This window comes from Bacillus sp. FSL K6-1218, assembly GCF_038006445.1.
Classification (GTDB): Bacteria; Bacillota; Bacilli; order Bacillales; family Bacillaceae_G; genus Bacillus_A; species Bacillus_A thuringiensis_S.
Genome location: NZ_JBBOVE010000001.1, coordinates 4,759,459 through 4,990,144, shown reverse-complemented (window position 1 = coordinate 4,990,144; position 230,686 = coordinate 4,759,459). Strand labels below are relative to the sequence as shown.

The following is a 230,686-nucleotide window of genomic DNA, read 5'->3' as shown; positions in this document are numbered from 1 at the left end:
TCCAGATGGAAAAGTAATTCGTTTGCAGTTTATCGGTGAGGCTGTAGAAAGGCCAGTGCTTCAACGATTAATGCAACGCAGTGATATAGAAGTTAGCATTTTGCAAGGGAATATCGCACAAACGAATAATGGTTCTTACGGTAGTTTAATTGTTCATTTAAATGGTGAGGAAATAGCGATCCAGCAAGCAATAGAAGGAATTCATCAAGATCAAGTAGAGCTGGAGGTGATTGCACATGGATAAGTTACTCGCAAATATTGATTGGAATCAAATGTTAGAAGCAACTGGTGAAACGTTATATATGACGGCAATCGCAGCTCTTGCGACATTTGTTTTAGGACTAATTTTAGGATTGTTACTCTTCATGACAGCAAAAGATAATTTATGGGAAAATAAATCAATTAATACGGTGATTGGAGCATTCGTAAATATATTCCGTTCGATACCGTTCATCATTTTAATTATTTTATTAATTCCATTCACAAAGATTCTTCTTGGAACAATTCTTGGAGCAAGTGCAGCTCTGCCGGCTTTAATTATTGGAGCGGCACCATTCTACGCGAGAATGGTTGAAATTGCACTTCGCGAAATTGATAAAGGTGTAATTGAAGCTTCAAAAGCAATGGGAGCAAAAACAAGCACAATTATTTTGAAAGTGTTAATTCCAGAATCATTACCAGCATTAGTATCTGGTATTACGGTTACGACAATTGCTTTAGTAGGCTATACAGCAATGGCGGGAGTTGTTGGTGCTGGTGGCCTTGGAACACTTGCTTACTTAGAAGGATTCCAGAGAGGGAATAACGATGTAACAATTGTTGCGACAATTTGTGTATTACTAGTTGTATTTTTAATCCAGTGGATTGGTGATAGTTTAACGACTCGAATAGATAAACGATAATAAAAAACGGGAGGATGTTTCAAATGAAAAAATTATTAATTACGGCACTTATTTCAACTTCAATTTTTGGGTTAGCGGCTTGTGGCGGGAAAGATAAAGATGAAAAGAAACTTGTTGTTGGTGCTTCTAACGTACCGCACGCTGAAATTTTAGAAAAGGCAAAACCGTTACTTGAGAAAAAAGGAATTGAGTTAGAAATTAAAAAATTCCAAGACTACGTATTACCAAATAAATCATTAGCGGATAAGGATTTAGATGCAAACTACTTCCAGCACATTCCGTATTTAGAGAAAGAAATTAAAGATAAAAAATATGACTTTGAAATAGCAGGAAAAATTCATTTAGAACCAATTGGTGTATACTCTCAAAAATATAAGAGCTTAAAAGAACTTCCAGACGGGGCGACAATCATTATGAGTAATTCTGTTACTGACCATGGACGTGGTTTAGCAATTTTACAAAAAGAAGGCATTTTAAAAATTAAAGACGGAGTAGATCCAGTTAGTGCAACTCCAAAAGATATTGCAGATAACCCGAAAAACTTAAAGTTTAAAACGGACATTGAGCCAGGTTTGTTACCACAAGTGTATAACAATAAAGAAGGCGACGCTGTTTTAATTAACTCGAACTATGCAATTGATGCGAAATTAAACCCAGAAAAAGATGCAATTGCAATTGAAGGTGATGATTCTCCATACGCAAACGTATTAGTGGTTCGTAAAGGTGATAAAGATAAAAAAGAGATTAAAGAGCTTGTAGAAGTATTGCATTCTAAAGAAATCGAAGACTTTATTAATAAAGAATATAAAGGAGCGGTTGTTCCTGTAAAAGAATAATTGCTGACAAGGCTGGTGTATGCCAGCTTTTTTATAACTACATAACTATAGGGGAGAAGGGGACATCATATGAAAAAGATTCTATTGTCAGTTGTTACAGCGCTGTCTGTATTTACATTAGCTGCTTGCGGAGGAAAAGAAGAGAATAAGCTTGTTGTTGGAGCTTCTAACGTGCCGCACGCTGTTATTTTAGAGAAAGCACAGCCAATCTTAGAGAAAAAAGGCATTAAGTTAGAGATTAAAAAGTTCCAAGATTATGTACTGCCAAATAAAGCGTTAGCGGATAAAGAGATTGATGCGAACTACTTCCAGCATATTCCGTATTTAGATAAGGAGATCCAAGAAAAAGGATATAAAATTGTAAACGCAGGAAAAATCCATTTAGAGCCAATGGGTATTTATTCTAAGAAATATAAAAGCTTAAAAGACTTACCAGATGGCGGGACAGTTATTATGAGTAATAACGTAGCGGAGCGAGGCCGTATGTTAGCATTGTTACAAAAAGGCGGCGTGATTAAGCTTAAAGATGGTGTAGATGTGGTTAAGGCAACAGTAAAAGATGTAGTCGAAAACCCGAAAAACTTAAAATTTAAAACAGATGTTGAACCTGGACTTTCACCGAAGTTGTATGAAAATAATGAGGGAGATGCTTTATTCATTAATTCGAACTATGCAATTGATGCAAAATTAAATCCAACGAAGGATGCAATTGCGATTGAAGGATCAGACTCTCCGTATGCAAACATCATTGCAGTTCGTAAAGGTGATGAGAAGAAAAAAGAAATTAAAGAGCTAGTAGAAGTGCTACATTCAAAAGAAATTCAAGATTTTATTAACAAAGAATATAAAGGTGCTGTACTTCCGATAAGTGAATAATTATAAGGAAAGGACTGGGAATTTACCGGTCCTTTTTTCTTTATATAAATAAGAAGAAAGGTGTATCATATAAAGGTGAGAAGGAAATACTTATATACATTTGTGAAAAAACGGTTACTTTTTTTCGTCGTTTGCGATATCATTTTATTTGATATAAAATTAGAATGAGAATAAAATGAGAATATGAACGTTTTAGGAATTTTTAAAATGTATATATAGGATTAATGGAGGTATTGAGATGGCTGGTTCTACATTAACGGTTAAAGACTTACACGTATCAATTGACGGCAAAGAAATTTTAAAGGGTGTAAACCTTGAAGTAAAAGGTGGAGAAATCCACGCAATTATGGGACCTAACGGAACAGGTAAATCAACTTTATCTTCTGCAATTATGGGTCACCCAAAGTATGAAGTAACAGAAGGTAGCATCATCATTGACGGTGAAGATGTATTAGAAATGGAAGTAGACGAGCGCGCGCAAGCGGGTCTATTCCTAGCAATGCAATATCCAAGTGAAATTAGCGGAGTAACAAACGCTGACTTCTTACGTTCTGCAATTAACGCACGTCGTGAAGAAGGCGATGAAATTTCTCTTATGAAATTTATCCGTACATTAGATAAAAACATGGAATTCCTAGAAATGGATCCAGAAATGGCACAACGTTACTTAAACGAAGGTTTCTCTGGTGGAGAGAAAAAACGTAACGAAATTCTTCAATTAATGATGATTGAGCCAAAAATCGCAATCTTAGACGAAATCGACTCAGGTCTTGATATCGATGCATTAAAAGTTGTATCTAAAGGTATTAACCAAATGCGCGGCGAAGAGTTCGGTTGCCTAATGATTACGCATTACCAACGTTTATTAAACTACATCACTCCAGACTTCGTTCACGTTATGATGAACGGTCGTATCGTTAAATCTGGTGGCCCTGAGCTTGCACAACGTCTAGAAGCTGAAGGTTACGACTGGATTAAAAAAGAATTAGGTATTGAAGACGAAACAGCAGAGCAAGAAGCGTAAGAGAGGAGCATAAACATGACAATCGGTACATTACCTTTCGATCAAGAAACAATCCGTCAGCGCGCAAGCGAAGTAAACGAAGCTGCTTGGTTGACTGAGTTCCGCTTACAAGCTCTTGCACAAGCAACAGAACTTCCAATGCCAACGCCTGATAAAACGAAAATTGAAAAATGGGACTTTATCGGAAAAGGCGACGCTGCTAAGCAAGAGCCTGTAAGTTCTTTAACAGAGCTTCCAGAAGCAGTGAAAAACTTAATCGATGAAAATAACAGCGTATTAGTACAACGTACTGGTACAACTGCGTTCGTTTCTTTAGCAGACGAAGCAAAAGAAAAAGGTGTTATTTTTACAGACATCGTAACAGCTGCAACAGAGCATGCTGAACTATTACAAAAGTATTTAATGAAAGACGGCGTGAAGGTAGACGAGCATCGTTTAACTGCACTTCATGCTGCATTAATCAACGGCGGTGCATTCGTATATGTTCCGAAAAACGTTGTTCTTGAAACTCCACTTCAAGCTGTATTCTTAGTAGACGGCGAAGAAGCTAACGTATATAACCACGTATTATTCGTAGCTGATGCGAACAGTACTGCAACTTATGTAGAAAACTATGTTGCAAATGAAAATGCTAAAGGTATTGCAAATATCGTAGCAGAAGTAATCGTGGAACAAGGCGCACAAGTTAAATTTGGTGCAGTTGATCTATTAGCAAAAGACGTAACAACTTACGTTAACCGCCGCGGTGTTGTTGGACGCGACGGCCGCATTGATTGGGCTCTAGGCCTTATGAATGACGGAAATACAATTTCAGAGAACGTTACAAACTTAATGGGCGACGGTTCATATGCTGATACGAAAACAGTAACAATTGGCCGTGGTAACCAAACACAAAACTTTACAACTAAAGTTGTTCACTTCGGTAAACACTCTGAAGGTTGGATTTTAAAACACGGTGTACAAAAAGATAGTGCAACATCTATCTTTAACGGAATTGGTAAGATTGAACACGGTGCATCTAAATCAAATGCACAACAATCTTCTCGCGTTCTTATGTTAGATGAGAAAGCTCGTGGGGATGCAAACCCAATTCTTTTAATCGACGAAGATGATGTAATGGCAGGTCACGCAGCTTCAGTAGGTCGCGTAGATCCGTACCAATTATACTACTTGATGAGCCGTGGTATTCCAAAACGCGAAGCAGAACGTTTAGTCATCCATGGATTCTTAGCACCTGTAGTAAATGAGCTTCCAATTGAAGGAGTAAAAGCACAGCTTGTTGAGGTAATTGAAAGGAAAGTTCGCTAATGAATATTCATGAAATACGCAAACAGTTTCCAATTCTTGATCAAAAAGTGAACGGCAAACAACTTGTATATTTCGATAGTGCAGCAACTTCTCAAAAACCAATTCAAGTCATTGAAACGTTAGAACGTTACTATAAAGAATATAATTCTAACGTGCATCGCGGTGTTCATACGCTCGGTACGAAAGCTACCGACGCGTATGAAGGTGCACGCGAGAAAGTTCGCAAGTTTATTAACGCGAAATCAATGGAAGAGATTATTTTCACGCGCGGAACGACAACTGCATTAAATACAGTAGCGGCTAGCTATGGTCTTGAAAATGTAAAAGAAGGCGATGAAATCGTTATTTCTTACATGGAGCACCATAGTAACATCATTCCGTGGCAACAAGTTGCGAAGAAAACTGGTGCAACTTTAAAATACCTTCCGCTTCAACCAGACGGTACAATTTCTTTAGAAGATGTTCGTCAAACAGTTACACCGAATACAAAAATCGTTTCTATTATGCAAGTTTCAAACGTGCTTGGAACGATTAACCCTGTAAAAGAAATCGGAGCAATCGCACACGAAAATGGCGCAATTATGGTCGTTGACGGTGCACAAAGTACACCTCACATGAAAGTAGATGTACAAGATTTAAACTGTGATTTCTACGCATTATCTGCTCATAAGATGTGCGGACCTACAGGCATCGGCGTATTATATGGTAAAAAAGAATTGCTGAACAATATGGAGCCAATTGAATTTGGCGGTGAAATGATTGATTTCGTAGATTTACAAGAATCTACTTGGAAAGAGCTTCCGTGGAAGTTTGAAGCAGGTACACCGATTATCGGTAATGCAATCGGACTTGGTGCGGCAATTGATTTCCTAGAAGAAATCGGTCTTGATAATATTGAAAAGCATGAACATGAATTAGCGCAATACGCTTTAGAAAGACTATCAGAAGTAGATGGCGTTACAATTTATGGTCCAAAGCATCGCGCTGGTCTTGTTACATTTAATATTGAAGACGTACATCCTCACGATGTAGCGACTGTATTAGATGTAGAAGGCATTGCAGTTCGCGCAGGACATCACTGTGCACAACCGCTTATGAAGTGGCTAAAAGCTTCTTCAACAGCACGTGCGAGCTTCTATTTATATAATACAAAAGAAGAAATTGATACATTTGTTGAATCGCTAATCAAGACAAAGGAGTATTTCACAAATGTCATTTAATAATTTAGATACGTTATATCGTCAAGTTATTATGGATCATTATAAGAATCCTCGTAACAATGGCGTGTTAGAAGATAGTGTTACTGTTAACTTGAACAATCCAACTTGCGGCGATCGTATTCAACTTACGATGAAAGTAGAAGAAGGTATTGTGCAAGAGGCGAAGTTTGAAGGCGAAGGATGTTCAATCTCAATGTCTTCAGCTTCAATGATGACACAAGCAGTAAAAGGTAAGAAAATTGAAGAAGCACTTCAGCTTTCGAAAATTTTCTCTGACATGATGCTAGGAAAAGAGTACGATGACAGCATCGATTTAGGAGATATTGAAGCATTACAAGGCGTATGCAAGTTCCCTGCACGTATTAAATGTGCAACATTAGCGTGGAAAGCGTTAGAAAAGGGCTTAAACGAAGATAAGTAATGTTAAAGGTTCCTAAAAATGAGGTTATCTAAGGAGGGACACACCAACATGGCGAAGCAACTGCCAGATATCGGCGATTACAAATATGGTTTCAAAGACAAAGACGTTTCGATTTTCCGTGCTGGACGCGGTTTAACAAAAGAGATCGTTGAAGAGATTTCACGTATGAAAGAAGAACCACAGTGGATGTTAGACTTCCGTTTAAAATCACTGGATAAGTTCTATGAAATGCCAATGCCACAATGGGGCGGCGACTTAAACGACTTAGATTTCGATGAAATTACGTACTACGTAAAACCATCTGAGAAATCTGAGAAGTCTTGGGATGAAGTACCTGATGAAATTAAAGCAACATTTGATAAATTAGGTATTCCAGAAGCTGAGCAAAAATATTTAGCTGGTGTATCTGCACAGTACGAATCTGAAGTTGTATACCACAACATGAAAGAAGACCTAGAAGCTCTAGGAATCGTCTTCAAAGATACAGATAGCGCATTAAAAGAGAACGAAGATATTTTCCGTGAGCATTTCGGAAAAGTAATCCCACCAACAGACAACAAATTCTCTGCATTAAACTCTGCAGTTTGGTCTGGTGGATCATTCATCTACGTTCCAAAAGGTATTAAAGTTGATACACCACTTCAAGCGTATTTCCGTATTAACTCTGAAAATATGGGACAATTCGAGCGTACGCTTATCATCGTAGACGAAGGCGCACATGTACACTACGTAGAAGGTTGTACAGCACCTGTTTACACTACTAACTCACTTCACAGTGCGGTAGTAGAAATCATCATTAAAAAAGATGCGTATTGCCGTTATACAACAATCCAAAACTGGGCGAACAACGTATACAACCTAGTTACAAAACGTGCGGTTTGTGAAGAAAACGCGACGATGGAATGGATTGATGGTAACATCGGATCTAAATTAACGATGAAATACCCAGCAGTTATCTTAAAAGGCGAAGGCGCTCGTGGTTTAACATTATCAATCGCGATTGCTGGTAAAGGCCAACACCAAGATGCTGGTGCGAAAATGATTCACTTAGCACCAAACACGTCTTCAACAATCGTTTCTAAATCGATTGCGAAGCATGGTGGTAAAGTAACTTACCGTGGTATCGTACACTTCGGACCAAAAGCGAAAAACTCTCGCTCTAACATCGAGTGTGACACGTTAATCATGGATAACCAATCTACATCTGATACAATTCCTTACAACGAAATCAAAAACGATTACGTTTCACTTGAGCACGAAGCGAAAGTATCGAAAGTATCAGAAGAACAATTATTCTACCTAATGAGCCGCGGTATTTCTGAGCAAGAAGCTACAGAAATGATCGTAATGGGCTTCATTGAGCCATTCACTCGCGAACTTCCAATGGAATACGCAGTTGAAATGAACCGCCTAATCAAGTTTGAGATGGAAGGTTCTATCGGCTAATATATGTATGAAGAAAGCGCCCTGCTGTGCAGGGCGCTTTTTTGTTTTGCGGATTTGTCTTGGTTTGGTAGAGGATACCCAGGTGGGTGTTCAGCTAAATATATCAACGATTTTTCAAGTATATCGATCATAAACGGGAATATATCAACGATTATTTCAATATATCAACGTTTCGACAAGGAATATCGATTTGTTGACAAAGTAAGACAAAAGAAAATCCTCACATACCCCAAACATTTTATAAGAACAGAGAACGACTAGGTTTAAGACAAAGATACTGACAAATCCACTTGAACAATCAACCACTGAATTTTATATTAAACTTTTTGAAAAATCCCCCTTCTAGCAATGAATTCAACAACTAAAAAAATAAAGTTTCTCATATGAAAAGGACAATCTTTTGCTTTTTCTCACAATGCGAGTACAATGTAAAATAGCAAGAAAAGACGAAAAATATTTACAGGATTATTGTGTGCGCATAGCGTAAATGGCAGTAAGGAACTGAGAGGAGGTTTTTTCTCTGAATATAAATAAAGAAACAATCATCCACCTTTATCATACAAACGATATACATAGTCATTTTGAAAATTGGCCGCAAATTTCTCGGTTTGTACAGGGAGAGAAAAAGCGAAGACAGGAAGCGGGAGAGACCGTTTTGACGGTTGATATCGGCGATCATGTGGATCGTTTTCATAGTATTTCGGAAGCGACGAATGGACTTGGCAATACGAAGCTTTTAAATGAGGCGTTATATGATTATGTAACGATCGGAAATAATGAAGGAATTACGTTAGCGAAGGAGCATTTGAATCGTCTATATGATGAGGCTGGATTTGAGGTGCTTGTCGCGAATTTATTTGAAAAAGAAGGTGTACGTCCGGAGTGGGCAAAGCCTTATAAATTACATACAACGACAGATGGGATTACGATTGCCTTTATCGGGTTAACGGTAGCTTATCCAGAGTTTTATCATATGCTCGATTGGCATATTGAAGATCCGCTTATCCATTTAGAGTCTATTTTAGAAGAAGTGCGAGATGAGGCTCATATTACAGTTGTCCTTTCTCATCTTGGAAAAAGCATGGATGAGTATATGGCAGAGCATTATGATATAGATGTTATTTTAGGGGCACATACGCATCATTTATTTGAGCGTGGCGTTCTTATGAATAATACGTTACTTTGTTGTTGTGAAAAGTGGGGGCGTTACGTTGGTCACGTACAGCTTACTGTGGATATAGAGACGAAGAAATTACTGAAAAAAGACGGTAGAGCAATTAAGACGGAACGGTTAGGGGCTTATAGCGAGCTGTTATCCACAATTGAAATACTGCAGGAAGAAAGTAAGCATATAATGGCAGAGCCTGTCGTTCATTTAAAAGAGTCATTACCGGTTGATTGGTTTCATGAGACGCCGTTTTCTCATATGTTAGCAAGTGCGCTGAAAACATGGTGCGGTGCAGAAATTGGAATGGTGAATGCTGGTGTACTTCTTGAAGGATTAGAAGAGGGTGTTGTAACGCGCGGAGATATTCACAGAATTTGTCCACATCCAATTAATCCGTGTGCTTTGAAAGTTCCAGGAAAGATATTAAGAGAAGTTATTTTGAAAGCACGTAAACCGAATATGGAGAATCTTGAGGTGAAAGGATTCGGATTTCGGGGGAAAGTGATGGGGAAAATGATTTACGCTGGTGTAGAAGTAATTCCAGATACGATTCCTGGGAATAAAATTTTATTAGAAGATGTATTGATTAACGGCGAATCGCTGGAGTTAGACCGTATATATACAGTAGGAACAATTGATATGTTTACGTTTGGATACTTATACCCAGAGCTATCCACACTTTCTAGCAAACAATATTATATGCCAGAACTACTTAGAGATGTGTTAACAGATATGTTAATAACTTATACATCTTCCGTTAAACTATAGGCTAGTTAACTTGTAACACTCATTTTTCTCTTGTCATACAGATAAGAAAGAGAGGAGTGTGAACTATGGTTAATGTGGAGCCAATTATAATTGATAATTATACGTTTATTGCAGTTAGCGTGAAACTTCCAAAGACGAATTTGCTAGCTGTAATGAGCGATAAAGGATATATTATGTGTGGTGCATTAGATGTAGGTCTTTTAAATGAGAAGTTAGGTGATCGAGGAATTATTGCTGGCCGTGCGGTTGGTGTAAGAACGATTGAACAACTTCTTGAAGCGCCACTAGAATCGGTAACGACTGGAGCTGAAGCATTAGGCATTTCAGCAGGAACGATTGGAAAAGAAGCATTATTAAAAATAAGATAAGCATATATCGTCCCTCCTTCTTGCATAGAAATGATATAAGAAGGAGGTTTTTTTATGAGTATATTTCGCTCGAAAAACTCGCGGTTTCGAAAGGGACCTATTGCTTTTCGGTATATACTGCTTATGTCGTTTATTCTTTTTGTTATATTACTTACGCAAGGGCTGTGGATTGTGAATAATAGTATTCAGCCGACCTTAATTAAATATGGAGAAGTAGAGACACAGAAAATGGCGACGGCAATTATGACGAAGGCGGTAAAGGATCGAATTAATGAAGGATTCGATGTGGATTCATTAATGAAAGTACAGAATGATAAAAACGGGAAAGTATCCACAATTAATTTAAATACAAAGCAAGTAAATGAAATCGTAACGTCAACGACCACGTACATAGAAAAATATTTGCAGCAAGTAGAACAAGGGAAGTTGAAGGAGCTAGGTATTTCTGAAAAAAACGGGGCGACTATGGCAGTTCCTTTTGGGCGTGTAACTGATAATGCGCTTCTTGGTAATATAGGACCAGATATTCCGATTCATTTCACGCCAATTGGGCATGTGAATACAGATATTAAACAAAAAATTGAGCCGCATGGGATCAACACTACAGCGATTCAAATTGTTATGGAAATGGAAGTAACGTTGCAAGTAATCATTCCATTTCATACGAAAGAGATAACAGTGAAACAAAATGTTCCGATTGCGACGCGTATCGTTCAAGGGGAAGTGCCTACGTATTATGGAAGCGGAAGCGTTGCTGTACCTGATAAAAAGAAAACAGATAGTTAATTGCATATAAAGTGAAACTTGAATCAATCGGGCTTTTACTGGATAAAAAATAACCGTAGCAATGCGCTACGGTTATCGTTTTGTATTTGCTCGTTCTTTGCGTTCCCAAAGGCTTAAATGCATATATGGATCGAAGGCCCATTCTGTATAGCCATTGTCTTTATATATGCCAAAATGTAAGTGGGGTGGGAATTTTCCGGCTGTACCAGGGGGTCCATAGCCAGTGCTACCAACAAATCCGATTACTTTTCCGGGCTCAACAATTTGTCCAAGCTGTATTTCTTTTGAGAACCCGCCTAAATGAGCGTAATAATGGTAATTGTTATGAAGGTCGCGAATACCAATGCGCCATCCACCAAGGCGGTTCCAACCTTTCGTTTCAATAATGCCATAGCAAGTCGATCTTACTGGCACGCCATATCCGGCAAAAATATCGGTTCCTTCATGAACTCGTCTGCCCCCAAAACTTCTTCCAGCACCGAAAGTACTACGGTAACTATGGTCACTACGAATCGGAAGAGGAAAAGCATTTCCTTCTAAATTAATACGTCCATAATGTTTATAAATTTGGGCGTATTCGCTAATTAAATCAACTGTTTTTGCACGTCTATAATATTCCCAAAGCATAATTTTAATACGGTCTTCTGACGTTCCTTGTTTCCTTAAAATAGTCGCTGCGGTATGCAGAAGATCACGGTCGCTATTTGCATTTGCAAATCCATCTTTGTCACCATCTAAACCTATTCCGCCAAATAGAGAAATTGTATGGGGGAGAGTATCGTTACTATTAACAGGTCCAGCCCATATTTCTGGTTTGAAATAAAGGGAAATGATGGCATCTGGTTTTTTGGGAATATCTTTTCTTACGCTCCGTATATTTCTTTCATATTGATCCATTGCAGCTAAGTAATACCATGGAATGCCTGAAGACTGCTCGGTTTCTTTATATAGTGCCATGCGCTTTTCGTATATGCTTTGCTGATTATCTTCACCGTAAGCGATGTTTTGGTGGAGAAGAAAACAAATAGAAAGCAAAAGAGAAATTTTTCGAAGCATGAAATAGACTCCTTTCACAACATCACTCTTTTTAGTGTGGGATATACGGAGTATTTCATTATAGGGAACGATTGGAAAAAATCTTAGAATCTTCATTTGAGCAAATCGCTTTCATACGTTAGAATAGATATGTTACATTGAAAGAAGCGAACACGGTAAACTATTTCATATTGTGCGGAGTTGATAACCATGACAAAACAAACAGAATATAAGCGCAAGCCCGAATGGTTGAAAATTAAGTTAAACACGAATGAAAACTATACAGGCTTAAAGAAAATGATGCGTTCTAAGAATCTTCATACCGTTTGTGAAGAGGCAAAATGTCCGAATATTCATGAATGCTGGGCTGTAAGAAAAACAGCAACATTTATGATTTTAGGTGCGGTTTGTACACGTGCTTGTCGTTTTTGTGCGGTTAAAACAGGCTTACCAACTGAGCTTGATTTACAAGAACCAGAACGCGTAGCAGATTCAGTAGTACAAATGGGCTTAAAGCACGTTGTTATAACAGCGGTTGCACGTGATGATTTAAAGGACGGCGGAGCAGCTGTTTTTGCTGAAACAGTACGAGCAGTACGTCGTAAAAACCCATTCACGTCTATCGAAGTATTACCATCTGATATGGCTGGGGTAGAAGAAAACTTAAAAATGTTAATGGATGCAAAACCAGATATTTTAAACCATAACATTGAAACAGTACGTCGATTATCTAACCGAGTTCGCGCTAGAGCAAAATATGATCGTTCATTAGAGTTTTTACGTCGAGCAAAAGAAATGCAGCCTGATATTCCAACTAAATCGAGCATTATGGTCGGCTTAGGTGAAACAAGAGAAGATTTAATTGAAGCAATGGATGACTTACGTGCAAACAATGTGGATATTTTAACTCTTGGACAATATCTACAACCATCTAAGAAGCATTTACCAGTTATTAAATATTATCCACCAGCAGAATTTGCAGAGCTTAAAGAAATTGCACTTAGCAAAGGATTTAGCCACTGTGAAGCTGGCCCACTTGTGCGTTCTTCTTACCATGCGGACGAGCAAGTACGTTCTGCAAAAGAAAAAACAGCAGAAGCTAAATAATGAAAAAAGAGAGCTAACGATTAGCTCTCTTTTTGTTTGTACTCTAAAACGGTATTTGGACATGTTAATAAAATCTTTTTTAATTCTTCTGTGGATAATTCAATTGTAAATTCAGGAACACCAGGTGTAATTAAAATTTTATCGTACGTATAAACGGAACTGTCCACAATAATTGTTACATCTTGTGAATAACCAAAAGGAGCTACACATCCTGGAGTACAGCCAGTTTCCATTCTTAGTTCATCAGGAGAACAGAGCGATAAGCGTTCTCCAGTTATTTCTTTCATCTCTCCTCGGTTAAGCCGAGTTCCTTCTAACGTAAAAAACACGTAAAAATTTCCAGATGTTGATTTTAAAAATAAGCTTTTACTTGGAGTACCTTGTAAGCCAAGTCTCTCACGTACAATCCGATCTGTCTCATAATCGAGTACCGGTTCGTGTTCGAACTTTTCATAAGAAACATTTGTTTTATGTAGTAGAGCAAGTACGTCTTCGTACATATGAAATAATACCCCTTTCTATTGTTAGAACAGTCTCTTCTCGTGGCGTCAACTGAATGTTTTGGAAAGGGATATTACTTGGACGATGCTTTCCATAAGCGTGTTATGATACATTGTTCGTCGATTGTAATTTCGTAAATATCAGGATTCGTTAAAGTTCTCCATTCATTAAAGCCAATCGTATGATCAAAATGCTTTAAAATGAGTGTAAGTAAATTGCCGTGTGTAACAAGTAGTGTTGTCGTATGGTTTAATTGTAAAACATCTTGAATAAGCGATATGGCACGGTCTGTTGCTTGTTTTGTTGACTCTCCGCCTGAAAAGGCAATATCTATGTTCGTAAAAGTGGATTCTAGTTTTTGCATCCAATCATCCATTGGAACGTTGCTCAATATGCGTTCAGTTAATCGTTCATCTTCTTGGATAGATAAGTTAGCTTGGAGCGCATAGGGCCGAATGGAATCGATAGCTCGGACAAATGGGCTTGAAATAATATGATCGATTTGTAGATGATTTTCTAAGAGGAATGTAGCAAGGGTGTTTGCTTGGTCTTTTCCATCGGTCGTTAATTCATCATCACGTTTTTGCCCAGTTGCTGAACAATGTCGTATTACAATAATTTTCTTCATAATTCATCCCCATCTTTCAAGTTGACGCTATATACTTCGACAAATGTGGAAATAATTCCTTTTTATTGGAAGCAGCATATGGATTTAAATATGTGGAAAAGTAATGTGGATAATAAAAAATTGAGGTGCAATGATGAAAAAAATGATATGTATCGTATTCATTATTTGTTTTCTTGCGCAATTGTCCACAACATATGCAGAATCCAACCAAAAACTAAATTATCCAATCAATCGAAATAAGTCATTTGTGAGTGAGGATGTTTTTTATAAACAGTTAGATAAGAAAATCTATAAAGAATATAAAAATGCAGCATATAGTGTTCGGAAAAAAATCTTATTTAAAGAAGTGCCTGATGAAGAATTTTCTTTTAGGCAAAAAACAGCTGTCGGTTGTCGAAGTAGAGTGGTGCTTCAAGATTTTTTTGTTCACCCTGATCGCCAAGTTTATTTTTTCGCTTCTTTTACTCAAAATGAAGTAGAAGAGTTTCATAAGTACATCGTTATAGATGCAGAAACAAAGAGGGAGCTAAAGGAGGGCAAAAGTTATCATCATTGTGATAGTCCTTATAAAAAATAACCCACCAACCGGTGGGTTATTTTTTTACTCTGGTACACTCATTAATTTCTCTTTCATTTTGCGAATAAGAACGACAGCACCAATTGTACAGAGAAGTGTAATTCCTTCGGCAACAAAGATATTGATTGTCTTTGTTTGGTAAAGTGCCGCAAAGAAGTCTACAAATGCGTGGAATAGTATAGCGTATACTAGGAAGATATATTTCTTCTGTTTTACTGCGTATAAAACAAGCATTGTAAAGGCGATTTGAAGCACGAGTGCCATAATTCTTTCTAAGCTACCAAGGAAGTATAAGTAGGCAGGTTGCTGAATTAACATGTCTTGTAAAATGCTGAGTTCGGGTTTTTGTTCAATTAGTCGAGCGAAGCTACCATCGTTAATAGAATTAGCAAAGATTAATGCTTGTAATGCAGAAAAACCGCCAATTAAAATAGATTCAATTCCGCCGTGACCAATTCCATAAGCGAAGCCATCTTTATATTCTAGATATTTTTTTAGTAAGAAGAAGAAGGCAACGAAGCGTCCTAATTCTTCAAAAATACCAGCAGTCAATCCGCCATAAATTGCGAAGGCAAACGGATTTTCTAAAAATGGAGCGATTGTTGGATTACCGCGCATAAATAGGTGGAATGGTGTTTCAAGAATTTGGGTAAATCCGATAAAGATAAGAACACCAATGCCGACCACTTTCCAATTAATATTATATTTTTTACGGAAATAAACGAGTGTGATAATTGGGACCAGAATCGAGACAATGAGTTGAAATATGATGCTGGCAATTACAGTATTTGAAACCATACTTTCACCGCTTTCTAATATATGTACATATCTATTATGCATGAAATACGGGAGAGATGAAACTTTTAGAAAGAAAATGAATTTACTTATTGACTCTAACGTTGCGTCATACTTTATCGTATGTACTAAGGGGGAGATACAAATGACAATGAGAGTAAAAGAAGTAGCTGATTTAGTTGGAATTAGTGTGCGCACACTGCATCATTACGATGAAATTGGGTTGTTAACCCCAGACGAGACGACAGAGTCTGGATATCGTCTGTATTCCAATGAAAATTTAGAGATATTGCAGCAAATTTTGTTTTTTAAAGAGCTTGGCTTCCCTTTGAAGAAAATTAAAGAAATTATCATGAGTCCATCATTTGATCGCGAAGAGGCACTACAGCTTCATAAGAAAATGCTTATTGAAAAGCGTGCCAGATTAGATAAGGTGATTGCGACGATTGATAAAACAATTCAGCATACAAAAGGAGAGATTGAAATGACGAACAAAGAGAAATTTGAAGGATTCGATTTCAGCCATAACCCATATGAAGAAGAAGCACGTGAAAAATGGGGAGACGCAGCTGTAGATAAAGCGAACGAATATGCAAAAGGTATGTCAAAAGAGAACCAAGAAGAGTTTAATACTATTTATAGAAATTTAGCGGTACTGAGACACGGTGCACCAGATTCTAAAGAGGCGCAGGCAGCGATCAAAGTATGGTACGATTACTTGCAAAACTTTAGTTACTATTCATTAGACGCTTTTAAGGGACTCGGTCAAATGTATGTCGCTGATGAGCGCTTCACGAAAAATATCGATAAGTTTGGTGAGGGGTTAGCGCAGTTTATGTGTGATGCGATGGAAGTTTATGCGGATCGTAATAAAAAGTAAAACAGGTGGAGATTTTCTCCACCTGTTTTACTTTTTAATCATATCATTTAAAGTTTGATCCCCCGTATTGTTCAAATGAGGATTTTTACTCATTTCACGTTTTAACATATCGAGGCTTTGCGTATATTCTGTATCATTTAATGCGCCAGATTGAAGGCCTTGAATTTGGGAAATCAACTTTTGGTCTGTTGATACATATGCTTTATAATAGCGAGGGACGATGGACAAAGCAGCTTTATATACTTGATCTGCTACAAGTTTCGGATCCGTTGTGTTTGCACGGTATACAACGAACACTTCATCATCAGTAACGAGTGTAGCAGCGTTTGTAACGTCAGGAAGTTTGACTGTCATGCTTGTAATCATTTCAGCGACCTTCTCCCGATTAATGGCCCCTACTTGTTTGTTAGATACTTCATGTTTTTGTTTAGAAGAATAACCGACTCTCGTGAGCCTTGTATTTGTATTTTCTGTATGATACATGTCGTTTTTATTGGAAACAAGAACACGGCTTCCTTCTTCGCGCTCCATTTCGGCTTTATTATTTGTTTGGCAGCCTGCAAATAAGGAAACAGTGAGAAGGGAAAGTAAAATTTGTTTTTTCACGATGTATCACCTCCTTCTCCATAGCATGTACTAATTTGCAATTTTTTGTATTTGAAATTGTTGGTTGTTATGCTTTGTGATACGATAAAAAGAAGAATGCTTAGAGAGGAAGTTAATGATGGAGCAAAAGCAAGAGCAAGAGATTCATGCTACGGTGAGCATTAATAATGTACAGTACGAAGTAATTAAAAACTTTCGTGACGGTTTTAGTGAAGAAGCATTTAAAGAGCGCTATGCAGAAATTTTAAATAAATATGATTACATCGTTGGGGACTGGGGATATGAGCAACTTAGATTGCGCGGATTCTTTGATGATAGTAACCAACGTGCGACATATGATACGAAAATTAGTACGTTAACGGAGTATTTATACGAGTACTGTAACTTCGGTTGTGCACATTTTGTACTACGAAAAGTGAAGAAATAAAAAAATCCTCTTACAATTGTAAGAGGATTTTTGGCATATGCTCGCTTACAAACAAATCGAGATATGATCACCTTCAGAAAGTATTGCATTTGGTTTCATTTGTTTTCCGTTCAATTGAATATCCCCATTTTTAATTTTATCCACAATGAGTGTACGGCTCCAATCAGAGATATATGTGGATAAGGCCTTATCCATTCGGTGGGAACCGAAAACGATATCTAATACGATCGTGATTTCAGCTATGCCACTTTCTCTATGTTGCGTAATGGAAATGGTAGTAGTTGTTTCTATTTGATCTTGCTGAGTCATATCGACTGTTTCAACATGTTCAGTAAATGCTTTATAAATACGAAGTTTTTGATTCCACGTGTGATCTTTCGGACATTTATAAATAGCAAAGCGGTATATATTTTTTCCGTTGGCGTTATGCCTACGAATATTTGTATCAGTAAATAGGGTAGTGCGTCTGCAATTTTTACAATATTTTTCGATTGTGTTTTGCTCGTTTTCATATAAACTCCAAGAAATTTGTACTTTCTGCATTTTCCTTCACCTCTTATTTTAGTGGTAAAGGAACGTAATACAGCTATTTGGATGTCTTGTAGTATGAAGACATGAGAAATAGACAAAAATAAAAGGAGATTCCCTTAGGAAGCTCCGTAAACATCATACTACAGATGCGTTACGCTCCTTTGTAATGGGAATGGGCAGACTACTCCCTTGAAAAAAGCATGGTGCTTTTTTGAGAGTAATGCTATCCAATTGCTGGTCCATTACAAAGTAGTTGTTGGCATACGTAGTAAACGTCCTTTCTATCCAAATAGATTTATTCTTAATTATAACATAGAAGATTGAAAATTCTAAACTCTTATAATGAAAAAACACCAGCTAAAATAGCTGGTGCATACGATGAATTATATAAGTTCAAATAAAAATGAGCGTAGTTCTTCTGCGATTTCTTCAGTCATAGAAAATGCGTGCTCTAAGTAGCCTGGTTCGTTTAAATCGTCAGCACCGATGATTGCAAATTTATTACTTTGCATATCAAGGACAATTGTTTTACCGTAATGACGATCGGAGTATAAAAGCGCTAAATCATGACGCTCATTTTCTCCCATAAAGCTAACGAAACGAGTTTTTGTAGCGACAGTGTCGTCGTACAGAAAGAAACGTTCTTCCATACACATGGCTCCTTTATTAAATATCTAAGTTTAAGTGTGGTTTATGATCTAAATGGTGATGCGTTTTAATGAATCGTACTGTTCTTGTTTTGTAACGCATTACGATAGAGTATGTTTCAGCTAAATCTCCGCCAAGGAATTTAACACCGTCTAATAACTCACCAGCAGATACACCAGTTGCTGAGAAGATTGCATCATCCCCAGATACTAAGTCATCTAGCATAAGAAGTTGACGAGGGTCTTCTAATCCCATTTCACGACAACGAGCTTCTTCTTCTTCGTTCATTGGAACTAAGCGAGCTTGCATTTCACCTTCAAGGCACTTTAATGCTGCTGCAGAAATAACACCTTCTGGAGCTCCGCCAATACCTACGAATAAGTCGATACCCGTTCCAGGTAGTGCTGTTGCGATTGACGCACCAACATCACCGTCACCAAATAATTTTACGCGTGCACCTTTTGCACGAACACGGTCAATAATATCTTGATGACGCTCACGTTCTTGAACGATAACTGTTAGATCGCGAATCTTTTTATTGTTAGCTTCTGCTACAATTTCAATTGTTTTTTCAATTGGATCATCTAAGCTAATTTTACCAGCTGCTTTTGGACCAACCGCGATTTTTTCCATGTACATATCAGGAGCATGAAGAAGGTTCCCTTTGTCTGCGATTGCAATAACTGCCATTGCATTTGCAAGACCTTTTGCAACGATGTTTGTACCTTCTAATGGGTCAACGGCGATGTCTACTTCTGGACCGTTACCTGTTCCTAGTTCTTCACCAATATACAACATCGGTGCTTCATCAAGTTCTCCTTCACCGATTACAACTGTACCTGCCATGTTTACTGAATCAAACATATCACGCATTGCTGTAGTTGCTGCATCATCTGCTTCGTTCTTCTTTCCGCGGCCCATCCACTGTGCGGATGCTAATGCTGCTGCTTCTGTTACACGGACAATTTCTAGTGCGAGTTCACGTTCCAAGATTCCATTCCTCCAATTTCAAAAATCATACAAATATAACTATAACAAATAACGGAGAAAAGGTGAATTCGAAAAATTGTCGATTTTTTCAGAAGAAAGCGTTACAATTAAAATGTAAATGCTTTAATTTCCAGGTAGGTGACATTCATGTATTTTGTAGACAGAAAGAAAATAGAACAAATGCTAGTATGTTTAGAACGAGCAACAAGTACATTTCAAGAGAAAAAGATATATGAAACCGAGTTTGAATTTTACGCATTAGAGCGCATAGCCCATCTTATTATTGATACTGTATTAGATGTAGGAAATGCGATGATTGATGGATTTATTATGCGCGATCCAGGAAGCTATGAAGATATTATTGATATTTTAATGGATGAGCGAGTGATAAGTGAAGAAGATGGACAAGGGATGAAAGAAATTATCCTTCTTCGAAAAATGCTTACGCAAGATTATATTCAAATGAATCATGATGAATTATATAAGACGATTCAAAAACATATTGCAGTGGTAGAAAAATACCCAGCAAATATTCGCAGTTATTTAGAAAAGGAATTAGGACCTGTATCTGCATTTGTACCAGAATAATTATGCTTATAAGATCCCCAGAGAATGCCTTTTGGGGATCTTATATTGTATGTGAGAAAGAAAAGGGAGAAGGGTGAAGTATGGGGGAAGCACGTACTACGAAAGACGAGATTGTACAATTGTTGAAAGTAAAGGGAGAGCACACAGTAGCGGAACTAGCTGACGTTTTAGAGATTACAGAAATGGCAATCAGAAGACATTTAAGTAATCTTGAGAAAGATGGACTCATTTATTCTAAGATGGTAAGGCAACATGTCGGAAGACCAACTTATTTGTATGGATTAAGTGAAAAGGGAGAAGATACATTCCCGAAAGAGTATAAGCAATTTGCGATTGATATGCTAGAAGATTTAGCTCGGATGGGCGATGAAAAAATACTTCAATATGTTTTAAAAGAAAGAACGAAGCGTATGGAAGAACAGTTGCAAAAGCGAGTGAGTAATCAAAAGAATTTAGCATATAAAGTGCAAGAGATAGCAGCTATGCAAGAGAAAAATGGTTATATGGTTCAAATAAAGAGAGATGGAGAGAAATCTTTCGTAATTGAAAAACAAAACTGTCCGTTAAAAGAAATTGCAGAGAGATTCCCGCAAGTATGTGAAGATGAAAAAGAGATGTATAAGCGTTTATTTACGAACGCAGATGTGAAAACGCTAGCAAACATGTGCGAGGGCGATTGTAGTTGTTCTTACCAAATAAAAGAGAAAAAATGAACGTTATGGGGCGCTTTAAGGTAAAGCGTTTTTTTCTTTTGGAAAAGCGGGTAATATAAGAGTGGTATGATAAGGTGAGAACGTTAGCATAGAAGGAGAGACATAATCGATGTATAAAGGTTACTTAATTGACTTAGACGGTACGATGTATCGCGGGGAAGAACAAATTGAAGAAGCAAGCGACTTCGTCAAAGCATTAGGAGAGCGCGGCATTCCATATTTATTCGTTACGAATAACTCAACTCGCAAACCAGAACAAGTGGCAGAAAAGCTTGTTCGTTTCGATATTCCAGCGAAAGCGGAGCAAGTATTCACAACGAGTATGGCGACTGCGAACTTCATTTATGAACGTAAACAAGATGCAACTGTATATATGATTGGTGAAGAAGGCTTACACGATGCACTTGTGGAAAAAGGATTTGAACTTGTGGATGAAAATCCTGATTTCGTTGTTGTCGGTTTAGATCGTGACATCACATATGAAAAATTAGCAAAAGCATGTCTTGCTGTGCGTAACGGCGCAACGTTTATTTCTACAAATGGAGATATCGCCATTCCGACTGAGCGCGGATTATTACCAGGTAACGGTTCATTAACATCAGTTGTAGCAGTATCAACAGGTGTGGATCCAATCTTTATCGGAAAACCAGAATCAATCATCATGGAACAAGCGTTAAAAGTTCTTGGTATAGGAAAAGATGAAGCATTAATGGTTGGGGATAACTATGATACAGACATTTTAGCGGGAGTAAATGCTGGCATGCATACTCTTCTTGTCCACACTGGAGTCACAACTGTGGAGAAGTTAACAGAATATGAAGTACAACCGACGCAAGTTGTGCATAACTTGACGGAGTGGATTGAGAAGATGTAATGAAGAAAGCTGTTCCAAACTTTGGAACAGCTTTTTTTCTGATATTTGCGGGGAGCCCGATTGGTGTGGGCTAACATTCAGTTGTGACTAGTGTCGATTTTTGTAGGTAAGTCGATATATTTGAAAAATCGCCGATATAATCTGAGTTGCGCTGATATATTAAAAAAATCGCTGATATAATTTTATTAGAATGCACGATTCACAACATCTTTAACTTCTTCAAGATATTGTTTACGCACACTGTCATCCACAGACGGAACACTCGTATAGAATGTATGCTCAATTGTTTCAATGCCTGTAAATTCAAAAATACCAACATCCACTGTTTTCTTCATTGCGTCAAACATACCGCCTGCTGTGTATGCTTCTTTCGAATTTCCCATTGTAGATAATAATAAGCCCTTTTTACCGCTTAATAACTTTTCAATACCGTTTTCACCGTAAGCATAAGCGAAGCCGTGGCTAAATACACGGTCAACGTATCCTTTTAAAATAGCTGGAAGTCCCGCCCACCAAACTGGATAAATGAATGTAATGCTATCAGCCCAAGAGATATGCTCTTGCTCTTCTTTAATATCTTCTGGTGTGTTTCCTTGAGAAAACGAGATGAAATCGGAAGCGCCTAATACTGGATTGAAGTTTAATTCGTATAGATCGCGAACGCGTACTTCATGACCGTTTCCTTCTAACTCACTTTTTACCGTTTCTAAAATCGCATGGTTGAAGCTTTCTGTATTTGGGTGTGCATAAACGATTACATGTTTCATTTTTCTTCCTCCTATTTGTGGATATGTGAATAGTTATTTGTATATCTGTAACTATTATGGTTACTGATTTTATAGAAATCAAGTAATACATATGTATAAAAAGACGCCCGAAAATCGCCTTTTTATACCCCGCTCATACAAAGTACAAAAAAGACAAATAAAATAATGACAATACCAATGCCGAAGTTAAATACGAGAGTACTATCCATATATGTAGCCTCCTTGTTTGAAAGTAAAAAGCACTCTAGTTAAGAGTGCTTTTTTATTTTGAATCTACTTTATAACTTTTAGAAAGTGATTCATGCGTGTAATGATTTACATTATTTTATGTATTTATACTTTGAAATGAGTAAGTCCTTGTGGGATATAGAAAAAAAGACACTCTTTCGAGTGTCTTTTAAGATGACAAAATGTGCCAATTGCTTGAGGTTGATAAGACACTAATTTCCGTGTTAGCGCCTTTTCTTTAATCAAGAAGTGTAGCAACAGCGATTCAAATAAATTGTACCATTTGTTTAATTGTGGTGCGTATGCAATTGTGCATATTTTAATCATGAGGTAGGTAATGAACTGTGAATAATTTGAAGTGATTTATTTACGATTTCTTCTGCGGCATATATGCCGATCGCGTCTGTTTTTAAAATATGGGATTGTAAGTTATCATGCATTGCTCCTAATTCACCATGAAGTGGTGCGAAGGCATGGTTCGCCTTTTCAAGCATGCATAAATCAAGTAAAGAATCCCCAGCTGTAATAATCGTATCTATTTGCAAAATTTCTTTTATATATTGCACGGCATCCCATTTGTTAATTGGTTTTGGTACAAAGTATAGCTTCCTACCTTGAAGTGAATGATTCCAGCCTTGTTTGTCTAACCAGGAAGTGAAGGATGATAATTCATCATAAGGAATGTTCTCCCGTTTAATGATGCAATAATGGAATAGATCATCAGCTGTTTTTTGTGATATAACCCAATCTTTATGAGCTATTTGTCCAAATTCCTTTAGTATGTCGTTTCTCTCTATACATTCAACCGATAGTCTTTCTTTTACTGTCCTGTTCCAAGTACCATCTTGTTTCCCGTTATGAAGGATATTACCGCCATTACTTGTAATGACGTATTCGGGAATGATTTCGTCTTGGAATAAAGCAATCCGCTGAAACTGCTCAATAGTTCTTGTTGTAACTGGGATGAAATGTGAGTGCAGTTGTAATTTTTTTAGTAGTGAAATGGTTTTATGTGATATGAAAGAAATTTCTTTCCCATCTAAAGTTTCAATGAGTTGAATTGATTCATCTTCTATAGGGGCACGAAACGATTTCCGGGAATAAATAAGCGTCTGATCAAGATCACTGGCGAAAATCATATTGTTTCCTTCCTAAGAGGCCTAATGAGCCCGCAACATGAATAAGCCATATTCTCATAGATTTCAATTGGGACATTCTTTTCTTTAGCGAGAAGTAAAATATGCTTTAAATCGGGATTGTTTTGCTTACGTATTAAAATTTTCCACGGTATTCTCCGGAGTAATACGCGAGTTGTTTCACCGACTCCTGGTTTAATTAAGTTAATATCGTCAATTTCAAAGTGATTTTGGATAGACTGTATATCTTTTAATCCCTGCCAAGAGGGATCAGTGTAAGTTGAAGTAATATAACGTAATTGATTATCTATATGAGAATGAACAGAAGGGAATAACTCTGTTACCTCATCAACGAAGAAATTTGATAAGTCTTCTTGTTCTAGCTCTTTATAATATTTAACACCATGAAAATCATTTGGACCGATATAGGTGTCATTTAGTACAGTGCGGCTAATTAGTCCAGAGACTGTTGCATTTAAGCAAGCGCTAGGAATAAGAAAATCTTCACGTGTACCGTAAATTGAAGTACAGTAACCGGGATCAGCAAGCACAGCCATACAATGAGAAATGTGTGTATTATTTCGTTCGTTAAATGTGTGTACTGCATATTCTAATTCTTTTTTTATTGCACCTTTTCCAGTCCACCCATCAATGAATTGAATTGTTTCTTTAGGGTGATGTTCCAAAATATAATGGAGTGCATTTTCATCAATACCGCGTCCGCGAACAATAGAAATACAATAGTGAGGTACATCAAGGTTGTATTGATAGCGTATGTAGCGTTTGATAAGAATGCCAATAGGTGTACCAGCACGAGCTAATGAAACGAGGACAAGGTTAGCTCCTTTAGTTTGTATAATCTGTTCGGCGACAACTCCAACAGCGATGGCTAGTTTGTGTTTGTATTGTTGCAGGGAAGAAAAGAATAAATCCATATATGCTTTAGATGGTTTATATTCCATTGGTAACATTTCGGAATAATGTGTGCCAGCTTGAATTGCTTGTTCTCTAGTTTCCGTGGAACTTTCTTTCATTAAATCACTAATATCTTTTAATAGAAAAATAGCATCATTTGGATTGTAACTACTAATATGAGAATTTACTTTTACCATAATTATCAACCTTCCTTTTCTATGCTATTTGAAAATGAGACGATATGAATAAAAGGAATAACTGTTTGTAACTGCTGTAGAAGAGGAGACAGGGCTTCTTCCCCTAAATCACGCTCAATAAAAACAAATACTTCATCGTAATCATGAGGTGAAATATTATAAAAGTAATTTGTAATAGTAGAATCTTCAGGACTTGGATATGAGAAATGATTATGAATGGCGTAGTTCACATCATTTGAAACAGGATGGATAGGGCTTCTTGTTGTAGATTGATATAAAATATTTTCACCCATTTCAGCAGCAATTTTCATTGGGATATACATAAATTCACCTGTCCCGAGACAAAGTGTTCGTTTTCCAATTCTTTCTCTTTTTAAAGTTTTTCCTGCTTCTTGAGCGAAAGAATGAATGTGTTTTTGTTCATATGCTGAAATGCCAAATCGCCCAGTATATTTTATATAATTTGATGTATAGGGTAATTTTGGGCAGGTAAGAATATGCTTTTTGAAATTAAGTTTACTTTCTTCAATTTGAATATCTGTTTTTGCAATATTCAATGGTTGGCCAGTTGTATGAATACTGCCTTCTAATAAAGAAATAACATGAATCTTAATTTGAAGTTCTTCTTCTAATTGTTTAAATTGTCTTCTATTAGTATGAGAACGCCAGTCTAATAAAGAAGCAATAATATATTCTTCCCGTGGGAATTTATTTTGAATCGATCTAATAATATTTAATGCTGTTTTTCCTGTTGTCATCTCATCATCTACGAGAACAATAGGATTGCTGTTTTGAAAAAAGCTTTCATCCACATAACAACGGTGCGATGTTGCATGAGAATGTTCTTCCTCAAATGTAATGACAGATTCTAGGTGGGGTATCGATTCCCTAGTTGTATGTACATACTTTGCATTTTGAAAGCATTGAAACATAGAATGACCAAGTGCTGTCGCTGTCTCAGCGAATCCGATGAATAAAACTTCTTCTTGCAGAGGATATTGATAACGAAATACTTCCTCTGGGATTTCATGAATCTCTAATGAAATGAGATTTAAAATTTCTTTTTGAAATGGATGAGAAGTATTATGTAGCATTTCCATATATCTTGCAGCGAGAGCAACTCCACTTGATAGGGAGACTGCAGGTTTAATAGGAAGATGCTTTCCAAGGATTGTACTCACAAATAAAAAACTACGTTTCTTATTTATTCTCGCAGCCATTTGAAAAAGACTGTCTAGCGCTAAATTATATGGATTATCACGTACTTCTACATGAACTTGTATATTATTTAAAACGTTATACGTGTTGCTTTGCGTTTGTAATAAGGAGATCGGTGAATTGTTTGTTTTCATGTAGCACCCCGTAAATATTAGATTTTAAAATGGTTTTGCGAGCCCAGCCATAATGAGGTTTTACTTCATTCATTTTGTTAGAAAAACTGCTTTTTAGCACTCCATTATACGTATCTGCATTTTGTAAAATTGATCTCGCATCTAAATAATCTTCCATTGTGACAATGTGCATTGCCTGTACAACTTTAATATGAGATGGGTGAATAACTGTCTTTCCGATTAAGCCATTTGCATGGTCAAGTGATACCTCTTGAATAAGCCCTTCTTCATGATCATTAGAAAAATATTCCCATACACATCCTGAAATAATATATTCATTTGTTGCCCTTGAGAAAACGTTAATAATGTCTGAAATACAATCACGGACAACAGTAATATGATAGATAGGTGTGTATTTATTGCGCCGAATACTAAATATACTTGAAAAATCAGTAGCACCAATACGTACATTTAAGATGTAATCGTGATAAGAATCTAGTAAATCTTTTATTTGTAATAATGATTCTGCCCGTGTTTCCTTATACATAATTTCTGGTGATTCTAAAATCGGCATGCCATATAGCGATAATGAGTATAACTCGTTTATATATGCAAGCTGATTGATATAAGTCTTTCCGTTAATAGGTGTGAATTTTGGAAAGACAAAACCACATAAACAATGAACAGCACTACCTAATTCAGTAACAATTGTCTTCATTTGACTGGGCTGTCGAACTCTAATAAAAAGAAGTGGGATGTCTGCTTGATTTAGTATGTTGACACTGACTAAGTTGGCGATTTGCTGTATTTGAACGACGATGTTTTGCTCTGCAAGTTGTACTTCCTCATCGCTGATAGCGTCCTCTAGACAAAGAATAATTGAGGTAGCATCCACATGTTTCTTTCTAATTATATCTTCTGCAATCGTTTCTTTCGTGCCAGGAGTATATAGTGTAGCCCCTAGTGCGTAAGCTAGTTGTTCTTTCCCTATATTTTTTGAAAAACTAAGAGGTTCTTTATAGAAAAAATTTTGCCGTTCTTCTGAGGAGAGATAAGAAAAGTAATTCACATTGTCACCACCTTATTTGTAATGATTCTGTTTAATCGTAACATAATAAGGAAAATCTTCCATAAAATGAAGCGAGAAATTAAAAAAATATATTGAGAAAGATGAATTATAAGATGAATATCGAATATTGTTAATAGGAATATAATAGGGGGAAAGAGAAAGTGGATATACATAAGTTAACAGAGGAAGAAGCAAATGAGATAAATACGTGGACGTACGAGGAACCATATAGTTTATATAGTTTTTCAGGCGAGAAAGAAGTAATAGAAGAGCTATTAGATGGAACGTATTATGGCTGTTGTAACGATAATGGAGAGTTCATCGGCTATTTTTGTTTTGGAGAAAATGCACAAGTACCAGGTGGAAGAGATGCTCATTTATATGGTGGAGAAGATATGATTGATATCGGACTTGGCATGAAGCCAGATTTAACAGGGAAGGGCATGGGAGAAATGTTTTTTCAAGCTGGAATAGCGTTTGCTGCTAAGGAATTTAATTCGAAAATGTTTCGATTAAGTGTAGCAACATTTAATACAAGAGCGATTACGCTATATAAAAATATCGGATTTAAGCAAGGGCCTATTTTTTTGAGTCGTGGAAGAGAATTTATGCTTATGGAATACGAAAGACCGTCAGCATGAAACTGACGGTCTAGAAAACATTATTATTCCGAGTGATCAGCTCGGTGCGCTAAACGGCTTGAGGCAGCGGCAGCAATTCCGCCAACGATATCGTCAAGGAACGTGTGCACTTTTCCAGTTGATTTATCATTTAAGTATTCTAAAATACCAGGTTTTAATTTATCGATATATCCAAAGTTCGTGAAACCGATAGATCCGTATACATTCACGATAGAAAGTGCGATAACTTCATCAATTCCGTATAAGCCTTCATCACGTTTTACGATATCTTGTAACGGCTCACTTAGCATTCCCTTTTCAGCAAGGACATCAAGCTCGATACCAGTAATCAGTGCGTTTTGTACTTCACGTTTTGATAGTACACGTTCTACATTGTAACGGCATTCTGACATCTCTAAATTTGGATGATATTTTTTTTGAAGAAAATGAACAAGTTCAGCAATATCGTCAATTGTTACACCGCGTTCTTGTAATAGTTGTAATGCTCTTTCTTGTAGTTGATTTGATTCTTTCATGTTTATCACCTTTTTTTCTTTTTAGTATTTGTATACGTTTCGTTGCTTTATCATGTGCATAGGAATGAAAGGCGAGCACAAGCTCATATATATAAAGAAAAACCATAGGTGGCGACTGCGATGATTCAGCATATTTATGAGCATTATCACATGCATGTTAAAGAATTAATCCCCCTTGGCCCCTATAAAAGCTTTTGGATTCGCAACAAAATTTATGTACTTGTTCCAATTGGAGAAATGGAGGAAGAAGTACTTGTAGAGATGAAAAAGCTCAGTGATTATATGAACCAGCAAGGGGATATAACTGTAGCGACTTTCGTTCCGACTATACACGGCTACTATGTAAGTGAGATAGAAGAACAAAATTACTGCTTATTAAAAGGTATGCGCACGTTAGAACGACATGCTATGTCATTAGGAAGTGAGCTTTCTATATTCCATAAACGAGGTGCATTCTTTCCAGAAGAAATTGAGCAATTAAGCCGCATTGGTGAATGGAAAGCGTTATGGGAAAAAAGGCTCGATCAATTAGAAAAGTTTTGGCAATCACAAGTGATGAACCACCCTTCAGATGTATTCGATCAATTGTTTATTGAATCCTTCCCGTATTACTTAGGAGTTGCAGAAAATGCAATTCAATATGTTGTCGATACAGAAATGGATGATACGCCGCAACTAACGGATGCAGCAACAATTTGCCAAGAACGATTCACACCTTTATTATGGCATCAAACGAAGCGGCTCAAACTTCCTTTTGATTGGGTGTATGATCACCCAACTCGAGATATGGCAGAATTAATTCGCTATATGATGATAGAAAAAAAGAAAGACTGGGAGCAAACAATAATTCAATTTGTTACAGATTATGAACGCAATTATTCGCTATCCTCATTTGGCTGGCGCTTATTATTTGCAAGGCTCCTGTTCCCGCTGCACTATTTTGAAACGGTCGAACGATATTATCAAACTGGAAACGAAGAACAAAAAAGCATATATAGAGATCGCTTAGAAGCCATTTTACACGATGTGAACCGCTCAGAGCAATTTATGAAGCATTTTTATGGCTCACTTCGTTTACCAGTAGATAAGCTTGGGATTAGAAAATTAGATTGGCTATCTTAAACGTATAAAAAAGAGACCGCTGGAGGCCTCTTTTTTATACCACAATTTTATGTAATACATTATGCCCCTACCTGTTGATCTGTACATATATTTAAAACGAATTGATGTCTTTCGAGTTTTTCATTTACTTTACCCAATAATTCTTGCTGGATTTCTTTAAATAAAAATTGATAGCTTGTATTCCATGTTGGTATAACGGATGAAAGGCCTAATAAATACTCTTTTTTCTTTTCTAGTTCTTGAATTGTTAAAAAAGTGTTTCCCATTCTTGGCATGTGTCATCCCCCTATGTTTTCTTACTGTATATGTGTGAACGATTCACTATATAGTATTAATTATCGCATTTTTTGAGAAGGATTTCCAATTTTGTTTTATGATGTTAACGGATAAATGTGATTTGAATAAAAAAAGGAGACCCAAATGGGTCTCTTTTTAGGAAGCGGCTAGAACAGTCGGCCATTTCGCGCCTTCCTGTGAGGCAAAAAGCGCCTCACAGGAAGGAGCTCCAATGACCTCCTGTTCTGAACGAGCCGCTTCCGCTTTTAGATTAAAATACTTGTTCTACTTCAATAACGCCTGGTACTTCTTCAAGTAACGCGCGCTCGATACCAGCTTTTAGTGTGATTGTAGAACTTGGGCAGCTTCCGCATGCACCCATAAGGCGTAGTTTTACGATACCTTCTTCAATGTCTACTAATTCAACGTCTCCGCCATCGCGAAGTAAGAATGGACGTAATTTATCTAATACTTCTAATACTTGTTCTTGCATATGTGGGTTTTCCATTTTTATCGACTCCTTTCATCAGTTTTATTATAATCAAGATAGAGGGGAAAATCTATTTTTTCTCTTCTTGTTTTATTGTCGAAATATTGTATCGTGTTTTTTCAGTATAGGGGTATGGAATAAGTTTGTAAAATGATGTGCTTATGTAATAAGACATCTGAATATACTGTTGGAACAAGAAGTGGGGGAGAAGAAATGGTTAATGTTCAAGTGTATGGGACGAAAGTAATTTGTGCGAGCTGCGTCGGAATGCCATCTTCAACAGAAACGTTTGAATGGTTACAAGCGGCAATTGGTCGTAAATATGAAGGACAAGAAAATAAATTTAATTTCGAGTATATTGATTTCCAAGAAGAACAAGAAGATGCGGATAAAAAAGCATTCGCAGAGCGCGTAGTGGAAGAAGATTTATTTTATCCGGTCGTTCTTGTAAATGGAGAAATTGTTGGAGAAGGAAATCCTCGTTTGAAGGATGTTTACGAAGAAATCGAGAAATATTTATAAAACAAGAAGTCTTTGCGAATTTGCAAAGGCTTTTTTTATTGGAGGGATAGATATGAAAAATGGAGTGAAGCATGCGTTACCGACGGAAGTACAACAGTTAATGGAGCGGTACACAGTAGAATTAAAAGAAATTTTTTTGGATGAAAAAATAGTCGGGGTATATATTTACGGATCCATCGCACTAGGTGCATTTTATAAGGAAACGAGCGATGTTGATTTTGTTACAGTGATAAATGATTCCGTGAATGAAGCTGAAAAACAGCAGCTTGTGGAACTACATAAGAAACTTAGTGATAATACGCTAGGTAAAAGAATGGACGGTATGTATATTCCGCTTGCTGACTTAGGGAAATACAATGATGAAATGAACGAGTACGTGTATTGTGCAGATGGTAAAGCTAATGTTGGTCATTGGGACATTAATGCGGTCACATGGTGGACGTTGAAAAATCAAGGCATTACAGTTACCGGAAAAGAAGCAGAAGATCTTCCGCTGCAAATACAATGGAATGATGTAGTAAATACGATGAAATACAACGTAGAACAGTACTGGAGTGAAAAGGCGAAGAAGCCATATTTATTTTTTATAGAAGAGTGGGTAGAATCAGCTGTCGTTACGATGGGACGTATTTTATATACACTAAATCATAAAACAATCGTTTCAAAAGATAGAGGATTGCAATACTTGTCAGAACGTTCAGCGGAAGAATGGGAGCTCTTATTAAAAGAAGTAGCGAGAATACGGCACAATCCAAAAGAAAAGCGAATGCTCTCAAGGTGGAGAAGAGCAGATATGACGAAGAGGTACTTACTGCATTTAATTGAGACGTGTAGAGAGAAATGGTAGGGACGAAAATGGACAATACAGTGGGGTGTATTGTCTTTTTTTATGTTAAATTTGGTATATAATGGTTTAAAAAGTTTAATTATACTGGAGGGGATAGGATGAATATAGAATTAGCTACATATGAAGAAAAGAATGAACAAATGAGTATGCGCCAAGTAATTAGCATTCTATTAATTATTTTTGGGGTCATGCATGGAATTGGTTTTTTGAACCTTTTATATGATTCTTCCTTATACCCATGGTATGTAGATCATCTTATTCCACCTTTCACGTTTTGTATGATTATCGTAATGTATGCACCGGCAAGAAATTGCTGCTTACATTTAATAAAATCATTACAATTCAATAATTTTAAACACTATGTAACGATAGTAATGACAGCGATTGTAATGCTTATATATCTTGCAATATTAAATTTAGTTCTACCACATGGGATTGGTGTGGACGAGTCTAGTATAGTAATAAAGCCTACTAAAAGTGAAATCATTTTATACGTAGTTGTACTCACGATTTTTGCACCGGTTTGGGAAGAACTTTTATTTCGGGGGATGTTTTTCACGAAATTATCCCAGCGCTTTTCTACACTTACTAGTGCCGTTATAAGTGCTTGTATATTTACTTTAGGCCATCCCCTTACAGTAGGTAGTATTTTATATATTTTTGGTATGGGTATATGTTTAGCATACACATATAAGAAAACGAAGAATTTACTCGTTCCAATTGGGATTCATTTATTAAATAATTCGTTTTATTTATTAATAAATTTTCAACTATAAAAAGATGCCTTTTAAAAAGGATGTCTTTTTTATTTTGTAGTAGATAGAAAAGTATTTACAAGTATTGTGTAGAGGAAAGATAATAGAAAAAAATATGTGCATGGGGGAAGCGGATGAGTAAATATAAATTACATATAGATAAAGAACAATTATGGAAAGGGTGCATTTTAAATTCGATTGCCCATGCAATTAATGTAGCACATTGTCCAGATTTCTCACATGAAAGTTCATGGGACGGATTTAACTATAGTATGCAAGATACTCAAGGCGGACAAGGGACAATTACGTTTCATCCGAATTACACGATTGTATGTCTTCAAGATGTGAATAGTGAGAGAATTGATGAGTGGATTGATGCGAAAAATTATTTTGAAGGGGCACCTTCGGAAGTAATAGATATTGCGCAAGAAGAAGCACTTCAATACGTATTAGAAGAAGTAGAAGGTGAAACAGTTCCTTTTATTACAACTGCATTTTGGATTGAGGATAGCGGTGCGTATTCAATTGATTCATTTGAAGAGATGGAAGAGCACGGCGGATTCTTATTAGAAATTCCATTACTTGATACAGAATCAGCAATTGAAAGACTGGAAGAAGAGTATGAACTGACAGAGGAACAAATAGAGCTTTTACAACTCGTGTATAAGAAAAAAATCCAAAGTCCAAATGAGGAAATTAAGTTGTCTAAAGAAGAAGTAGCAATGATTGGGACGGAAGATAGCGAAGGATTGGAAGTTAGTAAGGACTCATTTGAAGAAATGAATATTACTTGGGAGTTGTAGGATAGGATATAAAATTGTGATAAAGGACTAGTAGAAAGAACAATGTGAAATTACATTGCACTTTCTACTAGTTTTTTTATATACATATCAATTTCATAAAAGAATATGGGCTCTTTTTCCTCGGTATTCAGATGCACGGTGCAATGTAAATATTGCTGTAAGTAGCGATTAGCTTGTTCGTACTGTTTTAATTTGTAGAAAGAAAAACAGGTAAGAAGTAGAAACGCTTTTTCTTCTAATATTGGAACGACAGCTAGTACCGGAGTAATGGAATGTATATTTATTTCCACTAAATTTTCATAAGATGTCCACGTTTGAAACCAGTCGAAAATAGTAGAAAGGTAATTCGGAATGTTGATAGTTTCATGTGAAACATTATGCAGAGGAAGTTAATAATGAACTATTCATTAGTTGTGTAAGTGGAAATATGTTTGAAATAGTAGAAGGCTAATTTGTGAGCTTTTTTAAGTCGAGATGTTTGTTTTAAAATAGTAGTATATATTCACTAAAAAAGATGTATAAAAATGATTTTGATGCATCCTTTTTAGTGAATATATAAAATAATTAACTTAGTGTATTAAAGGTATGATACATGATTATTTTAATATATTTAAAAGTAAAATGAAATAAGAAACGGATAATTGTCGGAATATATTCGATTTCCGTTCATTTTTATGAAATATGTGTATTTTTTGTTAGATTCCTTCATTTTGTACATATACAATAAATGTATATAGAAATAAGAAAAGGATGATGTACGTGAAGGACACTGTTTTACAAGAAACAATTTCTCCACAAGAATTACATAAAGTTGTTCAAAAGAATACAGCTTATTATGACTTTAAGTGGGGGAAAGTAGAAAATCCAGCGCAAGGGAATACATGGAATTGGGTAGCCTTTTTCTTCCCAACTTTTTGGTTAGCTTATCGTAAAATGTATAAGTTATTTATTATATTTGCGTTATTGGCTATACCTAGTATAGTTATACCCCCTTTTATAGATATTCCAGATGGGATTTATGTAACATTTAGTTTAGCTCTTCAATTAGGAATGATGATATTTACTGGATGGCAAGGAAACTGTTTATATTATAAGCATGCTGTTCGTGTTTTTCGTAAGGGAGAAGATGCGTCTGATCATGAGAAGGCGTATTTCTTACAATCAAAGGGTGGCGTTAGTGTAGCTGGTATGATTGGTTTACAGATTATAGTCGGGATTGTGTTTGGGTTAGCTGCGTTCGGGCTGTCCTTTTTACCAACTGAGCCGAATATTAAAAACGTTGTTCGTTCAAGTGATGAAGGGGTTACTTTAGAGATTATGACTGATAATCCAACTTGGAAGTTTGTGAAGAAAGAAAAAGATTATGACGTAGTAGAGTTTACTGGTTATGATTATACAGAGAAGAAAAACGTGAAAATTAAATTCGCTGTTTATTTCGATGAAGATTATTTCGAGTGGCAAGAGGTATATGAAGATAATAAGAAGTTAAGTGAAGAAGAAGTAGAAGAATATCAAATTTACATTGAAGAAAATAATTGGGGTTTCTAGAGGGAACTCGTTCATTTTGAAAAGAAGAATCTTGTGAAGATTCTTCTTTTGTTTATTAGGGGGGACAGAAATGATTTCAGCATTAATAGAAGCTCTAATAGGATCTATTAGTTTAAGTACGGGTTTACACACGAAAAAGATTGATGTTAACATACTTTACTTGCAGCAGTATGAATGGTTTCGAATGATATATGAAGACGAAAAGTATCGAAAGTTATTTATTACGAACTACAAAGTTCGCTAAGGGTTTGATTGCTCGTAAAAAAATAAAAATGCACAACGAAGATTTTTAAAATTAGTAGAAGAGCAAATGGAAAAAAGGCATACGAATTGAAATTTTGTAAAATACAATAAAAAATGAGAATTTACGGTAGGGTTGTCAATAACGTGAGACTATGGCACTATAAAGAAATGCTATACAAATTTTATTTATCGAGATGTAAACATCAATTTTGATTTTTACGTATAAATAATGAACGGAGGAAATGAATTTATGGCTACTTTACCAAATTGTCCAAAATGTAATTCAGAATATACGTATGAGGATGGCGTTCTTTTCGTATGTCCAGAATGTGCTCATGAGTGGGGCCAAGACGCAGAAGCTGAAAATAATGATGGTGCAAAAGTTGTAAAAGATGCGAACGGAAACGTTCTTCAAGATGGCGATGCTGTTACTGTTATTAAAGATTTAAAAGTAAAAGGAACTTCTTCAGTTGTGAAGATTGGTACGAAAGTAAAGAGTATCCGTCTAGTTGATGGCGATCACGATATCGATTGCAAAATCGACGGTTTCGGAGCTATGAAGTTAAAATCACAGTTCGTTAAGAAGGCGTAGTAAATAGAAGAGGAGGCGAATAGCCTCCTCTTTTTATTATGTCACTTTTTGTCGGTAAATCGATATTTCGTACAAAATCGTTGATATATTCTGAGTTATGATAGATATATTTGAAAAATCGTTGATATATTGCAAGTTATGATAGATATATTGAAAAAATCGTTGATATAATTTCACTCACCGTGAACGGTGCATCATTTACCAAGCGAGAGGTACGATTCACTTCGCAGCATAGTCAACCTCTTTCAACTGACACCGCTTATTAAAGAACGTTTTATATCCAAGCTGTAAAAAGATAATGACAGCAAAGGCAGTACTTCCAGAAATACCGAGTATGATGGCGATTTGATATTGAATGGCTGTGAATGGTGATACACCGGATAATATTTGACCGGTCATCATGCCTGGTAAGCTTATAATTCCCATTCCGACCATAGAATTAATTGTTGGTAAAATAGCAGAGTCGAAAGCGTCTCGAATGAGCGGAGTAGCAGCTTCTTTCGGTGTTGCGCCGAGCATAAGTGCACCTTCAATTTGACCTCTTTGCGATTTCATATTGTTTAAGAACGTATTTGCTCCAAGAGAAACACCAGTCATGGCATTACCGACTAACATTCCCGTAATAGGGACGATATATTGCGGAGCATACCAAGGGTCATGACCGATAATAACAAAGATAAATAGTAGAAGTGGCCCAATTGATCCAGCGACCATGGAAAGGGCGGCTACTCGTTTTAATTCTTTAGACATTGGGATATTAACTCGTTTATAAATATTAAAAATTGCAAAGGTAGTAATAGAAGTAATGAGAGCAATTGTATAAAATGGATTACTGTTTTCAAATACGTATGTAAGGACATATGCAACAAGTACGAGCTGAATCGTCATACGGAATGTTGCGAGCGCGATTTGTTTTTCGCGAGGTATTCCTTTTAATTTTACAAGTCCAATTAAGATAAGGATAAAAATATAGGCAGCCGCCAGTTGCCAAATTTGGAGTTCAATAACGCCCTTCAATAGAGAGCACTTCCTTTCTAGTTGCACCGTTTGTTTTACTAATTTCAATAATGTCGTCTGCAATTTCTTCTGGAAGTTGTTGCGAGTGCGTGATGAAGATAACTGTTTTTTTCTTTTTTCGTGCTAGTTCAGTAAATTGTTTCATAACGCGGCGTTCTGTATCACTGTCTAGTGCTGAAGTGGGTTCATCTAATAAATAGACAGGCGGATCCATAAGTACAATACGAGCAAAGGCAAGTCTTTGTTTTTCACCGCCGGATAATGAGGTGGCGCTATCTTCTAATTGCTTGTCTAAGCTAACGGTTTGTAGTGCACTCCGCAGGGCATCATCATTTGGAAATGTTTTTTCAGCAAGACGAAGTCCCATTAATAGGTTGTCTTTAACGGTTCCATCAAAAATAGGTGGAGTTTGCCCAAGCATAACTACGTCACGACGTAATTGAATAGGCGGATAATCAGAAATTAATTTTCCGTTATATTCAATTGTACCGGATGTTGGAGATTGTAAATCGTTTAACATGCGGAGCAATGTACTTTTTCCGCTCCCACTCTCACCGATAATGCATGTGATTTTTTCATTTTTAATCTGTAAATAAGGAATGTGTAGGATATCTTTATATATAACGTCTTTTAATATAAACATAAATCGCTCCTTTCTGATTCTAGTTATATCGTATCAAAAAAGGGAGGATAATGGTTATAAAGAGCAACGTTTTTTCTTCATCTTGAGTTTTATTAATAAGTTAAGTAAACGATCTAATTCTTGGCTGAAAGAAATCACTTTATCATGAGTGAATCCGTATCGTTCAACGAGATAGATTAACTCTTTCTTTTTCGCTTCTATTCGATTGTTTAGTTTCGATAAGTTCATAAGTTGAATGTAATGCCTCCTACAAAAGTATTTATCACATAAAAAATAAGACCGAATGAATTCGGTCTTAAAGGAAATAATAAGACAACTTACAAATAGCATACACTGTTTATCAATAGTTTTTAATATAAAAATGAAAAATAAATCATTATACATATTGAGAAAGATGTGTCTGATAATTTTTAAAAACTGATGCAAAGAGGCTGCCTACATAGTAGACAGCCTGTAAAGTATTAACCCTTATGATATTTGTACATCCAAAGAAGACCAGATTTTAATAATCTCGGTACACGTCCCATTAATGGTTGGTTTGCTAATAAACCAAAACCGTGCTTCTTACCAAGAGAACCGAGAACACCTTTTAATTTAATTACAGGTAGTTCGTCAGGAAGTGGTTCATTATTCCAACGTTTTAATAATATTTGGACAATTTGTTCTCCTTGACCTTCAGCAAGTTGGGCAGATGGTGCATGTGGAAGTGCTGCGCAATCTCCTACAACGTAAACGTGCTCGTTATTTGGAATATTATGATATTTAGTTAAGACAACCCGTCCGCTACCATCTTGTTCAACTGGAAGGTTTCGAACAACTTCATTTGCTTGAATACCAGCTGTCCAGACGATTGCATCACATTCAAGTGGTTCATCGTGGTTGTACACAATATTTGGTTCTACTTTTGTAATGTTAGAGTTTCGTATAATGTTAACTTTATGCTTTACAAACCATTCTTCTACATATCTACTTAATTTCTCTGGATATGGGAATAAAATTCTATCTTTTCGATCAAATAAATAGATTTTTAAATCAGAACGGCTTTCACGAAGTTCACTTGCTACTTCAACGCCACTTAAGCCAGCGCCAACAACAGCAACTGTTGCATTCGGTTCTAGACTATTTAATTGTTCATATGTCTTACGTGTTTGTTCAATCGATTGTAGACTGTGTGTATATTCCTTTGCTCCAGGAACGTTATGATATTTATCTTCACAGCCAAGTCCGATAATTAAATCATCATATTGGATTGCTTCGCCGCCATCAAGATGAACAGTTTTTTCTTCGAGATCAATATTTGTTATTGTGCCGTATTGAATATTAAGGCGTGGGTGCTCAGGAAACGGTATGCGAATATGAGTTTCTGAAATTGTACCCGCTACTAATGCATAATATTCAGTTTTGAAACAGTGGTATGGTACTTTGTCGATTAATGTCACTTGTACATCATCCGGAAGTTGGTTGCTTGGAAGTAGCCGCTGCAGAATTCTCATTCCCCCGTAGCCGCCACCTAGTATTACGAGGTGTTTCATGATGGATTACCCCTTTTCTGTTGAAATATCCCCTAATCATAAAATTATATATTAATAAAATATTTTGACTTTACTCAATCAAATTATATCGAATTTGTGAACAAATAACAATGCATGAATGAATACTCTGTTGTACAATAAGAAGAAAAGTAAACTGTTTTTCTTTTTAAGTTACTCTTTCATTGTAAGTAGCATGTTATATAGAAGAAGTCATCTACTTTGAAGTGAAGTAATGAAGTAACTAAATAGTTTAGACTGTGTAACGAAAACAACAAGAAACAGCTTAGTTTTCTTCTTATAGATAAAGTGAAACTTTAATTGGTGGAGGTGTTCGTCCCACACTAATTATTAGCCTTCACAAATCGAGCATTTACGGACAGTTATCTCCCAACTAACTTCCTTGCATTCGCCAAATTTTGAGGTGGGAGTCTTACTGCCCGTTATGCAGGATAAAGTCAGAAGGTAATTTGTTTTGTAGTACAGGGGGGAGAATTTTGATTAAACCATTAATTGAATTTTGTGTAGGTAACCTTGCAAGTGGTTCACAAGCAGCTCTAGAAAAATTAGAAAAAGATCCGAATTTAGATGTAATGGAGTATGGTTGTTTAGGATATTGTGGTATTTGTTTTGAAGGACCGTTTGCACTTGTAAATGGTGAGGTTGTACAAGGTGCAACAGTAGAAGAGCTTGTTAATAATGTATATGAGTATTTGGATGAAAATCCAATGTTTTAAGGTGTTGCGAATGAGCAGCACCTTTTTCATTAGATAAAATGTTATTTCGTAGGGGAGGCTAATACTGATTATTAGCCTTCACCAATCGAAAATAGTGGGATAAATAAAAAAAGGCCCTTTTTAGAAGGGCTTTTTTCTTACACAAGTTGTGTAAGAGTGGCTCATCGCCAAACGTTGTCAAATATGAGAAACGGGGGACATTCATATTGTGTTCTAAAAGCATGCATTTTATACTTAACATAACAAATTATTTTTGGAGTGAATATAAATGAGCCAATTTTCTTTTACAAAAATGCATGGTCTTGGCAATAGTTATATATATGTAAATATGTTTGAAGAGCAAATTCCTGAAGAAGATTTAGCTCTTGTGGCGGAAAAGGTTTCAAATATTAATACTGGTATTGGAGCAGACGGGATGATTTTAATTTGCCCTTCAGACGTAGCTCCTGTGAAAATGCGCATGTTTAATAATGATGGTTCTGAAGGAAAGAGCTGTGGTAACGGTTTACGCTGCGTAGCGAAATATGCGTATGAGCATAAACTAGTAGAAGAAACAATTTTCACAATTGAAACGTTAGCTGGTATTGTAACGGCTGAAGTAACAGTAAAAGATGGTGTCGTGACATTAGCGAAAATCGATATGGGAGCACCGCGTCTAACACGTGCAGAAATACCGATGCTTGGTGAAGGTGAAACACCATTTATTCGTGAAAACTTCTTATACAATAATCATCGTTATGCATTTACAGCTGTTTCAATGGGAAATCCGCATGCGGTTATTTTTGTTGATGATGTAGAAAAAGCACCTCTTACAACACTTGGACCAGTTCTCGAGACACATGAAATGTTTCCAGAGCGAGTAAATGTTGAGTTTATCGAAATTTTGAATGATGACGAGATGAACTTCCGCGTTTGGGAACGTGGATCTGGTGTAACGCAAGCTTGCGGAACAGGAGCGTGCGCTGCCGTTGTAGCTGCTATTTTAAATGGAAAGATGGAACGTGGTAAGGAAATTACAGTCCATTTAGCCGGCGGTGATTTAATGATTGCGTGGACTGAAGAAGGAAACGTGTTAATGAAAGGACCTGCGGAAGTAATTTGCCGCGGAGTGTATGAGTACAAGATAGAAGCGTAAAGATGTATAATAGAATGAGAACAGAAAGGATGGTGTATTTCATGATTGAAGTAACAGAACAAGCAGCTTTTCAAATTAAAGATATGTTAAAAGATGCTGAAGATGGAGAGAAGTACGTGCGCCTTGCTGTACACGGCGGCGGATGTACTGGCCTTTCTTACGGCTTAGGATTTGAAGTAGAACCAAAAGAAGACGACACAGTTCTTGAGTTTTTCGGTGTTGAATTTGTTATCGATACAGAAAGTGCTCCAATTGTTAAAGGAGTAAAAATTGACTATAAACAATCTATGCTTGGCGGCGGATTCACAATCGACAATCCAAACGCAATCGCATCATGCGGATGTGGATCATCTTTCCGTACAGCGACGAATGCTGGTAAGCCAGAAGAGTGCTAAGTTTTTAGCAGAAATAGAGAAAGACCTTTTTAGCGATGGGATAAAATCGTTAAGGAGGTCTTTTCTTTTGCCGTAAAAGCCTGATTGGTACGGGCTAATTAAAGTTTTACTTTATCTTTGCATAGATGCATGTATCAGCTAGTTGTTTACCGTCAGCTGAAAAATCTTCATTACGTAATACCCCTTCAAGTTCAAAGCCTAGTTTTTCAGGGATCATACGACTTTTCGTGTTATTAGATTCACATCGTATTTCAATCCTTCTAAATTTGAATAACTGAAATCCAAGGTTTGTTAACGCACTTACTGTTTCTGTCATATATCCACTGCCACTAAATTGCGTGTTAATCCAATATCCAATTTCGCATTTCGAAACCTTCCAATTAATTCGATGAAGGCTAGCCGTTCCAACAAAATCATTCGTCTCCTTATGGTAGATAAGATAGCGAAAGCTTTCTCTTTTCAAAAAATCTATATGCGCATTTCTCAGGAGGATTTCCGTTTCTTCAACAGTAGGAATGGACTGGAATAAAGACAACCATTGCTTTAATTCACGAATTGAATCTTTAATAGCTTCGTGTACTACATTCCCTTCACCTGCTTGAAGTGGTGCTCGAAGAATGAGTCTATCTGTTTCTATTTGTAACGGAACATCTAATAAAATAGGATTCATATTATTTCTCCTCTCGAAACCTTTAAATTATGACAGAATGAAACTTATATCATAAAAAAACTTTCACCCAAAAGAAATAATCCTTGAGGACGAGAGTTGCAATTTATAATAAATGAATTGAAAAATACTTTATCTCACTAATAGAAAATCCCGTCACAGCATCACTATTAGTTATTATAGAACTGTGCGAAGTACAGGAATATAGTAAAGCTTATCTCCCATAAAGGAACCTCTCAAAAACGCTTAAACAATAAATATATATTCAATTCATCATTTAGAAATCCCTTTTCACATATTGAAAACTAAACTATCATTTGGTACAGCAGCATTAGGCTGTTAAACTAATGCATATGTTAATTAAATAAGGAATTATTATTTTTTAACCTGCTTTAAATTGAACGCATAATTCACGATTGATTATCTAAACGCAATCGCATCATGCAGATTTGAATCATCTTTCCGTACAGCGACGAATGCTGGTAAGCCAGAAGAGTGCTAAGTTTTTAGCCAAAATAGAAAAGACCTTTTTAGCGATAGAATAAAATCGTTAGAAAGGTCTTTTCTTTTGGCGTTAAAACAGAAAATGCATGCAAAGTGACTTTTAAATTAAATTTTAATGTTATTATATACGGAATATATGATAAGTATTGTTAACTCGAGTTTAATATTGTTCGTTTCGGACAATATTATGTAACAAAAATGTAAATGAATAGCAGAAATATACTATTTATTAGTTATATTTAATGTTAATATTTGTAACGAAGATGATTGGTGAGGGTTGATTAAAGTTTCATTTTATATAAAAAGGTGCATGAGGGAGAAGGCTATAGCAAGTTGTATAGAACTGAATAGTTCCGTATTAATTAAAATACGTTGATTACTAGATATTAAAAAAACACCAGGGGGATTAGAATGAAGTCATTTAAGAAAGTACTTATAGTAGGGGTGGCGTTGACTACAATATCGATTTTGGGAGCTTGTTCTAGCGATACAGACGTATTAACAAAAGTAGGAGTAAAGCAACCAGCGAAGGCGGAAGGTGACGTACTAAAAGATCAGAAGAAAACACCTATGACTACGAGCAAACGTGAAAGTATTAAAAATGAGGACGCTCCATCATCAAAGAAGCGTTATATTTCTCATGACGAATTTCAAAAGATTGAGGAAGGTATGACGTATACGGATATTCTTAATACGATTGAATACGGTGGTGAGAACATAAAACAGTATAATAACAATGAAAAACGCGTATTTTATACAGAAAAAGATACGGATGGTACATATGAAATTATGGTTGAATTAAATACATATGGTTACGTCGTGAATATTGAACGTAATGCTATAAAGGATCCAGATAAAGAGAATGAGGTATCTACGAAACGTAGTGAAGAGCCTGTAAAGGAATATGAAGAAAAAAACGATCGTGTACCGTGGTATAAAGATGTAAATAACGATTCGGCAGCAGTAAGTTACAATCACTATTTGAAAATCAAAAAAGGTATGCCCGCGAATCAGGTAAAAGCTGCAATTGGACAGCCACATGTGATTGAAAAATATAAATCTTATTCAGTATATGACTATACTGGTTATGGTGGAGAAGGATCATTACGTGTAATCTTTGAACCAAATGGAACTGTTACCGATGTAGTGGAAGACGGTTTACCACGATAATAAATTAGTTACGGGAAGAGTTGTAGTAAAGTTTTCGTTGATTTTATAAAGTTTTTGGTAGCATACCCGAATATAGGTGGAAAAATAATACTATTAGCTATGTTAACTATAGTATTTACCGAAGTTTCTTCCAAATTCAAAAGCGTTATTGTGAATGTTGTTGTCGTATTATTCTTGTTGGTATATACCGCAGTAGGGCAGCAATTGTAACTGGACGTAAAAGGACGCGGAGTAGTAGTGGCTTCCTTTTGAAAGAAGGAGGAAAATATGATGGAGGATATTTTTGAATTCATAGGGAGATACGTAATTAAACCTATTATTAGTTTAGTAAGATATCTTGTAATAGAGATTGTAATTGAGGGCATAATAGAAGGCGTAATAAACGGTATAAGGAAATTACGTGATAAGTGGCGAAATTGGCGTGAAAGACGTTATTGGCGGTAGTGTAGCTGATGAGGGTGCGAAACAAAAACGTTATACAGAAGTTATGAAGAAGTTTAATGAAATGATAGCATACGACCCGCATTTAGAATCCGTACTCGTTCCAATTGGTGATGGAATGACGATTTCTAAAGTGAAGAAATAATTATTATCTTACAAAAGTGTAATGTTCATGTCATGTTTTTGAATTTCTTCTTTAAGCTCCGGGCTTTAAGATAACAATATAAGAAAAAAACATGAGGTGAAGGAAATGAAAAGATATATTGCACTGTTTAGTATTTTAGTTGTATTCGCAAGTTTGTTAGTTGGTTGTGATATTAACCGTATGGGGAAAGATGAGTATTACGTTCAAATCACAGCTGATGGAATTGAAAAAAATGAGAAGTTTGATAACGGAGAGCCACATAAATATTTCGAGTATAAATTAAAAGGATTCGATAAAGGTGGAGAAGTAAAAGAATTAGAATTCACAGCTCCAAAAAATCTTCGTAAAGATGCATTCTTACGCGTATACAATTCAGATAAAAAAGGTGTAACAGCTTGGGAAGAAGTGAAAAAAGAAGAGCTTCCTGCGAAAGTGAAAGAAAAATTAAGTGTGAAATAAGACAGATAAAAAGGAATTGACGCACAGGGTCAATTCCTTTTTTGATTTTCAAAATCCTCTTCTGAAATGACTTTAAAGCCATGTCTTTTAAATAAAGCAGTTGTTACCCCGTAACCAGTTTGCTTATTCCCGTTAAATTCTCCAGTGTAAATCGTAGAACTACCACAAGATGGACTGCGTTCTTTCAAAATAATATATTCTGGGTGTAAATCTTTCATTTGTTCTAGAGCTTTATAAGCACCATTTACAAATGCTTCTGTGACATCTTCACCATCTTTTGTCATCACTTTCGCTTTTCCATCCAAAACGTCATCGCCATTCCCGCCAATAATTTCAGCGGAAGGACGAGGCGTTGGCAATCCTCCTAATACTTCAGGGCAAATGAGGACTGTATCTTCTTGTTGCAGTAACTCCTCTATTTTTGAAACGAGATTGTCATTGCCGTCATATCGACAAGCGATACCACCTAAACAAGCGCTAATTACGATCATATTTTCATCTCCATTAAAAAAATATTAAATTCCACGCCAAATTCTCTTCCTGCCTCTTACTTATAAATGAGGTGATATAAATGGGAAGCTTATATAATTTAATGAAACCATATAGTGAATTTCGAAGTAAAGAAGAGTTTAATACATATCAAAAACAAGTTTTGAAGTGCTACCGATTTCAATTGAATAAAACGGATGCTACCATTATTCATTTTTTAGGAAAGTATGCGGTGAATGAGAAACAAAAAACAGTAGGAGTCGCTTGTCCGTTAATGGAGACGATTGCGACTAATGTTGGAAAGAGTATTCGTACAGTACGCCGCTCAATTGCAAAGTTAGAGGAACTAGGAATTATAAAACGTGTTGCGACGAAAGAAAGGTATAAGCGGGGGGGATATAGTGCGAACTTATATGTTTTTCTTATATCTGCAATTGACCGCATGGATGACCGTATGAAAATGTCCGCTTGTAAAAGTGAGGAATATGCAGCTGGCTGTAGCAGAAAGGAACAAAAAAACGAGGGGGAAACAATTCTTTCTAAAAACATTCCACAAATAAAAGAGAATAGAAAAGTAACGTACGAGCTTGATGAGACGTATTGTCGCCATGATATACCGAAGCCTTTTATATACGCACTTCTGCCGATGACGAGTAATCCGAAGAAGATTAATATATTTTGGAGCAAGGTGGAACTTGCTTATAAGAAGAGCGGGTTACTAGAACAAGGTGTTTTACTAGAGCAAATATTAGCTGACGAAGAAGTGTATGGAAATTTAATTTGGCGCGTGAAAAGTGTTGTGAGAGCTTATAAATATGGGGAGATTCGTAAAGATGTTAGGGCACTTTTATACAGTACAGTGCGAGATTTATTTTTAGAGGTTGGATTAGAATGGGGGGCAGCACTGAGAAGAAGTAAGGGAATAACGTTATTTGATCCGTTTAAAAAGGAGCCATGCGTATAGCACATGACTCCAAGTAGTTAATCAAACTTTCTTACAACTGGAACACGAATCGCTACAAATAGTACGAAGACAATAACAGCTATTGCACCACTTTTCATAACGGTTACGATTGGAATTCCTATTGCAAGTGCAATGGATGTGAATGCATAAGAGAGCGGGATAAAGCCCATTGATGATAGCATAAGTAAACTCATTACGCGTCCCATCATCTCTTCTTTTACGGTTGCTTGAATCATTGCCATAAGCGGTACAATGGCCATTGCAATTGTAATACCATAAAACATGCCGGCTAATAATGCTTGCCAAAGTACGGTGCTAAAGTTGATGGATAAGAAGAATACACCAGACAGTAGCATCATGATAATACAAAATAGACCGCGTCTACGATTAATATTTTTTAAACCGACAATGACAGCACCGATTGCCATTCCGCCGCCTACAGATGCTTCTAAGTAACTAAACTGGAGCGAATCACCATGTAGCACGTTTTTAACAAAAAGCGGGAAACCAACTTGCATTGGGCCGATTAAAAATAAGTTTAAAAAAGCACTACAAATAAGGAAAGTTGAAAGGAATGGCGATTCTTTTACATATAAGATTCCTTCTTTAATGGAAGTGAACATACCTTTATCTGTATCTTTTAGTTCTGGCATCGTAAATTGTATTTTTTGAACGAGTATGGCCGCGACAATCAGTAATAAAATTGTAATGGAAAATATTGTCTCGTAGTTTGTGAATTTGATAAGAATTCCGCCAAGTACAGGGCCTAAGATGACCGATGCTTGGTTTGTCATTTGTGTAAGTGAGTTTGCTTGTGTTAAACGGCTTTTTTCTACCAATTCCGGTAAGATAGATCCATCTGCTGACCAGAAGAAAGCATCAGCAAGTCCAAAGAATAAAGCGAATAAAGCAAATGTATATAGTGTTACATCACCAACGATAAACCATGTGAGAATGGTTGCGACAAGAATCGCTCGAATAATATTGGAGTAAAACATAATGTTTTTTTTCGGGAATTTATCAGCTACAGCGCCGCCGATAATCATAAAAATAAGCCTTGGAACACTAAGAGCTACGAAAACAACACCGAGTGAAGCTTCAAGGTTTAATGTTTTTGCTATGTACCACGTTTGTGAAAAAGTAAAAAAGGCTAAAGCAAAGCTTGAAAAAAGAGTAGCCGCCCAAAGAAAAAGGAAATTCGTATTTTTTAATAACGGTTTTCCGCTTCCTTCTAAAGCAGTTTTATTTTGTTGTAGTTCCTCCATATTGCTTCCTTTCTATGTGACAAATTTAAACTAAAAAACCTGTAAACGCCTGATTGGTGAGGGCTAATACTCAATGGGAGATGCCCTTCGCTGAGTATAGTTTCACTTTATACAGTTTCTAATATTTCTATACTGCACTTTCTCATTGTAGACAATAATAATGAATTTGCACAGTAGCTATTTAACGACAAAAAAGAAGATACCAAATGGTATCTTCTTTTTTGTCGTTCAGGCTAATGCAATATAAATATCCAATTGTACGTTGGTTGGATCTGTTGCTTTTTCATCATAAAGCTCAAAGTCTGTTGTAAAAGCACGTTTATTCTCTTTCGACCATTTCCAAATATATTCCCAAGCTTCGCAAACGACTTCAGCAACTGGTCCCTTTCTCGTTGTAAATACCGCATACGTAGCGGCGGGTATTGTTAAAGTTGTCATATTTTCAGGAACGTCTTTTAGTGAAGAAACGGGCATACCGATTGTAAATGTATATGTACCAGTTTCATCTGACTCGTAGTTTGAATAGAAAGCGAGTGTTTCTTTCGTTTGTTGATTTGGGATGTGATGCATCATTTGTTCTTGAAAGTATCGGTTCCAAAGTTGTGGAATGTTTCCTTCAGTAGATGCCTCTTTTTCATTAGTCGTCGTAACCGAAACGCCGATTGCTTGGAAAGCTTCTTTTTTTACGATAATAGGTTCTTTCATCTTTAAAATATCCCCCTTATTGAACGGAACGTTTGTTCTGTTTTATTGTAACATATTTTGGAAGGATACGGTAGCACAATAATAAAAAACTCCTTCGCGTAAAAGGAGTTCTTTTCATTGCTATATTAAAACATACTTGAGCTATGCATCGGTTGAAGTTTTGCATTTGGATCGAAGTAAGCTTTTGCATTGTTTACTGCTGTCGGTGCTTCGCCAAATCCACAAGCGATAAGTTTTACTTTTCCTTCATATGTACAAATGTCACCAGCAGCGTAAATGCCAGGAATATTCGTTTCCATTTTTGAATTCACAAGGATGCTATTTTTTTGTATATCTAAGCCCCAGTTTTTAATTGGACCAAGAGAAGAAACGAAGCCGTAGTTTACAATTACGTCATCAACATCGATGATAACTTTTTCTTCAGTTTTTACGTGCTGAAGAACGACTTGTTCAATTTTGTCATCACCAATGAGTTCAACTGGAACATACGGTGTACTTACTTCTGCACGAGAATTCATTAAGTTTTCGACGCTATGTTCATGTGCACGGAATTTATCACGGCGATGAACGATTGTAACTTTTTCAGCAATCGGTTCTAACATCATCGTCCAGTCTACTGCTGAGTCGCCACCGCCAAATACTACGACGCGCTTGCCAGCAAATTTATTCATATCATCAACGAAATAATGTAAGTTTTTCTTTTCGTATTTTGCTGTACCTTCTAATTCTAAGCGGCGTGGTTGGAAAGCACCATTGCCGGCAGTAATAATGACTGATTTAGAATAGTGAGTTTGTTTATTCGTAACAAGTTTAAATATACCATCAGCTTGTTTTTCAAGCGTATCAACCGCTTCTTCTAAGCAAATGGTTGGATCAAATTTCTTCATTTGCTCTTTTAAGTTATCAACTAATTCTTGTGCACGCACTTTTGGAAATCCAGCCACATCATAAATGTATTTTTCAGGGTAGAGTGCGGATAATTGTCCTCCAAGTTGAGGTAAGCTTTCAATGATTTTTACACTTGCTTGTCTCATACCGCCATAAAATGCTGTGAACAGTCCCGTTGGACCACCACCAATAATTGTTATGTCGTAAACTTTTTGATTTTCTGCCACTTTCATTCCCCCTATAGATGGAATTTTGATATTGATTTCATATATTGTTCATATGTACACGAAAATCCTGCAAATGATGACACTTTCAAATAAATGATAGCATATTTGAGTTCATAATACTTCTGAAAACGACTGAATTGTGTGTAAGTTTTCGCATAGGTTCCTTTTTATTGTATAAAATATGCAGAAAGGAAAATACATGAAAAAAAGGCTGAAAAACCCTTGAAAACGCTATGTTATTTTAAAATATTGATAATTCGCCAGATGCTTGAATTCTGGAATAAAACCGACTAATATAGGGAAGTATTATGTTAAATTTCTATGACAAAATTCGTACGATTTTTTGACTGCGTTTTGTTATGATATAGAATGTGATAAATTCCACATTCTTGACAAATAGAGTTTTTAGTACTTGGTATTATTTCTCATTACTATTATATAAAGAAAAGGGTTGTGATTTGGTGAAGACTCCAAAAATCGTAGTTTTAGGTGCAGGTTATGGCGGGATGATTACGACTGTTCGTCTGCAAAAAGCATTATCTGTAAATGAAGCTGAAATTACGTTAGTAAACAACAACAGCTATCACTACCAAGCGACTTGGTTACACGAGAGCGCAGCTGGTACATTACAAGATGAAAAAATCTGTCTAGATATTCAAGACGTTATTGATACAAATAAAGTGAACTTTGTACAAGACACAGTAGTAGAAATTAAAGCTGCTGAAAAACGCATTATCTTAAAAGACGGCGAGTTAGAGTATGACTACTTAGTAATCGGTCTTGGTTTCGAATCAGAAACATTCGGAATTACAGGATTAAAAGAGCATGCATTCTCAATCGCTAACATTAATGCAACTCGTGAAATTCGTGAGCATATGGAAGCTAGTTTCGCTAAATATGCAGATGAAAAGCGCGATGAGTTAGTAACAATCGTTGTTGGTGGTGCTGGATTTACTGGTATCGAGTACGTAGGTGAGCTTGCAAACCGTGTTCCTGAACTTTGTAAACAGTACAATGTACCACGTGAAAAAGCACGTATCATCTGTGTAGAAGCGGCTCCAACAGCACTTCCAGGTTTCGATCCAGCATTAGTAGAATACGCTGTAAAACAACTTGAGAAAAAAGGCGTAGAATTCCGCATAGGTACAGCAATTAAAGAAGCAACTGAAGAAGGAATTATCGTTGCAAATGGCGATGATACTGAATTAATTAAGTCTGAAACAGTAGTTTGGGCTGCAGGTGTTCGTGGTAATGGTATTGTGGAAGAGTCTGGATTTGAAGCAATGCGCGGACGTGTAAAAGTTGATGAGTACATGCACGCTCCAGGATACGAAGAGGTATTCATGGTTGGTGATGCAGCGTTAATCATTAACGAAGAAATTAACCGTCCATACCCACCAACAGCACAAATTGCAATTCAACAAGGTTACAACATTGCACACAACTTAACTGTATTAGTTCGTGGCAAGGGCGAAATGAAAAAATTCGCATTTGATAATAAAGGATCTGTATGTTCTTTAGGTCATGACGATGCAATGGGCGTTGTTATGGGTAAAAAGTTAACAGGTTGGAAAGCTTCCTTCATGAAAAAAGTAATCGATAACCGCTACCTATTCTTATTAGGTGGACCTTTATTAGTTCTTAAAAAAGGTAAATTAAAGTTCTTTTAATATATAGTAGAAAAAGCAGAAACGGCTAAGCGCTGTTTCTGCTTTTTTTTCGTATAATACATGTTTTCGATATAACAATAGAAAGATGGGGAAATGTTTTTTTTGAACATTGCCGTATCATGAAATGGATGAATCCAATGTTTTATTTTCTTCATAATTACATTCCTGTATCTTGATATTTTTTTGTTAACAGTATATCGACAAAATGGGTTTTTTCACTTTTTGAAAAAAGGAAATTTCACAGCAAATTAAAAAGTATAGTATAATATATAGAAAAGAAAGAATATTCTGTCCGTTCGGATGGAGGAGGATGCATCATGGGGAAGCGCGGGAAAGTATGGTTAGCTGTTAGTGGCCTAGTAGCTACAAAAGATGGCAGGTGGCTATTCGTTAAGAAGAAATACAGTGGGTTAAAAGGGAAATGGTCTTTACCGGCTGGTTTTGTAAATGAAGGTGAGACAGTTGATGAAGCTGTGAAACGCGAAGTGTTAGAAGAGACAGGCATTGTTGCTCATGTGAAGGGGATCATTGGTGTTCGATCGGGTGTTATTCGTGATGAAATTAGTGATAATATGATTATTTTCCTTTTGGAGCCTGAAGGAGAAAATATTATTGTACAGGAGAAAGAATTGTCTGAAGTGGCGTTCTTACATCCGGAGAAGATTGCGGACGATCCGAATACGTCTGTGCTTATTAAATATTTGTTAGAAGGAAGATCAGAACTACATCTTGAAGTGGACAAAACATTAAATCCAGGAGAACCATTTGGTTATACAGCTTATCACGTATTTACGGCATGTGCGAAGGAGAGGGAAAAAGAGTGAGTATACCGGTACTACTTATTTCAATGATGTTATTCTTTATTTTGTTCTTTGGAATTGGATTTTTACTCAACATGATTTTGCGAGCTACATGGGTAATGGTTATTGTGTATCCGATTGTTTGTATGCTTATTATTAATAAAGCGAGTATGTGGGATTATTTTTCAAAGCCGAAAGAGACATTTTCTTCATTTGGGACAAGTGTATCGCACTTAGGACAAGCAGACTTATTTATTCTATCTACTGGATTAGTAGGGGCTGCTTTAGCAGGAGTCGTGATTAAGAAACTTCGGAAAAGCGGATATCAAATGTTTTAATCTCCAATTCATTTGGAGATTATTTTTTGCATATTCCTTCATCGTATAGGGAATGATTAACGATGAAGGAGTGTGGAATATAAAAATGTTAAAACGATATTGTATTCGCATTATGATGACTTGTTTACTTGCAATTGCATTATGCGTAACATGGAATGCTTTCACAGGAGTTTCTCTATTAGAGATTGTAAAGAAATATGAGGGAACGAGTGCAAAAGAAGTACATGCAGCAGAAGTTAAGAGAAATGTTGCTCCGAGTAAAGAAGTGATAAATGCTTTAGAGCAGGCAAACGACTGGTCTAAATATCGTTCAATTGAAATGACTGCAACAGGTTATACATCGGGGATTGAGTCAACTGGTAAGAGGCCAGGGCATCCAGAGTATGGTATTACATATTCAGGTGTTAAAGTAAAAAGGGATTTATATTCCACAATTGCTGCGGACTTACGCGTATTCCCGATTGGAACGATTCTCTTCGTGCCAGGTTACGGGTATGGTGTAGTAGCTGATAAGGGCGGTGCAATAAAAGGAAACCGTCTTGATCTATATTATGATACGGTGAAAGATGTTTATAGCCAATGGGGTAAGAAAAAAGTAAATGTGTATGTAGTAAAAGTAGGAAATGGTAAGTTTACAGAAGAAGAGTTAACGATGTTAAATCAAGACGAAACGATGCAAGTGTTTCGTGGTCAATATTTAAAACAAAGATAGTCTAGTCGTAATTACGCTAGACTTTTTTTCTTGGCTTATTTCATAACAGAGGAGATTTTACACGTCATATAACTGTAGTTAGAATTATCGCATTTTATCGAAAATAAAGTTATAATGGTGGTAGAGAAATTTAGGGGGTCTGAACATGTTTCAAGTACAAAAAGAATTAGCAGGTCATGAAGTAGTGATTGTTGCTCTATTTGAAGAAGAGAAAATGAGTAGTTTTGTACAAGAACTGGACAAAGCGTTTGAAGGACAATTACAAGTTTTACTAGAAGAGAAAGAATTATCTACGAAGAAAAAGGCCATTTCGAAAGTACATAGCTTAGGAAAAACAAATGTGAAACGTTATTACTTTGTTGGTTTAGGAAAGAAAGAGTCTTACACGACAGAAACGTTACGTGCGGCTCTTGGAAAAGCGTTTAAAACATTACAAGTAGCAAAAGTACAAGATGCAGCAATCTTACTTGATTCTTTCGTAACAGAGAAATTAGACGCGATTGATGTCGCTCATATTGCAGCAGAGGTACAAGGCCTTGGTACATATGAGTTACAAACGTATAAATCAGATAAAAAGGATCGTGTAGAGTTAGAGAAGTTCACGGCTATTACAGCGGAAGATGCACAAGAAATTGAAGCCGCATTAACAGTTGGCTACGTACATGGACGTGCAACAAATTCGGCTCGTACACTTGTAAATATGCCGCCAAACGTATTAACAGCGACAAAGCTTGCTGAGTATGCTGTTGAGTTAGCGGAGAAGTATGATATGGACTATAAAGTTCTTGAGAAAGAAGAGATGGAAGATCTTGGTATGGGTGCGTTACTTGCAGTAAACCAAGGTAGTACAGAGCCGCCAAAAATGATTGCTCTTATTTATAAAGGAAAAGAAGAGTGGACGGATGTCATTGGATTCGTTGGAAAAGGTATTACATACGATACAGGTGGTTATTCTTTAAAACCACGTGAAGGCATGGTTGGTATGAAAGGTGATATGGGCGGTGCAGCTGCTGTATTAGGTGCGATGGAAATTATCGGAGAACTGCGCCCAGAACAAAATGTGATCGCTGTTATTCCTTCAACTGATAACGTTGTAAGTGGTACGGCATTTAAGCCAGACGATGTAATCAAATCTATGAGCGGAAAGACAATTGAAGTATTAAATACGGATGCAGAAGGTCGTCTAGCTTTAGCTGACGGTATTACGTATGCGAAAAAACTTGGTGCAAACTATCTTGTTGATGTTGCAACATTAACAGGCGGTGTAATTGTTGCACTTGGAAACTATACGACAGGCGCAATGACAAATAATGAAGAGTTATTTGAGCAAGTGCTAGAGGCTTCTATGGAAACAGATGAGCCAATTTGGCAACTACCGATTTTTGATCGTGATAAAGAACGTGTGAGAAACAGTAAGTTTGCTGATTTAAATAACTCACCAGGCCGTGAAGGACATGCGGTTATGGCAGGTACATTCCTAGGCGAATTCGCTGAAGATACACCGTGGGTACACTTAGATATCGCTGGAACATCAGAAACAAAAGGCGCGCACGACTTAGGTCCAGCTGGAGCAACTGGTGCAATGGTACGTACACTTGCAACACTTGTGGAGCGTTTCGGAGAAGAATAAGAGTATAAGTGAAGACTGTTCCAATATTTTGGAACAGTCTTCTTTTTTATAGGTTTGTTTATCCAGCTATTTGCCGGGCAGTAAGACCCTCAATTCAAAATTCAGCGGAAGCAAAGAAGTTAAGTGTGGATTGAGCTGCTCGTAAACGCTTGATTGGTGAGGGCTGATTAAAGTTTCACTTTATAAAGAAATCGTATACAAAATCCCATTTAAGGCAAAAGAAGTACGGCCCGTTTCTTCAGAGACAACTAATATAAGTGCATCACTCTTTTCTGATAAGCCAATTGCAGCTCTGTGACGTGTTCCCAGCTCAGGATCAACTTCTGTACTTTTCGTTAAAGGAAGAATATTAGCAGCTGAGACAATATGATTATTTTTTACCAGAACGGCACCGTCATGAAGAGGGTTACCTGGATAAAATATTGATTCGAGTAATGGTGCAGTTAAATGAGCGTTTAATGTCGTTCCAGTTTGAATGAAAGCTTCAAGCGTCTCGTTTCGTTCTACAACGATAAGAGCACCATGTTTTCTGGCGCTTAAATGTTGGATAGCTGTTGTAATAAAAGATGAACTTTCCGTATAAGGTGATAAATATGCTTGAATATAGTATGTAGCTGCCAATGTTTGTACATTTGCCAACATATGATGAATATCTTCCATTTTGCATAAAATGCATTCATCTTCTTTATCGATTGCGTTCCTCATAATCGATAGTTCTCTTTCAGCAATTTCAATCATTTGTTTTGTTTGTATTTTGAGCTCTTCTGACAAGCCCCATTCGTGCATAATCCTCATTCCCTTTAGTGGAGTATTTAACAATAGTGTATACAAATATTCCTAGTAAAATCCTGCTAGATTTTATAAAATATTGAGATACAGCATGTTTTTTTCATATAATAAAGGTATGACGAGCGAGAGGAGAGAGAAGAATGAATTGGAAACAAGAATTTAGTCGCTGGCTTTCTTACGCACAATTAGATGCAGAATTAAAAGAACAGCTAGAAAACATGAAGCAAGATGAGAAGAAAATCGAGGATAGCTTTTATAAAAATCTAGAGTTCGGCACAGGTGGTATGCGTGGTGAACTTGGTGCTGGTACGAACCGTTTAAACGTATATACAGTTCGTAAAGCAACAAAAGGATTAGCAAGCTTTATTGAAAAGTTAGGTGAGGAAGCGAAAAAACGAGGTGTTGTTGTAGCCTATGATTCTCGTCATAAATCACCTGAGTTTGCAATGGAAGTCGCTGCTACACTTGGTGCACGTGGTATCACAACATATGTGTTTGAAAGCTTACGTCCAACGCCAGTACTTTCTTTCGCAGTTCGTCATTTACATACAGTAAGTGGAATCGTTCTTACGGCAAGCCATAATCCGCCTGAATATAACGGATACAAAGTATACGGTGAAGATGGTGGACAGTTGCCGCCAAAAGAAGCGGATGAGTTAATAAGCTACGTAGATGCAATAGAAGATGAATTAACAGTTGAAGTCGCTGATGTAGAGCAATTAAAAGCTGACGGTTTATTACATATTATTGGACAAGAAGTAGATGATGCATATGCTGCAGAATTGAACAATGTCATCATTAATAAAGAAATGGTGGAAAAGGCCGGCAAAGACTTAAAAATCGTCTTTACACCATTACACGGAACATCAAATATTTCTGTACGCCGTGGTTTAAAAGAAGTTGGATTTACAGATGTAACAGTTGTAAAAGAGCAAGAGTTACCAGATCCAAACTTCTCTACAGTAAAATCACCGAACCCAGAAGAGCATGCAGCATTTGAGTATGCTATTCGTGACGGTGAAAAGGTAGGCGCAGATGTATTAATCGCAACTGATCCTGACGCAGATCGTCTAGGTGTAGCAGTCCGCAATCATAATGGTGAGTTCCAAGTATTAACAGGAAACCAAACAGGTGCTTTAATGCTTGATTACTTATTATCTCAAAAGAAAGAAAACGGAACGCTTCCAGAGAACGGTGTCGTATTAAAAACAATCGTAACGTCTGAAATTGGTCGTACAATTGCAAAAGCATATGGTTTAGATACAGTTGATACGTTAACTGGATTTAAATTTATCGGTGAGAAAATTAGACAGTATGAAGAAAGCGGACAATACGAATTCCAATTCGGTTATGAGGAAAGCTATGGTTATTTAATCCGTCCATTCTGCCGTGATAAAGATGCAGTACAATCTGTCCTATTTGCATGTGAAGTAGCTGCATACTACAAATCACAAGGGAAAACGTTATATGATGGTCTATTAGAAGTATTTGAGAAGTACGGTTTCTTCCGTGAAGACCTTGTATCGTTAACGTTAAAAGGAAAAGATGGAGCGGAACAAATCCAAGAGATGATGGCGACGTTCCGTGAGAATCCTCCAAAAGAAGTAGCAGGCTTAACAGTCGTAGCAGTTGAAGATTATAAAGCAAGCATCGTTACATCTTTACAAGATGGACATAAAGAAGAGATTCACTTACCGAAATCAAATGTGTTAAAATATCAATTAGAAGATGGTTCATGGTTCTGCCTACGTCCATCTGGAACTGAACCGAAGATTAAGTTCTACTTCGGTGTACAAGATAGTTCTTTACAAAATAGTGAACAAAAGTTACTTACTATTAAAGAAGACATTATGAATCGTTTATAATACAAAGTAATTTTAAGTAGTAAGGAACAAAAGGGAGCGAAATCTCCCTTTTGTTTTATGTAGGAAATGATTGCTATTAATTCCGACAGGAGAGAGGGTATTTTGTGATGAAAAAAGTAAGAAAAGCGATAATCCCAGCAGCTGGATTAGGAACACGTTTTTTACCAGCAACGAAAGCAATGCCGAAAGAAATGTTACCGATAGTAGATAAACCAACGATTCAATACATTGTAGAAGAAGCAGTGAAATCGGGAATCGAAGATATTATTATCGTTACTGGTAAAACAAAGCGCTCTATCGAAGATCATTTTGATAACGCATTTGAACTAGAACAAAACTTATTAGAGAAGAAAAAATATGAGTTGCTTGAAAAAGTACAAGCTTCTTCAAAAATGGTAGATATTCATTACATCCGTCAAAAAGAGCCGAAGGGACTAGGACATGCTGTTTGGTGTGCACGTAAATTCATTGGTGATGAGCCATTTGCAGTGTTACTAGGTGATGATATTGTCCAAGCTGAGAAACCATGTTTACGTCAATTAATGGATGAGTATGAAAAAACACTTTCTTCTGTTATTGGTGTACAAACTGTTCCAGAAACAGAAACACACCGTTACGGAATTATCGATCCATTAGAACAAGAAGGTCGTCGTTACCAAGTTCGCAATTTCGTTGAGAAACCAGCACAAGGTACAGCACCTTCAAACTTAGCGATTATGGGCCGTTACATTTTAACGCCTGAAATCTTTATGTTCTTAGAACAGCAACATGTCGGTGCTGGCGGTGAAATTCAGTTAACAGATGCAATCCAAAGCTTAAATGAAATCCAACGTGTATTTGCTTACGATTTCGAAGGAAAGCGCTACGATGTAGGTGAAAAGCTAGGATTCGTTCAAACGACAATCGAAATGGCTCTGCAACACCCAGAATTACGTGATGACATGGTTGCGATGATGAAGAAAATTTTAGAAGAACAAGCGAACCAAGAGTCTTAATAAAAAAAATGAGTTATTTCAGTATACTGAAATAACTCATTTTTTTATTAGGAAATCGTCGAATGAGAATGCTGATAAGCAGAACGACGCACAGCATAGTATATGCGAGGTGCGATAATAGCACCGATAATTGTAAATGCAATATCTTTTACTGCGAACCACATCATAATCATCCAAGCAGCTTTATAACTCATATTACCGCCCATAAAGAGATTGACTGCCCCGTACATGTAAGTAGTACCGATTATATAAGTTAAAATAATTCCTGTGAAAGAGGCAATAGCAAATGTAATGAATGTTGGTCTTTCTTTTTGTTCTACTAGTTTTCCCGATACGTAAGCAACGATAATAAATGCGATAATAAAACCACCAGTAGGATCTAAAAGTGCTCCAAATCCAGCTTTGAAGTTAGCAAAGATTGGTGCACCGGCTACGCCAACGAGCATATATACAGTCATGGATAAGGCACCAAGTCTACTTCCAAGAAGAAGACCTGCTAAAATTGCGAAAAATGGTTGCATAGATAATGGGATGCCCGCTACTTGCAGGAATGGTGCCCAAGATACAATATTTGCACCAATGGCCATAAGAGCGACGAACATGGCAGCTAATGCTAAATCTAAAACATGAAATCTTCTCATAATGTTAACCTCCTGTTGTTTTTAGGTTAACATTATCGTAGCGAAAATATTTACTTGTTGTCAATCAAAATATTTTGATAAGAAGGCTTCAAATAGTCTCTTAGCAACGTATATGGAATACGAAATTGCGGAATTCCACTTGAATACGGAGCAATCTCATATAAAGGGAAATAAATGACGAGATTGTCTGGCTCTAAAAAGAAGTGAAACTTTTTCATACTCATTACCTTTTCAGTTGCATCAGGAAAATAAATATTTTCATTTTGTTTAATTTGTCTTACAATCTCTGCACGGATTACATCTTTATATTTATCTTTTTGTTGAAATAAATCGTCTAAGTGCAGTAGCTTTTTTTCGTTTAAATCAAATGTATTTGCCTTCCACGTATAAAGACCATGTGCTCCGCCAGTATATTGATAGTAATTCACATATAGGCTAAGAAAAGGTGGTTTGTTTAATGAGACTTTATAATCGACATTTGCTACGTACGGATGAAATGGTGTACTAGATCCTTCTGTTTCTTTATAATATTTTTTTGCTTCTTTTTCTAATTTGTTTTTAAACTTGTCAGTGGATTTTTTGTAGTATAAATTGAGCTTATTTTGAAATTTAGAGTCAGAAAAGTTGTGAAAAGAAGGCCTATTTATTTGATATTCTATATAAGGTTTCTTACCTTTTTGCGTTACAGTCTTAACATCGATTGTCAGGTTAGATGCTTTGGCTGTTATTGCACAATTTGGTACAATAGTCAGCAAGGAGAACATAAGCAGTAATATACAAAATTTCTGTTTCATTTAGGTGAAGCCTCCTTATATAAGTGTTATAAGTAGTTTGAAAATAAATAGGTAAAATTATACATTTAATTAAAGTATGAGAAGGGGGAAGCGATATGGCAAAAACTTTAATGGATTCACTTGGAATTGAGTTGTTAGAGATGACAGAAGATAAGGTGGTTGCTACGATGCCTGTTGATGAGCGTACGCATCAGCCGTTTGGATTTTTGCATGGTGGTGCATCGGTTGCATTAGCAGAAACAGTGGCAAGTGTTGGTTCATATAATTTAATTGATCAAGAAAAATGTATTTGTTTCGGATTAGAAATTAATGCAAACCACATTCGCTCAAAGAAAGATGGAATTGTAACAGCGATTGGGACACCGATACATAGAGGACAATCGACAATGGTTTGGGATGTTCGCATTATTGATGAAAATGATGATTTACTATGTATATCAAGATGTACAGTAGCAATTAAAGAAAAACGTGAAAATTAAAAAAGAGGCGCTCTTATGAGCAGCCTCTTTTTCTTATAATTAGAACTGGATTTTCTTCTCTAAGAAACCTTTTAGTTCGCTAATTGGCATACGAACTTGTTCCATTGTGTCACGGTCACGTACTGTAACAGCTTTGTCTTCAACTGAGTCGAAGTCGTATGTGATACAGAATGGTGTACCGATTTCGTCTTGACGACGGTAACGTTTACCGATAGAACCAGTTTCATCAAAGTCTACCATGAAGTCTTTAGCTAATTCTGCGAATACTTCAGTAGCACCTTCAGATAGCTTTTTAGATAATGGTAAGATAGCTGCTTTGTATGGTGCTAAAGCAGGGTGGAAACGAAGAACTGTACGAGAATCGTTTTCTAATTGCTCTTCTTCATATGCATCACATAAGAATGCTAATGTTACGCGGTCTGCGCCTAAAGATGGCTCGATACAGTATGGTACGTAACGCTCATTCGTTTGTGGATCGATATAATTAAAGTCTTCGTTTGAGTGTTCCATGTGACGTTTTAAGTCGAAGTCTGTACGAGATGCAACGCCCCAAAGTTCGCCCCAACCGAATGGGAATTTGAATTCAATGTCAGTTGTTGCATTACTGTAGTGAGATAACTCTTCTTTACCGTGGTCACGAAGACGCATGCTCTCTTCAGTCATACCAAGTGAAAGTAACCAGTTTTTACAAGTTTCACGCCAGAATGCGAACCACTCTAAATCTTCACCAGGCTTACAGAAGAATTCAAGTTCCATTTGTTCGAATTCACGTGTACGGAATGTGAAGTTACCAGGTGTGATTTCGTTACGGAAACTCTTACCGATTTGGCCAATACCAAATGGAAGCTTTTTACGCATAGAGCGTTGAACGTTTTTGAAGTTTACGAAAATACCTTGTGCTGTTTCAGGACGAAGGAAGATTTCGTTTGTGCTAGACTCTGTAACACCTTGGAATGTTTTGAACATTAAGTTGAACTGACGGATTTCAGTGAATTCTTCACTACCGCAATCAGGACATTTTACTTCATGTTCTTTCATTAAGTCAGCCATTTGGTCGAAAGTAAGACCGTCAACAACCATTTCGATGCCTTTTGCATCTAAAGCATCCTCAATTAATTTGTCAGCACGGTGACGAGCTTTACATTTTTTACAGTCGATCATTGGATCGTTGAAGTTACCAACATGACCAGAAGCGATCCAAGTTTTAGGGTTCATTAAAATAGCTGCGTCTAAACCAACGTTGTGTGGAGATTCTTGAATGAATTTTTTCCACCAAGCTTTTTTAACGTTATTTTTTAATTCGATTCCAAGTGGACCGTAATCCCAAGTGTTTGCAAGACCACCGTAAATTTCAGAACCAGGGAAAACAAAACCGCGATGTTTCGCTAAGTTTACAACTTGTTCCATTGAATACATAAGAAAATCCTCCTTTTGAAAGTTAACGTATTGGCGATGACATACTCTGATACTTTGGAAACGAGCAGTATATGCTAAAAAGAACATAAAAAAACGCTCATCCCAAGGCTTATTTGCCTAGGGACGAGCGTTTGCCCGCGGTTCCACCCTAGTTGATACACAAAAGGTGCATCCACTTTATCATGTATTGCTCGGGACTGCCGTTTCCTTGCGGCTTCAGGCTTTCACTATCCCTGAATCGCTTTTTATGCAAGTACTTATAAGTCCGTCATCGCTACTTATATTAATAATAATGAACATATTCTAACACGTTCTTTTTTAAATCTCAATAGAGGAACGCGTCTATCTATGATAGAGTCTCACCTATTTTTTCATTATTTATTCCGTAATTTTGTTTAATATGCTTAATTGCTTCACGCTTACTTAATGGAGCGAGTTCATTGTTTTGCACGTATTCCCAAACTACATCCGGATTTGTTTTTGCATATTCACGAAGGACCCAGCCAATCGCTTTTTGAATGAAAAATTCTTTTGAAGAATGTAGTTGTCCAATAATCCAGAAAAGAAGTTCTTCATCCATCTTTTGTTTATATTTCAGTTGGAATAAAATAGCGGCACGTTGTAACCATATGTTATCTGATGCAATCCATTTTGGAATATACGCAGAAATCAATTCTGGGTGTTTTAAAAAGATAGTACCTAAGAATGTAGGGACGATGCTATCGACAGAGTCCCACCAAGATTTTGTGACAATAAGTTCTTCTAAGAAGGGGATATGAGTTTCGTTTATATGCTTTTTATATTTTTGCATAATATCAAGTGCGGCCGCTTGGAATTCACGTTCTGGTAAGTCCCACAGCTCACGTACGATAATTTGAAAGTCTTTTTTATCTGGGAGAGTATGTATTTGAATGACGTCTTTTAACAATTGGCGTCTTTCCGGTGTTTGAATACCTAGAAATGGGAAGTGATTTTTCATATAACGAGCCATAGGTTCTGCTTTTTCAGGATTTTGATGAGCTGTAAAATGCTCTTGTAATGCTTTTACAAATGGATGCATATGTGTTTCTCCTCTCTTATTCTCTTTCTTCTCTTATTATACAAAGAGTTTGGATAAATTTTAAAACATAACTTGCAATGTAATGAAATATGTTGAAAGTAGAGAGGAGAGGATAAGATGGAGGATCAAGGCGTACTAGCAGGTTTCTTTGCTCTTAGTTTTGCGTTTATTCTTGTTGTATTGATTTGGGCAATTATTGCGTATTTATTAACGGCTTTTGCACTGTATACGATGGCGAAAAATGATGGTGCAACGGATGGTGCTCTTGCGTTTATTCCTTTTTTAAATAGTAAGATATGGGGTGATTTAGCAAAAGACAAATTACCGGATTTCTTAAAAGAAGAAGCGGGATGGAAAGTATTCGGCATATATGTCGCGTGTTTCATTTTTAACTTCGTACCAATTCTATATTTATTAGCAACAGCTGTATCGATTGTGCTGTCTATTTATCTTATCTACGCAATTTTAGATAGATACGGAACGAATTCTATATTGTTTACGATTATTCATACAATCACATTTTCGGTTTTCTTACCGATTCATTTATTTATTATTCGAAATGAACCGGTGAGATATAAAGAGTAGATTTTTCGTTTCTGTTGATAAGTCGATATATTTTAGATATAAGTAAAAAAGCGCCCTGATTATCAGGGCGCTTTTTCTACTACATAAGGTAGCGTAAATAAATATAAATGTGAGAAATGATTAATGAAACGATCATAATTGGGAAACCGACTTTTAGGAATTCCATGTAACTAAATTTATGCCCTTCGCGGCTCGCGATACCTGCAACGATTACGTTAGCAGAAGCTCCGATTAATGTTCCGTTTCCGCCGAGACAAGCACCTAGTGCTAATGCCCACCATAATACATCGATTTGTGCGTCAGATGGTGATAAGCCTAGCCCAACTGCCATATCGTTAATAAGTGGAATCATTGTTGCGACGAATGGGATGTTATCAATTGTTGCAGAGGCGATACCAGATACCCATAAAATAAGGATGGATGCGTAAGAAATATCTCCGCCTGTTATACCAATTACTTTTTGAGCTAACATTTTGATAAGACCGATATCGATAAGTCCTCCAACAAGTACGAATAGCCCTGCGAAGAAGAAGATTGTTACCCACTCTACGCTTGCAAATACTTCTTCAATTTCATGCTCTTTCACACCAATTAACATAAGTACAGTAGCACCAGTTAAGGCAATGATAGCCGCATCAATATGGAAAATAGAATGAGTCATGAAACCTACAATTGTAAGTCCAAGTACCGTTAAAGATTTTTTCATTAATACTGGATCTTTAATGTATTGTTTTTCATCTAAGCTCATTAATTTTTTGACTTGTACAGGATCGGCAATTAATTGTTTGCGGTACATGAAGTAAAGTATTGTTGCTGTAACTCCAATAATAATAATTACGATTGGTGCTAGATTCAATAGGAAAGCATTGAAGTCTAAATGTTTATTGGCAGAACCAATCATAATGTTAGGTGGATCACCAATTAATGTTGCAGTTCCCCCAATGTTTGAGAAAATAATTTCAGAAAGTAAATAAGGAACAGGATTTACTTGCAGTATGCGCGTAATAGATAAAGTAACTGGAACAACAAGAAGTACAGTTGTAACGTTATCTAAAAATGCGGAGCCAAGCGCAGTAAGTAGGGAAAGGGAAATTAAAATTTTAATTGGATTTCCTTGTGCCCCTTTTGCTGCTTTAATGGCAACGTATTGGAAAACACCTGATTTACTCGTAATGTTCACCAAAATCATCATACCGATGAGTAGCGTAATCGTTCCCCATTCAATATGTTTCGTAAAGGCGTTATGTAAATCGACGACCCCCACAATTACCATGAGTGCTGCACCAAGAAGTGCGATGACAGCGCGATTAATTTTTTCAGAAATAATAATGGCATATGTAATTAAAAAGACTGCGATAGCAAAATAATACTGCCAGTTAGCGAGTTCTTGCGTTGTTTCGTGCAAAAATCTCATCTCCTTTCATTCATTTTTCTTAGTGTGTCAAATATTAACTAGATGAAACACACATAACGTCATTATAAAGTAGAAAAACTGCGGATGTAAATGAAAGGAGGGATTTTGTCATATTTTCTGCATAGGTCATTTTTTCTTATTTTTTAAAATATTTGTGGGCATTTGACATATATATAAGATACATCCAATCTGAATATTTAAAATGGAATTAGCATTCGAGCTTGTTCGTGTAGGAGTGTCAAATAGAAAGGAATGACAAAAATGATAAGGAAGGGATCGTATGGATGAACAACGATTTTTATTTTTAGACTTTGAGTTTACGATGCCCCAGCATAGAAAGAAACCGAAAGGATTTTTTCCGGAAATTATTGAGGTAGGACTCGTTTCAGTTGCTGGCTGTAAGGTGGAAGATACGTATTCATCACATGTCAGGCCGAAAACATTTCCCTCTTTAACGGATCGGTGTAAGAAGTTTTTAGGAATAAAACAAGAAGTCGTGGATAAAGGGATTTCATTTCCTGAACTCGTTAAGAAGCTTTCAGAATACGAAACGAAATGTAAACCGACAATTGTAACGTGGGGAAATATGGATATGAAAGTGCTGAAGCATAATTGTGAAATGGCAGGGATAGCTTTTCCGTTCTTCGGACAGTGTCGTGATTTATCGCTTGAGTATAAGAAGTTTTTTGGAGAAAGAAATCAAACAGGATTATGGAAAGCAATTGAGGCGTATGGAAAAGTAGGGACAGGGAAGCATCATTGTGCGCTTGATGATGCAATGACGACGTACAATATTTTTAAACTAGTAGAAAAAGATAAAGAGTATTTAGTAAAACCAGCACCTCCAACATTAGGAGAACTTGTTGATTTTTCAAAAGTGTTAAAGAAAGTGAGTACACAGTAACGACCAAATTGCACATTATGTAATTTGGTCGTTTTGTTTTTTAGAGTTTGTAGTCTTTCTTTAACTGTTCTAATGTTTCTAGACTACGCTCTGCAAAAGGTGAATCATCTTCAGAAAATGAATTCATTTGAGTTTCTAATGCTAATTTGAGTGAATCTGTATAATCCGGAATTTCTCCTTCATATTTCTTCACCATTTGTTCTGGAATGTTCGTTTGCTCACGAAAAGCTAAAGCACGTCTTTCGTGGAAAAATGGTACGTCAGCTTGTTTTACGTTATGTAAGTCACCTTGCACCGGATGTTTTAAAACAGCTAATACTTTTACGACGTAACTGCCAGGGCGGCTATTTGTAACTTCGCCAATGTATTTTCCTGTTTTATAAATACCAGTAACGATTTCGCCAATTTCAAATGTTTCTCTCATATTTTTCACCTCAAGTTTATAGTAAGGAAAGTAGGAGAAGGAGTCAAAGAAATCATTCGCTTTCGGAACGCCCCTTGAGAATATGGACCGGTTCAACTATAATTTAAAGTGATATAACAGAAAATTCTGATGTTTTTTGAATCCTATAATAAGGAGTGTTCCGTATGATGCCTTTATATTTTCCGGAAGATAAAACAGAATATATTATTCCGGGGATTGTTTGTGTTCTATTTATCATCGGTGCGATTGCTACGTGGCGTATGTTCGTTCGTGTATCAAAACGAGAAGCAGAGCGATTACAGAAAGTTGAAGAAAAACTATTAGCTGAAAAGAAACAGTAACGCATTTTTGTATGTTTCCCTCTATGCTCGGACAATCTAAGGGCAGAATATATTTTGGAGGGAATGGAATGAAGAAACGGCTTTTTTTCAGTTGTTGTTTATTATTTCTGATGGCAGGTTGTGACCAAGGAAAGCCGAAAGAAATTGAAGTGAAATTACATAATGCTTCAGGAGATGAGGTAGGGACTGCGAAAGTAGTTCAGCAAACAAGTGGAGTGAAAATTACGATTAAAGGGGAAGGTTTCACGCCAGGACCACACGGACTACATGTACATGAAATCGGAGAGTGTAAGGCACCTCGTTTTGAATCATCCGGGAATCATTTTAATCCTGATGATAAAAAACATGGTCTTCTTAATCCGAAGGGTGCAGAAAACGGTGATTTACCGAACGTAATTGCAGACGGTTCTGGAAAGATCAAGGCAGAAATCGACGCGCCGCACATAACGCTTGAAGAAGGAAAAACAACGATTCATAGAAAAGATGGAGCGTCTATTATTATTACAGAAAACGCTGATGATGGTATGACACAACCGACAGGTAAATCAGGTGATCGAATTGCTTGTGGTGTCATTGTAAAAAAAGCATCGGATATGAAGAAAAAGTAAAAGCTACCGTGCATGGTAGCTTTTTTTGTGAAACGTAATTGAAAAGATATGGATAAAGGAGGTTGTCCTAAAATGATTTATGACAGCCTCTTTTCTTATTATGAAAACGTATGACGCAGTCTGTTCAAAATTTCTTCTAAAACAGATCGTGGACAGCCGATGTTAATTCGAATATGTTCTTCGCCACCTAACCCGTATTTCTCACCAGGTTCAACGATGATTTTTCCTTTTTCCTCAAGTAATGCAGTACGCTCGTTTTGAGAAAGCTTTAGACGAGAACAATCAATCCATAATAAAAAGCTACCTTCTGGCTTCGTTACGGAAAGAGTAGGTATGTGAGTTTTAATATATTCACAAGCAAATTGAGCATTATCTTCTATATATAATCGAATTTCGTTTAACCAATCATTACATTCTGTATAGGCACTTTGCATCGCTGTATAAGCGAAGATATTTAACCCGTGGAAGCCTTGTCTATATTGGATAGCTGTAAAGGCGTGACGGAGTTTTTCGTTTGGAATGATAATAATCGATGCTTGTAATCCAGCGATATTAAATGTTTTACTTGGAGCCATACAAGTGATAGTGCGCTCTGCTAATTCTGCAGATAAGGAAGCGAACGGCGTATGTGTATGGTCTGCATAAATGATATCGGAATGAATTTCATCCGCGACAATGATTACGTTATATTTAGTACATAACGATCCGAGCTGCACAAGTTCCTCTTTCGTCCAAACGCGTCCGATTGGGTTATGAGGGCTACAAAGAAGCATGAGTTTGACGCCTTGCTGAAACTGCTTTTCTAAATGCTCGAAGTCTATCACATATGTATCATTTTGTTTCTGTAATGGACTCACGCATAACTGCCTGTTGTTTGTTGTGACCATTTCGAAAAATGGAGGATAAATAGGTGGTTGTACAAGAACGGCTTCGTTTTCCTTTGTGAAAGCCTGTATGCTCGTACTAAGAGCTGGAACGATTCCGGCGCTAAAGACAAGCCATTCTTTTTGAATATCCCAGTCGTATTGTTGTTTTGTCCAGTTACAAATAATATCCCCAATATTTTCGGGAGGAAGTGTATAGCCAAAAATCGGATGTTCGATTCGTTGTTTTAAGGCAGTTTGAATTGGTTTTGGTACTTCAAAATCCATATCAGCAATCCAAGCATGGATAAGTTCTTCGTTTTTATATGTATCCCATTTTATACTATGCGTTCCACGTCGATTGATTGCTTTATGAAATAGTTGCATACGTTTGCCCCCTTCTTCTGTAAAACCAATAAGTTATGAAAGTTCTCTCTCTTCTTATAGAATAGCTGATGTGATAGGATAAAGAAAAGTATTAAAAAGTGAAAAGGCGGGAAGCGAATGGGTACATATGAAAAGATGATAGAGGTTGTGAAGAATTGGGATCCGTTTCAAATGGGACCGGAGTTTTATGAAACAGAAGCGAGCGATGTTGTGAACGTCATAAGTGTGTTTGATGATCCAAAATACATCGCAAAGAAGATTCAACATATATACTTTATGTCTTTTGAGGAAGTACCTGCGCTTGAAAAATGTGAGAAATTAGCTGTGGAATTACTTGTAATAAAAGAAGGCGGAAGCTGTTCATTATAGGCTGTCGGAATTTCCGACGGCCTTTTTTATATTATCCCGCTATTTGCCGGGCAGTAAGACCCCCACCTCAAAATTCAGCAGAAGCAAAGAAGTTAGGTGGGGGCTAATTAAAGTTTCACTTTATTGCGCAGAAAAAGCGATAATTTCTTCATAAACATGTTCAGGCTTTTCTTCAGGTAGTAAATGTCCTGTATTTTCGTAAGAAATAAATTTTGAATTCGGTAAATCTTTGTGTAGACGATGACCTACATGTACAGGGACGACGCGGTCTTTTTCACCCCAAATGAGTAGTGTAGGTGTTTCGATTTTTTGTAATTCAGTTGAAGATAAGTCACCTTCACGGTCTCGTATCATGCGAGTTAAAGCGGGAAATATACGGTCGTCATAAAAAGGAGCGGAGTAACCTTTTTTCATTTCATCGTCAATTAATGAGTGATCATGAACGACATTCATTAAGTTATGAACAATGCCGCGTCTAATAATCCAGTTCTTTACGTATAAATGAAAGAACGGTAAATAAGAAGAGTATAGTAAAGGTAAGGTTGCGCGTGCTAAATAGCTAGAGCTGCATAGTAAAATCGTCTTTGAGATGAGTTCAGGACGTATACGGTTTACATAGAGAGAAATTTGCCCACCCATAGAGTGCCCAACTAATACAATGTTTGAGAGAGATAAATGTTCAATTAAATCAATAATGATCGTTGCTAAATTGTGATAAGAATACTTAAACAGATGAGACTTATCACTTTTTCCGAACGGTGGTAAATCAAGAGCAATGACTGTTCCTTCCTTCGATAGTAAGGGAATGAGACGACGGTAACTGAATGAGGAAGATAAAAAGCCGTGAACGAGTACGAAAGTAGGACGTTCTGTTTTATTATCATGTTCATACAATTCGTAATGAATAGTAGTGCCGCGAGTGGAAAAAGTGAAATAAGGACAAGTATATTCGTGATTCATTTTTTGTCACTCCATTGATTTTTGTTCATATCATCTCCAAGGAAGAAGAAAATATGTTAACAAAAAAAGGCAAGATGACGATGTCATCTTGCTTTTCGTTTATTCAGTATTACCCGCGAACAATATTAGGCGGTGTTTTTCCTTGCAATCCTGCAACTAAATTTTCAGCGGCGGTCATAGCCATTTGCTGCCTAGTTTTTAATGTTGCAGATCCGATGTGTGGTAAAGTCACAACATTTTGTAATGATAAGAGTGGATTATCTTTTTGAATCGGCTCTTGTGTAAATGTATCGATACCTGCTGCAAAGATTTTCTTTTCTGTTAAAGCATGGATTAACGCTTCTTCATCTACTGTTTTCCCGCGAGAAGCATTAATGAAGATTGCTGTTTCTTTCATTAATGAAAATTCCTTTTCTCCGATAAGGTGATATGTTTCATCTGTTAATGGAGTAAGAAGAACAATAAAGTCAGACTGCTTCAGTAGCGTCTGTAAATCACAATATGTAGCATCGAATTTTTGTTCAGCTTCTTCTTTACGACGGCGGTTATAGTAAAGAACATTCATATCAAATCCGAATTTTGCTCGTTTTGCAACTGCTTCTCCAATTCGGCCCATTCCGATAATACCAATTGTGCTATGGTGTACATCTAGTCCGAAGTGTTCTTTTCCAATTTCAGTGTTCCATTCACCATTTTTTACATAAGAATCGAGTTCGCAAACACGGCGCCCAGCAGATAACATAAGGGCGAAAACAAGATCAGCTACTGTATCATCTAATACGTATGGTGTATTCGTTCCGATAACATTTCGTTTTTTCATCGCTTGTAAATCAAAATTATCGTAACCAACAGAAATGTTGCTCACTACTTTTAAGTTAGGAGCTACTGTTAGTAATTCTTCATTAATAGCAGATCCGAAATTTAATAACCCATCTTTATCTTGTATTTTCTCTAATAGAACATCACGAGGTACTTTTTCATTTTGATCCCATTTTTCATAATCACAGTGTTCTGATAAATAGTTTTCTACAAATGTTGGAACTGGTTCAGCAATATAAACTTTTGGTTTCACGATTCCATCCCCTTTCGCTTTATCACGCATTTTTCCACTGATTAAAGTTTCACTTTACCCCGCATTAACGGACAGCAAGTCTCCCGCCTCAAAAAGCAGCTCAAGCAAAGAGGTTAGGTGGGAGAGCAACTGTCCGTAAAAGCCCGATTGGTTCAACTAATAATCAGCGGGGTGAAGCATTTCGCTGATTAAAGTTTCACTTTATTTTGACATAATTCAATAGAAAAATCTTCTTTTCAAACTGGAAAGGGTATTTGTATAATTTAGACACAAACGAAAAGGAAGGATGATTTATATGGTGACAGAAAAAGAATTAGAATTATTAGCTTGTCTTGAAAAGAGTAGTCGATTATCTGTAGATACATTAGCGAAGCTGTTAAATATAGAAGTAGAAGAAGTAAAGAAGATGGTTGCGAGATTAGAAAATGAAAAAATTATTGTGGATTATGTAACACATATTGATTGGACGAAGGTGAAAGAACATACAGGTTTAACGGCGATGATCGATGTGAAAGTTACACCAAAGCGCGGCGTTGGGTTTGATGCGGTTGCTGAACAAATTTATCGTTATTCAGAAGTGAAATCCGTTTATTTAATGTCAGGGACATATGATCTTTCTATTACATTAGAAGGGAAAACGATGGGGGAAGTAGCGATGTTTGTTTCTGAGAAATTAGCAACAATTGAATCTGTCGTTTCTACAACTACTCATTTCATTTTGAAGAAGTATAAACATGAGGGCGTTATTTATGAAAAAGACGATGATGATAAGCGAATTGTGGTGACACCATGAAGCAATTTGAACTATCCAGATCAGCAGAATCTTTAAAACCATCTGGTATTCGGAAATTTTTCGATTTAGCAGCAAATATGAAAGGTGTTATTTCCCTCGGGGTAGGAGAGCCAGATTTTGTTACACCTTGGAATGTAAGGCAAGCATGTATTCGTTCTTTGGAACAAGGGTATACGTCATATACAGCAAATGCAGGATTATTGGAGCTTCGTCAAGAAATAGCAAAGTATCTAAAAAAACAATTTGCAGTATCGTATGATCCAAGTAATGAAATCATTGTTACAGTTGGAGCGAGTCAGGCGTTAGATGTAGCGATGCGCGCCATTATAAATCCTGATGATGAAGTGCTCATTATTGAACCGAGCTTCGTTTCTTATGCACCACTTGTGACATTAGCTGGAGGAGTTCCGGTTCCTGTGGCGACTACGTTAGAAAACGAGTTTAAAGTACAACCAGAACAAATTGAAGCAGTTATTACAGCGAAAACAAAGGCGATTTTACTTTGTTCACCAAATAACCCGACAGGTGCAATGCTAAATAAATCCGAGCTTGAAGAAATAGCAGTGATTGTTGAGAAGTACAATCTAATCGTATTATCTGATGAAATTTATGCAGAGCTTGTATACGACGAAGTATATACAAGTTTCGCAAGTATTAAAAATATGCGTGAGCATACGATTTTAATTTCAGGATTTTCAAAAGGATTTGCGATGACAGGATGGCGCCTCGGTATGATTGCAGCTCCTGTTCAATTTTCGGAATTAATGCTCAAAATCCATCAATATTCAATGATGTGCGCACCGACGATGTCTCAGTTTGCAGCACTTGAGGCGTTACGCGCAGGGAACGATGAAGTAATTCGAATGAGAGATAGCTATAAGAAGCGTCGTAACTTCATGACGACATCTTTCAATGAAATGGGCTTAATGTGTCATGTGCCGGGCGGAGCATTTTATGTTTTTCCTTCTATATCTTCAACCGGATTATCTTCAGCGGAATTTGCAGAACAGTTATTGCTGGAAGAAAAAGTGGCCGTTGTCCCTGGTAGCGTATTTGGCGAAAGTGGTGAAGGATTTATTCGTTGTTCATATGCGACGTCGCTTGAACAACTTATGGAAGCAATGAAGAGAATGGAACGATTTGTAGAAAATAAAAAAAGGACAAAACGTAATACGTTTTGTCCATAAAAGGGGGGGAATACTAGAAAGCCATGTGTTAGTAGTCTATCCCAATATTGGAGAATTATACTTCTTTAAGGGAAATTTTTCATGAATTTTGAATGAGTTCTGTCATAGTGGTATAATTTACTAATATAAGGTATACGCATTCTAGATATCATTATCTAGAATGCGTACTAACCAATCGGATATTTAAAATAAATATATCTGCTTTGCTCTCTATAATTGTAGAGAGAATGGTAAACGTATGGGAGTGTTTCATATGTCAGAACAATATACAACAGGAGTGGTTGTAACAGGGAAAGTGACTGGAATTCAAGATTACGGTGCATTTGTAGCGTTAGATGCAGAAACACAAGGACTTGTGCATATATCTGAAATTACAAATGGATATGTAAAGGATATTCATGACTTTTTAAAAGTCGGCGATACAGTAGAAGTAAAGGTACTTTCAATTGATGAAGAGCACAGAAAAATGAGTTTATCGTTAAAAGCGGCGAAAAGAAAACAAGGAAGGATTCTTATACCGAACCCATCTGAAAACGGATTTAATACGCTGCGAGAAAAGTTGGCAGAATGGATTGAAGAGTCCGAGTTAACAAAGTAAAAGAGGAACGCATATGAGCGTTCCTCTTTTACTTTATCTTATGATATATATTTGCAAATATGATTGCATGCAATCATATTCGTATGTCGGAGGTGAAAGGACATACTGATTATCGAATTTCGTTTGTTTCTGGGTGCGTACCAAGATTTTCAGATGGTTTAAACAGTAAACCAAGATTGATAAGCCCAGATATACCAACGATGCCGTAAATAATACGTGCAAGAGCTGAATTTTGTCCACCGAAAATGGCTGCTACTAAGTCAAACTGGAAAAATCCGATTAGTCCCCAGTTCACAGCGCCAATTACAGTAAAGACTAATGCGATACGTTGCAAAGTACTCATGAAAAAGCCCCCCTTAATTGTGAAGCATGAGCAAGCGATGAGTTAATTAACTCTTTTATAGAATGGGGTAGTTATGTTGTTTTTATACATAAAAAATGTTCGAAAGAGGATGTATATACATCTATACCGAAAAATGCGAATTTTTATGCAAAAAATGAACTTTTTCTAAAAAATATATATTGGTTACGTTTACAATGGTTGAATCGCTTGATTTACAACTTCAGTTTCGCTAAAGTGAATACAGAAATACATATCCATAATTGGAGGGAAAAAGATGAGTACACATGTAACGTTCGACTATTCTAAAGCGTTATCCTTCATCGGTGAACATGAAATCACTTATTTACGTGATGCAGTGAAAGTAACACATCACGCAATTCACGAAAAAACTGGAGCTGGGAACGATTTCCTTGGGTGGGTAGACCTTCCGCTTCAATATGACAAAGAAGAATTCGCTCGCATTCAAAAATGCGCAGAAAAAATTAAAAATGACTCTGACATTTTACTTGTTGTAGGTATTGGTGGTTCTTACTTAGGAGCACGCGCAGCAATCGAAATGTTAAACCATTCTTTCTACAACACGCTTTCTAAAGAACAACGTAAAACTCCACAAGTGCTATTTGTTGGACAAAACATTAGCTCCACTTACATGAAAGATTTAATGGACGTATTAGAAGGTAAAGACTTCTCTATTAACGTTATTTCCAAATCAGGTACAACAACAGAGCCAGCACTAGCATTCCGTATCTTCCGTAAGTTATTAGAAGAAAAGTATGGAAAAGAAGAAGCTCGCAAACGTATTTATGCAACTACAGATAAAGCACGTGGTGCGTTAAAAACATTAGCTGATAACGAAGGTTACGAAACATTTGTTATTCCAGATGATGTTGGAGGTCGTTTCTCTGTATTAACGCCAGTTGGTTTGTTACCAATCGCAGTAAGTGGCTTAAATATTGAAGAGATGATGAAAGGTGCAGCTGCTGGTCATGATGACTTCGGAACATCAGAACTAGAAGAAAACCCAGCTTACCAATACGCAGTAGTTCGTAACGCTTTATACAATAAAGGAAAAACAATTGAAATGCTTGTTAACTATGAGCCAGCACTTCAATACTTCGCTGAGTGGTGGAAACAGTTATTTGGTGAAAGTGAAGGAAAAGATCAAAAAGGTATTTTCCCATCTTCAGCAAACTTCTCAACTGACTTACACTCATTAGGTCAATACGTCCAAGAAGGTCGTCGTGACTTATTTGAAACAGTTCTTAAAGTAGGTAAATCTACACATGAACTAACAATCGAATCAGAAGAAAACGATTTAGACGGATTAAATTACCTTGCTGGTGAAACTGTAGACTTCGTAAACACAAAAGCATACGAAGGTACATTACTTGCACATAGCGACGGGGGAGTACCAAACTTAATCGTCAATATTCCTGAATTAAATGAGTACACATTCGGTTACCTTGTATACTTCTTCGAAAAAGCATGTGCGATGAGCGGCTACTTATTAGGCGTAAATCCATTTGACCAACCTGGAGTAGAAGCATACAAGAAAAACATGTTTGCTTTACTTGGTAAACCAGGATTTGAAGCATTAAAAGCAGAATTAGAAGAGCGTTTAAAATAATAAAAAGCGACCGGAAACCGGTCGCTTTTTATTATTTTACAGAAAGATACATCAGTATATTCAAACTAAAGTGGGTATGCTAAAGGAAAAGTCTTGGAGGGATGGACTTGATTCCGATTCAATCAAATTTAGAAGGACGTACATATGCGTTATATAAGTTAGAAGAGATTATGAAACCACTTGGATATAGCATTGGTGGTAATTGGGATTATGATAAAGGATGCTTTGATTACAAAATTGATGAAGAAGATGGGTATCAATTTTTACGAGTGCCGTTTACAGCAGTAGATGGTGAACTAGATGTACCTGGTGTAGTAGTCCGTCTTGAAACGCCGTATATTCTTTCGCACGTATATCAAGACGAACTAGATGATAATGTGAATACTTTAACCGCTGGAACGAGTGGGATGGATCAATTTGCTGAACCGAAAGATCCAGATGGAGATGTAAAAAGAAAATATATCAATATTGGGAAAGTGCTCATGCAAGAACTAGAGCGTCATTTTATTAATGGTGAATAACAATGAGTATGTCGCTTTCGATAAGAATGAAGGTATGGACTGGGTTAATCATATATTGATCGTCGCGCTTTATACCTAGTAAGAGAATGTTTTGTTTTAAAAGGGTATAGCTACAATTTGCAAAGGTTTGTCCGGTGCAGGACGGAGAAAGCTCCATCAGTTGTAATTTGTTATCAGAGATTTCATCGTAAAGTGAGAATAGTACACCTGAAATAGAAGGGAATAAAAGAGAAGCGGTAAATACATAACTCGTTAATTTATTTCCTTCTATAATTTCTGACGCGCCAGCTCTCGTTGCATTTTGAATTTGTTCAGTAGTAAGTAGTTCGGCGATGCAGTGAATGTTTGGATTGAGTCCTTTCGCAGTTAAAATATTTAAAATGGACTGTGTATCTGCTAAGCTTTCGTTCTTTTCTTTATCCGCTGTTATTAATATGGTGTGTGCCGTTGCAATATTAGCCTTTAATAAAGTTTGATCGTGATGCGGACAACCTTTTATAAATTCTAAATGATGAAAGGGTTTTGGGAGTAAAGAAAGTGTTTCATCAATTAAAACGATATCAAGGTTTGGTTGTAGTACATGCATTTGCTTTACAACATGTTTTGCACGCTCATTCCAGCCAACGATAATCATATGGCCGTTAGAGGTAGCGGCTTCTTCACCTTTAATTTTCATATATTGTTTACTAATCATCTCAGTAGCGAATAGAACCATATAATAAGAACAAAAGCCAGTGCCTAATAAAATAATACTTATACCTATTAGTTTTCCTATCGTTGTATGGGGAGCAAAGTCGCCATATCCAACTGTAAAAATGGTAACGATTGACCACCAAATTCCGTCAAACCATGTAGTGAAATGAGAGGGTTCTAATCTATGTATAAGAAAACCAGAAAAAGCAGTGAGTACAATAATAAAACAAATTAAACGAAAAATAATGGAATCACGAAATGTATCTACTAAATTCGGACGGGATTTCAACAGTAAATTCCTCCTTGTTTTGCAGGACTACATTCATTGTTACCATTATAGAAAAAAGAGAAACTCTCTAATTAAAGAGAGTTTGTTTTATGTTACATACTTTCCACTTCAGTTTGTTGGACAATTTCAAGATGCTGGAGAGCATAGTAAACATCAGCGGTATGTCTTTTTTGATCAATGGACAGTTTAAGATGTAAATAGTGAGAACCGTTTTCTAACGTTTTAAGCTTCATATTTTTAACGTTTATATCCATTTCTTTTATCTCCTCGATTACAACCGGGATATTGTCCATATTTCGCACAACAAGTTTCACTGCAATATCACGTTGACGAAATGATCTAGGACCTACAAACTTCATTGTCAATGGTATAAGTTCGACACTAATCATAAGAAAACACATTCCGAAAATTGCCTCAATATAGAAACCAGCTCCAACGGCAATACCAATACCAGAAGCACCCCAAATCATAGCGGCAGTCGTGAGCCCTGCAATGCTATCGTTGCCTCTTCTTAAAATTACGCCAGCACCTAAAAAACCAATTCCTGATACAATTTGAGCGGCAAGTCGAAGTGGATCCATATTCATATGATCGGTATGTGGTAAGTTATAAGCTGCTTTAATAGAAACAATCGTTAGGAGGCAACTAATAATAGAAATAACTAAACACGTTTTTAAACCAAGTGGTTTCCGTTTTAATTCGCGTTCTAAACCAATGGCAAATCCTAAAATAGCCGAGAGACCTAGTTTGATTAATAAATCGGCATAGTCCATATATATTCCTCCTTGTATGATATGGTATATGAATAAAACGCTTATTATAGAAAGAAACGTTTTTTGATAGAGTAACTTTATATAAAATATATGTAGGAATTACTCATACATGAAAGAGATATTTCGTTTAAGTATATGATATTAAAAAAGAAATGTGGGCAGTTTTTAAAAAAGTTTATAAAAGGTGTTGCATTTCATTTTTTACCATGATATATTAATAACCGTCGCTGATGCGGAAACGCAGAAAACGACAAAAAAGAAATTGAAAAACTTAGTTGACATCGAAAAATGAAGATGTTAACATAAGGAAGTCGCAAATGAGCGACCAAGTAGTTCTTTGAAAACTGAACGAAACAAACAACGTGAAACGTCAATTTTTATTTTTAGATGCTAGACAAACTAACTTTATTGGAGAGTTTGATCCTGGCTCAGGATGAACGCTGGCGGCGTGCCTAATACATGCAAGTCGAGCGAATGGATTAAGAGCTTGCTCTTATGAAGTTAGCGGCGGACGGGTGAGTAACACGTGGGTAACCTGCCCATAAGACTGGGATAACTCCGGGAAACCGGGGCTAATACCGGATAACATTTTGAACTGCATGGTTCGAAATTGAAAGGCGGCTTCGGCTGTCACTTATGGATGGACCCGCGTCGCATTAGCTAGTTGGTGAGGTAACGGCTCACCAAGGCAACGATGCGTAGCCGACCTGAGAGGGTGATCGGCCACACTGGGACTGAGACACGGCCCAGACTCCTACGGGAGGCAGCAGTAGGGAATCTTCCGCAATGGACGAAAGTCTGACGGAGCAACGCCGCGTGAGTGATGAAGGCTTTCGGGTCGTAAAACTCTGTTGTTAGGGAAGAACAAGTGCTAGTTGAATAAGCTGGCACCTTGACGGTACCTAACCAGAAAGCCACGGCTAACTACGTGCCAGCAGCCGCGGTAATACGTAGGTGGCAAGCGTTATCCGGAATTATTGGGCGTAAAGCGCGCGCAGGTGGTTTCTTAAGTCTGATGTGAAAGCCCACGGCTCAACCGTGGAGGGTCATTGGAAACTGGGAGACTTGAGTGCAGAAGAGGAAAGTGGAATTCCATGTGTAGCGGTGAAATGCGTAGAGATATGGAGGAACACCAGTGGCGAAGGCGACTTTCTGGTCTGTAACTGACACTGAGGCGCGAAAGCGTGGGGAGCAAACAGGATTAGATACCCTGGTAGTCCACGCCGTAAACGATGAGTGCTAAGTGTTAGAGGGTTTCCGCCCTTTAGTGCTGAAGTTAACGCATTAAGCACTCCGCCTGGGGAGTACGGCCGCAAGGCTGAAACTCAAAGGAATTGACGGGGGCCCGCACAAGCGGTGGAGCATGTGGTTTAATTCGAAGCAACGCGAAGAACCTTACCAGGTCTTGACATCCTCTGAAAACCCTAGAGATAGGGCTTCTCCTTCGGGAGCAGAGTGACAGGTGGTGCATGGTTGTCGTCAGCTCGTGTCGTGAGATGTTGGGTTAAGTCCCGCAACGAGCGCAACCCTTGATCTTAGTTGCCATCATTAAGTTGGGCACTCTAAGGTGACTGCCGGTGACAAACCGGAGGAAGGTGGGGATGACGTCAAATCATCATGCCCCTTATGACCTGGGCTACACACGTGCTACAATGGACGGTACAAAGAGCTGCAAGACCGCGAGGTGGAGCTAATCTCATAAAACCGTTCTCAGTTCGGATTGTAGGCTGCAACTCGCCTACATGAAGCTGGAATCGCTAGTAATCGCGGATCAGCATGCCGCGGTGAATACGTTCCCGGGCCTTGTACACACCGCCCGTCACACCACGAGAGTTTGTAACACCCGAAGTCGGTGGGGTAACCTTTATGGAGCCAGCCGCCTAAGGTGGGACAGATGATTGGGGTGAAGTCGTAACAAGGTAGCCGTATCGGAAGGTGCGGCTGGATCACCTCCTTTCTATGGAGAATTGATGAACGCTGTTCATCAATATAAGTTTCCGTGTTTCGTTTTGTTCAGTTTTGAGAGAACTATCTCTCATATATAAATGTATGTTCTTTGAAAACTAGATAACAGTGTAGCTCATATTTTTTTAATTTTAGTTTGGTTAAGTTAGAAAGGGCGCACGGTGGATGCCTTGACACTAGGAGTCGATGAAGGACGGGACTAACGCCGATATGCTTCGGGGAGCTGTAAGTAAGCTTTGATCCGAAGATTTCCGAATGGGGAAACCCACTATACGTAATGGTATGGTATCCTTACCTGAATACATAGGGTATGGAAGACAGACCCAGGGAACTGAAACATCTAAGTACCTGGAGGAAGAGAAAGCAAATGCGATTTCCTGAGTAGCGGCGAGCGAAACGGAACATAGCCCAAACCAAGAGGCTTGCCTCTTGGGGTTGTAGGACATTCTATACGGAGTTACAAAGGAACGAGGTAGACGAAGCGACCTGGAAAGGTCCGTCGTAGAGGGTAACAACCCCGTAGTCGAAACTTCGTTCTCTCTTGAATGTATCCTGAGTACGGCGGAACACGTGAAATTCCGTCGGAATCTGGGAGGACCATCTCCCAAGGCTAAATACTCCCTAGTGATCGATAGTGAACCAGTACCGTGAGGGAAAGGTGAAAAGCACCCCGGAAGGGGAGTGAAAGAGATCCTGAAACCGTGTGCCTACAAATAGTCAGAGCCCGTTAATGGGTGATGGCGTGCCTTTTGTAGAATGAACCGGCGAGTTACGATCCCGTGCAAGGTTAAGCTGAAGAGGCGGAGCCGCAGCGAAAGCGAGTCTGAATAGGGCGTTTAGTACGTGGTCGTAGACCCGAAACCAGGTGATCTACCCATGTCCAGGGTGAAGTTCAGGTAACACTGAATGGAGGCCCGAACCCACGCACGTTGAAAAGTGCGGGGATGAGGTGTGGGTAGCGGAGAAATTCCAATCGAACCTGGAGATAGCTGGTTCTCCCCGAAATAGCTTTAGGGCTAGCCTTAAGTGTAAGAGTCTTGGAGGTAGAGCACTGATTGAACTAGGGGTCCTCATCGGATTACCGAATTCAGTCAAACTCCGAATGCCAATGACTTATCCTTAGGAGTCAGACTGCGAGTGATAAGATCCGTAGTCAAGAGGGAAACAGCCCAGATCGCCAGCTAAGGTCCCAAAGTGTGTATTAAGTGGAAAAGGATGTGGAGTTGCTTAGACAACTAGGATGTTGGCTTAGAAGCAGCCACCATTTAAAGAGTGCGTAATAGCTCACTAGTCGAGTGACTCTGCGCCGAAAATGTACCGGGGCTAAATACACCACCGAAGCTGCGAATTGATACCAATGGTATCAGTGGTAGGGGAGCGTTCTAAGTGCAGTGAAGTCAGACCGGAAGGACTGGTGGAGCGCTTAGAAGTGAGAATGCCGGTATGAGTAGCGAAAGACGGGTGAGAATCCCGTCCACCGAATGCCTAAGGTTTCCTGAGGAAGGCTCGTCCGCTCAGGGTTAGTCAGGACCTAAGCCGAGGCCGACAGGCGTAGGCGATGGACAACAGGTTGATATTCCTGTACCACCTCTTTATCGTTTGAGCAATGGAGGGACGCAGAAGGATAGAAGAAGCGTGCGATTGGTTGTGCACGTCCAAGCAGTTAGGCTGATAAGTAGGCAAATCCGCTTATCGTAAAGGCTGAGCTGTGATGGGGAAGCTCCTTATGGAGCGAAGTCTTTGATTCCCCGCTGCCAAGAAAAGCTTCTAGCGAGATAAAAGGTGCCTGTACCGCAAACCGACACAGGTAGGCGAGGAGAGAATCCTAAGGTGTGCGAGAGAACTCTGGTTAAGGAACTCGGCAAAATGACCCCGTAACTTCGGGAGAAGGGGTGCTTTCTTAACGGAAAGCCGCAGTGAATAGGCCCAAGCGACTGTTTAGCAAAAACACAGCTCTCTGCGAAGCCGTAAGGCGAAGTATAGGGGGTGACACCTGCCCGGTGCTGGAAGGTTAAGGAGAGGGGTTAGCGTAAGCGAAGCTCTGAACTGAAGCCCCAGTAAACGGCGGCCGTAACTATAACGGTCCTAAGGTAGCGAAATTCCTTGTCGGGTAAGTTCCGACCCGCACGAAAGGTGTAACGATTTGGGCACTGTCTCAACCAGAGACTCGGTGAAATTATAGTACCTGTGAAGATGCAGGTTACCCGCGACAGGACGGAAAGACCCCGTGGAGCTTTACTGTAGCCTGATATTGAATTTTGGTACAGTTTGTACAGGATAGGCGGGAGCCATTGAAACCGGAGCGCTAGCTTCGGTGGAGGCGCTGGTGGGATACCGCCCTGACTGTATTGAAATTCTAACCTACGGGTCTTATCGACCCGGGAGACAGTGTCAGGTGGGCAGTTTGACTGGGGCGGTCGCCTCCTAAAGTGTAACGGAGGCGCCCAAAGGTTCCCTCAGAATGGTTGGAAATCATTCGTAGAGTGCAAAGGCATAAGGGAGCTTGACTGCGAGACCTACAAGTCGAGCAGGGACGAAAGTCGGGCTTAGTGATCCGGTGGTTCCGCATGGAAGGGCCATCGCTCAACGGATAAAAGCTACCCCGGGGATAACAGGCTTATCTCCCCCAAGAGTCCACATCGACGGGGAGGTTTGGCACCTCGATGTCGGCTCATCGCATCCTGGGGCTGTAGTCGGTCCCAAGGGTTGGGCTGTTCGCCCATTAAAGCGGTACGCGAGCTGGGTTCAGAACGTCGTGAGACAGTTCGGTCCCTATCCGTCGTGGGCGTAGGAAATTTGAGAGGAGCTGTCCTTAGTACGAGAGGACCGGGATGGACGCACCGCTGGTGTACCAGTTGTTCTGCCAAGGGCATAGCTGGGTAGCTATGTGCGGAAGGGATAAGTGCTGAAAGCATCTAAGCATGAAGCCCCCCTCAAGATGAGATTTCCCATAGCGTAAGCTAGTAAGATCCCTGAAAGATGATCAGGTTGATAGGTTCGAGGTGGAAGCATGGTGACATGTGGAGCTGACGAATACTAATAGATCGAGGACTTAACCATATAATATGAAGCAATGTTATCTAGTTTTGAAAGAATATAAAAAACTTGTTGACTTTAAAAGTTAAATGAGTTACAATAATTCTTGTCTTAAATGAATACAGTCTGGTAATGATGGCAGAGAGGTCACACCCGTTCCCATACCGAACACGGAAGTTAAGCTCTCTAGCGCCGATGGTAGTTGGGACCTTGTCCCTGTGAGAGTAGGACGTTGCCAGGCAAATGGAGGATTAGCTCAGCTGGGAGAGCACCTGCCTTACAAGCAGGGGGTCGGCGGTTCGATCCCGTCATCCTCCACCATTTAGCCGACTTAGCTCAATTGGTAGAGCAACTGACTTGTAATCAGTAGGTTGGGGGTTCAAGTCCTCTAGTCGGCACCAGAAAATCATGGCGGTTGTGGCGAAGTGGTTAACGCACCGGATTGTGGCTCCGGCATTCGTGGGTTCGATTCCCATCAGTCGCCCCATTTTTCTTAAAATATTAATATGCGGGTGTGGCGGAATTGGCAGACGCACTAGACTTAGGATCTAGCGCCTTTGGCGTGGGGGTTCGACTCCCTTCACCCGCACTTTTAATAAAATATCTCAAACATGTCTTGCGGAAGTAGTTCAGTGGTAGAATACAACCTTGCCAAGGTTGGGGTCGCGGGTTCGAATCCCGTCTTCCGCTCCAATTTTCAATATGACATGCCGGGGTGGCGGAACAGGCAGACGCACAGGACTTAAAATCCTGCGGTGGGTGACCACCGTGCGGGTTCGACCCCCGCCCTCGGCACCATATGCGCCCGTAGCTCAATTGGATAGAGCGTTTGACTACGGATCAAGAGGTTAGGGGTTCGACTCCTCTCGGGCGCGCTTTTATTAACGGGAAGTGGCTCAGCTTGGTAGAGCACCTGGTTTGGGACCAGGGGGTCGCAGGTTCAAATCCTGTCTTCCCGATATTCCCAAAAACATGGGGCCTTAGCTCAGCTGGGAGAGCGCCTGCCTTGCACGCAGGAGGTCAGCGGTTCGATCCCGCTAGGCTCCACTTATTTTAATATCATTTATGGCGGTGTAGCTCAGCTGGCTAGAGCGTACGGTTCATACCCGTGAGGTCGGGGGTTCGATCCCCTCCGCCGCTACCATAAAGGACCTTTAGCTCAGCTGGTTAGAGCAGACGGCTCATAACCGTCCGGTCGTAGGTTCGAGTCCTACAAGGTCCACCACTAAAGGTTTATATCTCGGAGGTATACCCAAGTTCGGCTGAAGGGATCGGTCTTGAAAACCGACAGGCGGCGAGAGTCGCGCGGGGGTTCGAATCCCTCTACCTCCTCCATTTTTCTTAAATTACATATTATATCATCGCGGGGTGGAGCAGTACGGTAGCTCGTCGGGCTCATAACCCGAAGGTCGCAGGTTCAAATCCTGTCCCCGCAACCAAATGGTCCCGTGGTGTAGTGGTTAACATGCCTGCCTGTCACGCAGGAGATCGCCGGTTCGACCCCGGTCGGGACCGCCATTTTAATAAGGCTCGGTAGCTCAGTCGGTAGAGCAGAGGACTGAAAATCCTCGTGTCGGCGGTTCGATTCCGTCCCGAGCCACCATTTTGAAGTCGCAAGCCGGCTTAGCTCAATTGGTAGAGCAACTGACTTGTAATCAGTAGGTTGGGGGTTCAAGTCCTCTAGCCGGCACCACTTTCAAAATGAGCCATTAGCTCAGTTGGTAGAGCATCTGACTTTTAATCAGAGGGTCGAAGGTTCGAATCCTTCATGGCTCACCATTTTCAATTTAATGCGGGTGTAGTTTAGTGGTAAAACAAGAGCCTTCCAAGCTCTGGTCGAGAGTTCGATTCTCTTCACCCGCTTTTCAATTATGGGCCTATAGCTCAGCTGGTTAGAGCGCACGCCTGATAAGCGTGAGGTCGATGGTTCGAGTCCATTTAGGCCCACCATAATTATTCCGCAGTAGCTCAGTGGTAGAGCTATCGGCTGTTAACCGATCGGTCGTAGGTTCGAGTCCTACCTGCGGAGCCATATTATAGAGAAGTACCCAAGTGGCTCAAGGGGCTCCCCTGCTAAGGGAGTAGATCGCGAACGCGGTGCGAGGGTTCGAATCCCTTCTTCTCTGCCAGAACTGGCCCGTTGGTCAAGTGGTTAAGACACCGCCCTTTCACGGCGGTAACACGGGTTCGAATCCCGTACGGGTCATACTAAAAGAGATAGCATAGTCTGCTATCTCTTTTTTGTTGTGTATAGATATAGAAGAAGCTATGACAGATTATAAATAATAAGTTTAAAATAGGATTACCTTTTCTCATACATAAGAAAAGGTAATCCTATTTTTTGAATATGTTTTAACTGTCTATTGAATGTTCATCTTGTTTAATAACAGCATGACTATATGCGGAGTGAAGAGTTTTGTAACCTAAAAGTGCAATAGTTAAGGCGAGGCCTCCTGCTATAATAGCCACACTAAATCCTGCATGGGCTCCAAAGTTATCAATAACTAAACCAGCTATTGCTGACCCTAGGGAGACTCCAATACCAAGTCCTGTAATTGCCCAAGTCATTCCTTCGGTTATTTTTGATTCAGGTACGATTTTTTCCACAAGCCCCATAGTAATAATCATAGTAGGAGCGACAGATAGCCCTGCAAAGAAAACAATAACTACCAGCCAAGCAATAGTGTTTACAAAAACTAGTGGCAGCATTGTTATCATGGAAAGTGTGACTGCTATTAAAAACTGATTATAGGGTGGAGTATTGAGTTTAAGCGTACCAAAAATTAGACCTGCAAGGCATGAGCCGATTGCATAGACAGAAAGCACAAAGCTAGCAGCTACTGTGTTTCCTTGCTGTTCAGCAAAAGCTACACTAACGACATCTATTGTGCCAAATATAGTACCTATGGCGATGAGTGTGAATACTAGTACTCGCAAAGAACCAATTTTAAATACTGTTCCTTTGTTTGTAATGTCGTGAGGATGTACAGGAGGTTCTGTGCTTTTTTGTAGGGTGAATAGACATACCCCGATTGTAAGAAAAACAGATGACAAAAGTGGCCCTGCTTCTGGGAAGAACATAACACTTAAACTGACAGATAATACAGGACCAATTATGAAGCAAATTTCGTCGACGACCGATTCAAAGGAAAATGCTGTGTGCAATTTATGTGATCCACGGTATAGTTTAGTCCAACGTGCACGTACCATGGCTGACATGTTTGGCATACAACCTGCACATAAGGCGGATAGAAATAGCGTCCAATAAGGAGCTTCATATTTCGTACATAGAAGTAAGAGGATCGTAAAGAAAACACTGATACCTGTAGTCGGAAGAAGTATGCGAGATTGCCCTAATTGATCGGCCATCCGAGAAATATGAGGAGCTAGTAAAGCTGATGATAATGTAAAGGTAGCTGCAACAGCTCCAGCAAGCCAATAGTCACCACTTACTTGAGATAACATGGTAACAATACCAATGCCCATCATTGATATAGGCATCCGAGCTATAAATCCCGCTAATGAGAATCCTTTTGTACCAGGAGCACTGAAAATCTCACGGTAGGAATTAAACATGATCATCACCAAAGTATTTGACGTTTACATATACATTCTTCATTCTTTTAACTCCTCCTCTGGTTCATTAATACCTTCTATAAAAAGGGACTATAGGTAAGAAGTTATATTATCTTGTAAGCTAGAAATAATTGACATACGCACCGTATGCCAATATCATATTAACATACGGTGCGTATGTCAATTGAAATGTTTTATCTCTGGATAGAGAGATGACGTTTAGAGGAGTTATTCTTTTACATAGAGAACGATACTAATAATGCAATTCATTTTGAATAAATAGAATGAATAGAAGTAGGAGGAAAAGATGATTAAAAAAACAAGAGCAGAGATGATCATTGAAACACGTGCTAAATTGCTGAGTGCAGCAAGAGAGGCTTTTGGTACAGTGGGATATGTAAATACGTCTATGGATGATTTTACGGCATCTGTCGGTTTAACACGTGGTGCAATTTATCATCATTTTGGTGATAAAAAAGGATTGTTAGAAGCAGTTGTAAAAGAAATTGATATGGAAATGGATAATAAATTAGGGAAAGTATCAGATGAAGCGGAAGGAAAATGGGAAGGGTTTGTTGGGCGTTGTCGTGCATATTTAACGATGGCACTTAATCCAGAAATTCAGCGAATCGTACTTCGAGATGCACCAGCAGTATTAGGAACTAGTTATTATCAATCATCACAGTCACAATGTTTAGTAACGATGGCCGAGATGCTTCAGCAATTAATGAAGGACGGTATTATTGAAAAGACGGACTGTGAAGCTTTAGCAAGATTTATAAATGGCGGACTAGTGGACCTTGCTTGTTGGATTGCGAATTCTGAAGATGCAGAGGCACAGTTGTCTAAAACTTTGCATAGCCCATCACTTATATTGAATGGTTTATTATTAGAAAAGAATGCGTAATTTTAACGGATATTTTTTAATATATAGTAATGATTAAAAGGGAGGTGATAAAGTATAGGCTAATTCATTTATTTCACCGTATTCTATATAAGCTAATTGACGTCCATCTTGTAAGGGAATGATGTGATCAGTCAGTTTTAATCTTATAATGTGATTACATTTTTTGTGAATATTAGGATTTTGATTATAGAAAGTGAATTTAGTTACAGTGAGTAATTGAATCATACATTTTTATTCACAATCTAAAGAAAACACCTAATTTGGTATGGATTCCACACCCACCCCATCAACTTTACACTCTATGTGAAAAAGTTCACAAATAGGTCATAATTTGTGAAGTAATTCACAATGATACGTGCTACAATATGAATGTAAAGAAGTTAAACAACATTAAATTAGTATTTTAATTAATTACTTAAACAATCATAAAAAAATATATGTGAACAATAGAGAGGGGAAATTACCATGAAAAAAGGTATCAATCGTGTAGTATTAGTAGGAACAGGAGCTGTAGGTTGTAGTTACGCTTACTCAATGATCAACCAAGGTGTAGCTGAAGAATTCGTATTAGTAGATGTTAATGAAGCAAAAGCAGAAGGGGAAGCGATGGACTTAAGCCATGCGGTACCATTCTCTCCATCACCAACAAAAGTTTGGAGCGGTAGCTATGCAGATTGTAAAGATGCAGATTTAGTAGTCATCACTGCTGGGTTACCACAAAAGCCAGGTGAAACTCGTTTAGACTTAGTTGAGAAAAATACAAAGATCTTTAAACAAATCGTTCGCGGCATTATGGATAGCGGATTCGATGGAATCTTCTTAATCGCAACTAACCCAGTTGATATTTTAACTTACGTAACTTGGAAAGAATCTGGTTTACCGAAAGAGCACGTAATCGGTTCTGGTACTACTTTAGACTCTGCTCGTTTCCGTTACATGTTAGGTGACTACTTAGATGTAGATCCACGTAACGTTCATGCTTACATCGTTGGTGAGCACGGTGACACTGAACTTCCAGTATGGAGCCACGCTACTATCGGTGTACAAAAACTAGAAACAATCTTAGCTAACAACGAACAGTACAAACAAGAAGACTTAGATAAAATCTTCGAAAATGTACGTGATGCAGCTTACCATATCATCGAACGTAAAGGTGCAACTTACTACGGAATCGGTATGTCACTACTTCGTGTAACTAAAGCGATCTTAAACAACGAGAACAGCGTATTAACTGTATCTGCATACCTTGAAGGTCAATATGGTGAGAAAGATGCTTACGTAGGTGTTCCAGCTGTTATTAACCGCGAAGGTGTACGTGAAATCGTAGAACTTGAGCTAAATGAAGAAGAAAAAGCGAAATTCGCTCATTCTGTAAAAGTATTAAAAGAAACTATGGCACCAGTACTATAATTAATTGCTAAATAATCCGGAAGTGGGGACCTGCTTCTTACTTCTGGATTTATATATAATTCAATATAAATTCCTTTTCCGGTTTCCCTTGTATATCCCCAATATACCCCTTTTGCTGGATAAGGGTCGTTTATAGAAAAAAGCACTCTACTTTACGTAGAGTGCTCTTTATTATTATTTTTTAGGCGTTAACCCCAATTTCTTTAAAATATCTGCCAGTGTACCGCTTTTTGATTTTTCTACAGGTGTTTGTGATTTAGATGCATCTGGCCCTTTTTTCAAGAAGTTCTTTTCAACGAAGCAAATATCTTTTTCGTCGACAATCCCATCTTTATTAAGATCTCCGTCTTTTACAGTTAGTCCTTTTTTACCATAGTTGCTAGTGATAATTTCAGCATCTTTAATATCGATTACTTTATCACCATTTACATCGCCGGCAAGGTTTTCGTCAGGTCTTGCATAATAATATTGGCCAAGCAGATTACCGTCTTTTTCAGTACCAAGTTTCGTTGTTAGGCGGCTTGAAATGAGTTACTTGATGTTTCTGAATCACTGAAATAGGCAAATACACCGCTGAATGTAAGGGATAAACCAAGTGAAGCAGTGACAACTCCAATTCCTACTTTTTGTTTTAATGACATAAGAAAGCCCCCCTAGTTAAATTTTTATAGCGACCGTTCGCAACAAGGATAAATAATTAAACATAGTAGTCCGCTATGAATTATAGTTACGAAAAATCGAAGTGCTTTATTGAGAACATGTATATGCTTATGAATTTTGCATTTCAATAAAATTGTGACAAAAAATGTTGAGAAACATTTTTTTATGACAGATTATTTTGTTTTGATTTTGATTGGAAAATAGCATGAAAAATAGGATAAACCTAATAAAATAAAGATTGAGAAAAAATAATAGACAGAAAAACAGAAGAATAATAAAGCGTTTTCAATAAATATTCGTCAAAATTCGATATTTTACACGGAAATGTGAGGAAAAACTAACGTTTTTAAGAAAAAAACGAATATTTTTTATAAATTAACAAGGATATTGCAGTTTTTCGCAGAAATAGTTAAAGTATAAAAAATTCTGTCATCTAAGTGAGGTGAGCATATTGAGTGTAATAAATTGTGAAGAAGTGAAACGAGATGAGTTTCATACAGAAAAGTACTATGAAAGTTATAACATCTTTGGCGCACATGTTGTGACGGAAGATGAGATTCAAGGGGTACGATTTACAGTGTGGGCTCCTCATGCGAAAGCAATGAGTGTTGTTGGAGATTTTAATGAGTGGGATTATGAGCAACATAAGATGCTACAAGTGACAGAAGAAGGCATTTGGTCCTTATTTATACCGCATATTGAAGAAGGAGAAATATATAAATATGCGATTAAAACGTTGACTGGTGACGTCATTTTAAAGGCAGATCCGTATGCTGTATATGCAGAAGTAAGACCGAATACGGCATCTGTAGTTTTTGATATAAAAGGATATGAATGGAATGATAAAAACTGGAATCGTAAGAAAAAGAAAAAATCGATTTATAAAGAAGCGATGACAGTTTATGAATTACATTTTGGTTCTTGGAAAAAGAAAGAAGATGGAACGCTGTACTCTTACAGGGAAATGGTTGAAGAGCTCATCCCGTATGTGGTGGAACATCAATTTACACATATTGAAATTATGCCGCTTGTTGAGCATCCATATGATCGTTCTTGGGGATATCAAGGAACGGGATATTATGCAGCGACGAGTAGATTTGGTACACCGCATGATTTAATGCATTTTGTCGATGAATGTCATAAATATGGAATCGGTGTCATTTTAGATTGGGTGCCGGGGCATTTTTGTAAAGATGCTCACGGTTTATATTTGTTTGATGGCACACCGACCTATGAATATAAAGATAAAGATGTACAAGAAAATCCAGTATGGGGAACTGTCAATTTTGATTTAGGAAAGAGAGAGGTACGTAATTTCTTAATTTCAAATGCGTTATTTTGGATGAGATATTTCCATATTGATGGTTTCAGAGTAGATGCAGTTGCGAACATGTTGTACTGGAATAAAGAAGGACAAGAGCAAAGTAATGAGCATGCTGTTTCATTTTTAAGAGAGTTAAATGAAGCAGTGTTTGCAGAGGATGAAGATTTTCTTATGACGGCAGAAGATTCAACAGCTTGGCCACTTGTAACAACTCCGACGTATGAAGGTGGGCTTGGATTCAATTACAAATGGAACATGGGCTGGATGAATGATGTGCTGAAATATATGGAGTGTGCGCCTGAATATAGGAAACACATTCATGAGAAAATGACGTTTTCTTTACTATATGCGTACTCTGAAAACTTCATATTACCGCTTTCTCATGATGAAGTCGTTCATGGGAAAAAGTCGTTATTAAATAAAATGCCAGGTGATTACTGGGATAAGTTTGCTCAGCTTCGTTTATTATATGGATATTTCTTTACTCACCCAGGAAAGAAGTTACTTTTCATGGGAGGAGAATTCGGACAGTTTGATGAGTGGAAAGATCTTGAAGATTTAGATTGGAATTTACATGATTTTGAAATGCATCGTTATATGCATGATTACTTTAATGAGCTCATAGCATTGTATAAGCGCTCAAAACCACTTTGGCAGCTTGACCATTCACCTGAAGGTTTTCAGTGGATTGATGCTAATAATAATGAGCAAAGTATTTTCTCTTTTATCCGCCAAGGGGATAAACAAGAAGATGCGTTAGTTGTCGTATGTAATTTTACGAAAGCTACATATGAAAACTATAAAGTAGGTGTACCAGATTTCGAGTATTATAACGAGATTTTAAACAGTGATGCACAGCAATATGGCGGTTCGGGGCAAGTGAATAAGAAACGTCTTAAGACGTTTCTAGAACCGTACCATAATCAAGCAGCACATGTAGAGATTACAATTCCACCATTTGGCGTATCCATATTACGACCAGTGAAGACGAGAAAGGGGAGCAAAAAACAAGATGGCTCAAAAACAAAAGTGCGTAGCGATGTTACTAGCAGGGGGAAAAGGTAGTCGTTTAAGTGCATTAACAAAAAATTTAGCCAAGCCAGCTGTTCCATTTGGTGGTAAATATCGCATTATTGATTTTACGCTAAGTAACTGTGCGAATTCTGGTATTGAAACGGTTGGGATTTTAACACAATATCAACCACTTGAACTTCATAATTATATCGGAATTGGAAATGCGTGGGATTTAGACCGAGTAAACGGTGGAGTCACAGTATTACCTCCTTATGCAGAGTCTTCAGGGGTGAAGTGGTATACAGGTACGGCAAGTGCCATTTATCAAAATTTAAACTATTTAAGTCAGTATGAACCGGAGTATGTTCTTATTTTATCAGGCGACCATATTTATAAAATGGATTACAGTAAGATGCTAGATTACCATATTGAGAAAGAATCGGACGTATCCATTTCTGTTATTGAAGTACCTTGGGATGAAGCGAGTCGCTTTGGCATTATGAATACAAATGAAGAGATGGAGATTGTTGAGTTTGAGGAGAAACCACAATTTCCAAGAAGTAATCTTGCATCAATGGGAATTTATATTTTTAACTGGGCAATCTTGAAAGAGTATTTAGAGATGGATGCAAGAAATCCTGAATCTAGTAATGATTTCGGAAAAGATGTACTTCCGCTTTTATTAGATGAAGGGAAGAAGCTAATGGCGTATCCATTTGAAGGATATTGGAAAGATGTTGGAACGGTGAAAAGCTTATGGGAAGCGAATATGGATTTACTTCGCGATGAAACATCGCTGAATTTAAACGATCGTAATTGGCGTATTTATTCTGTGAATCCAAATGAGCCACCTCAATATATTGCAGAAAAGGCAAAAGTAGAAGAATCGCTTATTAACGAAGGATGCGTCATTGAAGGGGACGTGAAGCATTCTGTGTTATTCCAAGGGGTGACGGTGGAAGAAGGTAGTATGGTTATTGATTCTGTCGTTATGCCAGGAGCAAAGATTGGTAAAAATGTTGTGATTGAAAGAGCGATTGTTGGATCAGAAATGGTTATCGAAGATGGCACAATCATTCGTCCAGAAAAGAATGTTGACGATGTAGTATTAATTGCTGAAGGGAAATAGAAAAGGGGGATGAAATGAATGGGAGAAAAAATGTTAGGAATTATTAATGCAACGGGAAGTTTTCCTTCCTTAAAGAAAGTAACAGGGCATCGTTCACTAGCGGCGTTACCGTTTGGGGGCCGTTATCGACTCATTGATTTCATGCTTTCAAATATGGTAAATTCTAGTATTCATAGTGTGGCAGTTTTTACAAGCCATAAAAACCGTTCGCTAATGGACCATGTTGGTTCAGGAAAACAGTGGGATTTAGATAGAAAAAGAGACGGACTATTTTTATTCCCGCCAAATTGCCAATGTGACCAAGATGAGTTTGGGTCTTTTGCACACTTTAGAAGACATATTGATTATTTTCTAAGAAGCAGAGAAGAGTACGTTGTTATTACGAATAGCCATCTCGTAACAGCATTAAATTTTCAGGCGGTGTTAGAGCGACATATACATACGGCAGCTGATATTACGGAAGTTTGCCATGAAGGGGTTTCGCTTCAAACATACGTGTTGAAGAAACAATTATTGTTAGATTTATTTGAGTCATATAAAGATGTGGAGCAATATAGCTTATTCGATGTAGTGAGAGAAAAGCGCGGAAAATCATTGCATATTGCTACGTATGAGCATACAGGATATGTAGCTATTATTGATTCGATTGAAAGTTACTATAAACATAGCTTAGAAATTTTGCAACCTGCTATTTGGAAGCAATTATTTAAGAAAGAAGCACCAATCTTTACGAAAGTAAAAGATGAGCCACCAACTCGTTATTTAAAGGGTGCAGTCGTGAAAAATACAATGATTGCAAATGGCAGTATTATTGAAGGGGAAGTAGAAAACAGTGTTGTTTCCCGTTCAGTTAAAATTGGAAAAGGTTCAATTATTCGTAACAGTATTATTATGCAAAAGAGCCAAATTGGAGATAACTGTATAATAGACGGTGTTATTATTGATAAAGACGTGAAAATTGGCGACGGTGTCGTATTAAAAGGAAACACCGATGAGCCGTATGTTGTAGAAAAAGGAAGCGTACAAAACAGTACGATTAATAGTTATTCCTAAAGAATCAGTGGGGTTTTTTCCCCACTGATTAAAGTTTTAATTTAAATGAAAACTCGAAGGGAGGAAGCTGCAAGAGGAGTAATAAAAACTTTTCGCGCAGTGGGACAACAAGTGAATATTTTATTTGCAGTATCAGAATGTGTACCGTTTGTGAAATCGGGAGGATTAGCTGATGTAGCGGGTGCGCTCCCAAAAGAGCTGAAAAAATTAGGAGTGGACGTTCGTATTATACTTCCGAATTATAGTCTCATTCCGCAAAAGTTAAGAGATGGATGTACGTTACATAAAGTAATTAACGTCCCGCTTGGGTGGAGAAATCAATATTGTGGAATTTTAAAAGGTGAGCAAGACGGAATTACGTATTACCTAATAGATAATGAATATTATTTTAAGAGAGATTCTCTGTATGGTCATTATGATGATGGGGAGCGTTTTTCTTATTTCTCAAAAGCAGTGTTAGAGTGTATTCCGCATCTTGATTTTGAAGTGGATGTTCTTCATAGCCACGATTGGCATACAGCTATGGTGAATTTCTTACTACGTGAAAAGTATCAAGATAACTCATTATATGAGCGTATTAAAACGGTATATACGATTCACAACTTGCAGTTCCAAGGAGTATTTCCTCCTGAAGTGATGTACGACTTGTTAGAGCTTGGTGATGAATATTTTCATAGTGAGCAGCTAGAGTTTTATGGAAACATAAACTTTATGAAAGGCGGTATTATCGCTTCGGATCAAATTACAGCGGTGAGCCCGACGTATAAAGAAGAAATTCAATATGAATTTTTCGGTGAGAAGTTAGATGGATTACTGCGAAAATATAATGATAAGCTTAGCGGCATTGTAAATGGTATTGATACGAGCGTATATAATCCAGAAACCGATTCGTATATTAAGGCTCAGTATGATGCAGAGTCATTATATGAAAAGAGTGAAAATAAACGCGCTTTGCAGCGTTATTTTGGTTTGCCAGAAAAAGAGGATACACCAATTATTTCAATGGTAACGAGATTAACGAAGCAAAAAGGTCTTGATTTAGTACGCACTGTATTCCGCGAAATAATGGAAGAAGATGTACAATGTATTATTTTAGGTTCAGGTGATTCGGAATATGAGCAATTCTTTGAGTGGATGGCATATGAGTATCCGGAGAAGGTAAAAGTTTATATCGGATTTAATGAAGAATTAGCGCACCAAGTGTATGCGGGAAGCGATTTGTTTTTAATGCCATCGCTGTTTGAACCTTGTGGACTTGGACAACTTATCGCATTAGCGTATGGTACGATTCCAATTGTAAGAGAAACAGGTGGATTAAACGATACAGTACATTCTTATGATGAAGAAACAGGCGAAGGAAATGGTTTCAGTTTCACGAACTTTAATGCACATGACATGCTGCATACGGTTCACCGTGCAATTGAATTTTATCACGATAAACCAGTGTGGGAGCAGCTTGTAAAACAAGCGATGACTGAAGATTATAGCTGGGAGCAATCGGCTCTTGCTTATAAGGAATTGTATAAAAGTCTCATGGAATAACATGTAGGTGGTGAAAAAATGTTTACTCATGTTGAAAGTTTTAAATCAACTTTTCTAGAAAAGTTAGAGACGATGTATGGGAAAAGTTTCAAAGATTCTACAACTCGTGATCAATATAATACGCTCGGCCATATGGTACGTGAGTATATGAATAGTCAATGGATTGCAACGAACGAGAGTTATCGATCCGGAGAGCAAAAGCAAATGTATTACTTGTCTATTGAGTTTTTGCTTGGACGTTTGCTTGGAAGTAACATCTTGAATTTAGGTATTAGAGATGTATGCGAGCAGGGGTTATCTGAACTAGGGATTTCGTTACAAGAGTTAGAAGAAGTGGAAGCAGATGCAGGTCTTGGTAATGGTGGACTTGGACGCTTAGCAGCCTGTTTTCTTGATTCACTTGCATCTTTAAACTTACCAGGACACGGCTGTGGAATTCGTTATAAACATGGTTTGTTTGATCAGAAAATTGTCGATGGTTATCAAGTTGAATTTCCAGAACAGTGGCTTCTTCATGAAAACGTATGGGAAGTAAGAAGGCATGATCAAGCTGTAGAAGTAAGTTATTTTGGCAGTGTTGAACCGCTAGAAATTGACGGGCGTTTAGAGTTTAGGCATACAAATGCAGAAGTCATTATGGCGGTGCCATATGATGTGCCGGTAGTAGGCTATGAGACGAGTACTGTAAATACACTTAGACTTTGGAATGCTGAACCAGTTCCTTTCCCGCAAAACTGCAAAGATATTTTGAAATATAAGCGCGAAACAGAGGCTGTATCGGAGTTTTTATATCCAGATGATACGCATGATGAGGGGAAAATACTTCGTTTAAAACAACAGTATTTCCTAGTATCAGCAAGTTTACAAAATATCGTTCGAATGCATAGAGAAAGATATGGTGACCTTCGTCAACTACATGAAAAAATCGCGATTCACATTAACGATACACATCCGGTTTTAGCAATTCCAGAACTGATGCGTATTTTACTAGACGAAGAAAAGTTAACATGGGAAGAAGCTTGGCACATAACGACGCAGACGATTTCTTATACGAATCATACGACGTTATCAGAAGCGCTCGAAAAGTGGCCAATTCACATTTTTAAACCGTTATTACCGAGAATTTATATGATTATTGAAGAGATTAATGAACGTTTCTGTCATGAACTTTGGGAACGTTATCCTTATGAATGGCATCGCATTGAAGACATGGCAATTATTGCGCATGATCTTGTGAAAATGGCTCATTTAGCAATTGTCGGTAGCCATAGCGTAAACGGTGTAGCAAAAATTCATACGGAAATATTAAAACAGCGGGAAATGCGATTGTTTTATGAATTTTATCCAGATAAGTTTAATAATAAGACGAATGGAATTGCTCATAGGCGCTGGCTTATGAAAGCAAATCCACAGCTAACAAATCTCATTTCAGAGGCGATTGGAACAGAGTGGAAGAAAGAACCGATTAAGCTTCAATCGTTGCAAACAGTTCAATATGATGCTAGTTTCCAAGAGAAATTTGCAGAAGTAAAACAAGAGCGTAAAGAGATTTTAGCGGAGCGCATTCATAATACAATGGGGATTACGATTGATCCAAATTCTATTTTTGATGTGCAAGTGAAAAGACTACATGCTTACAAACGACAATTATTAAATGTTCTTCATATTTTATATTTGTATAACCGTTTGAAAGAGGATGCTAGTTTTACATTTTATCCGCGTACTTTTATTTTTGGAGCGAAAGCATCACCTGGCTATTATTACGCGAAAAAAATTATTAAATTAATAAATGAACTCGCAAGAAAAGTAAATAATGACCCGTACGTCAGTCAATATATGAAAGTTATCTTTCTAGAAAACTACCGAGTTTCTTTAGCGGAAGATATATTCCCGGCAGCGGATGTAAGTGAACAAATTTCAACGGCGAGTAAAGAAGCATCGGGAACAGGTAATATGAAATTTATGATGAATGGTGCAATTACACTCGGAACGCTAGACGGAGCTAACATTGAAATAAAAGACCGGGTCGGTGATGATAACTGTTTCATTTTCGGCTTAACAGCGGAAGAGGTTCTTCATTACTATCAAAATGGTGGATATCGTGCAAGTGATTATTATCACCACAATAGGCACATTAAAAAAGTAGTTGATCAATTAACAAATGGTTTCTTTGCACAATCGGGAGCTGAATTTGAAGCGATTTACGATTCTCTTGTTATTCAAAATGATGAATACTTCGTTCTGCGAGATTTTGGCCCATATGCTGAAAGACAAGAAGCTGTCGGTAGAGCTTATGAGAACCGAACAAAGTGGCTAGAAATGTCGATTTTAAATATTGCACAGTCTGGTCATTTTGCGAGTGATCGAACGATTTTGCAGTACAGCAATGAAATTTGGGGTATTGGTAATGCTGTTAAACAGTTTTAAAGAGGTTGCTACGTTGGGGGATATATTATCGATTTACCAACAAAAATGGATATTAATAAATAAAACGAGCTTACTTTTCTTAAGCTCGTTTTATTTATTTTGCTTAAGAAAGAAATGGAATAGTGGTATATATTATACCTGCCCCATCATACTCTCCTGTCGCAAAGTATGAAAATGTAAAGAAACCTGTGACCGTAAAAATTACAATAAGAAAAAGTGTGAAGATAAATTTTAACATGTAAGGTCCCCTCATCCAAAAATAACTTCATAGAGTATTATAGTATACGAATATTTTATTTCCAATTGTTTACTGGTTAAAAATGAGAAGTCAGACATGTTTTGTATGTTGTAATGGAATGATTATTTGTAATGGATTTTGTGTTTTTTGTAAATGTCATATTGTGATGGACGTGTGCATACTCCCAATCATGATCATTAAAATTTATGTTTCGGGGAGGGAGAAGTGGAACGACATCGAACAAGTTGACGAAACGAAAACTACTAGCTACTTGTAGTTTATAATAATTTCGAAAAGCGATATCTCCTACTTTTGGAGAAGCAAATGTATAAAGTCCATATTGTGCGAAGGCAGTATTTATACGCGCATCTAATATGTGTAATGTGGCAAGCGCACCACCTAGACTATGCCCAGTAGCTAGCAGTTTTTTATGTGCTGGCAATGATACGAGCATATCCATAATAGAATCACGGCAAGACTCATAAATAGAGAGAAAGCCGTGATGGACATTTCCTCCATTTAAAGCATAAGGATAAGGTTTTTGATTGACGAGAGAGTCAATAATCCAATCTGGGTCTGTTTGAGTGCCCCTAAAGGCAACGATAATTGTATCCTCAGATTCTAATATAAACCCGAACCATTCTGTTGTTTGAATGGCCTTTCCTTGAAAACCTTGTACATATTGAAAACCAGCTGGTATTTCGAAAATACCATTTTGTTTATATTGTTCATACGTTAACTCACAACAAGAAGCTAACAGTATGGCAGTGTCTTTATCAAAGGATAAAGGAGTACGCATTAAGGAAGCCCTCCTTAAGAAAAGGTATAGTTTAATATATGCAGTGAGGAACTTGATTCATTCTTTTGGAAAAAAGGCTTGAACCTACAGTTACGTGAGGGAGTATGATTTTTGTAAACATATTGTTAGGAGGAGTGTAAGATGAGCAAAAAGGAAGGCTGTTCAATTGGTGAGTTTTCAAAGAGAACAGGCACATCAATACGGACACTACAATATTACGATGAAATTGGACTACTTAAACCTGAAAAGAATGTTTGCTCTGGTCACCGTGTGTACAAAGGAAAAGATATATTAGATCTACAGAAAATAGTGAGTCTTAAAGTATTAGGATATAGCTTAGAAGAAATACGCGTTATGCTGAAAATGCCAAGTTTGAATGTAAATTTAAAAGAAACGTTGGAACAACAAAGAAAAGCCTTTGAAGAAAAGAGAAGACACATTGAAGTTTCGATAAAGGCGCTTGAACGAACAATGGTATGTCTTGAGGAAGATGAAGAGTTGGATAGTGACATATTAATGAGTCTAATTAACAGCATTCAAAAAGAAAACGAACAACGTTTATGGCTTGAAGGATATGTATCAAAAGAATTGGCTGATGGATTATATAATAAGCCGGAAGAAGAGGGCATAGCACTTGATAAAGAGTTTGTGCGTTTAGCAAAAGAAGTGAAAAGGTTATTTGGAAGACAAATTGAGGATTCAGAAGTGCAAAAATTGGTTGATGAACATATGAAGGCGACTCTTAAGTATGTTGGTGAAGAGACAATGTATTCTTTAGGTAAATTAGAGAATGTAGAAGAACAATATAATAATATGATACCATCTCCTTACACGGAAGAAGAAGAGGCATGGCTTAATGAAGCGATGGAGTATTATATGATTCGAAATGGTATGTATAGCCCTCCGAAGTAAAAATAAAATGCCATATTCATAAACTTTAGAGAAATGCCTCCGATGTTTTTTTTGCATTGGAGGCATTTTTTTACTCTTTTCCATCTAAAAGGAAATCAAGTTCACCTAATATACTACCTTCAACAGTACTTTATAATGCTGGGCTTGTAAGAGGTTTGAAAAAATAGCCTGTATATATTTGAACGATGATTACCTATTTTCTTGTGTTTGTTCGCACTATATACCGAAAATTTCGGGAAACGAAACATATTATTTATCTGTTTGTTTTTGCTTTTTTTTCAAATACTCCGCACGCAATTGTTCAAGTTGCTGCTTTTTATCAAATTTGGCAGGCTTCTGTTTTTCATGAAACTTTGCCACAGCTACCTGACTTTTGGAATCTAATTGATATTTTCCCACTTTTTTCACCTACTTTTCTTGTGTTTAAAGAGAATCTATTCAACAAATATAATATACCTTATTTTACTGAAGTAAACCTTATTACTTTATTTTAACTGCTTTTTCTCGTTTGTAGACGTAAATTAAAACACCCTTTCACTGCATTACTGCAAGCAAGGGTGTTTTAATTGTAGTATTTTATTAGTCGATGGCCATGCCAACATAAGGGCCCTTTTTACTCTTTCCCATCCAATAAACGACCGATTCCACCTAATACACTACCTTCACCAGTACTTTGCGCTGCTGGGCTTGTAAGGCGTGCTGCTAATCGGCTAAGTGTTAAGGACTGAATCCAAACTGTTCCAGGACCTTCTAATGTTGCGAAGAATAAACCCTCACCGCCAAATAGAGCTGTTTTTACTTTTCCAACGAATTCGATATCATAGTTAATATCCTTTGTCATGGCAACGAGACAACCTGTATCAATGCGAAGTTTCTCACCAGGTTTTAATTCACGTTTATATACAGTTCCGCCTGCGTGCATGAAAGCGAGGCCATCACCTTCAAGTTTCTGCATGATGAAACCTTCACCACCGAAGAAACCAGTTCCTATTTTTTTTGTAAATTCAATTCCAATAGAAACACCTTTTGCGGCACAAAGAAAGGCATCTTTTTGACAAACGATTTTCCCTTGGTATTCTGTTAAATCTACAGGAATAATTTTACCAGGATAAGGAGCAGCAAATGAGACGTGGCGTTTGCCGTGCCCTGTATTTGTAAATACAGTCATAAACATGCTTTCACCTGTAACGAGACGTTTACCTGCTCCCATTAATTTTCCGAATAGACCGTTAGATGGGCCAGAACCATCACCGAAGATTGTCTCCATTTCGATGTAGTCTTCCATCATCATCATTGCGCCCGCTTCTGCGACAACGCTTTCCTTTGGATCTAATTCAATTTCAACAAATTGCATATCATCGCCATATAACTTATATTCGATTTCATGTGCTTGCATTTTTTCACCTCATAAATATGTAGTAATTATATTGTACAGAAGTTAAAAGAATTAGAACACTATAGTTTTGTTAATTTTCGAATAAAAATAGAATGAAAATTTAAGGTTATACTAGGATTATAAAAAATGATGGAATGAAAGTGTTCTCATTTGACGTTTTCGATATAGCATGATATAGTGAAAGCACTATTGAGCTACATAATGTGGTACGGAAATAAAGCACGTTGTATTAAAGGCTGTAAGCTTGTTATACATTCATGTCCTTTATATCCACCTTTTCATGTGGATTCATAGTTTCATTTTTATTTAGGAGGTACATGACATGCAAACAGGTAAAGTTAAATGGTTTAACGGCGAAAAAGGTTTTGGCTTCATCGAAGTTGAAGGCGGAGAAGACGTATTCGTACATTTCTCAGCTATCCAAGGCGACGGCTTCAAAACTTTAGAAGAAGGTCAAGAAGTTTCTTTCGAAATCGTTGAAGGAAACCGCGGACCACAAGCAGCTAACGTTACAAAAAACTAATTAGCTAGCGATAAAAAGCATTCCGATTTTCGGAATGCTTTTTTTTATTCTTTGGAACTAGATTCATTTGAAGATAACTCGCCTTTGAAAGTGCGCTCTTCAAAGTCATCAAGCATTTGTTCATACTCTTCATGTTCTTCTGTGGCGAAAACTTGCGGATTTTTGCCATACATGTCTGTTCCTATAAAATTTTCAAAATCCTCTACATACCCAACATTTTCCTCGCTATTTACGTACATGCCATTATAGTTTTTGGAATCCTGTCTTTCTAAATCGGACGGTGTTTCTGATGTCCCGTAATTTGCGACATCTTGCCATGCATCTTCAGCATCGTATTCTACAGAATGATCTTCGTCGTGCTTGTGAAAAGAAGGAGCCAACACCTCTTCTTCAACTGGTCGCGTGTTCATATTTAATTTATTTGTAGTGTGCTGAATACACGTTGTAGCGGTTGGCATTGCCTCTAATCTTTCAAACGGAATTTCTTCACCAGATACTTCACAAATGCCGTACGTACCAGCTTCAATTTTTTGCAGAGCATGTTTTGTATCATCTAGTTGTTTATGCCAAAATTCGATGAGTCCGAAATCTTTTTCTCGTTCGTATAATTCTGTAGCCATATCACCTGGATGGTTGTCATAGCTAGACAGTTCTCCTACTGAATCGCGTTCAGAAGCACGATCTGTATTTTCATGAGTTTGTATCGTTTGCTCTAGTTCTTGTTTTTGTTTTTCTAAAATGGATTTAAATTGGCCTATTTGTTGTGGAGTTAACATAGTCGTCCACCTTCCTACAATTCAGTTTCTTTACATAGTATGAGCGTTGAGAGTAGGAATTATGAGATGAATTTCAGATATGAAAAAGGAGCCGCATAAGCAGCTCCTTTTATAGAAAATATCCAAGTAATAATCCGATTCCCATTAGGAAACCGAAGATTGTATTTGTTTTTGCTGTTGCAATCATCGCAGGTACCATTTCCATTGGAATGCTTTTGCCGATAAAGCCTTTCGTCGCTTTAAATGCTTTCGGTGCACTTAAAAATACGATAAGCATCCATGGTGATACGATGCCCACGATAATTAAAGCAATTGTCCAAATGTAGGAAACGATGAACATCGAAGCAAGTACACCAACAGCTCTTTCACGTCCCACGAGAATTGCTAACGTTTTACGACCGTTTTCTTTATCGCCATCCAAGTCACGAATATTATTAGCTAGTAAAATGGCACCAATTAAAATGGAGCTTGGAATAGATAGTAAAATGACTTCTGATGTTACAGTGCCAGTTTGAATAAAGAATGAAATCCCAATAATAATGACACCCATAAATAATCCGGCTGTCAACTCTCCAAATGGTGTATATGCAATTGGAAGTGGCCCACCTGTATAAAGATAAGCAACGGCCATACAAACAAGACCGATTGCAGCGAGCCACCAGCTAGAATTCATACAAATATAAACACCTAATAGTATTGCGATCCCGAAAAATCCAAATGCTAAGTTAAGCACCGTTTTTGGTTGAATGCCATCGCGAACGATAGCGCCGCCGATACCAACTGAACCTTCGTGATCGAGTCCTCTTTTATAATCAAAGTATTCATTAAACATGTTTGTTGCTGCTTGAATGAGAAGACAAGCAAGAAGCATCATAAGGAAAAGAGGAAGATGTATTTGATTTATACCTCCGACTTGCATCGCATAGGCTGTTCCGATGAAAACAGGAACGAAAGCTGCTGTTAATGTATGAGGACGTAGTAAACTCCACCAAATGCGCCAGCCTGTTTGCTTACTTGGCTTTGGCGCCGTAGGAGAGGAATTCGTTTCGACGTTCATTTCCATGTTGAATCCTCCTTTGGTCACATATTGTACACAACTAAGTGTAGAAAAAGCATCATTTAGTGTCAACGTTTATTTTCTAGGAAGAGAAGGTGAATTTCTCAGAAATGCTAAACGTTGACAGGCCTTTCGTTTGAGGTGTATCTTAAAATCAAGCGTAATTATGACTATTTTTCGCCCATAGGGGGGAGACAATTGTGATTCAAACGAAACAAATAGGCTTGCAAGAAGCTCTTAGTGCAGCCATTAAGCGTGCAACTGATGAAAAAATATTGGTTAGCTTCGTAAAACAAATAGACTGGATGGATCCGCTTCTGTTTTATGCAGCAGGAAAAAGGATTGCATTCGAAAATAGATGTTATTTTGCAGACCCAGTTCAGCATGTAATATTTTCTGGAATTGGCTCTGTTTTCACTATAGCAACTGCTTCTCACAAACGCTTTCAAACTGCTCGTGACGAGTGGGATAAAGTAAAAGAGAAAGCATTTGTACAAAGAGAAAAATACGAATTTGGAACAGGTCCTCTTTTATTTGGTGGATTTTCATTTGACCAAGAAAAAGAGAAAACGGACTTATGGAAAGAATTTGATGATACGACATTTTCACTACCAGCATTTTTATTAACTGTAAAAAATGAAAAAGCATGGTTAACAATGAATACATTCGTTTCAGCAACAGATTGTGCAGAAACTCTTTATAACGAAATTGTTTCTTTAGAAGAGAAAATTTTTGGGGAGAGTAAATGTGCATTAGAAGGATCGAAATTAACAGTTACTTCTAAAGTAGAAGTGGATCCGAAAGGCTGGATGGAGGCCATTGAGAAAGTACAAGATGAAATGAAGCTGGGGAACGTGCAGAAGGTTGTATTAGCGAGGGAGTTAAAAGTAGAGATGGATCATCATATTGATTCTGCTCTTGTCTTAGAAGCACTTCGTATTGGGCAACCGGATTGTTACGTATTTTCTTTTGATTATAAAGGAGCATGTTTCTTAGGAGCGACGCCAGAGAGGTTAATTCGCAAAGAAGATGAGAAGTTTACTTCGATGTGTCTTGCTGGTTCAACTGGCCATGGTCAATCTATAGAAGAAAGTAAGCGAAATAGTAATGCGCTTCTTCATGATGAAAAGAATTTAGCTGAACACGGTTATGTTGTGAACATGATTAGGTCGGTATTAAATGAGCACTGCGAATCCGTTAATATTCCGGAAAGGCCGGGCTTATTAACAACGAAAAACTTAATTCATTTATATACGCCTGTAGAGGCAAAAGGCGATGCGAGTCTTTTAACAATGGTAGAAGAATTACATCCAACACCAGCTCTTGGCGGGACACCTCGTTTGGAAGCGATGAAACTGATTCGTGATGTTGAATTGTTAGACAGAGGATTATATGGCGCACCGATTGGCTGGATAGATGATGAAGGAAATGGTGAGTTTGCGGTTGCACTCCGCTGCGGGTTATTAAATGGCGAGAAAGCATCCTTATTTGCCGGTTGCGGGATTGTAATTGATTCTGTACCGCAACTTGAATATGAAGAAACAAGTTTGAAGTTTAGACCGATGCTTGGTGCTTTGGAGGAATTAATGAAATGAACAATCATATAGAAGCATTATCATATTATTTAGGCGCGTTCGTGGATGAACTGACGCGTCTAAATGTATGTGATGTTGTCATTAGTCCAGGCTCACGGTCAACGCCGATTGCTCTACTAATGGAACAACATGAAGGAATGAACACATATTTACATGTAGATGAAAGATCTGCAGGATTTTTTGCGCTCGGTATCGCAAAAGCGAAAAAACGTCCTGTTGCATTATTGTGTACATCAGGAACGGCAGCAGCTAATTACTATCCAGCTGTATGTGAAGCTTTTCATTCAAGAGTGCCGCTTATCGTCTTAACGGCAGATAGACCGCATGAATTAAGAGATGTCGGTGCACCACAAGCGATGAATCAATTCAATTTATACGGTACATTTGTGAAGCAATTTACAGAGATGGCTCTTCCAGAAGCGAGTGAAGCGATGTATCATTACGCTCGCATGACAACGCAGCGTATGATAGCGAGTGCTTGTTTAGCGCCGCAAGGACCTGTTCATCTTAATTTTCCAGTACGCGAACCGCTTATCCCGGATTTCTCATTAGAAGATTTATGGGATAAAGGACGCGGGGAATATACAGGAGTAGTTCAGCAAGGGAACGTGACGATGCCGAGTGAATATGTAGATTCGCTTGTAGGGCGCCTTTCGCATATGGAGAAGGGGCTTATTATTTGTGGAGACGATAGTCATTCAGAACTCGCAGCATTTGCGGCAGAATTAGCTGAAAAAACTGGATATCCAATATTGGCAGATCCGCTTTCTAATATTCGTAGCGGACATCACGATAAAACGATGGTAATCGACTGTTATGACACATTTCTACGAAATGAACAGTTAAAAGAAACGTGGAAACCGGACGTTTTAATTCGCTTTGGTGGTATGCCTGTTTCCAAATCATTAACACAGTTCATAAAAAAACAAACGAAAGCAGTTCATATCGTTGTTGATGAATCTGGACAATGGAGAGATCCAGCTCTCGTTGCGACAGAAGTTGTCCAAGCAAGTGATATTGTATTTTGCAGTACACTAATAGAAAAAATGCCAGTTATGAAAAAGAATGATTGGTTCGGAATGTGGAAACATATAAACGAAAAAACGAAGGAAACGCTTCGTGAAATGGAGACATATGATACTGCATTTGAAGGGAAAGTCATTACGGATATTGTCCGCGTATTACCAGAAGGAGCAACGTTATTTGCAAGTAATAGTATGCCAATTCGTGATACGGATTCATTCTTCTTCACATCGGATAAAAATATTCAAGTGATGGCAAACCGCGGTGTAAATGGGATTGACGGAATCATTTCGACAGCTTTAGGAGCGAGCATTATTTGCGATCCGCTCGTATTAATTATTGGTGATTTATCATTTTATCACGATTTAAATGGGCTGTTAGCAGCGAAATTACATGAATTAAATATAACAATTGTCGTTGTAAATAATGATGGCGGGGGTATTTTCTCATTCTTACCACAGTATGAGAAAAAGGAACATTTCGAATCATTATTTGGAACACCAATTGGTCTTGATTATGAACACGTTGTTAAAATGTACGGTGGTTCATTTAGCCGTGTAAATGGTTGGGAAAGCTTCCGAGAAGAGGTACAAAAAGGAACGACTACAGAAGGTTTACACGTTGTGGAAATTTGTACGAACCGTGATGAAAACTTAATATTGCACCGGACATTATGGGCAAAAACGATGGACGTGATTACTACATCTTTACAAGGTGAATCAAAATGAACGTAACGCTGCAAGGTGTATCGTATGAATATGAAGTAGTCGGAAGCGGGGAACCACTTCTACTTCTTCATGGTTTTACGGGAAGTATGGAAACGTGGCGTTCTTTTATTCCTTCATGGAGCGAGCAGTTTCAAGTTATTGTAGTAGATCTTGTTGGGCATGGAAAAACAGAAAGTCCCGAAGATGTGACGCATTATGATATTCGAAATGCGGCAGTGCAAATGAAAGAGCTACTAGACTATCTTCATATTGAAAAAGCGCACATACTCGGCTATTCAATGGGTGGTAGACTAGCGATTACGTTGGCTTGTTTATATCCAGAGTATGTACATTCTCTTTTATTAGAAAATTGTACAGCTGGGCTCGAAAATGAAGCGGATAGAAAAGAACGTCGTGAAAAAGATGATCGACTTGCCGATAAAATTGAGCGAGAAGGCATAGAAAGTTTTGTATCCATGTGGGAAAATATTCCGCTTTTTGAAACGCAAAAACGTTTAGCAGAAAACGTACAAGAAGCAGTGCGAAAAGAGCGACTTGCTAACAATCCAAAAGGACTTGCAAATAGCTTGCGCGGCATGGGAACAGGGGCTCAGCCTTCATGGTGGAAAGAGCTACATAACTTGAAAATACCTGTTCTTTTAATGAACGGAGAATATGATGAAAAGTTCTTTCGCATATTAAAAAACATTGAAAAAAGCGTCTCGAACGCGAAATTTGTCAAAATTGATGGTGCTGGCCATGCAATTCATGTGGAACAACCGGAAAAGTTTGATACAATAGTAAAGGGATTTCTAAAAACTATGCAGTGATGCTTTTTTCAGCAAGAAGGAAGTCACACTTATAGATGAGATCAGACATACACAAGGAGGTAGTTGTAATGGCTATTGAATGGGTAAAAGAAGGCAATTACGAAGATATTATTTATTCAACATACAATGGTATCGCAAAAATTTCGATTAACCGTCCTGAAGTACATAACGCATTCCGTCCAAAAACGGTAATGGAGTTAATCAACGCTTTTGCACATGCTCGTGATGATGCAAATGTTGGCGTTATCATTTTAACAGGTGAAGGTGGACGTGCATTCTGTTCTGGCGGCGACCAAAAAGTTCGCGGTCATGGTGGATATGTAGGTGACGACCAAATCCCACGTCTAAACGTATTAGACTTACAACGTCTAATTCGCGCAATTCCTAAACCAGTTATCGCAATGGTAGCAGGTTATGCAATCGGTGGTGGACATGTACTTCATATCGTATGTGACTTAACAATCGCTGCAGACAACGCTGTATTCGGACAAACAGGTCCTAAAGTAGGAAGCTTTGACGGTGGATACGGAGCTGGTTACTTAGCTCGTATGGTAGGCCACAAGAAAGCTCGTGAAATTTGGTACCTATGCCGTCAATATAGTGCTGGGGAAGCGCTTGATATGGGCTTAGTAAACACAGTAGTACCATTAGAAGAGCTTGAAGCAGAAACAGTACAATGGGCACAAGAAATCTTAGCAAACAGCCCAATGGCACTTCGTTTCCTAAAAGCTGCATTCAACGCAGACACAGACGGTCTAGCTGGTATTCAACAACTAGCTGGAGATGCAACGTTATTGTACTACACAACTGACGAAGCAAAAGAAGGTCGCGACGCGTTCAAAGAAAAACGCAGTCCGGACTTCGGTCAATTCCCTCGTTTCCCTTGATGAAACCAAAAGCGAAAGCGGCTTGCTTAGAACAAAAGGGCGTTGGAACTCCTGACGTAGAGGCGCTTTTTGCCTCGTAGGAAGGCGTGAAACGACCGACTGTTCTAGCCGCTGTAGCTAGATGAGATCAACCGGAAACAAAACAACTAAGAGACTTGATGTCATATCAGGTCTCTTTCTTTCATGAAAGGAGAATGAGTAATGGAGACGATGCCTAATTGGTTAATACAGCGTGCATTTTTAACACCAGATCGCACTGCAATTGAAATAGAGGAAGAGAAAGTTACTTTCGTGCAGCTACATGAAAAAGTAGTATCTGTTTGTGAGCACCTCACGCATGTTGGAGTGAAGCGAGGGCAAAAGGTGGCTGTTCTGATGAAAAATGGTATGGAGATGATTACAGTTATTCACGCCCTATCTTACGTAGGTGCAGTAGCTGTACTTCTAAATACACGTCTTTCAAGAGAAGAGCTACTTTGGCAAATGGATGATGCTGAAGTTGTTTGTTTAGTGACGGATCAACAGTTTGATGCTAATGATGTTCCTGTATATTCATTTGCTGAAGTGATGCATGGACTGAAGGTAGAAGCCTCTATACAAGAAGAATTTTCTTTAGAAGAAGCGATGACAATTATTTATACGTCTGGGACGACAGGAAAACCGAAAGGCGTTATTTTAACGTACGGAAATCATTGGGCAAGCGCGGTTGGTTCTTCGCTTAATTTAGGTCTTCGTGATGATGATTGTTGGTTAGCTTGTATGCCGATGTTCCATGTTGGTGGGCTATCTCTTTTAATGAAAAATATTATGTACGGTATGCGCATTTTACTCGTTCCGAAATATGATGCTGATTTTATTCACAACGCACTTCAAACGAGGGACGTTACGATTATTTCTGTCGTATCAAAAATGTTAACAGATTTATTAGAGAGACTTGGAGAAGGGACATATCCAGCTTCTTTACGATGCATGTTACTTGGCGGAGGACCCGCGCCGAAACCGCTATTAGAAACGTGTGTGGAAAAAGGAATCCCTGTGTATCAAACGTATGGTATGACAGAAACGTCTTCTCAAATTTGTACGTTATCAGCAGATTACATGTTAACGAAAGTTGGCTCGGCTGGAAAACCATTATTCCAGTGCCAACTTCGTATTGAAAAAGACGGCGTAGTAGTGCCGCCACATGCGGAAGGCGAAATTGTAGTAAAAGGACCGAACGTAACAGGCGGTTATTTTAACCGTGAAGATGCGACGCGTGAGACAATTCAAAACGGATGGCTTCATACGGGTGACCTCGGTTATCTAGATGAAGAAGGATTTTTATACGTATTAGACCGCCGCAGCGATTTAATTATTTCTGGCGGAGAGAATATATACCCAGCTCAAATTGAAGAAGTGTTACTCTCTCATCCGGCAATAGCGGAAGCCGGTGTTGTTGGTATGTCTGATGATAAATGGGGACAAGTACCAGCTGCTTTTGTTGTGAAAAGCGGGGCGGTAACAGAAGAAGAAATTCTTCATTTTTGCGAGGAGAAATTAGCGAAATATAAAGTGCCGAGGAAAGCATGTTTCTTAGAGGAATTACCACGTAACGCTTCGAAAAAATTGTTAAGACGAGAGTTAAGACAATTAGTGGAGGAGATGTAGTGGAAATAAAAAAAGCGAAACTGTATATAACGGAAATGCCACTCGTAATCCCGTTTGCTGCGAGCTACGGGACTTACGAAAAGCGTGAGAGTATTGTTATTGAATTAGAGGATACAGACGGGTACATTGGATTTGGGGAAGTCGTTGCATTTTCTGAACCGTGGTATACGGAAGAAACGGTGAAGACAGCACTACATGTACTGCAAGACTTTTTGTTACCTGATTTATTAAAGGCTGAAATTTCTCATCCGAATGAGGTGCCGAGTTTGTTTCAACATATCAAAAGAAACCGGATGGCGAAGGCTGGAATAGAAGGGGCTGTTTGGGGTTTATATGCGAAGCGTCAAAAGAAATCGCTAGCGACAGTTCTTGGCGGAACTAGCACTGAAATTGAAGTCGGCGTTGTAATAGGGATCAATACAATTCCGGTTATGTTAAAACAAATAGAGAAGTACGCGGAAGAAGGATACGAGCGTTTTAAAGTGAAAATAAAGCCAGAGCATGATTACGAATTATTGAAAGAGATTCGTAAAGAGTTTCCGCATATCCCGCTAATGGCAGATGCGAATTCAGCGTATACATTAGCGGATACGGAGAGGCTGAAACGACTAGATGAATTCCAATTAATGATGATTGAACAACCGTTAGCGGATTACGATTTTCTTGATCATGCACAGTTGCAAAAGAAAATTGAAACGCCGATTTGTTTAGATGAAAGTATTCATAGTTTTGAAGACGTGCGCGTTGCGATCACGCTTGGCAGCTGCCAAATTGTGAACATTAAACCAGGGCGAGTGGGCGGATTAACAGAATCTATTCAAATCCATAATTATTGCATGGAGCATAATATCCCTGTTTGGTGCGGCGGTATGGTAGAGATGGGGATTTCACGAGCGCAAAATGTCGCTCTTGCCTCATTGCCTAACTTTACGATTCCAGGCGATATATCTGCTTCTAGTAGACATTGGGAGAGGGATATTATTTCACCGGAAGTGATGCTTGGGGGTGGGAAAGTAATGGTGCCGCAAAGTGTTGAAGCTGAGTATGAAGTAGATCGTGGAAGGCTGACGGAAATCACGAAGCAGCGAATTGTTTTTGAACGGTAAAGGAGAGCTTCCTTAGGCTGCCCGCAAATAGCGAGAGGATTTTGTCGTTAATTGTCGGTAAGTCGATATATTTCAATAATCGCTGATATAATTTGAGTTACGGTCGATATAATTGAAAAATCGCTGATATAATTTTATTTACCAAGGTTACTTTAACGAGTAGCCTTTTCGTATTGTACAAATTGGATAGACTAGTTTACAATCTAGCGTATAAAAATGGAATGAAAAAGGGGGAGTAAAATGAAGCGCATTTCAATTTTAATAGCTGATGATGAGGCGGAAATTGCTGACTTAATTGAGATACATTTAGAAAAAGAAGGGTACCATGTTGTGAAAGCAGCGGATGGGGAAGAGGCGGTTCATATTATTGAAACGCAGCCAATCGACTTGGTAGTTTTAGATATTATGATGCCGAAAATGGATGGTTATGAGGTGACGCGTCAAATTCGCGCGAAACATCATATGCCGATTATTTTTTTAAGCGCGAAAACTTCGGACTTTGATAAGGTGACAGGTCTTGTACTAGGTGCGGATGATTATATGACGAAGCCTTTCACACCAATAGAATTAGTTGCACGTGTAAATGCACAACTGCGTAGGTTTTTTACGTTAAATCAACCGAAAGTAGCGGAGAGCAAATCTGCTTTAGAAATAGGCGGAGTCGTAATTAATCCCGAGCGCAGGACGGTTGATGTGTATGGTGAGCAAATTGAATTAACGCCGAAAGAGTTCGATATTTTATATTTATTAGCGAGTCATCCGAAGAAAGTGTACAATGTGGAAAATATTTTTCAGCACGTATGGGCAGACGATTATTATGAAGGTGGAAATACAGTAATGGTACATATTCGTACTTTGCGGAAGAAACTTGGAGAAGATAAAAGAAAGGATAAATTAATAAAAACAGTATGGGGAGTAGGTTATACTTTCAATGGCTAATATGATGAAAAGTTTTCGATTTAAAATGATTGCCTTATTTGCGTTAAGTATGGTGCTTGCAGCAACTGTAACTTATATAATTTATAAAGGATTGCAGCTGTATTATAAAACAATGGTTCGCTACGAAGAGCCTTTAGCGCAATTTAGGTCAATGGTAAGGGAATTTGGAGACATTAACTTCTTTTTAATTTTCTTTATTCCGTTATCTGTTATCTTTTTCTTCTTTTTGACAAAACCGTATTTAAAATACTTTGATGAAATTTCTAATGGGATTCATCATCTTGCGAACGGTAATTTTACGAATAAAGTTCAAGTTTCATCAAATGATGAGTTTGGAAATATCGCGCGCGAAATAAATGTTGCGAGTGAAAAGTTAAAAGAAGCTGTGGAAAGAGGAGACTTTGCAGAAAGTAGTAAAGATCAGCTTGTTGTGAATTTAGCTCATGATTTAAGAACACCATTAACATCCGTGTTAGGATATTTAGATTTAATTCTTAAAGATGAAAATTTAACAAAAGAACAAATTAAACATTTCTCCACAATTGCATATACAAAATCGCAAAGACTGGAAAGTTTAATTGATGAGCTATTTGAAATTACACGTATGAATTATGGCATGCTAAAGCTGGATAAAAAGCCGATTGATATAAGTGAGTTGCTTATACAGTTAGAGGAGGAATTGTATCCGTTATTAGAAAAACATCATTTAGAAGCTAGATTGAACGTGGCTCCTCATTTACCGATGCACGGTGATGGAAAATTGTTAGCTAGAGTATTTGAAAACTTGTTAACAAATGCCGTTCGTTACGGGTATGATGGACAATTTGTTGATATGAATGGGTATGTTGATAATGGAGAAGTTGTCGTACAAATTATGAATTACGGAGATAGCATCCCGGAAGAAGATTTACCGTATCTTTTTGATATGTTCTATACAGGTGATAAAGCAAGAACTGAGAACCGTGGCGGGACAGGCCTTGGACTATTTATTGCGAAAAATATTGTCGAGCAACATAACGGTACGATTTCTGCTGAGAGCAATGTAGTTAGAACGATATTTGAAGTACGATTGCCAAAAGACGAGAATGTAACAATTTAATAAAAATTTAAACTTTACCCCACTTTTTATTTTAATAGTTTTTTCTATTCTATACGTAAGTTACGTTAAGGAGGAACTAGAAATGAAAAAGTGGGTATTTATTTCTTTTTTTATAGCATGCACAGTATGTGTAGGCGTTTATATATCACCGTTATTTCAAAAGGGAATCGATGTTAAAATTGTCGGAAAAGATGAGCTAGTAAAGGCGGCAAACACCGAGGGGAAAGAGATTACGAAGGAACAAATTTATAAGGGCGATTTATTATTAGTTAACAGGGATTATCCAGTAAAAAAAGATAGTATTAGGTCTGATATTATAAATGTAAATCATAATAGTGAATTAGTGAGAGGCTATGTAATATTTGATAGAAATCTTCGTTCATCAAAGGATGTTATGAAAAAGTTTTTGAACGTTGTCGATGCGGCTGGCAAAGAAAGTGTTAACCATTTTTTGATTAGTAGTGGCTATAGAGATTTCCAAGAGCAAAAACAGCTATATGAAAAAATGGGATCTGATTATGCACTTCCAGCAGGATACAGTGAACATAATTTAGGATTATCACTGGACATTGGGTCTACTCAAAAGAAAATGGAGAAAGCGCCTGAAGGAAAATGGATTGAAGAGAACGTATGGAAGCATGGCTTTGTATTACGTTATCCGAAAAATAAAAGTCATATTACAGGCATTCAATATGAGCCGTGGCATATACGTTATGTCGGATTACCTCATAGTGCGATTATGCAAAAAAAGAATTTCACACTAGAGGAATATTTAGAGTTTTTAAAAGAGGAAAAAGAGATTTCAACTGAAGTAGAAGGTAAGAAATATACTGTTTCTTATTATAAAGTTTCTGGGAATATGAAAGTGAATGTTCCAGCAAATAAGCAGTATGAAATTTCCGGGAACAATATGGATGGGGTTATTGTGACGGTTCAGGAATAGAGAAAAAGGCTGTGCCATTTGGGACAGCCTTTTCTTATATAAGAAAGAAATTGACGTTTTTTGTCGGTAAATCGATATTCCTTGTCGAATCGTTGATATAATTTCCTATACTATCAACATTTTGGAGGAGCATCTTTTTATTTACTTTTAAACATTATAACGTTATATTTACTTCACCCTTTTTTTGTGTTACGCTAAACGTGTGAAAGAGATATAAAAATGAAACTTTAATGTAAGCGTATTCTTATGGCTTCTTATAGAAAAGGGTGGAAATACAATGACAGAACGATTCGTACTACGTAATGTAAAACGTGTGAACGGGGAAGAGATTGACATTGTAATTGAAAATAATAAAATCGCACAAGTGACGAAAGCTGGTGCTGGCGAAGGTGGAAAGGTTCTTGATTACTCTGGTACTTACGTATCGAGTGGCTGGATTGATTTGCACGTTCACGCTTTTCCAGAATTTGATCCGTATGGCGATGAGGTGGATGAAATTGGCGTTAAGCAAGGGGTAACGACGATTGTTGATGCGGGTAGTTGCGGTGCTGATCGCATTGCAGATTTAGTACAAAGTAGAGAGCAGGCAAAAACGAATTTATTTGCCTTTTTAAATATTTCTCGCATCGGTTTGAAACGAATTGATGAATTATCCAAAATGGAATGGATAGATAAAGAGAAAGTAATAGAAGCAGTAGAAAAGTATAAAGATGTAATCGTTGGGTTAAAGGCGAGAATGAGTAAAAGTGTCGTTTGTGATAGTGGAATTGAACCGCTTCATGTTGCACGCTCTTTATCCCATAAAACATCATTACCAATTATGGTACATATCGGTTCAGCACCTCCTCGCATAGAGGAAGTTGTACCTCTTTTAGAAAAAGATGATGTCATTACACATTATTTAAACGGGAAAGAAAATAATTTATTTGATGAAGAAGGCAAACCGCTATCTGTGTTATTAGATGCAGTGAAGCGCGGTGTTCATTTAGATGTTGGTCACGGTAATGCTAGTTTTTCTTTTAAAGTAGCAGAAGCGGCGAAGCGTCACGGTATTGCCTTTAATACAATTAGTACAGACATTTACCGGAAGAATCGTATACACGGTCCAGTGTATAGTATGGCTCACGTTCTTTCGAAATTCCTTTACTTAGGGTATCCGCTAGAAGAAGTAATTGATGCGGTGACGAAACATGCGGCAGAGTGGCTGAAAAAACCAGAGCTTGGCCGTATTCAAGAAGGCGATATTGCAAACTTAACTTTATTTACGGTGAAAGATGAGAAGGTTACGTTAATTGATTCAGAAGGGGATCAGCGCATTGCTGAAAGAAGAATTGATACGAAAGGGGTTGTAATCAATGGGTCATTCATTGAATGCTAAGTACGGATTAAAAAGAGTGATTAATGCGAGCGGTAGAATGAGTATTTTAGGTGTATCCGCTCCTACAGATACAGTTATGGATGCGATGAAATATGGTGGACAAAATTATGTGGAAATTGCTGATTTAGTAGATAAAGCGGGAGACCATATTGCGAGAATTCTAGATTCAGAGGCAGCGGTCGTTGTAAATTCAGCATCGAGCGGAATTGCACTTTCTATCGCTGGTATCGTTACAGAAGGAAACCGTCGTAAAAGTGAAAGACTTCATCAAGAAGTCATCGCGAAAAACGAAGTGATTATGTTAAAAGGTCATAACGTTCAATATGGTGCTCCTGTTGAAACGATGATTTATTTAGGCGGCGGTAAGCTTGTTGAAGTGGGTTACGCAAATGAAGGGAAAGTAGAGCATATTGAAGATGCGATTGGTGAAAATACAGCAGCGATTCTATATGTGAAATCCCATCATGCCGTGCAAAAAAATATGATTTCTGTTGAAGAAGCATGGGAAGTTGCGCAGCGAAATAACGTACCACTTATCGTCGATGCGGCAGCTGAAGAGGATATTCAAAAGTATGTAAAGTATTCAGACCTTGCCATTTATAGCGGTTCAAAGGCAATTGAAGGACCTACTTCTGGTATTGTTGGCGGTAAACGAAAATATATCGAGTGGCTGAAAGTGCAATTACATTGCATTGGAAGAAGTATGAAAGTTGGGAAAGAAACGACTTTCGGTTTACTTCAAGCGCTTGATGAGTACGGAGTAAAAGAAGATGAGAGCCAGCAAGAAAAAGAGTTATTACAAGTACTTATGCCGCTAAAAGAATTAAATGGTGTAAATGTAACGATCGTTCAAGATGAAGCAGGAAGAGCAATCTTTAGAGCGCGTATTCATATTAACGAGAAAGAGTTAAATAAATCAGCAAAAGACGTTGTAACAGCATTACGCGAAGGGGAAATCGCAATTTACACACGTGATTATGGAGTAAGACAAGGATTCTTTGACATTGACCCACGTCCACTTCAAGGTGATGACATACATGTAATTGAAGAAAAAATGAGAGAAATCGTAGGGGGAAACTAAAATGACAAACATTCAAAAACGTTTTTATAAAGGCCGTGTAGCATTAAATGTATTAGCAAACAATATCCGAAATGCAAAAGACATTTTTGAAGCGGCAGAAGGTTATGTAGTAGTGGGAGTGTTATCAAAAGACTATCCAACAGTAGAAGAAGCAGTAACTGCAATGAAAGCATACGGAAAAGAAATTGATGACGCTGTATCAATCGGACTAGGAGCAGGAGATAATCGTCAAGCGGCAGTTGTAGCTGAAATTGCGAAGCATTATCCTGGTAGTCATATTAACCAAGTGTTCCCTTCAGTTGGAGCGACACGTGCAAACCTTGGCGGAAAAGATAGCTGGATTAATAGTTTAGTATCACCAACAGGAAAAGTAGGGTACGTAAATATTTCTACTGGTCCAATTAGTGCAGCTGGAGAAGAAAAAGCAATCGTTCCAATTAAAACAGCAATCGCACTTGTACGTGATATGGGCGGAAATTCATTGAAATACTTCCCAATGAAAGGATTAGCGCATGAAGAAGAATATCGCGCAGTTGCGAAAGCATGTGCGGAAGAAGGCTTTGCATTAGAGCCAACAGGCGGAATTGATAAAGAAAACTTTGAAACAATTGTACGTATCGCATTAGAGGCAAATGTAGAGCAAGTTATCCCGCACGTGTACTCTTCTATTATTGATAAAGAAACTGGTAATACGAAAACAGAAGATGTTCGTGAGTTATTAGCGGTAGTGAAGAAGCTAGTTGATCAATATGCGTAAGAAAATTGCAGCATTCGGCGAAGTAATGATGCGCCTGCAAGTACCTGGATATGAATTGTTGTCGCAAGCTAACACGTTAAATTACTCATTTTCAGGTACAGGTGTGAACGTTGCAGCGGCACTTTCTCACTTAGGGCATGAAGGGCTTCTTATTTCAACTTTACCGGAAAATTCGGTCGGAGATGCAGCTTTATCTTACATTCAAAAGTTAGGGATTCAAACGTCTCTTGTTTCAAGAGGCGGTAAATATGTAGGTATGTATTTTTTAGAAAATGGATTCGGTGCACGTGCAAGCCGCGTTACGTATTCGAATCGATTAGAAAGTAGCTTCAATACGGCGTCTGAAGAGATGTACCAATTTGAAGAAATTGCTAAGGAAATTGATATCGTTCATTTTTGCGGTATTACACTTGCGATGAATGATACGGTGCGCCATCATATGAAGTCTTTAGCGAGAGCAGTTAAAGAAAACGGAGGAACCGTCGTTTTTGATTGCAATTATCGTCCATCTCTTTGGGGAGAAGACGGATATGAGCAGGCGAAACCGCATTATGAAGAAATGCTGGGACTTGCTGATATCGTTATGATGAACGAAAAAGATGCAATGTTTGTTTTAGGAATGAAAACCGAAGAAACGGAGCGAGAGGCGCAACTTGTTGATCTTATTCCAAAGGTAGCTGAAACGTATCATATCGCTACAATCGCTGGTACTCATCGCTCTATTAACAGTGATAATACACATTCGCTTCGCGGGTTTATATGTAAAGATGGTGCGTTCACTTTTGCAAAAACACTTACGTTTTCTGTATATGATAGAATAGGTGCTGGAGATGCTTATACGAGCGGAATTATTCATGGCGAGATAAAAGAGTTCGCACCAGAGAAAGCTGTTTCATTTGCGTCAGCAGCTGGAATGCTAGCACATACAATCGTCGGTGATACGCCAATGTCATCAGAGAAAGATATACTTCGGACAATGACGGCATCAGTAGGTGATGTAGAAAGGTAGTGGGTGTAACAGTGAACGTAACGAGAAAAAAAGGACCATTATATTTACAAATAAAAAATATTATTCGTGATCGAATATTGCATGGTGTATATGCGATTCATACGAATATTCCTTCAGAACCGCAATTAGAGGAAGAGTTCAAAGTTAGTAAGATTACAGTACGAAATGCCATTAAAGAGCTCGCTCAAGAAGGATACTTGGAAAAGAAAAGTGGTAAAGGAACGAAAGTCATCCGTAATACTTCTGCGACAAAGTTGTCAAAGGGTAAGAAATTTACAGAAGTGTTAGTGGAAGAAGGATATAAAGTACAGAAGAAATTGCTGAAAGCAGAAATCGTTCATAATGAAGAAGGAACGGTACCATTTCGATTATTCGGTAAGGAGAGTTTTCGTATCGAACGTTTATATACGTTAAATGATGCACCGTACATTCATTATACGCACTATTTCTCAGCACACATGGCAAGTACAGATTTATCGGACTTTGATTTACAATCGCTTTACGATTTAGTTGAGGACCGAGGTATACATTTAGAAAACTTCAGAGATGAATTCGCAGTTGGACTCGCGCCTAGTTTTGTTGCAGAAGCGTTAGGCGAAAAAGAGGGGACAGCGTTATTAAAGCGTATGCGCTATTCTTACGATGAAGTTGGCGAAGTAATTGAATATAGCGAAGGCTACTACAATACAGAAATGCAGCATTATGTAGTGAATTATGACGTATAAAAGGAGGGTATTCGCTCTCTTTTTTTATAAAGTGAAACTTTAATCCCGCACCAATAAGGTGTTTACTGTCCACAAATAAGGGGTAAAAGTAAGGGGAATGAGAGATGGATATATACTTATTAATCGTCACGTTACTTGCAATCGCAATTGTTATTTTAGGGGTATCATGGTGGAAATGGCATGCATTTATTAGTTTAACAGTTGCGAGTTTATTTTTAGCTATTATGTCTGGACTGAATTTAACGAAAATAGTGACTGCCTATGAAACTGGTGTTGGTAGTGTACTAGGGCATTTAGTTGGTATTTTGGCACTTGGAACTATCTTAGGGAAAATGATGTCTGATTCAGGGGCAGGCATGCAAGTTGCAGATTTCTTTATTCGATTTTTCGGCGTAAAAAAATTACCTTGGGCTATGTTATTTGCAGGTTTTGTTATAGGGATTCCCGTCTTTTTTGAAGTAGGGATTGTCATTTTATTACCACTTGTTATTTCAATTCGAAAAACAACGAAGCAAAACATATTATTAATTGCTTTACCTGTTATTGCGGGATTATCTATCGTACATGGGCTAGTACCTCCGCATCCAGGGGCCATGACTGCAATTGGTATTTATAACGCGAACTTAGGAAAGGTGCTTTTATATTCATTACTTATCGCATTACCAACGGCTATTATAGCAGGCCCAATATTTGCAAAGTGGGTACATAAGAGGGTTATACCTGAAAATGAACCGGAGCTTGTTCGAGTTACGACAGTATCAACTGATTTGCCAAGTCGTAAAGTTTCATTCTTTATTATTTTATTACCAGTTGTATTGATGATTTTATCAGTAGTTGCACCATATATTTCATTACCGAAAAAGTTGACTGAATTTTTTGTGTTTATAGGAAGTCCAGTAATCGCCTTACTTATTTCATGTTTCGCAGCATTTTACTTACTCGGTATCAAACAAGGTATTAATAAAAAGATGATTAAAAAATTAACAGATGAAAGTTTATTGCCTGTCGGTTCTATTATTTTAATAATTGGTGCAGGCGGTGGATTTAAACAAATATTAATTGAAAGCGGCGTTGGAACAGCTATTGCACAAATGGCAGAACATATATCGTTATCACCAATTGTATTAGCTTTCATGGTAGCTGGATTAATTCGAATTGCAACAGGTTCAGCTACAGTAGCATTAACGACAGCGGCAGGGATTGTTTCACCAGTTATTCAGCACATGTCTGGTGTGAATTTAGAGCTTCTCGTTATTGCAACCGGTGCAGGTTCGTTAATGTTTTCTCACGTAAATGATGCTGGTTTCTGGCTTGTAAAAGAGTATTTAGGTTTGACGGTGAAGGAAACGTTTAAAACGTGGACGGTGCTGGAGACATTGTTATCATTTATTGCATTCGGTTTTGCCCTTTTGTTAAATATGTTTCTTTAAAAGATACCTAAATAGGTATCTTTTTTTTTGATTAAGCCCAATTTCTAAAACAAGCCCGTTTTTAGGTAAGCCAAGCTTCCTATTCGCCCTGAAAACATAATATAAATGGAATCCCCTCATTTAGAACAAGAGGAACTTGTTATGAATGATACTAAAGGAGGAATAGGGTAATGAGCGAAAAGTGTGAACACAGACATGATGATTGCGACCGTAGACGTGGATGCGGAGGCGGTTTTGCGCTTCTAATCGTATTGTTTATTTTATTAATTATCATCGGTGCTAGCTGCTTCGGCGGAGGCGGCGGTTGTGGCTATGGTGGTTATGGCGGTTACGGCGGCGGCTATGGTGGATATTGCTGCTAATTATTAAAAACTATTGAAAATGGCCTTGTGCAATACGCACAAGGCCATTTTATTCATATTTTTATATGCTGTGATAATTTATTAATGTACAGAGAACGGATTAAGAAGAAGAAAATAATCTCGATAATCCCGAAAAAGGTGAGTACGATACATGTCTCTTTTAGTAAGGAGAAAGAAAACATGCTTTGTAAAAACTTAACCGCAAATAACGTGTGAACACCAGCAACGATGTAAGGAACAAAAAATAAAATTCCTAATTGAATGGTTGCAGAGCGAAACATTTCTAATTCAGTTAAGCCAAGCTTTGTAATCGTAATATACTTTTGTCTTTCAGTTGTTAAGTCATTATACATACGGAAATATAAGACACTAGCCGCACCGATAAAGAAGATAAAACCAAGAAATGCCCAAATAAAGAATTGAGCAACTGCATTTCCTTTACCGTAAATGAGTTCATCCGTAGCCGTATGTATGAAGAAAGGAACTTGAGCTTTCTCTTCTGTATGCTTTTCGTAGAACTCACGTGCATCACCACTAATAACGCGTAACATATTTCTGGTTGGAACTATTGCATTTTCCCAGTTTTCTACGAAGTAGTTATAGATTACGGTTGTTTCAATATGAGGAATCATATTATCAAATACATAATCTTGTACGACAGCTAAATGTGGGAATGCAAAGGATGGTTCTATTCCCTTATTAATAAACCCTTTAATATGAAATTCTTTTTTATTAGATCCGAGTGTAATCGTATTTTGCTTTGCAAATGGATTAGATACGAGATCGAGAAGTTCTGGTGAGTGGCGAGAAATAATATACACTTCTGTAGAATCGATTGTTATTTCCGGTCTTTTCAATTGTTGGGCGATTGCGTTATAATCGCTCATCTTCATAAGCATAATATCTTCTTTTGAAGCTGTATCTTTTAAGACTGTAAACTTATATTTTTTGTACTGAAAATTACTAGTTGTAAGCTCCGTTTCAATTGTAGAAATATGCTTTTGTTCAAGGGAATTGTCACCTTCTGATGTATAAGTGAAGGGGACGGGATATCGCTCTAGTACTGATGCCTTCGTATTGTTATTAGCGGCGAATAACCCAATAATAATTGTAAATGCAAGTGCAGATAGCATAGAAACGATAAAGAGTACGTTAATATTACTACGGGTACGAGCAACTAAGTCCGAAATCCATAACATATTTATTTGTTTCAAATAAAACTTTCTACGCTTCTTTAAAATATAGATAAAAAGAAGAAATGTTTGTGAAAAGAATAAATATGTCCCGACTACTACGAGCGGTAAAATAGATAACATAATAAAAAAGACAGATCCATTTTGCACATTTTTTTCCGTTACGTAGCCTCGTGGATAACCAGCGATATAATAGCATAGCCCTAAACAAATTAAAGCGAATAAAGAGATGAGTATAGATGGTCTTTTTTCAGCTGGCATTTTCTTGTTCCCTTTAATGAGGTGGGCTGTTTTTCGAGTACGAATAAACATTGGTGTAAACGTAGAAACGATTAAAAATAAAATGATAAACGTTACGGTTGTAACGATAATCGCTTCTGTTGGCCAATATAAATAGAGACCTTTGGCATTTGTTAATTTCGAAGTGACTAATAAGAAAAAGTTAGAAAATACAAGGCCACCTTGAATGCCGATAAAGATAGACAATATCCCGATTATCATATTTTCAGTAAATAACAGTCTTTTTAATTGTCTCTGTGAGATACCGAGAATTGTGAGTATCCCGAATTGTTGCTTCCGTACATTTAAAAATGTTCCAATTGAATATAAGAGAAAGAAGAACGAGAACATAACAATCACAAGCTGTGCTGTACTAGCTAAGTTCATTAGAGGATCACGTTCTTGGAAACTTTGTACACTTTGTAACCGCGGGTGATACGCGTATACAGTAAATGAAAAGAAAACCATGATAGAAAAAGCACTACTTACAAAATAAGCGAAATATGCTTTAGAATTACGCGAGACATTTTTAAATGCAAATTGCCAAAATGTCATCCACGTCTTCCTCCTAATAACGCTAGAACATCTAATATTTCCTGATAAAATTTCTCGCGATATAGCCCGCGGTGCAGTTCGTTGTAAAGTTCGCCATCTTTAATGAAAATGACGCGGTTACAATAACTTGCGGCAAACGGATCGTGCGTAACCATTAAAATCGTTGCATCTTCTTCTTTATTTAATTTCGTAAATAGCTCCATTACGTCAATTGCCGCTTTTGAATCTAAGTTCCCTGTTGGTTCATCAGCAAGTAGAAGTGAGGGGTGATGGATAACAGCACGTGCAACTGCAGTACGCTGTGCTTGTCCTCCAGAAACTTCAAAAATACGTTTGTCCAAAATATGATCGATTCCAAGCTTTTTTGAAATGTTATCAAGCTTTTCGTCCATTTCTTTTAACGGAACATTATCTAACGTTAAAGGCAGTACGATATTTTCACCAATTGTTAGTGTATCTAGTAGATTAAAATTTTGGAAAACAAATCCTAACTCTTGGCGACGGAAAATGGCTAACTTCTCTCTACGAAATGTGTGCGGTTTTTTTCCGTTAATCACGACATCACCAGAAGTAGGGGAATCAATTGTAGAAATAACGTTTAAAAACGTAGATTTACCGCTACCAGATGGCCCCATGATAGCAACAAATTCACCTTTATCTACGTGTAAATTTATATTTTTTAAAGCGGTATGAGGTACTTTTCCCTCATACACTTTTGAGACGTTTTTTATGTGTAATACTTCTTCCATAATAATCACCTTTCTATTCTCTAAAACTTAATGTGTTGTGATAATTTTTGCATATAAAAGGAACGAATTAAAAGGAAAAATAAAATTTCAACTGTTCCAAAAATCAACAGTACGACTGTAATTTCAGCGAAGAACGAGAGATGTAATATTTCTTGTAGCATCTTTGTCGCAAACATCGTATGGATTGATGCCATAATGTAAGGTACGAAGAAAAGAATCGCAAGCTGAATTGTCGCTGAACGTTTCATTTCAGTCTCAGTTAAGCCTATTTTTGTAATCGTTATATATTTTTCTTGCTCACTTGTTAAATCTGTATACATCCGGAAGTAAAGAACACTGCCAGCACCGATAAAGAAAATAACTCCTAGGAAAGTACCAATTAAGAAGAACGAAGCGACATTTAGTTTTGTCTTATATAGAGAATCGCTCGCTTCACTTGCATGGAAAGGTGGATGCTCTGCTTGAATTGCTGCATTATCGGTGTCAATTTTTGTGATAAACGATGAACCGATATTATGTGCTTTTTCCCAATCTGTAACTTTGAAGTTATATACACTCATTTGTTTGGAAACGGTGGATAAGGCTTCTACATTTTCATCAGATAGTATGAGTAATTGGTATATTAAGCTGTTTGGGAATGGGCTATAGCTTTTGTATTCTTTCACTTGTAGTTGTAAATTGTTTTGAGTAAGTGTAAGTGTATTTTTCTGTTCTTTATTATGAAGCGTTCCAATAACTTGATCATCTAAGTCTTTCATAAGAATATAAGATTCATTCTTATTTACCGTGAGCGTTTCCCAATTTAAAGCCTTAGCAAGTACATTATAGTCACTTTGTTTAATGGCATAATAGAGCTGCGTGTTATCTTCAGCTGAAGATACTTCATATATATCTGTTTTAAATTTTGTATAAGTAAAGTGCTCTTCATTAAATTTCTGCTCTAACCAGTTTAAATGTTCATCAGCTAACGTATTTTCAGTATGCGATAAATAAGTAAACGGGAAAGGGTTTTGTCTAATCGCATCAAACTTTGTAAATTTCCCGAATCCATATAAGAATGTAATCATTGTAAAAGCGAGCGTCGATAGCATCGCCACAATAAAGAGCATATTAATATTCGTACGAATACGTGATGCTAGATCAGAAATCCAAAGCATATTAATTCGTTTCATATAAAACGTTCTTCGCATTTTTAAAATACGAAGAAGTAAAAAACTAATTTGTGAAAAGAAAAAGTATGTTCCAGCTGCAATAAGCGATGGGATGACAAATATACTAGAGACGGCATATAAAAGCCCAATTATGTCACCAAGCGACATAAAATACAGTGGATTTGCGGCTAACGCATATCCACATATTAAACAGGTCGCACCAAATAGAGAGATGAGAACGGATGCTTTTCTTTCTTTTTGTTTTGTTCCTTCTTTTAAAAGACGTACGGCTTTTCTCGTACGAATGAGCATCGGTGTAAAAGATGATACGAGAATGAAGAGCCCAAGAAAGATGATGATAGTTAAAACGATAGCACTTGTAGGCGGATATAAATATAAACCAGGTACGTGTGTAATTTTGGCGGTAACTAATAAAAAGAACTGTGAAAAGACAACTCCAAGTTGAATACCAAAAAATATAGAAAGAGCACCAATTAACATATTTTCTATAAATATGAGTCGTTTTAATTGTTTTTGAGATATGCCAAGTACTGTTAAAATCCCGAACTGTTTTTTTCGTACTTTTAAAAACGTCCCGATTGAATACAGTAAAAAGAAAAATGAAAAGAACACAATGACAACTTCTGAAATTGTCATTAATATGTTCAGAGCATAATTCACGTCTGTCATATGCAATTTCGGATGGAATAAATAAACTGCAAATGAGAAAAAGATTGCAATGGAGAACGCACTGCTTACAAAATAGGCAAAATAAGCTCTGGCGTTCCGCGTCACGTTTTTAAAGGCAAACTGCCAAAATGTCATTCACCTGAACCTCCTATTGGGATGAGCATGAAAAAGGAGGGATGAGATCCCACCTTCTCATGTGATAACTTTTTTAATATGTTAACCATTCGTATACTGTGATAATTTTTGCATATAAAGTGAACGAATGAATAAGAAAAATACGATTTCAACGAATCCAAAAATAATAAGAACGGCTGAAACTTCTTTGAACAGAGATAAACCAATTACATCTTGTAGCATTTTTGTTGCGAACATTGTATGAATGGATGCCATAATGTACGGAATGAAAAATAAAATACTAAGTTGAATGGTTGCAGATCGTTTCATCTCTGTATCTGTTACACCGATTTTAGAAATCGTTATATATTTCTCTTGTTCGTTCGTCAAATCCGTATACATTCTAAAGTAAAGAACGCTACCAGCTCCAATGAAGAAAATAACTCCTAAAAATGTCCCAATTAGGAAAAATGCAGCACTGCCTGATGTTATTTTGTATAACGAACCTGCTGATTCAAAGGAACGAATAAGAGGTCCTTCATACTGGGATTTATTTCGATCTTTTTGCACTTTTTCTATAAAATTATCAGCAATTTCATATGTCTGTTCCCAGTTTTGAATTTTGTAATTGTATGCTGATATATGTTTTACGGTGTTAGGTAAGTTATTTACGATAATATCAGGCAACACTATCGTTTGATATGAAAAGTCAGATGGGATTGCGTTTACATGCTCATAGCCTTTTACTCGTAATTTCGTATTTGTACTAGAGAGTGTAATGTAATCTCTTTTGTAGCTTTGCTCAAATTCGTTGAATATGGTGATATAAGATGTCCCTGTTAGCACATATGCTTCGTTATCATCCATAAATAGTTGTTTCATTCGTAAAGAATCTGCAAGTTTGTTATAGTCACTTTGCTTAATTGCGTATACGTCATTATAAATAGCTATATCTTTATCTTCTTTTAGTGGTGTTTCATATATATCAGCTTTTATTTTTTGATAAGGGAAATGCTCTTTTTGTAATTGTTGCTCAAGCCAATTTAAATGCTCTGTAACAAAAGGGTTCGCATCATAAGAAAAATAAGAAATTGGAAAAGGAGAAGTTCTATTAACTTCTAGCTTAATAAATTTCCCGAATCCATATAGAAACGTAATCATTGTGAAAGCAATTGTAGATAGCATTGCTACAATAAAAAGCATATTAATATTCGTTCGAATACGGCTCGCTAAATCCGAAATCCAAAGCATATTAATCCGTTTCATATAAAACTTCCTTCTTTTCTTTAAAATATAAATCAGTAAGAAACTAATTTGTGAAAAGAAGAAATATGTTCCGATTGTAACAAGCATTGGGATAACGAAAATACTTGAAACCATATATATAACACCGATTTGCGGGCTTACTGATACGAAATATTTAGGATTTCCAGCTAACGCATAACCACCAAATAAACAAATCGCACCAAATAATGAAACAAGTATGGATGGTTTTCTTTCTTTTTGTTTTCCACCATTTGTTTTTAAAAGGTGTACCGCTTTTTTTGTACGAATAAGCATTGGTGTGAATGCAGATACAATGATAAAAAGACTAAGGAAAACAATGGTTGTTAAAATAAACGCGTTAGTAGGACCGTATAAATATATTCCTGGAACATGCGTAAGTTTGGATGTTACTAATAAGAAAAATTGAGAAAAAACAACTCCAAACTGCATGCCGAAAAATATAGATAAAATCCCGATTAACATATTCTCCATAAAAACAAGACGATGTAATTGTTTTCTCGATATTCCTAAAATGGTCAAAACACCAAATTGTTTTTTTCTAACTTTTAAAAAAGTACCAATGGAATATAGTAAAAAGAAGAAAGAGAAAAATACAATTACTACTTCTGAAAATATCATTAATCCTGAAATTTCAGAAGTCATGTCAAAGTTTTGTAATTTCGGATGGAATAAGTAAACAGCAAACGAAAAGAACACAGCAATGGAAAAGGAGCTACTTACAAAGTAAGCAAAATAAGCTCTTGAGTTGCGCGTGACGTTTTTAAATGCAAATTGCCAAAATGTCATAGATTATACCTCCGGCTAGAAGATATAGAAGTAGTTGTATTGCAAAAAATGTATGAGAGTGAGTTCTCATACATTTTGCTTGCATATGTTACGATCATGCTTCGGTCACCTTCTCCGTATGTTCTGCTTGATTATTTGCAGCGTTGTGGAAGATGATTTTAATCGTCGTTCCTTTACCAACTTCAGAATCTAGTTTGACAGAGTGACCTAAATAATCACAAATTTTACTTACAATATAAAGGCCCATACCAGTAGATTCTCCGAATGCGCGACCGTTTTTCCCAGTGTAAAACGGTTCAAATACTCTTCGAATATCTTCTTGCGGAATACCAACACCTTCATCACGAACTTCTAAAATAATATCTTTTCCGTTTCGATAAGCAGATAAGAATACTTTCTTTCCGCGTTCACCAGAGTAACGAACTGCATTTGTCATTAACTGATAGATGATAAATTTTAGCCATTTCGCATCAGAAGCAACTTTTAAATCAGAATGGACTTCTAAAACAGGGAAGACACCATTACGAATGAATAGTTCTTTTAATCCGTTAATATTTTTTGTTACCGTATCTTTTAATGAAATTGTCTCAACATGGAAATCTTCATGGAAGTTATTTAACCTAGCCATGTATAAAGCCATATCAAGCCCTTGGTTTAGACGCTCTAATTCTTTTTTAAACTTTGGAATTAAATGCTCGTCTTCCATTTCTAGCACCATAAGCTGCATAACAGAAACAGGTGTCTTCATTTGATGTACCCAATGGTTAATAAATAATTGATGTTCTTGTTGTTTTACTTCATACGATTGTAGTTCTTTTTGGAAGAGGCGGTACTGCGTACGCACGAGTTCATTGACACCGTGAGGCATCGGAGCAGTTGCTCTTTCAATAAATGCATCTTCCATTTTTTCTGGTTGCTCACTTAATCTATGGTACATTCTACGATTGCGAACGTAACGGTAAGCGAGGAAACAAATAAATAAGTATAGGCTTAAAACGACGAAGTAAAATTTATTATTTTGAAATCCATCTACTGCATCATAAAGAACGAAAATGATACCGAAGTTTAATACGTACAGTAGGAAAAATGCAAAATGATCACGTAAAAATAACTTCATGCTTATTCACTCCAAGTTGCGTTAAAGCGATATCCAAGTCCACGTACTGTTTCAATAGAGTTCTCAATGCCAAGCTCATTAAACTTTTTACGAAGACGTGTAATGTTTACGTTTAATGTATTTTCCTCAACGAAACTTTCGTCATCCCAAAGCGCAGCTAATAAATCTTCACGGCTCGCTGTACGAGGAAATTTAGATAATAACATTTCTGCTAAAATTGCCTCTTTCTTTGTTAAAAGAACTTGTTCAGATCCAAAATGAATTTCTGGACGTTCAGGGAATAGTTTTAATCCTTCTACTTCAACGATACGTTCTGAAATATTTGGTGCATAATCACCGTAAATACGGCGTAATTGTCCTTTAATTTTCGCCATCACAACGTCGTAGTGGAATGGTTTTGTAATGTAATCATCCGCACCGCTTTCAATTGCCATAATTTGTTCCATCTCACCAGCACGCGCTGAAATGAAAATAATTGGACAAGTAGATTCATGACGAATTTGACGGCACCAGTAGAAACCATCGAATTTCGGTAAGTTTACATCAAGTAAAACAAGATGGGGTTTCACTGCGTTAAACGATTCCATAATATCATCGAAATTCTCCGCTACCACAGCCTCATAACCGTACTTCTGAATGTGAGATTGCAGTAATGATGAAATATTTGGATCGTCTTCAACGATTAAAATTTTATACATATGTATATTCCTCCTCAGAAAAACAATTGTAGCTATAGTGTATCATGTGTTTCAAGTCTTTTCATTATGTTGAAAGATAAGCTAGTAAACAGTATAGGTTAAAAGTGAGAAAAGTAAAAAGGGCGCTGGATACAATTGACAAATAACGGTAATCGGTTTAATATTTAGATAAATATCTAAATGTCTAATTATCGAAAGGAAGAAAGACATTGAATCAAGCATTCAAAGCATTAGCAGATCCAACAAGGCGAAAAATTTTAGACTTATTAAAAGAAGGTGATCTAACCGCTGGTGAGATTGCTGAACATTTCAATATGACAAAACCAAGTATTTCACACCACTTAAACGCACTTAAAAATGCTGAACTTATTCAAGATGAAAAGAAAGGGCAATTCGTTGTGTACTCTTTAAACACAACGGTCTTTCAAGATTTGTTGACTTGGGTGTTTACATTTACGAATAAGGGGGAAGAGGGGAAATGAAAAAACATCTTTTTGCAATCTTATTAATCGTTATAATTTGTTTAGCTTGGGCGTTTGCTTGGCCACATTTGCCGGATACAATTGCAACGCATTGGAGCGGTGGTAAGGTAGATGGGTATTCTTCTAAATTGTATGGAATGCTTTCTATGGTTGGAATTATGATTGTTTTATATATTTTTCTCAACCTGTTACCAAAGATTGATCCAAAGAAAGCAAACTACGAGAAGTTTTCTAAAGCTTTTATGATGATAAATAACGGGATACTACTGCTACTATTTGTAGGAAATATAGATATTATCACAAGTGGATTAGGATACAATTTATTCATTAATCGCGTGCCTGAATTATTAGTTGGTATTTTATTTATAGTCATCGGAAACTATTTACCACAATGTAAACCAAATTATTTTGTAGGTATAAAAACACCGTGGACGTTAAGTAACGAAGAAGTATGGAGAAAGACGCATCGCTTTAGCGGAAAGGTGTTTGTTGTATTAGGAATTATTATGATTCTAAGTGTTTTTGCACCAGTAACGTGGAAATCTTTCGTAATGGGTGGAATTATTATCGGTGCAGTAGGGCTCACGATGGGATATTCATATATTGCTTATAAAAAAGAAATAGGGGCTTAATAAAAAATTATGGGGGAGAGAGGATGAAAAGACACGTATTACCATGGAGTTTAATTATTGGCATTGTAATTGGATGGTATATTGTATGGCCACATTTACCAGAACAAATTCCACGTCATTATAATGCGGCAGGAGTAGTAGATGGATATTTTTCTAAAGTAGAAGCAAGTTCTGTTTCAATAGGTAGCATGATGTTGCTGTATTTGATATGGCTAGCTCTTGGGTATATTGACGTAACGAAAGATAAGTATAAACAGCATGCTAAAGTCCTTTCCGCAGTCCATTATGCAATTCTTTTAATAGGATTCGGTTGTAACTTATTTGCGCTATTAGCAGCGTCTAATTATATTGCATCGGGCTCAATTGCATTTAATTTTGGACTTGGAACATTGTTTCTTGTACTAGGTAATTACATGCAACAAACGAAGCCAAACGGGTTAGTAGGCATTCGAATGGACTGGACATTAGAAAATCCTGTAGTTTGGAGGAAAACACATAGATTTGCTTCGAGGGTATTTGTAATAGGTTCACTTTGTATATATGCCGGGGCTTTGCTTCCAGATCCATTTAATATTTTTATAGGGATTGGAATCATATTAATATGCATTATCGTATCAACAATAAAGTCATATAGTATTTATAAAGAAGAGTTGAAAATGTAAATAAAGCTGCTTTTCCTTTTAGGGAAGAGCAGCTTTGTTTTTAGGTTATTCAAATTACTATATTTAATAAGTTATATTCAAATTTTTAATTAACCAAGGCTTTATCAATGACAGAACTGTTATAGGTTGCATAGCTTTAGTGTGATCCATATCATTTCCTCTTAAGATTTCTATATCCCATCCAAGATGTTCTAACTTTTGTTTGTTTTTTTGAAGTATACCAATAATATCAACTACTACATTGCCAAAATTTTCACCGTAAACAATAGTGTCTTTTTCCCCAGAAAACGCTAATCTCGGAATGATTAGTTTATGTTGGATGTCTTGATCATCAAACTCCATCAAATTCTCGTACATTGTAACAAACTGTTTAGTTTGACTCATGTCGATCTTTATCTGTATGTTATCCCAATCAATTTTTTCAGGATTAATATGTGCTTGATCAATAACAGGAGAATTGTGATTATTCACAGCTTGCTCGTATGTTTTATTTGTTACTACCATCATTTCTTTATATGGACCATCTATTGGTGGAAACCCGCCCATGATTATACTGTCTAATCTATCCGTTCGAATGGCTAATTGTAATCCGGCTAAAGCTAACCAAGAGTAACCATAATAACTAAACTTATTAATATTCATTTCGTCAGCAATTGTTAATAGGTCTTTTACTATATTTTCAGGTGTGAGATTCTCTGGATTTGGATGTTGCAAACGATGGCCTTCGTAGTCAAAATATAAAATCTGAAACTTATCTATGAGTCCATCAATAAAATGTTTTCCAAATTCAGGATCTACTCCCCACAACTTTAAAGTTTCAGCATCTTGCCCATATACAGATTCTTTAGCAACTGGGAGCATGATTGTTCTAAATTTTGGATTTCCAACCAAACCAACCTTTAATACTGATTCGTCCGTAAGTTTTATGATTTTCTCCATTTCTATCACTCCTAAATTGTTTATACTAAAATCATATAACATTCATGCAATCTTCCGGATTTATGATTTTTTTCTCGTATATATAAGGATTTTATTTGAAATATGTTAATGTAGCACTTGAAGGTTTTACTTTAAAAAGGAGTTAATAAATGAAGACATATAGTCCTAAACAAATTGCGAATGTCTTAAATGTTAGCACAACAACTTTGAGAAGATATGAAGAACAAAATCTCATTCCTGTTGTGCCAAGAACGGAAAGTAATCACCGGTTTTATACATCGATACACTTTCAAGCATTTATTACCATTAGAGCATTATTAAAAGGATATGATATACCTATTGTTTATAAAGTTATGAGGATGATTAAAAACGTAAAGTTTGAAGAAGCACTTTGGTTAATTAATGAACAGCAATTCAATATTCAGGTGGAGAAAAAACGAGTAGAAGAAATACTAAACATGATTCGAAATGCTGATTTTACTAAATATAAAAATGTAGAGTTAAATGAACGCATGAGCATTGGAGAGGCTGCAAACATAGCAGGCGTAAATACTTCGGCTATCCGTCATTGGGAACATGAAGGGTTAGTCCACTCAGAAAGAAATAAAGAAAACGGTTATAGAATGTTTCCAATATCTGAACTGCGTAAAATACTGGTTATAAGCAGTTTGAGAAAAACCGTGTATTATATAGAAAATATGAAAAGCTTGCTAGATGATTTAGAAACATTACACTATGGAAAAATTGAACGTTCCTTTCAGTTGGCTTTAGAAAACTTGAACAATCAACTATTACTCCAATTTAAAGGAATTGAAGAACTGATGAAATATATACACTTTTACGAGTAAGCAAATATGTAAAAAGAGCTAGGCACAATGCTTAGCTCTTTTCCTTTTGTTATCACTTCTTCAAAACCGGTATCCAAATTTCACTTTTAAAGTTTGGAGAAGATATATCTTTCTGTTCATTCCACAATATCTCCGGTCCTTCCGCTAGTTCATAGTTCGAAGAAGGGAACCATTCAGAATAAATACGTCCCCATACATTTTGTAATGCATCAGGAAATGGACCGACAGCTTCAAATATAGCCCATGTTGAAGCTGCGACTTCAAGTTGCGCGAATTGCTCTGGACAATCCTTTGTTGTGGCTACTCCAATATAGTGATCGAGTTCGCCTTTTTCCTCCATTCTTCCTTCAGAAAAATTAGTGGAAGCACTAATAATTCCAGTAGGTTCAATGTTTGAAAGGGACTTTAATGTTTGAATAGACTCTGGGTTTAAACTTTTCCACATAGAAGCAATTTCTTCATTTACACCGTTAAAAACGATTGGTACTCGTTTTGTAATACCTATAATTCGAAAGGGGTCTTTTTCTTCAATTCGATAATTCATTTCATTTCCTCCTTGAATGGATAACTGGAAGGTCATTGGTGAATAAGCCTTCAAAGAATGGCTACTATTTCGGGCCTCTGAAGGTGTTATACCGTGCAAGTTTTGAAATGCACGAGCGAATGAATCTGGTGAGTTGTAGCCATATTTTATAGCGACATCAATGACTTTTACATTGCTGTTTTTTAGTTCAAAGGCAGCGAGAGTAAGACGTCTACAGCGAATATAATCAGATAGTGATATGCCTGCTAAAAACGAAAACATTCTTTTAAAGTGATACTCAGAACAGAGAGCTAGCCTCGCAACTTCTTTAAAATCAATTTCATTCGTAAGGTTACCTTCAATATAGTGCATTGCAGTATTCATATTTTTAAGTGAATCCATATTATGACCTCCTCTGTACATAGAATAACAGGAACGAAATAACCCCATCCGACATTTCGTGCACAACTTTGTAGGTGCATTTTTTACCTTACAAAATTGTAATGTTCCTGTAAGGAGAATGAATGGATGGTATGATATCCCAATGTTATAGTAGCAAAGTACTTTAATTCATTATGTTAACTTTTTGATGTCTTTACTTATGTGCCTTACATAACTGTCATGTTTGTGTAAGAAACATCGATAGTGGCAAGAGTAGAGAGTGTATATAGTTGAAAATAGAGAATAGAAGAAATGAGGGATGTCGAGATGAAAACAGTGTTAGAAGCAAAAAATATCGAAAAAGTGTATGACACGGGTGGTAATAAATTTGCAGCGTTAAAAGGTATTAACTTACAAGTAAAAGAAGGTGAATTCGTTGGAATTATGGGACCTTCTGGTTCTGGTAAGACGACTTTACTAAATGTTCTTTCTACAATTGATAATGCGACGAACGGTGAAATTTTAATTGATGGAAAAGATATTGTGAAGATGAATGATGATAAGTTAGCATTATTCCGCCGCGATCATTTAGGTTTCATTTTCCAAGATTATAACTTATTAGATACGTTAACAGTGAAAGAGAATATTGCTTTACCACTTGCGTTATCAAAGGTGAAAGCGAGTGAGATTGATCGCCGCGTTCTTGAAATCTCAAAGAAATTTGGTATTGATCATATTTTAAGTCAGTTCCCATATCAAGTGTCAGGTGGACAGAAGCAGCGCTGCGCAGCATCACGTGCAATTGTTACGAATCCAAGTATGATTTTCGGAGACGAGCCAACTGGAGCGCTTGATTCTAAATCTGCAACAGATTTACTTGAAAGTATGAAGTCATTAAATGAATATGATAACTCAACAATTTTAATGGTAACGCATGATGCATTTGCGGCGAGTTATTGTAAACGAGTTATTTTCATTAAAGATGGTGAACTATATAAAGAATTGCACCGCGGTGAATCAACGCGTAAACAGTTCTTCCAAAAAGTCGTTGACGTAATGTCTTCTATTTCTGGAGGTATGGCTGATGACCTTATCTAGCATTGCCCTCCGCAACATACAGCGGAACTTTAAAGACTACTTTGTATATTTTGCATCAATGATATTTAGTATTGTAATTTACTTTACATTTAAAGCACTGCAATATAATTCACAAATGGAAAAAGCAGCAGAAGCTTCTAAAAAGATTAGTGGTGCATTTCAAGTTTCAAGTGTGATGCTTATCATTTTCGTAGCAGTGTTTATTATATATTCGAACGGATTCTTTACACGTAAACGTAAAAAAGAAGTTGGCTTATATTCGTTACTAGGTATTCGGAAAAGACAAATTGGTAAAATGCTCTTTTATGAAAATATGTTAATGGGATTAATGTCATTAGTAATCGGGATTGCGATCGGTAGTGTCCTTTCAAAATTATTCCTTGAGTTATTAGTAAATATGATGGGATTAAATTTAAACGTTCATTTTGAAGTACCGATGGCTGCGATTATTGATACAGCAATTATTTTCTTTGTGATTATTTTATATACATCACTTCAAGGGTATCGTTTAATTTATCGCTTTAAGTTAATTGAACTTTTCCGCGCAGAGCGTGAAGGAGAAGCAATGCCAAAAGGATCCGTAATTATGGCGTTAATTTCAGTTTTCTTAATCGGCTCAGGTTATTTCTTAGCGTTAATGTTTATGAAGGCAGTTATGTATGCAAACTTTATGGCAGTCGCACTTTATATATTACTTGCGACAGTATTAGGTACGTATTTACTATTTATGTTCTTTACAGTATTCGTATTGAAACGTGCAAGAAATAATAAATCATCGTTTTATAACGGTATGAATATGATAACGACGTCACAGTTACTATATCGTATTAAAGGAAATGCAAAGTCACTTGCGACAATTTCTATTTTAAGTGCAGTAACATTAACGGCGGTTGGTACGTCAGTTACGATGTATTACAACACATTTACACAATCAAAAGCAGTTGCACCATACAGCTACTCTTATGAGAAGAAAGATGCAGAACTAGATAAGAAAGTAAATGCGATTTTTGCTGAAGAGAAAGAGAATCACCCTGTAAAAGATCAATTTGAAGTTGAGATGGTTCCTGTAAAAGGAAAGTTTGAAGGAGCTAAAGTCGATTTCATCTTTAATATGAACTACAGTATCTCAGAGAAATATCAATTTATATCTCAATCTGAATTCAACAAACTTGCGAAAAAAATCGATGCGGAAACAGTGAATATAGCTACTGGCGAAGCATTTATATATGATAGTTCTTATATGGAAGGGTATGAGTTTAGCCCTGAATATAAAGGAAATAAAGCGGTATTCCAAATTGGAAATGAAACGAAGACATTGACGATCCAAGGTGCAAATAATAATGCAATTACGAACTTAGGTGAATTAGTTGTTGTCGTTTCAGATGAAATGTATGAACAGGCGAAGCAAGCATTTGGAACACGTGTTGTAAAAAATATTGATGTAAAAGATGAAAGAAACAGTAAAGTATTAACAGAAAAATTAACAAAAGTGATGCCAGCTAGTGAATCAGAAATGGCACCACCATTTAGAGACTTCTATACTGGTTTCCATATGGGACTTGAAGCAACTGGACTAATGATGTTCATCGGAATGTTCTTAGGACTTGTATTCTTACTAGCAACAGGTTCTATTATTTACTTCAAACAGCTAACAGAAGCAAGTGCAGATCGTGAGCGTTACGTTGTCCTTCATAAAGTCGGTGTAACGAAACAAGAAATGAAAAAAGCTATTGCAAAACAAGTGAGCTTTATCTTTGCAATTCCACTAGTAATCGGAATTCTACACAGTTTGTTTGCATTAAAAGGTTTAGGGAACATACTACCATTTGAAATTATGATTCCGCTTCTAATTAGTATCGGAGTATACGGCGTTATTTATATCGGATATTACTTCTTAACAGTTCGCTCTTATTATAAGATTGTGAGCGCGAAGTAATGAAAGAGTTGTTTTATCTTAGTAAAAAAGCATCCGACTAACATGTTAGTCGAATGCTTTTTTGTCTATACGTGAGCTTTATTTTCGTCCGAACTATCAAACATGTCCATTACTTTAAAAATACCTTCCAATAGCAAGGTACATAGAATAGCGAAAATTAATACGGCATGAGGTGATAATTCAACTGATGTGAAGTTAAGGTCTGCCAACCAAAAGTAACCTACATAAAAACTTAGAAATGTGCTAACAGCCGAAAGTGTAAATCCTAAAAATCCTAATTCCTTTAATTTTTCCTCAGATAATTTACATAAACGTAAAACAATAGAGAAGAGAATTCCTACTATGAAAAATCCCATACATAATGCGAACAATGATATTATGCTTGGATACTTAACTTCATCGGGCATCCACTTTTTCATTCCCACTATTAAAAATGTAGGGACAAGAATAGGTAATAAAAGTGGTAGCACTATTTGTATAGCTGCAAATAATGCATTTGATTTATTATCGTTTTGATTATTCATAAAGCCTCCAAAAATGATTTCTATACTAATTTCAAATATCTTAGAGGATTCTAACATAAAAATAGTAACTTCGCTATACAAAATCGGAGTAGGAACATGATCATTCATGGTAAATAAACAAGCTGACTTATTTGTATATGTTTGATTCGCTTATCTTTGGAATTCAATTTTTTATGTTTGTTTATAGTAAAGATGAAGATTTCCTTCATCTTCATAAAATCTTAAGAAACTTCCTCAATTTTTATTAAGAAACGATAGTTATACTTAGAAACAAGTTAAAAACTATTGAACGAATGGGGAGAAGGTTACATGCAACTCATAACATTCTTACACGAATTTATTAAACATCCGAAACATACTGGTGCAATTGCGCCAAGTTCAAAAATATTAGCAAAGAAGATGGTAGATGTAATTGATTTTAATAGAGCGAAATGCATTGTAGAGCTAGGGCCTGGTACAGGAGCTTTTACGAAAGAAATTATGAAGAGAAAGAAGAAGGAGACATTATTTCTTCTTATTGAAATTAATGAAGTATTTTTCAAAGAGTTAAAGAGAAAATTTAAAGATGAGCAGAATGTGATTGTTATACATGGCTCAGCGGAAAATATAAAGAAGTATAGGGAACAATTGAATATAGAATGTATTGATTACATCTTATCAGGATTGCCTTTCACTTCTTTACCAGAAGAGGTTTCAAAGCGCATTTTAAACAGTGTAATGGAAACGATACATGAGAATGGAGAATTTATTACATTTCAATATTCACTTGTGAAAAAAGGATTTATACAGCATTTCTTCCCTGAAATTACACTAGAAAAAGTGTGGTTCAATTTCCCGCCAGCTTACGTCTTTAGCTGTAAAAAAGAGCCAAGGAGAGCATATGCATAATGGAGCTAAATGAATTAATGTCATACATTGAGCAGTATGGTTATTGGGCGTTATTTTTCTGTTTATGGTTAGGTATTATCGGTATGCCAATTCCAGATGAAATGATTGTAATGAGCGGTGGATTAGTATCATCGATGGGTATATTGGATTTGATTCCCGCCTTTTTACTAACGTATTTAGGCGTTGTATCCGGCCTTTCTTTAGGGTATATACTCGGGAAAATTTTTGGCATAAAAATACTTAATAAATTGATGAAAAAGAAAAAGACGAAGTATCTTTTAAAATCGCAAGAGATGATAGCAAAATATGGTCATTATGCATTAGTTATAAGTTATTTTATACCTGTTGTGAGGCATATCGTACCGTATTTAGTAGGAATGAATAACATGTCTTTTAAAACGTATGCGGTTTATTCATATGTAACAGGCTTTGTCTGGACGTTAGTTTATTTCGTACTAGGCTCAATATTTGGAAAGCATATAGAAGTGATAGTAACCCTTGCGACCGAGTACGGTATATATTTTGGTGGCATCGTTATTGTAGTTTGTAGTATTTCTTATATGTATATGCATAAGAAGAATGCCGTAGTGAGTGAAATAAAGCAACATTCATAGTTTGGTAAATGATGCTGGAGGAGATTTTGTGAGTAAAGGAACGATACTTATCGTGGACGATGAGAAGGAAATTAGAAAGCTTATCACTATCTATTTAAAGAATGAAGGTTATGAAGTATTACAAGCTGGAGATGGTGAAGAGGGTTTAGAAATAGTAAAGAAAAGAGACGTGCATCTAATCGTCCTTGATATTATGATGCCGAAGATAGATGGTATTCATATGTGTATGAAAGTGAGAGAAATAGCGGAAATGCCTATTATTATGCTGTCGGCAAAAACGCAAGATATGGATAAGATTTTAGGATTAACAACTGGGGCAGATGATTACGTAGCTAAACCATTTAATCCACTGGAACTCATTGCTCGTATTAAATCACAACTTCGGAGATATATGAAAATGAGTGGGACAAGTGTACAAGATGAAAATGAAATAGAAATTGGAGATATGAAAGTTAATATAGTAACACGGCAGGTCATTATTGCAAATGAAGAGGTGAAATTGACACCGAGAGAGTTTGAGGTATTAGAATTGCTTGTACGAAATCAAGGAATGGTATTAAATGCAGCACAAATTTATGAAAGAGTATGGAAAGAGCAAGCTTTCCAATCCGATAATACTGTGATGGTACATATTCGGAAAATACGTGAAAAGATAGAGGCGATTCCAAGGAAGCCTCGGTACATTAAAACGGTATGGGGAGTTGGCTACAAGATTGAGAAAGATATTTGAACCGATAATATGGATGAATCAAGTTTTAAAAAAAATGACAGGTAAAATAGTGAGTTATTTGGAAAAGAGCATACGGATACAGCTAATGGCTACATTTACTTTTTGTACGTTACTCGGTGTATTAGTAGGATGGTCTTCATCTTCTTTTTTTGAGGATGCGAATAAAATTTCTATCATTGATTATGCATCAGGTATGGAAGCCATTGATGGACAGACACAAAGGCTTGTTGAAAGTATGACCGGGGAAGGTAAGGAAATTAATATACAAGAACTGCTTGATCAATTGAATGACCAAAATCAACTAAAGATTTTAATAATAGACGAGGATGGAAAAGTCGTTTATAAAACAAAGGGAGCGCCGGAAGAACAAATCAATCTTCATGAGACGATGCGTAATGTGATGGATTTTAAAATGGATCAAGTACGATATGTAGAGGCGCAAAATTTAATTCAAGATGGAACTGAACAAAAGCGTAAGGAGTTTACAACTTTTTATCCGGTTACTGTTAATACCGAAAATATGTATATCATTGCAAGTGGTATACCACAAGGAAATGTGAAGTATATAGTGAATGATAGCAGTCCATTTCCATCTTTACTAGGTTTTATCACTTTTATACTATCTTTCTTTTATATAACGAAAAGGAAAATGAATCAGATTGAAGCGATGGCAGAAGGAGTAAGGGAATTTTCGAAAGGTAATTTACAATATAAAATCAAACAGGCAGGTCAAGACGAAATAGGTTTATTAACTTCTAATATTAATCAAATGGCAGAAAAGCTCTTGGCTAATATAGAAAAGGAAAAACAAATAGAGAAGCAAAAAAGTGAATTGATTACAAATGTATCACATGATTTAAGAACACCACTTACTTCTATTATGGGGTATTTACGTTTACTAGGTGATGCGAAATATGAAAATAAAGAACAGCATGATGAGTATATAAAAATTGCCTTTTCAAAATCAGAGCAGTTGAAGATGTTAATAGAAGATTTGTTTGAGTATACAAAACTAACAGATGAAAATATGGCGTTAGATTCGCAAGAAGTGTGTATAAATGAACTACTTGATCAATTAATAGAAGAGCTAGTACCACAAGCGGAGGAGCATAATCTTTTTTTTGTAAAAGAATTTCAGGAAGATCGTATATATGCTGTGGTGGACTCAGAAAAAATGGTACGTGTGTTTGAAAATCTTTTAATAAATGCAATTAAATACAGTATAGATAAAGCAGAAATTCGGGTTTTACTTCAAAGAGAAGAGCAGCATATCAAAATTTCTATAGCGAATCATAGTGAAGAATTTACAAAAAAAGAATTAGAGAATTTGTTTGAGCGTTTTTATAAAAAAGATCAATCGAGAAGTAGAGCTGTAGAAGGTTCAGGTTTGGGGCTTGCAATTGCAAAAAGCATTGTTGAATTGCACAAAGGAGAAATTCGAGCAAAACATGAAAATGGGGTTATTCAATTTATTATATTATTGCCAATTTAATTAGAAAAGCATTAGGAAATTTGGTTACATTTTAATAAGTAATAGTGCCACAATTGATTTAGAGGAAGTCCTTTAAGTGGAAGTATCTGAGAAGAGGAGAATAGAAAGTTTCATGAAAAAAATAAGCGCGTTTATCGTATTGATTATAGTTGGAGTTACATTACTTATAGTGAAGGGTGGACCTATTGTAGATCAACTCAATCCATTTATTAAAGAAGATATTTATTATGCTGTTGTTGATAATGATGGTAAATATGGAGCTGAAAACAAAGGTTTTGCTAGATGGGAATATAAATTCAAAGGATATAATGAATCTGGTCAAGAGCAAAAGATTGCAATGACTGCTTCAAAACATTTAAGAATAGGAGCATATTTAAAGATTAGATCTAAAGGAAGTTATGGTATGGAATGGGAAGAAGTACAAATAGATGAAATACCTAAGAAAGTAAAAGAGAAAGTACAAATACAACATAATTAGTTATAGAAATTATAAGTGGCATTCCATGGATAAGGTAACGAGCAAGCTTCGAAGATTGTAGCAGTATATGATAAGTTCTAAATTTTTTATAAAGAAGATAAAGTTTATCTTAACTTTATTTAAACTGCATTTCTTCTGTGTAAAAGGACTAGTATTCTATAGTATGTAGATAAAAAATAGTAGGGAGTAGCAGGATAATTATGCAGGTTTCTAAGAAGAAAATATTATTATTTCTTTCAATTATTCTTTTTGCTTTATTGATGGTGTATGTATGTACAAATAATAAGCATGTCCAAAATATTGTTCATAATATAGAAGACATCTATAAAGTATATAGAGAGAATCAGGTATTGAAAGGGAAAATTGAACATCAAGAATCGTTAAAGAGTAAAGTGCAAATATTAAGTGAGGAGAAAGAAAACCTTACTAAACTTATCAACAAAACGAAAGAATTAAAGGAACAAGGAAAATACAATTTAATTCAAGCTACAATAGTAACTCGTGTAGCAGAAGAGTGGTATGGAGAAGTCACTATTGATAGAGGAGCACAACATGGTGTAAAGGTTGATATGGCTGTTATTACAGTGGACGGTTTTATCGGAAAGGTAGAGAGTGTAGATCAATATACATCTGTTGTGAAATTAATTACGAATGATGAACGAACGAATCGTTTAGCAATCACCCTTCAAAATAATTCATCCATTTTAGGATTTGTTACAGGGTATGATAAGAAAAAACAGGCCCTTCGAATTGATAATATCCCATCAGATAAAGTGAAAGAAATAAAAATAGGTGATAGCATTATTACCTCTGAATTGAGTCAGAAAATACCACCAGGTCTTGAAGTAGCAGAGGTAATAGAGCAAGAACAAGATCAATATGGTCTTACTTATACTATTTATGCAAAACCAAAGGCGAATTTATATCATTTAGAATATGTTATTTTAATAGAACCTAAATAATAGTTTTATGTAGTGCCTTTGAGAGGTGAATTAGAAACGAAGAGAATGAACGTAAAATAAAGAGTAAGAGGGATAAGGAAAAGTAAAACGGTACTAAATTTAATGATATATGGTTATATATTTATAATTTTTTTATTTTATCTTTATCTCGGACAATTATAATGAAGAGGTAAACTGATGATAAGTGCAAAGTTATTAAGTATTACAGTCAGGCTTTTTTTTGTACATTTTTAATATTAATTATTTATATAACCTCTTAAATAGGCTAGAAAACCTATATAATATCCTTCGACTTTATATGTGTAAATATATTATTTGAGCGTGAGAATATTGATGTCAAAAGGTATATGAATCGGATTATAAAATGTTTTATTTGCATATTGTAATGTTTTTTTCAGGAGTGTACATTACAAAAATGTAAGGATAATGTAAGAGGAATCAATATTGCTGTTTGTAGGGAAAAGATAAAATGATAGTTAGTGGCTATGAAAGTAGCATGATCGCAGCACTAGCCAAATGACAGGAGGCAATATGAAAACTTTAATATTTGAAGAGAACGTTGTACAAAGAGGGTATAGTAAAAAGATGAATGTAGTACACCACACTGTAGAAAAGCGTGGGTGTAGAGTGTGTTATTAAAACTTTCTATTTCTAGTATGAAAAAAATGATTAAGGATTATATCGTTTTATTAATAGGTCTTGTCATCTCAATTTCTATTTTTTATATGTTTCAAACGCTTGCGTTAAATAAAGAGTTTACAATGAATAACAGTATTATTGGTTCAATCGTATTTGTATTTCAAATAGGATCGATTTTGGTGGCTTTTATTACATTCTTTTATATTTTTTATGCAAACTCTTTTCTCCTTTCACTACGGCGGAAAGAACTTGGCATGTATCTTGTTTTAGGGGCCAAAAAGAGTAAAATCAGCCAACTTTTATTCTTTGAGACATTGTCTATGGGAATGATTTCACTAGCATTAGGGAGTGTATTCGGAGCTATTCTTTCCAATTTCGTTAGCAAATTTTTAACGAAACAATTGGAAATTTCAACGGAAGGTTATCAAGCATTTTATGTTCCGGCATTCAAAATAACATTTATATTCTTTAGTGCGTTATTTCTACTTACATCCATTATGAATGCGATTCGTATAGCGCTTAAAACGGAACTAGATTTAATTCGTACAGAGGAGCAAACGGAACACATACGAATGAAAGGACCAGCCACAATATTGTTACTTTTATGTAGTTTGCTAGGACTAGGTGTAGGGTATTATTTCGTAATTTTCGTAGGAATAAAGGGCGCTGGAGCCATTATACTTCCATTATTCACGATTACAATCGGGACATATCTTATATTTATTTCGTTCTTACCTATGATTGTTAATAGGTTAAAGAAAACGCGCTATTTAAATGAGAAGAAATTAAATGCATTTACATTTGCACAATTGCAGTTCAGGGTAAGTAGTTTGGCGAAAATATTAGGCACGGTAACGATGCTAATTGGACTAGGTGTAGGGGCAATGGCTGGTGGCATGTCTTTACAGAAAAACGTAATCCTTACAGCAGAAAGAATGTCAGGTTATGATATTACAATTCATGATCCAGAAGCAGAGGATTATAAAGCTATGGAAAAAATGAAAATTGTAGATAAAAAACAATATAAATACAAAGTTAATAATGAGGCTGTTTACTATTTAAAAGAAGAATTATTAGCGAATCCTCCACTGTTGTTTGGAAAGAAAGAGACAACACATATTACTGAACAACTTCCATCTTCGAGCTATAGGATGTTTAAGGGGGAGGAAGTTGATCCATCTATTTCTACGTTACCACTGAATTGAGATAAGAGTATGGATAGTGATTTTAGATCGAATATTTCTGTATATGATCGTAAACCTGTCTATATCGTCGATGAAAACCGTTATGAAGCAATCCAAGGGAATGAGCATACATTTTTTATTGCTAAAGTAGATAATATTTTAAGGTATAAAACAGAGTTAAAAGAGATGGATAATCGTCAAATCGAAAAAATAGCCGCTGCTATTAATAAGCCTAAGGAAGATGTATATTTACCAACAAACTATAGTGATTATGAATCTATGCTTGCCTTTTCAAAAGGAACTTCCTTTATGGGATTCTTTTTAGGCCTTGCTTTTTTAGCTATGATGGCAAGTTGTTTAATGTTTAAGATCCTTTCTGGAGCTACGAAAGATATAGGGCGGTATGAGATGCTTCGGAAAATTGGGGTACGTAAAGAATTACTTATACAATCTATGTATAAAGAATTAGGCATTGTATTTCTATTTCCAGCTATATTGGGTCTTATACACGTTTTGGTAGGAATGAATGTATTTACATTTGTTAAATTTTTTGTGGATCCATATGTGAATATTGGACTTCCGATTTGTATATTTATAATTATTTACGTTGTTTACTATTTGATCACTGTTCAATTATATAAGGGGATTGTCCTCCCAAAGGAAAAATAGAATATAGAATTCAAGGGTCTCAAACTTATTATAGTTTGGGACTTTTTAATATTATTAAGGGGAAATCAAGGAATCCCTCTACTATTTTTAAGGAAACACATCTATACATAGAGATTAGTGTAATTAATTACACTAATTGAATTTTTAAGTGAAATATATCGTATCTGCATTTTATATTTATATAGCTTGTTTAGTCTATGAATACACCCAAGCTGGTATTTAAAAAAGTATACAGGGAGAAAATGAAATGAGAAAGAAAATTTTACTAATTTGTGCGATGGATGAATTAAAAGTCAAACTTGTAAATTTTATTGGATTTCCTTTTATATTAATCTGGTTATTGAGCATATATGTGAACAGTAATCATTTGGATAGGAACTATGGTTGGAATGAGATTAGTAGCTTTGGGGATGGTAGAGAGACAGAGAAAAGAAGGTTTGTATGTGTATTGTCCTAAGTGTAATGTGAAAATTCAAAAAGGGGATTTTGCTCCTTTTTATTCAAAATGTAATTTATTTTTTTAGTAAATAATGATAGTTGGAATGAGTTTGAGATATTGAAAAAGCTTTGCGAGGATACGCAAAGCTTTTTCATATAGTGTATTTTCTTTCGATTCACATTGTAGATAAGGAGAAAGAGAATCCTCTATTTTCAGTTTATAAAAGGTGAAGAGGAAAATTTATTATAACTTTTGTAATAAGCGTTCGTTGCTTTCCATATCTCCTTTACATAAAGGACATTGCGGCTCTTCTTCTAACGAAAAGTTTTTACGCATCCACCCACGGCAGTTTTCTTCTTGACATTCCCATACAGCAATTGCTTCTGGTTCTTCTACAGGTTTATCATTTTTTCTCCAATACATGTGATCGCTCCCTTAAATTGAAAAGTTTTTCAGAAAAAACAAAAAAGGTTGTTAACGATTTTGTTAACAACCTTTTTATATTAGTTCATTATACTTTATTTTTTGAAAAAATGCGAAGGTTAGTAATTGTTAAAGTATAGCAAAATAAGGATTATAAATCATTGTTGAAAGCTTTGATAATAATTCAATTTGACACGGTGTATGCCGTCAACCTTCTCGATATTTTTCTAGCTCTTCTTCACGCTATTGTTTTGTTGACTTTGGAATTTCTATATCATCAATTAGGCGTTTCTGCTGTTGTGTCTTCCAGAATAGGCTCGTTGTATGGAAGACTTTTTGTTTTGAAAACATTATGAAGTTTAATAAATTTATCCAGCATAAACGGGTAGTAGGGATCTCAACTCAGAATTTGGTTGGAGCGAAGAAGTTAGGTGGAAATAAAGGTTTTGAATATACAGTTAAACCTTATGATGAGAAGGGAGAAGAGAAAGAAGTAACAATTGATGGCGTAGATAAATTACAAAAAGGCTCGTACTGGCATGTCATTACAAGAGGGAAGTTTTTACATGATAAAGTAGAAATAGAGGTAGATAAAATTCCTGATGGTACGAAGGCGAAGTTAGGATTATAAAGATAAAACCGATTCTCAATGTGGGAATCAGTTTTATTATTTTATGGTAAAATGTAGAAGGGTATTGAGAGATATGCTACTCGTTGCTAGGCTTATATTAATTGGGGTTATGTGCAGTATGAGAATAGTATCCTTACATATGATAAGAATGAGAAAAGATAGAAGAGAGATATGTATATTGTCCAAAATGTAATGCGAAAATTCGAAGAGGAAATTCTGCTCCTTTTTGTTCGAAATGCAATGTAACATTTTAACTATATTAAATCCAAAACCACTTTGTATGATTTTGGATTTTTCTTTTTAAGAAAATATTAAGAAACCCCGTGACTATTTGTTAAGAAAATCTATTTATACTGAGTTCTGTTGCTTACAGGGAACATCAAGAATCATAACAGGAGGTTTAAATAGATGAAAACAATGTTAGAAGCGAAAGGGATTTCGAAAATATATAATACAGGTGGTAATGCATTTGAAGCGCTGAAAGATATTCATTTACAGGTGAAAGAGGGAGAATTTGTCGGTATTATGGGGCCATCTGGTTCTGGGAAAACGACGCTTTTGAATGTTCTTTCTACTATTGATACAACATCAAAAGGTGAGATTTTAATTGATGGAAAAGATATTTTGAAGATGAATGATGATGATGAACTAGCGTTATTCCGCCGTGATCATTTAGGATTCATTTTCCAAGATTATAATTTATTAGATACGTTAACAGTACGAGAAAATATTGCATTGCCTCTGGCCTTATCGAAAGTGAAGGCGAAAGAGGTAGAATCTCGCGTTGAGATGATTGCAAAGAAATTTGGAATAAATCATATTTTAAATCAATATCCGTATGAAGTGTCAGGTGGACAAAAACAACGCTGTGCAGCATCAAGAGCGATTGTAACAAATCCAAGTATGATTTTTGGAGATGAGCCAACTGGTGCGCTTGATTCAAAGTCAGCGACAGATTTATTAGAAAGTATGAAATCATTAAATGAAAAAGACCGTGCAACGATTTTAATGGTAACGCATGATGTATTTGCCGCAAGTTATTGCAAACGTGTTGTATTCATTAAAGACGGTGAATTGTATAAAGAGTTATATCGCGGGGAGCTTACACGTAAACAGTTCTTCCAACAAGTTGTTGACGTAATGTCTTCTATTTCTGGAGGTGCTATAAGTGAGCTTATATAGTATCGCTCTTCGTAATATAAAACGAAATTTTAAAGATTATTTTATATACTTTGCTTCTATGATTTTTAGTATCGTAATTTATTTTACATTTAAATCATTGCAGTATAATTCACAAGTTGGAGAAGCTGGCGACCGGGTTAGTAACGGATTTCAACTTGCGAGTGTCATGCTTATTATATTTGTCGCGATATTTATTATATATTCAAATGGATTTTTCACACGAAAGCGTAAAAAAGAAATAGGTCTTTACTCTTTACTAGGTATTCGGAAAAAAGAAATAGGCAAAATGCTGTTTTATGAAAATATGTTAATGGGTTTACTATCATTAGTAATTGGCATTATAATCGGTAGTTTACTTTCAAAATCATTTCTTCAGCTGTTAGTCAGCATGATGGAATTAGGCGTAAATGTTCATTTTGAAGTGCCGATTGGAGCGGTTATTGATACAGCATGTATTTTTTGTTTCATTATTCTTTATACATCTTTTAAAGGATATCGAGTTATTTATCGTTTTAAATTAATTGAATTGTTCCGAGCAGAAAATGAGGGCGAAGGAATGCCAAAAGGTTCTAAAATTATAGCTATTGTTTCTATATTACTAATTGGTTCAGGATATTTCTTATCAGTAACAGCTATTAAAAATGCTAACGGTGATAACTTTATGTCAATTGCTCTTTCCATTTTATTAGCGACAGTACTTGGTACGTATTTATTCTTTATGTTCTTTACTGTATTTGTATTAAAAAGAGTACGAAATAAAAAATCTAAGTTTTATAACGGAATGCAAATCGTTACGACATCTCAGTTACTATACCGTATTAAAGGAAATGCAAAATCATTAGCAACAATTGCAATATTAAGCGCAGTAACATTAACAGCGGTTGGAACTTCTGTAACAACGTACTATAACGCATATATGCAGGCGAAAAAATATATGCCGATTAGTTATTCTTACGAAAAGAAAGATGCTCGTGTAGATCGTAAAGTAGAGGAGATTTTAAAAGAGGAGACAGAAAAGAATGAAGTGATTCATCAATATGAGTTAGAAACAGTAAAAGTAATCGGTGAATTTGGTGATGATGTTTCAAATAAAGATGCATTAAAATCAAGAACGACTGAACTTATGGCTCAATCATCATTTAATAAAATCGCAAAATATTTAAATGAAAAAACAGTGGATTTGAAGAAGGCAGAAGCGTACGCATTTGATGTGATGCACGGTGAAGGGAATAAAGATACTGGCGTATATAAAGGGAAGAAAGGAATATTCCCAATTGGAGAAGTCGCACCAGTACAAATAATAGAAGTAAATGCGCGAAACATTACAAACTTATATGAGCTTGTAGTTGTCGTTCCAGATGAAGTGTATGAGCAGGCGAAGAAGACAGTCGGATCTCACATTGTACAAAACATTGATGTAAAAGATGAAAGAAATAGTAAAGTACTAACAGAGAAATTAAAACAAGTAATATCAAAAGAATATGCAGAAGGACAAGAACAGTTCCGTGACTTCTATACTATTTTCCGAGATGGCATTGAAATGTCAGGATTAATTATGTTTAGTGGTATTTTCTTAGGGTTAGTATTTTTACTTGCGACAGGTTCAATTATTTACTTCAAACAATTAACAGAAGCAAATGCAGATCGTGAGCGTTACATCGTTCTTCGAAAGCTTGGAGTAACGAAAAAAGAAATGAAAAAGGCAATTGCAAAGCAAATGAGATTTATCTTCTTCATTCCTTTAGTAGTAGGTATATTGCACACTTTATTTGCGCTAAAAGGATTAGCGACAGTACTTCCTTATGAAATTGCAGTACCGTTATTACTTAGTATTGGTGTGTATAGTATCATTTATATAGGTTATTATTTCTTGACGGTTCGATCTTATTTTCGGATTGTGAGTAAATAGAAAAAAGCGAAAGAGAACATAGTGAAAATGATGTTCTCTTTCGCTTTTTATATTACTATTTATGTCCTAAAATATGCTCAATCTCATGCAAACTTAATTTACTTGCCTTAGCAATCGTTTCAAGTGGTATACCAAGATCATACATATTTTTAATTATTTGAATTTTTCCCTGTTCAATCCCTTTTTCAATCCCTTTTTCAATCCCTTGTTTCATTCCTTGTTTCATTCCTTGTTCCATTCCTCTTTTTATTCCTTCTGTCTCTGCATGGGCAAATTTTGCTGCTTCATCCATTAAAACTTTCTCCCTTGCGTCATAGGCTTGTCGGAAAGAAGAATCTTGACTCATACGTTCCCATTTATTTATCGCTTTTTGTAAAATAGGGTCTTGGTTCATAGCAATATCCTCCAATAGTTTAGTTAAGTGCTCATCCTCATTTGCTGAAAGCAATAAAAGCCAACGAACAAATGGATCTTTCCACGGATTTACTTTTTCTTCATGCCATTGTTCAGTTAACTTTGGAATTTCTATAATGTGGATTTCTATGTCTTCACTCAGGATTTTTTGTTGTTGTGTATTCCATAATATGCTTGTTGTATGGAAGGCTGGGTGTTCCGAAAACATTGCGAAGTTTAGTAAGTTTATGGTGATGGTTTTGTGAAGTGCACTGTAGGGCATCCCTTTTTGTAGTTGAGATGTGTATAGTCTTCCCCAATAATATAAACTGCGTTTAACCATATCGTGATTATTATTGAGTTGTATTTCTACATTAACTTTTGTTCCTGTGTCTAATGTCGCTGAAATGTCTAAAATAGATAACTTATCCTCTTCATATTCCCTGTGTAAATGTGGATCTTCTAGTTGTAGAGAAGCAATGGGCGACTCTAAAGACTCTTGTAACATAGCATTTAAAAATGCAATTAGAATATCTTCGCTACCATTCGTACCAAACAATTGTTTAAATGCAAAATCAATGCGTAAATTAACTAACTGTTGGTTGAACAAAGTTTGTCCTCTCCCTTATATGAAGGTGCTTCTTTCCTTCATTGTACATAAAAAGAACTAGAGTATGCAAACAAGCCATTCTTCTATTTTTTAGTAGTGTTATTAGAATGTCACAGGTAAGTATGGTTATGTTATACTCTAGTGAAATTAAAGAAATATTTTTGTTTATATCGAGGTGAAGATGATACATATGCAAAAAGATATTTTAAAACTATTAGATAAAAAGCAAAGTAAGTATGAATTTCCTGCCTTTGATAATGAATATATGGATATTTCGCAAGTGAAATTCTCTCTTTTCTTTAAAGATACTAAGGATTGGTTAATGGTGTTTCAACTTGTTGGGGTAGGTTCATTAGGTGTATGTAATGATATTCAAGTATATGGAGATAGAATTACTTATTCAATGGGTGATGATTGCATTCTACAATTAAATAATGGCGATTATGAGTTGTTTGATGATGAAGGTGAATTTATACCGAATATTTATAAAGGCAGTTTAAAAATTCGCGAGCATCATTTTGAATATGAATTTACAGAAGAGGATTATATAAATAATGGAATAGAAGTACAAACGACAGAACATTATCCAACATACTTTATGCGTATGCTTGCTACTAATGAAGAAGCTCAAAAATTATTGTGGTGGGATAAAGAAGAGATTTTGGAGGAGTTCGGTTTAGAAGGTAATTGGGAAGTAGCGTATGAAACGGAAGAATGGAAACATGTTGAAGACGAAAAAGTAAGTGAAAATGAATTCTTCCAATCAGTAGCCGCTGCAATAGAGAAGAAAGATCCAAGTATTATTGTGAAGAAGGATTCTAATACGCATTGGAGAAATTGGGTAGAGTTTGATTGTGACTGAAAAGGATAGGAGAAAGAATAACAAATGAAAAGAAGAAGAAAATCCGGAGAAAAAGTACAAATGCATCGTTTTGCACTACCTCTATGCTACGGAAGTGAAGCACCATATTATTATTACGAGGTAGCGCCCCATGAAAGAGAGGAATGCTTCCATTTAACATCAGAACTTTGCGTAATGGACAATGAACATTACTTTATTAGAGGTTGTTTAGAGATTCCTATCATTGATTACCACGAAAATTTTATTTGGACTGTGTGGGTATCACTTAGTAAAGAAAGTTATGATGAAGTATTAGAGAAGTGGGATGAAAGAGGCCGAGAAAATAGTGATCCTTATTTTGGTTGGTTATCTGTAGAAATACCAGTTTATCCAGAAACACTAAATTTAAAAACAAATGTACATATAAGAGAAGTTGGAATGGCACCGTATGTTGAATTAGAGCCAACCGAGCATCCTTTAGCGATCGAACAAAGAAATGGAATTACTTTAGAGAGAGTTAAAGAAATAGAGGAAATGATCCAACAATATAACTAGATTAGAAGAGAAAAAACGAGTGCTAGCACTCGTTTTTTTATTACACAACCGCAGGATTATAAATCATCGTAAAGTGTCCTTGTAATAATTCAATGTGACAAGGTGTATGAAGCGAGCTTTCTCCATCTGTATCTACTTCTTTTTCTTCTTTCGTTTCAATATGAATGGATTTCGCTTTTACGTGGAAGATGTCATTTTCATTTGAGTCTTCAAATAGTTTCTTTCCGATGTAATCTTTAAATGCTTGAATACCTGTTGATTTGACTACGAAAATATCAAGTGTTCCGTCATCACATTTTACGTTCGGAATAAAGGATGGAATACCACCAAGATATTCACCATTTCCAACCATGACAAGGACAGCTTCGTCTTCATATACTTGTCCGTCATAAGTAATTTTTACTGGGAATGTTTCAGCATTTTTTACAGTTCGAATTGTGCTTAAATAGTAACCGATTTTACCAAGCTTTGCTTTTTCTTCTGCATCGATATTGTTTGATACTTCAGATACGAGTCCAATGCCCCAGAAGTTTAAGAAATGTTGTTCATTTGCTTTTGCAACGTCAACTGGTTTTATATGTTCTTTTGTAATAAGTTTTGCCGCTTCTGCAATGTTTTGCGGAACACCAAGTGTGCGAGAGAAGTCGTTGCAAGTTCCACCTGGAATGATTGCAAGTGTAGGTCTAGTTTCGAGAGGTGCTAAGCCATTTGTGCATTCAAATACTGTTCCATCACCACCAAAGACGATAATTAAATCTACTTTACTAGCAAACTCTTGGCAATATTTTGTTGCATCACCTTGTTTTTTCGTATGAAGGATATGTAGATCAGGAAAAGCTGCGGCAAGAGGTGGTACGATTTTTGTTAAATTTGTATGTAAGTCACCTTGACCAGCTTTCGGATTTACGATGAGGAGTACTTTTTCAAATTTTGTCTTTGTCATATTTCATCTCTCCCTGTAGTTTGTAATGGAAAGAAAGGAGCTGTTCCCATGTATTTTAGAACAGCTTCTCCCTATTAATTGGATGCTAAGATTGTCAGTTATTGTCGGTAAGTCGATATATTTAAAAAATCGCCGATATACATTTTATGTACTATCAATTTTTTAAGTTATACGATTACTCCGTTACAACTGAAGCAATAAATGGTAAGTTACGATATTTTTCCGCACAGTCGATACCGTATCCAACGATGAATTCGTCTGGAATTTGGAAGCCAACATATTCAGCTGTTAAGTCCACTTTACGGCGTTCTGGTTTATCAAGTAAAGTACAGAACTTAAGTGCCTTTGGTTTATGCATAAAGAAGTGGTCTTTTAAGAAATGAAGCGTTAAACCAGAATCGATGATATCTTCTACGACAATTACGTTTTTTCCAGTAATGTTTACGTCGATATCTTTTAGTAGTTTCACTTTTCCAGTAGTTTCTGTTTGATTTCCGTAGCTAGATGCAGAGATAAAATCAATTGTTACATCGTTTTTAATGTGACGAATTAAATCAGCAGCAAATACGAATGAACCTTTTAATACTGCGATAACTACGATTTCTTCTCCTTCAAAGTCACGTTCGATTTGAAGTGCTAGTTCTTTTACTTTTGCTTGTAATTGTTCTTCAGAAATTAAAGTGTCTTTTATTTCAATATTCATTGTAATCCTCCTACAGTGTAAAACTTATGAACATTTCGACTGTAAAGGATAGAATAGAAAAAGTCAAAGGAGATAGTAATTTTTTACAAAGATAACGACAAAATCATCTGATGATATGATATACTAAGTACAATAAGAAAACGCTTCCATAAAGGGTGGATATGATGAAGAAGAAACAGTACACAAGTGTAACATTTATAAAAGCATTACTTTTAACAATTGTTCTTGGCCTGTTGGCTTACGTAATTGATGTACCTGCGATTCGTATTTCATTAATTGGAATGACTTTAGTGTTAGGAGCAATTTCGCACGGTATGATGTCGCAGCTAAAAGAAGCTGGACTTGATGATATGAGAGATCATATAGATAAAAAGTAAGAAACCTTCATTATATAGAGTGAAGGTTTTTTTGTTTCTTACAAAAATGTAAGGTAGTTGTAAGGCAAATCGATAGTTGCATAATAGCATTTTGGATAAACTATGGGTGTAAGGTAAAAGGCAAGCATATTTTAGGTAAATTAAGTTTTAGGCACTCTATATGTGAAAAAGGAGTAGGAGGGCATGGAGAAACGTTGGACGACCTTTTCTTTTTTAGCGACTAGTAACACCGTAATGCTAGATGGAAAAATGGATTTTTTGCACTTGTTTGATCGTGAAGATGATCATTCTTCTTCTAAATTTACAATGAAATGGAATAAATGGAGCGAAAGTTGTAGGTTTGAAGAAGAGGCCCCTAACGAAAAGCAAAAGATTATTTTAACAAACCCTATTAAAGCGTGGGTTGTTCAACGTCGTAAGTGTAACGTCAAAAATCACTTCAAGAAAACTGAGCCGAGACAATTAGTTATCGCTCCGGCCCGTTCTACTTCCAAATCACGCGAAAGTAACATGTAGATATTGAGACACACACCCGAAAAAACATCGTACATATTGCGATGTTTTTTCTTTTTCTACAATGAAATCTTTAAATGAAATATATTTCATCTGCATCTTATATTTATATCGCTTGCTTATTCTAGTAATACATCCGATGCGAGTTGATGTGAATAAAGTATAAGGAGAGAATGAAGATGAAAAAGAGACTATTACCAATTTGTGCAATGGCACTTTTAACAGTAGGATATTCTTCAGTAGCGAGTGCTTCTACTGGAACAGTAACAAAGGAAGAAGAAGCGCAAGTGCAACAAGATAAAGCTAAAAAAGAAGAAGCAATTAAGGAACAGCAAAAAAATGAAGTAGAGAAAAAACAAGCGGCACAAGTACAAGAAAAAAATAATATGGCTAAAAAAGAGGAAGCAATAAAAGCTGAGAAAAAGAGTGAAGAAGAGAAAAAGAGAATAGCGCAAGAACAGTTAAAAAATGATATGGCAAAAAAAGAAGCAGCGATAAAAGTCGAGCAAAAGAATGAAGTAGCTAAAAAAGAAGAAGCAAAGCCAGTTGTACAAGGTGAAAAATTACCAAACACAGCATCAAATAATGTAGCAATGATGGGATTAAGTGCATGTCTTGTAGCGATAGGTACATTATTTGGTTTGAATCGTCGCAATAAGGTTAAAGCGTAAATAAAATATTTTCCTATAAAGAATGGGATAATTTCATATATTAAAAATGGTAGGTTACTCCTACCATTTTTTGCATGGAGGGATGAAGAATGAAGTTACTCAATTATATCGGTATCATATTGATGGCTATAGGGCTATTCATGGGATCCTATTACGCTGTGGAATGGTATAAAGGAAAAAGCTCTGCCGGGCAATTAACGGCAGAAGAAATAAAGAGCCTTAAAAATATACAAGATACTCAACTTTCTCATGAAACACCTGTAACTTCTCAAGTGCCTTCTTCTCAAACAGAACATAAAGAAGGAGAAAAGGTAGCACTGTTAAATATACCGAAAATAAAGAAGAAGTTTTCTATATATTGGGGAGCGGATGATACGACTCTGAAAAAAGGAGTTGGTATGTTTGTTAGTGATTTAACGACAACCCCATCTGGAGGAGGACATACTGTACTGAGTGGACATCGAGATACTGTATTTACAGATTTAGGAGAGTTGAAAGAAAAGGATACCCTTGTTTTAGAGTATGATAATAAAACGTACACATATGAAATTCAAAAGACATGGATTACTCATGCGGATGATCGTACTGTTATTATAAAAAAAGAAGAACCGATATTAACACTGACAACTTGTTACCCATTTGATTATATAGGGGATGCACCAGATAGATATATTATCGAGGCGAAGTTAACTGGCAGTTATTCAAAATGAAATTATAGTTTCTGAAAGCAGGAGGGGGATATATAAGTTATGTCAAAAAACATTTTAATTGTTGAAGATGAAGATATATTACGTGAAATATTAAAAGATTATTTTTTAAGTGAACAATATGTAGTGTTTGAAGCGAGGGACGGGAAAGAGGCTTTAGCTGTATTTGAAGAAGAAGAGGTTGATTTAGTTATTTTAGATATTATGTTGCCAGAACTCGATGGATGGTCTGTTTGCCGAAGAATTCGAAAGACGTCCGAGGTGCCTATTATTATGCTAACGGCGCGCGTAGATGAAGACGATACGTTACTTGGTTTTGAACTTGGGGCAGATGACTATGTGACGAAGCCGTATAGTCCACCCATTCTATTAGCAAGAGCGAAACGATTATTAGAAAGTAGAAAAGCATCGAAGAAACCTTTAGAGAACGAAGATGATATGTTATCGATTCATGGCATCCACGTCCATTTTCCGTCACGTACTGTTACTGTTGATGAGGCAGATGTTAGTTTAACGCATACGGAGTTTGAAATATTAGTGTATTTCATGAAAAACCAAGGAATTGTACTAACAAGGGAACAATTAATTTCAAGAATTTGGGGATATGAATTTGCTGGTGATGATCGAACGGTTAATAGTCATATTCGTAATTTAAGAAATAAATTAGGAGAGAAAGCAAAGTACATTACAACTGTAGTACGAACAGGTTATAAATTTGAGGGAACTGTATGAAGAAAGGAATTGTACTAAAATTATTTACTCTTACAACAGCATTATGTATGTTAATTTTAGCGACGATATTTATTGGACAAACGATATTTTTCAAACAATATTATGCGAATCGAAAAGTGGAAGATATTAAAGTGAATTTAAATTCCTTTGAGAAGAATTATTTAAACTACACAGGAACTGCAGAAGGAATCCAGAAACTTGAGCAAGACTTTTTTAGGGAAAATAATACGTGGATTACGACACTAGATCAGAATGGGAATTTAAAACATGTGGATGATTTTTATTTTGAGGTAACGATAGATCGTAGGCAACAAAAGAGCTTTGGACAACAACTATTCAAGATACCCTTACACAATCTCGTCAATATAGAGGAGATTGATAATAAATCATCAGAGCATTTTTTAGGACAAGAGATTTATTTTTCTGGAGTGAGAAAAGAAGATAGTTTTATTCCATTCTCTTTTTCTTTATCTAAGCAGAATTTAAGCGGATCTAATAAACCGTTAGAAAAAGCATTTCAGGAGAAAATAAAATTAGATGAGGAGAAAAAGAGAGCAGTTGGGGAGCAACTTGCTAAGGAAAAGAAACCAGCTGTCCAGGAAGAAGCTGCTCAGGAATTAGGCGTTTACATAGGAGGACGTGTTACAAAAGTACAGTTACCAGATGTAAACGGTCCTGTGAATCCAATTTATAAAAATAGCATATTTTTAGATAATATTAAGGGTTTTCAAACCGATTTATTATTAAAAGAAAGCAATAAAATACGATATACAACACAAACAATGGATTATGAAAAGAATGATATAAAATATAAATTATTAATTAAGCCAATAAAAGAAAAAGACGGATCAGTAGCATATATATATGCAATGGCTTCTTTACAGCCTGTAGATGAAGCTGTACAAATGGTGCAAGATTATTACATATACATCATTGCATTTGTAGTCGTTCTTATTTTTTTAGCTTCGTTTTATTATTCAAAGCAAATTGCCAAACCGTTATTAAAAATAAATGATACGACGAAGAAAATAGCGCATTTAGATTTTACAGAAAAAATACCGATTACTTCAAAAGATGAAATTGGTGATTTATCGAAAAATATTAATATACTTTCTAATAAATTAAATTCTCATATCGGACAGCTTGAACAAGATATTGAAAAGGAAAGAAAGTTAGAAAATACACGGAAAGAATTCATTTCTGGTGTTTCGCATGAATTAAAAACACCGCTGAGTATTATGAAAAGTTGCATTTCCATTTTAAAAGACGGGGTAGCTGAGCATAAAAAAGAGTATTACTTTCAAGCGATGGAGAGAGAAGTAGACAAAATGGATACTTTAATTTTGGATATGCTTGAGTTAGCTAAATTTGAATCTGGTACATATAAAATGAAAAAGGATTTATTTTATATTGATTCAGTAATTGAAGATATATGTGAATACCTTTCTGTGGAGATAGAGAAAAAAGAACTTCGTGTTCATAAAAATATAAGTCCATTTGAAGTGATTGCAAATCAAGGCCGGATTGAACAAGTCATCGTGAACTTCATTACGAATGCAATACGTTATACACCAAATAAAGAGGATATTATTATTTCGACAATAGATGATAAAGATCGTATAAAAGTGTGCATTGAAAATAAAGGTACTCACATTGAAGACGAACAATTAGATAAAATTTGGGATCGTTTTTATCGCGTGGATACAGCTCGGCAGCGTTCACAAGGTGGGACGGGGCTTGGGCTTGCTATTTCAAAGAATATTTTAGAACTACATGATGCTGAATATGGGGCAGGAAATACAGAAGATGGTGTGTTATTTTATTTCTATTTACCGAAGAAAGCGTAGACAATACAATCTGCGCTTTTTTTAAGTTATTTTCATATTATCTTTACCTAATCTTTATTTTTAAGAGATATAATCTTGTTAGAAAATGAGGTTATGTAAGGAGTAGATTAGCCGTGAATAGCAATTTACTAGGTGTGATGGTATTTATTTTTCTTTGTGCATTTATTGTATTTATTATTGATATTACTCACTGAGAATTTTGATATAAAAAAGGCGCTAGTTAAGCGCCTTTTTTTTGTGAATTCATTTGATAAGCACTAATGCTCTTGAATAAGCGTGGTGAAGTGAGAAATAAAAATATAAGTAAAACTGTACATAAAATAAAAGAACCAAGCATTGTACTTCCATTTACGATTAATGAATATAACACAGCCGATTGACCTTTCGGTGCATATTGTCCCCAGAAAATAATACCGGCAATAAAGTGACAGAAATAGCGAGCAAAGCTACCGATAAATGTGGCAAGGATAATGTAAACAAGGATTTTCTTACCATGGTTTTGTTTTGCTGAAGGTTTTTCTTTGCGACTACCTAAAGTTAATTGTTCATTGCTATTCTCATTAGATACTAGAAGTGCTTTTTGAATTGGACGATAGAATAAGCCAGCAAATCCAATAAAAGCAAAGGCAATGAAGTACTCAATAAATGCTTGAACAGGTGTTAAAATGTAAGCATCACCTACAACAATTTGTAATAATCCCCAAATTAAGCCACCTAAGAAAGCAGATTTAAAGCCCCAGCGATATGCAATAATAAAAATAGGAATCATAGCAAATGAAATGGAACCGCCTGTTGGAAGTTTAAGTGATAATGGTAAAATGTCGATAATCATGGCGAAGGCTGCAAGAATAGCAGATTCGATCATCGCTTGTAAATTGGTGTTACGCATGTTGTCTCCCCCTAAATCCAAGTTGTACAAAAAAGAATAGATATCATAGGAGGATACGAAATACGTAAATAAAAATGAGGCATGTATTTCGGACGTTTGCACAATCCCTGCGTAAGCATTAACTAACAGGTTCGAAGGGTCGGAACGAAGTGTTCCCTCTCAGCGACATGGCTCCCCCAGTGATAACGAGATTCTTTATTTGCTACCGTTTATTGTAAGCGAAATGGATGAGAATGGCAAACAAATACAGTATGACAATGATTGAAATAGAATTGTAGCGAAATGTTAATAAATATGAAGCAAAAGGGTATAGTACAAGAGAAATAGAGTGTGCTATAATTTTTCTGAAAATAATTATCATTCTCTTCTGAGGGGGAAGGTTATGAGCTTAGTAGATATTAAAATCGGTGAGAAAGTGTTAGTAAAAAGCGTTCAGTCGTTAGATCAATTATTAAAGAGAAGACTAGCTGCTTTCGGTCTTTCTGAAGGAAGCGAACTTCGTATGAAGCAGAAGGCGATGTTCAAAGGTCCTTGTACATTGGAGTGTCGTGGACAGTTAATTAGTATTCGTCATTGTGACGCGAAAATGATAAAGGTGGAATTAGCGTGAATAAGGTAGCTTTGCTAGGGAATCCGAATACAGGAAAGACATCATTATTTAATGCACTTACTGGTTCTTATGAGTATGTAGGAAACTGGAGCGGTGTAACAGTAGAAAAAAAGGTTGGTAAATTAAAAGATAGACAAGGAACATTAATTGATTTACCAGGTGTTTATGATTTAAATCCAGTTTCGCGTGATGAAGGTGTTGTAACAAACTTTCTATTAACAGAAGAATTTCAGCATATGTTAAATATTGTGGATTCCTCGCAGTTTGAACGAAATATGCATTTAACGTTGCAATTACTTGAATTTGGTAAGCCAGTTTCAATTGGTTTAAACATGGTTGATGTGGCGAAGCAAAGAGGAATTGTAATTGATGTAAAACGATTATCGGAACTCTTAGGTGTAACAGTTGTGCCTGTCGTTGCAAGAAGTGGAAAAGGCTGTGAAGAACTACTTGCGACTCTTAAAGAAAATGACAAAAAAGAGAAAAAGCCATTCCTTATTTCATATGGTGTACAAATGGATGAAGGAATTGGAGAAGTAATTGCTCTTTTAGAGACAGTGAATTACGAGCATCCGAGATGGCTAGCGCTTCAATTTTTAAGCAATAACGAAGTAGTAGAAAAAGAAATGAAAGCATTACCAATTTATAAGGAACTCATAGCCATTCGATCTCGCTTAGAAGGAAAACTTGATTGTACGTTAGAAGAGCACATTTACAAAACTCGTGAAGCGTATATTGAAAAGTTAAAAACAAATGTTATGAAGCATGAGAAAGAAGGAAAAATTCCTTTTTCAGAAAAAGTTGATAGATTAATTACACATAAAATTTTAGGACTTCCAATCTTTTTAGCAGTTATGTTTTTTATTTTTCAGGTTACGTTTACGTGGATTGGTACACCTTTATCGGATATGTTAGATGAGTTTTTTGGTGGTCAGCTTACGGATTGGGTGACGGCTGGACTTACAAGTATTGGAGCTTCTCATTTTATTCAAGCACTCGTTACAGAAGGTATTATTGCCGGTGTTGGTGCTGTATTAGTATTCGTACCACAAATCTTTGCACTATTCTTTTTCATTTCATTATTAGAAGACTCAGGATATATGGCGCGAATTGCAGTTGTTATGGATAGAATTATGGAGTTTTTCGGTTTAAACGGAAAGGCATTTATCCCGATGATTATCGGCTTTGGATGTAACGTTCCAGGTATTATGGCTGCGAGAACGATTGAACAGGAAAAAGAACGTTTACTTACCATTTTAGTAACACCATTTATGTCTTGTTCAGCACGATTACCTGTATATGCATTATTTGCGGGCGTATTCTTCCCGCATAGTCAGGCGACTGTTGTATTTTCTTTATATGTTGCAGGGATTGTTCTCGCGTTATTAGTTACAAAAATTATGTCTCTTACGATTTTGAAAGCGGAAAAGTCTATTTTCGTAATTGAACTACCACCTTATCGTGTGCCACAAGCGAAAACGTTATGGCTGAGCACGTGGGAGAAAGGGAAAGGGTTTGTTCGTAAAGCTGGTACATTCATCTTTGGTGGTTCGGTTGTTATTTGGTTATTAAACTATGCAGGTCCATCAGGATTTGGCGTTGATATGGGAGATAGCTACTTAGCGATGATTGGTGGATTTATCGCACCGCTATTTGCACCGCTCGGGTTCGGAACGTGGCAAGCTGCAGCATCCCTTTTAACAGGATTTTTAGCGAAAGAAGTTGTCGTTTCTACAATGGCAATTATTTATGCAGTTAAAGAAGATGTGCTTGGAAACGTAATGGGAGCACATTATACAGCATTATCGGCTTATGCATTTATGTTCTTTATTTTATTATACGTTCCATGTTTAGCGACGGTGGCTGTTATTAAACGTGAAACAGGATCAGCGAAATGGACGATTTTCTCAGTCGTTTACCCGCTTGTTGTTGCTTATGTATTAACGCTTATTATATACCAAGTTGGATCTTTACTAGGATTCTAAAAGGAGATGTATAATGATGGTCAATATTATAATTGGAGCTATCATTTTTGGTTATGCAGCATACACGTTAGTTAATTTTGTAAAGAGAAGTAAAAAAGGAAAATGCGCAGCATGTTCTTTAAATAAGTCATGTCAGTCGAAAACTTGTAGTCCGGATATGGAACAAGTTGCTCATAATAAATAGAAAAAAGCTTTGCGAATTTCGCAAAGCTTTTTTGTTTTACTTTTTAAATTTTACAAGTTGAGAAGCTTCTACGCCTTTGTAACCAGGAAATTCTTTACTTGGGTCTTTATCAAATTTTAATACACCTACAGATTTTTCATCACCTTTTACATTGCTGTAAGTTGCGTCATCAACAATCGCATACATATCTGTATATGCACGGCCACTTCCGATAATTGTGTTGCCTTCATATTTTAATTTTGCCCCATCAAGTGTAGTATTTTCTACTTTTTCTTTTGCAAATAATACACCTTGTTCTGTTGTTATAGCTGGTAATTTATCAAGTGGTTTCGTGTTGTCTTTTTCATCAACTTTGTTAAGTAACTCTTTTTTCACTAGTTCTTCACCAGTTTTCTTATCCATTACAAGAACTTTTTTACCATCTAATGTTGTCATTTTCATTTTATAGAAGTCTTTTTCTTTCACTTCTTTTTTGTTTTTATCTGTAATTTGCTGAACTTGTTCTTCTGAGCCATACAGTACAAAGCCGTTCGCTTTCTCTCCTAATAAAGAACAACCTGATAATGCTCCAAATGAAATTGCCGCTGCTAATCCGATTCCTACTAATTTTTTCATGATGACTTCTCCTTTTATCTGTTTTATAGTAAATACAATTTTTGTATTATTGCTTACATGTGAAGAAGCATGTTTGTTGCTTCTGGTATTAGTGTATAAGAAATATCGGAATGCAACTATCGAGTTAGCTTACAGTAACATTACAATAATGTAATTTAGTGAAAGTGCATAAAAATAAGTCAATTCTGAAGAGAATTAATGGGAATATATTAGAAATACAATATTTTATCTGGAATGTCATATTATATTGGCTATATTTTGGAAATAACATGTAAGGACATCTTTGTTTTGTTATAATAAACACATAGGCTGTAAAAATGAATATTCTTTACTGTAAAGGGAGATTCTTAAGTTTTCCAAGTAGTGAATTTGAAATATGAGGTATATCATAGGAGGAATTTAGATGTCTGTATTTAAACGATTAAGAGATTTAACAATGTCAAATGTGTATTCGTTAATTGAAAAAGCGGAAGATCCAGTTAAGATGACTGATCAATATTTACGCGATATGCAAGCTGATGTACAAGAAGCTGAGAAAAGTGTAGCAGCTCAAATCGCACTTGAGAAGAAATTCAAAATATTATTTGAAGAGCAAGAAGCACTTGTGAAAAAACGTGAAGAGCAAGCTCATATGGCTGTTCAAGCTAATAACTTAGATCTTGCGCGTCGTGCATTAGAAGAAAAACAAAATGCAGAGCAAAAGATGAATGAGTATAAAGCAAGCTACGAGCAGAATAAAGCTGCTGCTGATAATCTGCGTCTTAAGCTAGAAGAAATGCGCAAGCAATTAACAGAGCTGAAAAATAAACGTGAAACACTTGTAGCACGTGTAAATGCAGCGAAAGCACAGAAGAATATTAATCAGGCGATGTCTGGATTTGATTCAAATTCAGCAAAAGCTGGTTTAAGCCGTATGGAAGAGAAAGCTCTTCAATTAGAGGCTGAAGCGGAAGCAAGCGGTGAAGTTTATAAGAAAGAAAAGTCATTAGATGATGAATTCGCAAGCTTAAACAAAAATTCTGCTGTTGACGATGAATTAGCTCGTATTATGAAGCAGTATGAGAAATAATATAGAATAGAGACAAATGAACCGACATGTCTAAATATATTCATGTCGGTTTTCTATTATATTTAGAGGAGGTTTTGCAATGACATGGATGAATGTAGTTGCCATGCTTGTATGGACTGGAGCGAGTGCAGTACTTTTATTTGCAATTATGTGGGTTGATTCAATTTTTACAAAATACAATGATTTAAAAGAAATCAAAAATGGAAATACAGCTGTAACAACTCGTTTTATTATGAAATTATTTGCACAAGGGTACATTTTATCCCAATCAATTACGAAAGCAAATGACTTATGGCAGGCCCTTCTTGCTTCAGCAGTTTCTTTCGTTATTTTATTAGTGGTAGAAATGTTTATCGAATTCGTATTAAAGAAAATGGCTGGTTTAGATTTAGAAGAAGGTACGAAAGAAGGCAGTGTTGCTCACGCGATGTTGGCTGGATCATTACATATTGTTGGTGCACTTATTTTAGGTGCTTGTTTATAAAGAGAAAAGGAGGGATAGATCATGAGTTTATTTAAACGAATTAAAAATATAATGAAAAGCCCAGAGCCACCGAAGCCGGAAAAGAGTCTTTTAACGTTAGCTCCTGGCGATATGATTGAAGTTTCGTTAGTTATGTACGAATTGACCGGGAAAACGAGTATGCATTCTCGTAAAGAAATTGTTTTAACACTGCAAGATGGAAAAGACATTCGTTATTTAAAAATTGAAGACCGTGAAAATACGTATTACAAATTATATACACCAATTGATGGTCGCTTAGATTCAATTGAGGAAATTCCGACGACAATTGAAATGGATGATACTGAGTATCATATGGAAGAACAATATAACGGACGTGTTGTTGTGATGGGGAAAACACCATTCTCCGCTTCAGAGGAACAGTACGTATGGGAATTCCAATCAGATAATCGAAAATTATTGCGTATTGAATGGCAAAATGGTCGCACAATGATGTATGAGGGAGAAGCAATCATTCCTGCTGATGTACAAATTATAAGAGCAACGTAAGGGGGCGTAATCATGTCAAACCGATTGTTTACCATGATTAAATCGTTTGTAATCCCTATACTTGCTATCGTTATATTACTTGTTGTTGCTGGTTATGCCTTATCAGGTTGTCAAGGCGGGCAGACAAAGTCGATTCAAGACCGTTATCCACTTGAGTCTGTCGCAAAGGAAGGTAAACAAGAATCTTACGTGTATAGGGCCGCCAATCGGTCAGTTCCTGAAGTAGCGAAGGAACTCATTAACGAAAGAGAACCGAAGCAAGCATCTAAAGAAGACGAAAATCAAATGTTCCTCGTTTATTCTGATAAGATTTATAACCTGCAAAAGGATAAGGAGAAACCATCTGATACGTTAATTGAAATAAGTAATAAAGAATTTGTCCGTCAAAATTACCAACCGTCCTTCTTGCAAGGATATATTATGGGTAGCATATTAAACGATATATTCGGTTCAAGAAAATCATCGCCCGGTGATTATCGAGGATACAATGACAGACAAAATCATAAACCAGTTATTCCAGAGAGACCACCTACGAAAGAAGAAAAGAAAACCCCACCTCCAATTACGAAGGAAGGGAAAGGGTCTATCATTAAGCGAGGCGATAATGTAGATTCGAAACCATCAGTAGGTGATAAGGGAAGTATTACTGAAAAAGGAAGTAATACGACGCCCCCACCTTCTACTGGAAGTAAGGGTAAAATTACAAAAACACCAGGCGGTTCAAGCGGATCAGATGTGAAGCCGAAATCATCTATTAAAACGCCGCCAAGAAATACATCTCCTCCGAAAACGAGGGTTGGTGGTTCAGGAAAAATTACGAAGAGAAGATAGTTATAGAGGCCGAAAAGTGGAATTTGCTTTTCGGTCTTTTTTATTATGGAAATCAATTCCTTTTAACTGATACAATTAAGACATAAGGAGGGGATAGTATGACTATGTATAAAAGATTTAGTGTAATTATGTTCCTCGTATTATTCTTGAGTTTGTTTATTAGTACAACGATGAAATTTCACTTTATAGTAGGTATTTTATGGATACTATGTATATGTACTCTCTTTCTATATGTTCCGCTGCGCTTTCAAGAGGAAGTACCCGCCTTTCAAAAATACGTAGCATGGATTAAGAGAGGAAGAAGATGGGGAGAGTAAAATTATATCAGCGATTATTAAAATATAGCGACTTACCGACAAAGACTGCAACTTAATAATAAGAAGAGGGTGTGCCAAATTGTTGGCACACCCTCTTTTTCATAACGATTAATGAATATCACGTTTCTTGAAATTACCGCCTTTTACTTCTGCTACGTCATAAACTGTAATAAAGGCGTGTGGATCGATTTCATTAATAAGTTCTTTCATTTTACTTTCTTCTAAACGGTTAATTACACAAGAAATTTCTTTGAATTTCTCTCTTGAATAGCCACCGTATACTTCGTTATATGTTGCACTTCGGCCTAAACGATCGCGAATTGTTTCTACCATTAATTCAGGCTCTTTTGTGATAATTTTAAATGCTTTCGAACCACTTAAACCAACTTCAACGATATGAATCACTTTCGAAGCGATAAAGTAAGCAATTGCCGAAAGGATAGCTCCTTGAAGGCCGAATACCGTTGATACGAAAATAAATACGAACATGTTTAAGAATAAAATAAGGTCACTCGTTCCAAATGGTAACTTACGAGAAAGCAATACAGCAAGCATATCGATTCCATCTAATGCCCCACCGTTACGTAATGCTAGTCCCATACCAAAACCGATAATAATACCACCAACAACTGTAACTAATAATGTATCGCCTTCGATAATAGCTGGTATTCCGTGCATGACAACGGTACCTACTGCTAATGAAGCGATTCCAATAATAGAATAAATTGCAAAGCTTTTACCGATTTGCTTATATCCTAACCAAACGAAAGGAATGTTAATAACTGCGATTAGAGCTCCTAATGGCAATCCAAATAATCTTGAACTAACGATACTTAAACCAGTCACACCACCGTCTGATACGTTATTTGGAATTAATACTGCTTCTAATCCGTACGCTGTAATAAATGCCCCAATAATAATCATCAAAGCTTTCGAAGCAATTTTTAGCTTATTGGGCTTGTTTTTGATAATTTTCTCCATATAATTTCCTCGTTTCAAACTAGTTTCTTGTTTGTTACATAATTCACACCTAAATTTCATTTTAACATTTAATTTGAAAAAATTCTCCTTTAATGGATGTATGCAGGGAATATTATGACCATATTATTAATTTAAATACAACTGTAGAAGATTAGAGAGTGGTCATAATTTTAATATGAAAAAGTAGAATGGATAGTATGGATATATTTGGGGCACTAATCTTAGGGAGGGGATTCTGTGGGATACTGTACGAAATGTGGAAATGAAACGAACGAGGGCAACGAGTTTTGCGGACAGTGCGGGGAGAGTCTTAGCTATAAAACGGTAGAGGGAAGTTTTCCGAATAGCAGTTCTAATAGTAGTATAGAAGTTTTTTCTTTAGTTGGTTTCATCACTGGATTAATATCATGGTTTATAAACTTATGGGGGCTTATTGGTAGTGTAGCTATCGTATTTTCTATATTGGGTTTAAACAAAAAAGTGACGGGTACGAGTAAAACATTTGCTATTGTTGGAGTGATTTCTGGAATAATTAATGTGTTGTATGCTGTTACGTTATTTATTTAAATTTGATGAACGAAAAGGTATAAAAAAGTCCCCTGTGCATAAAGCATTCAGAGGAATTTTTATTTGATAGCTATTAAGAAACAATAAAACTAATTACTGTTAGGAATAAAGCGAAGCCTAAAATAGTTCCACATATTTTCATATGGCGCTTACGTCCCATAACAACAATCGCGACATATTCACGAATCATTGCGTTAGGCCAGTAATAAAATGCAGTTTTTGATCCGATTCCTTGGCTATTAAGGCCAGCTTGTCTTGCGTATATACCAGCGCGGAAAAGGTGGAAATTATTCGTTGTAAAAATACTTCTATACTTACCTTCTGGTTTTAAAGAATCCATAATTTCTTTAGAGAACAACATATTTTGATATGTGTTTACAGAGCGATTTTCTTGCACCGTATGTTCAAGAGGAATTCCTTTTTCAACAGCATAATTTTGCATCGCTTCTGCTTCTGGAAGGCCTTCATCTGGACCTTGACCACCAGAGAAAATAATTGTTGGTGGTGTATTCACAGCTGCTTGTTTCCAATAAAAGTCGATAGCTTTATTAATACGACTTGCAAGTAAAGGTGGTACTTTATCATTAATTAAGCCGCTACCAAGAACGATTATGAAATTTTGATTACGTCTTGGTCTGTTGAATTGGTATAAAAAATATGCGCTTAAGAAGTTAGATAAGTGTATAAAGAAATAGAAGCTTATAAGAGAAATAGCTGCAAAAATAGGCTCTAAATGCGATGAGACTAGACTTGCTGGATTTATGATAGGGAGTAACATAAAGAATAACATCCCTAAAGCAGCAAGGAGTGTTAAACAGTTAGTGAACCGTCTTCCTTCTCGCTTCATTAAAATTCTAGCATTAAGAAATAACCCAAACATTAAAGTAACAATACCGAAAGGAAGCATAATGAGAAGTGCTAAAATAGGTAAAATTATAATATAGCGTAGGACAGCATTATCTGAGTTCAAAGATACAATTACACAAAAAAGAAGGAAAAAACAGATAAAGGCATTAAATAAAAAACCATTTATTATTTTCCGCGGATCTTTTAAATACGAGATAAGAAAAATAATAAACAATATAAGAGGAATAATTCCAAAATACAGCATAAATATAGTACACCTCAATTTGTATAAGAATTTGACATACCTTTTATATTACATGATTTTATAAGTGAAAATGAAAGAAAAAGGATTTTGAATTTTCTCAATAAAATATATAGATATGTATGTTACAATATATTCAAAGCGATATATTAAAAGTAAAATGGTTGAAAAGGCACTCAGTAGAGTGCTTTTTCTTTTTGTATGCAATTGTGCATATTATATTTTTTTTCAAATGAAGAGGATTACAATATAAGTTGTAGACAGACTTTATAAACCAGAATTTAATACAAACATTTTCCTCTACTTTTTGTATCTAACAATCGTATAACAATAAATAATTCTGTTTTATAGTGTCTGTTTATAAAAGGTGTCTTTTTTGAAGGCGCCTTTTTGTTATTAGTATAGATAGTTTTCACTGTTAACATAGTGAAAACTATCTATACTAAACATTAGCAATCTTCCGTATAAATATTATCAATTTACTATATATTCCAGTGGTGTTAACCTACATATGAAAGGCTTTCTTTTTCAAAATATTACCCCTAATAAAATTTTGAAGAAGTCAACTGTCTCCAAACTTGTCTTTATGCTTAAGGAAAAAGCACTCAATTTGAGTGCTTTTTCTTATTGAAACATGCTATTTTTCTAGGCGATTTTCATAAAATAAAAGTAAAGAAATGAAAGTGGGTGACAAAATGCCAGCAGTTGTGGAAGGTGTTATTATTGAAAACTGCAATGGAACAATTAATGTAGGTGATAAATATAACGTACAGCCGATTGAAAAGACGAAAGCTTACAATGGATCGGGATCATCAAATACAGGAATGAAAGTACAAACGTTTAGCGGGATTAGTACGGCGGATGTAAGGGATAATGATGTGTATGATCAAGTTATTCAATCAACGTTATAATTTTAAAATGCAAAATTGCATAAAGTAACATGTTTGTTGTATGTTACACTTTAGCTGTGAGCTGTTAATGATTCTTCTGTATTATAGTTGTTAGATTGGAAATATAACATCTTATCGAAAATCATACATGAAAAAGACACTTCAACCGAAGTGTCTTTTTTTATTTTAGTGATACCCTTTAGCAGAGTCTTTATGAATTTTATTTTTAAAGATACTGTAGCTCCAAAGCTGATATCCAATAACGATTGGTACCATGACCATTGCAACGAAGAACATAATTTTTAAGTTTAATTGACTACCAGCTGCGTTGTATAACGTTGTACTGTATGCATCGTTAATACGAGATGGTAACATTCTTGGGAACATACCTGCAAAGCCAGTTGTCATAAACATTGCGATTGTTAGGCAAACGAATGTGAATGCAAGGCCAATTTTATGTTTGTACACCATAATAAGTGCGAGTACACTCATTAACATTGCAAGTACTGGAAGAATGAATAGTACCGGATATTCCGTAAAGTTTTGGAATAAGTTTGTCCGATTAGTAGTTGCTACATAGAAGATAGCTAAAATAATAGCTGCTGCCATTGAAAATGGTCTTGCTATTTTATAAGCACGATTAGATACTTCACCAGTCGTTTTAATCATGACCCAAAGGGCACCGGATACGACAAATATAGCAGTGAAGAAAAGACCACCTAATATACCGTAATGGTTTAATAAGCTAAGTAAATTTCCTTCATAGCCATTTTTTCCGATTTGTAGTCCGTAATACAGGTTAGCAAATGTAACACCGAATAAGAAGGTGATTAAGAAACTGCCAATTGTAAAGGTCCATTTACAAGTTTTTTGCCAAATTGGTGAATCATCTTTATGCATGAATTCCAGTCCAGCGGCACGAGCAAATAGTGCAAGTAATACTAAGAATAACGGTGTATATAGATAACTAAACATATTTGCATATGTGACTGGGAAGGCAGCAAATGTTGCGCCACCAGCTGTAATTAACCATACTTCATTACCGCCCCAGAACGGGCCAATTGCTTCTTGTAATTGATTTCGTTCTTGTCGGTCTTTCGTAACGAAAGGAAAAATCATTCCGTTACCAAGTGCATACCCATCAAGAATGAAGTAAACTGTCCAAATCACGCCCCATAAACCGAACCAGATGATTGCAAGCATATCATGAGACATGAGCCACACCTCCTTCAGTAGCAGGTTCTTCTAATGCTGCAGGTCCTTTTTTCGCGAACTTCAACATTAAGTATACGTCTGCGATTAAAAGTAAAGTGTAGAACAAAATTAAACTAATTAATGAGAACCAAATTTGTGGAACTGATATAGGCGATACAGATTCTGCTGTACGCATTAGTTTATATACTGTCCATGGCTGACGACCTACTTCAGCGACAATCCATCCTGCGTTAATCGCGATATAAGGAAGTAAGACAGACCATATTGTAATTTTTAAATAACGTTTTGAGTTTTCTAGTTTTCCTTTTCGGTTTAAATAGAAGCCGTACCAAGTTAATGCCATAAAGAACATACCAAGTGCAACCATTAAGCGGAAGCTATAATACACGAGGTTAACATTTGGACGTTCATCTTTCGGAATATCTTTTAAACCAACAATTTCGCCATCAAATGAGTTTGTATAGAAAAAGCTTCCGAGTTTTGGAATCGTAAGGAATTCAAAGTTCTTCTCATTTTTTACATCAGGAATTTGAACAATTGAGAAGCCTTGTCCTTTTCCAGTTTCCCAAACTGCTTCCATCGCAGCTCCTTTTGCTGGTTGATATTTAGCTGCTGATACACCAGATTGATGTCCCATAAACGGTGTAATTGTTGCGGCGAATAAACCTAGCATTAAACCAAACTTAAATGATTTTTTGAAGAATTCCACTTCGTTTTTACGTAATAAGTGATAGGCACTAATTGCCATAACGAAGAAAGCCCCTACGATATAACAACCAATGACAGTATGGAAGAACATATTCCAAGCATATGGATTTGTAACGAGTGCCCAGAAGTCATTTAATTCAGCGCGGCCGTTACGTACTACGTAGCCAATAGGGTTTTGCATAAAGCCGTTTGCTGTAATAATCCAAAGTGCGGAAATATTTGTTCCAAGTGCAACCATCCACATACAGAAGGCACGGAACTTTGGTGAAATTTTGTCTTTACCGAATAACCATATTCCCATGAAAGTAGATTCTAAGAAGAAGGCAACAAGTGCTTCGATTGCGAGAGGTGATCCGAAAATATCTCCCATATATTTGGAGTACTCAGACCAGTTTGTTCCAAATTGGAATTCCATCGTAATCCCGGTTATAATCCCCATTACGAAGTTAATTGTAAATAATTTACCCCAGAAATTTGCCATTTTACGGTATGTTGGATTCAATGTGCGGGCGTATTGAGTTTCCATACATGCTACTAAAATAACAAGTCCGATTGTCAAAGGTACAAATAAAAAGTGATAAAAAATAGTAATTGCAAATTGAAAACGACTTAGTAACAGAACGTCGGACATAATAAATATTCACTCCTTTTTTACATTATCTAAAATCAGTTTATAGTGAAAAAACGTTTAAAGTATGTGAGACTTGTTACAAAGGTGTGTGTATATTTTGAAAGAATTATGTCGATTATCTGAAAACATCCTATTTTTACTATAAAGCAATATCCTTTTTGAGTTTTTTAAATTTTGGTACACTATATAAGTAATGTAAATGAGAGAAAAGAGGGTTCTTTACTATGAAGTCATTAGAAGAGATTTTACAATACAATGAAAAATTCGTTGAAGAGAAAAGATACGAAGAGTATGAAACAGGAAAATTCCCGAATAAAAAAATGGTAATTATCTCTTGTATGGATACTCGTCTTGTTGAATTATTACCAAAAGCAATGAATATGCGTAATGGTGATGTGAAAATTATTAAAGTAGCAGGAGCTGTTATCTCACATCCATTCGGAAGTATTATGCGTAGTATTTTAGTTGCTGTATATGAACTTGGTGCTGATGAAGTTTGTGTAGTTGGTCACCACGATTGCGGTATGGCAAAAATTCAGGCAAGCAGTACAATTGAGAAGATGAAAGAGCGCGGTATAACAAATGAGAAATTAGATACACTCCGTTATTCTGGAATCGATTTAGAAAGATTCCTACAAGGGTTCTCTAGTGTAGAAGAAAGTGTAGAACATAGCGTATCAATACTTCGCAACCATCCATTACTTCCAGAAGAAGTACCTGTTCACGGTCTTGTTATCGATCCTGATACAGGAAAATTAGATCTAGTTGTGAATGGTTACGACAATTAAGAATTTACTTTGTCATCCTTTTTATCTGGGACAGGATCAAATCCTCCCGGGTGGAAAGGGTGACATTTTAATATACGCTTACAAGTAAGCCAAAAGCCTTTAAGTGCACCATGTTTTTGAAACGCCTCTAATCCGTAATGAGAACAAGTCGGATAAAAACGGCATGTTGGTGGCGTCATGGGAGAAATGAACTTTTGATAAAAGCGTATAATCCCAATAAAAATCTGTTTCATAACGGTCTCCTTCTCAGCATATTCTTAAAGTATTATAGCACGACTGTACATAATACTTTACTAATGTGCATTTCCGTTATATCATATTGGATATAACGGAATTAAATTAAAAGCGGGAGAGATGTTTTATGCCATCAGTAGAAAGCTTTGAATTAGATCATACGATTGTAAAGGCACCTTATGTAAGACATTGCGGAGTTCACAATGTAGGTAGTGACGGTATTGTAAATAAATTTGATATTCGTTTCTGCCAACCGAATAAACAAGCAATGAAACCAGATGTTATTCATACGTTAGAACATTTATTAGCATTTAATTTACGTAAATATATTGATCGTTATCCGCATTTTGATATTATCGATATTTCACCGATGGGCTGCCAAACAGGATATTATCTTGTAGTAAGTGGAACACCAACAGTTCGAGAAATCATTGATTTATTAGAACTAACATTAAAAGATGCGGTTCAAATTACAGAAATTCCAGCTGCAAATGAAACACAATGTGGTCAAGCGAAGCTTCACGACTTAGAAGGAGCACAACGCTTAATGAACTTCTGGTTAAGCCAAGATAAAGATGAACTTGAGAAAGTGTTTGGATAAAGAAAAACTGCCTGTGAAAAGGCAGTTTTTTTATTTGTAAAAGAGAAAAGTACAGGTTTTATAGAAAAACAATGAGTTTCACTTATGAGCATTTTTAAGAAATGAAAGGCAGTAGGTGAATATCTTAATGAGAGCTCCTGTTTGAAAAACAGGAGTTTTTTGTGTGAATGGAGTATTGACTTTAACGTATACGTCAAAGTTTATAGTGAAGATAAATAAGGCGTGAGGAGGAAACGATGGATAAGTATAGCATTGGTGAAATTTCAAAAGAAACGAATGTAACGACGAGAACACTTAGATATTATGAGGAAATTGGATTGTTAAAACCATCGTACGTTGCCGAGTCAGGGTATCGCTACTATTCAAAAGATGATGTGATTACATTACAGCAAATCACGACTTTTAAAAAGCTTGGTTTTAAGCTGTCGGAAATAAAAGAAGTATTAAAAGAAAAAAAGGGGATTTCAGAAGAAGAAAGATGGAAAAGTGCAATTCAAAATGAAATTCAAACAATACAAGCGGAAGTAAAAAGATTACAGGATTTAGAAAAGCAACTATATACAACATTTCATGCCATTGAATTAACAGGAGAGCTTAGAACAGAAGATTTAATGTTATTTATAAAATCAGTACAGGGAATTGATCAGAGAGAAAAGTTTAGGAAAAGGTATTTTACTGAGGAAGAAAAGCAAATCATTCAGGATTTACCAACGTTTGAAGAAGATGACGAAAGAATGAAAGAGTGGTTACAAGTATTAAGAGAAATTCGCCAGCGTATAAATGAACCAGTAGATTCACCAGAAATGCAACAATTGGCGGAAAAAGTAGTGACTTTTTCAATGCATGTATTTCAAGAAGATGAACAATTAATAAATAAGTATTGGGAATTAATTAGACCTGAAGAGGGAGAAATTGCAAAAGTATATGGACTTGATTCGGAAACAATGAAGTATATAGATGAAATGGTGGAGTATTATTTGAAAAAGGAGGAAGATAAATGACAGCCACGCAAAAAGAAAAGCTATATGGAAAGGAGCACGCACGATTAGAGCGGCAATACTTTTATAAACATGTGGGGATTTTCATTTTTGCACAGCTTCTATTTATTTTTATAGTAGGGCTTGTACCAGCTCAAGAGTTGCCAAGCGGTTCCTATTTCCTTCATATGAAAGAGTGGATTTTAAATAAACAAATTGGATTTTATAAAAATGAAACGATTAATACGATTACAAGTGTCTGGACATCAGTGCTTATTATTCATTTTATATGGGCGATGTCTTACATTCTTTTTCCGAAAAAGAAGCGTAATTCTTCGAAACAAGAAACAAGAGAAGAGATAAAAGAAGAAGTGAAAAAGAAAAAGGAGATTAGCATAAATAGGGCGTGGATGTATTTAGTATTTGGGGGCTTAATTGAAATATATTGGGCGACAGGATTAAAAACAAATTCAATGAGTATTTTGACACTCATTGCAATTTTAGTGAGCTTTCAACTACTAATTGAAGCAACTAAAAAAATTCCAATTGGTACGGCATATGCAGTATTTACTGGAATTGGTACAGTTGGAACGATATTAGTAGATATTTTATATTTCAAAGAACCATTTTCGCTCATCAAAATTTTCCTCGTTTGCTTATTGGCACTATTTATTATCGGATTGAAATTTAGTGGGAATAAGGAAGAGGTGAAATAAAGTGGCATGGATCTATTTAATTATAGCTGGGCTCTTTGAAATTGTCGGTGTAATTGGGATAAAGAAAGTAGCAAAAAATAATAGTTGGACGAATAATATTATTTTAATAGGTGGTTTTATTATTAGTTTTCAATTTTTAACGATGGCGCTTCAAGAAATTCAGTTATCGATCGCATATGCAGTTTGGACTGGAATCGGAACGCTCGGGGCAGCAGTTGTCGGTATTTTATTTTTTCAAGAACCTAAAAACGCTTTTCGGATTATTTGTATTGTTGGGATTATGGGGACGATTATTGGATTGAAAGTAGTGAGTTAAAGAAGAGCACACAAGCTCTTCTTTTTTATGGAAGTATGTCAGAAATCCCAACGAAGAAAGTGATTATCCCAACTATAAAACAAAAGATAGCTTTCGATTTTTGCTTTTGTTGTATTTCAGCAACTCCCGAAAGAATAAATGTGATGCTTAAAAGGATAAATACATAAGAGAAAAGAATAGAAATTCGTGTAAAAAGACTAAAAAAAGCAAGAATAAAAGCAATAGCAGATAGTAAGATTCGAAGGTTTGTTAGCATAGTATCCTCCAATTTATTAACTGTTTAAAAAATCCAAATTAGTGAGAGGTAATGGTCAGTAGGTGATTGGAAATTACATGTTATCTTTAGTGAAAGTAGTTCGATATTACAATGAAGAGCATAAGACTAGAAACGAAAAAATGCGAGATACCCATTGATTTTCTTCCGGATTTCAGTTCATTAATTCCTAGAAGAATAAAGAAACAACTGAGAGCAAATTGCATGTATGGGAGAAGTGTGAAGTTGTCGGTAGCAAGAGAATAAGTGCAAAGAGAGAGGGTGAGAAGCATGAAAAAATAGCGTAATCCAGTTAGCATTGTATACCTCCTTTAAAGAGACTATTTATCGAAATATTTCTGAGAAGCCAAGAAATAAAGCACCAGCTCCTGCTAACAGAGCAAGTATACTACCGCCTTTTTGCTGTTTTAAGTTTTCCTCTATACTAATAACGAAAGCCATCATCCCTAAAAAGATGAACATATAAGGCATAATTTCTCTATTACTAGTAAAGAAACTATAGATTGCTATACATAAAGCAATAAGTGATAAAGTAATCCGTACTCCTTTTAGCATAAAAGACCTCCTCTATTTTATGTAGGTAATAATGAGAACAATCCAAATGAAAGCACCGGCAATAATACAAATAAGTCCAGTTGCTGACTCCTTTTTCTTTATTTGTTCAAATGCGATGAGAAACATTAAAGCCCCTAATAGAAATTGTGAAAGAGGTAGAAAATTATTTTGACCTGTATATAATCCAATTGCTGACATAACGATCACAGTGAGTGCGATTGTGATGCGGAGTATACGAAGCATACTATGAATCCTCCTTATTCTTTTTTGTATAAGGATTATCTTCTAGTTTATCGACGGAATGTTTATAAGCATAGCCTTTATTAATTGTCATGATGGAGAGTACGAGGATGAGTAGGACGATGATAATACCGATAATTAATATTTTGAACATAAAACCCCTCCTTTTCTTTATTTTACATAATTTTGTAATTGATGAAAACAATAGAAATTAAAAGGATGAAAGAAGGGTGTTACATGGAGACGAAAAAAACATATTATATATCAATAGGAAATGGTCAAATTTCACAAGTGAAGACGGCGGATACGTATAATTTTGAAATTTACGCAAATGATGAGGAAATTACGGAATTAAGAGAGCACTTCGATCAAGCATATGTAGAAGATTTAGGTTCATTTGTACGCTCCCACGTTCCATTTGTTGAGTATCATCACGATTCAAATAATGACCGATATGATGAACAACTACAAAAAGCATATAAAATGATTTACGATTTAGGAAATCATGAGACGAAAGAATTAGTCGCGCAAATGGGAATAATCAATGGATTGTAATTGGATAATATTATGCAGAAAAGCGAGAATATGCTACAATTTGTGGTAGGAAAAACTTGTAACCATCAATAGGGGAGTAATGGCATGTACAAATTTAAAGATTATTACCACAACACTGTACAATTATCGTTTGAACGTTATCCATTTTCTCCTGAGCCAAAGCATGTTTGGGTTGTATGCCGGTACGGGGATCAATGGTTATTAACACATCATTTACGTCGCGGTCTTGAATTTCCAGGTGGTAAAGTAGAACTAGGGGAAACACCGGAAGAAGCGGCAGTTCGAGAGGTTCATGAAGAAACCGGCGGCATAGTTTCTGATTTAACTTACTTAGGACAATACAAAGTATCTGGAAAAGACAAAATAATCATTAAAAACATTTATTTTGCAACAATTAGTGCGGTAGAAGAACATACGCATTACGAAGAAACGAAAGGGTCTGTTTTATTAAAAGACATTCCTGACAACATTAAAACGAATAGAAAATTTAGCTTTATAATGCGCGATGACGTATTAGCGCGTACGATGAAACATATAGAAGAAATCGGCTGTTTTACGAAGTAAAGTAGCCGGTTTCTTTTTTTTGTGGGCATTATAAAAGATTACGCCATAAAAAATAGTGAGCGATTTGATTTAAGAAATTATTTATAACATATTTTGTTTTTTCAATAAAAAACAGAATTCTCTGTCATTAATAAGTCTTAATTGAAGGTAATATAAAATATAAAACTGGAATATCTTTTGAATTATTTGATTTTTTTCCTTATAAACCAAATAAAAGTTAAAATGTTTATCAACATATTGGATATTGAACCAAAAAAAGGAAAACGCTAATATGAGTATATATTATCCAAATAGGTAACAATGTTTGATAGATCTCGTTGAAAAGAAAAGGGAGCGGATAAATATGAGTTTAAGAGATTTAGAGAATAAATTGAATGCTTTAAAAGTTACAGAGGAAATGGAAATTGAGTTAGAAACTAATGGTGTTCCTGTTTTTGAAAAACAAGGGGGATCAGGGATTAATTTAGATTTAACGATGCTGGGAGGTTCTAGGCCTCGTACAGATCAGATTTAATAGAAAAAATTAAGTGTAAAAAATAAAAAATAATATTCAACGAGATCTATGAGATATTGAAGAAATATAAAGGGAGGTAACAAAGTGAAAGTAAAATCTAACGAAAGTATTTTAGAGCCGCTATATTCTCAACCATCCTCTAAGCTTTATGAAGTTGCATGCGATGTGAATACACCTGCAATTATATATGATTATGCTGGTATGAAAGATGTAGTTGATAGAATACAAGAGGATCTGAAAGAACTCCCCCATGCAAAATTAAATCTTGCTGTAAAAGCTACACATACTCCTGAATTATTATCTTTATATGCGAAATGGGGACTAGGGTGCGATGTAGCAAGTCTAGGAGAATATGAGCTTGCAAAGAAGGCTGGTTTTACTGAGATAACTACGACAAATCCAGCTTATAGTTTGAAGGATATGAGAGTTTTCATGAATGAAGGGATTACTTTAGACATTGATTCTATTTCACAGTTGATTTTATATGGGGAACATTTTCCTAATACGAATGTTGGAATTAGAGTTAGAATTCCGCTACCAACTGAAATTGAGTCTGCAGCAACATTTGGAAAAGATAGTAGATTTGGCATAAATATTCTTGATGATAGATTGGAAAAAAATATAAAAAAATTCAATTTAAATATAACAAGGTTACATGTTCATACTGGACAAATGACACCTCAATCGTTGCTCTATAAAGCTGATTATTTATTTGCCGTTGCAAGTTATCTTAGTAATGTCGAAGTTCTTGACTTTGGAGGAGGAATGTTTCATTTTTATGTTGATCGTGAAAAGGCTAGGAAAGCTATTTCTAGTTTAAAAGAGAAAGTAGTTAAGTGGCAGAAGGAAAATAATAGGAAGATACATATACGTTTTGAACCAGGAGGAGCGTTATTATCAGGTTGTGGATATCTAGTTACATCTGTGATGGCAAGCGAGTTTCATACCTTTTTTAATAAGAAAGTGATTACTGTGGACTCTTCTGCTTGGAATTTAGCCCCCTGGCATAAACCTAATCTTATTAGCCTAAATAAGAAGAATAAGAAAAAAGAAAAAATTTTAATTGCAGGAAATACCTTATATGAAGGGGACTTTTTTGGGAAAGATATAAACGGGAATATGATGGATTTTGAATTAGAGAATTTAGATGTTGGAGATAAAATTTTGTTTACTGCTTCTGGGGCATATACCATGACAAACTCTAGAAGGTTTAACTGTCTACCTTTGCCAGGTGAATATTTATTGTTGGAAAATCAATTAATTCGCATTAATCACTCTGGAGGAAGTCGATATGAATAAATATTATAGAGTAAAAAAAAGTTTAATTATTAAAGAAGAATTAAATTATCTCACCTTATGGGATTCTAAAGAAGGCTGGGAAATAAATGTAGAACAAAGCTCCTTAGAGTGTATTAGGGCGTTTTATTTGCCAATAACAAGAGATGCTGCACATAAATTATTACTTAATCGGTTTGATTTAACAAGTGAGCTATTGGATTCAATGATAAACTCTTTACTTGAACAGGGGATAATTGAAGAGTTTACCCCGGAAGCAGAAACTTTTAGAGGAGGGAAAGGAGGTATGTTTAATTCAGAAGTGGTAACGCTGTCTGAATGTATGAATGGAACATGGTGCAATATAGCTTTTATAGGGATGCCATATGACCTTAATGTAACGTATAGACCAGGTTGTCGATTTGCACCAAGATATTTAAGGAAAGTAAGTGGAGCTGTATATCAGCATAACTCGCGGTCCTTATGCGGAGTTTATGATCCAATAAAAGGAAAAAGGATTTTTGAAAATGTAACAATGGCGGATATTGGCGATATTCAATCAATTGTATTTGCTAGAAATGGTAAAGAGTTCGATGCGTTGGAAGAGACTGTGTTTCGTTTGGTCAATCATAATGTTTTTCCGGTAACAATAGGGGGAGATCATTCAATTACTCTACCATGCCTAAAAGGAATAGTGAGAGCGAAGAAAATAGGTGTTATTCAATTAGACGCACATTCTGATTTTGGATTAAATAAGTTGGATAACTGGAGAGATTCGGTACACCACGGTAATTTTATAGATGCAGTTCTTGAGGAAGAGGGTATCGAAGAGGTTATTCAAGTTGGTATTAGACAGTTAGTTGAGAATCAGCTAACACATGAAAAGGTAAAACAATGGCCTGGAAAATCAATTTTGAATAATTTGAATGAATTTGGAGATGTGTTAAATAAAGAATTGCAATATTATATAACACTTGATGTAGATGTATTTGATTCAGCGGTAATTAAGTCTACAGGGACGCCGTTACCAGGTGGATTTAGTTATGATGAAATGATAGAAATATTAGAATTTATAGTTGGACAGGTAGAGGTTATTGGTCTAGATATAGTTGAATTATTACCAGAGGAATCTGAGACTGAGGGGATTACTATCTCAAGAATTATCATAAATATATTATCTAATATAATGGAGAGAAAATATGAGTATTTATCCAGAAATACCACAGTTGTTAATTAATAAAAACTTTGATATACAAACCCCTGCAATCATTTATGATGTTGAGGCAATTAAATATGTAGTGAAAAAAATAAAGGATAACATTAGTAAAATACCTAATACTCATATTTGTTTTTCTGTCAAAGCAAATAGGAATATTTCTCTATTGAAAACTTTAGTGGAACTAGGAATTGGTGCGGATGTTGCGTCTATAGCAGAGTTAGATGTTGCTAAAAGTGCCGGATTTCAACATATCTACGCTACCTCTCCATCTTTTTCAAGTAATGAAATAGAGGTTTTATACAAAAATGGAATTATCCCAGATTTTAGCACTGTATCACAACTTAAAGAAGCGCTGAAAAATGGGAGTGTTGAAAACAAGATAGGGTTGAGAGTTAAGTTTAAATTAGATTTACTAGATTCAGAATTAGAAACCACCTTTGGAGAACAAAGTCGTTTTGGTATTGATGTATTTTCTTCAGATATAAAAATGTTATTAAAAAAATATGGACTTAAAGTGAAGCAAATACATGTGCATTTGGGAGAGATAAGGAATTCAAATATAATGTCGCAAGTAGCGTTGGGAATGGAAAAAATGGTGGGAATGTTTCCGGAAGTCGAGGTTCTTAACTTTGGTGGAGGATTAACATATTTATATTCTGATGAAAATGAGGTTACAAAAACCTGGGATATCTTAGAAGGTGTAATTAAAAGGATAAATAAATTATTAAATAGACAAGTGAAAGTAATAATAGAACCTGGGATGTTGTTAATGGCCATGTGCGGATATCTTGTTTCGACAGTGCTTACTTCAGACGTAGAGGGGAATCATAGGATAGTTACTTTGGATAGTTCAGCATGGAATTTAATGTATTGGACTCCGCCTATCTTGGTATATACGTACACAAATAATCTTATAAAAGACATGCATAAGATTTGTGGTTCTACTTGCTATGAGAAAGACATATTCATTCAATCAAATTATAATGAACGTTTAGATATTGGGGATCGGGTGTTATTAGCTCCAGCTGGGGCATATGTAACTAGTATGGCTAGAAATATGCACGGTTTTCCCTTACCAGATGAGTGGATTCTTAATAATAATAGATTGTATAGAGTAGGAGGAAGAGAAGTTGGTGTTAACTGAATTTTCTAATGATATAGTTTTATTACAAGAAATAGAGGATTTAATTTCAATATATTTTTCTCTAGGTATGGAAGGGCATCCTTACTCAGCAAAAACAAATGGTTGGCTAGAATCCGCAGTTCACTTAGGTAGGCAAATTAGTGAAAAGAAAATTGGGACATTTGAAGATGAAATGCATCTGGAAAATTTAAGCATGCAATTAAGAGTTTTATGGATGGAATTTGTCCAATTTACTACTAATAAACATATGAAGTCACCTCCACTGGGAGAAGTAAAATATTTACCCTCACAAAATAAGATAGATTTTAGTTATGAAAGAAACATAGAGCCGGTTCATTTAGAAAGAAAAGCTAATTTATATCGTGAAAAACATGATGAATGGGAATGTGATCATGTTTTCGCTTCAAGTGGGATGGCTTGTATATCTACTTTTTTACAAAGTTTTTTTGGAATGTCAAAGCCAACACAAAAACAACCATTAAAATTATGCACATGGGGAGATTATTTTGAAACTCGTGTATTGCTAGATTTATACAAAAGGGATTCTATTGAAATTCAAAATTTTAAAACCCAAAAAGAATTTGAAGCAAGTATTAGTCGATTTGATCTTTTCTTTATAGAGCCGGTTCGTTATAACTGGTCATTAGAGGTGTTTAATTTTGTTAGCTTTATAGATAAGTTAACTAAGGATACATCGAAAAATTTAAAGGTTTTGATTATAGATACTACTTTAAACGGGAATACATTAAGAGTGATTGAGTTGTTAGAAAAACTCAAGGCTATTCCTAATTTAATATTTGTACATATTCACTCTTGTTTGAAGTTAGATCAGCAAGGTATGGAATTTTCAAATTGTGGATTATTAAGTGTTTATACAGTTAAGGAAAATAATCAAATACCATCAGCAAAGAATATTTGTTCTTATATTAGAAAAGTACGAACGTTATTAGGAACAGGACTAACTTATGAAGAAATTTCTTTATTAGATAATAAATTTTTCTTAAATAGAAAGGGATTTTCTATTTATTGTAATAGAGTATTTAAGAATAATGAAGATTTAGCAAAATCTATTTGTAATAAAGGTATTTTTAATAATATTGCATACCCATCTCTTATTTCTACAGAAAGTTGGGCAAAAGCTCCTTTTGTTGTTTTTCATTTAAAAGAAGATACATTGGAAAATTACGGTTGGTTACTTAGTATTGTAAATTATGAAGCGAAAAGGAAAAAAATCCCCTTTGTAATGGGCTCAAGTTTTGGGTTTAGAACTCATCGTTTTGAGGTGATAATTCCAAATTTAAAACAGGGAAAAGGATTATTTAAAGTGGCTATGGGGGTTAGAGAAGGTCCTACTAAAGAATATGTTATTAATCTTTTAATGAGAATATCTAAATATAAAAACTTAGAAGAATTAAAATTAGCATATCCCAAAGTTACTCCTATTAATTTAAAGGATATAAAAGCATAAAAGTGAGGAGAAAAAATGATAGAAGTTATAAAAGTAAAAAAAACGTATAAAACTAGAAATAAACAAGTAGAAGTATTAAACAATATCTCTTTTAATATTGGAAAAGGGGAGGTCGTTGGGCTCTTAGGTATCAATGGGGCTGGAAAAACAACATTAATAAAATGTCTATGCGGTCTTATAGAAACCAATGAAGGGGATATAAGGATTAATGGTATATCTGTAACACACAAAAATAAGAAAGCGCTGAAACATATTAGTTCTGTTTTAGAAGGTAATCGTAATTTATATTGGCGTCTAACAGTGAAAGAAAATATAGAATATTTTTTGGGGAATCGTGGAATATCCCGTGGTCATATTCAATCTCGAATAGATTACTTTTTAGAAAGATTCCAATTATACGAGAAGAAAAATGAACTTGTAAAAAATCTTTCTCGTGGTATGCAACAAAAAGTAGCTATTATTATTGCACTTATGGCTGATACAGAAATTCTATTATTAGATGAACCAACTCTCGGACTTGATGTGGAATCTAATAATGAAATAAGAACATTTTTAAAAGAAATCGTGAATACAGAAAATAAAACTATATTAATTAGCTCCCATGATATGAATTTAATTCAAAAGTTATGTGATCGAGTTGTAATTATTAGTAATGGAAGAATTATAACAAATGACACCGTTTTGAATCTAATGAATTTATTCCAAGTTAAGTCCTATCAATTTATTACCAGTATACATCTAAAAGAAACATACAGGCAAACTCTATACAAACTAAATGATTCAATTCACATAATTGAAAAAGATGGAAAAGATATTATTAAAGTAACAATATCTAGCAATGATGATTTTTATTCTATTATGAATTATCTAAAGCAATTTGATATTGAAATAGAGTCTATTGAGAAAGATCAAGTTAATTTTGAGGAAGTATTTTTGAAGCTAATAAAGGGTGAGGTGGCATATGGGTCTATATAATATCTTTATTTCCAATTTACGAAGGGAAGGTATAAATATGTTACGCTATCTTCCTAACACAATAAGTGAATTGGTTATATTTTACTTGGTTTTTCTTGGATTTTTTTTAGGTATAACTTTAGTTGGTGATCCTAATACAATAGAGCATAACATACAGTTGGTAATTTTAAATTATGTTTTTTGGTTTCTTATTTTAACGGTAACACAAGGAATCGGTTGGGAGATATCGAATGAGGCAGGACAAGGAACATTAGAACAGCTATATTTAACACCGTATAAACTTTCTTTTATATTACTTACAAGGATGATAAGCACAATATTAATTAATTTGGTGACTATATCTTTTTTGTTATTTGGTGCTATGTTAACAGCAAATCAATGGCTAAATATTGATTTAATTTCTATATTACCTATTTTATGTATTACATTAATAGGCGTATTTGGAATTGGTTATGCGATAGCTGGAATTACAATGATTTTAAAACAGGTGGATTACATCTTACAATTATTTCAATTTATTATTATGGGTCTGACATTTATTCCGTTAACGGTAGCTCCCTTCCTAAAATACGGTCCGTTTATGTTAGGGTTACAATTGATTAGGGATATAGCCATAAATAAAAAATCATTGTTCTCTATTGGGGGAGCAGAGTTATTATTTCTTATAGTAAATGCATGTATCTATTTAGTTATAGGATTAATTGTATTTTGGAGATGCGAAAAAATCGCTAAAAACAAAGGTCTATTTGGACATTACTAGATAAAGGAGAAGAATAGATGACTAAGTATAAGAGAGAAAACAGAGAGTTAACTAAATTAGCTTCTTATATTGCGACTTTAAATCAAATACCAGAATATCATGTTGGTTATTGTGGGATACAAAAGGATGAAATAAAAAGCACTTTAGAAAATGAATTTTCTGACTGTAGTTTTGAAAAATCGTTTACTATTCTGTATGAGGATTTAGAAATTGTTGGAGCACTTGGTTTTGATGTAGATAGTGACACTAAAACAGCTGAAATTTGGGGACCTTTTATTCATAAAGAAGAGCAGTGGGAAAGACTAGCAGCAAAGCTGTGGAAAATAGGAGTATCCAAATTGGAAGGAAGTGTACATACATTTAATGGTTTTTTTAATAGGAAAAATAAAAATGTAAAAAAATTTATGAACGATTTAGTTGTGGATAAACAAGGAAAACATGTGATTTTAAAAATACATCCCTCAAATTTCGTGTATTATCCTAGTTTAGTAATAGAACCAATTACATCTGGGTTTTATGAAAGTTTTATTAAGTTACATGATAAAGTATTTCCAGATACTTATTATAGTGGAGAAGCAATTATTAATAGAATAAATGAGGAAAATAAATTATTCGTTTTTAAGAAAGAAGGCCTTTTGTTAGGGTATATTTATATTGAAGGGAGCCTGGAATTTAAAGAGGGAAATATAGAATACATTGCGGTCCATCCTTCAGTGCGAAATAAAGGGATTGGCTTAAAACTTTTAAACTATGGATTGTATGAATTATTTAGCTTTGTAAAAGTAGAAGAAATTTCTATTTGTGTGAATGCAGATAATGAACAAGCAATCCGTCTATACAGAAGCGCAGGTTTTTCTATTACAGATGAAATGGATTTCTACAGTGTAAAATTATGACACCTAGTAATGGAATACAATTTTCTTTATGATAAAAACGAAAAGTAAAATTAAAGTTAAAGTTGGTATTACGGATATGTTTATAGACTTTGTTTCGTACAATGCAAAAAAGAATATATAAATATAGATTCTTCTATTAATCCTAATTTTATATAAAAGAGGAGAAAATCTTTGTGGATTACGCAACATTTTAAAGAACATAAAGTAGGAAGCCGTAGCATAAATGCTAGGCTTTTTTTATAAGTAGAAAGAATGGGAAGAGAATAGAAAAAAATTCATGAGATAGAAGCTAAAATAAGGGAAGCACATCTTATCAACGTACAGTTTTATAAAAAATTTCTAGTTATAGATTAACCAAGTAAGCAACAGTTTACCGTTTAAGCTCCACCTCTAAAAACGAAAGCACCTCCAACAAATCATCTACGATACGTGAATGCTTAAAATTCCCCCAAAACGAATCTTTTTTCCAAACACCAAGAATCCCTACTTGTTCAGAACCAAGCACATCGTTTTCTGGATGATCTCCAACATAAAGACATTCTTCTGCCTTCACATCTAGTCTTTGCAAAGCACGTTCGAAAATTTCAGGATGAGGTTTTTTAATTCCTTCAGCTTCTGAAACGAGAATGGTGTTTGTATACGTATGTATATGTAGTGCTCGAAGGTTGCTCATCTGAAATTCAGTAAAACCATTTGTAATAATACCAATTTTAATGTTTCGCTGTTTTAACTGTTGAAGTAGTTCATGCGTGTTTTTGAAAGGAATACAATGATGTTGGAAGTTTGTAATATAGTCGTGTAGTAGTTGTTCTTGCGTTAAAGTAGTAATGTTGTATTCGGAAAGGAGAGTAGCATATACTTTATCTTTCCACGTATAGCCATTATTATCGAGTTCAAGAAATCGAGAACAATACTCTGATTTCTCTATGCTCTTCAAATGTGAGGCGAAGCGATTATATTGCTCACAAATAAATTGTTCTAAAGATTGGCGCCGATCTAATAGTGTTCCATCTAAGTCGAATAAGATTGCACGAATCATGGGAAGCCTCCTTGCAGTTTTTATAATTAATTATCGCATATTCGCAAAAAAATGATTATGATATTTTGTAGAATGGAATAATGGGGGATTGTATGAAGGAACTGTATGGCAAGTTAGTGTGTTGTATGATAGCAAGCAGTTTAGTTGCAGGATGCGAGAGTGCTATCGAGGTTACGAAAGAAAAAGAAATTTGTAAAACAGAAGAAGAGTGCACGCAAATAGGAGATAAAACATTACAAAAAGTATATAAAAAGATAGAGGGACTTTCAGAACTTGAAAAAGTAGAGGATTATGACATAGAAGAGTATGAAAGTATGAATATGAAAGAGGCGGAACAGAAAAAAGAAGAGGATGAAAATTATTTCTTTTTAGCTTCTTATTATATCGATGATGATGAAATTGTAGATCCTTATTTTGAGAAATTGGATCGTAAGAGATTGAATAAAGCTTTTGCAGATGACGAAGTAGCAAAAGATGATTTGTTAAGCCAGCGGCAAGATAGAGAGTATCATGAAACTTTATGGGACATGTATCGCACTCTCATTCCAGTGAAATATCGTGAGAATATAACAGGGTTTGATCTAATAACGGATGGTTATGACGGCGTTGTTGCTCATGTCATGCCAAGTATGGATGACCCGAGAGATTGGTTGCTTAGTTTAGATGTGCTCGATTCTGGGGTGAATATAGATGAAGTGATGAAAACATTAATTCATGAAACGGCTCACGTATTAACGATTGGGCATAAACAAGTACCAGTGGATAGGAAATATTTAGAGGCGTTTGATGAAGAGAAAGACATTTCATCATATCGAAATAAATGTAAAACGGTGTTCTTGAAAAATGGATGTGCGAGAAAAACTTCGTATATTAACCAATTTTATGATGAATTTTGGAAACCAATTGAGCAAGAGTGGACAGAAAAGAAAGTAGAAGAAAGTGAAGAGGCACAAATTAAATTTTATAAAGAAAAGCATGATGAGTTTGTATCGCTGTATGGAACAACAAATGTAACGGAAGATATCGCAGATACATTTACAGCGTTCATTTTACAAGATTCAAAAAAAGTGAAAGAAGGAACAGAGTTAAAATATAAGAAAATTGCTTTCTTCTATCAGTTCCCTGAGCTTGTAAAAATGAGAGCGGAAGTGCTGTCAGGATTATATGATGTTTCGAAAACGATAGAACAACAAAGTGGAGACTAATGTGAGTTATGCGTTCGATATAGTTTCGTTAGAGTAAAGCGTGAAGAATTTTTAATTCTTTGCGTTTTTTTTATGTTGATAAAATTGAAAATTCTGTATTTTTATTAAAAAGAAGAAGGAACTGGCGGTATAAAATAGAATTAGTATAAAAATGTCACAATTTAGACACAATTATAATGCGCGTGTTGTAGGGACTATAAGTTTACTCTCGAGGAGGTAATGAAACGTATGAAAACGATTCTTGCTGTTGCTGGTCTCATTTGGGTAATGTCTCACGGTTTTCCGATTTTTGAAGGGGAGCAAATTCGTAGTGCTTTGAATGAAAAGTTTAATGATTATCATGTGATAGATCGAAAAGATAATGTCGTTACAGTACGTGTGAAAGACTGTTTCCATACAGTTACGGTTGCGGATGGAAACATTACAAATGAAACGAAAATGTGTGATAAAAGGTAAAAGAAAGAAGCTGACTATAGCGCACTGTTTTGAGTCAGCTTCTTTTTCTTTTTCCAATTAGAATTTTTTCAAATGCCTCGACAAATACATACATAAGAGTTGCAAGAACACATGTGAGTAGTACGCTAAGTAAGACGAGTGTGAAGTTAAAGACTTGGAATCCGTAGCTAATTAAGTAGCCAAGTCCTTGTTTGGAAACGAGAAGTTCTCCGAAAATAACACCGACCCAGGATAAACCAACATTTACTTTTAACGTTGAGATAATTGCTGGAAAGGATGCAGGGAGAACGACTTGCTTATAACATTGCCATTTATTTGCGCCAAATGTGTCCATCACTTTTATATAGTTAGAATCGACTTCTTGAAATGCACTGTAAATAACGAGAATGGTAATGATGATGGAAATGATTACTCCCATTGCGATAGAAGATGAAATGTTTGGACCGAAAATAACGATGATGATTGGACCGAGTGCAACTTTTGGCATTGCATTTAGGACGACGAGATAAGGATCAAGTACACGGGCTAGAAGTGGCATCCACCAAAGAAACGTTGCAATAATAGCACCAAGTACTGTTCCGAGAATGAAGCCTACTCCTGTTTCCAGCAATGTCGTCCATATGTGGACCCAAAGTGAACCGTCGATCCATTTCGTTAAGAAGAGATCCCAAATACTCGAAGGAGAGCTGAAGAGTAAAGGATCAATCCATTCTTTTTTGCTAGCTATTTCCCATAGTGCAAAGAAAAGAATAAGTAGTAAAAGTTGTAGAGAGCGAGCAATCCAAGCACGCCTACGTTCTTTCTTTCGAAATTGTTCATGTAGTTGTTTTATATTATCCAAGTCGTCCCAGCTCCTTCCATATATCTTGAAAGAGGGCTGGGAAATCGTAGTGATGGCGTGCTTCTAACGGTGATAAAGAACGGATACTTTCTGGGACGATAAAGGTTTTTGCGATTTTTCCAGGATTCGCTTGCAGTAAATAAATACGATCACTCATCGCAATCGCTTCTTCAATATCGTGAGTAACAAGTAGTGATGTTTTCTTATATTTATTTAGTAAGTTGAAAACGAGTTCTTCTAGTTTTAATTTCGTTTGATAATCGAGTGCGGAGAATGGTTCATCTAGCAATAAAATTTTGGGATCAGTTGCTAACGTTCGAACGAGAGCGGCACGTTGACGCATACCGCCGGATAGTTCACGAGGATATTGTCCTTCTACCCCATGTAAACCGACTTGTTTTAAAAGATTTAAAGTATGCCCTTTCATCTGTTCATCATAAATCTTTCGAATATGAAGTCCAAGCATAATATTTTCTTCAATCGTTTTCCAAGGGAATAAGTAATCTTGCTGCAACATATATCCCATAGATGAAGTTTTCGTTGTAATCGGTTCACCATCTAAAAAGACGATACCGTCAATTGGATCAAGTAGTCCAGCAATGATTGAGAGGAGCGTTGTTTTACCGCAACCACTTGGACCAAGTATAGAAATAAATTCGCCTTCTTCCACTTGTAAGCTCATATCTTCGAGAATAAGTTTGGCATTCTCTTTTGCAAAAAAGCAGTGGGAAACGTTACGTATTTGTAAAAAACTCATACACTTCGCCTCTATTTCTTAATAACGCTTTCGGCAATTTTTGTATTGACGAGCGCTTCATGTGGGACTTCTTTTTGTAATTCGCCAGCGTCTTTCATAATCGTTTGGAGCTGTTTCCATTCTTCCGCATCTAGTAGTGGATTTGTCGCATAAGAATGCTGCTTTTTATACCGTTCAATTACTTTGACTGTTATGTCTTTTGAAGTGTCTTTAAATAATGGGGAAACAGCATCAGCGATCTCTTCTGGACTATGTGTATCAACCCATTGCTGTGCTTTATAGAGAGCACGTGTGAACTTTTCAGCTGCAGCTTTATCTTTCTTTAAGAAACTTTCTTTTGCCATGAACGTTGTATAAGGAACAGTACCAGATTCATTTCCGAATGAAGCGACGATATAACCTTTACCTTCTTTCTCAAGTATACTTGCAGTCGGTTCAAAGAGCTGCACAAACTCTCCAGTACCAGATGCGAAGGCATTTGCAATGTTAGCAAACTCGATATTTTGAATTAAGTTTGTATCTTTATGAGGATCAATGCCATTTTTCTTTAAAACGTATTCCCCGACCATTTGCGGCATGCCGCCTTTACGCTGTCCTAAAAATGTAACACCTTTTACGTCATTCCAATTAAAAGAGTCTAGTTTTTTACGTGAAACTAAAAATGTCCCATCTGTTTGTGTAAGCTGTGCAAAGTTAATGATAGGGTCTTTCGCTCCTTGTTGATGAACGTAAATAGACGTTTCAGAACCGACCAGAGCAATATCAATTCCGCCAGATAATAGGGCGGTCATCGTTTTATCGCCACCAGCTGTTGTTTGTAGGTCAATATCTAGTCCTTCATCTTTAAAAAATCCTTTTTCAATTCCGACATATAACGGGGCGTAGAAGAGAGAATGGGTAACTTCGCCGACACGAATGTTTTGAGTTTGTTCTTTCGTACCTTCTTTTTTATTACTACAAGCAGCAAAAGTAAAAACAGCTAGTAACATGATGCAAAAAATCACGATTAATTTTTTCATTATATAACACCTCCTAGAAGTCACTCTACAAGCATGATATGTAGGTAAGTGCCTATATGTGAGTGTAGATAGCAGGAATTTTTTGGATGGTAAAGAAGTACAAATATAAGGGGTGATAAAATGGAGTACGAATACGATGATAGCGTACATTTACATCTTGATTATTTTGGGACAGAATGTGACATGGAATCGATTGCTTATAAGAGGAAGAATGAAGACGTATGGGATGTGTATTTTAATTTTGGAGTATACGGTATTCAGAAAGACGATGTAGAGTTAGGGAGGTTTATGGACGAATATGCTGGTCATTACGTTTTTTCTGTACATGCTCGCGATCTTAGCTGGGAATTTGGAAGTGCCCAGTTTGAAGAGTGGGTTTTGAAAAATCGGATAGTAGAAAAAACGCTACAAAAATAGGAGGAATTTTGTGATTGGATTTCTCATCTTATTATTTATTTTTGTGGCCGGATTTTTTATCATGCAAATGCTTATTTACCGATTTGCAAAGAAAAACATTCATAAATATACGAAAATAAAATGGTTTCATATGTGGCTACATATGAATATGAAAAAAGGTCCGAGATTAGATTTTTTTGATTTTGTAGTTATAGTACTCGTATGTATCGTATGGAAAATATGGCTGCTTCCTTTTATATAATACACATGCTAATCATTTTCTCTTTTATCATAAAATAACGAAAAGAACCTGTCTTGTGGAAGGTTCTTTTTTATAGTAATAGTTGTCAAAAACTTGCGTCTATAAGAAAAACAGCGCTTGTGAAAATGATTTTAGAATTTGTTTATTCATATCAGAAATCTCCTCTTTCTAAGTGTAGTTTTGTATTGTTATATAAGGAAAAAAATATATACGACAAATTTTTACAAAAGAATATATATACTTTTGTTATGCTATGAAAGTTATTAATTTGTAATATATATAGGAGGATTTTTCATGTTGAAAAAAGTATTATTTTCTGTACTTATGGGCTTATGTGTAATTGCTTTAAGTGCTTGTAAAGGTGAGGAAGAAAAAGTAAAAGAAACAACAGATGAGCAAAAAATAGAAGAAGATAAAAAAGTGGCAGAGGAAGAAAAACGTAAGCAAGAAGAAGAGCAAAAAGCAGAGGAAGAAAAGCGTAAACAAGAAGAAGAGCAAAGAGCAGAGGAAGAAAAACGTAAACAAGAAGATCAGCAAAGAGCAGAGGAAGAAAAGCGTAAACAAGAAGAAGAGCAAAAAGCAGAGGAAGAAAAGCGTAAGCAAGAAGAGCGACGCAAACAAGAGCAACAGAAGGCTCAGCAACAACAACCTGTACAACAAGAGAGAACACAAAAGCAAGAAAATACAAAACAAATAACGGGCGGGAAACCAACACGATCACAAATTTCAGTTGGTTCACATGTAGTTATCCAATTAGATAATGATTATAGTAAAACAGTGAGTGGTGTTGTGAAAGATATTTTGACAAATACAGAAACACATACATATGGAATTAAAGTGCGATTACAGAATGGACAAATTGGCCGTGTGCAAAGTGTTGGGTAATAAGAAAGAGGTCGGCCATCTGTGGCCGACCTCTTTCTTATTATGCTTGGTTAGTGCGGAAGAATGGAAGCTTCTGCACAATGTGAATTAATCCGTATGCAAGAATTAAGCACATAAGAGGATTAATGAAAAATCCGTAGCGGTTAATTGCTAAGAATAAGTTTGAGAAGATAATGTAAATAATAGAACTTGCTACTAGCATCATAACGCGTTTATGTTTAAATGAATTTAGCATGAGGCAGAAGCTGCTCAAGAATGTGCCGATGATAAACACTCTATGACATAGTTGCATAAAGTTATGAATACGGTATTGGTCTACAGCAGGAGCTGTTTTGAATAACTCAATTGTTTTACCGACAGTGAACCAAGAGAACCAATAAGTGAAGTCCGTCTTAAATCCATTCTTGATTAATTCTTTTGCGTATGCACCTTTGTCATCTAAGCCTTTAGCTCTCATTTCATTTACTATATTTTCATATCCAATTTTATTAAATGGATCTGCACCGGCAATTAGTGGATCTGCACCTTGGGTTGAGAATAAAATAAATTGGTTGAGTGCTAAATAGTTACGAACAACCCATGCGCCAATAATAAAGAAAGGTCCGATAAACCATAACAATCCGATTCGAATGGAGTCTTTAAATCCATATGTAAATAACACAACAAGAACAGGAATGAGCATCATTGGAGCTGGATTTGGACGGAACATAAGTAAAATTGAAACGACAATTCCAAACCATATATGGAATTTCACTTTATTGTATTTCCATGCGAGAACAAATACATATACACATAAAGCCAATAAGAATATGGATGGAACTTCTGTTAGCAATGTACGGAAGTATGTATAGTTACTTGGATAAATAGCGTATAAAATACTTGCAACAATTCCATAAATGTTTTTTTCGAACAATTCTTTTCCTATTAAGAATACTAATAGCACTGTACAAAGGTTCATGATCATGTTAATAACAGTTGCTACGTAATAGTAAGGAATTGATGTAATATCAGAAATAATCATAGCGCCAGCTAATAGTAATGGCTGACCTGGTGTGATATATGCATTTTTTCCTGGAACTTCACTAGGTTCTAAATACACATAACCAAATACACCATGCTTTAATAGTTGTTCAGCTGTTAACGAATAGTTAAAGGCATCATTTGCACCATATGTTACTTTGACTAACTCCCCATCCAATCCTGGCTGTTTTACTAAACAAAAAACGTGCAACAGGAAAGAAAGCGCCAAAATTGCATATACCGCTTTAGGCAAACTTTTAAACTTAGTAAGCAAAAATGAGCAACTCCTTTTTTATTAATTCTTTCGTATTTTCATGAGAAACCCTTAATAGTATTAATGATTTCCAAAACATAGTTATTATATCATAAAGTGGAATGCTAAAATGAAGTTTTTCAAGAATGAATAATTTGTATGGAAAATTTAACTGTTGATTAAGGAAATATTAAGACAATACATTTATGATAGAAGCAAGTATGCAGACGAAATATGTAATATATGTTATTTTAATAGAAATAGTTCTTTCGATGCGGGGAAATTAAGACATAGAAACGAGGGAATGAATTGAAGTATGGTTATACACTTTTTCATCTTCCGAAAAGAAGTATATTAATTTCTAGCATTATAAGTAGTATGGTGACTTTATTAGTAATAACTATGCTGTTTATGATTTTAAAGGTTTTTAATTTAGACATGATGAAAGATCATTTAAATCAAAAGCTTGTTTTAAGTGTTATGATGATTTTCATATGGGGCATAACATTTTATATTACGCATTTCAATAAAAAAGAGATGTCTATACCTAGGGCATCTCTGCGAGTGCATTTTATATTATTTTTGCTAGCTCATGCAGTAGCATTATTTTATATTGTAATGCAAGTTAATATGAGTTTCATAGAGACAATGAATTGGATTTACATTTATAATATGCAGTTTATATTAAGTTTTGTAGTAATTTATGCAATATATATTCTTGTATATAATTTAATAGGTAAGGTCTTTCTAAGTATGGTTTTATCTAGCTGTACGTTAGTCATTTTAGGTATTGTGAATTATTTGAAGCTTATTTTCAGAGGTGATCCGTTATATCCTTCTGATTTCACACAAATTACGCATATGCAATCTGTTATACCGATGGTGATGGACTATTTTAGCTGGGGGTATATTTTAATCATTATCGTAAGTATCGTAGCTTGTATTGTAGCGGGGATATATATGAGAAGGTATATTCAAAATGTAAAAATTCATCTAGGAATAAGAGCTTTATTAGTAATAGGATCTATTTTTGTTCTATATGCGTACGGTAATTTTGCGAATACATTTATGAATAAAGTATTTCAAAAATCAGGTGTAGATTTTGTTTTGTGGAATCAAAATGAGAACTATGCTTCAAATGGTTTTGTACTGGGGTTTATTAGCAATTTAGATACAACAGTTATGGAAAAACCAAAAAATTATTCTAAAGAAAATATGCTTCAAATAGCAAACGATATAAAAAAACAATATAGTGGAAATATAGGGAACCAAAAGAAAAAAGAGAAACCGAATATTATTTTTGTAATGAGTGAATCGTTTTGGGATCCGACGAAAGTAACCAACCTTTCTTTTAGTGAAGATCCTGTACCAAATTTACATCATTATATAGAAAACTTTCCTGGTGGACAAACTATTTCTCCTACATTTGGGGGAAATACGGCGAACGTTGAATTTGAGGCATTAACGAGTTATTCAATGAGTTTGTTAAAGCCAGGTTCTATACCATATCAGCAGGTTATTACAAATAAGAAAGAAATTCCATCAATCCCTACGGTGTTGAAAAAAGAAGGCTATTACACAAGTGCAATTCATTCATTTGGACGCACATTCTTTAAACGTGATGATGTATATAAGGTGTTAGGATTTGATAAGTTTAATGCAGATGACACGATGGAAAATGTGGATATTGATGGAGATTATATTAGTGATTTAGAGATGAGTAAAGAGATAATTGCTGAGTTAGAGAAACAAAAACAACCTACATTCATTCATGCAGTTACGATGCAAAATCATTTTCCCTTTACAGAGGGCCGATTTGGTGAAAACCTAATAGAAATTAGCGGGCTAGAAAATGAAGAATCAAAGGGAGAATTAGAGACGTATACAGAAGGATTAAGACGTTCAGATGAGGCTCTTCAATATTTAATAGAGCAACTAGATAATTTAGATAGACCTACATTATTAGTATTCTTTGGAGATCACCTTCCATCATTAGGAACAAATAAATCTTTTTATAAAGAAAATGGGTATATAACGAATGAAAAAACACCGAGTGAACGTTTAGCGATGGCGCAAACGCCGCTATTAATGTATGCAAACTTTGATATGCCAAATGATAATTTAGGTTTAGTAAGCCCAATTTATTTTTCTAATCTTATTTTTGATTATGCAGGATTAAATAAATCCTCATTTTATCAATTTTTATCGGGACTTTACAAGGAAATACCAGTGCTTAGAGATGAATTAAAAGTTGATAAAAATGGAGAAGTAATCAATGATTTAACAAAGAAACAAAAAGAAATGTTAGAGCAATATAAAATGCTTCAATATGATTTACTCGTTGGAAATCAATATAGCAAAGAAATCCTCTTTTAATAAAAGAAACAAAAAGAACTTGTATAACGATACAAGTTCTTTTTTCATAGTATTTAACGGGGTAACCAGACAAGCTGGGTTTAGGGAGTATTACTTGTACATTTAGTATATATGAAAATGTAATCGTTTTATTTGTGTATTTGTGAGAAATATGTGAATTTTATGTTTTGTAAAAAATCGATCATATTAACTTTCAATCTTGTATTGCAGTTGTTATGCATGTAAAAATTTTATCAGTTCTTTATTTAATTCATCCGCTTGATCGATTGGTGAACCATGGCCACTATTTGTAAGAGCGTGTAACTGAGAATTTTTAATTCGTTGTTGCGTAAGCTCAGCACTTTTGTAAGGAATAAGTTGGTCGTGAACGCCGTGGAAGATTTTTGTTGGGACGTTAATTTTATTTAAATCTTTCGTTACATCTTCATTTGCAGCTGCTTGTAAAATTTTGATAAGGGCATAAGAAGCGGACTGCATACCGAGATAAGAAAACCATTCAAGGGTTGCAGCTCCTAAGTTTCTATTGAAAAAGGATAAAGATACATCATTTAAAAATTTTGGTAAATTAGCATACATTTGATTAATGAGAGCATCTGCTTGTTCTTTCGGTACACCGTAAGGGGACTCTTGATTTTTAACGAAAGAGGGGGAGACAGCGTCAATTAATGCGAGCTTAGAAATGCGGCGCCCATTATAGCGAGACATATAGTGAATAGAAAGAGCACCACCAACTGAGAAACCGACTAATGTAGCGTTCTCTACTTGGAGTGCTTCTAGAACAATTGCGATATCATCGGCTAATCGATCATAGGTGTAACCAGTCCATGGCTTATCAGATTGCCCATTCCCTCGTATATCCATGGCGATACAGCGAAAGCCATGCTCTGGTAAAACATTGAGTTGATATTGATACATTTGATGATTTAAAGGCCATCCGTGAACGAAGAAAACAGTCTTACTACCTGGACCAGGATTAACATCTTGCACAAAAATATGCACATCTTTCTCGACAGTAACAAACATAAATGTCCCCCTATTTTATGAATATGCTCTATCCCAAAATCGTTGTTTTGTCATAGCTTTAATAAATTCATTTGCTAGTCGCGTAGGGTCTTGTTCTATTAAAACACCAGGCTTTCCTTTGATATTTAAAGATTGAATAATAGAAGAGCCGTTTTGGAAGAAGCCAATCGGCTTAAAGTGATTATATGATTCTACGACAAATGAACTTGCTTTGTTAAGAAAATGATCATCCATCTTTCCGCCGATAAGAAGTAATCCATCATAAAGGAGTGGTGAGCCTGTTAAGAAGGTATCATTTACTTCCCAATGTCCATTTGACGTTCCCTGCACTATGCCTAATCGTTCGGAAACGATCACTGGTTGAAGACCTACTTGTTTGAACTGATTTATTATATATTGTGCGCTTGGCCCATCATATCCATTTGCAACAATGACACCTACTCGTAATGTATTAGGACTAAAGGTCGTATTTGCCATACTGAGTGCTGGAGATGATTTTGTAACGTTGGATTCTTGCACATTTGGGACTTTTGCTCCCAGAGCTTCTGCAACTAAAGTAGCCAATTCTGTACTAATATGTCCAATCATATCAACGACTTGTTGGCGGACAGATTTACTTTTGACTTTTCCTAATTCAAAGGAGAAAGCCTGTATAATGTGGATTTTTTCGACGTGACTCATACTATTCCAAAATAAACGAGCTTGAGAGAAGTGGTCTTTGAAGCTAGCAGCAGTTTCCCTTGTTTTATGACCAGATACAGTAGAAGGATATGTAACGAATCCCCCCTTTGTCCCAGGTACAGTATAAGGAGAATTATTTGCTAAGGAATTGTTATGGTAGGCAACTTTTCCTTTGTCAATTATATATTTAGACGCACCATCTCTTTGGTTGTTATGAAATGGGCATATTGGACGGTTAATCGGTAGTTCTTGATAATTTGTACCAACGCGTGCTAATTGTGTGTCTGTATAAGAAAAGAGTCTACCTTGTAAGAGAGGGTCATTGGTAAAGTCAATACCACGAACGATACTTCCAGGGTGTAGTGCCACTTGTTCAGTTTCAGCGAATACATTATCTACATTGCGATTTAAGGTCATTTTCCCAATGATTTTAACGGGGAAATCTTCTTCAGGCCAAATTTTCGTTGCATCTAATATATCGAATCCGTATTTAAATTCGTCCTCTTCTTCTAAAATTTGAATGCCAAGTTCGTACTCAGGATAGTTTCCAGCATTAATATTTTCCCACAAATCACGGCGATGGTAATCTGGATCAGCACCACCTATTTTTTGTGCTTCATCCCAAATTAACGAATGAACGCCGAGCTTTGGCTTCCAGTGGAATTTCACGAATCGTGACTTTCCATTTTTATTAACTAAACGAAATGTATGAACGCCAAATCCTTGCATCATTCGAAAGCTTCTTGGAATTGTACGATCGGACATAATCCACATCATCATTGCAGCTGATTCTTGATTATTGGCGATAAAGTCCCAAAAAGTATCATGTGCTGTTTGTCCCTGTGGAATTTCATTATGCGGCTCTGGTTTAAGGGCGTGAATAAGATCAGGAAATTTAATGCCATCTTGAATAAAGAAAATGGGAATATTGTTTCCTACTAAATCAAAATTTCCTTCTTCTGTATAAAATTTAACGGCGAATCCTCTTACATCTCGATTCGTTTCATTTGCTCCTTTTGATCCAGCTACTTCAGAGAAACGAATGAAAAGCGGTGTTTTTTTTGAAGGGTCTTGTAGAAAGTGGGCCATTGTTAGCTCTTCTAAAGATTCATATAACTCAAAAATGCCATGTGCTCCGTATCCTCGTGCGTGAACGACTCGTTCTGGAATTCGTTCACGGTCAAAGTGAGAAAGTTTTTCTCGCATAAGGAAATCTTCTAGAAGGGTAGGGCCACGATCACTGGCAGTTAAAGAGTTTTCATCATTTGAAATTTTAACACCTGTATTTGTTGTCATCTCCTTTCCTTCATTTTCACGCGTGAAAGATTGGAGTTGTTCTGTCTTTTTATTTTTTTTGCCGTCCATAAAAAACACCTCCCATAATATACGTATTATTGTTTATGTTTTTTATGCTTGTATATAGCATGAAGATATTGCATGGTTGGGATGATTTTCCTCAAATGTTCGATTTATCTTTGTTTGTCTATGAAAATCATTTATTATAATAAATGGTATTCTTCGAGATATTATTTTGAAGGGGTGTTGAAGTGAAAGAAAGTTTTCTATCATATAAAGAAGAAGAAAGAAATGCAAAAATCCTTTTATGGGTGTTATATGTCATTGTTATTGTATATCAAATTTTCTATGCAATCGTATTAGAAGATAAATCAATAATGGATAAGGGATACAACATAATATGGCAAGTTATTTGCGGAGTAGCAATACTGTGCGTGAATATATATCTAGTGAAAAAAGAGAAGGCAAACCTTGTTAAATATGCATGGATATTTGCATACATAGGGATAGAAATCGCTAATATATTTTCGTATATTTTTTATAATAAGGCGGCGTTTGATGCGACAAATATAATAGAAATTATTCTCATTTTCTTTGTACCCATATTTTTAAATAAAAAATTTTATGTAATCTTACTTTCTTCTATTGTAGGAAAATATTTAATTTATTTATTTGTATTAGAGGAAATAAAAGCATTTATGTTCCTTATTATGTGTACACTTATGTTAATAGCTGCATATATCATTTTAAACCGATTTTTACAATATCTTTCAGCTGTAAAGGAAAGTATTGCGATTGCTAGTGAATCACAGAAATTAGCAGTAATCGGAAAAATGGCAGCGACGGTTGGACATGAAATTAAAAATCCACTCGCTTCATTAAAAGGATTTACGCAATTACAAAGAGAGAAGCATGAAGAGGATCCTGTTTATAAACGTATGATCTTTGAAATAGAAAATATGAATAATATGATAAGTGAGTTGATGGAAGTTGCTACATGCAAGCCTTCTATTTATAAGAAACATGATCTGGGAAAAATTGTATTACAAGCAACAACAACTCTTCGCGAAAAAATGAATGAATTAAATGTGCAGCTTATTTCTAATGTGGGAGAGCAAACAATAGAAGTTGAATGTGATGAACGAAGAATAAGAGGAGTCTTTCTATATACGATAAAAAATGCTTTAGAAGCAATGGAGCAAGGTGGCATATTACATTTACGGTTAGAAAATAAAGGGAAAGAGTATGTGATGATCAGCTTAATTGATAATGGTCATGGTATTAAGCAAGAAAACTTAGCCCGTGTTACAGAGGCCTTTTATACAACGAAACAAGATAAAATTGGTCTGGGACTTACGGTAGCGAATCGAATTGTCGCCGAGCACCTTGGTGAGCTGCATATTTCAAGTGAAAGAGATACTGGAACGAGAATAGACATCATTCTCCCAAGGAAGTGTGGAAATACTGAAATCCAAGTGGAAGAAAAGCTAGGAGTTACCATATGAATAAAGGCTATATATTTAAAAATGAAGAAATAAAGGCGTTGAAAGTATTTTTAAGTTTATTTTTTATTATATTTTTTGTGTATGATCTTGCCTATGAATTTATCGTACCTTTAATCGCGGGAGAGCAAGAAGGCGTAGGAAAGTTTGAAGATGGTTTAGGTTTATGGCTTTACTTTTTGACGGTAGTATTGTTTTGCATTGGAATATACTTTATGAAATGGAAGAATGTTTTTGTGGTAAAGTATATTATTCTAATTGGCTATAATGTATTAGATTGTATCCATAACATTATGATTTATTATGGTAGCGATGCGGAATTTGACGGTGGAAATATAGTAGAAGTATTTTTTATTTTGTTCGCACCAATCTTTGTGAACAAAAGATATTTCTGGCTAGTTCCAGCGATACTTGTCGGGAAGTACGCTCTTACAGGAATCATTATTCAATCTTCTCTCGTTTTAATCCCAATGGCATTATATAGTGTATTTACTATCATATGTTGGATTATATTTTTGAGGGTTCAGTCTTACGTTCGTACGCTTGAGATGATGGACAAAGAAATAAAACAGACAGAAAAACTAGCAGCTGTTGGAAAAATGGCGACGGTTATTGGTTATAAGATTAGAAGACCTTTAGCAAACTTAAAAAAACTTGTGAATAAACAAGCAGACAAGCATCCAGAGGATAAAATTTATAGTGATATTATGAAACAAGAAGTAGATCGGATTCATATAATTGCTACAGAACTTAGTGGATTTGAGAAATCTAAATCACTAGAATCAGAAACTCATAACATACAAGAAATTATCTCTTATGTTATTCGAGTTATGGAAAAGCCAGCTTTAAAACAAGGAGTCCACATACAAGGTATTTACAGTAAAGACTTACCATCAATTACATGTGATGAAAAACGATTAAAACAGGTCTTTTTTAATTTAATTAAAAATGCAATTGAAGCAATGTCAGTTGGCGGAACAATTACGATTAAAGTTACTGTAAAAGATGGAATCATCATTCAAGTGAAAGATGAGGGATGCGGCATTCCGAAAGATAAAATTCCAAAGTTAAATGAAGCTTTTTATACAACGAAAGAAACAGGAACTGGTCTAGGTTTAGTAGTTACAGAAAAAATTATTAAAGACCACAACGGTAAAATGAGTTTTGAAAGTGAAGTTGGGGTTGGAACGACGGTTGAGGTTATGTTACCACTGCATTAAATAGAAAAAACATCACTTCCAAATAAGTGATGTTTTTCTATTTTATCTTGCTATTTGTGGATAGTAAAAATCTCATTTTATCGATAAAGAATGTATGATGTATTTCTAAGATCAAAATGTTTTTTTTAGTTTTTATTATGGATTTTCCAGTGAAAAATTTAGACTATAAAAATTAATTGTTTTTTTCTAAAAAAACTATTTTCTTTTTTGGGTTTTAATGGTATATTCAAAACACGATAAATAAATACCTATTTTTGGCACACTATTCGAAAGGATAGGTCGCAAAGCTAAGAGTCTAAAGTAATGAAAATTACTATGATAGTCTGGTTGCAGTTTGGATTTTCACACATAGTTGTATGTATGAAAATCGAAGAGGCAATTGGACTTTTTATTGTCTCAAAAAAAAATAAATGGGCACACTGTTCGAAAGGATAGGTCGCAAAGCTAAGAGTCTAAGGTAATGAAAATTACTATGATAGTCTGGTTGCAGTTTGGATTTTCACACATGTTGTGATGTATGAAAATCGAAAAGGCAACCAGGCTTTTTATTTTTTAGGAATACACATTATGATTGTAAACTTAGTCGATTAATACATTTAATGTTCGGAATATTCGGTAAGTAGAAAGCGAGGGAGGGAAGTACATTGCAAAATCAAATAGGGAAATTTGGGCGTATACTTCTCGCTGGAGGAATATTATTTACACAAGTTGGTGTGCTAGACTACTCTGCAACGAAAGTTTATGCGGTTACAAACGACGAGCAAGGACGTTTTATCGTTCATATGGATAAACAAGAAATAAAAGTTGATGAAAATGTAGTATTAAAGATTACAAATACAAATAAACAAGATGCTAATATCGAGCTGAAATTATCTAATGAACAGCTGTTCAATGAAGCAGAAACAAAAAAAATGAACGAAAACAATAAAGCGATTCAAAACATTTCAGTAACAGAAGATCATATTGTAAAAATTGAAAAGAATGAACAAAGTAATTTTATCGGTGACGTATATGTAGTCATTCAAATGAAAAAAGTTGGAGAGTACAAATTTGAACCGATAGTGAAGTTTGAAGGGAATGAAAAGAAAATTGAATCTCCTTCTCTACATGTTGTAGAGAAAAAAGAGGCTTTAAATGTAGCTATTTCTGATGAAAATCCAAAGGCTTCAGAGGAAGTTATGAAACAAGAAATAAGTGAAAAAGTGAAAGTATCGGAAGAAAATAAAAAACAAGAAATAAATTCTACTAATGCTGAAGTTCCAAAAGAAACGAAGACTTTAGCGAAAGAAAAGGTTAATGAAAAACTCGTACCAAAGGAAAATGAATTAAAAGAGAGCAATAGGATAAACGAAAATAAACAGGAATTACCTGCTATTCAAGCTGAGAAGGTATTAAAGAGCCAATCTCTACTAGCTGCTAGTCCTGTTACAAGTATTCTTAAATATCCAAATGTAAAGGTAATAAATAATAGAACAGGTGAAGGGCCTTCTATCTCGGGTAAATATGCTTTTAGATTTGTTTGGAGCCCACAAGTAACATATGAGGTAAAGGGTAGTAGCAATGACAGAACTGGTCAAAGTCAATATACATTTAGAAATTCAAATAGAGAACAGTACGTATTAATAAAAAAAGCTGGTGAATATCAAGGGAAATGGATTGATGTCCGTATTAATATTCACTCTATGACAGCTTCATCTGTAGATGTTAAAACACCAATAACTAAAGGTGATGCAAAAAACTTTTTACAATTATATGGGAACGGAAGGTCAGGACAAACTTATAATGCTTCCTTTGAATTTTATGAACACGGAACAAGTAAAAAAGTACCATTAACGGCAATGTGGAATTTCAAAAGGATAAATAGTTATAAAAATGTAACGTTACGTAATGATGGTAGTCATTTAACGAATTTATACGTGTATGATACGAGTTCAATTAGGTATCAAGACAAAGGGAATAATAAAATAGAGTTTTCTGGAACAGCAGGTCCAGTAGCTACTCCAGAAGCAGATATGACAATTACATTTGATAATTTAACAGAATTACCGCTAGAAGTTAGATTAAATGCTTCAGGTGTTAATGTATCATACGACCAATTAGCGATTGCACAAATTGAAATTCCAGCTCCAAGTGTAATAGGAGATATTGTGGAAGATAATTCCCGTCAACTTTCTTATAAGGTATATCAAAATATGCCTGCTCAATCGAAAGAGATTCACTATGCGAAATCTTTCGTATTAGAAAGTGAAGTGAATAAGGATTTTACTGTGAATGATGTTTCCATTCAAGATGTGGAGAGTGGAGATGATGTAAGTAGCTTCTTTGATATTAGCAGGAAAAACAATAAAGTCACTGCGGTTGCGAAAGCAAATGCGCTAAAAACAGAAGAATTCAACGGGAAAATTTACGAGATGACAATTACAGGTTCTCCTGTAAAAGGTGCTGATGTAATGAAATATTACAAAAATGGTTATCTTGAAATACCGGTGTCAGCTAAAAATTATTTAGATGGCGATAAGAATGGGCAAGATAGTAATCGAGATGGAGTCGCAAAAATAAGCTATAAAGGTATTCCAACTGGGAAACCAGTCCCACAAAAAGTAGTGCAAGGAACAGATTTAACAAAAATGGATATTTCTAAATTTGTGACAGATTTATCTGTAGATACGAATTTGGATGTAGATAAACCAATATCAGTAGTGAAGTTAATCAATATTCCGGATACCAAAATAATAGGGAATCATACTGTAACGGTTGTAATTGAAACGAAGCAAGGTGTACAAGCGGAGATTCAAGTGCCGGTTACTGTCGTTGATGGGACTTTAAAGTTAGTAGACGTACCAAAAGAAATTACATTTGGAGATTTAACAATTCCATCGAAAACAACGACATACGCACCGAAGGCGATTTCAAATCCTTTAAAGGTAACCGATGATCGTGTTAAAAAGCAAAAATGGAGTGTATATGTAAAGGAAATCACACCATTAACTTCAGCGCAAAATGACACATTGACAGGAGCATTGATTTACAAACGAAATGGAAAGGATACAACTTTAAGTACTTCTAGTATAGAAGCATTCTCGTATACTTCTAAAAACGACGAGGAGGTTTCATTAAATTGGAAGGAAAACGAGGGAATCCATTTACAAGTAAAACCAGGGCCGAATGTCAAAGCAAATACAAAATATGCTGGACAGCTAGAATGGACATTAACCGATGCTCCTCTCTAAAAATATATGAAATATATAAATTTTAGAAAGGAGAGAGTAATGAAAAAAATAGTTGGTATTATCGTTTCCACAGTTATATGTGTGCCGTTTCTTATGGCAAATGTAGTAACGGCTACAAGTACGAATTCAAAAGCGGGTATTACATTTTCGAATAGCTATACACCAAATACCTCAACTGATCCGACAAAGATAAATACAAAAAAAGAGACAGTTGATAAAAATAAAAATGGAGATAAATATTTACCGAAAACAGGAGGCCAGACACGGGACTTCAAACAATATATAGGATTGTTTTCGATTGTTTTATCTCTATATGTATTCAAAAGAATTAGGGGAAAGCAAGTGTATTCAAAATAAAAAATAGATGAAAACAGAGAAAAGGGGAAGGTACATATGAAACTAGCAAAATTAGCATTAATCGGTGCAGTATCATTAACATCAGTTGCAGCAGTAGGAACTTCAGCATTTGCGGAAGAGAAAGCAAATATGAAATCAAAAACAGATGTAACGTTTATTGAAGATACAAGCACAACAGATCCAAACAATCCAGAAAATCCAAATGAAAAAGTTACACCAGAGAACCCTGGTGACCATGAAATAGGAACAAAAGGTCCATTAAGTATTAACTACGTTTCTAACTTACACTTCGGCGAGCAAGTTATCTCTGGTAATGATCAAACGTACTTTGCAAAATTGGATAAAGTGAAACAAGGGAGCAAAACAGTTGAAGTACCTAACTTCGTATCTGTAACAGATAACCGTGGTACAAATGCAGGATGGAAATTGAAAGTAAAGCAAAATGCACAATTTAAAAGTGGTAATAGTGAGTTAACAAATGCAGCTTTAAGCTTAAGTAACCCAGCTGTAAATTCTGTAACTGATGCACAATATGCACCTACAACATTTAAAAATAAAGTAACGCTAGCTCCAGGTGGAGATGCGGTGGAAATTACTACTGCCGCAAAGAATAAAGGTATGGGTGATTGGACGACTGCATTTGGTAAAGGAACAGAACAAGGTAAACAGAGTGTGAGCTTATTCGTACCAGGTACGACGGCGAAAGAAAAAGGTGCGAAATATTCAGCTGAGTTAACTTGGACTTTAGAAGATACACCAAACTAAGCTTATACAAGATTGAAAATTAAGAATGACTGAATTTTAAAAAATGATTATAAAGGGGTATAAAACTATGAAACTAGCAAAAATAGCATTAATTGGAGCGGTAACACTATCATCAGTATCAGTAGGGACGTCTGCATTTGCAGCTGAGAAAGATGGCGGGAAATTAGACTCAAAAGCATTCATTAAATTCGAGAAAAATACAGATAAAATTGATGTTGTTAATCCAGAGAATCCAGATGAAACTGTAGATCCAGTTGATCCAGATAAAAAAGGTACAGATGGTCCACTAAGTATTGATTATGTATCTAACTTCAACTTTAAAACACAAAAAGCATCAGGGAATAACGAAATCTACTTTGCAGAATTAGATAAAGTAAAGAAAAAAGTAGACGGTTCTGTAATTGACGTGCCGAACTACGTTCAAGTAACAGATAATCGTGGTACAAATGCTGGATGGCATTTAACAGTAAAACAAAATGGTCAATTCAAAACTGCAGATGATAAAGCGTTGGATGGTGCGGCATTAACATTAAAAAATTCAGCTTTGAAATCAAATGCAGGTAGCGACGCACCAACAGCAGAACAATCTATCACATTAAATCCAAGTGGTGCAGCATCTGATTTAATCGATGCAAAAGAAAACCAAGGTATGGGTACATGGGTAAATACGTTCGGTAAAGATGCAACAGAAGCGAAACAAAGCGTAGAGTTATCTGTACCAGGTAAAACGAAAAAAGAACAAACACAATACACAACTTCACTAACTTGGGAACTAACAGACGCTCCTATGTAAGTAAGAGGAATTTTAAGATAAAAGAGGAAAATGAGAAGAGATAAGGGAATGGCTTTAACCTTGTCTCTTTCTTGTCTATAAAATGGATATGAAGGGGATTACATAAGAGATGGTAAAAAAACTATTTACTAGCTTACTATTAATTACATTCTTCATGGTAAACGCTTTTTCAGTATATGCAGCTGAAATGAAATTCGCTGTGACAGCAGTTATACCAGAAAATCAAATTGATAAAAATCAAACGTATTTTGATTTGAAAATGCAACCTGGACAAAAGCAAACAATTCAAGTCCAAATGAAAAATGATACGAATAAAGAAGTTGTGGTCGAATCGTTTGCTAATACAGCAATTACGAATAGCAATGGTATTACAGATTATAGTACAGTAGAACCAAAAATGGATTCTACTTTGAAATATCCGTTTTCTAAAATTGCTAAAATGCCAAAAGAAACGAAAGTCCCAGCTAACAGCATAGTGACAGTTGATATAAACCTAGAAATGCCAAGTGAGTCGTTTGATGGTGTTATTTTAGGTGGTTTATACTTTAAAGAAAAAGAAGATGAGAATGCAAAGAAAAAAGATGAAGGTGTGCAAATTGAAAATAAATATGCATACGCAATTGGTGTTGTTTTAAAAGAGACGGATGCTGAAGTAAAACCAGACATGAAATTAAACGAAGTAAAGCCAACACAAATTAACGGGCGTAACGTTGTTACTGCAAATTTACAAAACGTAAAGCCAGCAATGTTAAAAAATTTAAGTGTTGATGCAAAAGTATATAAAGAAAAAGGTAGAGACGTTTTATTTGAAGCGAAAAAAGAAAATTTAAGAATGGCGCCAAACTCAAACTTTGATTATGCTATTAGCTGGGAAAACAAAGCATTTGATCCAGGAACGTACCGAGTAGAAGTGAAAGCCACTGATGGCGATCAAAAATGGGAATGGACGAAGAAATTTACAATTGAAGGAAAGACAGCCGATAAGTTAAATGATACAGCGGTAGAAACGAAAAAAGACTACAAGCTATATTACATTATCGGCGGAGTACTACTGGTAATTATATTATTAGTTCTTGTGTTCTTCTTAGGTAGACGTTCTAAAAAAGAGGACGATAACAAAAAATAATATATTGATAGTGTAAAAAGAAAATAATGGATGTTTTACTATGAAAAATATATAATGGCTTTGTCTGTTATTTGTTGTAGTTCATTTATATTTCTATTTGTTGACCCGAATATCGGGTCTTTTTTTATGGAATGAATTGCTATATGTTAGTAATTAGAAAAATAGAATATACAGCACTCGCAGTAATTCCAGGGGTAATATAAAGGGATATAGCATCTCCTCTTGCAACTGGGTTTCCAGTTGTAATGCTATTCCAAGTTACAGTAGCGGGACCTACTGCTGGAGTAGGATTAAATACTTGAATTTGTCCTGCTCCGCTATCCGTTGGTTTAATGGAAAATACCATAGTTCCGGTAATTTTGTCAGTAGTAGTTAATGTAATAGTAGATAGGATGTAGCTAGAAGTAGGGGTTGTGAGGTTTGTTGGGACATTTCTGCAAATATTAATCGTATAAACAGCAGCAGGTAAATTATTTATATTTATAGACGCAGAAAAGCCAACAATACTACCGGCTCCAGCAGTGACATATGGAATAACATTGGAGTCAATTCCAGGAGAACCCGCTATACGTTGAAAACCAGCATTTGTTCCTTGAAAAACAATACTTTTTGCTGAAGCACTATCGGCAGATTCCGTAGGCCCAGTGTTTCCCGTAGGCCCAGTGATACCGGTAGGAGAATTAAGTAGCGTTAGAGCCACCATTTCTCCTGCGGAAGCAAAATAACATCCACATCAAAATTTTCTTTAAACCAATCATACATCAATGTCTCTTTTACTAAATATTCAGAGGCAGAGTGTGACACACCAATTAGAGACATATTCGTTTCTTTTACATAATCCATAATGAGCGAGTATTTATGTCGGCCGTAATCATTGTCGATATGGCAATGGATTTCTCCTGTAATATATGCTTCAGCACCTTTTTCTTCTGCTTCCTTCATTAAAGATACAACATCGCCACATCCAGCGATAATTGCGATTTTTTTGATGGAATCATGTCGTTTACCTTCGAAGTCTGTGTAAGGAATCTGGAAGAGTTGTTTTAGATGTTTTTGGAGTGCTTCTGTTGATGTTTCATCTATTTCACAAATAAGGCCAATTGGTTCTTGTTCTGGACCTCCATATGCAAAGTCGTCCACTACAGTAGCGTTTAATGCTTTTGCAATTGAAATACTCGTTCCATGCGTTTGATGAAAATCCATTGGTACGTGACATGTATATATAGAAAGTTGTTTTTCTTTTATTCCTTGCAAATATTTTTCAGGAATTGGTATGAAACCGCGACCGGATCTTCCAAGCGGATCACCACACTCCATTACAAGGGGATGGTGCATAAAGAGTAAATCACCAGGTGTGGATTGTGAAATGAATGTTTCAAGAACGTCATCTGTAGGGAATACAGCTAAAAATACTTTGTTTACATTTTCAGATCCGTGTATCATAAGGCCGTTAAATAAATCTACAAAATTTGCTTCGAAAAATTGTTGCCAAGGAAATTTGATAGGATCATATACGGCTGGGATAAATCGACTAAAGGCACTATCTTTTCCGTATTTTTCAATTTGGAATAAGTGATCGAGTGATTGCTCTATTTTTTTTAAGGCTGGCATGTTTGATAATCCTCCTTAAGATGATTCTTGCTTTATGAGTTGTTTGTATTCTTCGTAGCAAAATAAGAAGCGGATAGGAAACAAATAAAACCTAGGATCCAGCTAATAGAAGGAGAATAGGGAAGTACATGCTGTAATAGCATTCCGCTAGAAATGAAGAAACTACTAAATAGACCTAATAACATGGGATATCGTTGTAGTTTGAACACGGATAGTAAACATCCTTTCTCCTGCATGAACTACTCATAAAAGCTCGATTACTGAAACTTTATCACATACATTGTATATTAGTCTTAATTTTCTGTATATAACTTTTAAGAAAAATGGTGATACAATATATGAATGATAAGAGAAGAGAGGATGAAGATTAACATATGTACGTTACTGTAACAGAAGCAGCATATAAAAAGATTATGGATACGATTCCAAGTGAAGCGAAATATATAAAGTTATTTTACGATAATGAGGGTTGCGGTTGTGTCATGAGCGGAATCATCGATTTAGTAGCTGTAGCAGAGAAAGATGAGCGCGATGTGGATATTGAATCAAGCACAATGAACTTTATCGCTGATCGTACAAAGCTTGTATTTATGGACGATAAGTTAACGGTTGATTGGCATGAAGGTGGAGGAACTTTTCAGTTAAAGAGCCCAAGCCAGTTTTATAATCCAAATATGAAGTTACACGTTCGAATATAGTAAAGGAAAGGTGATTCCAAAATGTATTTTGGAATCACCTTTTTTATTTTATAAGTCGCTATTATTGTCGATTTTTGTTGATAAGTCGATATATTTGGGAAATCGCTGATATAAATGGAGTTGCGCTGATATATTTGGGAAATCGCCGATATAATTTCATTTACCAAAACGTTTCAATAGTAAAAAGATTTTTTCACATAATGAAATGTACATGTGATTGAATTTTCTGTATAATCTTCTTTGCGGAGGGGATACGCATGAGAAGATGGGGAATTGAGTTGTTAATTTTAAGTGTTGTTATTATTTGGGGGATTAACTATACAATTGCGAAGTATGGACTTTTAGAATTTACAGCAATTGAGTTTACTGCACTTCGCATGATGGCGGCGGCACCGCTTCTGTTACTCCTTACCTTTTTTATTGAAAAGTCGGTTTATATGGAGCGAAAGGATATACCTAGATTAATTATCGTTAGCATTGTAGGTATTGTACTGTATCAAACGTTATTTATGGAAACTGTCAAATATACATCTGCTACAAATGCCTCTTTACTCATTTCTATTTCACCTATTTTTACAACTGCATTTGCGATTTTCTTGAAACAAGAAAAGTTTTCTTCTCGAAAGTTAATCGGTTCTATGACTGCCTTTGTTGGTGCAGCATTAGTTTTAGTAGCAGGACATTCGCTTACTAGTTCTTTTTATGGCAATGGAATTGGACTTATTACATCAATATGCTGGGGGCTTTATCCTGTTTTAGCAGGACCATTAATTAAAAAATATTCAGCATTACGTGTTACAGCATGGTCTGCATTAGTGGGTGCGATTCCGCTATTATTGTTAAGTGGTCCACATGTGTTTGTCATGCTATTTCACATTACTCACGAAATGACACTATTTGCTTTACTATATTCTATTTTCTTTGTAACAGTATTTGGTCTAGTAATGTGGTATGTTGGTGTTCAAAAAATTGGGGCGTCACATACGATGGTATATATGTATATAACGCCGCTTGTAGCTGTTTTATTTGCAGCTGTCTGGGCAAATGAATATGTATCGTTTCAACAGATCATCGGTGGAATTATCATTTTTGTCGGTCTATGGTTTGTGAAATCGGAGAAAGTAAAAGTTCATTCTATTGCAGGGGAACCTATATCAAAATAGGAAAACAGATCACCTATGATCTGCTTTCCTATTTTTTTATTTTTGGTAAGAAGATGAGAAATAAGATAGCAGTAATAAGTGGAATTAAGTTTAAAAATGGAATACGGAAGAGTGTAATAAGAATAATACCTGGAAGAAGAACACCGAGGACAGCGTAAAAAATGCTATGGTTTTTCGTGTACCAATACAATGAAAGTCCGATAAGTGCAGGGATAATGAGGTGAATGAGAGCCATTAAAAAATAAATCATTAGACGCCCCCTTTATTTGTGTGCTTATTACATCATATCCGTATGTTCATAAATTGATATCATTTTTTTCATAAATGGACGAAAAAAGTTTGAAAAACCGTCACAAAATATGAGAATATGATGTTTGAAATCTTGTATAATATTATTTTCTAAAAGCATTTAAACAACATAAACATACTGTTTATGTTGTTTTTAATTTGAGTGAAATGGATGTAAGGAATATGAATTTGAAAGAAATTTTTTGTTGGATAGATAAGAACGAATGAAGAGAGGTACAGCATGATTAGTATGTCACTAAGATCATTTAAAATCCAATCGTATTATATACTAGGTATTTTGTTACTAGGTTGGATGTTAACACCGTTTTCAGCACACTTTTTAGGCGCTGGAATTGGGCTTATTGTAAGTATGTATTGCGTTTGGCTTCTAGGGAGAAGAATTGAGAAGCTTGGAGATAGTATTGTAAAGAAGACGAAAGCACCGACACTCGGTATGTTTAACCGTTTTGCAGCTGCCATTTTGGGTGCTATTATTATGTACGAAATTGAGCACCACATGGTTATGTGGGCATTTGCAGTAGGGATTATGGGTGGTTATTTCTTAATCGTTGTGAATTTAGGATACTATAGCATGAAAGATGAGAAAGAACTAACAAAGAGCTAAAAGAGATAAAAAGATAAAAGACTTCTTTTTAGATGGAATAGATGATCCAGCCACGAATAGAAGCGGTCAGGGCCTTTTTTAACCCCATACGATGTGAAACTCGAGAGATGTAGCGAGTAGTGATATAATGTATATATTCGAAGCTGTAATTTTATAATCTAAGTCACAGATGAAGAGATTAGCGTTTCACTTTATATAAGATATAGAAAGAAGCTTGCGTTTTCACGTAAGCTTCTTTTTTATGTAAGTGTGTGTAACCGTTAAGCCGCATTGGGTTTTGTCGGTGAGTACGCGAAACTTTACGGTTACACGACACTTATTCATATGAGTAAAGGGTCATTCCAACAGAAAGTTTTAATTTAAGCGATTGGACCGCCTAAGTTAATAATATCTTCAGAAACGCTTTCGAACTTTTTGAAGTTCTCTTTGAATTCATTTGCAAGCTCGATTGCTTTTGCTTTGTAAGCAGCTTTATCAGCCCAAGTTTGTTCAGGCATTAACACTTCGTCAGGTACACCTGGTACGTGAAGTGGAACTTCAAGACCGAAGATGTCATGTTTAGCTGTTTCAGTTTTTGCAAGTTCGCCGCTTAATGCTGCTTGAATCATTGCACGAGTATAACCTAAGTTCATACGTTTACCAACGCCGTATTCGCCGCCAGTCCAGCCAGTATTTACTAGGAATACTTTTGCATCGTGTTTCTCGATTTTTTCACCAAGCATTTCAGCGTAGCGAGATGCATCAAGTGGTAAGAATGGTGAACCGAAGCAAGTTGAGAATGTAGCTTGCGGAGATGTAACGCCGCGCTCTGTTCCTGCTAGTTTACTAGTGTAACCACTTAAGAAATGATACATAGCTTGCTCTTTTGATAACTTACTGATTGGAGGCAATACGCCAGATGCATCAGCAGTTAAGAAAATGATTGTATTTGGGTGTCCAGCAACACTTGGTAGTACGATATTGTCGATCGCATGCATAGGGTATGCAGCACGAGTATTTTCTGTTAAAGTAGTATCGTTGTAGTCTGCGATACGCGTTTGGTTATTAATGATAACGTTTTCTAAAACAGATCCAAATTTGATTGCATCGAAAATTTGTGGTTCTTTCTCGTGAGAAAGGTTTACACATTTTGCATAGCAACCGCCTTCAATATTGAATACACCGTTATCAGACCAACCGTGCTCATCATCACCGATTAATTTACGGTTCGGATCAGCAGATAAAGTTGTTTTACCTGTTCCAGATAAACCGAAGAATAGTGCTACGTCACCTTCTTCACCTACGTTTGCAGAGCAATGCATAGAAAGAATATCTTGTTCAGGTAGTAAGAAGTTCATAATAGAGAAGATTGATTTTTTCATTTCTCCAGCGTATTCTGTACCACCAATTAGTACAATACGTTTTTCGAATGAAACCATAATGAATGCTTCAGAGTTTGTACCGTCAACAGCTGGATCAGCTTTGAAGTTCGGTGCAGAAACAATTGTGAACCCTGACTCATGAGTTGTTAATTCTTCTTCAGTTGGACGAATGAATAATTGATGTACAAATAAATTGTGCCATGCATATTCATTAATAACTTGAATTGGTAGGCGGTAATTGCGGTCAGCGCCTGCAAATCCTTTGAAGACGAATAACTCTTCTTTTTCTTTTAAGTATTCTAAAACTTTAGTATATAATTTATTAAAATGTTCTTCAGAAATCGGTTGGTTCACAGCTCCCCAAGCAATTTTGTCAGCAACCGATGCTTCTTTCACAATAAATTTATCTTTAGGAGAACGTCCTGTATATTTTCCTGTTGAAGCAGAAACGGCACCAGTAGAAGTTAATTTCCCTTCATTTCGCATTAATACTTTTTCCACTAATTGCGGAACACTTAGTTGAATCTGTGCATTGCTTCCGTTCAATAATTCGTGTAAACCAATTTGGACATTCACAGTACTCATATTTATATACCATCCTTTTCATTTAATGAAATATTTCTCGTAATCCCCAACAAGAGTATAACACAATTATATAAATAATGTATACTATTTATTTCTTTTTGTTTGTGTGAATGCATTATTTCCCTATTAATATTTCATTTCAGGCGTATTGAGAAAAACTTTCAGGAAAATGTGAATATTAATTGACAAATGAATATCATTTCTTTAGTATAGGTTGGGACGGATACTCTCTTATCCCGAGCTGGCGGAGGGACAGGCCCGATGAAGCCCAGCAACCTCACTTGTATTGATAAATGCAGGTGAATAGGTGCTAAAACCTGTGCGAGGCTACAGGTCTCGAACGATAAGAGCGAAGGGCAAAAAGCAGTATGCAAGTAGCAAATTAAACCTTTCCTCTATGTAAAGTAGGAAAGGTTTTTCTGTATGCTTGTGTGGGAGAATAAATGTATGTCGCAGTTTGTGGCAAATTAAGGATGAGTTCCGTACAATATATACAATTACTGTAGGGAGGTTTACCACATGACAAAAAAACGTCATCTGTTCACATCTGAGTCTGTAACTGAAGGACATCCAGATAAAATTTGTGACCAAATTTCTGATTCAATTTTAGATGCGATCTTATCAAAAGACGCAAATGCACGTGTAGCTTGTGAAACAACTGTAACAACTGGTTTAGTATTGGTAGCGGGGGAAATTACGACTTCTACTTACGTAGATATTCCGAAAATCGTTCGTGAAACAATTCAAGGCATTGGTTACACACGCGCAAAATACGGATTCGATGCAGAAACTTGTGCTGTTTTAACATCTATCGATGAGCAGTCTGCTGACATCGCTATGGGTGTTGACCAAGCGCTAGAAGCACGCGAAGGTCAAATGACTGACGCTGAGATTGAGGCAATTGGTGCAGGAGACCAAGGTTTAATGTTTGGTTTTGCATGTAATGAAACACAAGAATTAATGCCACTTCCAATCTCGCTTGCTCACAAATTAGCTCGCCGTTTAACTGAAGTACGTAAAGATGATACATTATCATACTTACGTCCAGATGGAAAAACGCAAGTTACAGTTGAGTATGATGAAAATGGTAAACCAGTACGTGTTGATACTATCGTAATTTCTACACAACATCACCCAGATGTTACATGGGAAGAAATCGATCGCGACTTAAAAGAGCACGTAATTAAAGCTGTAGTACCAGCAGAATTAATGGATGGAGAAACAAAATTCTTCATTAATCCAACTGGCCGCTTCGTAATTGGTGGACCACAAGGTGATGCTGGTTTAACAGGACGTAAAATCATCGTTGATACTTACGGTGGATACGCTCGCCACGGTGGCGGTGCATTCTCTGGTAAAGATGCAACAAAAGTTGACCGTTCTGCAGCATATGCAGCTCGTTATGTTGCGAAAAACATCGTAGCAGCTGGTCTTGCTGACAAAGCAGAAGTACAACTTGCATACGCAATCGGTGTAGCACAACCAGTATCAATTTCAGTTGATACATTCGGCACAGGTAAAGTATCTGAAGACGTATTAGTAGAACTAGTTCGTAACAACTTCGATCTTCGCCCAGCTGGTATTATTAAAATGCTAGACTTACGTCGCCCAATTTACAAACAAACAGCAGCTTACGGCCACTTCGGACGTACTGATGTAGATCTATCATGGGAACGTACAGACAAAGCTGCAGCTTTAAAAGAGCAAGCTGGTCTATAATATATGAAAAGAAGCTTTGCGCGGTGAGCGCAAAGCTTTTTTATTTTGTTTTACTTACAATTTGAATACATGAACTACAATATACTTCTCCATCTAGCTCAATATATTTTTTCATATTAGTCATGCCACTTGTTGGAAATGGCATATGAATCCAAGCCTTTTCATACGTTTGTATTTCCTTTTTACATGATTTACAAAGGGTGGGTTTCTTCTGGAACATATGTAATCAACCGTTCATTTGACGTGCTTTACCTGCGCAAAAGGCACTGCTTAGTAAAAATAGTGTGGCGAATATAATGCTTACTAATGTAGCGTATGGAATTGCGCCTTTTAAGGAAAAGCCGACAGTGATTGAAGCGATGAATAAGAGGATAAATGTTGTTGTTAATTTTTTATATAGTTCCATAATATGTAGACCTCCAATTTAATTTTTAGTACAAGTTTTAAAATTGAATTCTATTATGTAGAAAATATAAGGAGTAGCTAAAGATGTGTAGTCTAGGAGTATAAGAAAGTGTACTTTCCTTTTTGTGGGTTAGTATACTTATATTGTATCATGGTGCATGATTGGCTTCATACATAATTGTGTAAAGATATGTATGATAAAATGAAGAAAAGTCTTTAAGAAAGGAAAGATAAAAAATGAGTGTAACTGAACATAAAAAACAAGCTCCAAAAGAAGTGCGTTGCAAGATTGTTACGATTTCCGATACACGTACGGAGGAAACGGATAAGAGCGGACAACTATTACATGAATTGTTAAAAGAAGCGGGCCATACAGTGACCTCTTATGAAATTGTAAAAGATGATAAAGAAAGTATTCAGCAAGCAGTGTTAGCTGGTTATCATAAGGAAGATGTAGATGTTGTATTAACAAATGGCGGTACTGGTATTACGAAGCGTGATGTGACAATTGAAGCAGTATCAGCGTTATTAGATAAAGAAATTGTTGGATTTGGTGAGCTGTTCCGCATGATTAGTTATTTAGAAGACATCGGAAGCAGCGCAATGTTAAGTAGAGCGATCGGCGGTACAATTGGGCGCAAAGTAGTTTTCTCGATGCCAGGATCGAGCGGAGCAGTTCGCCTTGCGATGAATAAATTAATTTTACCGGAATTAGGCCATATTACATTTGAGCTGCATCGCCAATGAGTAAGTGGGCTGGAATTGTATTAGCAGGTGGTATGTCGAGTAGATTCGGTGAGCCGAAAGCGTTAGCAATTTGGAAGGGAACTACTTTTGTTGAGCATATTGTGAAAGTGATGGGAAATACCTTGCAAGACATTGTAGTAATCAGCCATACTGATATAAAAGAGCGAGTAGAGCAATTCGTACAAGTTCCTGTTATAGAAGACATTCCGCACTATAAAGGAAATGGACCGCTTGCCGGTATTGTATCAGGTATGGAATACATAGAAGCAGATTGGTACGCTATTATGCCTTGCGATGCACCAAACGTTTCGCATGAATGGTTTGCCATTTTACTAGAGCAAACGAGCAATGAATATGATGCGGTTGTACCTATTATTAATGGAAGAAAACAACCGCTACTTGCGGCGTATCATAACCGCGTGAAAGAAAAGATTTATGCTTTACTTCAAGATGAAAAAAGAAGTATGGGCCAGCTTTTATCACAATGTAATGTGAAGTATGTTTCTGGAGAAGATGTACAAGCGAATGCGGATTGGTTTATAAATGTAAATACGAAAGAAGAATATGTGCAGGCTCAAAAAGACCTTTCAAATGAATGAAAGGTTTTTTGATATACAGAATTGGGGAACAATTGCTGTATAAAGGTATGTGAGTAAGTTGATTTTAAGGGGAATTCTTAAAATCATTATACAGTTTAAAATACTGTATAACCATATATTAATTTTTTATGGGTTTTTATTACAAGTCTGTTTAGTTATGTTTATTTTTGATATAATTAATATAGAAATAAAACAATGTTTAACCTTATGTATCATTTATTAAACTAAAATTTATGACCATGTAATAAACTCCCTTCGTTTTTTTGAAGGGAGTTTTTCTATTTAAGCAAGCAACTCTGATGCGTTATGCTGCAGGACTTCTTCATATTGGTTAAGCAAACCGCGAAAGATCTCATCCCAGCTCTTTGATTTCGCAAAAGATGAAGCTGCTATTCCCATCTGCTCAAGTTTTTCTTCATTTTGTAATAAAAAATAAATGGATGATAGAAATGCATCTTCATTTTTAGGCGGACAAAGAACTCCCGTTTTTCCATCTGTAATAATATTTTTAACCCCGCCACTATTTGCACCAATGACAGGTGTACCGCATGCGAGTGATTCAAGTACGACATTTCCGAATGTTTCAGTAGCTGATGGAAATACCATTATGTTAGAACAAGCATATGCTTCAGCTAAATCTGCACTTTGTAAATAGCCAGTAAAAGTGATATTTGTTTTCGGAACAGCTTCACGTAAACTTGTTGCTAGAGGACCGTCTCCTGCGATGAGCCAATGAATATCGTTTCGAGTATGTGCTGTTTTAACGATAAGGTATTGCAGTGTATCAATATCTTTTTCAGGAGCAATTCGTCCAACATAGGAAAGGACATACTTCGCTGTAATATTATATTTTTTTCGGAATAGGTCTGTATTGTAAGCAGGATGAAAGAGTGTGCAATCTACACCACGTCCCCATATAGAGAGGGTCTGAAAGCCTTTGTTTTTTAATTGATGTAATGTTTCAAAGGAAGGTACAAAATTTTTTTGCATATGACTATGAAACCATTTTAAATAGTTCCACAGCATATTGGAGAGGAATTCGATTTTGTAATAACGTAAATAGGCATCGAAATCAGTATGATAAGAACCGACAACTGGGATGTTTAACTTTTTTGCATAATACAATCCACAAAGTCCCATGTTGAAAGGTGTGGCAATGTGAATAATGTCAGGTTTAAAGGAAAGTAGTTCCCGTTTAATGCGCGGAGTAGGAAAAGAAAAACGACATTCTGGATATAATATTGTTAACGGGATACTTCTCATCTTATTCACATTCGCTACAAAATTATCTTCAGCTGTATGCTGAGGGGCGAAAACAGAATAGGCGATCTGTTCTTTCTGAAAATATTGTGTTAATCGCTCTAACGTTTTCGCAACCCCGTTAATTTGTGGCGTAAAAGTATCGGTAAAAATGGCGACTCTCATCATATCACTCCTTTATGTGAAAAGTGGGATGAATTGATAAAAAGAGATGATGCCAGAGCAAGTGCCAAGGCACATACCGACGAATACATCTGACGGATAGTGAAGCCCTAAATAAATACGTGAAATACCGACGCATAATGCTAACGGTAATAGGAAAGCAAGTAAGCTTGGATTATAGCAAATAAATGGAATGAAGACAGAGAAAACGGCTGTTGTATGACCAGACGGGAAAGAGTGGTCTTTTAATGGATGGACTGGATATTTTGCATCCTGAATTGTTAAATAAGGACGTTTTCGCGGATACCACCTTTTTAATATTTGCACAGGAATATGGCTAATTGCTAACGAAATAGCAGTTGCAATTGCAGCTTGATGCAAAGTTCCCTTTGCGAAAATTAAAAAGAAAAGTGTGAGTGCGATGGAGAAAGTCGCGCCACCGATATGAGTAATATTGCTGAAAAAGATATTTAATGTTTTTTGATCAAAGTAGCGGTTAATTCCTCTGAAAATGTAACATTCTATTTTATATAATCCACTGACCTTCATGAAAATTCTCCTCCCTCATCTACATATATATGGAGATATTAGCTTTTATTTTAATAAGATTTTGTTGAGGGAGTAATAATGTTTTGTAAAGAAAAAGTTAGATTTTATATAAAAAAAGCTGCCAATCTTATGGCAGCGGAAATTTATTTCTGTAATGATTTATAATATTGACCTTTTTCAACGTATTGCGTGCGAATACGCTCCATATCTTTACGGTCTTCTTCTGTTAATTCACGAATGACTTTCGCGGGACGACCGAAAGCTAACGTGTTCGGCGGAATATTCTTTCCTTGTGAAACGAGGCTTCCAGCGCCGATAAAAGCTCCTTCGCCAATTTCAGCACCATCTAATATAATAGATCCCATTCCAATTAAAGCATCTTTCTTAATATGGCAACTATGTAAAATGACTTGATGCCCAATTGTTACGTCGTTTTCTAAAATAAGAGGATACTGCGGGCTTTGGTGAAGTGTACATTGGTCTTGTACATTTACTCGGTCTCCAATGATTGTCGGTGACACATCACCACGGATGACTGTATTAAACCAAATACTTGATTCCTCGCCAACGGAAACATCGCCTGTAATCGTAACATAGTCAGCGATAAAAGCACTACTCGCAATTTTCGGTTTTTTTTCTTTGTAAGGATATATCATGTAAAGTCTTCCTTTCCTAGAGACTAGTTTTAGTGTATCAAATTATGAGAAAGAGTGAAATGGAGGAGAGCCGTATGTGGAATTATGAAGCGGAGGAAGCAAAAGCTGTCATTGTTATTGTGCACGGCGCAATGGAATATCACGGACGTTACGAAGCAGTTGCGGAAATGTGGAATCATATCGGCTACCACGTCGTGATGGGGGATCTTCCGTCACATGGAACGACTTCAAGAAATAGAGGACATATTGATTCATTTGATGAATACATAGAGGAAGTTAAATTATGGGTGAAAGAAGCAAGAAAGTATAGGTTACCTATTTTTCTATTCGGTCATAGTATGGGTGGTCTTATTGTCATTCGTATGATGCAAGAAACGAAGAGAGAAGATGTAGAAGGTATTATTTTGAGTTCGCCTTGTTTAGGGGTAGTGACTGGACCCTCTGCTCCGCTTCAATTTGCTTCAAGAATATTAAATGTTGTGGCTCCAAAATTGCAATTTGCAACGAATCTTACGGTGGAAATGTCAACACGTAACCATGAAGTGAGAGATGCAATGGAGAATGATTCTTTGTTCTTGCGCAAAGTATCAGTACGTTGGTATAGTGAATTGATTAAGTCTATCGAAATTGCTCATAAAAAAATAGATGATTTTCCAGATGTTCCGCTCTTGCTAATGCAAGCTTGTGAGGATAAACTTGTAGATAAAACACGTGTCCGCACTTGGTTTGATAATGTTAAAATAAGTGATAAGGCTTTTAAAGAATGGCCGAATTGTTATCACGAGCTATTAAATGAGTATGAGCGTGATGAAATTTTGAGTTATATTCAGTCATTTACTGAAATGCATGTCAATAATATAGTAAAAACAAACAAATAAATCATTATTTGTACATTTAATAGAGGAGATGAAGGAAGAAGTGAACGTACCGAGTAATCCCATAACGCTCATGGCGAAAGTATACCGTGATGTGTTTCCGGTTGTACACCATGAGCTAGCGATGTGGAAAGAGCGTGCCTACCATATTCCGAATGATGAGCTTCATAGTCAGGCAATCGCAAGTATTGAGCATAAAACGTTTCATTGTGAGGGCGGTGGCATTTTAGCTCTGCTAGCAAATGAACACCGAGAAGAATGTATTCGTTTTATCGTAGCGTATCAAACGATCAGCGACTATTTAGATAATTTATGTGATCGCAGTACATCACTTGATCCAAATGATTTTGCTGCACTGCATGAATCGATGTTAATGGCATTATCACCTGAAGTAGAAGGTGGCGGTAATTATTATCGTTATCGTGATGATCAAGATGATGGTGGTTATTTAGATGAACTTGTTGAAACATGCCAAGATGTTTTAAAGAAAACGAAGCACTATGACAAAATTGCTCCTGTTCTGCATGAACTTGCTTGTTATTATTGTGATTTGCAAATTCATAAACACGTGAAGTTAGAAGAAAGAGAGCCGCGCCTGAAAACTTGGTTTGAAGCACATAAAGAAAACTTACCTGAGATGAGTTGGTTTGAATTTTCAGCATGTGCCGGTTCTACACTTGGAATTTTCTGTCTTGTAGCATATGCATTTCATGATGAATTACATGATGAAGATATTGCGAAAATTAGACAAGGGTACTTCCCTTACGTACAAGGACTTCATATCTTACTTGATTATTTCATCGATCAAGAAGAAGACCGCATAGGCGGGGATTTGAATTTCTGTAGTTATTATGAAAACGAGCAAGCTATATTAGATCGTATGAAACACTTTGTAGAAGAAGCAGAGAAGAGCATTGGTGATTTGCCTCATGCGAAGTTTCATCGTCTCATAAGCCGAGGATTACTTGGTATTTATTTATCAGATCAAAAAGTATCAGCACAAAAGAATATGCACAAAATGGCACGGCGCATTGTAAAATACGGAGGCCTCACTTCACGATTCTTCTATTGGAACGGGAAGATGTACCGAAAGAAAATGGCACAGTGACGAAGAAAACCACTCATGTAGAGTGGTTTTCTTTTCATTATGATCGTATTTTTGAAAATACATATATAAGAAGTTCAATTGCGAAAATAACTAAAACAGATAGTCCGAATAAAGGCATGACAGCGCCTAGTATAACCATCAGGATAAAGAAAACGAGTACGCTTTTCTTATCTCTTTGCTTTGGAGGTGCTGCTAATTTTCCTTTCGGCTTTCTTGCTAACCACATTTTTACTCCGTAATAAATAAGAAGTAGTAGAGATAATGTCGTTAGTAAGCATAATATTTTATTTGGCCATCCAAATAAATGTCCTTCGTGAAGTGGGATACCGTAAGTGAACCATTGTGCAAGTAATCCATAATCACGATAGTCCGTTTTTGAAATGAGTTTCCCGCTATATTGATCAAAGTAAGCTGTTATCTCTTCATTTGGTGCAACATGCATACCTGTAATACCAGAACCGCTCGATTTCGAAATAGTAAATACACCTTTCGTATCAGCTGGTAGTGAGATCACATATGGCTTCTTTATTTCAATTCCTTTTTGTAATTCATCGATAGAAATTGCTTTCGGTTCATTTGAATTCGATTCAGGTGGAGCTTCTTTTCTTGTTGCCCACGGCAATTCTTTTACCTTTGATTCAGGCGGTGCCATGTACAATTTTGGATATCCGAGTGATTCATTAGAAGATGCAATTTTATAAATTTGGTTCCCCATAAATCCTGACCACGGCAATCCAGATGCGACTAGCAGAAAGAGAGGAATTGTAAATATAATACCGATAATAGAATGACGTCTTTTTGCTTTTTCTCGCTTATTGGATGATGGTGTATTTTTGAATTGGCGTATACTCATGTACAATCCGGTTACGATTAAAAAGATTGTCCAGCATGCCGCAAGTTCTACAGTATAGTTGACGACAGTGCCACCAACTAAAAGAGAACTATGTAATTCCCGCATGATATTGGCAAACGTTTCACTTGCGTTTTGATCCCCAACAATTTGATTATTACTATCTAAATACACATATTTTTGTTGCCCAGTATACTCATTTGCAATCGTAAGTCTTGTATTATAATCCCCATTAAATTCACTAATTTTCGCCACGCTATAATGGGGATATTTTTTCTCTGTTAAGAGAAGCGAATCAGCCATCGAAATAGACTCTGTTTGGGCACTCTTCCCAAAATATAAATCTTTATAGATGAAATCTTCAACCTCTTCCCGAAATAAATACCCAATTCCGCTCAGTGACAAAGTAATAAGAAGCGGTGTAATAAAAAGCCCTGCATAAAAATGCCAACGCCAAAAAATGTAATGAAGCGAACGATTTACTTTCATACTTTCAGTTCCCCTAACCTTCCCTATATGAATAACTACTTATTTAATATAGCGAGATTAAGTGTGGATACTTTGAAAGAATTGTGAAGAATGTTAAAAGTTTTTAGGGGTTTCAACAAACATAAAACACATTTCAAAAGGAAGGTGTTCAATGTTTATAAATGTTTCTTCTTATTTGATAAATACATTTCAACAACCGCATCAGCAAGACATTGAGCAGAATCAACAAAATCCTCATCCGCCACAACGTTCAAATCAGTACATGCGATAATAGCGGTATCTACTTCAGCTTTTAACTGTACAACGAGCACACTCCATAATTTTCGAGCTTCTTCAATTTCTCCGCCTTTAATACAAGTAATAATTTGATTAATGCTTTCCTGCCATTGTTCGTTATGAATGTACTCTATATTACGCTTTGCAATCCCGTCTTGATAAATACCAGCTTGGATTGTCGCTTCTGTTGCGAGAAGCGTGACTCTTTTTATATTTTCAGGAATTGTTTGTAACGTCTCATCGACGATATTTAAAATCGGAATGGAAAGAGAATGTTGTAATTCCTCAAAATAAAGATGCGCCGTATTGCACGGCATAGCAATAAATTCTACGCCAGTACTTTCAAGTTTTTGTGCTCCTTCAATAATCGCTTTTTTCATCGCTTCGTGATCAATAGGGCGATCCATGTAAAACGGTGTTGGGCACGAATAGATCATCATATGAGGAAAGTCCATATCATGTTTTGCTCCGTATATTGTTTGACACTTTGCTACAACTGTATCGACGAATGGCCCAGTCGATTTTGGTCCCATTCCTGCTAGTATTCCGATCATTGTTTTGTCTCCTTTAATATGTAATTAAAAACGTTTTTTGCGAACGATAAAAAGAAATAAAGTAAGTAATAAAAATGAATATAGGATAGCCCAAGCTGTGAGCCATAGTGTGTGAGTCAGTATATTAAATTTGTATTGTCCAAGCATTAGAAAGCTTTCGACAGGTGGTAAAAACCATAGTAACTCTTTTTTAAACCGGATGGAGGCGATCGTTATAAGTAATATAAATGTCAGGCTAAGCCAAGCTGTGCTTGCTTTTTGAATCATATTTCTAGTAAATAAAGTTGCAATTGAAATTCCTAGTATAGAGAAAGACATGTGAGCGAGAAATCCGACTAGAAATAAAGAAACTGTCATTTCTTCATTAAACATTTGCAAAATAATTGGGTAGATTATGGATATAAAAGATAAAACAGTACAAATGAGAAGAGCCGTAATGTATTTACCAACATATAGTGCAGAAATATTATTTGTGTGAGAAATAGTAATTTGTTCTTGTACAGGGTCTTCCGTATGAAAAATTGTGACTGTAATCCAAGCAGATAATAAATAAAGTGCGAGTGCCGTTTCTAAGTATGTCGGTACAATAGGAGTCGGTTTATATGTATATACAAAAAGTAAGCTCACAAAGTACATCGCAATAGGAGGGACGTACTTATACGATTTTGTATAGTCGAGAAAATGGTAACGAATAAGCGCGAACATAATAAACCTTCTTTCGATTTAAAAGTTAGGTTGTAGCAGTGTGATAGATGCTTTTTTATGTAATAAAAACTGAAGCATTTCGTTTGTATATTCTTTTTCGATTTGTAATTGAATAAGGTTTTGATTTGAATTGTATGCAACGTGTATAAAACCAGATTGCTTTTGTAGTTCTATCGCTGAAAATGTGTCGTGAACGATTGCCTCAATATAGATTTGTTCCGTTAATTTTTGTACAAAAGTATCTGCTGTGATTGTATGATTTGCTAACGTCACAATTCTATCGGCGAAGTTTTCTAATAGTTGTTTTTCATGACATGTGAAGAGTATAGATATACCTTGTTGTTTTAATGATAGTAAAATATGTTCTAATTCTTGCTGAGAGTTAGGATCGAGCCCAGAAAGCGGTTCGTCTAAAATTAATAAATGTACGTCCGTAAGTAATGCTTGCATAATGCCTGTTTTTTGTTTCATACCTTTTGATAAGTTTCGTACAACGGAATGCCTTGCATGATGTAAGTGAAAAGACTCAAGGAGCATCGGAATTTTATTTCTTACATATGTTGTTGATAAACCGTGAATGCAGCCGAGATGATATAAATAATCTTCTAATGTAAAACGAATACCTTCAGGAAAATATTCAGGTACATAACCGATTTGTATATGTTCTTTCCTTTGAATTGTCCCTGTTGTAGGTGAAATAAAGCCTGCAATTATTTTGAGTAGAGTACTTTTTCCAGTCCCGTTCCCGCCAACAATGGCGAGTGCTTCTCCTTCTGGAATGGATAAATCAATGTTGTCTAGTATAAGTGATTTGCCATACTTCTTTTGAATTCCCCGTAGTTCTACTAGCAAAGTTCTACCCTTCTTTCTTCGGATATTGTATATATCCATTATATAGGAGGATAACAAAAAGACGTGCGGTGAATGCACGTCTTTTTTTGTTACGTTTTGTCGAACAATCGATATATCCGAGAAATCGTTGATATATTGTAAGTTATGATAGATATATCGAAAAAATCGTTGATATATTATCGCTTTTCAATCGCCACAATAAATGGCGGGTTATTTTGCTGGTTAATGAAGCCATATCGTAGTACGTGAGCTTGTTTTTGGTCTAGTTTTTCAGCAAATGTAAGTACAGCGTCGCGTTCTAATTGTCCTTCTGGATGTCCGTGGTAAATGACAAGAACGATGATACCTTCAGGTGCCATTACTTCTAATAGTTGTTCGATCGCTGAGATTGTTGAGTTCGGTTTTGTAACGATATGCTTGTCTCCGCCTGGAAGGTAACCTAAGTTGAAAATTGCGCCTGTTACTTTTCCTTTTGCATCTTCTGGTAATACGGATAGAAGAGTATCGTGACTATTGTGAACTAAAACAGTACGTTCAAAAAGTTCTTTTTCTTTTAGACGAGTTGTTGAGCTTTCGATTGCCTCTTTTTGAATATCAAATCCAAATACTTTTCCGCTATCTCCAACGATTTCAGCTAGGAAGCAAGTGTCATGGCCGTTTCCTAAAGTTGCATCTACAGCGTAATCGCCTTCTTTTACTGCCGTTTGCAGAAGCGAGCGAGCAAACGGTAATACACGTTCTAATTTCATTTTTGTTTCTCCTCATTTGCATATTTTCCTTGCCAGCTTCCGCGGCGTACAAATTCTGCATCGATGGAATTTAATACTTCCCATTTATTTAAGCTCCACATTGGACCGATCATTAAATCAGGTGGACCGTCACCTGTGATACGGTGCACAATTACGTCTTTTGGAATAATTTCAAGTTGATCAACAACGAGACTTACGTAATCCTCAAGAGAAAGGAATTCTAGTTGTCCTTTTTCATATTGCTTCACCATTGGCGTTCCTTTTAATAAGTGAAGTAAGTGGATTTTAATTCCTTGTACATCAAGCTTGGCTACTTCACGAGCTGTTTCCATCATCATGTCGTAATCTTCAAGTGGAAGACCGTTAATAATATGAGAGCAAACTTTAATGCCGTGCTTACGTAATTTATTTACACCTTCCACATAAGACGGATAATCGTGAGCGCGATTAATAAGATTTGCAGTACGTTCATGAACGGTTTGTAGTCCGAGTTCAACCCAAAGGTACGTACGTTTATTTAAGTCCGCTAAATATTCAACAACATCGTCCGGTAAACAATCTGGACGAGTTGCGATAGAAAGACCGACAACGTCTTTTTCTGCTAGAAGCGGTTCGAATTTTTCTTTTAACACTTCAAGTGGAGCATGTGTATTTGTGTACGCCTGGAAATAAGCTATACATTTTCCGTCTTTCCACTTTGAGCGCATTTTTTCTTTCATTTCATGATATTGCGTTATAACATCATCGCGGCGATCGCCAGCGAAGTCACCAGATCCAGCAGCACTGCAAAATGTACAACCGCCATAAGCAACTGTACCGTCACGGTTCGGGCAATCGAAGCCAGCATCTAATGAAACTTTAAAGATTTTTTCACCAAATTCATTTCGTAAATGATAATTCCATGTATGATAACGTTTATTATCGTTTGTATATGGAAAAGGGTTTTGAACCTTCATTACTTTCCCTCCTAAGCCGAGTCAAAATAACACAAAATCCATTATAACATACTCATAAGGTTCATAAGGAAGGGACACACTAAAGGGGAATTGAAGCAAGGAGGGACAATTATGGCAGAGCGTCAATCACTTGAATCGTATATTACACAAGCGGAACAAGCGGTGGAATATGCGAAAGAACAATTAGACCAAGGTATGAGACAAGAGCATTATAATACGATGGAGTATTCGGATGCGCAGTTGCAATTAGAACAAGCATATAATGATTTACAAACGATGCAACAACATGCAAATGATGAGCAACGTGAGCAGCTAAATAGAGCACGCATGGCAATTCGCCAACTGCAACATCAAATGATTATTACACCGCACTAATAAGGAGTGAATGTAATGGCGAAACGTTCAGATCAAAATAATCCAGAGCAAAAAACGCAAAATGGACATAACGCTGAATTTTCGAATGAACTTGATCCGATTGTTCAAGTAAAACAGCGTAATAGTAAAAAAGGACAACCGCAAAAATCGAAGCAATCAGAGTAAACCAGGTCGCAATATGACCTGGTTTTATTTTGTTATATGACAATAATGTAAGATTACCGTAAGGTTTGTCGATAGTTGTGAGCAACTTTCTTCAGTAGAGTAAGGAAGGATTAAATTTTATACAAGGAGTTGCTTTATGGGGAACAATATTACAAACAAGCGAATTGATGAGTTAGATTACATTCGTGGCTTTGCACTACTAGGGATTATTTTAGTAAATATTCTCGCACTACTTAACATTAAAATTCCAGATCCTAATACAGTGAATGCTAGCTATCAAAGATTTTTATACTTATTTGTAGAAGGTCGTTTCTTCTCAATCTTCTCATTCTTATTTGGAGTGGGATTCTATATCTTTATTTCAAGAGCGATTGCGAAAGGGAAGAATGGCTATGTTTTATTTTTACGTCGCTTAGTAGCATTATTTATTTTTGGTCTAATTCATCAAATGTTTCAGCCTGGAGAAGCATTAGCATTATACGCAATTTGCGGGTTAATCGTTTTACCGTTTTATAAAGCGAAAAAAGAAGTGAACTTAGTACTAGGACTTATTTTGACAATTGCCTTCAGTGTAATGGGAGTTAAAGAGTTATTACCACTTGGCTTAATTTTATTGGGGCTTGCTGCAGGACAATATCGTGTATTTGAAAATCTCACGCAAAATATAAAGAAAGTCGCTATTTTTACAGGTATTATGTTTGTTTTAAGTGTCATAGCTGTATGGTATCAATATGGGCACGTTCCTGCTGAACCATTTATAAATATGATACTTGAGAATGAGGATGGAACAATGAATGCTGCAAGCCAATTTTTAAAAATTGGTGTTACAGTTGGACCGATTATTTCAGCTTTCTATGTTGGAGCATTAATTTTATTACTTCAATTAAAACCAATTCAAACATTGTTAGCACCACTGAAATATTATGGCCGAATGGCTTTAACGAATTATATTGGACAAACTGCAATGATTTTAATCGCAGGAAGTGTATTTAACTTTGCAGAAAACTTAACGTACATGCAGACGTTATATGTGTGTATTGCAATTTATGCAATTCAAATTGTATTTAGTGTAATTTGGATGAAGGTCTTTAAAATGGGGCCATTAGAATGGATTTGGCGAGTTGTTACGTATTGGACGGTAACACCTTTAAAGAAATAAAGAGAAAAGTGGGCTGTTCCTTTTGTGGAGCAGCCTATTTTTTATTGTCATCTTATTCGGTAAGGCGATATTCCTTCGCGAATCGCTGATAAAAGTGGGGAAATCGCTAATAAAATTTTCATTTATCAACGAACCTTACACACTCATCTTTTTTATATTACAAAAGTGTAAGGTAAATGTAATGTTAACAAATAGCAGTTCACTTCCAAAAAGCGCAAAATAGGTAATGGAAAAACAAGCGTAGGAGGATATATATGACGAAACCAGTTGTAGACGTGAAAAACGTCCAAAAAGTGTACGGTAAAAAAGGTGAGAACCAATCACATGCGTTAAAAGGTGTTTCATTCTCAATTCAAGAGGGTGAGTTTGTAGGGATTATGGGACCATCTGGTTCTGGTAAAACGACATTATTAAACGTAATTTCAACACTTGATAAAGCAACGGGCGGCGTTGTTGAAATTGCGGGCACGGATATTACGAAAATGAAACAAGGTGAGCTTTCTGATTTTCGTTCACAAAAGTTAGGATTCATTTTCCAAGACTTCAACTTATTAGAGAACTTATCTATTTATGAAAATATTG

The 230,686-nt window shown here is 36.0% G+C and carries 240 protein-coding genes, 22 tRNA genes, 3 rRNA genes, 10 pseudogenes and 4 riboswitches (2 of these 279 running past the window's edge); of the genes and pseudogenes, 181 read left to right on the top strand and 94 right to left on the bottom strand.

Going from position 1 to position 230,686, the window contains the following annotated elements; all coding sequences use genetic code 11:
- From MHI26_RS25695 to yunB, 12 genes are all read left to right on the top strand, one after another.
- On the top strand, window positions 1–244 hold the 3' portion of the coding sequence (locus tag MHI26_RS25695; RefSeq protein ID WP_000601779.1) for a methionine ABC transporter ATP-binding protein. The gene continues 782 nt to the left of window position 1, outside the view; the window shows 244 of its 1,026 coding nt (coding positions 783–1,026); the start codon falls outside the window, past its left edge; the stop codon is at window positions 242–244.
- Window positions 237–902, top strand: coding sequence for a methionine ABC transporter permease (locus tag MHI26_RS25690; protein ID WP_000359399.1), 666 nt, complete (start codon window positions 237–239; stop codon window positions 900–902). The genes MHI26_RS25695 and MHI26_RS25690 overlap by 8 nt, the downstream gene beginning before the upstream one ends.
- A gap of 23 nt (window positions 903–925) precedes the next feature.
- Entirely contained in the window at window positions 926–1,738 is an 813-nt protein-coding gene (gene metQ / locus MHI26_RS25685; RefSeq protein ID WP_061666023.1) for a methionine ABC transporter substrate-binding lipoprotein MetQ, read from the top strand.
- A 69-nt stretch (window positions 1,739–1,807) separates the two neighbouring features.
- Window positions 1,808–2,614, top strand: coding sequence for a methionine ABC transporter substrate-binding lipoprotein MetQ (metQ, locus tag MHI26_RS25680; protein ID WP_000722400.1), 807 nt, complete (start codon window positions 1,808–1,810; stop codon window positions 2,612–2,614).
- A gap of 238 nt (window positions 2,615–2,852) precedes the next feature.
- Window positions 2,853–3,638: a Fe-S cluster assembly ATPase SufC gene (sufC, locus tag MHI26_RS25675; protein ID WP_000929162.1), complete on the top strand. Its 786-nt coding sequence runs from the start codon at window positions 2,853–2,855 to the stop codon at window positions 3,636–3,638.
- A gap of 15 nt (window positions 3,639–3,653) precedes the next feature.
- Entirely contained in the window at window positions 3,654–4,946 is a 1,293-nt protein-coding gene (sufD, locus tag MHI26_RS25670; protein WP_000152177.1) for a Fe-S cluster assembly protein SufD, read from the top strand.
- Window positions 4,946–6,166 (top strand): cysteine desulfurase SufS, encoded by a 1,221-nt coding sequence (gene sufS, locus MHI26_RS25665; RefSeq protein WP_001020767.1) that lies wholly within the window; start codon window positions 4,946–4,948, stop codon window positions 6,164–6,166. Before sufD ends, sufS begins: the two co-directional genes overlap by 1 nt.
- Window positions 6,156–6,587, top strand: coding sequence for a Fe-S cluster assembly sulfur transfer protein SufU (sufU, locus tag MHI26_RS25660; RefSeq protein WP_000009525.1), 432 nt, complete (start codon window positions 6,156–6,158; stop codon window positions 6,585–6,587). The genes sufS and sufU overlap by 11 nt, the downstream gene beginning before the upstream one ends.
- Before the next feature lie 48 nt (window positions 6,588–6,635).
- Window positions 6,636–8,033, top strand: coding sequence for a Fe-S cluster assembly protein SufB (gene sufB, locus MHI26_RS25655; protein WP_001118824.1), 1,398 nt, complete (start codon window positions 6,636–6,638; stop codon window positions 8,031–8,033).
- Window positions 8,034–8,553: 520 nt separating this feature from the next.
- Entirely contained in the window at window positions 8,554–9,969 is a 1,416-nt protein-coding gene (locus tag MHI26_RS25650) for a bifunctional metallophosphatase/5'-nucleotidase (RefSeq protein WP_267255425.1), read from the top strand.
- Between the two features lie 65 nt (window positions 9,970–10,034).
- Window positions 10,035–10,337, top strand: coding sequence for a YunC family protein (locus tag MHI26_RS25645; RefSeq protein WP_061666021.1), 303 nt, complete (start codon window positions 10,035–10,037; stop codon window positions 10,335–10,337).
- Between the two features lie 54 nt (window positions 10,338–10,391).
- Window positions 10,392–11,123 carry a sporulation protein YunB gene (gene yunB, locus MHI26_RS25640; RefSeq protein WP_000021797.1) on the top strand — a complete coding sequence of 244 codons (732 nt, stop codon included), beginning with the start codon at window positions 10,392–10,394 and terminating at the stop codon, window positions 11,121–11,123.
- A gap of 72 nt (window positions 11,124–11,195) precedes the next feature.
- Here the strand turns inward: yunB and MHI26_RS25635 are convergent, their stop codons facing one another.
- Window positions 11,196–12,179, bottom strand: coding sequence for a M23 family metallopeptidase (locus MHI26_RS25635; protein ID WP_000944682.1), 984 nt, complete (start codon window positions 12,177–12,179; stop codon window positions 11,196–11,198).
- 189 nt (window positions 12,180–12,368) lie between these two features.
- On the opposite strand from MHI26_RS25635, the gene lipA reads away from it, so the two are divergent.
- Window positions 12,369–13,265, top strand: coding sequence for a lipoyl synthase (gene lipA, locus MHI26_RS25630; protein ID WP_000166367.1), 897 nt, complete (start codon window positions 12,369–12,371; stop codon window positions 13,263–13,265).
- A gap of 20 nt (window positions 13,266–13,285) precedes the next feature.
- Here lipA and MHI26_RS25625 read toward each other — a convergent pair whose 3' ends face one another.
- A complete protein-coding gene (locus tag MHI26_RS25625) occupies window positions 13,286–13,765 on the bottom strand; it encodes a YbaK/EbsC family protein (RefSeq protein ID WP_000272753.1) in 480 nt (159 codons plus the stop codon).
- 74 nt (window positions 13,766–13,839) lie between these two features.
- Window positions 13,840–14,394, bottom strand: coding sequence for a histidine phosphatase family protein (locus MHI26_RS25620; RefSeq protein WP_000721053.1), 555 nt, complete (start codon window positions 14,392–14,394; stop codon window positions 13,840–13,842).
- Window positions 14,395–14,536: 142 nt separating this feature from the next.
- Between MHI26_RS25620 and MHI26_RS25615 the strand changes: the two genes are divergently transcribed.
- Window positions 14,537–14,971 (top strand): hypothetical protein, encoded by a 435-nt coding sequence (locus MHI26_RS25615; RefSeq protein WP_308201944.1) that lies wholly within the window; start codon window positions 14,537–14,539, stop codon window positions 14,969–14,971.
- A gap of 24 nt (window positions 14,972–14,995) precedes the next feature.
- Here the strand turns inward: MHI26_RS25615 and MHI26_RS25610 are convergent, their stop codons facing one another.
- Complete coding sequence (locus MHI26_RS25610; RefSeq protein ID WP_061666020.1) at window positions 14,996–15,811, bottom strand: YhfC family intramembrane metalloprotease; 816 nt, start codon at window positions 15,809–15,811, stop codon at window positions 14,996–14,998.
- 100 nt (window positions 15,812–15,911) lie between these two features.
- Here MHI26_RS25610 and MHI26_RS25605 point away from each other — a divergent pair, with 100 nt between their 5' ends.
- On the top strand, window positions 15,912–16,646 hold the full coding sequence (locus MHI26_RS25605; RefSeq protein ID WP_000178766.1) for a MerR family transcriptional regulator: 735 nt from the start codon (window positions 15,912–15,914) through the stop codon (window positions 16,644–16,646).
- Window positions 16,647–16,673: 27 nt separating this feature from the next.
- On the opposite strand, the gene MHI26_RS25600 is transcribed toward MHI26_RS25605, so the two are convergent.
- Window positions 16,674–17,252 (bottom strand): YhcN/YlaJ family sporulation lipoprotein, encoded by a 579-nt coding sequence (locus MHI26_RS25600; protein ID WP_000744141.1) that lies wholly within the window; start codon window positions 17,250–17,252, stop codon window positions 16,674–16,676.
- A 115-nt stretch (window positions 17,253–17,367) separates the two neighbouring features.
- Here MHI26_RS25600 and MHI26_RS25595 point away from each other — a divergent pair, with 115 nt between their 5' ends.
- Window positions 17,368–17,679, top strand: a complete 312-nt coding sequence (locus tag MHI26_RS25595; protein WP_000970508.1) for a YutD family protein — start codon at window positions 17,368–17,370, stop codon at window positions 17,677–17,679.
- 45 nt (window positions 17,680–17,724) lie between these two features.
- On the opposite strand, the gene MHI26_RS25590 is transcribed toward MHI26_RS25595, so the two are convergent.
- From MHI26_RS25590 to glpX, 3 genes are all read right to left on the bottom strand, one after another.
- Window positions 17,725–18,222: a hypothetical protein gene (locus MHI26_RS25590; RefSeq protein WP_001174555.1), complete on the bottom strand. Its 498-nt coding sequence runs from the start codon at window positions 18,220–18,222 to the stop codon at window positions 17,725–17,727.
- A 371-nt stretch (window positions 18,223–18,593) separates the two neighbouring features.
- Complete coding sequence (locus MHI26_RS25585) at window positions 18,594–18,860, bottom strand: DUF3055 domain-containing protein (RefSeq protein ID WP_000392611.1); 267 nt, start codon at window positions 18,858–18,860, stop codon at window positions 18,594–18,596.
- A gap of 16 nt (window positions 18,861–18,876) precedes the next feature.
- Window positions 18,877–19,848, bottom strand: a complete 972-nt coding sequence (gene glpX, locus MHI26_RS25580; protein ID WP_000439090.1) for a class II fructose-bisphosphatase — start codon at window positions 19,846–19,848, stop codon at window positions 18,877–18,879.
- A 147-nt stretch (window positions 19,849–19,995) separates the two neighbouring features.
- Between glpX and MHI26_RS25575 the strand changes: the two genes are divergently transcribed.
- The 3 genes from MHI26_RS25575 to MHI26_RS25565 all read left to right on the top strand — a co-directional run bounded on the left by MHI26_RS25575 (window position 19,996) and on the right by MHI26_RS25565 (window position 22,023).
- Window positions 19,996–20,436, top strand: coding sequence for a DUF86 domain-containing protein (locus MHI26_RS25575; RefSeq protein WP_000274010.1), 441 nt, complete (start codon window positions 19,996–19,998; stop codon window positions 20,434–20,436).
- Window positions 20,437–20,516: 80 nt separating this feature from the next.
- Window positions 20,517–21,149, top strand: coding sequence for a helix-turn-helix transcriptional regulator (locus tag MHI26_RS25570; RefSeq protein ID WP_061666019.1), 633 nt, complete (start codon window positions 20,517–20,519; stop codon window positions 21,147–21,149).
- 109 nt (window positions 21,150–21,258) lie between these two features.
- Window positions 21,259–22,023: a TIGR01457 family HAD-type hydrolase gene (locus tag MHI26_RS25565; protein ID WP_000276470.1), complete on the top strand. Its 765-nt coding sequence runs from the start codon at window positions 21,259–21,261 to the stop codon at window positions 22,021–22,023.
- Between the two features lie 185 nt (window positions 22,024–22,208).
- Here the strand turns inward: MHI26_RS25565 and MHI26_RS25560 are convergent, their stop codons facing one another.
- The 5 genes from MHI26_RS25560 to MHI26_RS25540 all read right to left on the bottom strand — a co-directional run bounded on the left by MHI26_RS25560 (window position 22,209) and on the right by MHI26_RS25540 (window position 27,666).
- Window positions 22,209–22,790: an NAD(P)H-dependent oxidoreductase gene (locus MHI26_RS25560; protein ID WP_000683450.1), complete on the bottom strand. Its 582-nt coding sequence runs from the start codon at window positions 22,788–22,790 to the stop codon at window positions 22,209–22,211.
- Between the two features lie 551 nt (window positions 22,791–23,341).
- Window positions 23,342–24,157, bottom strand: coding sequence for an HAD family hydrolase (locus tag MHI26_RS25555; protein WP_000575378.1), 816 nt, complete (start codon window positions 24,155–24,157; stop codon window positions 23,342–23,344).
- Window positions 24,154–25,266, bottom strand: a complete 1,113-nt coding sequence (locus MHI26_RS25550) for a cysteine protease StiP family protein (protein ID WP_061666018.1) — start codon at window positions 25,264–25,266, stop codon at window positions 24,154–24,156. The genes MHI26_RS25555 and MHI26_RS25550 overlap by 4 nt, the downstream gene beginning before the upstream one ends.
- Window positions 25,267–25,271: 5 nt before the next feature.
- Window positions 25,272–26,618, bottom strand: coding sequence for a phosphoribosyltransferase family protein (locus tag MHI26_RS25545; RefSeq protein ID WP_061666017.1), 1,347 nt, complete (start codon window positions 26,616–26,618; stop codon window positions 25,272–25,274).
- A complete protein-coding gene (locus MHI26_RS25540) occupies window positions 26,563–27,666 on the bottom strand; it encodes an HpcH/HpaI aldolase/citrate lyase family protein (protein ID WP_061666016.1) in 1,104 nt (367 codons plus the stop codon). The genes MHI26_RS25545 and MHI26_RS25540 overlap by 56 nt, the downstream gene beginning before the upstream one ends.
- A gap of 161 nt (window positions 27,667–27,827) precedes the next feature.
- Here MHI26_RS25540 and MHI26_RS25535 point away from each other — a divergent pair, with 161 nt between their 5' ends.
- On the top strand, window positions 27,828–28,307 hold the full coding sequence (locus tag MHI26_RS25535; protein ID WP_061666015.1) for a GNAT family N-acetyltransferase: 480 nt from the start codon (window positions 27,828–27,830) through the stop codon (window positions 28,305–28,307).
- A gap of 23 nt (window positions 28,308–28,330) precedes the next feature.
- Here the strand turns inward: MHI26_RS25535 and MHI26_RS25530 are convergent, their stop codons facing one another.
- A complete protein-coding gene (locus MHI26_RS25530; RefSeq protein WP_000665102.1) occupies window positions 28,331–28,822 on the bottom strand; it encodes a phosphatidylglycerophosphatase A family protein in 492 nt (163 codons plus the stop codon).
- 120 nt (window positions 28,823–28,942) lie between these two features.
- Between MHI26_RS25530 and yutH the strand changes: the two genes are divergently transcribed.
- Entirely contained in the window at window positions 28,943–29,944 is a 1,002-nt protein-coding gene (gene yutH, locus MHI26_RS25525) for a spore coat putative kinase YutH (RefSeq protein WP_000614219.1), read from the top strand.
- A 59-nt stretch (window positions 29,945–30,003) separates the two neighbouring features.
- Here the strand turns inward: yutH and MHI26_RS25520 are convergent, their stop codons facing one another.
- Both MHI26_RS25520 and MHI26_RS25515 read right to left on the bottom strand, forming a co-directional pair.
- The gene (locus MHI26_RS25520) at window positions 30,004–30,219 is read right to left on the bottom strand and encodes a hypothetical protein (RefSeq protein ID WP_001137789.1); all 216 of its coding nucleotides are present in this window, start codon (window positions 30,217–30,219) and stop codon (window positions 30,004–30,006) included.
- Between the two features lie 272 nt (window positions 30,220–30,491).
- Complete coding sequence (locus MHI26_RS25515; RefSeq protein WP_000431159.1) at window positions 30,492–30,728, bottom strand: NifU family protein; 237 nt, start codon at window positions 30,726–30,728, stop codon at window positions 30,492–30,494.
- A 195-nt stretch (window positions 30,729–30,923) separates the two neighbouring features.
- On the opposite strand from MHI26_RS25515, the gene MHI26_RS25510 reads away from it, so the two are divergent.
- From MHI26_RS25510 to MHI26_RS25495, 4 genes are all read left to right on the top strand, one after another.
- Window positions 30,924–31,232 (top strand): YuzD family protein, encoded by a 309-nt coding sequence (locus tag MHI26_RS25510; protein WP_000248588.1) that lies wholly within the window; start codon window positions 30,924–30,926, stop codon window positions 31,230–31,232.
- Between the two features lie 52 nt (window positions 31,233–31,284).
- Window positions 31,285–32,079 carry a nucleotidyltransferase domain-containing protein gene (locus MHI26_RS25505; RefSeq protein WP_061666030.1) on the top strand — a complete coding sequence of 265 codons (795 nt, stop codon included), beginning with the start codon at window positions 31,285–31,287 and terminating at the stop codon, window positions 32,077–32,079.
- A 98-nt stretch (window positions 32,080–32,177) separates the two neighbouring features.
- Complete coding sequence (locus MHI26_RS25500; RefSeq protein ID WP_001019402.1) at window positions 32,178–32,855, top strand: CPBP family intramembrane glutamic endopeptidase; 678 nt, start codon at window positions 32,178–32,180, stop codon at window positions 32,853–32,855.
- 113 nt (window positions 32,856–32,968) lie between these two features.
- Entirely contained in the window at window positions 32,969–33,637 is a 669-nt protein-coding gene (locus tag MHI26_RS25495; RefSeq protein ID WP_000049686.1) for a hypothetical protein, read from the top strand.
- A gap of 50 nt (window positions 33,638–33,687) precedes the next feature.
- Here the strand turns inward: MHI26_RS25495 and MHI26_RS25490 are convergent.
- Window positions 33,688–34,020, bottom strand: a pseudogene (locus MHI26_RS25490) (DUF4304 domain-containing protein); the annotation flags it as partial.
- A gap of 367 nt (window positions 34,021–34,387) precedes the next feature.
- Here MHI26_RS25490 and MHI26_RS25485 point away from each other — a divergent pair.
- From MHI26_RS25485 to phnA, 3 genes and pseudogenes are all read left to right on the top strand, one after another.
- Window positions 34,388–35,185, top strand: coding sequence for a DUF2628 domain-containing protein (locus MHI26_RS25485; protein ID WP_141528121.1), 798 nt, complete (start codon window positions 34,388–34,390; stop codon window positions 35,183–35,185).
- A gap of 70 nt (window positions 35,186–35,255) precedes the next feature.
- Window positions 35,256–35,519: pseudogene (locus MHI26_RS25480) on the top strand (hypothetical protein).
- Between the two features lie 159 nt (window positions 35,520–35,678).
- On the top strand, window positions 35,679–36,020 hold the full coding sequence (gene phnA, locus MHI26_RS25475) for an alkylphosphonate utilization operon protein PhnA (RefSeq protein WP_000212735.1): 342 nt from the start codon (window positions 35,679–35,681) through the stop codon (window positions 36,018–36,020).
- Window positions 36,021–36,239: 219 nt separating this feature from the next.
- Here phnA and MHI26_RS25470 read toward each other — a convergent pair whose 3' ends face one another.
- From MHI26_RS25470 to MHI26_RS25455, 4 genes are all read right to left on the bottom strand, one after another.
- Window positions 36,240–37,037: an ABC transporter permease gene (locus MHI26_RS25470; RefSeq protein WP_000679262.1), complete on the bottom strand. Its 798-nt coding sequence runs from the start codon at window positions 37,035–37,037 to the stop codon at window positions 36,240–36,242.
- Complete coding sequence (locus tag MHI26_RS25465; RefSeq protein ID WP_061666013.1) at window positions 37,021–37,680, bottom strand: ABC transporter ATP-binding protein; 660 nt, start codon at window positions 37,678–37,680, stop codon at window positions 37,021–37,023. The genes MHI26_RS25470 and MHI26_RS25465 overlap by 17 nt, the downstream gene beginning before the upstream one ends.
- 54 nt (window positions 37,681–37,734) lie before the next feature.
- Entirely contained in the window at window positions 37,735–37,908 is a 174-nt protein-coding gene (locus MHI26_RS25460; protein WP_001054088.1) for an aspartyl-phosphate phosphatase Spo0E family protein, read from the bottom strand.
- Window positions 37,909–38,141: 233 nt separating this feature from the next.
- Window positions 38,142–39,212, bottom strand: coding sequence for an NAD(P)/FAD-dependent oxidoreductase (locus tag MHI26_RS25455; protein ID WP_000682070.1), 1,071 nt, complete (start codon window positions 39,210–39,212; stop codon window positions 38,142–38,144).
- 494 nt (window positions 39,213–39,706) lie between these two features.
- Between MHI26_RS25455 and MHI26_RS25450 the strand changes: the two genes are divergently transcribed.
- The 3 genes from MHI26_RS25450 (at window position 39,707) to MHI26_RS25440 (ending at window position 41,476) form a co-directional block, all read left to right on the top strand.
- A complete protein-coding gene (locus MHI26_RS25450; protein ID WP_000595026.1) occupies window positions 39,707–39,946 on the top strand; it encodes a YuzB family protein in 240 nt (79 codons plus the stop codon).
- 268 nt (window positions 39,947–40,214) lie between these two features.
- Window positions 40,215–41,081 carry a diaminopimelate epimerase gene (gene dapF, locus MHI26_RS25445; protein ID WP_000077389.1) on the top strand — a complete coding sequence of 289 codons (867 nt, stop codon included), beginning with the start codon at window positions 40,215–40,217 and terminating at the stop codon, window positions 41,079–41,081.
- Between the two features lie 41 nt (window positions 41,082–41,122).
- Complete coding sequence (locus MHI26_RS25440; protein ID WP_000573830.1) at window positions 41,123–41,476, top strand: HesB/IscA family protein; 354 nt, start codon at window positions 41,123–41,125, stop codon at window positions 41,474–41,476.
- 106 nt (window positions 41,477–41,582) lie between these two features.
- Here MHI26_RS25440 and MHI26_RS25435 read toward each other — a convergent pair whose 3' ends face one another.
- Window positions 41,583–42,146 carry a GNAT family N-acetyltransferase gene (locus MHI26_RS25435; protein ID WP_001068201.1) on the bottom strand — a complete coding sequence of 188 codons (564 nt, stop codon included), beginning with the start codon at window positions 42,144–42,146 and terminating at the stop codon, window positions 41,583–41,585.
- Between the two features lie 406 nt (window positions 42,147–42,552).
- On the opposite strand from MHI26_RS25435, the pseudogene MHI26_RS25430 reads away from it, so the two are divergent.
- The 5 genes and pseudogenes from MHI26_RS25430 to MHI26_RS25410 form a co-directional block, all read left to right on the top strand.
- A pseudogene (locus tag MHI26_RS25430) lies at window positions 42,553–42,645 on the top strand (iron-sulfur cluster assembly accessory protein); the annotation flags it as partial.
- A gap of 413 nt (window positions 42,646–43,058) precedes the next feature.
- The gene (locus MHI26_RS25425; RefSeq protein WP_061666012.1) at window positions 43,059–43,817 is read left to right on the top strand and encodes a hypothetical protein; all 759 of its coding nucleotides are present in this window, start codon (window positions 43,059–43,061) and stop codon (window positions 43,815–43,817) included.
- Between the two features lie 270 nt (window positions 43,818–44,087).
- Complete coding sequence (locus tag MHI26_RS25420; protein ID WP_170959344.1) at window positions 44,088–44,261, top strand: hypothetical protein; 174 nt, start codon at window positions 44,088–44,090, stop codon at window positions 44,259–44,261.
- Window positions 44,218–44,403 (top strand): methyltransferase, encoded by a 186-nt coding sequence (locus MHI26_RS25415; protein WP_003308144.1) that lies wholly within the window; start codon window positions 44,218–44,220, stop codon window positions 44,401–44,403. The genes MHI26_RS25420 and MHI26_RS25415 overlap by 44 nt, the downstream gene beginning before the upstream one ends.
- Window positions 44,404–44,508: 105 nt before the next feature.
- On the top strand, window positions 44,509–44,862 hold the full coding sequence (locus MHI26_RS25410; RefSeq protein WP_000833125.1) for a YxeA family protein: 354 nt from the start codon (window positions 44,509–44,511) through the stop codon (window positions 44,860–44,862).
- 29 nt (window positions 44,863–44,891) lie between these two features.
- Here the strand turns inward: MHI26_RS25410 and MHI26_RS25405 are convergent, their stop codons facing one another.
- Entirely contained in the window at window positions 44,892–45,353 is a 462-nt protein-coding gene (locus tag MHI26_RS25405) for a DUF523 domain-containing protein (RefSeq protein WP_000635499.1), read from the bottom strand.
- An 80-nt stretch (window positions 45,354–45,433) separates the two neighbouring features.
- On the opposite strand from MHI26_RS25405, the gene MHI26_RS25400 reads away from it, so the two are divergent.
- Window positions 45,434–46,315, top strand: coding sequence for a helix-turn-helix domain-containing protein (locus tag MHI26_RS25400; protein WP_061666011.1), 882 nt, complete (start codon window positions 45,434–45,436; stop codon window positions 46,313–46,315).
- 17 nt (window positions 46,316–46,332) lie between these two features.
- Here MHI26_RS25400 and MHI26_RS25395 read toward each other — a convergent pair whose 3' ends face one another.
- The 3 genes from MHI26_RS25395 to MHI26_RS25385 form a co-directional block, all read right to left on the bottom strand.
- The gene (locus tag MHI26_RS25395) at window positions 46,333–47,580 is read right to left on the bottom strand and encodes an MFS transporter (protein ID WP_061666010.1); all 1,248 of its coding nucleotides are present in this window, start codon (window positions 47,578–47,580) and stop codon (window positions 46,333–46,335) included.
- Between the two features lie 228 nt (window positions 47,581–47,808).
- Window positions 47,809–48,285, bottom strand: coding sequence for a GyrI-like domain-containing protein (locus MHI26_RS25390; RefSeq protein ID WP_000662575.1), 477 nt, complete (start codon window positions 48,283–48,285; stop codon window positions 47,809–47,811).
- Window positions 48,286–48,410: 125 nt separating this feature from the next.
- A complete protein-coding gene (locus MHI26_RS25385; RefSeq protein ID WP_000829773.1) occupies window positions 48,411–49,400 on the bottom strand; it encodes an NAD(P)/FAD-dependent oxidoreductase in 990 nt (329 codons plus the stop codon).
- Between the two features lie 461 nt (window positions 49,401–49,861).
- Here MHI26_RS25385 and MHI26_RS25380 point away from each other — a divergent pair, with 461 nt between their 5' ends.
- From MHI26_RS25380 to pepA, 5 genes are all read left to right on the top strand, one after another.
- Window positions 49,862–51,070, top strand: a complete 1,209-nt coding sequence (locus MHI26_RS25380; protein WP_000856602.1) for an NAD(P)/FAD-dependent oxidoreductase — start codon at window positions 49,862–49,864, stop codon at window positions 51,068–51,070.
- A gap of 317 nt (window positions 51,071–51,387) precedes the next feature.
- Window positions 51,388–51,894: an NUDIX hydrolase gene (locus MHI26_RS25375; RefSeq protein WP_000517994.1), complete on the top strand. Its 507-nt coding sequence runs from the start codon at window positions 51,388–51,390 to the stop codon at window positions 51,892–51,894.
- Entirely contained in the window at window positions 51,891–52,208 is a 318-nt protein-coding gene (locus MHI26_RS25370) for a YuiB family protein (RefSeq protein WP_000027012.1), read from the top strand. The genes MHI26_RS25375 and MHI26_RS25370 overlap by 4 nt, the downstream gene beginning before the upstream one ends.
- 85 nt (window positions 52,209–52,293) lie before the next feature.
- Entirely contained in the window at window positions 52,294–52,920 is a 627-nt protein-coding gene (locus MHI26_RS25365; RefSeq protein WP_000920103.1) for a 3D domain-containing protein, read from the top strand.
- A 145-nt stretch (window positions 52,921–53,065) separates the two neighbouring features.
- Window positions 53,066–54,550, top strand: a complete 1,485-nt coding sequence (pepA, locus tag MHI26_RS25360; RefSeq protein WP_061666009.1) for a cytosol aminopeptidase — start codon at window positions 53,066–53,068, stop codon at window positions 54,548–54,550.
- Between the two features lie 180 nt (window positions 54,551–54,730).
- Here the strand turns inward: pepA and cdaS are convergent, their stop codons facing one another.
- The gene (cdaS, locus tag MHI26_RS25355; RefSeq protein WP_000545255.1) at window positions 54,731–55,336 is read right to left on the bottom strand and encodes a sporulation-specific diadenylate cyclase CdaS; all 606 of its coding nucleotides are present in this window, start codon (window positions 55,334–55,336) and stop codon (window positions 54,731–54,733) included.
- A 143-nt stretch (window positions 55,337–55,479) separates the two neighbouring features.
- Between cdaS and MHI26_RS25350 the strand changes: the two genes are divergently transcribed.
- Together MHI26_RS25350 and galU are read left to right on the top strand one after the other, a co-directional pair.
- Window positions 55,480–57,204: a phospho-sugar mutase gene (locus MHI26_RS25350; protein WP_001104215.1), complete on the top strand. Its 1,725-nt coding sequence runs from the start codon at window positions 55,480–55,482 to the stop codon at window positions 57,202–57,204.
- A gap of 107 nt (window positions 57,205–57,311) precedes the next feature.
- Window positions 57,312–58,199, top strand: a complete 888-nt coding sequence (gene galU / locus MHI26_RS25345) for a UTP--glucose-1-phosphate uridylyltransferase GalU (protein ID WP_000757823.1) — start codon at window positions 57,312–57,314, stop codon at window positions 58,197–58,199.
- Between the two features lie 47 nt (window positions 58,200–58,246).
- Here galU and MHI26_RS25340 read toward each other — a convergent pair whose 3' ends face one another.
- A complete protein-coding gene (locus tag MHI26_RS25340; protein WP_001252163.1) occupies window positions 58,247–58,840 on the bottom strand; it encodes a biotin transporter BioY in 594 nt (197 codons plus the stop codon).
- 50 nt (window positions 58,841–58,890) lie between these two features.
- The gene (locus MHI26_RS25335) at window positions 58,891–59,634 is read right to left on the bottom strand and encodes a DUF3298 and DUF4163 domain-containing protein (protein ID WP_061666008.1); all 744 of its coding nucleotides are present in this window, start codon (window positions 59,632–59,634) and stop codon (window positions 58,891–58,893) included.
- A gap of 95 nt (window positions 59,635–59,729) precedes the next feature.
- Here MHI26_RS25335 and MHI26_RS25330 point away from each other — a divergent pair, with 95 nt between their 5' ends.
- Entirely contained in the window at window positions 59,730–60,113 is a 384-nt protein-coding gene (locus MHI26_RS25330; protein ID WP_001140613.1) for a hotdog fold thioesterase, read from the top strand.
- Between the two features lie 39 nt (window positions 60,114–60,152).
- On the opposite strand, the gene MHI26_RS25325 is transcribed toward MHI26_RS25330, so the two are convergent.
- Both MHI26_RS25325 and MHI26_RS25320 read right to left on the bottom strand, forming a co-directional pair.
- A complete protein-coding gene (locus MHI26_RS25325; RefSeq protein WP_061666007.1) occupies window positions 60,153–61,529 on the bottom strand; it encodes a glycine--tRNA ligase in 1,377 nt (458 codons plus the stop codon).
- Window positions 61,530–61,875: 346 nt separating this feature from the next.
- Window positions 61,876–62,589 carry a DNA alkylation repair protein gene (locus tag MHI26_RS25320; RefSeq protein ID WP_000553314.1) on the bottom strand — a complete coding sequence of 238 codons (714 nt, stop codon included), beginning with the start codon at window positions 62,587–62,589 and terminating at the stop codon, window positions 61,876–61,878.
- A gap of 117 nt (window positions 62,590–62,706) precedes the next feature.
- On the opposite strand from MHI26_RS25320, the gene MHI26_RS25315 reads away from it, so the two are divergent.
- On the top strand, window positions 62,707–63,174 hold the full coding sequence (locus MHI26_RS25315) for a hypothetical protein (protein WP_000390065.1): 468 nt from the start codon (window positions 62,707–62,709) through the stop codon (window positions 63,172–63,174).
- A gap of 79 nt (window positions 63,175–63,253) precedes the next feature.
- Here MHI26_RS25315 and MHI26_RS25310 read toward each other — a convergent pair whose 3' ends face one another.
- Window positions 63,254–64,579 carry an ArsB/NhaD family transporter gene (locus tag MHI26_RS25310; protein WP_000545234.1) on the bottom strand — a complete coding sequence of 442 codons (1,326 nt, stop codon included), beginning with the start codon at window positions 64,577–64,579 and terminating at the stop codon, window positions 63,254–63,256.
- A gap of 289 nt (window positions 64,580–64,868) precedes the next feature.
- On the opposite strand from MHI26_RS25310, the gene kapD reads away from it, so the two are divergent.
- A complete protein-coding gene (gene kapD / locus MHI26_RS25305) occupies window positions 64,869–65,492 on the top strand; it encodes a 3'-5' exonuclease KapD (protein ID WP_000344358.1) in 624 nt (207 codons plus the stop codon).
- Window positions 65,493–65,532: 40 nt separating this feature from the next.
- Here kapD and MHI26_RS25300 read toward each other — a convergent pair whose 3' ends face one another.
- Window positions 65,533–65,916, bottom strand: a complete 384-nt coding sequence (locus MHI26_RS25300) for a kinase-associated lipoprotein B (RefSeq protein WP_001209340.1) — start codon at window positions 65,914–65,916, stop codon at window positions 65,533–65,535.
- A gap of 164 nt (window positions 65,917–66,080) precedes the next feature.
- Here MHI26_RS25300 and MHI26_RS25295 point away from each other — a divergent pair, with 164 nt between their 5' ends.
- Window positions 66,081–66,257: a hypothetical protein gene (locus tag MHI26_RS25295; protein ID WP_000982760.1), complete on the top strand. Its 177-nt coding sequence runs from the start codon at window positions 66,081–66,083 to the stop codon at window positions 66,255–66,257.
- A gap of 68 nt (window positions 66,258–66,325) precedes the next feature.
- Complete coding sequence (gene sodC, locus MHI26_RS25290) at window positions 66,326–66,865, top strand: superoxide dismutase [Cu-Zn] (protein WP_000746518.1); 540 nt, start codon at window positions 66,326–66,328, stop codon at window positions 66,863–66,865.
- 98 nt (window positions 66,866–66,963) lie between these two features.
- On the opposite strand, the gene MHI26_RS25285 is transcribed toward sodC, so the two are convergent.
- Window positions 66,964–68,115 (bottom strand): MalY/PatB family protein, encoded by a 1,152-nt coding sequence (locus MHI26_RS25285; protein ID WP_001175813.1) that lies wholly within the window; start codon window positions 68,113–68,115, stop codon window positions 66,964–66,966.
- Window positions 68,116–68,232: 117 nt separating this feature from the next.
- Between MHI26_RS25285 and MHI26_RS25280 the strand changes: the two genes are divergently transcribed.
- A complete protein-coding gene (locus MHI26_RS25280) occupies window positions 68,233–68,484 on the top strand; it encodes a YugE family protein (RefSeq protein WP_000537641.1) in 252 nt (83 codons plus the stop codon).
- Window positions 68,485–68,604: 120 nt separating this feature from the next.
- Here the strand turns inward: MHI26_RS25280 and MHI26_RS25275 are convergent, their stop codons facing one another.
- Window positions 68,605–69,444: an alpha/beta fold hydrolase gene (locus MHI26_RS25275; protein WP_001015211.1), complete on the bottom strand. Its 840-nt coding sequence runs from the start codon at window positions 69,442–69,444 to the stop codon at window positions 68,605–68,607.
- 109 nt (window positions 69,445–69,553) lie between these two features.
- Window positions 69,554–70,546 carry a 2-hydroxyacid dehydrogenase gene (locus MHI26_RS25270; RefSeq protein ID WP_001205001.1) on the bottom strand — a complete coding sequence of 331 codons (993 nt, stop codon included), beginning with the start codon at window positions 70,544–70,546 and terminating at the stop codon, window positions 69,554–69,556.
- A gap of 265 nt (window positions 70,547–70,811) precedes the next feature.
- Here MHI26_RS25270 and MHI26_RS25265 point away from each other — a divergent pair, with 265 nt between their 5' ends.
- The 3 genes from MHI26_RS25265 (at window position 70,812) to yugI (ending at window position 73,094) form a co-directional block, all read left to right on the top strand.
- Window positions 70,812–71,309: an Lrp/AsnC family transcriptional regulator gene (locus MHI26_RS25265; RefSeq protein ID WP_000255697.1), complete on the top strand. Its 498-nt coding sequence runs from the start codon at window positions 70,812–70,814 to the stop codon at window positions 71,307–71,309.
- The gene (locus MHI26_RS25260; RefSeq protein WP_000808538.1) at window positions 71,306–72,496 is read left to right on the top strand and encodes an aminotransferase; all 1,191 of its coding nucleotides are present in this window, start codon (window positions 71,306–71,308) and stop codon (window positions 72,494–72,496) included. The genes MHI26_RS25265 and MHI26_RS25260 overlap by 4 nt, the downstream gene beginning before the upstream one ends.
- A gap of 253 nt (window positions 72,497–72,749) precedes the next feature.
- Window positions 72,750–73,094 (top strand): S1 domain-containing post-transcriptional regulator GSP13, encoded by a 345-nt coding sequence (gene yugI, locus MHI26_RS25255; protein ID WP_000003764.1) that lies wholly within the window; start codon window positions 72,750–72,752, stop codon window positions 73,092–73,094.
- A 109-nt stretch (window positions 73,095–73,203) separates the two neighbouring features.
- Here the strand turns inward: yugI and MHI26_RS25250 are convergent, their stop codons facing one another.
- Entirely contained in the window at window positions 73,204–73,437 is a 234-nt protein-coding gene (locus tag MHI26_RS25250) for a DUF378 domain-containing protein (protein WP_000105788.1), read from the bottom strand.
- Window positions 73,438–73,711: 274 nt separating this feature from the next.
- Here MHI26_RS25250 and MHI26_RS25245 point away from each other — a divergent pair, with 274 nt between their 5' ends.
- Together MHI26_RS25245 and MHI26_RS25240 are read left to right on the top strand one after the other, a co-directional pair.
- Window positions 73,712–75,064 (top strand): glucose-6-phosphate isomerase, encoded by a 1,353-nt coding sequence (locus MHI26_RS25245; protein WP_000103653.1) that lies wholly within the window; start codon window positions 73,712–73,714, stop codon window positions 75,062–75,064.
- Between the two features lie 107 nt (window positions 75,065–75,171).
- Window positions 75,172–75,585 (top strand): YugN-like family protein, encoded by a 414-nt coding sequence (locus MHI26_RS25240; protein ID WP_000612335.1) that lies wholly within the window; start codon window positions 75,172–75,174, stop codon window positions 75,583–75,585.
- Here the strand turns inward: MHI26_RS25240 and MHI26_RS25235 are convergent.
- A complete protein-coding gene (locus tag MHI26_RS25235; protein WP_000842323.1) occupies window positions 75,572–76,567 on the bottom strand; it encodes a potassium channel family protein in 996 nt (331 codons plus the stop codon). The genes MHI26_RS25240 and MHI26_RS25235 overlap by 14 nt on opposite strands.
- 92 nt (window positions 76,568–76,659) lie before the next feature.
- Window positions 76,660–77,340, bottom strand: a complete 681-nt coding sequence (locus MHI26_RS25230) for an MgtC/SapB family protein (RefSeq protein WP_000384162.1) — start codon at window positions 77,338–77,340, stop codon at window positions 76,660–76,662.
- Between the two features lie 405 nt (window positions 77,341–77,745).
- Here MHI26_RS25230 and MHI26_RS25225 point away from each other — a divergent pair.
- The 25 genes from MHI26_RS25225 (at window position 77,746) to MHI26_RS25105 (ending at window position 84,547) form a co-directional block, all read left to right on the top strand.
- Window positions 77,746–79,297, top strand: a 16S ribosomal RNA gene (locus tag MHI26_RS25225).
- 146 nt (window positions 79,298–79,443) lie between these two features.
- Window positions 79,444–82,365, top strand: a 23S ribosomal RNA gene (locus MHI26_RS25220).
- Window positions 82,366–82,466: 101 nt separating this feature from the next.
- Window positions 82,467–82,582: ribosomal RNA gene (gene rrf / locus MHI26_RS25215) — 5S ribosomal RNA — on the top strand.
- Together the 16S, 23S and 5S rRNA genes with 22 tRNA genes alongside form the textbook arrangement of a ribosomal RNA operon.
- Window positions 82,583–82,586: 4 nt before the next feature.
- Window positions 82,587–82,662 (top strand) — tRNA-Val (locus MHI26_RS25210).
- 4 nt (window positions 82,663–82,666) lie between these two features.
- Window positions 82,667–82,742, top strand: a tRNA-Thr gene (locus tag MHI26_RS25205).
- Between the two features lie 10 nt (window positions 82,743–82,752).
- Window positions 82,753–82,828 (top strand) — tRNA-His (locus MHI26_RS25200).
- A gap of 21 nt (window positions 82,829–82,849) precedes the next feature.
- Window positions 82,850–82,930: transfer RNA gene (locus MHI26_RS25195), tRNA-Leu, on the top strand.
- 29 nt (window positions 82,931–82,959) lie between these two features.
- Window positions 82,960–83,034: transfer RNA gene (locus tag MHI26_RS25190), tRNA-Gly, on the top strand.
- A 16-nt stretch (window positions 83,035–83,050) separates the two neighbouring features.
- A tRNA-Leu gene (locus MHI26_RS25185) sits at window positions 83,051–83,139 on the top strand.
- Window positions 83,140–83,142: 3 nt separating this feature from the next.
- Window positions 83,143–83,216: transfer RNA gene (locus MHI26_RS25180), tRNA-Arg, on the top strand.
- A gap of 10 nt (window positions 83,217–83,226) precedes the next feature.
- Window positions 83,227–83,300 (top strand) — tRNA-Pro (locus tag MHI26_RS25175).
- Between the two features lie 15 nt (window positions 83,301–83,315).
- Window positions 83,316–83,388 (top strand) — tRNA-Ala (locus MHI26_RS25170).
- 20 nt (window positions 83,389–83,408) lie between these two features.
- Window positions 83,409–83,485 (top strand) — tRNA-Met (locus tag MHI26_RS25165).
- A 4-nt stretch (window positions 83,486–83,489) separates the two neighbouring features.
- A tRNA-Ile gene (locus MHI26_RS25160) sits at window positions 83,490–83,566 on the top strand.
- A gap of 17 nt (window positions 83,567–83,583) precedes the next feature.
- A tRNA-Ser gene (locus MHI26_RS25155) sits at window positions 83,584–83,676 on the top strand.
- 27 nt (window positions 83,677–83,703) lie between these two features.
- Window positions 83,704–83,780 (top strand) — tRNA-Met (locus MHI26_RS25150).
- A 3-nt stretch (window positions 83,781–83,783) separates the two neighbouring features.
- A tRNA-Asp gene (locus MHI26_RS25145) sits at window positions 83,784–83,859 on the top strand.
- A 9-nt stretch (window positions 83,860–83,868) separates the two neighbouring features.
- Window positions 83,869–83,944 (top strand) — tRNA-Phe (locus MHI26_RS25140).
- Window positions 83,945–83,958: 14 nt separating this feature from the next.
- Window positions 83,959–84,034: transfer RNA gene (locus MHI26_RS25135), tRNA-Thr, on the top strand.
- Between the two features lie 10 nt (window positions 84,035–84,044).
- Window positions 84,045–84,120, top strand: a tRNA-Lys gene (locus MHI26_RS25130).
- Window positions 84,121–84,133: 13 nt separating this feature from the next.
- Window positions 84,134–84,204, top strand: a tRNA-Gly gene (locus MHI26_RS25125).
- Between the two features lie 10 nt (window positions 84,205–84,214).
- Window positions 84,215–84,291 (top strand) — tRNA-Ile (locus MHI26_RS25120).
- Between the two features lie 7 nt (window positions 84,292–84,298).
- Window positions 84,299–84,373 (top strand) — tRNA-Asn (locus tag MHI26_RS25115).
- A 6-nt stretch (window positions 84,374–84,379) separates the two neighbouring features.
- Window positions 84,380–84,470 (top strand) — tRNA-Ser (locus MHI26_RS25110).
- Window positions 84,471–84,475: 5 nt separating this feature from the next.
- Window positions 84,476–84,547, top strand: a tRNA-Glu gene (locus tag MHI26_RS25105).
- A 146-nt stretch (window positions 84,548–84,693) separates the two neighbouring features.
- On the opposite strand, the gene MHI26_RS25100 is transcribed toward MHI26_RS25105, so the two are convergent.
- Window positions 84,694–85,917, bottom strand: a complete 1,224-nt coding sequence (locus tag MHI26_RS25100) for an MFS transporter (RefSeq protein ID WP_000483447.1) — start codon at window positions 85,915–85,917, stop codon at window positions 84,694–84,696.
- A 307-nt stretch (window positions 85,918–86,224) separates the two neighbouring features.
- On the opposite strand from MHI26_RS25100, the gene MHI26_RS25095 reads away from it, so the two are divergent.
- Entirely contained in the window at window positions 86,225–86,824 is a 600-nt protein-coding gene (locus MHI26_RS25095; RefSeq protein WP_061667091.1) for a TetR/AcrR family transcriptional regulator, read from the top strand.
- 465 nt (window positions 86,825–87,289) lie between these two features.
- Complete coding sequence (locus MHI26_RS25090; RefSeq protein ID WP_061667092.1) at window positions 87,290–88,234, top strand: L-lactate dehydrogenase; 945 nt, start codon at window positions 87,290–87,292, stop codon at window positions 88,232–88,234.
- A 174-nt stretch (window positions 88,235–88,408) separates the two neighbouring features.
- Here MHI26_RS25090 and MHI26_RS25085 read toward each other — a convergent pair.
- A pseudogene (locus MHI26_RS25085) lies at window positions 88,409–88,762 on the bottom strand (dockerin type I domain-containing protein); the annotation flags it as partial.
- Window positions 88,753–88,875, bottom strand: a pseudogene (locus MHI26_RS25080) (TasA family protein); the annotation flags it as partial. The pseudogenes MHI26_RS25085 and MHI26_RS25080, both read right to left, overlap by 10 nt.
- Before the next feature lie 470 nt (window positions 88,876–89,345).
- On the opposite strand from MHI26_RS25080, the gene glgB reads away from it, so the two are divergent.
- The 5 genes from glgB (at window position 89,346) to glgP (ending at window position 97,383) form a co-directional block, all read left to right on the top strand.
- The gene (gene glgB / locus MHI26_RS25075; protein ID WP_000111406.1) at window positions 89,346–91,283 is read left to right on the top strand and encodes a 1,4-alpha-glucan branching protein GlgB; all 1,938 of its coding nucleotides are present in this window, start codon (window positions 89,346–89,348) and stop codon (window positions 91,281–91,283) included.
- On the top strand, window positions 91,231–92,361 hold the full coding sequence (gene glgC, locus MHI26_RS25070) for a glucose-1-phosphate adenylyltransferase (protein ID WP_000057602.1): 1,131 nt from the start codon (window positions 91,231–91,233) through the stop codon (window positions 92,359–92,361). The genes glgB and glgC overlap by 53 nt, the downstream gene beginning before the upstream one ends.
- An 18-nt stretch (window positions 92,362–92,379) precedes the next feature.
- Window positions 92,380–93,414, top strand: coding sequence for a glucose-1-phosphate adenylyltransferase subunit GlgD (gene glgD, locus MHI26_RS25065; RefSeq protein WP_000504165.1), 1,035 nt, complete (start codon window positions 92,380–92,382; stop codon window positions 93,412–93,414).
- Window positions 93,415–93,525: 111 nt separating this feature from the next.
- A complete protein-coding gene (gene glgA / locus MHI26_RS25060; RefSeq protein ID WP_042973442.1) occupies window positions 93,526–94,956 on the top strand; it encodes a glycogen synthase GlgA in 1,431 nt (476 codons plus the stop codon).
- A gap of 18 nt (window positions 94,957–94,974) precedes the next feature.
- Window positions 94,975–97,383 carry a glycogen phosphorylase gene (glgP, locus tag MHI26_RS25055; protein ID WP_000494103.1) on the top strand — a complete coding sequence of 803 codons (2,409 nt, stop codon included), beginning with the start codon at window positions 94,975–94,977 and terminating at the stop codon, window positions 97,381–97,383.
- A gap of 314 nt (window positions 97,384–97,697) precedes the next feature.
- On the opposite strand, the gene MHI26_RS25050 is transcribed toward glgP, so the two are convergent.
- Window positions 97,698–98,420 carry a lipase family protein gene (locus tag MHI26_RS25050; protein WP_061667093.1) on the bottom strand — a complete coding sequence of 241 codons (723 nt, stop codon included), beginning with the start codon at window positions 98,418–98,420 and terminating at the stop codon, window positions 97,698–97,700.
- Window positions 98,421–98,561: 141 nt separating this feature from the next.
- Between MHI26_RS25050 and MHI26_RS25045 the strand changes: the two genes are divergently transcribed.
- The gene (locus MHI26_RS25045) at window positions 98,562–99,332 is read left to right on the top strand and encodes a MerR family transcriptional regulator (protein WP_061667094.1); all 771 of its coding nucleotides are present in this window, start codon (window positions 98,562–98,564) and stop codon (window positions 99,330–99,332) included.
- Window positions 99,333–99,581: 249 nt separating this feature from the next.
- Here the strand turns inward: MHI26_RS25045 and MHI26_RS25040 are convergent, their stop codons facing one another.
- Both MHI26_RS25040 and MHI26_RS25035 read right to left on the bottom strand, forming a co-directional pair.
- Window positions 99,582–99,731, bottom strand: a complete 150-nt coding sequence (locus MHI26_RS25040) for a hypothetical protein (RefSeq protein ID WP_000521642.1) — start codon at window positions 99,729–99,731, stop codon at window positions 99,582–99,584.
- Window positions 99,732–99,945: 214 nt separating this feature from the next.
- Window positions 99,946–100,728, bottom strand: coding sequence for a TIGR00266 family protein (locus MHI26_RS25035; RefSeq protein WP_001147843.1), 783 nt, complete (start codon window positions 100,726–100,728; stop codon window positions 99,946–99,948).
- Window positions 100,729–101,050: 322 nt separating this feature from the next.
- Here MHI26_RS25035 and cspD point away from each other — a divergent pair, with 322 nt between their 5' ends.
- A complete protein-coding gene (cspD, locus tag MHI26_RS25030) occupies window positions 101,051–101,251 on the top strand; it encodes a cold-shock protein CspD (protein WP_001193052.1) in 201 nt (66 codons plus the stop codon).
- A 44-nt stretch (window positions 101,252–101,295) separates the two neighbouring features.
- Here cspD and MHI26_RS25025 read toward each other — a convergent pair whose 3' ends face one another.
- Window positions 101,296–102,027: a yteA family sporulation protein gene (locus MHI26_RS25025; RefSeq protein ID WP_000957355.1), complete on the bottom strand. Its 732-nt coding sequence runs from the start codon at window positions 102,025–102,027 to the stop codon at window positions 101,296–101,298.
- Between the two features lie 109 nt (window positions 102,028–102,136).
- The gene (locus tag MHI26_RS25020) at window positions 102,137–103,090 is read right to left on the bottom strand and encodes a 1,4-dihydroxy-2-naphthoate polyprenyltransferase (protein ID WP_000425752.1); all 954 of its coding nucleotides are present in this window, start codon (window positions 103,088–103,090) and stop codon (window positions 102,137–102,139) included.
- A 194-nt stretch (window positions 103,091–103,284) separates the two neighbouring features.
- Here MHI26_RS25020 and MHI26_RS25015 point away from each other — a divergent pair, with 194 nt between their 5' ends.
- The 16 genes from MHI26_RS25015 to MHI26_RS24940 all read left to right on the top strand — a co-directional run bounded on the left by MHI26_RS25015 (window position 103,285) and on the right by MHI26_RS24940 (window position 120,602).
- Window positions 103,285–104,679, top strand: a complete 1,395-nt coding sequence (locus tag MHI26_RS25015) for an isochorismate synthase (RefSeq protein WP_061667095.1) — start codon at window positions 103,285–103,287, stop codon at window positions 104,677–104,679.
- On the top strand, window positions 104,676–106,430 hold the full coding sequence (menD, locus tag MHI26_RS25010) for a 2-succinyl-5-enolpyruvyl-6-hydroxy-3-cyclohexene-1-carboxylic-acid synthase (protein ID WP_001059213.1): 1,755 nt from the start codon (window positions 104,676–104,678) through the stop codon (window positions 106,428–106,430). The genes MHI26_RS25015 and menD overlap by 4 nt, the downstream gene beginning before the upstream one ends.
- Window positions 106,427–107,239, top strand: a complete 813-nt coding sequence (menH, locus tag MHI26_RS25005; protein ID WP_061667096.1) for a 2-succinyl-6-hydroxy-2,4-cyclohexadiene-1-carboxylate synthase — start codon at window positions 106,427–106,429, stop codon at window positions 107,237–107,239. Before menD ends, menH begins: the two co-directional genes overlap by 4 nt.
- A gap of 68 nt (window positions 107,240–107,307) precedes the next feature.
- Complete coding sequence (gene menB, locus MHI26_RS25000; protein ID WP_000963887.1) at window positions 107,308–108,126, top strand: 1,4-dihydroxy-2-naphthoyl-CoA synthase; 819 nt, start codon at window positions 107,308–107,310, stop codon at window positions 108,124–108,126.
- A 201-nt stretch (window positions 108,127–108,327) separates the two neighbouring features.
- The gene (locus tag MHI26_RS24995; protein WP_000449532.1) at window positions 108,328–109,773 is read left to right on the top strand and encodes an o-succinylbenzoate--CoA ligase; all 1,446 of its coding nucleotides are present in this window, start codon (window positions 108,328–108,330) and stop codon (window positions 109,771–109,773) included.
- On the top strand, window positions 109,773–110,879 hold the full coding sequence (gene menC / locus MHI26_RS24990) for an o-succinylbenzoate synthase (RefSeq protein ID WP_000403259.1): 1,107 nt from the start codon (window positions 109,773–109,775) through the stop codon (window positions 110,877–110,879). The genes MHI26_RS24995 and menC overlap by 1 nt, the downstream gene beginning before the upstream one ends.
- Window positions 110,880–111,119: 240 nt before the next feature.
- Entirely contained in the window at window positions 111,120–111,818 is a 699-nt protein-coding gene (locus MHI26_RS24985; RefSeq protein ID WP_000822510.1) for a response regulator transcription factor, read from the top strand.
- On the top strand, window positions 111,811–112,917 hold the full coding sequence (locus MHI26_RS24980) for a sensor histidine kinase (RefSeq protein ID WP_000002608.1): 1,107 nt from the start codon (window positions 111,811–111,813) through the stop codon (window positions 112,915–112,917). The genes MHI26_RS24985 and MHI26_RS24980 overlap by 8 nt, the downstream gene beginning before the upstream one ends.
- An 82-nt stretch (window positions 112,918–112,999) precedes the next feature.
- Complete coding sequence (locus MHI26_RS24975; protein ID WP_061667097.1) at window positions 113,000–113,860, top strand: M15 family metallopeptidase; 861 nt, start codon at window positions 113,000–113,002, stop codon at window positions 113,858–113,860.
- Between the two features lie 277 nt (window positions 113,861–114,137).
- The gene (locus tag MHI26_RS24970; protein WP_000139963.1) at window positions 114,138–115,238 is read left to right on the top strand and encodes an amidohydrolase/deacetylase family metallohydrolase; all 1,101 of its coding nucleotides are present in this window, start codon (window positions 114,138–114,140) and stop codon (window positions 115,236–115,238) included.
- Window positions 115,216–116,319 (top strand): DgaE family pyridoxal phosphate-dependent ammonia lyase, encoded by a 1,104-nt coding sequence (locus tag MHI26_RS24965; RefSeq protein ID WP_000510123.1) that lies wholly within the window; start codon window positions 115,216–115,218, stop codon window positions 116,317–116,319. The genes MHI26_RS24970 and MHI26_RS24965 overlap by 23 nt, the downstream gene beginning before the upstream one ends.
- Before the next feature lies 1 nt (window position 116,320).
- Complete coding sequence (gene dagF / locus MHI26_RS24960) at window positions 116,321–117,076, top strand: 2-dehydro-3-deoxy-phosphogluconate aldolase (RefSeq protein ID WP_000181936.1); 756 nt, start codon at window positions 116,321–116,323, stop codon at window positions 117,074–117,076.
- Window positions 117,069–118,085: a sugar kinase gene (locus tag MHI26_RS24955; RefSeq protein WP_001227502.1), complete on the top strand. Its 1,017-nt coding sequence runs from the start codon at window positions 117,069–117,071 to the stop codon at window positions 118,083–118,085. The genes dagF and MHI26_RS24955 overlap by 8 nt, the downstream gene beginning before the upstream one ends.
- Window positions 118,085–118,810, top strand: a complete 726-nt coding sequence (locus MHI26_RS24950) for a GntR family transcriptional regulator (RefSeq protein WP_000539264.1) — start codon at window positions 118,085–118,087, stop codon at window positions 118,808–118,810. The genes MHI26_RS24955 and MHI26_RS24950 overlap by 1 nt, the downstream gene beginning before the upstream one ends.
- A gap of 104 nt (window positions 118,811–118,914) precedes the next feature.
- Window positions 118,915–120,240, top strand: a complete 1,326-nt coding sequence (gene gntP / locus MHI26_RS24945; protein ID WP_061667098.1) for a gluconate permease GntP — start codon at window positions 118,915–118,917, stop codon at window positions 120,238–120,240.
- A 170-nt stretch (window positions 120,241–120,410) separates the two neighbouring features.
- Entirely contained in the window at window positions 120,411–120,602 is a 192-nt protein-coding gene (locus tag MHI26_RS24940; RefSeq protein WP_001290387.1) for a YjcZ family sporulation protein, read from the top strand.
- A gap of 53 nt (window positions 120,603–120,655) precedes the next feature.
- Here the strand turns inward: MHI26_RS24940 and MHI26_RS24935 are convergent, their stop codons facing one another.
- The 6 genes from MHI26_RS24935 to MHI26_RS24910 all read right to left on the bottom strand — a co-directional run bounded on the left by MHI26_RS24935 (window position 120,656) and on the right by MHI26_RS24910 (window position 129,221).
- Complete coding sequence (locus MHI26_RS24935) at window positions 120,656–122,629, bottom strand: FtsX-like permease family protein (protein ID WP_000144948.1); 1,974 nt, start codon at window positions 122,627–122,629, stop codon at window positions 120,656–120,658.
- Window positions 122,626–123,378, bottom strand: coding sequence for an ABC transporter ATP-binding protein (locus tag MHI26_RS24930; protein ID WP_000393250.1), 753 nt, complete (start codon window positions 123,376–123,378; stop codon window positions 122,626–122,628). The genes MHI26_RS24935 and MHI26_RS24930 overlap by 4 nt, the downstream gene beginning before the upstream one ends.
- Before the next feature lie 20 nt (window positions 123,379–123,398).
- A complete protein-coding gene (locus tag MHI26_RS24925; RefSeq protein WP_061667099.1) occupies window positions 123,399–125,354 on the bottom strand; it encodes an FtsX-like permease family protein in 1,956 nt (651 codons plus the stop codon).
- Window positions 125,355–125,435: 81 nt separating this feature from the next.
- Window positions 125,436–127,406, bottom strand: coding sequence for an ABC transporter permease (locus MHI26_RS24920; RefSeq protein WP_000145060.1), 1,971 nt, complete (start codon window positions 127,404–127,406; stop codon window positions 125,436–125,438).
- A gap of 94 nt (window positions 127,407–127,500) precedes the next feature.
- Complete coding sequence (locus MHI26_RS24915; protein WP_000765341.1) at window positions 127,501–128,523, bottom strand: sensor histidine kinase; 1,023 nt, start codon at window positions 128,521–128,523, stop codon at window positions 127,501–127,503.
- A 2-nt stretch (window positions 128,524–128,525) separates the two neighbouring features.
- Window positions 128,526–129,221 carry a response regulator transcription factor gene (locus MHI26_RS24910; protein ID WP_000276738.1) on the bottom strand — a complete coding sequence of 232 codons (696 nt, stop codon included), beginning with the start codon at window positions 129,219–129,221 and terminating at the stop codon, window positions 128,526–128,528.
- A gap of 209 nt (window positions 129,222–129,430) precedes the next feature.
- Here MHI26_RS24910 and MHI26_RS24905 point away from each other — a divergent pair, with 209 nt between their 5' ends.
- Genes MHI26_RS24905 through MHI26_RS24895 form a run of 3 tightly spaced genes read left to right on the top strand, consistent with a single transcriptional unit; the run spans window position 129,431 to window position 130,997 of the window.
- A complete protein-coding gene (locus tag MHI26_RS24905) occupies window positions 129,431–129,703 on the top strand; it encodes an autorepressor SdpR family transcription factor (protein ID WP_001070526.1) in 273 nt (90 codons plus the stop codon).
- Window positions 129,700–130,335, top strand: a complete 636-nt coding sequence (locus MHI26_RS24900; RefSeq protein WP_061667100.1) for an SdpI family protein — start codon at window positions 129,700–129,702, stop codon at window positions 130,333–130,335. The genes MHI26_RS24905 and MHI26_RS24900 overlap by 4 nt, the downstream gene beginning before the upstream one ends.
- A gap of 23 nt (window positions 130,336–130,358) precedes the next feature.
- On the top strand, window positions 130,359–130,997 hold the full coding sequence (locus tag MHI26_RS24895) for an SdpI family protein (protein WP_000820679.1): 639 nt from the start codon (window positions 130,359–130,361) through the stop codon (window positions 130,995–130,997).
- Window positions 130,998–131,060: 63 nt separating this feature from the next.
- Here the strand turns inward: MHI26_RS24895 and MHI26_RS24890 are convergent, their stop codons facing one another.
- Window positions 131,061–131,936, bottom strand: a complete 876-nt coding sequence (locus MHI26_RS24890) for an alpha/beta fold hydrolase (RefSeq protein WP_000411236.1) — start codon at window positions 131,934–131,936, stop codon at window positions 131,061–131,063.
- Window positions 131,937–132,085: 149 nt separating this feature from the next.
- Between MHI26_RS24890 and MHI26_RS24885 the strand changes: the two genes are divergently transcribed.
- Complete coding sequence (locus tag MHI26_RS24885) at window positions 132,086–132,784, top strand: MerR family DNA-binding transcriptional regulator (protein ID WP_061667101.1); 699 nt, start codon at window positions 132,086–132,088, stop codon at window positions 132,782–132,784.
- 52 nt (window positions 132,785–132,836) lie between these two features.
- Here the strand turns inward: MHI26_RS24885 and MHI26_RS24880 are convergent, their stop codons facing one another.
- Window positions 132,837–133,709 (bottom strand): AraC family transcriptional regulator, encoded by an 873-nt coding sequence (locus MHI26_RS24880; protein ID WP_061667102.1) that lies wholly within the window; start codon window positions 133,707–133,709, stop codon window positions 132,837–132,839.
- Between the two features lie 306 nt (window positions 133,710–134,015).
- Between MHI26_RS24880 and MHI26_RS24875 the strand changes: the two genes are divergently transcribed.
- The gene (locus MHI26_RS24875) at window positions 134,016–134,786 is read left to right on the top strand and encodes an ABC transporter ATP-binding protein (protein WP_000859656.1); all 771 of its coding nucleotides are present in this window, start codon (window positions 134,016–134,018) and stop codon (window positions 134,784–134,786) included.
- Window positions 134,773–136,722 (top strand): ABC transporter permease, encoded by a 1,950-nt coding sequence (locus MHI26_RS24870; RefSeq protein ID WP_061667103.1) that lies wholly within the window; start codon window positions 134,773–134,775, stop codon window positions 136,720–136,722. Before MHI26_RS24875 ends, MHI26_RS24870 begins: the two co-directional genes overlap by 14 nt.
- A gap of 65 nt (window positions 136,723–136,787) precedes the next feature.
- Here the strand turns inward: MHI26_RS24870 and MHI26_RS24865 are convergent, their stop codons facing one another.
- Entirely contained in the window at window positions 136,788–137,246 is a 459-nt protein-coding gene (locus MHI26_RS24865) for a hypothetical protein (RefSeq protein ID WP_001064712.1), read from the bottom strand.
- A gap of 309 nt (window positions 137,247–137,555) precedes the next feature.
- On the opposite strand from MHI26_RS24865, the gene MHI26_RS24860 reads away from it, so the two are divergent.
- The 8 genes and pseudogenes from MHI26_RS24860 to MHI26_RS24825 all read left to right on the top strand — a co-directional run bounded on the left by MHI26_RS24860 (window position 137,556) and on the right by MHI26_RS24825 (window position 145,359).
- On the top strand, window positions 137,556–138,134 hold the full coding sequence (locus MHI26_RS24860; RefSeq protein ID WP_001176072.1) for a class I SAM-dependent methyltransferase: 579 nt from the start codon (window positions 137,556–137,558) through the stop codon (window positions 138,132–138,134).
- Window positions 138,134–138,748, top strand: a complete 615-nt coding sequence (locus tag MHI26_RS24855) for a DedA family protein (protein WP_000422375.1) — start codon at window positions 138,134–138,136, stop codon at window positions 138,746–138,748. Before MHI26_RS24860 ends, MHI26_RS24855 begins: the two co-directional genes overlap by 1 nt.
- Before the next feature lie 28 nt (window positions 138,749–138,776).
- On the top strand, window positions 138,777–139,478 hold the full coding sequence (locus MHI26_RS24850) for a response regulator transcription factor (protein WP_000033682.1): 702 nt from the start codon (window positions 138,777–138,779) through the stop codon (window positions 139,476–139,478).
- Window positions 139,462–140,970 carry a sensor histidine kinase gene (locus tag MHI26_RS24845; RefSeq protein ID WP_061667104.1) on the top strand — a complete coding sequence of 503 codons (1,509 nt, stop codon included), beginning with the start codon at window positions 139,462–139,464 and terminating at the stop codon, window positions 140,968–140,970. The genes MHI26_RS24850 and MHI26_RS24845 overlap by 17 nt, the downstream gene beginning before the upstream one ends.
- 112 nt (window positions 140,971–141,082) lie before the next feature.
- Window positions 141,083–141,448 carry a YxeA family protein gene (locus tag MHI26_RS24840; RefSeq protein WP_042972761.1) on the top strand — a complete coding sequence of 122 codons (366 nt, stop codon included), beginning with the start codon at window positions 141,083–141,085 and terminating at the stop codon, window positions 141,446–141,448.
- A gap of 200 nt (window positions 141,449–141,648) precedes the next feature.
- Entirely contained in the window at window positions 141,649–142,410 is a 762-nt protein-coding gene (gene mreC / locus MHI26_RS24835; protein ID WP_179877727.1) for a rod shape-determining protein MreC, read from the top strand.
- A 629-nt stretch (window positions 142,411–143,039) separates the two neighbouring features.
- Window positions 143,040–144,902 (top strand): annotated as a pseudogene (locus tag MHI26_RS24830) (FtsX-like permease family protein).
- Between the two features lie 247 nt (window positions 144,903–145,149).
- Window positions 145,150–145,359, top strand: a complete 210-nt coding sequence (locus tag MHI26_RS24825; RefSeq protein WP_061667106.1) for a hypothetical protein — start codon at window positions 145,150–145,152, stop codon at window positions 145,357–145,359.
- A gap of 225 nt (window positions 145,360–145,584) precedes the next feature.
- Here MHI26_RS24825 and MHI26_RS24820 read toward each other — a convergent pair whose 3' ends face one another.
- Window positions 145,585–145,764 carry a cold-inducible protein YdjO-related protein gene (locus MHI26_RS24820; RefSeq protein WP_000289927.1) on the bottom strand — a complete coding sequence of 60 codons (180 nt, stop codon included), beginning with the start codon at window positions 145,762–145,764 and terminating at the stop codon, window positions 145,585–145,587.
- 246 nt (window positions 145,765–146,010) lie between these two features.
- Window positions 146,011–146,136: pseudogene (locus MHI26_RS24815) on the bottom strand (Rpn family recombination-promoting nuclease/putative transposase); the annotation flags it as partial.
- Between the two features lie 49 nt (window positions 146,137–146,185).
- Here MHI26_RS24815 and MHI26_RS24810 point away from each other — a divergent pair.
- The 4 genes and pseudogenes from MHI26_RS24810 to MHI26_RS24795 form a co-directional block, all read left to right on the top strand.
- A pseudogene (locus MHI26_RS24810) lies at window positions 146,186–146,395 on the top strand (DUF1093 domain-containing protein); the annotation flags it as partial.
- Between the two features lie 73 nt (window positions 146,396–146,468).
- Window positions 146,469–146,649: pseudogene (locus tag MHI26_RS24805) on the top strand (hypothetical protein).
- Window positions 146,650–146,803: 154 nt separating this feature from the next.
- On the top strand, window positions 146,804–147,577 hold the full coding sequence (locus tag MHI26_RS24800; protein ID WP_061667107.1) for an ABC transporter ATP-binding protein: 774 nt from the start codon (window positions 146,804–146,806) through the stop codon (window positions 147,575–147,577).
- Window positions 147,564–149,486: an FtsX-like permease family protein gene (locus tag MHI26_RS24795; protein ID WP_061667108.1), complete on the top strand. Its 1,923-nt coding sequence runs from the start codon at window positions 147,564–147,566 to the stop codon at window positions 149,484–149,486. The genes MHI26_RS24800 and MHI26_RS24795 overlap by 14 nt, the downstream gene beginning before the upstream one ends.
- Window positions 149,487–149,541: 55 nt before the next feature.
- On the opposite strand, the gene MHI26_RS24790 is transcribed toward MHI26_RS24795, so the two are convergent.
- A complete protein-coding gene (locus MHI26_RS24790; RefSeq protein ID WP_061667109.1) occupies window positions 149,542–150,489 on the bottom strand; it encodes an Rpn family recombination-promoting nuclease/putative transposase in 948 nt (315 codons plus the stop codon).
- Between the two features lie 190 nt (window positions 150,490–150,679).
- Between MHI26_RS24790 and MHI26_RS24785 the strand changes: the two genes are divergently transcribed.
- The gene (locus MHI26_RS24785) at window positions 150,680–151,351 is read left to right on the top strand and encodes a DUF7003 family protein (RefSeq protein WP_061667110.1); all 672 of its coding nucleotides are present in this window, start codon (window positions 150,680–150,682) and stop codon (window positions 151,349–151,351) included.
- Window positions 151,352–151,375: 24 nt separating this feature from the next.
- The gene (locus MHI26_RS24780) at window positions 151,376–151,885 is read left to right on the top strand and encodes a DUF2199 domain-containing protein (RefSeq protein WP_000830209.1); all 510 of its coding nucleotides are present in this window, start codon (window positions 151,376–151,378) and stop codon (window positions 151,883–151,885) included.
- A 40-nt stretch (window positions 151,886–151,925) separates the two neighbouring features.
- Here the strand turns inward: MHI26_RS24780 and MHI26_RS24775 are convergent, their stop codons facing one another.
- Both MHI26_RS24775 and hpt read right to left on the bottom strand, forming a co-directional pair.
- Window positions 151,926–152,828, bottom strand: coding sequence for a diacylglycerol/lipid kinase family protein (locus MHI26_RS24775; protein ID WP_000167896.1), 903 nt, complete (start codon window positions 152,826–152,828; stop codon window positions 151,926–151,928).
- A gap of 175 nt (window positions 152,829–153,003) precedes the next feature.
- Window positions 153,004–153,531: a hypoxanthine phosphoribosyltransferase gene (gene hpt / locus MHI26_RS24770; RefSeq protein WP_001019295.1), complete on the bottom strand. Its 528-nt coding sequence runs from the start codon at window positions 153,529–153,531 to the stop codon at window positions 153,004–153,006.
- Window positions 153,532–153,692: 161 nt separating this feature from the next.
- Here hpt and MHI26_RS24765 point away from each other — a divergent pair, with 161 nt between their 5' ends.
- The 6 genes from MHI26_RS24765 to MHI26_RS24740 all read left to right on the top strand — a co-directional run bounded on the left by MHI26_RS24765 (window position 153,693) and on the right by MHI26_RS24740 (window position 158,378).
- Window positions 153,693–153,908, top strand: coding sequence for a hypothetical protein (locus tag MHI26_RS24765; protein WP_002001286.1), 216 nt, complete (start codon window positions 153,693–153,695; stop codon window positions 153,906–153,908).
- Between the two features lie 183 nt (window positions 153,909–154,091).
- A complete protein-coding gene (locus MHI26_RS24760) occupies window positions 154,092–154,424 on the top strand; it encodes a hypothetical protein (protein WP_000415616.1) in 333 nt (110 codons plus the stop codon).
- 176 nt (window positions 154,425–154,600) lie between these two features.
- Window positions 154,601–155,092, top strand: a complete 492-nt coding sequence (locus tag MHI26_RS24755; RefSeq protein WP_000746716.1) for an LPXTG cell wall anchor domain-containing protein — start codon at window positions 154,601–154,603, stop codon at window positions 155,090–155,092.
- 89 nt (window positions 155,093–155,181) lie between these two features.
- Window positions 155,182–155,802: a class D sortase gene (locus MHI26_RS24750; RefSeq protein ID WP_000771571.1), complete on the top strand. Its 621-nt coding sequence runs from the start codon at window positions 155,182–155,184 to the stop codon at window positions 155,800–155,802.
- 39 nt (window positions 155,803–155,841) lie between these two features.
- Entirely contained in the window at window positions 155,842–156,531 is a 690-nt protein-coding gene (locus tag MHI26_RS24745; protein WP_000041842.1) for a response regulator transcription factor, read from the top strand.
- Window positions 156,528–158,378, top strand: coding sequence for a sensor histidine kinase (locus MHI26_RS24740; RefSeq protein ID WP_000715420.1), 1,851 nt, complete (start codon window positions 156,528–156,530; stop codon window positions 158,376–158,378). Before MHI26_RS24745 ends, MHI26_RS24740 begins: the two co-directional genes overlap by 4 nt.
- A gap of 220 nt (window positions 158,379–158,598) precedes the next feature.
- Here the strand turns inward: MHI26_RS24740 and thiT are convergent, their stop codons facing one another.
- Entirely contained in the window at window positions 158,599–159,267 is a 669-nt protein-coding gene (gene thiT, locus MHI26_RS24735; protein ID WP_001246582.1) for an energy-coupled thiamine transporter ThiT, read from the bottom strand.
- A gap of 86 nt (window positions 159,268–159,353) precedes the next feature.
- Window positions 159,354–159,455: riboswitch (TPP riboswitch) on the bottom strand.
- Window positions 159,456–159,649: 194 nt separating this feature from the next.
- Between thiT and MHI26_RS24730 the strand changes: the two genes are divergently transcribed.
- Genes MHI26_RS24730 through MHI26_RS24720 form a run of 3 tightly spaced genes read left to right on the top strand, consistent with a single transcriptional unit; the run spans window position 159,650 to window position 162,046 of the window.
- Window positions 159,650–159,877: a FeoA family protein gene (locus tag MHI26_RS24730; RefSeq protein WP_000060519.1), complete on the top strand. Its 228-nt coding sequence runs from the start codon at window positions 159,650–159,652 to the stop codon at window positions 159,875–159,877.
- Window positions 159,874–161,862: a ferrous iron transport protein B gene (gene feoB / locus MHI26_RS24725; protein ID WP_001044856.1), complete on the top strand. Its 1,989-nt coding sequence runs from the start codon at window positions 159,874–159,876 to the stop codon at window positions 161,860–161,862. The genes MHI26_RS24730 and feoB overlap by 4 nt, the downstream gene beginning before the upstream one ends.
- A gap of 13 nt (window positions 161,863–161,875) precedes the next feature.
- A complete protein-coding gene (locus MHI26_RS24720) occupies window positions 161,876–162,046 on the top strand; it encodes a FeoB-associated Cys-rich membrane protein (RefSeq protein WP_000989593.1) in 171 nt (56 codons plus the stop codon).
- 36 nt (window positions 162,047–162,082) lie between these two features.
- Here MHI26_RS24720 and MHI26_RS24715 read toward each other — a convergent pair whose 3' ends face one another.
- Window positions 162,083–162,661 carry a lipoprotein BA_5634 family protein gene (locus MHI26_RS24715; protein WP_061667111.1) on the bottom strand — a complete coding sequence of 193 codons (579 nt, stop codon included), beginning with the start codon at window positions 162,659–162,661 and terminating at the stop codon, window positions 162,083–162,085.
- Window positions 162,662–163,064: 403 nt separating this feature from the next.
- Between MHI26_RS24715 and MHI26_RS24710 the strand changes: the two genes are divergently transcribed.
- The 5 genes from MHI26_RS24710 to MHI26_RS24690 all read left to right on the top strand — a co-directional run bounded on the left by MHI26_RS24710 (window position 163,065) and on the right by MHI26_RS24690 (window position 165,890).
- Window positions 163,065–163,730, top strand: coding sequence for a PspA/IM30 family protein (locus tag MHI26_RS24710; protein WP_000110281.1), 666 nt, complete (start codon window positions 163,065–163,067; stop codon window positions 163,728–163,730).
- A gap of 79 nt (window positions 163,731–163,809) precedes the next feature.
- The gene (locus MHI26_RS24705) at window positions 163,810–164,214 is read left to right on the top strand and encodes a DUF350 domain-containing protein (protein ID WP_000220086.1); all 405 of its coding nucleotides are present in this window, start codon (window positions 163,810–163,812) and stop codon (window positions 164,212–164,214) included.
- Between the two features lie 21 nt (window positions 164,215–164,235).
- Window positions 164,236–164,742 (top strand): DUF4178 domain-containing protein, encoded by a 507-nt coding sequence (locus tag MHI26_RS24700; protein WP_000051755.1) that lies wholly within the window; start codon window positions 164,236–164,238, stop codon window positions 164,740–164,742.
- 12 nt (window positions 164,743–164,754) lie between these two features.
- Window positions 164,755–165,573 (top strand): DUF4247 domain-containing protein, encoded by an 819-nt coding sequence (locus MHI26_RS24695; protein WP_000071186.1) that lies wholly within the window; start codon window positions 164,755–164,757, stop codon window positions 165,571–165,573.
- A gap of 98 nt (window positions 165,574–165,671) precedes the next feature.
- Complete coding sequence (locus MHI26_RS24690) at window positions 165,672–165,890, top strand: hypothetical protein (protein WP_000180095.1); 219 nt, start codon at window positions 165,672–165,674, stop codon at window positions 165,888–165,890.
- 108 nt (window positions 165,891–165,998) lie between these two features.
- Here the strand turns inward: MHI26_RS24690 and MHI26_RS24685 are convergent, their stop codons facing one another.
- Complete coding sequence (locus MHI26_RS24685; protein ID WP_000411244.1) at window positions 165,999–166,871, bottom strand: YitT family protein; 873 nt, start codon at window positions 166,869–166,871, stop codon at window positions 165,999–166,001.
- Window positions 166,872–167,108: 237 nt separating this feature from the next.
- Between MHI26_RS24685 and MHI26_RS24680 the strand changes: the two genes are divergently transcribed.
- Window positions 167,109–167,438: a zinc ribbon domain-containing protein gene (locus tag MHI26_RS24680; RefSeq protein WP_000540173.1), complete on the top strand. Its 330-nt coding sequence runs from the start codon at window positions 167,109–167,111 to the stop codon at window positions 167,436–167,438.
- 73 nt (window positions 167,439–167,511) lie between these two features.
- On the opposite strand, the gene MHI26_RS24675 is transcribed toward MHI26_RS24680, so the two are convergent.
- Window positions 167,512–168,549: a YdcF family protein gene (locus tag MHI26_RS24675; RefSeq protein ID WP_061667112.1), complete on the bottom strand. Its 1,038-nt coding sequence runs from the start codon at window positions 168,547–168,549 to the stop codon at window positions 167,512–167,514.
- A 674-nt stretch (window positions 168,550–169,223) separates the two neighbouring features.
- Between MHI26_RS24675 and MHI26_RS24670 the strand changes: the two genes are divergently transcribed.
- Entirely contained in the window at window positions 169,224–169,457 is a 234-nt protein-coding gene (locus tag MHI26_RS24670; RefSeq protein WP_003308072.1) for a spore germination protein, read from the top strand.
- Between the two features lie 165 nt (window positions 169,458–169,622).
- On the opposite strand, the gene cydB is transcribed toward MHI26_RS24670, so the two are convergent.
- Both cydB and cydA read right to left on the bottom strand, forming a co-directional pair.
- Complete coding sequence (gene cydB / locus MHI26_RS24665) at window positions 169,623–170,651, bottom strand: cytochrome d ubiquinol oxidase subunit II (protein WP_061667113.1); 1,029 nt, start codon at window positions 170,649–170,651, stop codon at window positions 169,623–169,625.
- Window positions 170,641–171,990, bottom strand: coding sequence for a cytochrome ubiquinol oxidase subunit I (cydA, locus tag MHI26_RS24660; protein WP_061667114.1), 1,350 nt, complete (start codon window positions 171,988–171,990; stop codon window positions 170,641–170,643). The genes cydB and cydA overlap by 11 nt, the downstream gene beginning before the upstream one ends.
- A gap of 224 nt (window positions 171,991–172,214) precedes the next feature.
- On the opposite strand from cydA, the gene MHI26_RS24655 reads away from it, so the two are divergent.
- Window positions 172,215–172,778 (top strand): beta-class carbonic anhydrase, encoded by a 564-nt coding sequence (locus MHI26_RS24655; protein ID WP_000838173.1) that lies wholly within the window; start codon window positions 172,215–172,217, stop codon window positions 172,776–172,778.
- On the opposite strand, the gene yidD is transcribed toward MHI26_RS24655, so the two are convergent.
- Window positions 172,775–173,011, bottom strand: coding sequence for a membrane protein insertion efficiency factor YidD (gene yidD, locus MHI26_RS24650; RefSeq protein ID WP_000809334.1), 237 nt, complete (start codon window positions 173,009–173,011; stop codon window positions 172,775–172,777). The genes MHI26_RS24655 and yidD overlap by 4 nt on opposite strands.
- Before the next feature lie 128 nt (window positions 173,012–173,139).
- Between yidD and luxS the strand changes: the two genes are divergently transcribed.
- The 4 genes from luxS to MHI26_RS24630 all read left to right on the top strand — a co-directional run bounded on the left by luxS (window position 173,140) and on the right by MHI26_RS24630 (window position 175,622).
- On the top strand, window positions 173,140–173,613 hold the full coding sequence (gene luxS, locus MHI26_RS24645; protein WP_001141371.1) for an S-ribosylhomocysteine lyase LuxS: 474 nt from the start codon (window positions 173,140–173,142) through the stop codon (window positions 173,611–173,613).
- 236 nt (window positions 173,614–173,849) lie between these two features.
- Window positions 173,850–174,614 carry a MerR family transcriptional regulator gene (locus MHI26_RS24640; protein ID WP_061667115.1) on the top strand — a complete coding sequence of 255 codons (765 nt, stop codon included), beginning with the start codon at window positions 173,850–173,852 and terminating at the stop codon, window positions 174,612–174,614.
- The gene (locus tag MHI26_RS24635; protein WP_000127524.1) at window positions 174,611–175,306 is read left to right on the top strand and encodes a DMT family transporter; all 696 of its coding nucleotides are present in this window, start codon (window positions 174,611–174,613) and stop codon (window positions 175,304–175,306) included. Before MHI26_RS24640 ends, MHI26_RS24635 begins: the two co-directional genes overlap by 4 nt.
- Before the next feature lies 1 nt (window position 175,307).
- Complete coding sequence (locus MHI26_RS24630) at window positions 175,308–175,622, top strand: DMT family transporter (protein WP_000312334.1); 315 nt, start codon at window positions 175,308–175,310, stop codon at window positions 175,620–175,622.
- Window positions 175,623–175,647: 25 nt separating this feature from the next.
- On the opposite strand, the gene MHI26_RS24625 is transcribed toward MHI26_RS24630, so the two are convergent.
- The 4 genes from MHI26_RS24625 to ytzI all read right to left on the bottom strand — a co-directional run bounded on the left by MHI26_RS24625 (window position 175,648) and on the right by ytzI (window position 176,845).
- On the bottom strand, window positions 175,648–175,878 hold the full coding sequence (locus MHI26_RS24625; RefSeq protein WP_000957185.1) for a DUF3953 domain-containing protein: 231 nt from the start codon (window positions 175,876–175,878) through the stop codon (window positions 175,648–175,650).
- Window positions 175,879–176,220: 342 nt separating this feature from the next.
- Window positions 176,221–176,451, bottom strand: coding sequence for a DUF3953 domain-containing protein (locus MHI26_RS24620; RefSeq protein ID WP_061667116.1), 231 nt, complete (start codon window positions 176,449–176,451; stop codon window positions 176,221–176,223).
- A gap of 12 nt (window positions 176,452–176,463) precedes the next feature.
- The gene (locus MHI26_RS24615) at window positions 176,464–176,694 is read right to left on the bottom strand and encodes a DUF3953 domain-containing protein (RefSeq protein ID WP_000944464.1); all 231 of its coding nucleotides are present in this window, start codon (window positions 176,692–176,694) and stop codon (window positions 176,464–176,466) included.
- 1 nt (window position 176,695) lies between these two features.
- Window positions 176,696–176,845: a YtzI protein gene (ytzI, locus tag MHI26_RS24610; RefSeq protein ID WP_000472795.1), complete on the bottom strand. Its 150-nt coding sequence runs from the start codon at window positions 176,843–176,845 to the stop codon at window positions 176,696–176,698.
- An 83-nt stretch (window positions 176,846–176,928) separates the two neighbouring features.
- Here ytzI and MHI26_RS24605 point away from each other — a divergent pair, with 83 nt between their 5' ends.
- From MHI26_RS24605 to MHI26_RS24560, 10 genes are all read left to right on the top strand, one after another.
- Window positions 176,929–177,246 (top strand): hypothetical protein, encoded by a 318-nt coding sequence (locus tag MHI26_RS24605; RefSeq protein WP_000448411.1) that lies wholly within the window; start codon window positions 176,929–176,931, stop codon window positions 177,244–177,246.
- A gap of 84 nt (window positions 177,247–177,330) precedes the next feature.
- Complete coding sequence (gene mutTA, locus MHI26_RS24600; protein ID WP_000276385.1) at window positions 177,331–177,810, top strand: antimutator 8-oxo-(dGTP/GTP)ase; 480 nt, start codon at window positions 177,331–177,333, stop codon at window positions 177,808–177,810.
- A 343-nt stretch (window positions 177,811–178,153) separates the two neighbouring features.
- Complete coding sequence (locus tag MHI26_RS24595) at window positions 178,154–178,324, top strand: hypothetical protein (RefSeq protein WP_153577967.1); 171 nt, start codon at window positions 178,154–178,156, stop codon at window positions 178,322–178,324.
- Between the two features lie 84 nt (window positions 178,325–178,408).
- On the top strand, window positions 178,409–179,623 hold the full coding sequence (locus MHI26_RS24590; protein ID WP_061667117.1) for a diaminopimelate decarboxylase family protein: 1,215 nt from the start codon (window positions 178,409–178,411) through the stop codon (window positions 179,621–179,623).
- Window positions 179,616–180,836: an arginase family protein gene (locus tag MHI26_RS24585; protein WP_061667118.1), complete on the top strand. Its 1,221-nt coding sequence runs from the start codon at window positions 179,616–179,618 to the stop codon at window positions 180,834–180,836. Before MHI26_RS24590 ends, MHI26_RS24585 begins: the two co-directional genes overlap by 8 nt.
- Window positions 180,799–181,962: a diaminopimelate decarboxylase family protein gene (locus MHI26_RS24580; RefSeq protein ID WP_061667119.1), complete on the top strand. Its 1,164-nt coding sequence runs from the start codon at window positions 180,799–180,801 to the stop codon at window positions 181,960–181,962. Before MHI26_RS24585 ends, MHI26_RS24580 begins: the two co-directional genes overlap by 38 nt.
- Entirely contained in the window at window positions 181,949–183,430 is a 1,482-nt protein-coding gene (locus MHI26_RS24575) for a hypothetical protein (protein ID WP_061667120.1), read from the top strand. The genes MHI26_RS24580 and MHI26_RS24575 overlap by 14 nt, the downstream gene beginning before the upstream one ends.
- A gap of 15 nt (window positions 183,431–183,445) precedes the next feature.
- Entirely contained in the window at window positions 183,446–184,405 is a 960-nt protein-coding gene (locus MHI26_RS24570) for an ABC transporter ATP-binding protein (protein WP_061667121.1), read from the top strand.
- Between the two features lie 37 nt (window positions 184,406–184,442).
- Window positions 184,443–185,165 carry an ABC transporter permease gene (locus MHI26_RS24565; RefSeq protein WP_224980930.1) on the top strand — a complete coding sequence of 241 codons (723 nt, stop codon included), beginning with the start codon at window positions 184,443–184,445 and terminating at the stop codon, window positions 185,163–185,165.
- A gap of 17 nt (window positions 185,166–185,182) precedes the next feature.
- Window positions 185,183–186,061, top strand: a complete 879-nt coding sequence (locus tag MHI26_RS24560) for a GNAT family N-acetyltransferase (protein ID WP_061667122.1) — start codon at window positions 185,183–185,185, stop codon at window positions 186,059–186,061.
- A 370-nt stretch (window positions 186,062–186,431) separates the two neighbouring features.
- On the opposite strand, the gene MHI26_RS24555 is transcribed toward MHI26_RS24560, so the two are convergent.
- Window positions 186,432–187,100 (bottom strand): HAD family hydrolase, encoded by a 669-nt coding sequence (locus MHI26_RS24555; RefSeq protein ID WP_061667123.1) that lies wholly within the window; start codon window positions 187,098–187,100, stop codon window positions 186,432–186,434.
- A 92-nt stretch (window positions 187,101–187,192) separates the two neighbouring features.
- Between MHI26_RS24555 and MHI26_RS24550 the strand changes: the two genes are divergently transcribed.
- Window positions 187,193–188,305 carry a hypothetical protein gene (locus tag MHI26_RS24550; RefSeq protein ID WP_061667124.1) on the top strand — a complete coding sequence of 371 codons (1,113 nt, stop codon included), beginning with the start codon at window positions 187,193–187,195 and terminating at the stop codon, window positions 188,303–188,305.
- 228 nt (window positions 188,306–188,533) lie between these two features.
- Complete coding sequence (locus tag MHI26_RS24545) at window positions 188,534–188,761, top strand: hypothetical protein (protein WP_000849112.1); 228 nt, start codon at window positions 188,534–188,536, stop codon at window positions 188,759–188,761.
- A gap of 34 nt (window positions 188,762–188,795) precedes the next feature.
- Here MHI26_RS24545 and MHI26_RS24540 read toward each other — a convergent pair whose 3' ends face one another.
- The 3 genes from MHI26_RS24540 to MHI26_RS24530 are packed head-to-tail and all read right to left on the bottom strand — an operon-like array spanning window position 188,796 to window position 191,378.
- Window positions 188,796–189,602, bottom strand: a complete 807-nt coding sequence (locus MHI26_RS24540) for an ABC transporter permease (RefSeq protein ID WP_000368771.1) — start codon at window positions 189,600–189,602, stop codon at window positions 188,796–188,798.
- Window positions 189,595–190,359, bottom strand: a complete 765-nt coding sequence (locus MHI26_RS24535) for an ABC transporter ATP-binding protein (RefSeq protein WP_061667125.1) — start codon at window positions 190,357–190,359, stop codon at window positions 189,595–189,597. The genes MHI26_RS24540 and MHI26_RS24535 overlap by 8 nt, the downstream gene beginning before the upstream one ends.
- Window positions 190,360–190,370: 11 nt before the next feature.
- Window positions 190,371–191,378 (bottom strand): ABC transporter substrate-binding protein, encoded by a 1,008-nt coding sequence (locus MHI26_RS24530; RefSeq protein WP_000734016.1) that lies wholly within the window; start codon window positions 191,376–191,378, stop codon window positions 190,371–190,373.
- Between the two features lie 120 nt (window positions 191,379–191,498).
- On the opposite strand from MHI26_RS24530, the gene MHI26_RS24525 reads away from it, so the two are divergent.
- From MHI26_RS24525 to MHI26_RS24515, 3 genes are all read left to right on the top strand, one after another.
- Window positions 191,499–191,795: a DUF3986 family protein gene (locus tag MHI26_RS24525; protein ID WP_000455579.1), complete on the top strand. Its 297-nt coding sequence runs from the start codon at window positions 191,499–191,501 to the stop codon at window positions 191,793–191,795.
- Between the two features lie 10 nt (window positions 191,796–191,805).
- Entirely contained in the window at window positions 191,806–192,036 is a 231-nt protein-coding gene (locus tag MHI26_RS24520; protein ID WP_000578981.1) for a hypothetical protein, read from the top strand.
- A gap of 294 nt (window positions 192,037–192,330) precedes the next feature.
- On the top strand, window positions 192,331–192,921 hold the full coding sequence (locus tag MHI26_RS24515; protein ID WP_061667126.1) for a YwbE family protein: 591 nt from the start codon (window positions 192,331–192,333) through the stop codon (window positions 192,919–192,921).
- A 40-nt stretch (window positions 192,922–192,961) separates the two neighbouring features.
- Here MHI26_RS24515 and MHI26_RS24510 read toward each other — a convergent pair whose 3' ends face one another.
- Window positions 192,962–194,215, bottom strand: a complete 1,254-nt coding sequence (locus tag MHI26_RS24510; protein ID WP_000956218.1) for a glycosyltransferase family 39 protein — start codon at window positions 194,213–194,215, stop codon at window positions 192,962–192,964.
- 288 nt (window positions 194,216–194,503) lie between these two features.
- Between MHI26_RS24510 and MHI26_RS24505 the strand changes: the two genes are divergently transcribed.
- On the top strand, window positions 194,504–196,570 hold the full coding sequence (locus MHI26_RS24505; protein ID WP_000873700.1) for an LTA synthase family protein: 2,067 nt from the start codon (window positions 194,504–194,506) through the stop codon (window positions 196,568–196,570).
- Between the two features lie 213 nt (window positions 196,571–196,783).
- Here MHI26_RS24505 and MHI26_RS24500 read toward each other — a convergent pair whose 3' ends face one another.
- On the bottom strand, window positions 196,784–197,593 hold the full coding sequence (locus MHI26_RS24500; RefSeq protein ID WP_061667127.1) for an alpha/beta fold hydrolase: 810 nt from the start codon (window positions 197,591–197,593) through the stop codon (window positions 196,784–196,786).
- A gap of 15 nt (window positions 197,594–197,608) precedes the next feature.
- A complete protein-coding gene (locus tag MHI26_RS24495; protein WP_061667128.1) occupies window positions 197,609–199,639 on the bottom strand; it encodes a catalase in 2,031 nt (676 codons plus the stop codon).
- Window positions 199,640–199,821: 182 nt separating this feature from the next.
- Between MHI26_RS24495 and MHI26_RS24490 the strand changes: the two genes are divergently transcribed.
- The 7 genes from MHI26_RS24490 to MHI26_RS24460 all read left to right on the top strand — a co-directional run bounded on the left by MHI26_RS24490 (window position 199,822) and on the right by MHI26_RS24460 (window position 208,563).
- A complete protein-coding gene (locus MHI26_RS24490) occupies window positions 199,822–201,075 on the top strand; it encodes an ATP-binding protein (protein WP_000664893.1) in 1,254 nt (417 codons plus the stop codon).
- Window positions 201,072–202,292, top strand: a complete 1,221-nt coding sequence (locus MHI26_RS24485) for an ATP-binding protein (RefSeq protein ID WP_001032634.1) — start codon at window positions 201,072–201,074, stop codon at window positions 202,290–202,292. Before MHI26_RS24490 ends, MHI26_RS24485 begins: the two co-directional genes overlap by 4 nt.
- A gap of 246 nt (window positions 202,293–202,538) precedes the next feature.
- Window positions 202,539–202,627, top strand: a riboswitch (cyclic di-GMP riboswitch).
- Between the two features lie 68 nt (window positions 202,628–202,695).
- A riboswitch (cyclic di-GMP riboswitch) is annotated at window positions 202,696–202,784 on the top strand.
- Between the two features lie 152 nt (window positions 202,785–202,936).
- Window positions 202,937–205,522, top strand: coding sequence for a WxL domain-containing protein (locus MHI26_RS24480; RefSeq protein WP_061667129.1), 2,586 nt, complete (start codon window positions 202,937–202,939; stop codon window positions 205,520–205,522).
- Window positions 205,523–205,561: 39 nt separating this feature from the next.
- Window positions 205,562–205,879, top strand: coding sequence for a hypothetical protein (locus MHI26_RS24475; RefSeq protein ID WP_000724871.1), 318 nt, complete (start codon window positions 205,562–205,564; stop codon window positions 205,877–205,879).
- A 36-nt stretch (window positions 205,880–205,915) separates the two neighbouring features.
- Window positions 205,916–206,644 (top strand): WxL domain-containing protein, encoded by a 729-nt coding sequence (locus MHI26_RS24470; RefSeq protein WP_000761532.1) that lies wholly within the window; start codon window positions 205,916–205,918, stop codon window positions 206,642–206,644.
- Between the two features lie 67 nt (window positions 206,645–206,711).
- Window positions 206,712–207,437, top strand: a complete 726-nt coding sequence (locus MHI26_RS24465; protein ID WP_000761506.1) for a WxL domain-containing protein — start codon at window positions 206,712–206,714, stop codon at window positions 207,435–207,437.
- 109 nt (window positions 207,438–207,546) lie between these two features.
- The gene (locus tag MHI26_RS24460; protein ID WP_061667130.1) at window positions 207,547–208,563 is read left to right on the top strand and encodes a DUF916 and DUF3324 domain-containing protein; all 1,017 of its coding nucleotides are present in this window, start codon (window positions 207,547–207,549) and stop codon (window positions 208,561–208,563) included.
- 139 nt (window positions 208,564–208,702) lie between these two features.
- On the opposite strand, the pseudogene MHI26_RS24455 reads toward MHI26_RS24460, so the two are convergent.
- Together MHI26_RS24455 and MHI26_RS24450 are read right to left on the bottom strand one after the other, a co-directional pair.
- Window positions 208,703–209,245, bottom strand: a pseudogene (locus tag MHI26_RS24455) (collagen-like protein); the annotation flags it as partial.
- A gap of 8 nt (window positions 209,246–209,253) precedes the next feature.
- A complete protein-coding gene (locus tag MHI26_RS24450; protein ID WP_061667131.1) occupies window positions 209,254–210,174 on the bottom strand; it encodes a Nif3-like dinuclear metal center hexameric protein in 921 nt (306 codons plus the stop codon).
- A gap of 374 nt (window positions 210,175–210,548) precedes the next feature.
- Between MHI26_RS24450 and MHI26_RS24445 the strand changes: the two genes are divergently transcribed.
- Both MHI26_RS24445 and MHI26_RS24440 read left to right on the top strand, forming a co-directional pair.
- Entirely contained in the window at window positions 210,549–210,872 is a 324-nt protein-coding gene (locus MHI26_RS24445; RefSeq protein WP_000289569.1) for an iron-sulfur cluster biosynthesis family protein, read from the top strand.
- Between the two features lie 257 nt (window positions 210,873–211,129).
- Window positions 211,130–212,035 carry a DMT family transporter gene (locus MHI26_RS24440; protein ID WP_061667132.1) on the top strand — a complete coding sequence of 302 codons (906 nt, stop codon included), beginning with the start codon at window positions 211,130–211,132 and terminating at the stop codon, window positions 212,033–212,035.
- A 28-nt stretch (window positions 212,036–212,063) separates the two neighbouring features.
- Here the strand turns inward: MHI26_RS24440 and MHI26_RS24435 are convergent, their stop codons facing one another.
- A complete protein-coding gene (locus MHI26_RS24435) occupies window positions 212,064–212,285 on the bottom strand; it encodes a hypothetical protein (protein ID WP_000639042.1) in 222 nt (73 codons plus the stop codon).
- A gap of 279 nt (window positions 212,286–212,564) precedes the next feature.
- On the opposite strand from MHI26_RS24435, the gene MHI26_RS24430 reads away from it, so the two are divergent.
- A complete protein-coding gene (locus MHI26_RS24430) occupies window positions 212,565–212,948 on the top strand; it encodes an ATP synthase subunit I (protein WP_000624926.1) in 384 nt (127 codons plus the stop codon).
- 359 nt (window positions 212,949–213,307) lie between these two features.
- Here MHI26_RS24430 and pckA read toward each other — a convergent pair whose 3' ends face one another.
- A complete protein-coding gene (gene pckA / locus MHI26_RS24425; RefSeq protein WP_000108813.1) occupies window positions 213,308–214,894 on the bottom strand; it encodes a phosphoenolpyruvate carboxykinase (ATP) in 1,587 nt (528 codons plus the stop codon).
- Window positions 214,895–215,122: 228 nt separating this feature from the next.
- Window positions 215,123–215,244, top strand: a riboswitch (SAM riboswitch).
- A gap of 169 nt (window positions 215,245–215,413) precedes the next feature.
- On the opposite strand from pckA, the gene metK reads away from it, so the two are divergent.
- Window positions 215,414–216,613, top strand: a complete 1,200-nt coding sequence (metK, locus tag MHI26_RS24420; protein WP_000163117.1) for a methionine adenosyltransferase — start codon at window positions 215,414–215,416, stop codon at window positions 216,611–216,613.
- Window positions 216,614–216,653: 40 nt separating this feature from the next.
- On the opposite strand, the gene MHI26_RS24415 is transcribed toward metK, so the two are convergent.
- Entirely contained in the window at window positions 216,654–216,833 is a 180-nt protein-coding gene (locus tag MHI26_RS24415) for a hypothetical protein (protein ID WP_000486787.1), read from the bottom strand.
- Between the two features lie 6 nt (window positions 216,834–216,839).
- Entirely contained in the window at window positions 216,840–217,019 is a 180-nt protein-coding gene (locus tag MHI26_RS24410) for a hypothetical protein (RefSeq protein ID WP_000424798.1), read from the bottom strand.
- Window positions 217,020–217,255: 236 nt separating this feature from the next.
- On the opposite strand from MHI26_RS24410, the gene MHI26_RS24405 reads away from it, so the two are divergent.
- Both MHI26_RS24405 and MHI26_RS24400 read left to right on the top strand, forming a co-directional pair.
- A complete protein-coding gene (locus MHI26_RS24405) occupies window positions 217,256–217,765 on the top strand; it encodes a MogA/MoaB family molybdenum cofactor biosynthesis protein (protein ID WP_000117130.1) in 510 nt (169 codons plus the stop codon).
- Window positions 217,762–218,364 (top strand): molybdenum cofactor guanylyltransferase, encoded by a 603-nt coding sequence (locus tag MHI26_RS24400; protein WP_061667133.1) that lies wholly within the window; start codon window positions 217,762–217,764, stop codon window positions 218,362–218,364. The genes MHI26_RS24405 and MHI26_RS24400 overlap by 4 nt, the downstream gene beginning before the upstream one ends.
- A gap of 282 nt (window positions 218,365–218,646) precedes the next feature.
- Here the strand turns inward: MHI26_RS24400 and MHI26_RS24395 are convergent, their stop codons facing one another.
- The 3 genes from MHI26_RS24395 to MHI26_RS24385 all read right to left on the bottom strand — a co-directional run bounded on the left by MHI26_RS24395 (window position 218,647) and on the right by MHI26_RS24385 (window position 220,991).
- The gene (locus MHI26_RS24395; protein WP_061667134.1) at window positions 218,647–219,789 is read right to left on the bottom strand and encodes a glycosyltransferase family 4 protein; all 1,143 of its coding nucleotides are present in this window, start codon (window positions 219,787–219,789) and stop codon (window positions 218,647–218,649) included.
- A 12-nt stretch (window positions 219,790–219,801) separates the two neighbouring features.
- Window positions 219,802–220,335 carry a phosphatase PAP2 family protein gene (locus tag MHI26_RS24390; protein WP_000868592.1) on the bottom strand — a complete coding sequence of 178 codons (534 nt, stop codon included), beginning with the start codon at window positions 220,333–220,335 and terminating at the stop codon, window positions 219,802–219,804.
- Between the two features lie 143 nt (window positions 220,336–220,478).
- Window positions 220,479–220,991, bottom strand: a complete 513-nt coding sequence (locus MHI26_RS24385; protein WP_061667135.1) for a gamma carbonic anhydrase — start codon at window positions 220,989–220,991, stop codon at window positions 220,479–220,481.
- Between the two features lie 74 nt (window positions 220,992–221,065).
- Between MHI26_RS24385 and MHI26_RS24380 the strand changes: the two genes are divergently transcribed.
- Together MHI26_RS24380 and MHI26_RS24375 are read left to right on the top strand one after the other, a co-directional pair.
- Window positions 221,066–221,869: an alpha/beta hydrolase gene (locus MHI26_RS24380; RefSeq protein WP_000267424.1), complete on the top strand. Its 804-nt coding sequence runs from the start codon at window positions 221,066–221,068 to the stop codon at window positions 221,867–221,869.
- Window positions 221,870–221,909: 40 nt separating this feature from the next.
- The gene (locus MHI26_RS24375) at window positions 221,910–222,974 is read left to right on the top strand and encodes a tetraprenyl-beta-curcumene synthase family protein (protein WP_061667136.1); all 1,065 of its coding nucleotides are present in this window, start codon (window positions 221,910–221,912) and stop codon (window positions 222,972–222,974) included.
- A gap of 37 nt (window positions 222,975–223,011) precedes the next feature.
- On the opposite strand, the gene MHI26_RS24370 is transcribed toward MHI26_RS24375, so the two are convergent.
- From MHI26_RS24370 to MHI26_RS24345, 6 genes are all read right to left on the bottom strand, one after another.
- Complete coding sequence (locus MHI26_RS24370; protein ID WP_000867819.1) at window positions 223,012–224,313, bottom strand: PepSY-associated TM helix domain-containing protein; 1,302 nt, start codon at window positions 224,311–224,313, stop codon at window positions 223,012–223,014.
- Window positions 224,314–224,468: 155 nt separating this feature from the next.
- Window positions 224,469–225,143, bottom strand: coding sequence for an aspartate/glutamate racemase family protein (locus MHI26_RS24365; protein WP_061667137.1), 675 nt, complete (start codon window positions 225,141–225,143; stop codon window positions 224,469–224,471).
- Between the two features lie 24 nt (window positions 225,144–225,167).
- Window positions 225,168–225,848: a hypothetical protein gene (locus tag MHI26_RS24360; RefSeq protein ID WP_000457772.1), complete on the bottom strand. Its 681-nt coding sequence runs from the start codon at window positions 225,846–225,848 to the stop codon at window positions 225,168–225,170.
- A gap of 18 nt (window positions 225,849–225,866) precedes the next feature.
- A complete protein-coding gene (locus MHI26_RS24355; protein WP_000959739.1) occupies window positions 225,867–226,700 on the bottom strand; it encodes an ABC transporter ATP-binding protein in 834 nt (277 codons plus the stop codon).
- 176 nt (window positions 226,701–226,876) lie between these two features.
- A complete protein-coding gene (locus MHI26_RS24350) occupies window positions 226,877–227,449 on the bottom strand; it encodes a class I SAM-dependent methyltransferase (protein ID WP_061667138.1) in 573 nt (190 codons plus the stop codon).
- Window positions 227,446–228,405: a TIGR01212 family radical SAM protein gene (locus tag MHI26_RS24345; protein WP_061667139.1), complete on the bottom strand. Its 960-nt coding sequence runs from the start codon at window positions 228,403–228,405 to the stop codon at window positions 227,446–227,448. The genes MHI26_RS24350 and MHI26_RS24345 overlap by 4 nt, the downstream gene beginning before the upstream one ends.
- A gap of 111 nt (window positions 228,406–228,516) precedes the next feature.
- On the opposite strand from MHI26_RS24345, the gene MHI26_RS24340 reads away from it, so the two are divergent.
- The 4 genes from MHI26_RS24340 to MHI26_RS24325 form a co-directional block, all read left to right on the top strand.
- A complete protein-coding gene (locus tag MHI26_RS24340; RefSeq protein WP_000840869.1) occupies window positions 228,517–228,780 on the top strand; it encodes a YtzC family protein in 264 nt (87 codons plus the stop codon).
- Between the two features lie 15 nt (window positions 228,781–228,795).
- A complete protein-coding gene (locus MHI26_RS24335) occupies window positions 228,796–228,945 on the top strand; it encodes a hypothetical protein (RefSeq protein WP_001129340.1) in 150 nt (49 codons plus the stop codon).
- 136 nt (window positions 228,946–229,081) lie between these two features.
- The gene (locus tag MHI26_RS24330; RefSeq protein ID WP_061667140.1) at window positions 229,082–230,104 is read left to right on the top strand and encodes a DUF418 domain-containing protein; all 1,023 of its coding nucleotides are present in this window, start codon (window positions 229,082–229,084) and stop codon (window positions 230,102–230,104) included.
- A 254-nt stretch (window positions 230,105–230,358) separates the two neighbouring features.
- Window positions 230,359–230,686: the 5' portion of an ABC transporter ATP-binding protein gene (locus tag MHI26_RS24325; protein WP_000165856.1), read on the top strand. It continues 434 nt past the right edge of the window; 328 of the gene's 762 nt are visible here — the first part of the coding sequence; its start codon is at window positions 230,359–230,361; the stop codon falls past the right edge of the window.

Coding starts and splice junctions, on each gene's coding strand:
- MHI26_RS25690 (WP_000359399.1), top strand. CDS start 237: ATGGATAAGTTACTCGCAAATATTGATTGGAATCAAATGTTAGAAGCA.
- metQ (WP_061666023.1), top strand. CDS start 926: ATGAAAAAATTATTAATTACGGCACTTATTTCAACTTCAATTTTTGGG.
- metQ (WP_000722400.1), top strand. CDS start 1,808: ATGAAAAAGATTCTATTGTCAGTTGTTACAGCGCTGTCTGTATTTACA.
- sufC (WP_000929162.1), top strand. CDS start 2,853: ATGGCTGGTTCTACATTAACGGTTAAAGACTTACACGTATCAATTGAC.
- sufD (WP_000152177.1), top strand. CDS start 3,654: ATGACAATCGGTACATTACCTTTCGATCAAGAAACAATCCGTCAGCGC.
- sufS (WP_001020767.1), top strand. CDS start 4,946: ATGAATATTCATGAAATACGCAAACAGTTTCCAATTCTTGATCAAAAA.
- sufU (WP_000009525.1), top strand. CDS start 6,156: ATGTCATTTAATAATTTAGATACGTTATATCGTCAAGTTATTATGGAT.
- sufB (WP_001118824.1), top strand. CDS start 6,636: ATGGCGAAGCAACTGCCAGATATCGGCGATTACAAATATGGTTTCAAA.
- MHI26_RS25645 (WP_061666021.1), top strand. CDS start 10,035: ATGGTTAATGTGGAGCCAATTATAATTGATAATTATACGTTTATTGCA.
- yunB (WP_000021797.1), top strand. CDS start 10,392: ATGAGTATATTTCGCTCGAAAAACTCGCGGTTTCGAAAGGGACCTATT.
- MHI26_RS25635 (WP_000944682.1), bottom strand. CDS start 12,179: ATGCTTCGAAAAATTTCTCTTTTGCTTTCTATTTGTTTTCTTCTCCAC.
- lipA (WP_000166367.1), top strand. CDS start 12,369: ATGACAAAACAAACAGAATATAAGCGCAAGCCCGAATGGTTGAAAATT.
- MHI26_RS25625 (WP_000272753.1), bottom strand. CDS start 13,765: ATGTACGAAGACGTACTTGCTCTACTACATAAAACAAATGTTTCTTAT.
- MHI26_RS25620 (WP_000721053.1), bottom strand. CDS start 14,394: ATGAAGAAAATTATTGTAATACGACATTGTTCAGCAACTGGGCAAAAA.
- MHI26_RS25615 (WP_308201944.1), top strand. CDS start 14,537: ATGATATGTATCGTATTCATTATTTGTTTTCTTGCGCAATTGTCCACA.
- MHI26_RS25610 (WP_061666020.1), bottom strand. CDS start 15,811: ATGCATAATAGATATGTACATATATTAGAAAGCGGTGAAAGTATGGTT.
- MHI26_RS25605 (WP_000178766.1), top strand. CDS start 15,912: ATGACAATGAGAGTAAAAGAAGTAGCTGATTTAGTTGGAATTAGTGTG.
- MHI26_RS25595 (WP_000970508.1), top strand. CDS start 17,368: ATGATGGAGCAAAAGCAAGAGCAAGAGATTCATGCTACGGTGAGCATT.
- MHI26_RS25590 (WP_001174555.1), bottom strand. CDS start 18,222: ATGCAGAAAGTACAAATTTCTTGGAGTTTATATGAAAACGAGCAAAAC.
- MHI26_RS25585 (WP_000392611.1), bottom strand. CDS start 18,860: ATGGAAGAACGTTTCTTTCTGTACGACGACACTGTCGCTACAAAAACT.
- MHI26_RS25575 (WP_000274010.1), top strand. CDS start 19,996: ATGTATTTTGTAGACAGAAAGAAAATAGAACAAATGCTAGTATGTTTA.
- MHI26_RS25570 (WP_061666019.1), top strand. CDS start 20,517: ATGGGGGAAGCACGTACTACGAAAGACGAGATTGTACAATTGTTGAAA.
- MHI26_RS25565 (WP_000276470.1), top strand. CDS start 21,259: ATGTATAAAGGTTACTTAATTGACTTAGACGGTACGATGTATCGCGGG.
- MHI26_RS25560 (WP_000683450.1), bottom strand. CDS start 22,790: ATGAAACATGTAATCGTTTATGCACACCCAAATACAGAAAGCTTCAAC.
- MHI26_RS25555 (WP_000575378.1), bottom strand. CDS start 24,157: ATGATTTTCGCCAGTGATCTTGATCAGACGCTTATTTATTCCCGGAAA.
- MHI26_RS25550 (WP_061666018.1), bottom strand. CDS start 25,266: ATGGTAAAAGTAAATTCTCATATTAGTAGTTACAATCCAAATGATGCT.
- MHI26_RS25545 (WP_061666017.1), bottom strand. CDS start 26,618: ATGAAAACAAACAATTCACCGATCTCCTTATTACAAACGCAAAGCAAC.
- MHI26_RS25530 (WP_000665102.1), bottom strand. CDS start 28,822: ATGAAAGAATCAAATCAACTACAAGAAAGAGCATTACAACTATTACAA.
- yutH (WP_000614219.1), top strand. CDS start 28,943: ATGATTCAGCATATTTATGAGCATTATCACATGCATGTTAAAGAATTA.
- MHI26_RS25520 (WP_001137789.1), bottom strand. CDS start 30,219: ATGCCAAGAATGGGAAACACTTTTTTAACAATTCAAGAACTAGAAAAG.
- MHI26_RS25515 (WP_000431159.1), bottom strand. CDS start 30,728: ATGGAAAACCCACATATGCAAGAACAAGTATTAGAAGTATTAGATAAA.
- MHI26_RS25510 (WP_000248588.1), top strand. CDS start 30,924: ATGGTTAATGTTCAAGTGTATGGGACGAAAGTAATTTGTGCGAGCTGC.
- MHI26_RS25505 (WP_061666030.1), top strand. CDS start 31,285: ATGAAAAATGGAGTGAAGCATGCGTTACCGACGGAAGTACAACAGTTA.
- MHI26_RS25500 (WP_001019402.1), top strand. CDS start 32,178: ATGAATATAGAATTAGCTACATATGAAGAAAAGAATGAACAAATGAGT.
- MHI26_RS25495 (WP_000049686.1), top strand. CDS start 32,969: ATGAGTAAATATAAATTACATATAGATAAAGAACAATTATGGAAAGGG.
- MHI26_RS25485 (WP_141528121.1), top strand. CDS start 34,388: ATGATGTACGTGAAGGACACTGTTTTACAAGAAACAATTTCTCCACAA.
- phnA (WP_000212735.1), top strand. CDS start 35,679: ATGGCTACTTTACCAAATTGTCCAAAATGTAATTCAGAATATACGTAT.
- MHI26_RS25465 (WP_061666013.1), bottom strand. CDS start 37,680: ATGTTTATATTAAAAGACGTTATATATAAAGATATCCTACACATTCCT.
- MHI26_RS25460 (WP_001054088.1), bottom strand. CDS start 37,908: ATGAACTTATCGAAACTAAACAATCGAATAGAAGCGAAAAAGAAAGAG.
- MHI26_RS25455 (WP_000682070.1), bottom strand. CDS start 39,212: ATGAAACACCTCGTAATACTAGGTGGCGGCTACGGGGGAATGAGAATT.
- dapF (WP_000077389.1), top strand. CDS start 40,215: ATGAGCCAATTTTCTTTTACAAAAATGCATGGTCTTGGCAATAGTTAT.
- MHI26_RS25440 (WP_000573830.1), top strand. CDS start 41,123: ATGATTGAAGTAACAGAACAAGCAGCTTTTCAAATTAAAGATATGTTA.
- MHI26_RS25435 (WP_001068201.1), bottom strand. CDS start 42,146: ATGAATCCTATTTTATTAGATGTTCCGTTACAAATAGAAACAGATAGA.
- MHI26_RS25425 (WP_061666012.1), top strand. CDS start 43,059: ATGAAGTCATTTAAGAAAGTACTTATAGTAGGGGTGGCGTTGACTACA.
- MHI26_RS25420 (WP_170959344.1), top strand. CDS start 44,088: ATGGAGGATATTTTTGAATTCATAGGGAGATACGTAATTAAACCTATT.
- MHI26_RS25410 (WP_000833125.1), top strand. CDS start 44,509: ATGAAAAGATATATTGCACTGTTTAGTATTTTAGTTGTATTCGCAAGT.
- MHI26_RS25405 (WP_000635499.1), bottom strand. CDS start 45,353: ATGATCGTAATTAGCGCTTGTTTAGGTGGTATCGCTTGTCGATATGAC.
- MHI26_RS25400 (WP_061666011.1), top strand. CDS start 45,434: ATGGGAAGCTTATATAATTTAATGAAACCATATAGTGAATTTCGAAGT.
- MHI26_RS25395 (WP_061666010.1), bottom strand. CDS start 47,580: ATGGAGGAACTACAACAAAATAAAACTGCTTTAGAAGGAAGCGGAAAA.
- MHI26_RS25390 (WP_000662575.1), bottom strand. CDS start 48,285: ATGAAAGAACCTATTATCGTAAAAAAAGAAGCTTTCCAAGCAATCGGC.
- MHI26_RS25375 (WP_000517994.1), top strand. CDS start 51,388: ATGGGGAAGCGCGGGAAAGTATGGTTAGCTGTTAGTGGCCTAGTAGCT.
- MHI26_RS25365 (WP_000920103.1), top strand. CDS start 52,294: ATGTTAAAACGATATTGTATTCGCATTATGATGACTTGTTTACTTGCA.
- pepA (WP_061666009.1), top strand. CDS start 53,066: ATGTTTCAAGTACAAAAAGAATTAGCAGGTCATGAAGTAGTGATTGTT.
- cdaS (WP_000545255.1), bottom strand. CDS start 55,336: ATGCACGAATGGGGCTTGTCAGAAGAGCTCAAAATACAAACAAAACAA.
- MHI26_RS25350 (WP_001104215.1), top strand. CDS start 55,480: ATGAATTGGAAACAAGAATTTAGTCGCTGGCTTTCTTACGCACAATTA.
- galU (WP_000757823.1), top strand. CDS start 57,312: ATGAAAAAAGTAAGAAAAGCGATAATCCCAGCAGCTGGATTAGGAACA.
- MHI26_RS25340 (WP_001252163.1), bottom strand. CDS start 58,840: ATGAGAAGATTTCATGTTTTAGATTTAGCATTAGCTGCCATGTTCGTC.
- MHI26_RS25335 (WP_061666008.1), bottom strand. CDS start 59,634: ATGAAACAGAAATTTTGTATATTACTGCTTATGTTCTCCTTGCTGACT.
- MHI26_RS25330 (WP_001140613.1), top strand. CDS start 59,730: ATGGCAAAAACTTTAATGGATTCACTTGGAATTGAGTTGTTAGAGATG.
- MHI26_RS25325 (WP_061666007.1), bottom strand. CDS start 61,529: ATGTATTCAATGGAACAAGTTGTAAACTTAGCGAAACATCGCGGTTTT.
- MHI26_RS25320 (WP_000553314.1), bottom strand. CDS start 62,589: ATGCATCCATTTGTAAAAGCATTACAAGAGCATTTTACAGCTCATCAA.
- MHI26_RS25315 (WP_000390065.1), top strand. CDS start 62,707: ATGGAGGATCAAGGCGTACTAGCAGGTTTCTTTGCTCTTAGTTTTGCG.
- kapD (WP_000344358.1), top strand. CDS start 64,869: ATGGATGAACAACGATTTTTATTTTTAGACTTTGAGTTTACGATGCCC.
- MHI26_RS25300 (WP_001209340.1), bottom strand. CDS start 65,916: ATGAGAGAAACATTTGAAATTGGCGAAATCGTTACTGGTATTTATAAA.
- MHI26_RS25295 (WP_000982760.1), top strand. CDS start 66,081: ATGATGCCTTTATATTTTCCGGAAGATAAAACAGAATATATTATTCCG.
- sodC (WP_000746518.1), top strand. CDS start 66,326: ATGAAGAAACGGCTTTTTTTCAGTTGTTGTTTATTATTTCTGATGGCA.
- MHI26_RS25285 (WP_001175813.1), bottom strand. CDS start 68,115: ATGCAACTATTTCATAAAGCAATCAATCGACGTGGAACGCATAGTATA.
- MHI26_RS25280 (WP_000537641.1), top strand. CDS start 68,233: ATGGGTACATATGAAAAGATGATAGAGGTTGTGAAGAATTGGGATCCG.
- MHI26_RS25275 (WP_001015211.1), bottom strand. CDS start 69,444: ATGAATCACGAATATACTTGTCCTTATTTCACTTTTTCCACTCGCGGC.
- MHI26_RS25270 (WP_001205001.1), bottom strand. CDS start 70,546: ATGCGTGATAAAGCGAAAGGGGATGGAATCGTGAAACCAAAAGTTTAT.
- MHI26_RS25265 (WP_000255697.1), top strand. CDS start 70,812: ATGGTGACAGAAAAAGAATTAGAATTATTAGCTTGTCTTGAAAAGAGT.
- MHI26_RS25260 (WP_000808538.1), top strand. CDS start 71,306: ATGAAGCAATTTGAACTATCCAGATCAGCAGAATCTTTAAAACCATCT.
- yugI (WP_000003764.1), top strand. CDS start 72,750: ATGTCAGAACAATATACAACAGGAGTGGTTGTAACAGGGAAAGTGACT.
- MHI26_RS25250 (WP_000105788.1), bottom strand. CDS start 73,437: ATGAGTACTTTGCAACGTATCGCATTAGTCTTTACTGTAATTGGCGCT.
- MHI26_RS25245 (WP_000103653.1), top strand. CDS start 73,712: ATGAGTACACATGTAACGTTCGACTATTCTAAAGCGTTATCCTTCATC.
- MHI26_RS25230 (WP_000384162.1), bottom strand. CDS start 77,340: ATGGACTATGCCGATTTATTAATCAAACTAGGTCTCTCGGCTATTTTA.
- MHI26_RS25100 (WP_000483447.1), bottom strand. CDS start 85,917: ATGTTTAATTCCTACCGTGAGATTTTCAGTGCTCCTGGTACAAAAGGA.
- MHI26_RS25095 (WP_061667091.1), top strand. CDS start 86,225: ATGATTAAAAAAACAAGAGCAGAGATGATCATTGAAACACGTGCTAAA.
- MHI26_RS25090 (WP_061667092.1), top strand. CDS start 87,290: ATGAAAAAAGGTATCAATCGTGTAGTATTAGTAGGAACAGGAGCTGTA.
- glgC (WP_000057602.1), top strand. CDS start 91,231: ATGGCTCAAAAACAAAAGTGCGTAGCGATGTTACTAGCAGGGGGAAAA.
- glgD (WP_000504165.1), top strand. CDS start 92,380: ATGGGAGAAAAAATGTTAGGAATTATTAATGCAACGGGAAGTTTTCCT.
- glgP (WP_000494103.1), top strand. CDS start 94,975: ATGTTTACTCATGTTGAAAGTTTTAAATCAACTTTTCTAGAAAAGTTA.
- MHI26_RS25050 (WP_061667093.1), bottom strand. CDS start 98,420: ATGCGTACTCCTTTATCCTTTGATAAAGACACTGCCATACTGTTAGCT.
- MHI26_RS25045 (WP_061667094.1), top strand. CDS start 98,562: ATGAGCAAAAAGGAAGGCTGTTCAATTGGTGAGTTTTCAAAGAGAACA.
- MHI26_RS25035 (WP_001147843.1), bottom strand. CDS start 100,728: ATGCAAGCACATGAAATCGAATATAAGTTATATGGCGATGATATGCAA.
- cspD (WP_001193052.1), top strand. CDS start 101,051: ATGCAAACAGGTAAAGTTAAATGGTTTAACGGCGAAAAAGGTTTTGGC.
- MHI26_RS25025 (WP_000957355.1), bottom strand. CDS start 102,027: ATGTTAACTCCACAACAAATAGGCCAATTTAAATCCATTTTAGAAAAA.
- MHI26_RS25020 (WP_000425752.1), bottom strand. CDS start 103,090: ATGGAAATGAACGTCGAAACGAATTCCTCTCCTACGGCGCCAAAGCCA.
- menD (WP_001059213.1), top strand. CDS start 104,676: ATGAACAATCATATAGAAGCATTATCATATTATTTAGGCGCGTTCGTG.
- menH (WP_061667096.1), top strand. CDS start 106,427: ATGAACGTAACGCTGCAAGGTGTATCGTATGAATATGAAGTAGTCGGA.
- menB (WP_000963887.1), top strand. CDS start 107,308: ATGGCTATTGAATGGGTAAAAGAAGGCAATTACGAAGATATTATTTAT.
- MHI26_RS24995 (WP_000449532.1), top strand. CDS start 108,328: ATGGAGACGATGCCTAATTGGTTAATACAGCGTGCATTTTTAACACCA.
- MHI26_RS24985 (WP_000822510.1), top strand. CDS start 111,120: ATGAAGCGCATTTCAATTTTAATAGCTGATGATGAGGCGGAAATTGCT.
- MHI26_RS24980 (WP_000002608.1), top strand. CDS start 111,811: ATGGCTAATATGATGAAAAGTTTTCGATTTAAAATGATTGCCTTATTT.
- MHI26_RS24975 (WP_061667097.1), top strand. CDS start 113,000: ATGAAAAAGTGGGTATTTATTTCTTTTTTTATAGCATGCACAGTATGT.
- MHI26_RS24970 (WP_000139963.1), top strand. CDS start 114,138: ATGACAGAACGATTCGTACTACGTAATGTAAAACGTGTGAACGGGGAA.
- MHI26_RS24965 (WP_000510123.1), top strand. CDS start 115,216: ATGGGTCATTCATTGAATGCTAAGTACGGATTAAAAAGAGTGATTAAT.
- dagF (WP_000181936.1), top strand. CDS start 116,321: ATGACAAACATTCAAAAACGTTTTTATAAAGGCCGTGTAGCATTAAAT.
- MHI26_RS24955 (WP_001227502.1), top strand. CDS start 117,069: ATGCGTAAGAAAATTGCAGCATTCGGCGAAGTAATGATGCGCCTGCAA.
- gntP (WP_061667098.1), top strand. CDS start 118,915: ATGGATATATACTTATTAATCGTCACGTTACTTGCAATCGCAATTGTT.
- MHI26_RS24940 (WP_001290387.1), top strand. CDS start 120,411: ATGAGCGAAAAGTGTGAACACAGACATGATGATTGCGACCGTAGACGT.
- MHI26_RS24935 (WP_000144948.1), bottom strand. CDS start 122,629: ATGACATTTTGGCAATTTGCATTTAAAAATGTCTCGCGTAATTCTAAA.
- MHI26_RS24930 (WP_000393250.1), bottom strand. CDS start 123,378: ATGGAAGAAGTATTACACATAAAAAACGTCTCAAAAGTGTATGAGGGA.
- MHI26_RS24925 (WP_061667099.1), bottom strand. CDS start 125,354: ATGACATTTTGGCAGTTTGCCTTTAAAAACGTGACGCGGAACGCCAGA.
- MHI26_RS24920 (WP_000145060.1), bottom strand. CDS start 127,406: ATGACATTTTGGCAATTTGCATTTAAAAACGTCACGCGCAACTCAAGA.
- MHI26_RS24915 (WP_000765341.1), bottom strand. CDS start 128,523: ATGAAGTTATTTTTACGTGATCATTTTGCATTTTTCCTACTGTACGTA.
- MHI26_RS24910 (WP_000276738.1), bottom strand. CDS start 129,221: ATGTATAAAATTTTAATCGTTGAAGACGATCCAAATATTTCATCATTA.
- MHI26_RS24900 (WP_061667100.1), top strand. CDS start 129,700: ATGAAAAAACATCTTTTTGCAATCTTATTAATCGTTATAATTTGTTTA.
- MHI26_RS24895 (WP_000820679.1), top strand. CDS start 130,359: ATGAAAAGACACGTATTACCATGGAGTTTAATTATTGGCATTGTAATT.
- MHI26_RS24890 (WP_000411236.1), bottom strand. CDS start 131,936: ATGGAGAAAATCATAAAACTTACGGACGAATCAGTATTAAAGGTTGGT.
- MHI26_RS24885 (WP_061667101.1), top strand. CDS start 132,086: ATGAAGACATATAGTCCTAAACAAATTGCGAATGTCTTAAATGTTAGC.
- MHI26_RS24880 (WP_061667102.1), bottom strand. CDS start 133,709: ATGGATTCACTTAAAAATATGAATACTGCAATGCACTATATTGAAGGT.
- MHI26_RS24875 (WP_000859656.1), top strand. CDS start 134,016: ATGAAAACAGTGTTAGAAGCAAAAAATATCGAAAAAGTGTATGACACG.
- MHI26_RS24870 (WP_061667103.1), top strand. CDS start 134,773: ATGACCTTATCTAGCATTGCCCTCCGCAACATACAGCGGAACTTTAAA.
- MHI26_RS24865 (WP_001064712.1), bottom strand. CDS start 137,246: ATGAATAATCAAAACGATAATAAATCAAATGCATTATTTGCAGCTATA.
- MHI26_RS24860 (WP_001176072.1), top strand. CDS start 137,556: ATGCAACTCATAACATTCTTACACGAATTTATTAAACATCCGAAACAT.
- MHI26_RS24855 (WP_000422375.1), top strand. CDS start 138,134: ATGGAGCTAAATGAATTAATGTCATACATTGAGCAGTATGGTTATTGG.
- MHI26_RS24840 (WP_042972761.1), top strand. CDS start 141,083: ATGAAAAAAATAAGCGCGTTTATCGTATTGATTATAGTTGGAGTTACA.
- mreC (WP_179877727.1), top strand. CDS start 141,649: ATGCAGGTTTCTAAGAAGAAAATATTATTATTTCTTTCAATTATTCTT.
- MHI26_RS24825 (WP_061667106.1), top strand. CDS start 145,150: ATGAGAAAGAAAATTTTACTAATTTGTGCGATGGATGAATTAAAAGTC.
- MHI26_RS24820 (WP_000289927.1), bottom strand. CDS start 145,764: ATGTATTGGAGAAAAAATGATAAACCTGTAGAAGAACCAGAAGCAATT.
- MHI26_RS24800 (WP_061667107.1), top strand. CDS start 146,804: ATGAAAACAATGTTAGAAGCGAAAGGGATTTCGAAAATATATAATACA.
- MHI26_RS24785 (WP_061667110.1), top strand. CDS start 150,680: ATGCAAAAAGATATTTTAAAACTATTAGATAAAAAGCAAAGTAAGTAT.
- MHI26_RS24780 (WP_000830209.1), top strand. CDS start 151,376: ATGAAAAGAAGAAGAAAATCCGGAGAAAAAGTACAAATGCATCGTTTT.
- MHI26_RS24775 (WP_000167896.1), bottom strand. CDS start 152,828: ATGACAAAGACAAAATTTGAAAAAGTACTCCTCATCGTAAATCCGAAA.
- hpt (WP_001019295.1), bottom strand. CDS start 153,531: ATGAATATTGAAATAAAAGACACTTTAATTTCTGAAGAACAATTACAA.
- MHI26_RS24765 (WP_002001286.1), top strand. CDS start 153,693: ATGATGAAGAAGAAACAGTACACAAGTGTAACATTTATAAAAGCATTA.
- MHI26_RS24760 (WP_000415616.1), top strand. CDS start 154,092: ATGGAGAAACGTTGGACGACCTTTTCTTTTTTAGCGACTAGTAACACC.
- MHI26_RS24755 (WP_000746716.1), top strand. CDS start 154,601: ATGAAAAAGAGACTATTACCAATTTGTGCAATGGCACTTTTAACAGTA.
- MHI26_RS24750 (WP_000771571.1), top strand. CDS start 155,182: ATGAAGTTACTCAATTATATCGGTATCATATTGATGGCTATAGGGCTA.
- MHI26_RS24745 (WP_000041842.1), top strand. CDS start 155,842: ATGTCAAAAAACATTTTAATTGTTGAAGATGAAGATATATTACGTGAA.
- MHI26_RS24740 (WP_000715420.1), top strand. CDS start 156,528: ATGAAGAAAGGAATTGTACTAAAATTATTTACTCTTACAACAGCATTA.
- thiT (WP_001246582.1), bottom strand. CDS start 159,267: ATGCGTAACACCAATTTACAAGCGATGATCGAATCTGCTATTCTTGCA.
- MHI26_RS24730 (WP_000060519.1), top strand. CDS start 159,650: ATGAGCTTAGTAGATATTAAAATCGGTGAGAAAGTGTTAGTAAAAAGC.
- MHI26_RS24720 (WP_000989593.1), top strand. CDS start 161,876: ATGATGGTCAATATTATAATTGGAGCTATCATTTTTGGTTATGCAGCA.
- MHI26_RS24715 (WP_061667111.1), bottom strand. CDS start 162,661: ATGAAAAAATTAGTAGGAATCGGATTAGCAGCGGCAATTTCATTTGGA.
- MHI26_RS24710 (WP_000110281.1), top strand. CDS start 163,065: ATGTCTGTATTTAAACGATTAAGAGATTTAACAATGTCAAATGTGTAT.
- MHI26_RS24705 (WP_000220086.1), top strand. CDS start 163,810: ATGACATGGATGAATGTAGTTGCCATGCTTGTATGGACTGGAGCGAGT.
- MHI26_RS24700 (WP_000051755.1), top strand. CDS start 164,236: ATGAGTTTATTTAAACGAATTAAAAATATAATGAAAAGCCCAGAGCCA.
- MHI26_RS24695 (WP_000071186.1), top strand. CDS start 164,755: ATGTCAAACCGATTGTTTACCATGATTAAATCGTTTGTAATCCCTATA.
- MHI26_RS24690 (WP_000180095.1), top strand. CDS start 165,672: ATGACTATGTATAAAAGATTTAGTGTAATTATGTTCCTCGTATTATTC.
- MHI26_RS24685 (WP_000411244.1), bottom strand. CDS start 166,871: ATGGAGAAAATTATCAAAAACAAGCCCAATAAGCTAAAAATTGCTTCG.
- MHI26_RS24675 (WP_061667112.1), bottom strand. CDS start 168,549: ATGCTGTATTTTGGAATTATTCCTCTTATATTGTTTATTATTTTTCTT.
- MHI26_RS24670 (WP_003308072.1), top strand. CDS start 169,224: ATGAAAGTGGGTGACAAAATGCCAGCAGTTGTGGAAGGTGTTATTATT.
- cydB (WP_061667113.1), bottom strand. CDS start 170,651: ATGTCTCATGATATGCTTGCAATCATCTGGTTCGGTTTATGGGGCGTG.
- cydA (WP_061667114.1), bottom strand. CDS start 171,990: ATGTCCGACGTTCTGTTACTAAGTCGTTTTCAATTTGCAATTACTATT.
- MHI26_RS24655 (WP_000838173.1), top strand. CDS start 172,215: ATGAAGTCATTAGAAGAGATTTTACAATACAATGAAAAATTCGTTGAA.
- yidD (WP_000809334.1), bottom strand. CDS start 173,011: ATGAAACAGATTTTTATTGGGATTATACGCTTTTATCAAAAGTTCATT.
- luxS (WP_001141371.1), top strand. CDS start 173,140: ATGCCATCAGTAGAAAGCTTTGAATTAGATCATACGATTGTAAAGGCA.
- MHI26_RS24640 (WP_061667115.1), top strand. CDS start 173,850: ATGGATAAGTATAGCATTGGTGAAATTTCAAAAGAAACGAATGTAACG.
- MHI26_RS24635 (WP_000127524.1), top strand. CDS start 174,611: ATGACAGCCACGCAAAAAGAAAAGCTATATGGAAAGGAGCACGCACGA.
- MHI26_RS24625 (WP_000957185.1), bottom strand. CDS start 175,878: ATGCTAACAAACCTTCGAATCTTACTATCTGCTATTGCTTTTATTCTT.
- MHI26_RS24620 (WP_061667116.1), bottom strand. CDS start 176,451: ATGCTAAAAGGAGTACGGATTACTTTATCACTTATTGCTTTATGTATA.
- MHI26_RS24615 (WP_000944464.1), bottom strand. CDS start 176,694: ATGCTTCGTATACTCCGCATCACAATCGCACTCACTGTGATCGTTATG.
- ytzI (WP_000472795.1), bottom strand. CDS start 176,845: ATGTTCAAAATATTAATTATCGGTATTATCATCGTCCTACTCATCCTC.
- MHI26_RS24605 (WP_000448411.1), top strand. CDS start 176,929: ATGGAGACGAAAAAAACATATTATATATCAATAGGAAATGGTCAAATT.
- mutTA (WP_000276385.1), top strand. CDS start 177,331: ATGTACAAATTTAAAGATTATTACCACAACACTGTACAATTATCGTTT.
- MHI26_RS24595 (WP_153577967.1), top strand. CDS start 178,154: ATGAGTTTAAGAGATTTAGAGAATAAATTGAATGCTTTAAAAGTTACA.
- MHI26_RS24585 (WP_061667118.1), top strand. CDS start 179,616: ATGAATAAATATTATAGAGTAAAAAAAAGTTTAATTATTAAAGAAGAA.
- MHI26_RS24580 (WP_061667119.1), top strand. CDS start 180,799: ATGAGTATTTATCCAGAAATACCACAGTTGTTAATTAATAAAAACTTT.
- MHI26_RS24570 (WP_061667121.1), top strand. CDS start 183,446: ATGATAGAAGTTATAAAAGTAAAAAAAACGTATAAAACTAGAAATAAA.
- MHI26_RS24565 (WP_224980930.1), top strand. CDS start 184,443: ATGTTACGCTATCTTCCTAACACAATAAGTGAATTGGTTATATTTTAC.
- MHI26_RS24560 (WP_061667122.1), top strand. CDS start 185,183: ATGACTAAGTATAAGAGAGAAAACAGAGAGTTAACTAAATTAGCTTCT.
- MHI26_RS24555 (WP_061667123.1), bottom strand. CDS start 187,100: ATGATTCGTGCAATCTTATTCGACTTAGATGGAACACTATTAGATCGG.
- MHI26_RS24550 (WP_061667124.1), top strand. CDS start 187,193: ATGAAGGAACTGTATGGCAAGTTAGTGTGTTGTATGATAGCAAGCAGT.
- MHI26_RS24545 (WP_000849112.1), top strand. CDS start 188,534: ATGAAAACGATTCTTGCTGTTGCTGGTCTCATTTGGGTAATGTCTCAC.
- MHI26_RS24535 (WP_061667125.1), bottom strand. CDS start 190,359: ATGAGTTTTTTACAAATACGTAACGTTTCCCACTGCTTTTTTGCAAAA.
- MHI26_RS24530 (WP_000734016.1), bottom strand. CDS start 191,378: ATGAAAAAATTAATCGTGATTTTTTGCATCATGTTACTAGCTGTTTTT.
- MHI26_RS24525 (WP_000455579.1), top strand. CDS start 191,499: ATGGAGTACGAATACGATGATAGCGTACATTTACATCTTGATTATTTT.
- MHI26_RS24515 (WP_061667126.1), top strand. CDS start 192,331: ATGTTGAAAAAAGTATTATTTTCTGTACTTATGGGCTTATGTGTAATT.
- MHI26_RS24500 (WP_061667127.1), bottom strand. CDS start 197,593: ATGTTTGTTACTGTCGAGAAAGATGTGCATATTTTTGTGCAAGATGTT.
- MHI26_RS24495 (WP_061667128.1), bottom strand. CDS start 199,639: ATGGACGGCAAAAAAAATAAAAAGACAGAACAACTCCAATCTTTCACG.
- MHI26_RS24485 (WP_001032634.1), top strand. CDS start 201,072: ATGAATAAAGGCTATATATTTAAAAATGAAGAAATAAAGGCGTTGAAA.
- MHI26_RS24475 (WP_000724871.1), top strand. CDS start 205,562: ATGAAAAAAATAGTTGGTATTATCGTTTCCACAGTTATATGTGTGCCG.
- MHI26_RS24470 (WP_000761532.1), top strand. CDS start 205,916: ATGAAACTAGCAAAATTAGCATTAATCGGTGCAGTATCATTAACATCA.
- MHI26_RS24465 (WP_000761506.1), top strand. CDS start 206,712: ATGAAACTAGCAAAAATAGCATTAATTGGAGCGGTAACACTATCATCA.
- MHI26_RS24460 (WP_061667130.1), top strand. CDS start 207,547: ATGGTAAAAAAACTATTTACTAGCTTACTATTAATTACATTCTTCATG.
- MHI26_RS24450 (WP_061667131.1), bottom strand. CDS start 210,174: ATGCCAGCCTTAAAAAAAATAGAGCAATCACTCGATCACTTATTCCAA.
- MHI26_RS24445 (WP_000289569.1), top strand. CDS start 210,549: ATGTACGTTACTGTAACAGAAGCAGCATATAAAAAGATTATGGATACG.
- MHI26_RS24440 (WP_061667132.1), top strand. CDS start 211,130: ATGAGAAGATGGGGAATTGAGTTGTTAATTTTAAGTGTTGTTATTATT.
- MHI26_RS24435 (WP_000639042.1), bottom strand. CDS start 212,285: ATGATTTATTTTTTAATGGCTCTCATTCACCTCATTATCCCTGCACTT.
- MHI26_RS24430 (WP_000624926.1), top strand. CDS start 212,565: ATGATTAGTATGTCACTAAGATCATTTAAAATCCAATCGTATTATATA.
- pckA (WP_000108813.1), bottom strand. CDS start 214,894: ATGAGTACTGTGAATGTCCAAATTGGTTTACACGAATTATTGAACGGA.
- metK (WP_000163117.1), top strand. CDS start 215,414: ATGACAAAAAAACGTCATCTGTTCACATCTGAGTCTGTAACTGAAGGA.
- MHI26_RS24415 (WP_000486787.1), bottom strand. CDS start 216,833: ATGTTCCAGAAGAAACCCACCCTTTGTAAATCATGTAAAAAGGAAATA.
- MHI26_RS24410 (WP_000424798.1), bottom strand. CDS start 217,019: ATGGAACTATATAAAAAATTAACAACAACATTTATCCTCTTATTCATC.
- MHI26_RS24405 (WP_000117130.1), top strand. CDS start 217,256: ATGAGTGTAACTGAACATAAAAAACAAGCTCCAAAAGAAGTGCGTTGC.
- MHI26_RS24400 (WP_061667133.1), top strand. CDS start 217,762: ATGAGTAAGTGGGCTGGAATTGTATTAGCAGGTGGTATGTCGAGTAGA.
- MHI26_RS24395 (WP_061667134.1), bottom strand. CDS start 219,789: ATGAGAGTCGCCATTTTTACCGATACTTTTACGCCACAAATTAACGGG.
- MHI26_RS24390 (WP_000868592.1), bottom strand. CDS start 220,335: ATGAAGGTCAGTGGATTATATAAAATAGAATGTTACATTTTCAGAGGA.
- MHI26_RS24385 (WP_061667135.1), bottom strand. CDS start 220,991: ATGATATATCCTTACAAAGAAAAAAAACCGAAAATTGCGAGTAGTGCT.
- MHI26_RS24380 (WP_000267424.1), top strand. CDS start 221,066: ATGTGGAATTATGAAGCGGAGGAAGCAAAAGCTGTCATTGTTATTGTG.
- MHI26_RS24370 (WP_000867819.1), bottom strand. CDS start 224,313: ATGAAAGTAAATCGTTCGCTTCATTACATTTTTTGGCGTTGGCATTTT.
- MHI26_RS24365 (WP_061667137.1), bottom strand. CDS start 225,143: ATGATCGGAATACTAGCAGGAATGGGACCAAAATCGACTGGGCCATTC.
- MHI26_RS24360 (WP_000457772.1), bottom strand. CDS start 225,848: ATGTTCGCGCTTATTCGTTACCATTTTCTCGACTATACAAAATCGTAT.
- MHI26_RS24350 (WP_061667138.1), bottom strand. CDS start 227,449: ATGAAATTAGAACGTGTATTACCGTTTGCTCGCTCGCTTCTGCAAACG.
- MHI26_RS24345 (WP_061667139.1), bottom strand. CDS start 228,405: ATGAAGGTTCAAAACCCTTTTCCATATACAAACGATAATAAACGTTAT.
- MHI26_RS24340 (WP_000840869.1), top strand. CDS start 228,517: ATGGCAGAGCGTCAATCACTTGAATCGTATATTACACAAGCGGAACAA.
- MHI26_RS24335 (WP_001129340.1), top strand. CDS start 228,796: ATGGCGAAACGTTCAGATCAAAATAATCCAGAGCAAAAAACGCAAAAT.
- MHI26_RS24330 (WP_061667140.1), top strand. CDS start 229,082: ATGGGGAACAATATTACAAACAAGCGAATTGATGAGTTAGATTACATT.